Annotated in this window: 219 protein-coding genes and 1 riboswitch (1 of these 220 cut by a window edge); of the genes, 46 read left to right on the forward strand and 173 right to left on the reverse strand. The window is 44.2% G+C overall.

The window, feature by feature from the left end:
• Positions 1–1319 (forward strand): dihydrolipoyl dehydrogenase family protein (locus tag GGR02_RS00005; protein ID WP_183182704.1); only part of this gene is annotated, 1319 nt, incomplete at its 5' end.
• Between the two features lie 99 nt (positions 1320–1418).
• Here the strand turns inward: GGR02_RS00005 and GGR02_RS00010 are convergent.
• Positions 1419–2093, reverse strand: a complete 675-nt coding sequence (locus GGR02_RS00010) for a Crp/Fnr family transcriptional regulator (RefSeq protein WP_043966420.1) — start codon at positions 2091–2093, stop codon at positions 1419–1421.
• A 126-nt stretch (positions 2094–2219) separates the two neighbouring features.
• Between GGR02_RS00010 and GGR02_RS00015 the strand changes: the two genes are divergently transcribed.
• Together GGR02_RS00015 and GGR02_RS00020 are read left to right on the forward strand one after the other, a co-directional pair.
• A complete protein-coding gene (locus tag GGR02_RS00015; RefSeq protein ID WP_183182705.1) occupies positions 2220–2447 on the forward strand; it encodes a glutaredoxin family protein in 228 nt (75 codons plus the stop codon).
• Positions 2444–3205, forward strand: coding sequence for a methyl-accepting chemotaxis protein (locus GGR02_RS00020; RefSeq protein ID WP_183182706.1), 762 nt, complete (start codon positions 2444–2446; stop codon positions 3203–3205). The genes GGR02_RS00015 and GGR02_RS00020 overlap by 4 nt, the downstream gene beginning before the upstream one ends.
• Here GGR02_RS00020 and GGR02_RS00025 read toward each other — a convergent pair.
• Complete coding sequence (locus GGR02_RS00025) at positions 3147–4262, reverse strand: sodium/glutamate symporter (RefSeq protein ID WP_183182707.1); 1116 nt, start codon at positions 4260–4262, stop codon at positions 3147–3149. The genes GGR02_RS00020 and GGR02_RS00025 overlap by 59 nt on opposite strands.
• 108 nt (positions 4263–4370) lie before the next feature.
• Here GGR02_RS00025 and GGR02_RS00030 point away from each other — a divergent pair, with 108 nt between their 5' ends.
• Positions 4371–5033, forward strand: a complete 663-nt coding sequence (locus tag GGR02_RS00030) for a haloacid dehalogenase type II (protein WP_183182708.1) — start codon at positions 4371–4373, stop codon at positions 5031–5033.
• Positions 5034–5290: 257 nt separating this feature from the next.
• On the opposite strand, the gene GGR02_RS00035 is transcribed toward GGR02_RS00030, so the two are convergent.
• Positions 5291–5716, reverse strand: coding sequence for a DUF1440 domain-containing protein (locus GGR02_RS00035; protein ID WP_229706054.1), 426 nt, complete (start codon positions 5714–5716; stop codon positions 5291–5293).
• Between the two features lie 221 nt (positions 5717–5937).
• On the opposite strand from GGR02_RS00035, the gene GGR02_RS00040 reads away from it, so the two are divergent.
• A complete protein-coding gene (locus tag GGR02_RS00040; RefSeq protein ID WP_373286603.1) occupies positions 5938–6297 on the forward strand; it encodes a DUF1360 domain-containing protein in 360 nt (119 codons plus the stop codon).
• A 34-nt stretch (positions 6298–6331) separates the two neighbouring features.
• Here the strand turns inward: GGR02_RS00040 and GGR02_RS00045 are convergent, their stop codons facing one another.
• On the reverse strand, positions 6332–8413 hold the full coding sequence (locus GGR02_RS00045; protein ID WP_183182710.1) for a DNA topoisomerase III: 2082 nt from the start codon (positions 8411–8413) through the stop codon (positions 6332–6334).
• Positions 8414–8544: 131 nt separating this feature from the next.
• Here GGR02_RS00045 and csaA point away from each other — a divergent pair, with 131 nt between their 5' ends.
• From csaA to GGR02_RS00075, 6 genes are all read left to right on the forward strand, one after another.
• Positions 8545–8874, forward strand: coding sequence for a chaperone CsaA (gene csaA, locus GGR02_RS00050; RefSeq protein WP_183182711.1), 330 nt, complete (start codon positions 8545–8547; stop codon positions 8872–8874).
• Between the two features lie 357 nt (positions 8875–9231).
• A complete protein-coding gene (locus tag GGR02_RS00055; RefSeq protein WP_183182712.1) occupies positions 9232–10494 on the forward strand; it encodes an AAA family ATPase in 1263 nt (420 codons plus the stop codon).
• Complete coding sequence (locus GGR02_RS00060) at positions 10494–11006, forward strand: hypothetical protein (RefSeq protein WP_183182713.1); 513 nt, start codon at positions 10494–10496, stop codon at positions 11004–11006. Before GGR02_RS00055 ends, GGR02_RS00060 begins: the two co-directional genes overlap by 1 nt.
• A 73-nt stretch (positions 11007–11079) precedes the next feature.
• A complete protein-coding gene (gene chrA / locus GGR02_RS00065; RefSeq protein WP_229706053.1) occupies positions 11080–12222 on the forward strand; it encodes a chromate efflux transporter in 1143 nt (380 codons plus the stop codon).
• Positions 12223–12235: 13 nt separating this feature from the next.
• Positions 12236–13417 (forward strand): DNA polymerase IV, encoded by a 1182-nt coding sequence (locus tag GGR02_RS00070; protein WP_183182715.1) that lies wholly within the window; start codon positions 12236–12238, stop codon positions 13415–13417.
• Positions 13418–13492: 75 nt separating this feature from the next.
• Positions 13493–13915 (forward strand): ferritin-like domain-containing protein, encoded by a 423-nt coding sequence (locus GGR02_RS00075; RefSeq protein WP_183182716.1) that lies wholly within the window; start codon positions 13493–13495, stop codon positions 13913–13915.
• Between the two features lie 225 nt (positions 13916–14140).
• Here GGR02_RS00075 and GGR02_RS00080 read toward each other — a convergent pair whose 3' ends face one another.
• The 8 genes from GGR02_RS00080 to hmpA form a co-directional block, all read right to left on the reverse strand.
• On the reverse strand, positions 14141–14329 hold the full coding sequence (locus tag GGR02_RS00080; RefSeq protein ID WP_183182717.1) for a hypothetical protein: 189 nt from the start codon (positions 14327–14329) through the stop codon (positions 14141–14143).
• 164 nt (positions 14330–14493) lie between these two features.
• Positions 14494–15687 carry a LysM peptidoglycan-binding domain-containing protein gene (locus tag GGR02_RS00085; RefSeq protein ID WP_183182718.1) on the reverse strand — a complete coding sequence of 398 codons (1194 nt, stop codon included), beginning with the start codon at positions 15685–15687 and terminating at the stop codon, positions 14494–14496.
• Between the two features lie 114 nt (positions 15688–15801).
• Positions 15802–17034 carry a DHH family phosphoesterase gene (locus GGR02_RS00090; protein ID WP_183182719.1) on the reverse strand — a complete coding sequence of 411 codons (1233 nt, stop codon included), beginning with the start codon at positions 17032–17034 and terminating at the stop codon, positions 15802–15804.
• Positions 17035–17047: 13 nt separating this feature from the next.
• Positions 17048–18952, reverse strand: a complete 1905-nt coding sequence (locus tag GGR02_RS00095; protein WP_183182720.1) for a vWA domain-containing protein — start codon at positions 18950–18952, stop codon at positions 17048–17050.
• 10 nt (positions 18953–18962) lie between these two features.
• On the reverse strand, positions 18963–19835 hold the full coding sequence (locus tag GGR02_RS00100) for an ATP-binding protein (RefSeq protein WP_183182721.1): 873 nt from the start codon (positions 19833–19835) through the stop codon (positions 18963–18965).
• 142 nt (positions 19836–19977) lie between these two features.
• Positions 19978–20352, reverse strand: a complete 375-nt coding sequence (locus GGR02_RS00105) for a helix-turn-helix transcriptional regulator (protein ID WP_183182722.1) — start codon at positions 20350–20352, stop codon at positions 19978–19980.
• Between the two features lie 144 nt (positions 20353–20496).
• Positions 20497–21399, reverse strand: a complete 903-nt coding sequence (gene purU / locus GGR02_RS00110; RefSeq protein ID WP_183182723.1) for a formyltetrahydrofolate deformylase — start codon at positions 21397–21399, stop codon at positions 20497–20499.
• 100 nt (positions 21400–21499) lie between these two features.
• Positions 21500–22738, reverse strand: coding sequence for an NO-inducible flavohemoprotein (gene hmpA / locus GGR02_RS00115; protein WP_183182724.1), 1239 nt, complete (start codon positions 22736–22738; stop codon positions 21500–21502).
• A gap of 174 nt (positions 22739–22912) precedes the next feature.
• On the opposite strand from hmpA, the gene GGR02_RS00120 reads away from it, so the two are divergent.
• Together GGR02_RS00120 and speE are read left to right on the forward strand one after the other, a co-directional pair.
• Complete coding sequence (locus GGR02_RS00120; RefSeq protein WP_183182725.1) at positions 22913–23356, forward strand: Rrf2 family transcriptional regulator; 444 nt, start codon at positions 22913–22915, stop codon at positions 23354–23356.
• A gap of 81 nt (positions 23357–23437) precedes the next feature.
• Positions 23438–24307 (forward strand): polyamine aminopropyltransferase, encoded by an 870-nt coding sequence (gene speE / locus GGR02_RS00125; protein WP_183182726.1) that lies wholly within the window; start codon positions 23438–23440, stop codon positions 24305–24307.
• 51 nt (positions 24308–24358) lie between these two features.
• On the opposite strand, the gene GGR02_RS00130 is transcribed toward speE, so the two are convergent.
• From GGR02_RS00130 to GGR02_RS17345, 11 genes are all read right to left on the reverse strand, one after another.
• A complete protein-coding gene (locus tag GGR02_RS00130; RefSeq protein WP_221210591.1) occupies positions 24359–25519 on the reverse strand; it encodes an acyl-CoA dehydrogenase family protein in 1161 nt (386 codons plus the stop codon).
• A 144-nt stretch (positions 25520–25663) separates the two neighbouring features.
• Entirely contained in the window at positions 25664–27073 is a 1410-nt protein-coding gene (locus tag GGR02_RS00135) for a Na+/H+ antiporter NhaC family protein (RefSeq protein WP_183182727.1), read from the reverse strand.
• A 143-nt stretch (positions 27074–27216) separates the two neighbouring features.
• Entirely contained in the window at positions 27217–27933 is a 717-nt protein-coding gene (gene treR, locus GGR02_RS00140) for a trehalose operon repressor (protein ID WP_183182728.1), read from the reverse strand.
• A 23-nt stretch (positions 27934–27956) separates the two neighbouring features.
• Positions 27957–29633: an alpha,alpha-phosphotrehalase gene (gene treC / locus GGR02_RS00145; protein WP_183182933.1), complete on the reverse strand. Its 1677-nt coding sequence runs from the start codon at positions 29631–29633 to the stop codon at positions 27957–27959.
• Between the two features lie 72 nt (positions 29634–29705).
• Positions 29706–31115 carry a PTS system trehalose-specific EIIBC component gene (gene treP, locus GGR02_RS00150; RefSeq protein WP_183182729.1) on the reverse strand — a complete coding sequence of 470 codons (1410 nt, stop codon included), beginning with the start codon at positions 31113–31115 and terminating at the stop codon, positions 29706–29708.
• Positions 31116–31129: 14 nt separating this feature from the next.
• Entirely contained in the window at positions 31130–31630 is a 501-nt protein-coding gene (locus tag GGR02_RS00155; protein ID WP_183182730.1) for a PTS sugar transporter subunit IIA, read from the reverse strand.
• A gap of 147 nt (positions 31631–31777) precedes the next feature.
• Complete coding sequence (locus GGR02_RS00160) at positions 31778–32155, reverse strand: PilZ domain-containing protein (RefSeq protein ID WP_183182731.1); 378 nt, start codon at positions 32153–32155, stop codon at positions 31778–31780.
• A gap of 72 nt (positions 32156–32227) precedes the next feature.
• On the reverse strand, positions 32228–34648 hold the full coding sequence (gene parC / locus GGR02_RS00165; RefSeq protein ID WP_183182934.1) for a DNA topoisomerase IV subunit A: 2421 nt from the start codon (positions 34646–34648) through the stop codon (positions 32228–32230).
• Positions 34645–36615, reverse strand: a complete 1971-nt coding sequence (parE, locus tag GGR02_RS00170) for a DNA topoisomerase IV subunit B (protein ID WP_183182732.1) — start codon at positions 36613–36615, stop codon at positions 34645–34647. The genes parC and parE overlap by 4 nt, the downstream gene beginning before the upstream one ends.
• A 139-nt stretch (positions 36616–36754) precedes the next feature.
• Positions 36755–37174, reverse strand: coding sequence for a CoA-binding protein (locus GGR02_RS00175; RefSeq protein ID WP_183182733.1), 420 nt, complete (start codon positions 37172–37174; stop codon positions 36755–36757).
• Between the two features lie 363 nt (positions 37175–37537).
• A complete protein-coding gene (locus tag GGR02_RS17345; RefSeq protein ID WP_229706051.1) occupies positions 37538–37627 on the reverse strand; it encodes a putative holin-like toxin in 90 nt (29 codons plus the stop codon).
• Between the two features lie 313 nt (positions 37628–37940).
• Here GGR02_RS17345 and GGR02_RS00180 point away from each other — a divergent pair, with 313 nt between their 5' ends.
• The 5 genes from GGR02_RS00180 to GGR02_RS00200 all read left to right on the forward strand — a co-directional run bounded on the left by GGR02_RS00180 (position 37941) and on the right by GGR02_RS00200 (position 42665).
• A complete protein-coding gene (locus tag GGR02_RS00180; RefSeq protein WP_183182734.1) occupies positions 37941–38561 on the forward strand; it encodes a sulfite oxidase-like oxidoreductase in 621 nt (206 codons plus the stop codon).
• Between the two features lie 60 nt (positions 38562–38621).
• Entirely contained in the window at positions 38622–39863 is a 1242-nt protein-coding gene (gene pepT / locus GGR02_RS00185) for a peptidase T (RefSeq protein ID WP_183182735.1), read from the forward strand.
• Positions 39864–39963: 100 nt separating this feature from the next.
• Positions 39964–40578: a DUF2238 domain-containing protein gene (locus GGR02_RS00190; protein WP_183182736.1), complete on the forward strand. Its 615-nt coding sequence runs from the start codon at positions 39964–39966 to the stop codon at positions 40576–40578.
• 86 nt (positions 40579–40664) lie between these two features.
• Positions 40665–41249 carry a glycerol-3-phosphate 1-O-acyltransferase PlsY gene (gene plsY / locus GGR02_RS00195; RefSeq protein ID WP_183182935.1) on the forward strand — a complete coding sequence of 195 codons (585 nt, stop codon included), beginning with the start codon at positions 40665–40667 and terminating at the stop codon, positions 41247–41249.
• Positions 41250–41315: 66 nt separating this feature from the next.
• Positions 41316–42665 (forward strand): RsmF rRNA methyltransferase first C-terminal domain-containing protein, encoded by a 1350-nt coding sequence (locus GGR02_RS00200; RefSeq protein WP_183182737.1) that lies wholly within the window; start codon positions 41316–41318, stop codon positions 42663–42665.
• 42 nt (positions 42666–42707) lie between these two features.
• Here the strand turns inward: GGR02_RS00200 and GGR02_RS00205 are convergent, their stop codons facing one another.
• The 25 genes from GGR02_RS00205 to GGR02_RS00325 all read right to left on the reverse strand — a co-directional run bounded on the left by GGR02_RS00205 (position 42708) and on the right by GGR02_RS00325 (position 63012).
• Positions 42708–43274: a YpmS family protein gene (locus GGR02_RS00205; protein ID WP_183182738.1), complete on the reverse strand. Its 567-nt coding sequence runs from the start codon at positions 43272–43274 to the stop codon at positions 42708–42710.
• Positions 43271–44038: an SGNH/GDSL hydrolase family protein gene (locus GGR02_RS00210; RefSeq protein ID WP_183182739.1), complete on the reverse strand. Its 768-nt coding sequence runs from the start codon at positions 44036–44038 to the stop codon at positions 43271–43273. The genes GGR02_RS00205 and GGR02_RS00210 overlap by 4 nt, the downstream gene beginning before the upstream one ends.
• Before the next feature lie 57 nt (positions 44039–44095).
• The gene (locus GGR02_RS00215; protein WP_183182740.1) at positions 44096–44665 is read right to left on the reverse strand and encodes an SCO family protein; all 570 of its coding nucleotides are present in this window, start codon (positions 44663–44665) and stop codon (positions 44096–44098) included.
• A gap of 11 nt (positions 44666–44676) precedes the next feature.
• Positions 44677–45519 (reverse strand): DegV family protein, encoded by an 843-nt coding sequence (locus GGR02_RS00220; protein WP_183182741.1) that lies wholly within the window; start codon positions 45517–45519, stop codon positions 44677–44679.
• A gap of 110 nt (positions 45520–45629) precedes the next feature.
• The gene (locus GGR02_RS00225; RefSeq protein WP_183182742.1) at positions 45630–45881 is read right to left on the reverse strand and encodes a YpmP family protein; all 252 of its coding nucleotides are present in this window, start codon (positions 45879–45881) and stop codon (positions 45630–45632) included.
• 117 nt (positions 45882–45998) lie between these two features.
• Positions 45999–47270, reverse strand: a complete 1272-nt coding sequence (ilvA, locus tag GGR02_RS00230) for a threonine ammonia-lyase IlvA (RefSeq protein ID WP_183182743.1) — start codon at positions 47268–47270, stop codon at positions 45999–46001.
• Between the two features lie 135 nt (positions 47271–47405).
• Positions 47406–47903 (reverse strand): dihydrofolate reductase, encoded by a 498-nt coding sequence (locus GGR02_RS00235; protein WP_183182744.1) that lies wholly within the window; start codon positions 47901–47903, stop codon positions 47406–47408.
• 12 nt (positions 47904–47915) lie between these two features.
• Positions 47916–48710, reverse strand: coding sequence for a thymidylate synthase (gene thyA / locus GGR02_RS00240; RefSeq protein ID WP_183182745.1), 795 nt, complete (start codon positions 48708–48710; stop codon positions 47916–47918).
• A 69-nt stretch (positions 48711–48779) separates the two neighbouring features.
• A complete protein-coding gene (gene hypE / locus GGR02_RS00245; RefSeq protein WP_183182746.1) occupies positions 48780–49772 on the reverse strand; it encodes a hydrogenase expression/formation protein HypE in 993 nt (330 codons plus the stop codon).
• 2 nt (positions 49773–49774) lie between these two features.
• Entirely contained in the window at positions 49775–50884 is a 1110-nt protein-coding gene (hypD, locus tag GGR02_RS00250; protein WP_183182747.1) for a hydrogenase formation protein HypD, read from the reverse strand.
• On the reverse strand, positions 50844–51092 hold the full coding sequence (locus GGR02_RS00255) for a HypC/HybG/HupF family hydrogenase formation chaperone (RefSeq protein WP_183182748.1): 249 nt from the start codon (positions 51090–51092) through the stop codon (positions 50844–50846). Before GGR02_RS00255 ends, hypD begins: the two co-directional genes overlap by 41 nt.
• The gene (hypF, locus tag GGR02_RS00260; RefSeq protein WP_183182749.1) at positions 51065–53368 is read right to left on the reverse strand and encodes a carbamoyltransferase HypF; all 2304 of its coding nucleotides are present in this window, start codon (positions 53366–53368) and stop codon (positions 51065–51067) included. The genes GGR02_RS00255 and hypF overlap by 28 nt, the downstream gene beginning before the upstream one ends.
• Positions 53353–54012, reverse strand: a complete 660-nt coding sequence (gene hypB, locus GGR02_RS00265; protein ID WP_183182750.1) for a hydrogenase nickel incorporation protein HypB — start codon at positions 54010–54012, stop codon at positions 53353–53355. Before hypB ends, hypF begins: the two co-directional genes overlap by 16 nt.
• Positions 54013–54016: 4 nt before the next feature.
• On the reverse strand, positions 54017–54367 hold the full coding sequence (locus GGR02_RS00270) for a hydrogenase maturation nickel metallochaperone HypA/HybF (protein ID WP_183182751.1): 351 nt from the start codon (positions 54365–54367) through the stop codon (positions 54017–54019).
• Positions 54324–54782, reverse strand: coding sequence for a 2Fe-2S ferredoxin (locus GGR02_RS00275; RefSeq protein WP_183182752.1), 459 nt, complete (start codon positions 54780–54782; stop codon positions 54324–54326). Before GGR02_RS00275 ends, GGR02_RS00270 begins: the two co-directional genes overlap by 44 nt.
• Positions 54779–55255 (reverse strand): HyaD/HybD family hydrogenase maturation endopeptidase, encoded by a 477-nt coding sequence (locus tag GGR02_RS00280; RefSeq protein ID WP_183182753.1) that lies wholly within the window; start codon positions 55253–55255, stop codon positions 54779–54781. The genes GGR02_RS00275 and GGR02_RS00280 overlap by 4 nt, the downstream gene beginning before the upstream one ends.
• Complete coding sequence (cybH, locus tag GGR02_RS00285) at positions 55245–56009, reverse strand: Ni/Fe-hydrogenase, b-type cytochrome subunit (protein WP_183182754.1); 765 nt, start codon at positions 56007–56009, stop codon at positions 55245–55247. Before cybH ends, GGR02_RS00280 begins: the two co-directional genes overlap by 11 nt.
• Before the next feature lie 11 nt (positions 56010–56020).
• Complete coding sequence (locus tag GGR02_RS00290) at positions 56021–57742, reverse strand: nickel-dependent hydrogenase large subunit (protein WP_183182755.1); 1722 nt, start codon at positions 57740–57742, stop codon at positions 56021–56023.
• A 2-nt stretch (positions 57743–57744) separates the two neighbouring features.
• Positions 57745–58809: a hydrogenase small subunit gene (locus GGR02_RS00295; RefSeq protein ID WP_183182756.1), complete on the reverse strand. Its 1065-nt coding sequence runs from the start codon at positions 58807–58809 to the stop codon at positions 57745–57747.
• Positions 58810–58948: 139 nt separating this feature from the next.
• Entirely contained in the window at positions 58949–59650 is a 702-nt protein-coding gene (locus GGR02_RS00300; protein ID WP_183182757.1) for an anthrax toxin lethal factor-related metalloendopeptidase, read from the reverse strand.
• A gap of 88 nt (positions 59651–59738) precedes the next feature.
• Complete coding sequence (locus GGR02_RS00305; RefSeq protein ID WP_183182758.1) at positions 59739–60908, reverse strand: LL-diaminopimelate aminotransferase; 1170 nt, start codon at positions 60906–60908, stop codon at positions 59739–59741.
• A 227-nt stretch (positions 60909–61135) separates the two neighbouring features.
• Positions 61136–61261 (reverse strand): YuzL family protein, encoded by a 126-nt coding sequence (locus GGR02_RS00310; RefSeq protein ID WP_183182936.1) that lies wholly within the window; start codon positions 61259–61261, stop codon positions 61136–61138.
• Between the two features lie 42 nt (positions 61262–61303).
• The gene (locus GGR02_RS00315; protein WP_183182759.1) at positions 61304–62086 is read right to left on the reverse strand and encodes a class I SAM-dependent methyltransferase; all 783 of its coding nucleotides are present in this window, start codon (positions 62084–62086) and stop codon (positions 61304–61306) included.
• Positions 62087–62124: 38 nt separating this feature from the next.
• A complete protein-coding gene (locus tag GGR02_RS00320) occupies positions 62125–62559 on the reverse strand; it encodes a BrxA/BrxB family bacilliredoxin (protein WP_183182760.1) in 435 nt (144 codons plus the stop codon).
• Positions 62560–62628: 69 nt separating this feature from the next.
• Complete coding sequence (locus tag GGR02_RS00325) at positions 62629–63012, reverse strand: DUF4183 domain-containing protein (RefSeq protein ID WP_183182761.1); 384 nt, start codon at positions 63010–63012, stop codon at positions 62629–62631.
• Positions 63013–63209: 197 nt separating this feature from the next.
• Here GGR02_RS00325 and GGR02_RS00330 point away from each other — a divergent pair, with 197 nt between their 5' ends.
• Positions 63210–63593 carry a DUF4183 domain-containing protein gene (locus GGR02_RS00330; protein WP_183182762.1) on the forward strand — a complete coding sequence of 128 codons (384 nt, stop codon included), beginning with the start codon at positions 63210–63212 and terminating at the stop codon, positions 63591–63593.
• 34 nt (positions 63594–63627) lie between these two features.
• On the opposite strand, the gene GGR02_RS00335 is transcribed toward GGR02_RS00330, so the two are convergent.
• The 3 genes from GGR02_RS00335 to GGR02_RS00345 are packed head-to-tail and all read right to left on the reverse strand — an operon-like array spanning position 63628 to position 65325.
• Positions 63628–64278: an HD domain-containing protein gene (locus GGR02_RS00335; protein WP_183182763.1), complete on the reverse strand. Its 651-nt coding sequence runs from the start codon at positions 64276–64278 to the stop codon at positions 63628–63630.
• 13 nt (positions 64279–64291) lie between these two features.
• A complete protein-coding gene (locus GGR02_RS00340; protein WP_183182764.1) occupies positions 64292–64768 on the reverse strand; it encodes a glutathione peroxidase in 477 nt (158 codons plus the stop codon).
• A 59-nt stretch (positions 64769–64827) separates the two neighbouring features.
• Complete coding sequence (locus GGR02_RS00345) at positions 64828–65325, reverse strand: PIN domain-containing protein (RefSeq protein ID WP_260174915.1); 498 nt, start codon at positions 65323–65325, stop codon at positions 64828–64830.
• Between the two features lie 139 nt (positions 65326–65464).
• Between GGR02_RS00345 and metA the strand changes: the two genes are divergently transcribed.
• Positions 65465–66373 (forward strand): homoserine O-acetyltransferase MetA, encoded by a 909-nt coding sequence (metA, locus tag GGR02_RS00350; RefSeq protein WP_183182766.1) that lies wholly within the window; start codon positions 65465–65467, stop codon positions 66371–66373.
• A gap of 90 nt (positions 66374–66463) precedes the next feature.
• Positions 66464–66562, forward strand: coding sequence for a YjcZ family sporulation protein (locus GGR02_RS00355; RefSeq protein WP_183182767.1), 99 nt, complete (start codon positions 66464–66466; stop codon positions 66560–66562).
• Between the two features lie 36 nt (positions 66563–66598).
• Here the strand turns inward: GGR02_RS00355 and GGR02_RS00360 are convergent, their stop codons facing one another.
• Complete coding sequence (locus GGR02_RS00360; RefSeq protein WP_183182768.1) at positions 66599–67276, reverse strand: class I SAM-dependent methyltransferase; 678 nt, start codon at positions 67274–67276, stop codon at positions 66599–66601.
• Between the two features lie 68 nt (positions 67277–67344).
• On the opposite strand from GGR02_RS00360, the gene GGR02_RS00365 reads away from it, so the two are divergent.
• Positions 67345–67569, forward strand: a complete 225-nt coding sequence (locus tag GGR02_RS00365; RefSeq protein ID WP_183182769.1) for a DUF3892 domain-containing protein — start codon at positions 67345–67347, stop codon at positions 67567–67569.
• A 16-nt stretch (positions 67570–67585) separates the two neighbouring features.
• Positions 67586–67732, forward strand: a complete 147-nt coding sequence (locus tag GGR02_RS00370) for a hypothetical protein (RefSeq protein WP_183182770.1) — start codon at positions 67586–67588, stop codon at positions 67730–67732.
• A gap of 8 nt (positions 67733–67740) precedes the next feature.
• Here the strand turns inward: GGR02_RS00370 and cobO are convergent, their stop codons facing one another.
• From cobO to GGR02_RS00460, 18 genes are all read right to left on the reverse strand, one after another.
• Positions 67741–68283, reverse strand: coding sequence for a cob(I)yrinic acid a,c-diamide adenosyltransferase (cobO, locus tag GGR02_RS00375; RefSeq protein ID WP_183182771.1), 543 nt, complete (start codon positions 68281–68283; stop codon positions 67741–67743).
• Entirely contained in the window at positions 68267–69034 is a 768-nt protein-coding gene (gene cobA / locus GGR02_RS00380) for a uroporphyrinogen-III C-methyltransferase (RefSeq protein ID WP_183182772.1), read from the reverse strand. The genes cobO and cobA overlap by 17 nt, the downstream gene beginning before the upstream one ends.
• A gap of 2 nt (positions 69035–69036) precedes the next feature.
• The gene (gene cobT, locus GGR02_RS00385) at positions 69037–70068 is read right to left on the reverse strand and encodes a nicotinate-nucleotide--dimethylbenzimidazole phosphoribosyltransferase (RefSeq protein WP_221210604.1); all 1032 of its coding nucleotides are present in this window, start codon (positions 70066–70068) and stop codon (positions 69037–69039) included.
• A complete protein-coding gene (locus tag GGR02_RS00390) occupies positions 70061–71575 on the reverse strand; it encodes a cobyric acid synthase (RefSeq protein ID WP_183182773.1) in 1515 nt (504 codons plus the stop codon). Before GGR02_RS00390 ends, cobT begins: the two co-directional genes overlap by 8 nt.
• Positions 71568–72932 carry a cobyrinate a,c-diamide synthase gene (locus GGR02_RS00395; RefSeq protein ID WP_183182774.1) on the reverse strand — a complete coding sequence of 455 codons (1365 nt, stop codon included), beginning with the start codon at positions 72930–72932 and terminating at the stop codon, positions 71568–71570. The genes GGR02_RS00390 and GGR02_RS00395 overlap by 8 nt, the downstream gene beginning before the upstream one ends.
• Before the next feature lies 1 nt (position 72933).
• The gene (locus GGR02_RS00400; RefSeq protein WP_183182775.1) at positions 72934–74010 is read right to left on the reverse strand and encodes a cobalt-precorrin 5A hydrolase; all 1077 of its coding nucleotides are present in this window, start codon (positions 74008–74010) and stop codon (positions 72934–72936) included.
• Positions 74011–74014: 4 nt separating this feature from the next.
• Entirely contained in the window at positions 74015–74779 is a 765-nt protein-coding gene (gene cobM, locus GGR02_RS00405; RefSeq protein ID WP_183182776.1) for a precorrin-4 C(11)-methyltransferase, read from the reverse strand.
• Positions 74776–75477 (reverse strand): precorrin-2 C(20)-methyltransferase, encoded by a 702-nt coding sequence (cobI, locus tag GGR02_RS00410; RefSeq protein ID WP_183182777.1) that lies wholly within the window; start codon positions 75475–75477, stop codon positions 74776–74778. Before cobI ends, cobM begins: the two co-directional genes overlap by 4 nt.
• Positions 75474–76682 (reverse strand): precorrin-6y C5,15-methyltransferase (decarboxylating) subunit CbiE, encoded by a 1209-nt coding sequence (gene cbiE / locus GGR02_RS00415; RefSeq protein ID WP_183182778.1) that lies wholly within the window; start codon positions 76680–76682, stop codon positions 75474–75476. Before cbiE ends, cobI begins: the two co-directional genes overlap by 4 nt.
• A complete protein-coding gene (locus GGR02_RS00420) occupies positions 76669–77763 on the reverse strand; it encodes a cobalt-precorrin-5B (C(1))-methyltransferase (RefSeq protein WP_183182779.1) in 1095 nt (364 codons plus the stop codon). The genes cbiE and GGR02_RS00420 overlap by 14 nt, the downstream gene beginning before the upstream one ends.
• Before the next feature lie 3 nt (positions 77764–77766).
• On the reverse strand, positions 77767–78414 hold the full coding sequence (locus tag GGR02_RS00425) for a precorrin-8X methylmutase (RefSeq protein ID WP_183182780.1): 648 nt from the start codon (positions 78412–78414) through the stop codon (positions 77767–77769).
• 2 nt (positions 78415–78416) lie between these two features.
• Positions 78417–79193: a precorrin-6A reductase gene (gene cobK, locus GGR02_RS00430; RefSeq protein WP_183182781.1), complete on the reverse strand. Its 777-nt coding sequence runs from the start codon at positions 79191–79193 to the stop codon at positions 78417–78419.
• Between the two features lie 12 nt (positions 79194–79205).
• Positions 79206–80030 (reverse strand): sirohydrochlorin chelatase, encoded by an 825-nt coding sequence (locus GGR02_RS00435; protein WP_183182782.1) that lies wholly within the window; start codon positions 80028–80030, stop codon positions 79206–79208.
• Between the two features lie 11 nt (positions 80031–80041).
• The gene (gene cobJ, locus GGR02_RS00440) at positions 80042–81583 is read right to left on the reverse strand and encodes a precorrin-3B C(17)-methyltransferase (protein WP_183182783.1); all 1542 of its coding nucleotides are present in this window, start codon (positions 81581–81583) and stop codon (positions 80042–80044) included.
• 1 nt (position 81584) lies between these two features.
• The gene (locus tag GGR02_RS00445) at positions 81585–82289 is read right to left on the reverse strand and encodes a HoxN/HupN/NixA family nickel/cobalt transporter (RefSeq protein ID WP_183182784.1); all 705 of its coding nucleotides are present in this window, start codon (positions 82287–82289) and stop codon (positions 81585–81587) included.
• 2 nt (positions 82290–82291) lie between these two features.
• Positions 82292–82660 (reverse strand): (2Fe-2S) ferredoxin domain-containing protein, encoded by a 369-nt coding sequence (locus GGR02_RS00450; RefSeq protein WP_183182785.1) that lies wholly within the window; start codon positions 82658–82660, stop codon positions 82292–82294.
• A gap of 118 nt (positions 82661–82778) precedes the next feature.
• Positions 82779–82965, reverse strand: a riboswitch (cobalamin riboswitch).
• A gap of 62 nt (positions 82966–83027) precedes the next feature.
• Positions 83028–83507, reverse strand: coding sequence for a ribonuclease E activity regulator RraA (gene rraA / locus GGR02_RS00455; protein ID WP_183182786.1), 480 nt, complete (start codon positions 83505–83507; stop codon positions 83028–83030).
• Between the two features lie 140 nt (positions 83508–83647).
• Positions 83648–85798 (reverse strand): DNA topoisomerase III, encoded by a 2151-nt coding sequence (locus tag GGR02_RS00460; RefSeq protein WP_183182787.1) that lies wholly within the window; start codon positions 85796–85798, stop codon positions 83648–83650.
• Positions 85799–85868: 70 nt separating this feature from the next.
• Here GGR02_RS00460 and pepF point away from each other — a divergent pair, with 70 nt between their 5' ends.
• Positions 85869–87713 (forward strand): oligoendopeptidase F, encoded by a 1845-nt coding sequence (pepF, locus tag GGR02_RS00465; protein ID WP_183182788.1) that lies wholly within the window; start codon positions 85869–85871, stop codon positions 87711–87713.
• 27 nt (positions 87714–87740) lie between these two features.
• On the opposite strand, the gene yidC is transcribed toward pepF, so the two are convergent.
• From yidC to GGR02_RS17350, 4 genes are all read right to left on the reverse strand, one after another.
• A complete protein-coding gene (yidC, locus tag GGR02_RS00470) occupies positions 87741–88502 on the reverse strand; it encodes a membrane protein insertase YidC (protein ID WP_183182789.1) in 762 nt (253 codons plus the stop codon).
• A 24-nt stretch (positions 88503–88526) separates the two neighbouring features.
• On the reverse strand, positions 88527–88799 hold the full coding sequence (locus GGR02_RS00475; protein ID WP_183182790.1) for a hypothetical protein: 273 nt from the start codon (positions 88797–88799) through the stop codon (positions 88527–88529).
• 75 nt (positions 88800–88874) lie between these two features.
• Positions 88875–89381: a metal-dependent hydrolase gene (locus GGR02_RS00480; RefSeq protein ID WP_183182791.1), complete on the reverse strand. Its 507-nt coding sequence runs from the start codon at positions 89379–89381 to the stop codon at positions 88875–88877.
• A 96-nt stretch (positions 89382–89477) separates the two neighbouring features.
• Positions 89478–89612 (reverse strand): hypothetical protein, encoded by a 135-nt coding sequence (locus GGR02_RS17350; protein ID WP_260174917.1) that lies wholly within the window; start codon positions 89610–89612, stop codon positions 89478–89480.
• 226 nt (positions 89613–89838) lie between these two features.
• On the opposite strand from GGR02_RS17350, the gene GGR02_RS00485 reads away from it, so the two are divergent.
• The 4 genes from GGR02_RS00485 to narI are packed head-to-tail and all read left to right on the forward strand — an operon-like array spanning position 89839 to position 96249.
• Complete coding sequence (locus GGR02_RS00485) at positions 89839–93525, forward strand: nitrate reductase subunit alpha (protein WP_183182792.1); 3687 nt, start codon at positions 89839–89841, stop codon at positions 93523–93525.
• The gene (narH, locus tag GGR02_RS00490) at positions 93515–94987 is read left to right on the forward strand and encodes a nitrate reductase subunit beta (protein ID WP_183182793.1); all 1473 of its coding nucleotides are present in this window, start codon (positions 93515–93517) and stop codon (positions 94985–94987) included. The genes GGR02_RS00485 and narH overlap by 11 nt, the downstream gene beginning before the upstream one ends.
• A 12-nt stretch (positions 94988–94999) precedes the next feature.
• Positions 95000–95548 carry a nitrate reductase molybdenum cofactor assembly chaperone gene (narJ, locus tag GGR02_RS00495; RefSeq protein ID WP_183182794.1) on the forward strand — a complete coding sequence of 183 codons (549 nt, stop codon included), beginning with the start codon at positions 95000–95002 and terminating at the stop codon, positions 95546–95548.
• Positions 95549–95550: 2 nt separating this feature from the next.
• Positions 95551–96249: a respiratory nitrate reductase subunit gamma gene (gene narI, locus GGR02_RS00500; RefSeq protein WP_183182795.1), complete on the forward strand. Its 699-nt coding sequence runs from the start codon at positions 95551–95553 to the stop codon at positions 96247–96249.
• A gap of 104 nt (positions 96250–96353) precedes the next feature.
• Here narI and GGR02_RS00505 read toward each other — a convergent pair whose 3' ends face one another.
• The 5 genes from GGR02_RS00505 to GGR02_RS00525 form a co-directional block, all read right to left on the reverse strand.
• The gene (locus GGR02_RS00505) at positions 96354–96890 is read right to left on the reverse strand and encodes a hemerythrin domain-containing protein (protein WP_183182796.1); all 537 of its coding nucleotides are present in this window, start codon (positions 96888–96890) and stop codon (positions 96354–96356) included.
• A gap of 160 nt (positions 96891–97050) precedes the next feature.
• Positions 97051–99342, reverse strand: coding sequence for a thiamine pyrophosphate-dependent enzyme (locus GGR02_RS00510; RefSeq protein WP_183182797.1), 2292 nt, complete (start codon positions 99340–99342; stop codon positions 97051–97053).
• Positions 99342–100355: a 2-oxoacid:acceptor oxidoreductase family protein gene (locus GGR02_RS00515; RefSeq protein ID WP_183182798.1), complete on the reverse strand. Its 1014-nt coding sequence runs from the start codon at positions 100353–100355 to the stop codon at positions 99342–99344. The genes GGR02_RS00510 and GGR02_RS00515 overlap by 1 nt, the downstream gene beginning before the upstream one ends.
• 208 nt (positions 100356–100563) lie before the next feature.
• Positions 100564–101358 carry a uroporphyrinogen-III synthase gene (locus GGR02_RS00520; RefSeq protein WP_183182799.1) on the reverse strand — a complete coding sequence of 265 codons (795 nt, stop codon included), beginning with the start codon at positions 101356–101358 and terminating at the stop codon, positions 100564–100566.
• A gap of 334 nt (positions 101359–101692) precedes the next feature.
• Positions 101693–101935 (reverse strand): hypothetical protein, encoded by a 243-nt coding sequence (locus GGR02_RS00525; RefSeq protein ID WP_183182938.1) that lies wholly within the window; start codon positions 101933–101935, stop codon positions 101693–101695.
• A gap of 244 nt (positions 101936–102179) precedes the next feature.
• On the opposite strand from GGR02_RS00525, the gene GGR02_RS00530 reads away from it, so the two are divergent.
• Positions 102180–103472, forward strand: coding sequence for an ATP-binding protein (locus GGR02_RS00530; RefSeq protein ID WP_183182800.1), 1293 nt, complete (start codon positions 102180–102182; stop codon positions 103470–103472).
• 9 nt (positions 103473–103481) lie between these two features.
• Here GGR02_RS00530 and GGR02_RS00535 read toward each other — a convergent pair whose 3' ends face one another.
• Positions 103482–103883 carry a secondary thiamine-phosphate synthase enzyme YjbQ gene (locus GGR02_RS00535; RefSeq protein WP_183182801.1) on the reverse strand — a complete coding sequence of 134 codons (402 nt, stop codon included), beginning with the start codon at positions 103881–103883 and terminating at the stop codon, positions 103482–103484.
• Between the two features lie 88 nt (positions 103884–103971).
• On the opposite strand from GGR02_RS00535, the gene GGR02_RS00540 reads away from it, so the two are divergent.
• Positions 103972–104919: an MBL fold metallo-hydrolase gene (locus GGR02_RS00540; protein ID WP_183182802.1), complete on the forward strand. Its 948-nt coding sequence runs from the start codon at positions 103972–103974 to the stop codon at positions 104917–104919.
• 9 nt (positions 104920–104928) lie between these two features.
• Here GGR02_RS00540 and GGR02_RS00545 read toward each other — a convergent pair whose 3' ends face one another.
• The 26 genes from GGR02_RS00545 to GGR02_RS00670 form a co-directional block, all read right to left on the reverse strand.
• Positions 104929–105774 carry a TIGR03943 family putative permease subunit gene (locus GGR02_RS00545; RefSeq protein ID WP_183182803.1) on the reverse strand — a complete coding sequence of 282 codons (846 nt, stop codon included), beginning with the start codon at positions 105772–105774 and terminating at the stop codon, positions 104929–104931.
• Positions 105775–105784: 10 nt separating this feature from the next.
• Positions 105785–106648, reverse strand: a complete 864-nt coding sequence (locus GGR02_RS00550; protein WP_183182804.1) for a permease — start codon at positions 106646–106648, stop codon at positions 105785–105787.
• 113 nt (positions 106649–106761) lie between these two features.
• A complete protein-coding gene (locus GGR02_RS00555) occupies positions 106762–108621 on the reverse strand; it encodes a PTS fructose transporter subunit IIABC (protein ID WP_183182805.1) in 1860 nt (619 codons plus the stop codon).
• Between the two features lie 12 nt (positions 108622–108633).
• A complete protein-coding gene (gene pfkB, locus GGR02_RS00560) occupies positions 108634–109545 on the reverse strand; it encodes a 1-phosphofructokinase (protein WP_183182806.1) in 912 nt (303 codons plus the stop codon).
• Positions 109542–110294 carry a DeoR/GlpR family DNA-binding transcription regulator gene (locus tag GGR02_RS00565; RefSeq protein ID WP_183182807.1) on the reverse strand — a complete coding sequence of 251 codons (753 nt, stop codon included), beginning with the start codon at positions 110292–110294 and terminating at the stop codon, positions 109542–109544. Before GGR02_RS00565 ends, pfkB begins: the two co-directional genes overlap by 4 nt.
• Before the next feature lie 150 nt (positions 110295–110444).
• Positions 110445–111359, reverse strand: coding sequence for a FixH family protein (locus GGR02_RS00570; protein WP_183182808.1), 915 nt, complete (start codon positions 111357–111359; stop codon positions 110445–110447).
• Positions 111356–112027 (reverse strand): ABC transporter ATP-binding protein, encoded by a 672-nt coding sequence (locus GGR02_RS00575; RefSeq protein WP_183182809.1) that lies wholly within the window; start codon positions 112025–112027, stop codon positions 111356–111358. Before GGR02_RS00575 ends, GGR02_RS00570 begins: the two co-directional genes overlap by 4 nt.
• Complete coding sequence (locus GGR02_RS00580) at positions 112024–112821, reverse strand: ABC transporter permease subunit (RefSeq protein WP_183182810.1); 798 nt, start codon at positions 112819–112821, stop codon at positions 112024–112026. Before GGR02_RS00580 ends, GGR02_RS00575 begins: the two co-directional genes overlap by 4 nt.
• Positions 112818–114116 (reverse strand): nitrous oxide reductase family maturation protein NosD, encoded by a 1299-nt coding sequence (gene nosD, locus GGR02_RS00585; RefSeq protein ID WP_229706049.1) that lies wholly within the window; start codon positions 114114–114116, stop codon positions 112818–112820. The genes GGR02_RS00580 and nosD overlap by 4 nt, the downstream gene beginning before the upstream one ends.
• Positions 114113–114679 carry a hypothetical protein gene (locus tag GGR02_RS00590; protein WP_183182812.1) on the reverse strand — a complete coding sequence of 189 codons (567 nt, stop codon included), beginning with the start codon at positions 114677–114679 and terminating at the stop codon, positions 114113–114115. The genes nosD and GGR02_RS00590 overlap by 4 nt, the downstream gene beginning before the upstream one ends.
• Positions 114680–114723: 44 nt before the next feature.
• A complete protein-coding gene (gene nosZ, locus GGR02_RS00595; protein ID WP_183182813.1) occupies positions 114724–116589 on the reverse strand; it encodes a Sec-dependent nitrous-oxide reductase in 1866 nt (621 codons plus the stop codon).
• Positions 116590–116609: 20 nt separating this feature from the next.
• The gene (locus tag GGR02_RS00600) at positions 116610–117035 is read right to left on the reverse strand and encodes a c-type cytochrome (protein WP_183182814.1); all 426 of its coding nucleotides are present in this window, start codon (positions 117033–117035) and stop codon (positions 116610–116612) included.
• 166 nt (positions 117036–117201) lie between these two features.
• Positions 117202–119025, reverse strand: coding sequence for a diguanylate cyclase (locus GGR02_RS00605; RefSeq protein WP_183182815.1), 1824 nt, complete (start codon positions 119023–119025; stop codon positions 117202–117204).
• A gap of 183 nt (positions 119026–119208) precedes the next feature.
• A complete protein-coding gene (locus GGR02_RS00610; protein WP_183182816.1) occupies positions 119209–119787 on the reverse strand; it encodes a DUF5317 domain-containing protein in 579 nt (192 codons plus the stop codon).
• Positions 119788–119935: 148 nt separating this feature from the next.
• The gene (locus tag GGR02_RS00615) at positions 119936–120082 is read right to left on the reverse strand and encodes a FeoB-associated Cys-rich membrane protein (protein WP_183182817.1); all 147 of its coding nucleotides are present in this window, start codon (positions 120080–120082) and stop codon (positions 119936–119938) included.
• Between the two features lie 16 nt (positions 120083–120098).
• Positions 120099–122102 carry a ferrous iron transport protein B gene (feoB, locus tag GGR02_RS00620; RefSeq protein ID WP_183182818.1) on the reverse strand — a complete coding sequence of 668 codons (2004 nt, stop codon included), beginning with the start codon at positions 122100–122102 and terminating at the stop codon, positions 120099–120101.
• 3 nt (positions 122103–122105) lie between these two features.
• Positions 122106–122327 carry a FeoA family protein gene (locus GGR02_RS00625; protein ID WP_183182819.1) on the reverse strand — a complete coding sequence of 74 codons (222 nt, stop codon included), beginning with the start codon at positions 122325–122327 and terminating at the stop codon, positions 122106–122108.
• Positions 122328–122479: 152 nt separating this feature from the next.
• The gene (locus GGR02_RS00630) at positions 122480–123409 is read right to left on the reverse strand and encodes an endonuclease I family protein (protein ID WP_183182820.1); all 930 of its coding nucleotides are present in this window, start codon (positions 123407–123409) and stop codon (positions 122480–122482) included.
• Positions 123410–123462: 53 nt separating this feature from the next.
• Positions 123463–124794 carry a Na+/H+ antiporter NhaC family protein gene (locus GGR02_RS00635; RefSeq protein WP_183182821.1) on the reverse strand — a complete coding sequence of 444 codons (1332 nt, stop codon included), beginning with the start codon at positions 124792–124794 and terminating at the stop codon, positions 123463–123465.
• 98 nt (positions 124795–124892) lie between these two features.
• Positions 124893–125621 (reverse strand): LytR/AlgR family response regulator transcription factor, encoded by a 729-nt coding sequence (locus GGR02_RS00640; RefSeq protein ID WP_183182822.1) that lies wholly within the window; start codon positions 125619–125621, stop codon positions 124893–124895.
• Between the two features lie 20 nt (positions 125622–125641).
• Positions 125642–127633, reverse strand: coding sequence for a FapA family protein (locus GGR02_RS00645; RefSeq protein WP_183182823.1), 1992 nt, complete (start codon positions 127631–127633; stop codon positions 125642–125644).
• A 54-nt stretch (positions 127634–127687) separates the two neighbouring features.
• Positions 127688–128674, reverse strand: a complete 987-nt coding sequence (locus GGR02_RS00650; protein ID WP_183182824.1) for an AMP-binding protein — start codon at positions 128672–128674, stop codon at positions 127688–127690.
• A gap of 272 nt (positions 128675–128946) precedes the next feature.
• On the reverse strand, positions 128947–129651 hold the full coding sequence (locus GGR02_RS00655) for an EAL domain-containing protein (protein WP_229706048.1): 705 nt from the start codon (positions 129649–129651) through the stop codon (positions 128947–128949).
• A 177-nt stretch (positions 129652–129828) separates the two neighbouring features.
• Entirely contained in the window at positions 129829–130956 is a 1128-nt protein-coding gene (locus GGR02_RS00660) for an ATP-binding response regulator (protein ID WP_229706047.1), read from the reverse strand.
• Positions 130957–131228: 272 nt separating this feature from the next.
• Complete coding sequence (locus GGR02_RS00665) at positions 131229–132698, reverse strand: Na+/H+ antiporter NhaC family protein (RefSeq protein WP_183182940.1); 1470 nt, start codon at positions 132696–132698, stop codon at positions 131229–131231.
• A gap of 77 nt (positions 132699–132775) precedes the next feature.
• Positions 132776–133075 (reverse strand): MerR family transcriptional regulator, encoded by a 300-nt coding sequence (locus GGR02_RS00670; RefSeq protein ID WP_183182826.1) that lies wholly within the window; start codon positions 133073–133075, stop codon positions 132776–132778.
• Positions 133076–133250: 175 nt separating this feature from the next.
• Between GGR02_RS00670 and GGR02_RS00675 the strand changes: the two genes are divergently transcribed.
• The 3 genes from GGR02_RS00675 to GGR02_RS00685 all read left to right on the forward strand — a co-directional run bounded on the left by GGR02_RS00675 (position 133251) and on the right by GGR02_RS00685 (position 134812).
• Complete coding sequence (locus GGR02_RS00675; RefSeq protein WP_183182827.1) at positions 133251–133427, forward strand: Fur-regulated basic protein FbpA; 177 nt, start codon at positions 133251–133253, stop codon at positions 133425–133427.
• On the forward strand, positions 133424–133561 hold the full coding sequence (locus GGR02_RS00680; protein WP_183182828.1) for a hypothetical protein: 138 nt from the start codon (positions 133424–133426) through the stop codon (positions 133559–133561). The genes GGR02_RS00675 and GGR02_RS00680 overlap by 4 nt, the downstream gene beginning before the upstream one ends.
• Before the next feature lie 168 nt (positions 133562–133729).
• Entirely contained in the window at positions 133730–134812 is a 1083-nt protein-coding gene (locus tag GGR02_RS00685; protein WP_183182829.1) for an acyltransferase, read from the forward strand.
• Positions 134813–134833: 21 nt separating this feature from the next.
• Here GGR02_RS00685 and GGR02_RS00690 read toward each other — a convergent pair whose 3' ends face one another.
• The 9 genes from GGR02_RS00690 to xylA all read right to left on the reverse strand — a co-directional run bounded on the left by GGR02_RS00690 (position 134834) and on the right by xylA (position 147446).
• Entirely contained in the window at positions 134834–135553 is a 720-nt protein-coding gene (locus GGR02_RS00690; RefSeq protein WP_183182830.1) for a LytR/AlgR family response regulator transcription factor, read from the reverse strand.
• Positions 135531–137312: a sensor histidine kinase gene (locus GGR02_RS00695; protein WP_183182831.1), complete on the reverse strand. Its 1782-nt coding sequence runs from the start codon at positions 137310–137312 to the stop codon at positions 135531–135533. The genes GGR02_RS00690 and GGR02_RS00695 overlap by 23 nt, the downstream gene beginning before the upstream one ends.
• Positions 137313–137509: 197 nt before the next feature.
• Positions 137510–138727 carry a nitrate/nitrite transporter gene (locus tag GGR02_RS00700; protein ID WP_183182832.1) on the reverse strand — a complete coding sequence of 406 codons (1218 nt, stop codon included), beginning with the start codon at positions 138725–138727 and terminating at the stop codon, positions 137510–137512.
• 109 nt (positions 138728–138836) lie between these two features.
• The gene (nasC, locus tag GGR02_RS00705) at positions 138837–140978 is read right to left on the reverse strand and encodes an assimilatory nitrate reductase catalytic subunit NasC (RefSeq protein WP_183182833.1); all 2142 of its coding nucleotides are present in this window, start codon (positions 140976–140978) and stop codon (positions 138837–138839) included.
• Positions 140979–140989: 11 nt separating this feature from the next.
• On the reverse strand, positions 140990–141295 hold the full coding sequence (gene nirD / locus GGR02_RS00710) for a nitrite reductase small subunit NirD (RefSeq protein WP_183182834.1): 306 nt from the start codon (positions 141293–141295) through the stop codon (positions 140990–140992).
• 12 nt (positions 141296–141307) lie between these two features.
• Positions 141308–143731, reverse strand: coding sequence for a nitrite reductase large subunit NirB (gene nirB / locus GGR02_RS00715; protein WP_183182835.1), 2424 nt, complete (start codon positions 143729–143731; stop codon positions 141308–141310).
• A gap of 298 nt (positions 143732–144029) precedes the next feature.
• A complete protein-coding gene (locus GGR02_RS00720; protein WP_183182836.1) occupies positions 144030–144407 on the reverse strand; it encodes a DnaA N-terminal domain-containing protein in 378 nt (125 codons plus the stop codon).
• A gap of 200 nt (positions 144408–144607) precedes the next feature.
• Positions 144608–146104: a xylulokinase gene (gene xylB, locus GGR02_RS00725; protein ID WP_183182837.1), complete on the reverse strand. Its 1497-nt coding sequence runs from the start codon at positions 146102–146104 to the stop codon at positions 144608–144610.
• A 16-nt stretch (positions 146105–146120) separates the two neighbouring features.
• A complete protein-coding gene (xylA, locus tag GGR02_RS00730; RefSeq protein WP_183182838.1) occupies positions 146121–147446 on the reverse strand; it encodes a xylose isomerase in 1326 nt (441 codons plus the stop codon).
• A 156-nt stretch (positions 147447–147602) separates the two neighbouring features.
• Here xylA and GGR02_RS00735 point away from each other — a divergent pair, with 156 nt between their 5' ends.
• Complete coding sequence (locus GGR02_RS00735) at positions 147603–148787, forward strand: ROK family transcriptional regulator (RefSeq protein ID WP_183182839.1); 1185 nt, start codon at positions 147603–147605, stop codon at positions 148785–148787.
• A 28-nt stretch (positions 148788–148815) separates the two neighbouring features.
• On the opposite strand, the gene GGR02_RS00740 is transcribed toward GGR02_RS00735, so the two are convergent.
• The 14 genes from GGR02_RS00740 to GGR02_RS00805 all read right to left on the reverse strand — a co-directional run bounded on the left by GGR02_RS00740 (position 148816) and on the right by GGR02_RS00805 (position 167222).
• A complete protein-coding gene (locus tag GGR02_RS00740) occupies positions 148816–149799 on the reverse strand; it encodes an aldo/keto reductase (protein WP_183182840.1) in 984 nt (327 codons plus the stop codon).
• Complete coding sequence (locus GGR02_RS00745) at positions 149796–150857, reverse strand: aldose epimerase family protein (protein ID WP_183182841.1); 1062 nt, start codon at positions 150855–150857, stop codon at positions 149796–149798. Before GGR02_RS00745 ends, GGR02_RS00740 begins: the two co-directional genes overlap by 4 nt.
• Positions 150858–150886: 29 nt before the next feature.
• On the reverse strand, positions 150887–151882 hold the full coding sequence (locus tag GGR02_RS00750) for a Gfo/Idh/MocA family protein (RefSeq protein WP_183182842.1): 996 nt from the start codon (positions 151880–151882) through the stop codon (positions 150887–150889).
• Between the two features lie 317 nt (positions 151883–152199).
• On the reverse strand, positions 152200–153690 hold the full coding sequence (gene araA, locus GGR02_RS00755; RefSeq protein ID WP_183182843.1) for an L-arabinose isomerase: 1491 nt from the start codon (positions 153688–153690) through the stop codon (positions 152200–152202).
• Between the two features lie 21 nt (positions 153691–153711).
• The gene (locus GGR02_RS00760; protein WP_183182844.1) at positions 153712–155409 is read right to left on the reverse strand and encodes a ribulokinase; all 1698 of its coding nucleotides are present in this window, start codon (positions 155407–155409) and stop codon (positions 153712–153714) included.
• Positions 155410–155412: 3 nt separating this feature from the next.
• Positions 155413–156099, reverse strand: coding sequence for an L-ribulose-5-phosphate 4-epimerase (araD, locus tag GGR02_RS00765; protein ID WP_183182845.1), 687 nt, complete (start codon positions 156097–156099; stop codon positions 155413–155415).
• A 95-nt stretch (positions 156100–156194) separates the two neighbouring features.
• Positions 156195–157283, reverse strand: coding sequence for a GntR family transcriptional regulator (locus GGR02_RS00770; protein WP_183182846.1), 1089 nt, complete (start codon positions 157281–157283; stop codon positions 156195–156197).
• A gap of 101 nt (positions 157284–157384) precedes the next feature.
• Entirely contained in the window at positions 157385–158605 is a 1221-nt protein-coding gene (mmsB, locus tag GGR02_RS00775) for a multiple monosaccharide ABC transporter permease (protein WP_183182847.1), read from the reverse strand.
• Positions 158606–158610: 5 nt separating this feature from the next.
• Complete coding sequence (gene mmsA / locus GGR02_RS00780) at positions 158611–160146, reverse strand: multiple monosaccharide ABC transporter ATP-binding protein (protein ID WP_183182848.1); 1536 nt, start codon at positions 160144–160146, stop codon at positions 158611–158613.
• A gap of 76 nt (positions 160147–160222) precedes the next feature.
• Positions 160223–161299 carry a multiple monosaccharide ABC transporter substrate-binding protein gene (gene chvE, locus GGR02_RS00785; protein ID WP_183182849.1) on the reverse strand — a complete coding sequence of 359 codons (1077 nt, stop codon included), beginning with the start codon at positions 161297–161299 and terminating at the stop codon, positions 160223–160225.
• A gap of 174 nt (positions 161300–161473) precedes the next feature.
• Positions 161474–162703, reverse strand: a complete 1230-nt coding sequence (locus tag GGR02_RS00790) for a response regulator transcription factor (protein ID WP_183182850.1) — start codon at positions 162701–162703, stop codon at positions 161474–161476.
• 11 nt (positions 162704–162714) lie between these two features.
• Positions 162715–164502 (reverse strand): cache domain-containing sensor histidine kinase, encoded by a 1788-nt coding sequence (locus GGR02_RS00795; RefSeq protein ID WP_183182851.1) that lies wholly within the window; start codon positions 164500–164502, stop codon positions 162715–162717.
• A gap of 11 nt (positions 164503–164513) precedes the next feature.
• Positions 164514–165512, reverse strand: a complete 999-nt coding sequence (locus GGR02_RS00800; RefSeq protein ID WP_183182852.1) for a substrate-binding domain-containing protein — start codon at positions 165510–165512, stop codon at positions 164514–164516.
• A 15-nt stretch (positions 165513–165527) separates the two neighbouring features.
• On the reverse strand, positions 165528–167222 hold the full coding sequence (locus tag GGR02_RS00805; protein WP_183182853.1) for a methyl-accepting chemotaxis protein: 1695 nt from the start codon (positions 167220–167222) through the stop codon (positions 165528–165530).
• 292 nt (positions 167223–167514) lie between these two features.
• Between GGR02_RS00805 and GGR02_RS00810 the strand changes: the two genes are divergently transcribed.
• Complete coding sequence (locus GGR02_RS00810; RefSeq protein ID WP_183182854.1) at positions 167515–168081, forward strand: Uma2 family endonuclease; 567 nt, start codon at positions 167515–167517, stop codon at positions 168079–168081.
• A 36-nt stretch (positions 168082–168117) separates the two neighbouring features.
• Here the strand turns inward: GGR02_RS00810 and GGR02_RS00815 are convergent, their stop codons facing one another.
• From GGR02_RS00815 to GGR02_RS00830, 4 genes are all read right to left on the reverse strand, one after another.
• The gene (locus GGR02_RS00815; protein WP_183182855.1) at positions 168118–168882 is read right to left on the reverse strand and encodes an enoyl-CoA hydratase; all 765 of its coding nucleotides are present in this window, start codon (positions 168880–168882) and stop codon (positions 168118–168120) included.
• Between the two features lie 113 nt (positions 168883–168995).
• Positions 168996–170435 carry an aldehyde dehydrogenase family protein gene (locus GGR02_RS00820; RefSeq protein ID WP_183182856.1) on the reverse strand — a complete coding sequence of 480 codons (1440 nt, stop codon included), beginning with the start codon at positions 170433–170435 and terminating at the stop codon, positions 168996–168998.
• A 151-nt stretch (positions 170436–170586) separates the two neighbouring features.
• A complete protein-coding gene (gene maa, locus GGR02_RS00825) occupies positions 170587–171147 on the reverse strand; it encodes a maltose O-acetyltransferase (protein ID WP_183182857.1) in 561 nt (186 codons plus the stop codon).
• A 30-nt stretch (positions 171148–171177) separates the two neighbouring features.
• Positions 171178–172086 carry a DMT family transporter gene (locus GGR02_RS00830; RefSeq protein WP_183182858.1) on the reverse strand — a complete coding sequence of 303 codons (909 nt, stop codon included), beginning with the start codon at positions 172084–172086 and terminating at the stop codon, positions 171178–171180.
• Positions 172087–172176: 90 nt separating this feature from the next.
• Between GGR02_RS00830 and pdxR the strand changes: the two genes are divergently transcribed.
• A complete protein-coding gene (gene pdxR, locus GGR02_RS00835) occupies positions 172177–173637 on the forward strand; it encodes a MocR-like pyridoxine biosynthesis transcription factor PdxR (protein ID WP_183182859.1) in 1461 nt (486 codons plus the stop codon).
• A 20-nt stretch (positions 173638–173657) separates the two neighbouring features.
• Here the strand turns inward: pdxR and GGR02_RS00840 are convergent, their stop codons facing one another.
• On the reverse strand, positions 173658–175046 hold the full coding sequence (locus GGR02_RS00840; protein ID WP_183182860.1) for a methyl-accepting chemotaxis protein: 1389 nt from the start codon (positions 175044–175046) through the stop codon (positions 173658–173660).
• A 116-nt stretch (positions 175047–175162) separates the two neighbouring features.
• Positions 175163–175990, reverse strand: a complete 828-nt coding sequence (locus tag GGR02_RS00845; RefSeq protein ID WP_183182861.1) for a formate/nitrite transporter family protein — start codon at positions 175988–175990, stop codon at positions 175163–175165.
• Between the two features lie 255 nt (positions 175991–176245).
• Here GGR02_RS00845 and GGR02_RS00850 point away from each other — a divergent pair, with 255 nt between their 5' ends.
• Positions 176246–176557 (forward strand): hypothetical protein, encoded by a 312-nt coding sequence (locus GGR02_RS00850; protein ID WP_183182862.1) that lies wholly within the window; start codon positions 176246–176248, stop codon positions 176555–176557.
• A gap of 199 nt (positions 176558–176756) precedes the next feature.
• Here the strand turns inward: GGR02_RS00850 and GGR02_RS00855 are convergent, their stop codons facing one another.
• From GGR02_RS00855 to GGR02_RS00875, 5 genes are all read right to left on the reverse strand, one after another.
• Positions 176757–177155 carry a GtrA family protein gene (locus GGR02_RS00855; RefSeq protein ID WP_183182863.1) on the reverse strand — a complete coding sequence of 133 codons (399 nt, stop codon included), beginning with the start codon at positions 177153–177155 and terminating at the stop codon, positions 176757–176759.
• Positions 177145–178107 carry a glycosyltransferase family 2 protein gene (locus GGR02_RS00860; RefSeq protein ID WP_183182864.1) on the reverse strand — a complete coding sequence of 321 codons (963 nt, stop codon included), beginning with the start codon at positions 178105–178107 and terminating at the stop codon, positions 177145–177147. Before GGR02_RS00860 ends, GGR02_RS00855 begins: the two co-directional genes overlap by 11 nt.
• 11 nt (positions 178108–178118) lie before the next feature.
• Complete coding sequence (locus GGR02_RS00865; protein ID WP_183182865.1) at positions 178119–180092, reverse strand: glycosyltransferase family 39 protein; 1974 nt, start codon at positions 180090–180092, stop codon at positions 178119–178121.
• Between the two features lie 185 nt (positions 180093–180277).
• Positions 180278–180601: a YnfA family protein gene (locus tag GGR02_RS00870; RefSeq protein ID WP_221210613.1), complete on the reverse strand. Its 324-nt coding sequence runs from the start codon at positions 180599–180601 to the stop codon at positions 180278–180280.
• A gap of 14 nt (positions 180602–180615) precedes the next feature.
• A complete protein-coding gene (locus GGR02_RS00875) occupies positions 180616–180861 on the reverse strand; it encodes a DUF1450 domain-containing protein (RefSeq protein ID WP_183182866.1) in 246 nt (81 codons plus the stop codon).
• A gap of 180 nt (positions 180862–181041) precedes the next feature.
• Between GGR02_RS00875 and GGR02_RS00880 the strand changes: the two genes are divergently transcribed.
• The 6 genes from GGR02_RS00880 to GGR02_RS00905 all read left to right on the forward strand — a co-directional run bounded on the left by GGR02_RS00880 (position 181042) and on the right by GGR02_RS00905 (position 186244).
• Positions 181042–181770: an amino acid ABC transporter ATP-binding protein gene (locus GGR02_RS00880; RefSeq protein WP_183182867.1), complete on the forward strand. Its 729-nt coding sequence runs from the start codon at positions 181042–181044 to the stop codon at positions 181768–181770.
• A 21-nt stretch (positions 181771–181791) separates the two neighbouring features.
• Complete coding sequence (locus tag GGR02_RS00885; protein ID WP_183182868.1) at positions 181792–182643, forward strand: ABC transporter substrate-binding protein; 852 nt, start codon at positions 181792–181794, stop codon at positions 182641–182643.
• A 62-nt stretch (positions 182644–182705) separates the two neighbouring features.
• Positions 182706–183359 (forward strand): amino acid ABC transporter permease, encoded by a 654-nt coding sequence (locus GGR02_RS00890; RefSeq protein ID WP_183182869.1) that lies wholly within the window; start codon positions 182706–182708, stop codon positions 183357–183359.
• A 14-nt stretch (positions 183360–183373) separates the two neighbouring features.
• Entirely contained in the window at positions 183374–184024 is a 651-nt protein-coding gene (locus GGR02_RS00895; protein WP_183182870.1) for an amino acid ABC transporter permease, read from the forward strand.
• A gap of 69 nt (positions 184025–184093) precedes the next feature.
• Entirely contained in the window at positions 184094–185344 is a 1251-nt protein-coding gene (locus tag GGR02_RS00900) for a sensor histidine kinase (protein ID WP_183182871.1), read from the forward strand.
• A gap of 12 nt (positions 185345–185356) precedes the next feature.
• Complete coding sequence (locus GGR02_RS00905) at positions 185357–186244, forward strand: response regulator (protein ID WP_183182872.1); 888 nt, start codon at positions 185357–185359, stop codon at positions 186242–186244.
• A 56-nt stretch (positions 186245–186300) separates the two neighbouring features.
• Here GGR02_RS00905 and GGR02_RS00910 read toward each other — a convergent pair whose 3' ends face one another.
• From GGR02_RS00910 to kynU, 4 genes are read right to left on the reverse strand one after another with little or no spacing between them, the layout of a single operon-like run.
• Positions 186301–186924 (reverse strand): LysE family translocator, encoded by a 624-nt coding sequence (locus GGR02_RS00910; protein ID WP_183182873.1) that lies wholly within the window; start codon positions 186922–186924, stop codon positions 186301–186303.
• Positions 186925–186939: 15 nt separating this feature from the next.
• Entirely contained in the window at positions 186940–187785 is an 846-nt protein-coding gene (kynA, locus tag GGR02_RS00915; RefSeq protein WP_183182874.1) for a tryptophan 2,3-dioxygenase, read from the reverse strand.
• A gap of 4 nt (positions 187786–187789) precedes the next feature.
• Complete coding sequence (gene kynB, locus GGR02_RS00920; protein WP_183182875.1) at positions 187790–188422, reverse strand: arylformamidase; 633 nt, start codon at positions 188420–188422, stop codon at positions 187790–187792.
• A complete protein-coding gene (gene kynU, locus GGR02_RS00925; protein ID WP_183182876.1) occupies positions 188422–189696 on the reverse strand; it encodes a kynureninase in 1275 nt (424 codons plus the stop codon). Before kynU ends, kynB begins: the two co-directional genes overlap by 1 nt.
• 113 nt (positions 189697–189809) lie before the next feature.
• Here kynU and GGR02_RS00930 point away from each other — a divergent pair, with 113 nt between their 5' ends.
• Positions 189810–190403, forward strand: a complete 594-nt coding sequence (locus GGR02_RS00930; protein WP_229706046.1) for a TetR/AcrR family transcriptional regulator — start codon at positions 189810–189812, stop codon at positions 190401–190403.
• A 16-nt stretch (positions 190404–190419) separates the two neighbouring features.
• Here GGR02_RS00930 and GGR02_RS17355 read toward each other — a convergent pair whose 3' ends face one another.
• From GGR02_RS17355 to GGR02_RS00990, 13 genes are all read right to left on the reverse strand, one after another.
• Positions 190420–190554, reverse strand: coding sequence for a hypothetical protein (locus GGR02_RS17355; protein ID WP_260174919.1), 135 nt, complete (start codon positions 190552–190554; stop codon positions 190420–190422).
• Positions 190555–190839: 285 nt separating this feature from the next.
• Complete coding sequence (locus tag GGR02_RS00935; RefSeq protein ID WP_183182878.1) at positions 190840–191931, reverse strand: DnaD domain protein; 1092 nt, start codon at positions 191929–191931, stop codon at positions 190840–190842.
• Positions 191932–192023: 92 nt separating this feature from the next.
• On the reverse strand, positions 192024–193373 hold the full coding sequence (locus tag GGR02_RS00940; RefSeq protein WP_183182879.1) for an aspartate aminotransferase family protein: 1350 nt from the start codon (positions 193371–193373) through the stop codon (positions 192024–192026).
• Between the two features lie 23 nt (positions 193374–193396).
• The gene (locus GGR02_RS00945; RefSeq protein WP_183182880.1) at positions 193397–194863 is read right to left on the reverse strand and encodes a CoA-acylating methylmalonate-semialdehyde dehydrogenase; all 1467 of its coding nucleotides are present in this window, start codon (positions 194861–194863) and stop codon (positions 193397–193399) included.
• A 124-nt stretch (positions 194864–194987) separates the two neighbouring features.
• Complete coding sequence (locus GGR02_RS00950; RefSeq protein WP_183182881.1) at positions 194988–196562, reverse strand: PucR family transcriptional regulator; 1575 nt, start codon at positions 196560–196562, stop codon at positions 194988–194990.
• Positions 196563–196660: 98 nt separating this feature from the next.
• Complete coding sequence (locus tag GGR02_RS00955) at positions 196661–196894, reverse strand: hypothetical protein (RefSeq protein ID WP_183182882.1); 234 nt, start codon at positions 196892–196894, stop codon at positions 196661–196663.
• A gap of 40 nt (positions 196895–196934) precedes the next feature.
• Entirely contained in the window at positions 196935–197156 is a 222-nt protein-coding gene (locus tag GGR02_RS00960) for a hypothetical protein (RefSeq protein WP_183182883.1), read from the reverse strand.
• 12 nt (positions 197157–197168) lie between these two features.
• Complete coding sequence (locus GGR02_RS00965; RefSeq protein ID WP_183182884.1) at positions 197169–198605, reverse strand: NCS1 family transporter; 1437 nt, start codon at positions 198603–198605, stop codon at positions 197169–197171.
• Positions 198606–198686: 81 nt separating this feature from the next.
• Positions 198687–200102 carry a dihydropyrimidinase gene (gene hydA, locus GGR02_RS00970; RefSeq protein ID WP_183182885.1) on the reverse strand — a complete coding sequence of 472 codons (1416 nt, stop codon included), beginning with the start codon at positions 200100–200102 and terminating at the stop codon, positions 198687–198689.
• Between the two features lie 14 nt (positions 200103–200116).
• Entirely contained in the window at positions 200117–201394 is a 1278-nt protein-coding gene (gene preA / locus GGR02_RS00975) for an NAD-dependent dihydropyrimidine dehydrogenase subunit PreA (protein WP_183182886.1), read from the reverse strand.
• A 1-nt stretch (position 201395) separates the two neighbouring features.
• Complete coding sequence (locus GGR02_RS00980; protein ID WP_183182887.1) at positions 201396–202733, reverse strand: NAD(P)-dependent oxidoreductase; 1338 nt, start codon at positions 202731–202733, stop codon at positions 201396–201398.
• 187 nt (positions 202734–202920) lie between these two features.
• Positions 202921–203811 (reverse strand): nitrilase-related carbon-nitrogen hydrolase, encoded by an 891-nt coding sequence (locus tag GGR02_RS00985; RefSeq protein WP_183182888.1) that lies wholly within the window; start codon positions 203809–203811, stop codon positions 202921–202923.
• Between the two features lie 172 nt (positions 203812–203983).
• Positions 203984–204430 (reverse strand): DMT family transporter, encoded by a 447-nt coding sequence (locus GGR02_RS00990; protein WP_183182889.1) that lies wholly within the window; start codon positions 204428–204430, stop codon positions 203984–203986.
• 81 nt (positions 204431–204511) lie between these two features.
• Here GGR02_RS00990 and GGR02_RS00995 point away from each other — a divergent pair, with 81 nt between their 5' ends.
• A complete protein-coding gene (locus GGR02_RS00995; protein ID WP_183182890.1) occupies positions 204512–204976 on the forward strand; it encodes a YkyA family protein in 465 nt (154 codons plus the stop codon).
• 96 nt (positions 204977–205072) lie between these two features.
• Here GGR02_RS00995 and GGR02_RS01000 read toward each other — a convergent pair whose 3' ends face one another.
• From GGR02_RS01000 to gltB, 3 genes are all read right to left on the reverse strand, one after another.
• A complete protein-coding gene (locus tag GGR02_RS01000; protein WP_183182891.1) occupies positions 205073–205660 on the reverse strand; it encodes a phosphatase PAP2 family protein in 588 nt (195 codons plus the stop codon).
• Between the two features lie 79 nt (positions 205661–205739).
• Positions 205740–207185: a glutamate synthase subunit beta gene (locus tag GGR02_RS01005; RefSeq protein ID WP_183182892.1), complete on the reverse strand. Its 1446-nt coding sequence runs from the start codon at positions 207183–207185 to the stop codon at positions 205740–205742.
• A 40-nt stretch (positions 207186–207225) separates the two neighbouring features.
• A complete protein-coding gene (gene gltB, locus GGR02_RS01010; protein WP_183182893.1) occupies positions 207226–211767 on the reverse strand; it encodes a glutamate synthase large subunit in 4542 nt (1513 codons plus the stop codon).
• 114 nt (positions 211768–211881) lie between these two features.
• On the opposite strand from gltB, the gene GGR02_RS01015 reads away from it, so the two are divergent.
• A complete protein-coding gene (locus GGR02_RS01015) occupies positions 211882–212784 on the forward strand; it encodes a LysR family transcriptional regulator (protein WP_183182894.1) in 903 nt (300 codons plus the stop codon).
• A 64-nt stretch (positions 212785–212848) separates the two neighbouring features.
• On the opposite strand, the gene GGR02_RS01020 is transcribed toward GGR02_RS01015, so the two are convergent.
• The 13 genes from GGR02_RS01020 to GGR02_RS01080 form a co-directional block, all read right to left on the reverse strand.
• A complete protein-coding gene (locus tag GGR02_RS01020) occupies positions 212849–213838 on the reverse strand; it encodes an NADPH:quinone oxidoreductase family protein (protein ID WP_183182895.1) in 990 nt (329 codons plus the stop codon).
• A 66-nt stretch (positions 213839–213904) separates the two neighbouring features.
• A complete protein-coding gene (locus GGR02_RS01025) occupies positions 213905–214846 on the reverse strand; it encodes a diacylglycerol/lipid kinase family protein (protein ID WP_183182896.1) in 942 nt (313 codons plus the stop codon).
• Positions 214847–214937: 91 nt separating this feature from the next.
• The gene (locus tag GGR02_RS01030; RefSeq protein WP_183182897.1) at positions 214938–215708 is read right to left on the reverse strand and encodes an IclR family transcriptional regulator; all 771 of its coding nucleotides are present in this window, start codon (positions 215706–215708) and stop codon (positions 214938–214940) included.
• 358 nt (positions 215709–216066) lie between these two features.
• The gene (locus tag GGR02_RS01035) at positions 216067–217257 is read right to left on the reverse strand and encodes an NAD(P)-dependent malic enzyme (protein WP_183182898.1); all 1191 of its coding nucleotides are present in this window, start codon (positions 217255–217257) and stop codon (positions 216067–216069) included.
• A 164-nt stretch (positions 217258–217421) separates the two neighbouring features.
• Positions 217422–219602 (reverse strand): malate synthase G, encoded by a 2181-nt coding sequence (locus tag GGR02_RS01040; RefSeq protein WP_183182899.1) that lies wholly within the window; start codon positions 219600–219602, stop codon positions 217422–217424.
• Positions 219603–219707: 105 nt separating this feature from the next.
• Positions 219708–221141 (reverse strand): FAD-linked oxidase C-terminal domain-containing protein, encoded by a 1434-nt coding sequence (locus tag GGR02_RS01045; protein ID WP_183182900.1) that lies wholly within the window; start codon positions 221139–221141, stop codon positions 219708–219710.
• A complete protein-coding gene (locus GGR02_RS01050; protein ID WP_183182901.1) occupies positions 221138–222472 on the reverse strand; it encodes a (Fe-S)-binding protein in 1335 nt (444 codons plus the stop codon). The genes GGR02_RS01045 and GGR02_RS01050 overlap by 4 nt, the downstream gene beginning before the upstream one ends.
• 1 nt (position 222473) lies before the next feature.
• The gene (locus tag GGR02_RS01055; RefSeq protein ID WP_183182942.1) at positions 222474–223742 is read right to left on the reverse strand and encodes an FAD-binding oxidoreductase; all 1269 of its coding nucleotides are present in this window, start codon (positions 223740–223742) and stop codon (positions 222474–222476) included.
• Between the two features lie 387 nt (positions 223743–224129).
• Positions 224130–225845 carry a two-component system sensor histidine kinase NtrB gene (locus tag GGR02_RS01060; protein WP_183182902.1) on the reverse strand — a complete coding sequence of 572 codons (1716 nt, stop codon included), beginning with the start codon at positions 225843–225845 and terminating at the stop codon, positions 224130–224132.
• Positions 225846–225987: 142 nt separating this feature from the next.
• Positions 225988–227187 (reverse strand): MFS transporter, encoded by a 1200-nt coding sequence (locus GGR02_RS01065; RefSeq protein ID WP_183182903.1) that lies wholly within the window; start codon positions 227185–227187, stop codon positions 225988–225990.
• A 164-nt stretch (positions 227188–227351) separates the two neighbouring features.
• Positions 227352–229442, reverse strand: a complete 2091-nt coding sequence (locus GGR02_RS01070) for a GDYXXLXY domain-containing protein (RefSeq protein WP_183182904.1) — start codon at positions 229440–229442, stop codon at positions 227352–227354.
• 90 nt (positions 229443–229532) lie between these two features.
• Positions 229533–230210 carry a TetR/AcrR family transcriptional regulator gene (locus tag GGR02_RS01075; RefSeq protein ID WP_229706045.1) on the reverse strand — a complete coding sequence of 226 codons (678 nt, stop codon included), beginning with the start codon at positions 230208–230210 and terminating at the stop codon, positions 229533–229535.
• 2 nt (positions 230211–230212) lie between these two features.
• Positions 230213–230686 carry the 3' portion of an ABC transporter permease subunit gene (locus GGR02_RS01080; protein ID WP_183182906.1) on the reverse strand. Its footprint extends 324 nt past the window's final position, so 474 of the gene's 798 nt are visible here — the last part of the coding sequence; its start codon lies beyond the right edge, outside the window; the stop codon is at positions 230213–230215.

The following is a 230686-nucleotide window of genomic DNA, read 5'->3' on the forward strand; positions in this document are numbered from 1 at the left end:
TGGATTTTGGGATGACTGGCAAGGCTCTTTTTTTATGGCAGCGATTCTGCACTTTTACGCCGCCAAATTATGTACTTTTATTCTGCCATATACAAGAATGGGGAATGAAAATAGAAGGCAGTATTAACATGAAGCGAGTTATGCAACGAGTAAAATCGTCCATCGCGCATATCCAACATCATGATGATATTGAACGATTTAGGAAATTAGGGGTCGATGTATATATTGGAAAAGGAAAATTAAAATCTTCGCATCAAGTAACAATTAACAATGAGGGAGAGATTTCTGGAAAACGCATAGTGATTTCAACAGGATCAAGACCTTTCATCCCTCTAATCGATGGTTTAGAACAATCTGGTTACTTAACAAATGAAACAATTTTTCATATTGATTTTATCCCTAAAAAACTGCTCGTCATTGGCGGAGGACCAATTGGTATAGAACTCGCTCAAGCAATGGCTAGGCTAGGAAGCGAAGTGATTGTTATTGAACGTTCTAATGAAATATTACAACACGAAGATGAGGAAATCGCTCAATTAGTAAAAAAACAACTGATGCGTGAGCTAACGGTATATACTAATGCATTTATTCAAAAAATCATAACTACAGAAAATAAAAAAATTGCTGTGATTCGTACTGAAGACAAGGAAATCGAGATGGAAGTCACCGATATCCTGATCGCTTCTGGAAGAGCTCCTAATACAGATACAATGGATCTTGATCAAGTTGGTGTTCGGTACGATAACAAAGGGCATATTATCGTGAATGAATATTTGCAGACAAGTGTTCCAACTATTTATGCGATCGGGGATGTAAATGGAAAATTCCCGTTTACACATGTCGCCGGAATGGAGGGGAAATTAGTTGTACAAAACGCTGTACTAGGACTAAAGCGAAAAATAAATTATTCGAATGTGCCATGGGTCACATTTACTAATCCGGAAATTTTTCATATAGGATTAACAGAAAAACAAGCTCGCCAACAACACGATCGTATTCATGTCTTTAAAACACCGCTATCTACTGTGGATCGCTTCATCGCAGATGACCAAACAGAAGGGATAGTCAAAATAATTACTGACAAAAAAGGATACATCATTGGGGCACATGCTGTGGGACAACATGCTGGAGACTGGATGCAGGAAGTAGTAGCTGCTAAACAATTTGGAAAAAAAATCGGTCAACTCTCTCACGTCATTCACCCGTACCCAACTCATGTAGCAGCAGTTCAACATACAGCTGATGTATACTGGCGTGAAAAATTATTTCACGGATTGGTTCCAAAATTAGTAAAACAATATATCCGATGGTTTCGATGAAGAAGCCGCCCTAAAAGGACACTTTTTTCAACATACAGACTTTCCATTGCACGTATCTCTCAGAAACGAAGAGGGTGCCTCATTACTTTTAGGACACCCTCATTCCAATAACTCTAATGCTTTTTCGACATGAATGGCTAAATGGAGGCCTTTTTTAATAAAACCTTCTCTTTTCAATTGACTCATGACCGCACTTGTTGTTTCGCGCGACGCACCAATCATGCTAGCGATATCTTGATGAGTTAGTTTCATTCCGATTGTTTGCCATTCTTTTTTTCGTTTTCCTGTTTTTTCGCTCAATTTCAATAACAAATACAAAATTCGGTATTTCACATCGCTTAATGCGATTTTTTCACTTAAGCTGTATAATTCTTTTAGTCTTGTTGACAATATATGAATAAGCTTCAAGGCGATTTTTGGATTTTTTTCAATAAACGTTTCAAATTCTTTTTTGCCTAGTAAACACAAATACGTATCAGTCATTGCTTCCGCATATATTTGGTCGTCTGTTAATGATAAAGTCGCTGTTTCACCAAAAATATTTCCATCGACTAAAATATCAACCGTAAACTGCTTGCCGCTTGCGTTCATACGATACAAACGTACTTGCCCTTTTTTTAACAAGAACAACGCTTCGATTTTTTTATCCGGAGATAAAATAAGTGTTCCTTTTTTTACAGGCTTCATCTCGCTCATTTGATCGATGACGTGCAAATCTTCCATCGATAGCTCGTCAAGCAGGCTAATTTGTGACAACAAAAATAACTTATCCACGTTATACGCCCCCTTAGTAGTAAACTCCCTCTTTACATTATAACTGTTTTTTTATCTATTCCTGTAATCCACCTTACAGTATACAAAAAGATAATCGTGTAAAATAGTTACGCTAGGAGGTTTTTTATGAATTATATCCTTTATACAATCGACGGTTGCAGTAAATGTCATATGGCGCGAAAGCATTTGCTTCAAGAAAACATTCCTTTTTTAGAAATAAACATATTAAAAAATCCTTCTGCTGCTATAGAATTAAAGAAAAAAATTAACGAGGTCATTACTCCCGTGCTTATTTCAGATGGTAGAATTATTGTAGGAAATGATATTTTATTGATGAAAGGAGAAATACGATGAGAAACGAAAATATTCAGACAATTAAAGAAGCAAAACAAGTGATGGAAAAACAAAAAGAACAGATGGGGCAGTTCCTTCATCTCGCAGACGAAATTGTAGATTTGTCCACTTTTTTATCAGAAATGTCTGGCCAAATCAACAAGCAAGTAGACGAAGCGGCCACTCATGCAAAAGATGGAAAAGTATCTATGGATGAGATGGCGAGGGTGATGGAAAGGATTGATGGACTATCTTCCATGTTATTAGATAAGGCAAACATACTATCGGATTTGTCTGCTTTGCTAACAGAAATTATACAATCGCTGCAAAAAATATCTGCTCAAACAAATTTGTTAGCTTTAAATGCTTCCATTGAAGCAGCAAGAGCAGGAGTAGATGGAAGAGGATTTGGCGTTGTCGCTCAAGAAATCCGAAAACTTTCTGATGAAAGCACAAATGCAACTGCGCAAGCGAGACAATCTGTTTCTTCTATCATCAATGAAATAAAGAATGTTTACCAATTATCTAAGTCAGGAAAAGAAGAAATGGAAAAAGGAGTGAATATTGTCCAGAAAACAGTGGAACGATTCGATTGTATTCACGAATCGATCTCTCGTGTCAATCAGCAAAAAGCAGAGTTAACTTCCATTTCTTCTTTACTAAAAGAAAAAAGTGTTCAATTAGGAACGTTAAGCAACTCTATTTCACAAAATCGCCAAGTTATTGCAAAAGGATTAGACGCAGTGTTAAATGTATATAATTTACCATCCATAGAATGACCGGAGGAATGACTAATAATACGTAAGGAACAGCGCCATGTTTATTAACCACTGTTCTCATTCCATGCATACATACAACTGGTGCACTAAGTATGAATGACCATCCAGCAACAGCAGTGACTAATTTCTCTGAAAAAGATAATGTTGGAAACAACCGTTGAACAATCCAGACGACAAATACAGCAACAATCATTGTTTTTGCCATAACTATAAGAAAGACAGTGTAAGACAGCCTAAACCAATCGAAAAAAGCTATTTTTTGCACCGAAGTCATAATAAATAAATATAGACCGATTGTTCCTAATTGATGGAACATCCTTGTTTTTTCATCAAGTTTTGACTGCCTAGTTTTCGCTAATAAGCCGTAACTAAAACCACCAAGCATTGCATACACATAATCGTAAAGAAAAAATACGGTTATGTGCTGAGTAATCACGACAATTCCGAGCGCAAACAGGACGACATAAGCCGTTTCCCTCGTTAAAGGAATGGTTATTTTTTCTTGATACAAATGATTGGCGCAATTTTGGATATTAGAAATGTCCTGTTTGTCCAGTCTCTTGCTAACAATCGATAAAAAAACGGGCGTTAGAAAGAAAACAATGGCTAATTGTACATAACTCCAGAATACCATATCGTTTTGAATGTAGGATGGGACAGTCAGTTTAATGAAATCTTCATTATATGCAAATAATAAGTCGCCTACAATCCAATTGTAAGGAGGGAAAACGAAATATGATATATGCACAAAAAAAATTAATAACACAACGCATATGGCTAGCAGAATAACGAAACGTTTGAAAAAAAGCTTATTCAAAAAAAGGGCTATTTGAAAGCCGATAGAGAATAAAAAAATAGTTACGGCAACCCTTTGAAATAAAAAGGGCGGCTCTAGGCGATAATGGAAAATCACTTTCGTCAAAACAGTGATCGTTAACAAAATGACACTTCCAACAAAAGGAATAGAGAGGTAATAGCGATGTAACTCATATTTCCGTTCAAGCAGTTCACTAATTTTAAGTATTATTCCTAGCAAAACGACAAATAAAATAACCATGACTGTATATCTCCTCTGCCTTTGTAATTTGTAAAATAACTTACAGAAAAAAAGAAAATATCTTGTGATGATCATTTTTGTAATAAAACCAGAAAGGAGACTGTAATCGTGACATATCAAGCTTATGTATTTGATGTGTATGGCACATTATTTGATGTTTACTCTATTTCTGAAAAGTGCACGAATTATTTTTCTGATAAAGGGGCACGAATTAGCCAATCTTGGCGCCAAAAGCAGTTGGAGTATTGTTTTTTACGACAAATCATCGGTTCATATATCCCATTTCATGAAATTACAAAAGAAGCACTCCAATACGTATGTATTTCCGAACAAGTATATACAACAGAAGAAATCATTACCGACCTATTACAAGCTTATCTTAAGCTTTCTCCATTTGCCGAAGTGAAACAAGCGCTAGAAATGTTGCAGAGTGAAACACTTGTTGTTTTTTCCAACGGTTCTCTTGATATGTTACATCCTTTGCTAAATCATTCAGGATTAACAAGCTATTTTCAGCATATTATCAGCGTGGATGAAATCAAACAGTACAAGCCTTCTCCGTCAGCGTATCAGCATGTATGTAATCGGCTAAACATGCAGCCAAAAGAGATTTTATTCTTATCTTCTAATACATGGGACGTTGCAGGTGCTAGCCGTTTCGGTTTTCAAACTGCTTGGATTAACCGTTCGAACGCTACGATGGATTTGCTTGACGTCACACCTAATTACATAGTAAACGATTTGCAAGAGCTAATCGGGCAACTAACATAAGAAAAGCGCAAAACGCCCGCCTATCATCGGAGAGCGCACAAGCCCTACCGAGAAAACCTTGGATCAAGCACAGTTAGTTCTGCACGGGCTAATTCATTGAAGTCTATCTATGTGTCGCCGAAAGAAGGGGAGGATCTCAGATGGTGCTGGGAGCTAGACAGCTCCCAGCCTAACCATGAGAACTCCAAAATTTCTTTCTTATCCTTTAAAAAGGAACATAGGAGAGGGATCGAATTTTTCGATCCCTTTCTTTAAGATTAATTCGTTACGTTCACATCCGTCTCTACAGTTTTTCTGTTTGCTACCTTAAATGTTGCTGCGAGGACAAATGAGAAAAATAAGTGCGTCATTAAACTCATTAGTTGTTGTGGTTCAAAAGCGTGTGCTAGCATTGTACCCATACCAAGCATAAGCGGCATGACGACCAAAGGTCCTACAATCCAAATCATAATTCCGTAAATAACTGATAAGATAAACATACGTTTAGTAAATGTAGCGAGGTAACCAAATGCCGCACCAAAAACGATACTAATTATCATATGAATACCCCAACCAACAGCCATACTTTTGCTACCTACCATCATCGAAATCATTGGAATCATCCCCATCATTTGCATCATGATTCCAAACATGATTCCACCGACCACACCACCAAGCACTCCTATTTTTAATGAACGAATCATATCCAAACACCCCTTTCTTGTTTGTAAATTCATCATACAAAAAAACAATCAGAATTACTGTAAGCTGGATTACAACCTGAAAAATTAGAAAGGGATGAGTAAAGCTATTACCGTAATGATTTTCAAAGTGAATAGCATGAACAACATTTTTTCATAAACTTAAGGCAGCGAGGACAAAATAGTAAAAAAGGGAGGGAATATTGATTAATAAATTAGACTGGATGACTTACTTCATGATTATTCTCGCCAGCTATCGATTGACGCACTTGATTGTGTTTGACAAAATTACAGAATTTATTCGCAAGCCATTTATGAAAAAAGAAACCGTCACCACGAACGGGCATACAGAGGTGAAAAAAGTACCGACATCGAAATTCGGGTATTTATTAAATTGCTATTGGTGCGCCGGGGTTTGGAGCGCTATTTTTATTGCGCTTGCGTATTTATTTGTCCCAACGGTCGCTAAGCCGCTCATTTTTATTTTTTCGATCGCCGGCGCCCAAGCGATACTTGAAACATTTGTCGGGGTCGGTACCAAACTGATTGATTTTCTTTCCGAAGCGAAAAAACGAATGGAATAACCGGTGTCAGAACCGACACCGGCATTTCCTTTGCTTATTCTTTTTTCTCTAATACTTGTTTTAACAAATCGCCTAAACTTGTGCCAAATGAATCATTCTCGGCACTATATTTTTTCAATAACGCTCGTTCCTTATGTCCAAGTTTTGCTTTTTTCTGCTCTTCGGCTTTTTCAATGACATTGCAAGGGCGACATTGGAAGTAGACACCTACTTTTCCTTCATGAATTTCCATCCGTTTTTTGCATTGTGGGCAGCGTCGGTTCGAAAGCTTTGGATCTTTTCGTTTCCGGAATCGGCATGCCATATTCGAGCATACGAGTAGGCGTCCTTCTTTTGTCGAGCGTTCTTTCAAAAACGACCCGCATTCCGGACACATCGAGCCTGTTAAGTTATGCGCACGATACGTTCGTTCGCTTTGTTTGATTTCCGCTACTAACCGCTCCGTTTGCTTGCGGATATTTTGGAGAAACGTTTTCGGATCACCGTTTCCGCGAGCAATTGCTTCTAATTCTTTTTCCCAACGTGCCGTCAATTGCGGGGATTTTAACTCCTCATTGACAAGTTCAATCAATTGCTTCCCTTTTGGTGTCGGATAAAACCGTCCGTTTTTTCGCTCAACCGTTTCTGTTTCAACGAGACGTTCAATAATGTCGGCGCGCGTCGCTGGCGTACCTAGCCCGTATTTTTCCATTTGCGACAAAAGGTCTGCTTCCGAGTAGCGAAGAGGAGGTTCTGTTAGCGCTTCTTTTTTCTCTAACATAACAGAAACCGTTTGCCCTTTCGTAAACGTAGGGAAGGTCATTTTCTCTTCTTGCTTTTCTAGAACGCGCCGAAACCCTGCGTTCACTACTCGCGTTTCGCGCGCGATAAACGCTTCACCTTCGATATGAAAAACAATATGAACGGTTTCATACTCACACGCCGGATAGAAAAGTGCTAAAAAGCGACGAGCGATTAAATCATATAGTTTTCGTTCATCGGCAGAAAGCTTGCCGACATCCAGCCGCTCTTCTGTCGGGATAATCGCATGGTGATCGGTTACTTTTTCGTTATCAAATACCCGTCGAGCCACCACTTTCCCTTTATTTTTTAAAAGCGGCGCAATTTCGTCTACGTATCCAGATTTCATCGCCTCTAATCGTTCAAGCATCGTATTTTCCATATCGGTCGTTAAGTAGCGCGAATCGGTGCGCGGATACGTGACGAGTTTATGCTGTTCATATAGCCGTTGTAATATGCTTAACGTTTTTTTCGCAGAAAAGCCAAATCGCTTGTTTGCGTCCCGTTGTAATTCGGTTAAGTCGTAAGGGAGCGGCTGCGGCTCTTTTTTTGTTTTTCGTTCGACAGAAATAACCGTTGCTTGCTTGTTTTTTAGTTTTTCATATAGCTGTTCTGCCAGTTGTTTCGAAAAAATTCGTCTTTCTCCGTTACGCTCCCAAACAGCAGCGACAGACCCGACGTTCGCATGAATCGTCCAATATGGCACCGGTTGAAACGACTGAATTTCTTTTTCCCGTTCAATCATCATCGCAAGCGTCGGTGTTTGGACTCGGCCTGCGGAAAGAGGCTCGTTATATTTGGTTGTTAACGCTCTCGTCACATTTAACCCAATCAACCAATCCGCCTCTGCGCGGCACACAGCGGATTCATATAACCGTTCAAACTGTTTCCCTGGTTTTAAATGTTGAAACCCATCGCGAATCGCTTGGTCGGTTTGCGACGAAATCCAAAGGCGAAGGAGCGGTTTTTTCCAACCGATTTTTTGCAAAATCCACCGTGCGACGAGTTCGCCTTCCCGTCCGGCGTCGGTGGCGATGATGCAGTTTTTAATGTCTGGGCGTTTTGCTAATGTTTCGATTGCCCGAAACTGATGGCTCGTTTGTCGAATGACGTTCAGTCCCATTTTTTCCGGGATAATCGGCAAATCTTCTAGCCGCCATGTTTTATATGCTGGGTTATAATGCTCTGGCATCTTCAGCTCAATTAAATGTCCAAGCGCCCATGTGACAATATAGTTCGGTCCTTCCAAGTAATGTTTATGTTGTTCCCGACAGCCAAGCACGCGCGCAATTTCCCGCGCCACGCTCGGCTTTTCGGCAAGAACAAGTGATTTCATCCTATTTTCCTCCTAAGCATAAGACTACTTGTTCAGTATAGCGAAAAGGGGAGAGGTTTGCACCTTTCATATTTCAAGAGAGCAAAGATGTGTGATAAAATGGAAAAAAATACGATGAGGTGGGAACAAATATGGCAACGATCGAAGATTTTTTAAAACTAGAGATTCGTATCGGTACAATTATTAAAGCGGAACCGTTTCCGGAAGCGCGCAAACCAGCGATCAAATTAGAAATTGATTTTGGTGAGATCGGCATTAAGCGTTCTTCCGCGCAAATTACGCGGCGCTATGACCCAGAACAATTACTTGGGCGACAAGTTGTCGCCGTCGTCAATTTTCCGCCGCGGCGCATCGCCGGCTTTTCATCCGAAGTATTAGTTCTCGGTGGCATTCCCGAAGAAGGCGATGTCGTGCTTTTACAACCGGATGCACCTGTGAAAAATGGAACAGTGGTGGGGTGAGGTTCGTGAACAAATGTAAAGAAAATGTGATACTCATCGCCTCCGCGCCATATGGATATGGGAAAAAAGTTGTGACAAATCGACTTAATCAAATGAAGCGTGAGCATGCTGAATTGCAAAATAAACTTTCCAAAATAAAAAGCTCATCGCGCAACAAATGACCCTCACATTTAACATAAAAATTGTTGAATTGCAAAAAAAGTGTTCATCACCACAACGTGTCCTTGACAAGCGGGGGATTTTCTTGTGCCTCCGTGTACGAAAAATATGATTTACTGATTTTTTCCTGATAGAAGACGTGTTCTGAAATAGTCAAGTACAACTTTCGGTGAAGAGCCAAAAAAGGGATGTGAAGTGATGTTAAAGGAAGTTCGTTACAAAAATTGGAAGAGTTTTGCCGACTCAACGTTATATATTGACCCTTTGACCATTTTAATTGGTACGAACGCAAGTGGAAAATCAAACGCATTAGACGGTCTTGCTTTTTTAAACCGTGTTGTACAAGGAAAAGATTTACAAACAATTTTATCGGGAGATCCTGCTTTACTTTTAGAAGCAAACATTCAAGCAATCCGCGGCGGTGTGGAATGGGCATCTAGACGTCCTTTTACCTCTTTTACATTAGAAGCTGTCATTGAGTATAACGAGGAAATTGATTATCACTACAGTATTGAAGTGAGCACAAAATCAGAATCAGATGTGGAAATTGTGTCTGAGTCATTAATTAAGATAAACCGTAAAACAAATAAACCGAACAAAACAAAGATATTTACTGCTACAGCGGAAGAAGACAGTCCGACGATCGCTGCCTCAGTCTATAATGGAGGACGTCCAAAAAAGAAACTGTTCAAGCGCTCTGTATCGGTTATTAGCCAATTAAAAAATCAAGAAACGCGCGAGGAAGTTGATGAAGCAGTTCAATTTGTCACTCATACGTTAGAACATATTTTCATTCTTGATCCTGCTCCGGCATTAATGCGTGACTATAAGCCGTTTTCAAGCCGGCTGGCAAGCAACGCTTCTAATGTAGCCGGAGTGTTGGCCGCACTGCCAGAAGAAGAAAAAAGTCATATTGAGTCGTTACTTTCAAAATATGTTTCCCGCCTTCCTGAAGGAGATTTACAGCGAGTATGGGCGGAGCCCGTCGGCCGTTTTCAGAAAGATGCAATGCTGTATTGTGAAGAACAGTGGCCAGGAAGCAGCGAAAAACTAATTGTTGATGCGCGTGGTATGTCAGATGGTACTCTTCGCTTTATCGGGATTTTAACGGCTTTGTTAACCCGACCAAAAGGGAGTTTAATTGTAATTGAAGAAATTGACAACGGTCTTCATCCATCACGTGCAGGAATTTTGTTAGAGATGTTAAATGAGATTGGCACGGAGCGGCAAATTGATATTTTAATGACGACACATAATCCGGCATTGCTTGATGAACTGGGAGTAGAAATGATTCCGTTTATTATCGTCGCCCATCGCTCAACAGACCATGGAGCAAGCAAACTGACGTTATTAGAAAATATTCAAGCGCTGCCGAAACTGCTTGCTGGCGGTTCGATTGGAAAGCTAGTAGCAGGAGGGGAAATTGAAGAAACGCTTACACAGCAAGGAAGTGGGAAGTGATGAAGCGAAAAATTCTCGTCATTGATACATCGATTTTATGTTGCTGGCTGCAAGTCCCTGGCAAAGAAACGTGCGGCACGAAAGAAAACGTATGGGACTATAAACGTGTAAACGATTTGCTGGCGGAAGAAGAACGTCAAGGGGCAATATTTGTTCTTCCGCTCGCAACAATCATTGAAACAGGTAACCATATCGCCCAATCTGCAAAAGACCGCTATGAATGCGCACAAAAGCTCGTCCGTATTATTCAAAAAGCGCTAGATAAAGAGTCTCCTTGGGCGCAATTTTCCGAGCAGGCTGAACTGTGGACAGCCGATGAACTGCATAAGCTCCTCAAAGAATGGCCAGATCAAGCGAACCAGCGATTATCAATTGGTGACGCTACCATCAAATCAGTCGCCGAATACTACGCTAAAGTCAACGGCTGGGAAGTTGAAATTGTGACTGGTGATGAAGGGTTAAAAGCATACGAACCTTTAAAACCAACAAGGGTACCGAGAAGAAGAAAGTAACTTTTTTACCCTTTCTGTTCTCTAAGCTCAGCAAGAGGAGGAGAGTGGTTTGTGCTCAGAAAAAAGGATAAACGTGCAGAAACTTTGGGAAGTATGGAAAACAGCGGCTCGGTTAGGATTGGTTTCGTTTGGGGGACCTGTCGCTCACTTAGGGTATTTTCGTGAAGAGTATGTGAAAAGGAAACGGTGGATTGATGAGAAAACGTATGCTGATTTAGCTGCGTTATGTCAACTGCTTCCTGGACCAGCAAGTAGCCAAGTAGGGATTGGCATTGGGTTTATGCAAGCAGGGGGGCTCGGGGCGATTGCTGCATGGATAGGATTTACGCTTCCATCGGCACTTATTCTTTTATTGTTTGCTTATTTTTCAAAAGGGGTTTCTATCGATTGGCTGCATGGATTGCTCGTCGTAGCGGTAGCGGTGGTTGCTCATGCCGTATGGGGAATGGCAAAGGCGTTTGCTTTCGATCGTTCGCGTGCGACGATTGCCGTTGCTGCGGCTATTTTGTCTTTTTTGCTTCCCAATGCCAGTGGACAAGTTGCCATTATCGCTGTTGCTAGTATTTTAGGAAGTATTTTGTATCGAAAGCATTCGGATACGGCGGTTCCGTCGATTTCTATTTCTTCACGGAAAAATGTCGTCTTTTTGCTTATGTTTTTTGTGTTGCTAGGACTGTTTCCAATTGTCGCTCGGTTGACAAATTCTCCGCTTATCGCGCTTTTTGACAGCTTTTATCGCACAGGGGCGCTTGTTTTTGGTGGAGGGCATGTAGTGCTTCCTTTATTACAAGCGGAAGTAGTGACGAAAGGATGGGTAACAAACGAACAATTTTTAGCGGGATATGGAATGGCACAGGCAGTACCTGGACCGTTGTTTACGTTTGCTACATATTTAGGGATGGCAAGTTTCGGATGGAAGGGGGCAATTGTCGCAACGATTGCGATTTTTCTTCCGTCTTTTCTCTTAGTCATCGGGACGCTTCCGTTTTGGGAATGGATTCGTCAGCATGCGCGGTTTCAAGCAGCTTTCCATGGCATTCATGCAGCCGTGGTAGGCATTTTGCTTGCGGCGCTATATCACCCGGTATGGACAAAAGCCATTCAAACCCCAGCGGATTTTTGCCTTGCATTAGCGGCGTTTTGTTTATTGGCGATTTGGAAATGTCCGCCTTTGATTGTTGTCATCGTTTCCGCTATGATTGGAGCGTTTATCTAGAAGGGGAATAGAAATGGGACGCATTATTTTTCACATCGACTGTAATTCGTTTTTTGCTAGCTGCGAAATGGCACGCGATCCGTCGCTGAAAGAGAAACCTGTCGTCGTTGCAGGCGATCCGAAAGAGCGAAGGGGGATTGTGCTAGCAGCAAATTATCTCGCAAAGCAGCTTGGCATTTATACGACGATGCCGCTATGGGAAGCGAAGAAAAAGTGCCCGTCTCTTATTGTGCGGAAACCGAATTTTTCGCTTTACCGCACAATAAGCCAGCAAGTGTTCGCGCTATTACATCGCGTTTCCCCGCTGCTTGAGCGCGCTTCTATCGATGAAGGCTATTTAGATGTTACAGAAATGGCGCCATCTGTACATCCACTTATATTGGCTGAAAACATTCAACGTGATTTACTTGAAACGGTTCAAATTCCTGTCAGTATCGGTATTGCACCGAACAAATTTTTAGCGAAAATGGCAAGTGAAATGAAAAAGCCGCTCGGCATCACGGTTTTACGCAAACGTGATGTTCCGAACGTACTGTGGCCGTTAGCAGTGGAAAACATGCATGGAGTAGGAGAGAAAACCGCCAAAAAGCTGAATGCGATGGGGATTGTAACGATCGGTGATTTAGCAAAAGCGGAGGAAACAGCTCTGCAGCAAACGCTCGGAATTTATGGCGCTCGTCTAAAAGAATGGGCAAACGGTATAGATCATCGCCCTGTCGACCCAGAAGAAGGGGAGAAGCGGAAATCGATCGGCAATTCGACGACCCTTCCATACGATGTAACAGAGAAACAGGTTCTTTTAGATGTCCTCCGCGAGTTAGCCGAGTCTGTCAGCCGACGAATGAAACAGAAGCGGGTGGTGTCGACGACCGTTCAGTTGACGATTCGCTACCACAACTTCCAAACGATCACCCGCAGCAAAACGTGGGACAATCCGTTTCAAGAAACGGAGGATGTTTTTCGCTACGCAGCATACTTGTTAAAAAAACATTGGAACGGCGAGCCTATCCGCCTGCTTGGCATTACCGCACTAGACGTGTTTGATCGCAAAGAAGCCGTCAAACAGCTTGATTTGTTCCATTATGAAGAAGAAGCGAAGACGGAAGCACTATGGAAAACGATCGAGCAACTCCAAAAAAAATTCGGCACTTCTGTGATTCAACGAGGCGCCGAATGGGGAAAAAACGAGCGTTAAAAAATATTTAATGAACATGCACCCATCCGTTAATGGCTCATACGATAGAATGAGAAAAATAGGGGGGCTTTCATCATGAATGCTTATGTGTACAATGACGCAAGGTTTAGGAAAGACCTTGAAAAAGCTATTAACGGAGAGTATAGCGCGATCCATTGTTATGCAAAATTGGCTAATTTGGCGGAAAAAGAAACGATCCGAAAACAAATTCTTGAAATTCGACAGGATGAAATCAAACATTTTCAACAATTCGAGTCGATTTACGTTAGTCTGACTGGAAAACGTCCTCAACCGACGCTGACCGAAAAATGCCCAGATGACTATAAACGCGGGCTGGAATTTGCGTTGCAAGACGAACAACAAACCGTCGATTTTTATTTAGAAATTGCGGATTATACAACGAACCCGTATATAAAAGAAGTATTTCGTCGCGCGGCGGCTGACGAACAAAACCACGCCGTTTGGTTTTTATACTATTTTTCCAAAACGAAATCATGAGAGGGCAGAACAAAACCTGCCGTTCTTTTTTATGGTTATTTTTTAGTTTACATAACACTTATTATAGGAAGTTATACTGATTTTATCTCAAATAAAAAGTAAACTTATAATATTGAGATGAAAAAGAAAAAATAAAACGTGCAGCGGCTTTCGTTTCATAAAGTCGCTGCACGTTAGTGTGATTGGAACCATTGACAATGCATGTTTTCATCCTTCCATGTAAAATTACGCAATATCGATGTTTTGATAGCGTACGCCTTTGTATTGAACACGGACAGGAGCGCCTAATTCTTTTTCATATGCTTTCATTGCTTTTTTTGCTTTTAAAAACGCATCCATCATTCCATCGGCAAGAATCGCTTCTTCCCGCACCATTTTCTGATCTGTATAAAACGAAAAGACATACTGTTTCAACGTCCTCACCTCCTATTTTTTATATTATAAATAAAACCTGTACCTATTCAAACATAAAACCTGTTACATTTATATTATAGAGAAAGTCCGCATTCGTTTAAACATAAAACCTGTTACAATTGTGTTAACTTTTTATTAAAAAAACGTGCAGAGAAGCTGCACGTTTATTGTGGATTATTCATCTTCCATTCCCAATATTTTAAATAGCTATATGGGTTAATCGCGTTCCAGTTCGAGTCATACATCCCGAAATGCAAGTGAGCAACAAATTTTCCTGTCGTTCCGACTGGGCCGTATCCAGAATCACCAACATAGCCGATTAATTGGCCTTTTTTCACGACTCCACCTTCGGTAATACCAGTTGCGTAAGCTTGCATATGGGCGTAATAAATGTAAACCCCTTCATTTGTTTTCACGGTCAAACGCCAGCCGCCTAAATCGCTCCATCCTTTGCGGATGACCGTTCCATCGGTAGCAGAGTAAATTGGTGTACCTTTTGGCGCAATAATATCCGTTCCTTCATGCACGCGCTCTCCGCCATATTGCCGGCTATCTCCGTACGTATCGCCAAACGGAGTATACGTTCCTGCTTTTAGCGGGAAAACCGCATCTTGCAAACGGTCTGGAACTGCTGGTGCTGAAATCTCTCCATCTGTAATTTTTAATACTTGTCCAACATAAATCGTATCCGAAGTTAAGTTGTTTATCGTCTTTAACTGTTGCACGGTTATTCCGTATTTAGCCGCGATACTGTATAAGCTATCCCCTGCTTGTACCGTATACGTCACCGCTTTTGTTTCCGTTGGCGTAGTTGTTGGTGTTTCTGTTGGTTTGGCAACACGCAACACTTGACCAACGTAAATCGTATCTGTACTTAATTGATTCCATACTTTTAAATCAACAAGCGAAATGCCATAATCTCGAGCAATCATCGACAGCGTTTCGCCAGCACGAACGGTATGGGTCGTGTATGTTCCTTTTTCTGCTGGAATCATTAACGTTTGTCCAGGATAAATAAAATCATTTGCTAATTGATTACGAATTTTAATATCGGCGATTAATACGTTATATGTTTTGGCAATGAGGGATAAGCTATCCCCTGCTTTTACAATATATGTCGTATCATGCGTGTGTGGCGGCAATAGCGTTAACGTTTGTCCAACATAAATTTGATCACTTGTTAACCCGTTCCATGCTTTTACATCCGCCACAGATAAATGGTTCGCCGTCGCGATTTTCCATAGGCTATCCCCTGCTTGCACTTTGTATGTTAATTCGTGTGCATCAGCTTGTCCTACCCCTACACCACTAGCGAATAATGCGAACGTCAGCCCTGCTGCCCATGCTTTTTTATTCATGTTGCACCTCTCTTTGCTAGTTTGGTATATTCCTATTTTACTTGCAAAATAGCAAAGGAGGCAGACTGTAATTGTTGGAAATATTCGAACAACAAAAAAAGCTGACGCCACGCATCAACTTTTTTTGCTTTTATATTTCCGAATTGCTTCTTCGTAGCGTTGGGCAATCGTTTCTTTTGGCCATGACAATTGTTGTTGCAAATGCTCTAATACAAGTACATCGTCTGCCAATCCTGCCGCAAATTGTCGTTTTATCCATCGTTCCGCCTCATCGCTACTTTTAAATGAAACAGCCGGACCACTACTAAACACCTTCCATGTGCGTTCTTTTTCATTAGTGAGTAAAAACCATTGATCTCCGTTATTTTTGAATAAGATTCCTTGGTCGTTTGTTTTTGTATTATAACGATTTTGTTCCGCATCGCGATAAACAGGCGGAAGTTGGAAGGCAGCGACGACAAAGCGTGAAAACATCTGCTCATCCATTAAACAACCGGAAGCTTTCGGATGACCTCCGCCTCCAAATTTTTTTGCAAATGCCGACACGTCTACTTCGTCGTGAATCGTTCGAAACCCAATATGTTTCGTCCCAACATTTACAAGGGCGATTAAATCTAAGTGCGGGAACCGTTTCGCTAACGCATTTCCTAATTCAGATATGTGCTGCTCGGCAAATACAATTCCTACACAATGCCCATCCATCCACGTTTGCACAAGTTGTTTTTGTTTGAGGCGAATGTAGCGCTCTAATTTCTTTTCTTCTGCTTGAAAGATATATTGTTCCATATCGGTAAAAGAGAATGGGAGCTTTGCTTGCAACCGCCCTAACATTTGTTCGATAAACTCATCCATTCCTAAAATTCCTAATAAATCGTTTAATCGTTTTGCTTCAATCGTTTTGTTTTCATCCCAATCCCATGTGTCGTATTGACGAACGAGTTCCACAAACGCATCTAACGTTTCCGTTCGCTCTAAACATTGTTTTTGCACAAGGTACTCATAAAACAACGACGTGGCACACGTTTTTTTCCCGTGTTCATCTACTGGTTGTACATTGCCCCAAGGATGGCGGTTAAAATGAAGAGCGGTTACATGATGGTCAATCATCTGCACATGTTTTCCTGCTTGAAATCGTTCGGCTAGTTTCTTTTCGATTTCCTCGTTTACCGCCAAATCGGTAATATACAGCTGCTCGTCGTGTCGGCTATTATCGATAAATTGCCGTACACGCTCGTTTAATGTACGATAGGAGCAGTAAACAATATCTACATTGTCGCCAAAAGCAAGCTTCGCGAGCAAACCGCAACTAATACCATCTAAGTCGCTATCGGTAAATAACTTTATCATTTTGTTCCCCCTTTTATATGCTTTTATATAACAACTTTTTCAACAACGGAAACAATCGATCTGGAAGTGTGGAAACATTTGGAACAAACAAACAATGTTTCCCATAAATATTTTGAATCGTTTGTTGTTGCCCTTCGTCGATTTCTCCGTTTGCTAAAAAGAGATTAATGACTTCGATTCCGTGTTTTCTTGCTTCGAGCACCGCTTCGTGCGTATCGATAATTCCGTTTTGCTCATAGCCATACGCTGCTGGTTCACCATCAGAAAACACTAGTAAAAATTTTTGCCTTTCTGTACGTTTCCTTAATTGCTCCGTCATGAGGCGAATGGCAAAGCCATCGCGATTATCTTCTTGCGGCTGCAGCTGAAAAATTTCTGGACCACTCTGCTTCTTTTGGGAAGCGGCAAACGAAATAACGGTATGCAAATAATTTGGCTGGTTCGTTTCATTTGCTTCGTTGGCATCTTCCCAAAAACCAACGATTTGGTGCGGAACTGCCACCGATTTTAACGCCTCATGGAATAATACAATCCCTCGCTTCGTTTCCTCCATTTTATCATGCATCGAAGCAGAGCAGTCGACTAACAATGTAAAAACCGCATCAATGGCAATGGATGGAGTGCGTTTTTTGTAAAATAAGCGAGGCTGTTCGTCCGTCCATAAACGAAGCAATTTTTTATGCAAACGACCAAAGTGTAAATCTGTACGCGGCATAATTTTTTTATGTTCGAGCATTTGCTCCATCATTTTTTTCAATTTCTTTTGATAAGCTGCAATCTCTTCCTTTTTTTGCTCGTATTCACGAATTTGGGCAAAAGAAGGAGGAGATGGAGAGAGGAAAATCGCTTCTGCATATTTGTTTTCTTTCCCATACGGCTCCCCTTTTCCAGATGGCTGCATATGAATTTTTTCCGCTTCTACTTGCTTCGTATAGTCCGTTCGGTTGCTTTTTTGCGAGGAACCTTGAACAAGCGCAAGCGCTTGATCCCCTGCTTCTCCTTCGCGTACTCCTTCCCCCAATAAATCTGTTTGTGTTCCTTGCTCTAGTTCAAACTGTAAAAAACTTTTCGTCATTTCGCTCGTTTCGCGATGCCATGTCGGTAACGTTTGTTCGTGGACATCCTCATCTCCATCTTTTCCTTCATTAAGCGCATCACAGTTATTCAACGGGTCGCTTCGTTTGATGTCTTCCATCAACATTCCTTGCGGTCCGTAGCTATGTTCTGGCAAATAAAAATACGTATTTAACATGTCTTTTTCTAGTATTTCCTCTAACATTCGAGTCATCATTAACGAAACGCGTGCGACATCGTGTGTTGATGCAGCATCAAAAAACTGACCGAGCAACTGGCGAATTTGCGGCATAAGATGGTCAATTGGTTCAGAAATAGGAGGAATTTCTTCCAACGGCGATTCGGATGTCAACAACAAATACATAGCGGCAAATAACGTATCCGTATACACACTTTTTACTAAGTTGGCATGCATTTGGCTTTGGAAATAGTGACGATACGCTCCTCGCCTTGTACGGAACCATTTTTTTGTGCCAGGTCGCTCTCGTTTACAAAGCTCCTCGAGCCGCAAATCTTCCGCAAGCATAAACAGTTGCTTGGCAAACTGAGGAATGGACGTCGTATTCGCCTGCTCAAGGAAAGCGCGGACTTCCGCAATCGTTGTATACTGTAATGTTCCGATGGCACGTAAGCAAACATCGCTTTTCAGCCCATCGACTTTTTCTGGACGGTTATCCCAAAAATGGCTGACATATATTTTCCTATTGACAAAATCAACATACGACTGAACTCCAAATGCTACTTCCCAATCGGCTTGTTTTGTTAATGTTTTCGCTAAATCTGACAGCTGCATAAATAAAAACGAGTCCACTTTTTTATCATTAAATTGGATAAACCGTTTCATCGTTCTTCCCTCACTCAAAGAGCGTTTCCGCAATGGTACGTACCGCGGCTTTTTCGCGGTCGTCTTCTAATTTTTCGACAATCCCGCGCTCAATGGCTCGAAGCGGCGGCAAATAAACGGCTAAATCGCATGCGTCAATAAGCGCACGAATAGAAGCCGCTGCTTCTGAAATTTGCCCGTTTTGTACTTGAACAATTAAATCGGCCGATAACATCACAAATCGATCAATTAACGTATGATCTTTTAATATACTTTGTGCTAGCAACACATCTTTTAATGCGTCGCCTTGAATGTAAGGAACATCAATGACAATAAAACGGTTTTTAAGCGCTTCGTTTAATGGAACTGTGCCGATATATCCTTCGTTAATCGCAGCGATTACACCAAACGTGCTTTTCGCTTTTACTACTTCGCCAGTAAATGGGTTGGTGATTGTTTTTCGATAGTCGAGTACGCCATTTAAAATTGGCAACGTCTCTGGTTTCGCCATGTTAATTTCGTCAATATAAAGCAAATGGCCTTTTGTCATTGCTTGAATGACAGGTCCAGGAATAAACTCGATCACAGGTTTTCCTTCCCGTTCTTGAATCGTTTTGAAACCGAGCATCGCTTCTGCATCGAGGTCAACGGAACAGTTAATGCTATGCATCGGCTGTCCGAACAAATAAGACAATGTTTCCGCTAACTTTGTTTTTCCTGCACCCGTTGGTCCTTTTAAAAGCACATTTTTCCCAAGCGCCAATGCAACGATAGCATCGTAAAGAATATGGGGAGCTGCTGCGGTATATCCGCCTTTTCCGATTAAATAAGCGTCTTCGTCATAGGCGAACTGTTGCTTTCGCGCTTGCATCTGTTGTTCAATGGCAGCAGGTAGTATATTCATTATGTATCGTCCTTTCTGTCGTATGTAATCACTATCCCATTCTACTTGATGTTTTACATTTAAGGCAAAAAAGACGCTTTGTTTCTTATAATAATATTATGTAAACATAATAAAAGGAAAGGAGAGAGCTATCTGCTCTTCCTTAACTATAGTTATCTTCAATCGCTTTGCGAATAAGTGCTTCACAACGATCCAATTCCGCTTTCAATTGCCGTTTATATAGCTTTGCTTTCTCATATCCCCCATCAGCAAATCGATAGTAAACAACTTCTTGGTATTTCATTCCTTCTTTTTTTTGTTTCACTTGTTTTAAAATGCCGTCCTCGATTAAATCATGCAGTGCTTTATATACTTCGGAATGATTTGGCCGATAGCCATACGGCTTAAATTCTTGGCGAAGCACATCTAATAGTTTTAGCCCATATAACCGTTCTTGTTCTGTTAATGTAATTAAATACAGCTTTAAAAACGCACGTTGTTTTAATAAAAATCCGCTTGGTGTCCGTTTATCTCGCATCTACGTCAACCCCTTTCTTCACAATATGATATTCCTCTTTTCTTGGGGGAAGTCCTTCTTTTTTTTAATGCTTTTTTTAATTAGAACATAGTTTTATTTTACTGTGATACAACAAAAAAAGAAATACTCAGAAGCGAGTATTCCTTAATTAAAAACAATTGTTTTGTTTTGGTGAATGATGACGCGATCTTCGAGGTGCCATTTTAATGCCCGCGCAAGAACCGTTTTTTCGATAATGCGACCGATTCGTTTTAAATCTTCGGGATGATAGCGGTGATCTACTCGCGCTACATCTTGCTCAATAATTGGTCCTTCGTCCAAGTCGTCGGTCACGTAATGCGATGTTGCCCCAATTAATTTAACTCCACGCTCATACGCCCGTTCATACGGCCTTGCACCGACGAAAGCTGGCAGAAACGAATGGTGGATATTAATAATTCTGGCTGGAAATTGCGCCACAAATTCCGGCGATAAAATTTGCATATAGCGGGCAAGCACGATCGTGTCAATTTTATATTCGTTTAAAAGTGCGAGCTGTTTTTCTTCCGCTTCCCCTTTTCTTTCTTTTGTCACTGGAATGCAATAATAAGGAATGCCGATTGATTCGACGCTTTCTCGCATATATTCATGGTTGCTAATGACGACAGCGATATCTGCTAAGAGCTCCCCTGCTTGCCATTCCCATAGCAGTTCTAATAGGCAATGTTCTTCTTTAGAAACGAAAATGGCGAGCTTTTGCAAATCGTTATGTAACCGGAAGCGCCAATTCATTTGAAACGTTTCGGCAATCGGTGCAAATGCTTTTTCTATGTCCGCTTTTCGAGTGACAATCACCGGTGCATCAAATTCAATTCGTAAAAAAAACATTCCCCCTTCTGGGTCGGTTGAATATTGACTTGATTCAACGATATTTGCCCCTTGCTCGTATAAAAACGAAGTGACAGCGGCTACGATGCCAGGTCGGTCTGGACATGAAATGACAAGCCGTGCTCGATGTTGATAGTTTTGCAAAAAATTTTGTAGACGACGTTCGCGAAACGTGTGCATCCATTTTCCCCCTCGATAGTTTTTCCTCATCATACAAAAAAACGGCTGGAATGCCAACCGTTTTTTGTATTTTCGCTGAAAATCTTCGGTTCTGAAAAATTTATTTTGTTAAATCGCTAGCAGGACCGAAAAATTCATAGTGGATATTAGCTTCTGCTACTCCCCATTCTTTTAGTGCGTGATAAATAGCTTTCATAAACGGAACAGGACCACAGAAATAAAAATCTGCTTGCTTCTCTTGCACGATTGTTTGTAGCCATTCGCCCGTAATCCATCCTTCTTTAGCGAAGTGAGGGTTTTTTCGGTCTGTATCTGTTGGTGATTCATAGCAAATATAATAAGAAAGCGATTCATGTTCATTCGTAAGTTTCGCGAGCTCTTCATCGAAAGCGTGGACGTTTCCGTTAATCGCTGCATGAATAAACGTTGCTTTCCGCTCTGGTTGCTTCGTAACTAACGTGTTTACCATGCTAAATAACGGCGTAATGCCAACCCCACCACTAATGAACACGACCGGCGTTTCTTTTGCCATATCAAGTGTAAAATCACCCGCTGGTGCACTTAGTTCAAGCACGTCCCCTTCTTGAATATGGTCGTGTAAATAGTTCGATACAATTCCAGCTGGCTGTGTATCTGTTGCTGCTTCTTTTTTCACGCTAATCCGATAATACCCTTTTTGCGGAGCGTCAGATAAGCTATATTGGCGAATATGCGTATACGTTTCTCCAGGGACAGTTACTTTTACGCTTACGTATTGGCCTGGAAGGAAATCGCTAACTTCCCCGCCGTCTTCTGGAACAAGGTAAAACGACGTAATGACATCGCTTTCTTTTACTTTTCGTTGCACAACAAAGCGGCGAAAATCTTTCCATCCCCCTGTTTTTCCTTCTGCTTCCCGATACATTTCTTCTTCGACTTGAATAAATACGTCCGCAATGACACCGTACGCTTCTCTCCACGCCTCAATCACTTCATCGGTTGCTGCATCGCCTAACACATCTTTGATGGCTAACAATAAATGCTTCCCTACAATTGGATAGTGCTCTTTTTTTACTCCAAGGCTGCGATGTTTATGCCCGATCTGCTTGACTACTGGCAAAATCGCTTCTAAGTTATCAATATGTTTCGCTGCTGCGTAGACGGAAGCCGCTAACGCTTTTGGCTGTCGTCCTTGTTTTTGATGGGCATGGTTAAAAATGTTCAACAGCTCTGGGTGATTAGAAAACATTAATTGATAAAACCGTTTCGTAATTTGTTCCCCGTACTGTTCTAATACCGGCACTGTTGATTGAATGATTTCGATCGTTTTTTTGCTTAATAATGTTTTTGTCGCACTCATGAATAAATCCCCTCACCAAAACATGTATTTTATATACATGTTTATTGAATCATATCGTTTGCTAAAAAAGCAATATTTCAAATACACCTTTAACAAAATGTTCACAATTTCACACCAAACAAAAACACATGGTAAAATAATGAACAGACAAAGCGATTGAAGGTGTGACAAACGATGCAGTTAACAAACTATACGGAATACGCTCTGCGTGTGCTTCTTTTCTTAGGGGCATTAGAACCTGGGGAGAAAACAAATATTAAAGAAATTTCGCGCGCCTTTTCCATTTCGGAAAATCATTTAAGCAAAATTGTATACGAACTCGGGAAAGAAGGCTTTATCGAAACTATCCGCGGACGAAACGGGGGCATTCGCCTTGCGAAAAAGCCGGAAGACATTCGCATCGGCGCTGTCGTCCGCCATACGGAAGATAATTTATCGCTCGTTGAATGTTTTGCTGGACATGGAAACCATTGTATCATTACTCCTGTTTGCGGGCTCAAACATGTTCTTCATGAGGCGTTAGAAGCATTTTTACGCGTATTGGATTCATATACATTGGCGGATTTATTAGCGAATAAAGATCGCCTACAGTCCATCTTCCAGCAAAAATGGTCGTAACGAGCATATGATTGCCACGTTTTGCGAAATATATTACTATGAAAAAGGCGTCTAAAAAACAATCATTCGAAGGAGGTCAAAATGAAACAGACGTTGTCATCACTACCACCATATTTAAAAATGGAAAATGGGGAGCTTTGGTTAACAGAAGATGATCGAGATAATTTAAAAATTAGCTATCGAATCAAAGAAGTTATTTTCTCGGAGCAATCTCCGTTTCAACAAGTGATGATTTTAGATTCGTATGATTTTGGCAGAATGCTCGTGCTCGACGGGGTTGTGCAAACAACTTCGATTGATGGTCATATTTATAATGAGATGATTTCCCACGTTCCGCTTCAATTTCACCGAGCGCCAAAAAAAGTGTTAATTATCGGCGGAGGCGACTGTGGAGCAGCGCGGGAAGTAGCAAAATACAACGATATCGAAGAAATTTATATGGTCGAAATTGATGAAACAGTCGTACAAGCTTGTAAAGAACACTTGCCAGCTGTTTCTGGGAACTTATCCGATTCTCGCGTTCAGTTTATTTATACCGATGGGGTTGCATTTGTGAAAGAGCGTGCAAATACGTACGATGTCATCATTATTGATTCCTCTGACCCAATCGGACCAGCGAAGGAATTATTTTCTTACGAATTTTATCAAAATGTGCATCGTGCGTTAAAAGAAGATGGTATTATGGTATGCCAAAGCCAGTCCCCGATTTTCCATCTAGATGTTTTAAAACAAACATATACAAATATTCAGCAATTATTCCCACATGCGGCTGTCTATACCGCAACGGTACCAACGTATCCGGGCGGATTATGGAGTTTTACAATCGGCGCGAAAATCCCGCTTTCTCTTCCTAATACGTGGTCGTTGCCAGCTGACACGAAATATGTAAACGAGGCGATTCTAACCCGCTGTTTTGAGTTGCCGCAATTTATGAAAACTGTGTTATCGTAAAAACAAGGTGTCCCGCTGTGGGACACCTCGTTTACTATAAGTACTGTACCGCTATTCTTTTTGAAACGAACGGTTAGCAACCATCGAAATCGTTAAGTCGTCCGCTGGCGGATTATGAAGCCCAGCACGGACGTCGCGGTAATAACGCTGCAGCGGATGATGAGAAAATAAGCTATGGCCGCCAACGACACGCATCGCTAGGTCAACGACATGAACCGCTGTATTTGTCGCGACGTACTTCACCGCTGCTAATTCTTCCTTCATCGCTTGTCGTTTATTCGGGTAGCGATCCCATTGATCGGCAACGGAATACATAAAATGACGGGCGGCCATTAACTGAATGTCGATTTCGGCAATTTTACGCCGCACTTCTGGTACATCGGCAATTGGATGCGGCAACGTATTCGGCTGATACGATTTAGCAAAAGCGATTGCTTCATCGCGCGCAGCAAGCGCAATCCCTAAATAACACGCAGGAATATGTAAAAGCCACCCTTGCGCTCTTCCTTTTGCTTGTGGTGAGTGAAGAATTTCGACAAGCGCCGTTTCGTCGACTTCGACGTTTTCTAATACGAGATCGTCACTTCTCGTCCCTCTCATTCCAAGCGTATCCCACGTTGCTTCAATTTGGAGACCGAGAGCGGTTTTCGGGATTAAAAAGTTACCTACTTCCCCTGTTTCATTAATCGTCGCCGATACAATAAAGTAATCAAGCGCTGGCGCAAGCGACGTATAGGTTTTGCGACCAGAAATGACCCATCGGCCGTTTTGTTTTTCTGCCGTCGTTTCCGGTTTTCCTCCGCGCGCAGGACTTCCGGTTGCTCCTTCCGACTGCGCACTGTTTAATAATATTTGTTTATGAACAATTTCATCACAAATGCGGGCAAATACCGGCTCGGGCCATTTGTTTTGCTCCGCTACATTCATCACAATCCCTAAATGCCAGCCAAGCGATAAGGCAGTTGCACCATCTCCTTGGGCAAGCGTTTCTTGCACGAGCAAAAATTCATATAACGAAATTTCTTCTCCGCCATACCGTTTTGGGACAGTAAGTGATAAAAAGCCAACTTTTTTTAATTCCGCGAAATTTTCAAATGGAAAAAGTGCCTGCTCATCGTAGTAGCGTGCTCGTTTTTGAAATTGTTGTGCAAGTTTCGTGGCGCGTTCGTGCAATTGCTTTTCCCGATCGGTTCGTAAAAATAAATGATCCAACTCGTTCTCCCCTTTTCTTTTTATTTGCTTCCATTTTACTCCCTCTTAAGGAAGAAAAAAATGATTATGTTTCATTGATTATTTAGAACATAGTTTATTTTTCTTTACAAAAAAAAATAACCCGGTGGGCATCCACCGGATCGTTCAACTAACAAGCGGAAAGATAAGATAACCAACAAGCGCTAAAAGCCCGCACACCAACGAAATGCGCAACTTATATTTAGCATATTCCATTAAATCCAAATCCATAATGGAAGCGGTCGTAATCGTTGTATCCCCTAGTGGGGAGGCAAATGCGCCAAACGTACCGCTCGCAAATACTGCCCCTATCGTCATCGGTAACGATGCGCCCGTTGCCGCTGCAAGCGTCACACCAAGCGGCATAAACAATCCCCATGTCCCCCAGGATGTGCCGATAAAATAAGAAATGAAAGAACCGAGAATAAACATGGCTGCTGGAACAATCTCCTTCGGTAAAAACGTTCCAAACGTTGCACTAATGTAACTGGAAAAACCTAATTGTTCCGCTGTCAACGATAGCGCCCATACAAGAAGAAGCATGCTAATTGGTGCCATCAGTTCATTGCCGCCTTCAAAAAAATGATAAATAAGCTCATGCAGTTTCTGGCGGCGAAGGAAATAAAAAATGGCTGTGAGAGCAATGGTAAGAAAAAGCGCGACTAACATGACAAATGTCGCATCCGCATGTGAAAAAGCCGCGAGGAGCGTCGTCGCACCTTTTGTTTTTCCATCATACCAAAGAAAAAATATCGTACATACAAACAGTAAAAAAAGCGGAAAAAAGAGATGGAGCGGTTCGCCAACGACTAACGAAAGCTCCTTTTTTAATCCTAGCCGGTGAAAATAATTTGTTTCACTCTCTACGTGCGCTCGCTCTTCTTTACCAATTTGAACGTGCCGAAACGTCGTTACAATTCCGATAATCAACGCAATCACCGCAAAAAAATTATACGGCAAACTCGCTAAAAAAAGAGGATATGCCGATTGAGTAATGTTATTTTGCTTGAGCGCTCCTTCTACAACAGACGTCATAAATCCAATAAACGCCGTAGCAAGCGGCAAAAGAACAATAATCGGTTCCGTTGATACATCAATCATGTACGCCATTCTTCGTTTATCCATTCGAAACTTTTCACTAAGTGGTTTCATCACTGGCGCAAGCAACATAATTCGAAACATCGGCGTAAAAAATGTGACCGGAAGCGTCAGCCAAATAAAACCCATCATCCGGCGTTTCGAGTGAATTTTCGGACTAATCCATTGAACAAATCCTTTTACTCCTCCAGTAATTTGCATCATCCCAATAAGCGCTCCGAACAAATACAAAAACAAAATGACTTGCATGTGTCCACCATTTGTTGCGGCCTCCAGCATGGCATTTACCGCTCGTTCAATCGCCGAAAAAAATTGACCTTCTAAACAAAATGCACCGACCAATAACCCGACAACAAGACCAGGCAATATCTCTTTCAACCAAATCGCAAGCGGAATAACGAGTAAAAATGGTATTAACGATACCCATGTCCCTTCCAATTCATCCAACCCCTTTCGTTACAAGGATGACCATAAATGAAGGAAACTATTACGTTTAATTTTGATTATTTAGAACATAGTTTAATAAAAAATTTTTTGCTCAACCACGACAGAAAAACCCGCAGTTGGGAAACAACCGCGGGTTAATGGACGCGTCGCGCAAAATCCACAAAGCGAAATTTATCTAACCGATGGCGCGATTCGGTAAATTGAAATAAGCTTGCATCTTCTAAATACACATAATTTTGCACAACGACAATATGCTCATATCCGTCAACGTCTAAATACTTTCGGTCTTCGTCGGTGACTTTGTCGACGAACATTTCTTTTTTTGCAAAGCTAATTTTCAGCTTCAATTCATTTTCTAAATACTCGTAAATCGAGTTTTCGCAAATCTCACGCGTTAATGACGGAACAAATTTCCGGTGTAAAAAATCTTTATCTAAAATAATTTTTTCCCCTTCGATTTCACGGGCGCGAACGACTTTCCATACCTCATCTTTTGCGCTTATCTCTAAGTATTGGCGAATATCGTCACCTGGTTTAATCAGCTGCAATTCATGGACAATCGTGCGAACTCGCTTCTCCATCTTTTGTGTCAATTCTTTAAAACTGACTAATCCAGATACCGGAAAATCGTATTTACCGACATCGAGAACGACAGAGCCTTTTCCTTTTATTTTTTGAATATAGCCATGCTCTGATAATAAATTTAACGCTTTGCGAATTGTTTCGCGCGATGTTTTATACTGCTCCGACAGGTCGTGCTCTGATGGAAGCAAATCGTTTGGCTGAAATACTCCTTTGCGAATTTGCAACGAAAGGTCGTTGTAAATCGTTAAAAACTTATTTTTTCTCATCGCTATCACCGACATGTATTGTATCATTTTGTTAAGTAATACACAATCGATTCGTACGGACGCAAGTGAATTTGTCGAAACTGTTCCGGTGCATCTTCATAGTTGGCGATTAACACGCGGCTCTCGTAGCCGTCTACCTCTACTTCACGCGGCAACACAAACGTTGTTTCTTCCGCAAAGAAATTGTTCACGACCAATAGTTTTTCGTTGTCCCCGTTTCGGACGTAAGCGAAAATCGATGGATCGTCTTCTAGCAATAGTTGATAATCTCCGGTCGTGATAATATCGTACTGCTTGCGCAACTGGATTAACCGCTGGTAATGATAAAAAATAGATGACTTATCTTCTAACGCTTGTTTGACATTAATAGCATGATAGTTGCTAGCGACACGAATCCATGGGGTTCCGGTGGTAAACCCAGCATGTTCGCTATCGTCCCATTGCATTGGCGTTCGTGAGTTATCGCGCGATTTTCGCTGTAAAATATTTAACACTTCCTCTTCTGTTTTTCCTTGCGCTCGTAAAATATGGTACATATTTAACGTCTCGACGTCGCGATAGTCGTCTATTCGCGTAAATTTCGGGTCGGTCATGCCAATTTCTTCACCTTGGTAAATATACGGCGTCCCTTGCATGAGGTGAATGACTGTCGCAAGCATTTTGGCAGATTCTTTTCGGTACACGTTGTCGTTCCCATAACGCGACACGATGCGCGGTTGATCGTGATTGCACCAAAAGAGCGCATTCCAACCGCCGCCTTTATTCATTTCCATTTGCCACGTCGATAAAATCCGCTTTAGTGCAAGAAAATCAACATCAGCCAACGCCCATTTCTCCCCGTTTGGGTAATCGACTTTTAAATGATGAAAATTAAAGACCATATTTAATTCATGGCGTGCTGGATTCGTGTATTGAATACAATGGTCAATCGTTGTCGACGACATTTCTCCAACCGTCATGATATCATATTTAGAAAATACTTCGCGATTCATTTCTTGAAGAAACTCATGAATACGCGGGCCATCCGTATAAAATTTGCGGCCGTCCCCTGGTGGTACAGATCCGTCATCATCTGGGAAACGTTGATCTTTCGAAATTAAATTAATGACATCTAAACGAAAACCGTCAACACCCTTTTTTAGCCAAAAGTGCATCATATCATACAGTTTTCGCCGCAACTCCTCATTCTCCCAATTTAAATCCGCTTGTGTAACATCGAACAAGTGCAAATAATATTGGCGAGTATGTTCATCATATTCCCATGCCGAACCACCAAATTTAGACTGCCAATTGTTTGGCTGTTTACCATCACGCCCATCTTTCCAAATGTAGAAATGACGGTATGGATGATCTTTGGATGATCTTGCTTTTTTAAACCATTCATGTTCAGTTGATGTATGATTGACGACAATATCCATCATAACTTTGATGTTGCGTTTATGCGCTTCTGCTAACAGCTGTTCAAAGTCTTTCATCGTTCCGTATGGCTCATATATCGCAAAATAATCGCTAATATCATAGCCGTTATCGCGCTGTGGCGATTGATAGATCGGAGTCAGCCAAATTACGTCAATACCTAATGTTTTTAAGTAATCCAGTTTTTCAATAATCCCTTGCAAATCTCCGACGCCATCACCGTTTGTATCGTAAAAACTTTTCGGATAAATTTGATAGACGACTGCTTTTTTCCACCACGGCATATTCACTTTTCTCACCTCTTACTTGCTGCCAAAAATGATACCATTGGGGAACTACCAATGGTATCGTTTCCGTTAATTTGTTGCGCGTTTCCATCTTCCGAACGCATACGTTAAAGCAAATGGAACGATAATCGCAATCGCCATACCGATGAAAAACGGCGTCCATTTTTGTGGAACAATCGATAAAAATCCAGGAAGTCCGCCGACACCAATCGACGGTGCAAGCACATTGTTGATTGTAATAAACATTCCAGCAATCGCCGCCCCCGTCATCGCAGAAATAAACGGATAACGGAACCGCAAGTTCACCCCGAACATTGCTGGTTCTGTAATGCCAAGGTACGCTGATACGGAAGACGTAAAAGCAAGCCCTTTTAATTTTTCGTCTTTTGCTAAAAACATCATCGCCAGCGCAGCTGAGCCTTGCGCGATATTAGACATGACAAGAATCGGCCATAAAAACGTGCCGCCCGTGCTAGAAATAAGCTGTAAATCAACCGGTAAAAACGTATGATGCATTCCTGTCACAACTAATGGAGCGTATAACGCACCGTATAAAAATCCACCAATTGCCGGAACGTTATGGAAAATCGCGACAAACACACTCGTAATGGCGTTGCCGATCGCAAACGTAATCGGACCAATCGCGATAAATGCTAAAAATCCGGTAATCAATAATGAAAGCGGAGCAACGAGCAATAACTGAAACGCATCTGGAATACGTTTGCGCAAATATTGCTCGAGTTTTGCTAATACATACGACGCTACTAAAACAGGCAATACTTGTCCTTGATACCCTACCTTTTGCACATCAAACCAAAATAAATGCCATACCGGAATATCGCCTTTTTCTTTCGCTGCCCCCCATCCCCACGCATTCAATAAATCAGGGTGTACGAGCATTAAACCGAGCACAATGCCTAATAATGGACTTCCGCCAAATTTCGTGACCGCCGACCAGCCGATGAGTCCTGGCAAGAAAACGAATGCGGTATTCGCAATTAAGTTAATCATGCTCGCCACATCCGCCCATTCTTTATGCACATCGACAAACGACTTTCCTTCATAAAAAATGCCTTGTCCTGTCAATACGTTGTTCATCCCCATCAATAAACCGGCAGTAACGATGGCAGGTAAAATGGGAATGAAAATATCGGCTAACGTTTTAATCGCCCTCTGCAAAGGATTTAACTTCGCTTCCGCGGCATCTTTAATGTCTTGCTTTGTCGCTTTTGCAAGACCTGTCATCTCAATCATTTCATTGTATACTTTGTCGACCAACCCTTGACCAATGACGACTTGAAATTGACCGTTTACGGAAAAAGAACCTTTGACAATATCGATTTGTTCGAGCGCTTCTTTATTGACTTTTCCTTCGTCTTTTAACGCGAAGCGTAACCGCGTCACGCAATGGGTCGCAGCGATAATGTTTTCTTTCCCACCTACGGCTTGCACAATTTGTTCTACGGAGCGTTTATTCATAGTTTCCCCTCCAGTCATTTGATTCGAAACAAATACGATTTGCGCATTGTCACTTGTAATAGCGCGCTTTGCCCAGCAACACATTTTTCGCACGCCATCGGTGCCATGTTTTCCGTCATCTCACTATTTGTAATAATTACTGGGGTAATAATACTAGCAGCCTTCTTTTTGATTAAGCTAAGATCAAATGAAAGTAACAAATCTCCTTTTTTTACTTTTTCCCCTTTTTTGACATGCACCGTAAACCCTTCACCGTTTAAGAGCACCGTCTCTAATCCGATATGAATAAGAATTTCCAATCCTTTCGAAGATAAAAGCCCAATGGCATGTTTCGATTGAAAAATATTGATGACTCGACCGTCTACTGGCGACACCACTTTTCCTTCGCTCGGAACGATTGCCACCCCATCACCTAACAGCTTATAAGAAAACGTAGGACTCGGCACTTCTTCAATCGGAATCACATTTCCATTCAACGGTGCAAATATCGTTTCTTCCCCTTGCCAGACGATCATATAAGTCCCCCTCTTAAGCGCTTACAAAGACATGTATATACATGTTACAGTTTCATTTTAACTTGTATATACATGTTGGTCAATAAAAAAATACGCGGTCACAAACATGTAAAAACGCAAGCAGTGTGTTCACCGCTTGCGTTTTATCTAGGGACGCTGCCGGCTGTTATGGAGCACAGCGTACCGTTTAATTTCGCGAATTAATATTTCTTCTTGCTGGAAAGAAAGAAGCAGTTGCAATCCATAGTAATAATCGCCAGTTGTTTTTCGCTGCCATACTAACGTTCCGATAAAACTAAACTCGACATCATTTAGCATAAACGTCACTTCGATCTGAATGTCTCGCGGACGAGGGGGAATGTCGAGAGATGTTTTAATTCTCATTCCTCGCGGACTAATGTCGTGAATTTCCGCTGCTCCTTTGTCGCTTTCGATCTCTTTATTATCAATACGCACAATACGAAACGTACAAGGGAGCGGTTGTCCAAATTGGTAGCGGAATGCTTCTTGTCGTTTAAATCGCACGAAAATCCCCTCTTCTCCTGTCAACGTTTTTCATATACAACCAAAACTACCCTTATTATATATGGATTTCCTTCAGTTGTGAATACATAACCACATTTCTTTTATTTCACCTGCTTCTTCGCTGTCGATAATGAAAGTGCCGTTACTGTAACGGTCGGAACGTTTCCATGTCGCAATATCAACCGCTTCCGTTTCGCCTTTTTCCGTTCGTACAATGACATGGCCGCTGTCGTTTTCTAATATAAGCGCGGAAACGATACGGTGCGGATTCGTTTTCAATTCCCGAAGCATGACAAGCCCACGTTTCGCGCGCGACGATTTGTCAAACTCATGAAGCGCCATTTTTTTGACTGCTCCGCGTTGGGTCGCAACCACCACCACTGCCGAATCTGCATGGCGAATAGGAGACGCAGCAACAACAAAGTCCTCTTCTTTTAGTTGAATTCCTTTTACTCCAGCAGCACGCACGCCAACGGTGCTAATTTCTTCTTCGCCAAACCAAAGCCCATATCCTTGATGCGTCACAATAAATAGGTCGTTAGTGCCGTCGGTGACGTAGACGTTTACTACTTCGTCGTTTTCTTTTATGTTGATCGCAACGATTGGACGTCCATATCGCTGTACTTTGTATTGTTTTAATTCGGTTCGCTTCACCATTCCTTGCTTCGTAATAAAGAGAAGATCAAGCGATTGTTCAAAATCGCGGACGGAAATGGCGGATACGAGATCATCGTCCCTGTCTAACGGCACGAGATTGGAAATATGTTGTCCTACGTCTTTCCAACGAACGTCTGGCAATTCATGGACAGGGCAATAAATATAATTGCCTTTGCGCGTAAAGAGAAGGAGCACGTCGGTCGTGTTCATCTCTAGCTGCGCCAATAAACGGTCGGATTCTTTCATCCCAAAGTCTTGTCCATTCGATGCCGTATAGGAACGAATGCTCGTCCGTTTGACATATCCTTCTTTTGTGACGGTAACGATGACGTCTTCGACAGGAATCATCACTTCTAAGTTAATTTTAATTTCCTCTATTTCCTCTTGAATGACCGTTCGTCGCTCATCGGCATACGCTTTTTTTAGTTTTTTTAGCTCGGTTTTAATGACCGACAACAATTTTTTTTCACTCGCTAAAATGGCCGTTAGCTCGGCAATTTTTTTCGCTAACTCTTCCGCTTCTTGTTTTAATGCCGTAATGTCAGTGTTTGTTAAACGGTATAGCTGTAATGTAACGATCGCTTCTGCTTGCGCTTCTGTAAAATTGTAACGAACAATCAATTGGTCTTTGGCGTCTCGCTTATCTTTCGAAGCGCGAATCGTTGCGATGACATCATCGAGAATGGACAGTGCTTTCATAAGGCCTTCGACGATATGTTGACGGTTATGCGCTTTTTTTAGTTCATAGCGAGAGCGGTTCGTGACGACTTCTTTTTGATGCTCAATATATGCATCCAGTAGTTCTGGAAGGCTTAATAGTTTTGGCCGCCGTTTGTGAATAGCAACCATGTTGAAGTTGTATGGGACTTGTAAATCTGTATTTTTATATAAGTAGTTTAAAATGCCTTCCGCATCTGCTTCTTTCTTTAATTCAATGACGATGCGAAGGCCGGTTCGGTCGGTTTCGTCCCGCACATCCGCAATTCCATCGAGTTTTCGGTCAAAGCGAAGTTCATCGATTTTTTTGACGAGATTTGCTTTATTGACTTCATATGGAATTTCGGTAATGACAATTTGTTGTTTCCCGCCTTTGACAGATTCAATCGTCGCTTTGCCGCGAATAACGATTTTTCCTCTACCTGTTTCGTACGCTTTTTTAATTCCATCTTTTCCTTGAATAATCCCGCCGGTCGGAAAATCCGGTCCGTGCAGTACAGTCATTAGTTCATCGACCGTGCACGTTGGACGGTCGATTCGCATCATCACCGCATCAATGACTTCGCCTAAATGATGTGGCGGGATTTCGGTCGCATATCCTGCCGAAATACCGGTCGAGCCGTTTACTAATAAATTAGGAAACATCGCCGGTAAGACGACCGGCTCTTCGCTCGTGTCGTCAAAGTTTGGCACAAACTCGACCGTTTCTTTGTCAATGTCGCGCAACAGTTCTGCGGCAATCGCAGATAACCGCGCTTCGGTGTAACGCATCGCTGCCGGTGGGTCGCCATCGATGCTGCCGTTATTGCCGTGCATTTCAATTAACACATTGCGTAACTTCCAATCTTGGCTCATTCGCACCATCGCTTCGTAGACAGAAGAATCGCCGTGCGGATGGAAGTTGCCGATGACGTTTCCGACCGTTTTTGCGGCTTTGCGGAATCCTTTATCTGCGGTATTGCCATCGACATACATCGCGTATAAAATGCGGCGTTGCACCGGTTTTAGTCCATCGCGCACGTCAGGAAGCGCCCGTTCTTGAATAATGTATTTACTATAGCGTCCAAATCGGTCGCCTAATACGTCTTCTAATGGTAAATCAAGTAATCTCTCCATTATACTTCCTCCTCTGCGATGAAGACGTGCTCATTATCTAAAATGTTTGGGTCGTCTTCTAGCCCGAACTGTACATGCGTTTCAATCCATTTGCGCCGCGGTTCGACTTTATCGCCCATAAGCGTTGTCACTCGCCGTTCTGCTCGAGCGGCATCATCAATGCGGACGCGGATGAGCGTGCGCGTTTCTGGATTCATCGTCGTTTCCCATAGCTGGTCTGCGTTCATTTCGCCAAGTCCTTTATATCGTTGGATCGTATAGCCTTTGCCTATTGTTTTGAGCACTTCTTTTAGTTGTTCGTCGGTCCACGCGTATTGCACGATCTCCTTTTTTCCGGTGCCTTTGCTAATTTTATAAAGCGGCGGAAGGGCAATATACACTTTCCCTGCTTCGATAAGCGGACGCATGTAGCGGTAGAAAAACGTTAAAAGCAATACTTGAATATGCGCACCGTCCGTATCCGCGTCCGTCATAATAATCACTTTGTCATAGTTCACATCTTCCAGCGAAAAATCGGCACCAACACCGCCACCGATCGCATGAATGATCGTATTAATTTCTTCGTTTTTAAAAATGTCGGCAAGCTTCGCCTTTTCCGTATTGATGACTTTTCCACGCAGCGGAAGCACGGCTTGGAAACGGCGGTCACGCCCTTGTTTGGCTGAGCCGCCCGCGGAATCGCCTTCTACTAAATACAGTTCATTTTTTTTCGGATTGCGCGTTTGTGCTGGTGTTAATTTTCCGCTTAACACCGCTTCTTTTCCTTTTTTCTTTTTCCCGCTTCGTGCTTCTTCGCGCGCTTTTCGTGCCGCTTCGCGTGCTTGGTATGCTTTAATTGCTTTTTTGACGAGCATTGTCCCGATGTCTGGATTTTCTTGCAAAAAATACGTTAAATGCTCAGACACAATCGCATCGACAGCAGAGCGGGCTTCGCTCGTTCCGAGTTTTCCTTTTGTTTGTCCCTCAAACTGCAATAAATGTTCCGGAATTCTGACCGATACGATCGCCGATAGACCTTCGCGAATATCAGAACCTTCTAAGTTTTTATCTTTTTCTTTTAGTAAGCCTGTTTTGCGAGCATATTCGTTAAAAACACGCGTCATTGCTGTTTTTGCACCAGCTTCATGCGTGCCGCCGTCTTTTGTGCGAACGTTATTGACAAATGACAGCACGTTTTCCGAATAGCCATCATTAAATTGAAATGCAAATTCGACTTCGATGCCGCCTTGTTGCCCTTCGAAATAGACGACTGGATGAAGGGCATCTTTTTCTTCGTTTAAATAGGCAACGAATGCTTCAATGCCATTTTCGTAATGAAACAATTCGCGCATATCGGTACGTTCATCGACTAATTCAATTTTCAACCCTTTTAATAAAAAAGCGGATTCGCGCAACCGTTCGCTTAACGTTTCGTAATTGAACGTCGTCGTGCTAAAAATGGTCGGGTCTGGTTTGAATTGAATCATCGTTCCCGTCTTTTTCGTTGTTCCGATTTTTTCTAATGTCGTGACCGGTGTTCCGCCATGTTCAAATCGTTGTTGGTAAATAAATCCGTCACGATGAATCGTGACGACGAGCCATTCGGATAAGGCGTTGACGACGGAAGCACCAACCCCATGCAGCCCACCGCTCGTTTTATAGCCGCCTTGACCAAATTTCCCACCGGCATGCAAAACGGTTAAAATGACTTCCGGCGTTGGTTTTCCGAGTTTGTGCATGCCGACCGGCATCCCGCGACCTTCGTCGAGTACGGTGATGCTATTGTCTTTATGTATTTTGACGAGAATATAGTTTCCATACCCAGCGAGCGCTTCGTCGACGGAGTTGTCGACAATTTCATAAACAAGATGATGCAAGCCGCGGCTATCGGTGCTACCAATATACATCCCAGGGCGCTTTCTAACCGCTTCTAGTCCTTCAAGCACTTGGATGGCATCATCGTTATATTCGTATATTTTCTGTTTTGTCACGCACATACCCCTTTCAAAAACAAGAACATTTGTTTCTGTTTTATTTTAGCATAAATTTCGGAAACGTCTATGCCTATTTTGCCAACTAACTTCTGAAAATGGAAATGACCATCTTTCGAAAAAGATGGCCGAGTTTCGTTTACCTTTTTTTCGTTAGAGCGTGCTCTACTTTAATACAGCGATCCATCACAACCGTATATCCTTTTTCTTTTAAAAACTCATACACGTCTTCATGGACAACACCTAACTGTGCCCAAAATACATCGGCATCAATTTGGACGAACTCGCGAGCAACATCTGGCAAATGCTCCGAACGACGGAACACGTTCACAATATCGACATGTCCTTCAATATCTTTTAACGATTTCACCGCTTGAATTCCTTCCCATTCCTCAATCGTTGGATTGACCGGAACAATATCATATCCAGCATCCTTCATCGCTTTTGCGACCATATACGACGTGCGATCAGGATTGTTAGATAAACCGACAACGGCAATGCGTTTTGCTTTTTGTAAAATTTCCGCGATCTCCTCGCGGCTTGGGTTCATAATTGGCATGTTTTTTCTCCTTTCGAACGCTTTTTTGTAGTATTTCTTTATCGAACAAGAAAAATCCTGCCAATGTCAATATTTTTATGTCTATGATAGCGTGTGCTCACGTTATTAACATGTTGCTATTTTGGTAAGTGGGAGATGCATCGGTTCGTTTTTGTTTAAAAAAATGCGAAAAAGACAATAATACAAAAGATAATTTTCTTGTCATGCCATCCACTGTATGCGTATAATAAAGTTGAACAGCATAAAATAAAACAGGACATTGGCGGCAACCAATGTCCCATCCATACACAGCTCACTGCAAGGAGTGCAGTGGCCCAGAAAAGCGGATCGTAACCCACCCTCACTTAGGCCGAGCAGGGTGGGTTACTTTTTGTCTTTGGATACAGCAATGACGGTTACGATCAGCGATGCAAACGCAATCATTAATGTCAGCGCATCGGTAACGGTCATCATCAGCAGCACCTCCCTTTCTTTAAGGGAGTAGCCACTGCCCACCCCGCATACAACTGTGCACGTTTATTATATCATAAATCACTAGAATAAGAATATATGTTCTTAAAAATAGAAAAAAGGAAAAGACAATAAGAAAAGCGCAAATTAACTCCACTATTTTCATTTGATGCACCGCCTCACGATCATCATCCCTATTTTCATTATGAGCAAAGCGGGCAAAACATATGTCTACCTTTCTCCACGTCTTCTTTCGTTGCATCTCCCATTTTCTCACTGTATCATGTTAATAAAACTAGTAGAAAGGGTGTTTGGAGTGAAAAAACAGCTTCCTCCCGGACAATTTGAAACAGACAAATGGCCAATTCTTCATGAAGGCGACGTGTACGAATTTAACGAAAAAACGTGGACATTTCGGCTATTTGGCGAAGTGAAAGAAGAAGTGATCCTCTCCTACGAACAAGTGATGAAGCTGCCAAAAACGATCTCGACCATCGATATGCATTGCGTCACGACATGGTCGAAGTTTGATACAACGTTTGAAGGAATTGCTTTTCGGGAATTTTTGCGTCTCGTCGAACTTGAGCCGGATGTGAAATACGTGAAAATTTACGGTTATTTGAACAACAATCCACTCGGCTATTCGGCGAATTTGCCGCTTGAAGCGCTAATGGGGGATGATGCGCTCTTTGTTTACCGCTGGAAAGATGCGCAAAACGACTGGCAAGACATTTCGCCAAAACACGGCTACCCGTTGCGCTTTATTCCACCCGCTTCCTTTTATTTATGGAAAGGGGCAAAATGGGCAACAGGCATTTGTTTTATGAAAAAAGATGAACCTGGTTATTGGGAACAGCGCGGCTATTCGATGACCGCCAATCCGTTTAAAGAAGAGCGGTTTGCCCCACCAAGTGAATGGCTTCGCACCTTCTTTTAAAAGTGTGTATCTTTTATTTTTGTGCTATAATACGAGCGAATGAGGCAAAGGAGGATGCACATGAAGCAAGAACTAATCGAACGGTTAACGAGATACGCCAAAATCGACACTCAATCTGATCCAACGAGCGACACCTGTCCTTCCACTGAAGGCCAATGGACGCTTGCCAACATGTTAGTCGAAGAATTAAAAGCAATCGGCATGGAAGAAGTGACGGTCGATGAAAACGGCTATGTCATGGCAACGTTGCCAGCGAATACGGACAAAGAAGTGCCGACCATCGGCTTTTTAGCGCATATGGACACGGCAACAGATTTCACAGGTGCGAACGTCCATCCACAAATCGTCGAATCGTATGACGGTGGGGATATTTTGTTGAATAAAGACTTACATATCGTTCTTTCTCCGTCGGATTTTCCGGAACTTTCGCATTACAAAGGACATACATTAATCACAACCGACGGCACTACGCTTCTAGGAGCAGACAATAAAGCAGGAATCGCGGAAATTATGACCGCGATGGAATATCTTATCAAACATCCAGAAATCAAACACGGCAAAGTGCGTGTCGCCTTTACGCCAGATGAAGAAATCGGCAGAGGTCCGCATAAGTTTGATGTTGCCGCATTTGGCGCGAAATATGCTTATACCGTCGATGGCGGTCCGCTTGGTGAATTAGAATATGAAAGCTTTAATGCCGCGCAAGCAAAAATTACATTCAAAGGGAAAAACGTCCATCCAGGTTCTGCGAAAGGAAAAATGATTAACTCGCTAAAACTAGCGATGGAATTTCACGCCCATCTCCCTGCGAACGAAGCGCCAGAGCATACCGAAGGATACGAAGGATTTTACCACCTTCTCTCCTGCCAAGGCGATGTCGAACAAACGACGCTTCATTACATTATTCGCGACTTTGACCGCGGGGCATTTGAGGCAAGAAAAGCAACGATCGAAGAAATTGCAGCGAAATTGCAAGAAAAATACGGCAACGAGCGCATCCAGATCGAAATGAGCGATCAATATTACAACATGCGCGAAAAAATTGAGTCGGTCAAAGAAGTGGTTGACATTGCGTACGAAGCGATGAAAAACTTAGGAATTGAGCCAGTCATCAAACCGATTCGCGGCGGAACAGACGGCTCACAGCTATCGTATATGGGACTACCTACACCAAATATTTTTACAGGTGGCGAAAACTTTCACGGCCGCTACGAATATATTTCTGTCGACAACATGGTCAAAGCGGTGAATGTAATTATTGAGATCGTGAAATTGTTTGAACAAAAAACAACAACCGAGTAATTCTGTTAGCCCTCCCTTCTATATTAGAAGAGGAGGGTTTTTGTATAAAAACCCCCTTTATTCCAATACTAAACATAAACTGTTGCAGGGAGTGCGTCATGTGAGGAAGCAAGTATATTCCAAAACTCATCTCTTTTTATTGTTAACCGTGATCACTGGTTTGATTTGGTCGGCAATCAAGCCGGCGAATTATTTGACGTGGGTGCTCGAAGTCAGTCCTGCGGTTGTGGGGGTGATTATTGTTATCGCTACGTACCGCCGGTTTCAGCTGACGACTCTTTCTTATGCGATTATTGCCATTTTGGCCATTAGTATGTTCATCGGCGGGCATTACATTTATTCGAAAGTTCCGCTGTTTAACTGGATGAAAGAAACGTTCCATTGGCAACGCAACCATTACGACCGGTTTGGGCATTTGTTAAAAGGATTGTTTGCGATTGTGTTACGAGAAATGGTATTGCGAAAAACCCCTCTTCCAAAAGGCGGCTGGTTAACGACCATCGTCCTCAGCATGTCGCTTGCAATCGCCGCATTGTATGAAATTATCGAGTGGCTCGTCGGTACTCTCGCTAAACAAGGAAAAGCGGTCAAAGATTTTTTAGGAACGCAAGGCGACACGTGGGATACGCAATGGGATATGCTGCTTTGCTTTGTTGGATCCATTCTTGCTTTATTGTTGCTGACAAACGTGCACGATAAGTTGCTCAAAAAATAATCACCCTCTGTATCTAGCGTTTTTTTCGTTGCGTGGTAAAATAAAGACATGCACGAAATTGATAAGTAAAGGGTGTATGAAGCTTGGTGACAAAACTATTGATACTGGCAGCTGCCTACTTGCTTGGCTCTATTCCATTTGCCCTCGTTGTCGGAAAAGTCGGATATGGCATCGACATCCGGGAGCACGGAAGCGGCAACTTAGGGGGAACGAATACGTTTCGCGTTCTTGGGGTGAAAGCCGGAATGATGGTGACGATTGGCGACATTTTAAAAGGCACACTAGCAGCTAGCCTCCCTGTCTTATTTGCGGTCGATATGCATCCACTATTGGCTGGCGTTTTTGCGGTGATTGGCCATATGTATCCAGTGTTTGCTGGATTTCGCGGAGGAAAAGCAGTGGCAACGTCAGGGGGCGTGATCTTATTTTACTCTCCGTTTCTATTTTTTACGCTTATCGCCGTTTTCTTTCTGACGCTCTATTTGTCAAAATACGTTTCTCTTTCTTCAATGATGGCTGGGGTGTATGCCATTATATATACCGTGTTCTTTACGGACGATATCCCGCTTACGATTGTTGTAGCGGTATTAACGGCGTTTATTTTTTACCGTCACCGCGCCAACATTAAACGAATCATTAATAAAACGGAGCCAAAAGTCAAATGGTTATAATAGGCTGTCCTATGTTCGGGCAGCCTCTTTTGCGGAGCATGGAATAAACAGAAAGGAGATTGTTCGTTGAAACTACCACACACATTCGTCGAAAAAATGAACGCCCTTTTACAAGAAGAGGCTCCACGTTTTTTCGCGTCGTATGAAAGAGAAAAAGTGAACGGCTTGCGCTTTAATCCATTAAAAATCGATCGGGATACGTTTTTAGCGCTCGTTCCGTTTACGCTTGCCCCTGTTCCGTTTTGTCCGACTGGTTTTTACTACGAAACGGACGACCAACCCGGAAAACATCCGTATCACGCGGCAGGGCTATATTATATCCAAGAGCCAAGCGCGATGTTTGTGGCGGAAACGTTGCAACCGAGCCATGGAGAAAAAGTGCTCGACCTTTGTGCTGCTCCTGGTGGAAAAACGACACAGCTCGCTGCCATGATGAACAATACCGGTTTTTTGCTTGCGAATGAAATTCATCCGAAACGCGTCAAAGCGTTATCGGAAAATATCGAACGGCTCGGCATTACGAATGCGCTCGTCACGAACGAAACGCCCGAAAAATTAGCGGAACGTTTTACCGGCTATTTTGACAAAATTTTAGTCGATGCGCCATGTTCTGGAGAAGGGATGTTTCGAAAAGATGAAGAAGCGATTACCTACTGGAGCGAAGAACACGTTCACCAGTGTGCTGTAAAACAGCAACATATTTTAGACTGCGCATATCGTATGTTGAAGGAGGGAGGCATTCTCGTCTATTCTACATGCACCTTTTCTCCAGAAGAAAATGAACAGACGATGGAAGCATTGCTACAAAAATACGAAGATCTCGAATTAGTAGCGATTGAAAAAAGCGCGGGCATTCAACCCGGACGACCGGAATGGACGAAGACCGCGTTGACCGCTATCGAAAAAACAGCCCGGCTTTGGCCGCATAGGCTACTAGGCGAAGGGCATTTTGTGGCGAAATTACAAAAAATGGGCCAAACGCCAAAATGGAAAGGAAAAAACGCTACGTCTAATGTGACGAAACAAGCATTACGCGAGTATCGAGCGTTTGAAAAAGAAACGTTAACGATTACGATCGAAAAAACGATATATGCGTTCGATCAACACTTATTTGCCCTTCCTGACGACTGTCCGAGTTTTGCTGGGCTAAAAGTCGTGCGCGCTGGCTTACATTTAGGCGAACAGAAAAAACAGCGGTTTGAACCAAATCATGCCCTCGCATTGGCGTTAAAAAAAGAAGAAGTCGTGCACTCGCTCGAACTAGAGGACTATACGAAATATTTGCGCGGCGAAACGGTAGAAACAGGCGGCGACCGCGGTTGGTCTGTTGTGACAATCGACGGTTATCCGCTCGGCTGGGGGAAAGAAGTCAAAGGGACATTAAAAAACTTTTATCCGAAGGGGCTAAGAATATAGCCCCTTCAAGCGCTGTCCTCCATCCGGTTGAGGACAGCCTCTTTATTTTGTTGGAATTGTTAATGTGAACACAATGCTGTCGTGCGGTAAATCAAATGACTGGACAGAAAGACGGTAGCCGTTTTTTAAGCGCATATGTGTCACCGCCACGTAAATGCGGTTATGATTAGGGTCAATGACTACTTCACTCGGCAGGCTTGCGTGTTTTTGTAAATAGTTTAGGGCATATCGTGCCGGAATGTGTAACGCTCCTAATGATAAGTCTGGGTCACGCAACTCTACATCTCCGTTGACGACGTTTGGTAAAAACGACATCGTTAACGGAATATTTCTTCCGAACAATTCAATTTCACTGGCAATATATACGCGGTCATTCACCCAGACGCGATACGAAAGCGTTCCTTTTTTCTTTTTTTGTTGAATGTAATCGTTCATAAACGCATTCACATCTTCTTTTGAGGCATGAACAAGAAACGTTGCACCTTTTCCTGCTTCCGGTGTCGGAATCGTTAGTTCAGACGGCTGCAGCAAAAAGAAAAATAGGCTGCTAATTGTTGCGACATTGATTATGAATAACGTAAAAAAAGCAATTTTCCATGGTTTTTTCATTTCTTTATACCCCTTGCTAGTTGTTCGTATACGCGCGCAGCGATTAACGCATAGCCTTGTTCGTTCGGATGGAATTGATCGTCATAGAGCAAATCGTCGTGATCGTCAAATATATCTTTCACATCGACAAATATCGTTCGTTCATAGCGGCTTAGCACGTCGCGGCTCCCTTTGTTCCACATAGCGATAACATCATCAATTTCGGGAATCGTCTGCAAAGAGTTCGCAAACGGATTGTATAAGCCGATAAGGACGATCGTTGCGTCTTTGTTTAAAGAGCGAAGCGTCCGAATTAAGTCATCGAGCTTTTGCGCAAACGTTTTTTGTTTTTGCGCAAATAATGAATACGTTAAATCAAACAAATGAGAGCGAACGATTTCCATCACATCATTTCCGCCAATGGTGATGAAAATCATATCTGCTTCTTTCATCGGCTGTTCGTGCTTCTTAATGACCCCATCAAGTTGAGAAATGCGTAACCCCCGTTTTCCGAAATTCGTTACCGTCACCGAACGTACCGCTTTATGCTGTAGTAGTTTTTCCTTTACATCCGCAACGTACCCGCCGTTTGTAGCGCCAACCCCTTCGGTTAATGAATCCCCAAGCGCCACAATGCGCACATCTTTCGGGACGAAATCATCGGGAATGATTAACCGATTTGGAAGTCCGATTGGTCTTTGCGAAACGTCCGTTACGTTCGTTGTTGGGGTCGCCGAACACCCAACTAACAAGCAACATATAAGTACAATCCCCCACGTTTTCACTTCTGTCACCTGCCTACAATACGAAAAGGCAAAAATGCCAAAACATTTTTGCCCTTTTTATGACGTTTGAAGAATTTTAATGTGCTCCAAAATTTGTTTATACGGAACGTTTTTCCATCCGTTATAATACTGAACAATGTTTCCATGTTGGTCGACAAGATAAAAGTCCGTCCCATGAATGACTTGGCTTTGCCCTTCTGGTTTTTGTACGATCGCTTTAAAGTTTTTTTGTGCGAATGTTTCAATGTCTTTTTGTTTATATCCTGTTAACAAATGCCAATGGCGCGTATCGGCATGAAATTTTTCAATGTACGCTTTTAATTGCTCTGGGTGGTCGTTTTCTGGGTCGACGCTAAACGACACGAATTCGACCTCTAGCCCTTCCTCTTTCGCCATCCGCTGCAATTTTGCCATATTGGCTGTCATCGGTGGACATACATCGGCACAGCGCGTAAAGATGAAATTCGCGACCCACACTTTCCCTTTTAAATCGTTCAAACCAAATGGCTTATTATTTTGGTCAGTAAAAGTAAAAGAAGCAATTGGCCAATTTTTTGCGTCTGGAATTTCTTTTCCGCATGCAGAAACAAATAAGATCACCATGAGCACCATCATCATTTTTCGCATCGTCTACTCACCTATTCTGCGTAATACATAAATCCGATCGCTCCCGGTCCTGTATGGGTCGAAATGACCGGCGTTGTATAGACAATTTCAATTTGTTCATGCCCTGTCGCATCGATAAGCGCTTGCTTTAAACGATTTGCTAGCGCTAGTGCATCGGCATGCGCAATGCCTACTGCTCGAATTGTTTTTCCGGCGGTATCTTCGATAAATCGCTCCGTTAAATATTTGACGATTTGTGAGTAACTCCGCACTTTCGCCATCGGCGTATACACGCCGTCGATGAGAGCGGCAATCGGTTTAATATTTAAAAGCGAGCCGATTAACGCTTTGCCGCGGCCAATTCGCCCGCCCTTCACTAAATTTTCGAGCGTATCGACCGTCACATATAAATGCGTATTTCGTTTTATCTTTTCTAGATGCGACACAATGTCGGAAATGCTTTTTTTCGCTTGCGCCAATTTTGCTGCTTCGATTACCTGAAACCCTAACGCTAGGGAAATAAATTGCGAATCAACGACCGTCACATTCGCACTCGACATATGAGCCGCTTGTTCAGCGGAACGAACGGTACCACTTAATTCGCCTGTCATATGAATCGACAGAATATCATATCCCTCTTCCCCTAATCGGTTATATACTTCTAAAAATTGCCCTGCTGCCGGTTGTGAGCTTTTCGGCAATTCGTTCGTTTGCCGCATCTTTTCCATAAATTGTTCTGGAGTAATATCCACTCGGTCGATATACGTTTCGTTACCGATCGTAAATGTTAATGGGACAATTTCAATGCCGTATGCGGCTAATGTTTCATTCGGTAAATCTACTGTTGAGTCTGTCACAATTTTAACTTTGTTCATTCCTTCACTTCCTAATCTAAACTTAATAATTATTATACAATGAAATTCCCGTACTGCCTATAAAAAACACAAAAAAAGTTGCTTTGCCGAAGCAAAACAACTTATTGCAATTATGCATTGTTTTTTAAAATATCTGTCTTAAAGATTTGTTCGTAGACAGGCCATTTTAATACTTTTTTCAAATAATCACGAAACGAATAAACAGAACGAGCGTCACGAGACCGATATACTTTCGCAATAAACGTTTCTAAACGCAATTGAATCATAAATCGATACGTGTTATCTTCCTCCAATACTGGAATTTCGATAATCTTTACCTTCTGTCCGTAAGCGTTTTTAAACTCCAGACTTTTGAATAACAAAATATCAATCCTCTTTTTTGACCGATTTATTATTATTATACACGAAATCTAGGCGAAAGTATGTCGGATGGTGCGAAATATTTATAAATTTTTTGCCGAAAAAAGGCGATTTTTGCGTTAAATGAGCAAATGGAATAAGTTTGGATCTTTATTTACTTCTTGGAACGGAAAGCCTTTTTTCTTCATTCGCTCAATTAACGGGGCATAATCTTCGCGGCGTTTCAGTTCGATGCCAACTAACGCCGGTCCGTTTTCTTTATTGTTTTTCTTTGTATATTCAAAGCGAGTAATGTCATCCGTCGGGCCAAGCACTTCGTCTAAAAATTCGCGTAGCGCGCCGGCGCGTTGCGGGAAGCTAACGATAAAGTAATGTTGCAGCCCCTCATAAATCATTGAACGCTCTTTAATTTCTTGCATGCGGTCAATGTCGTTATTGCCGCCGCTAATAATGCAGACAACATTTTTTCCCCGAATTTGCTCTTGGTATAAATCTAGCGCTGCGACTGGAAGCGCCCCAGCCGGCTCGACAACAATCGCATTTTCGTTATAAAGCTCTAAAATCGTCGTACATGCTTTTCCCTCCGGAACGACGACAATGTCGTCAAGCATTTCTTTACAAAGGGAAAACGTCGTTTCTCCAACCGTTTTCACTGCTGCCCCGTCCACAAACTTATCAATTTCTTCTAACGTCACGACATGCCCGTGCTTAATCGCTGCTTTCATCGACGGAGCACCCTCTGGTTCCACGCCGATTAGCTTCGTCGTTGGCGAAATGCTTTTCATATATGTGCCTACGCCTGACATCAATCCACCGCCGCCGATGCTCGCAAACAAAAAGTCAATCGGCTCTTCACAGTCGTTTAATATTTCTACCCCAATCGTTCCTTGGCCCGCAATGACATATTCATCATCAAACGGATGAATGAACGTTCTCCCTTCTTGCTTCGCGCATTGCACCGCTTCATTGAACGAGTCATCAAACGTATCCCCGACTAAAATAATTTCGACCATGTCTTTTCCGAATAATTGTACTTGCGACACTTTTTGGCGCGGCGTCGTCGCTGGCATATAAATTTTCCCATGTACTCCTAATGCTCGGCAAGAATACGCGACCCCTTGCGCATGGTTGCCAGCACTTGCACATACAATGCCGTTTTTTCGTTCGTCGTCCGTTAAATGTTTCATCCGGTTGTAAGCACCGCGAATTTTAAACGAACGAACAACTTGCAAATCTTCGCGTTTTAAATAGACATTACAACCATACCGTTCCGATAAGAGCGGGTTTTTTTGCAATGGCGTATGATAAACGACATCTTTTAGTGTATGATACGCAATTAAAATATCCTCGACATAGACAGCTCCTTGCTTTCGTTTCAACTGTTGTTCCATAGGTTTCTATTCCTTTCCTTCACGTCTTTTTAATTTGAACATTATATCACAATTTTCAAAAAAATAAAGGTGAAGGAGCAAAAATTTATAAAAATTTTACCAGACACACATGGATAGCGAAAAAACGTACTCGCTTTACGCGAAGTACGTTTTGCGCTCATAGACAAGAAACGTATAGTCGTATGGATTTTTTTCGTCTTTCGGCCCTTTGGTGCTTGAAACGAGTCGCCAGTCGGTTTCGGAAAATGGTGGGAAAAATGTGTCCCCAGGAAAATGCGCGTCGATTTTCGTAATATAGAGCCGGTCGGCAAACGGTAGCGTTGCTTGAAAAATTTCCGCCCCGCCGATGACAAACACTTCTTCTTTACGTTCGGAAGCGATCGTTTTTATGTCAGCGACCGAATGAATGATCGTGCATCCTTCCGCTTGAAACGAGCGATTGCGCGTGACGATAATGTTTTCTCTTCCTGGTAGTGGACGACCAATGGATAGAAATGTTTTTCGCCCCATCACAATCGGATGTCCCATCGTCGTTTTTTTAAAATACGCTAAATCTGCCGGCAAATGCCACGGCAACTGATTGTCTTTTCCGATCACACGGTTGTTATCCATCGCCACAATAAGTGAAATCATCCCTATTCCCCTTTACACCGCTACCGGCGCTTTAATGTGCGGATGCGGATTGTAATCGACAATTTCAAAATCATCGAATTCATACTCGAAAATCGACTCCGGTTTTCGCTTGATAATTAGTTTTGGCAGCGGGCGCGGTTCTCTCGTTAATTGCAGTTTCGCTTGTTCTAAATGGTTCATATACAAATGGATATCGCCGCCTGTAAAAATAAGTTCTCCGACGTCTAAATCACATTGCTGGGCAATCATATGTGTCAATAATGCATAGCTTGCAATATTAAACGGCAAGCCTAAAAACGTATCGACCGAGCGCTGTTGCCACATGCAAGATAGCTTGCCGTCGGCGACATAAAACTGAAACGCATAATGGCATGGCGGCAATTTCATCTTATCTAATTCAGCGACGTTCCACGCGCTTACTAGTAAACGGCGAGAGTTCGGATTCGTTTTAATTTGATCGATCACCTCGCTAATTTGGTCAACGGTTTTTCCGTCTGCCCCTTTCCACGACCGCCATTGCGCTCCATACACAGGCCCTAATTCTCCATTTTCATCGGCCCATTCGTCCCAAATCGTGACGCCGTTTTCTTGCAAATAACGGACGTTCGTATTGCCGCTTAAAAACCATAATAATTCGTAAATAATCGAGCGGATATGCAATTTTTTCGTCGTAATAAGCGGAAAGCCTTCTTGCAAATTAAAGCGCAATTGGCGTCCGAAGACAGACAGCGTCCCAACTCCAGTACGGTCTTCTTTATGTACCCCGTTTTCTAAAATATCTTGAAGTAACTGCAAATATTGCTTCACTTCTGCTTCATCCTTTCTATATTACTTCCCCTTATTATATATAAAAAAAGCACGGGCAACAAACCCGTACTAACAAATGCGTGGTAATAAAAGTCCGGTTAAGCGATACAATCTCCGCGTCGTTCCTAGCGGCGTCCGCAATAAAAGCTGCCCCTTTTCAGTAGCGCGTACCGTTCCAATCACCGCTGCTTCTTTTCCTTCTTCCCTTGACCGAATCGCTTGCAGTACTTTTTGTTCGTCTTCTTTCGCCACAATAAAAATCACTTTTCCTTCATTTGCTAAATATAGCGGATCAAATCCGAGCAAGTCACACGCCCCTTCTACTTCCCGCTTAATCGGAATCGCGTCTTCTGATAGTTCAATCGTTAGTTGAAAATCTTCGCAAATTTCCACAAGCGCAGTGGCCAATCCACCGCGGGTCGGATCGCGCATGATGCGAATTTGTTTCGACGCCTTCGTCGCTTGCGAAATCATTGGGGATAACGCCGCACAGTCGCTTGTTAAATTGGTCATCAATCCTAATTCTCCACGTGCAGCAAAAATTGTAATGCCATGGTCTCCAACCGAGCCGCTTATAATGACAGAATCTCCTTCTTGAAAAGATGGAACGAGCGGTTCTTCGACGATTCCGATTCCTGTCGTGTTGATGTAAATGCCATCTGCTGCTCCCCGTTCGACTACTTTCGTATCCCCAGCAACAATAGCAACGCCAATTTTTTGCGCTTCTTCTGCCATCGATTGGACAATTCGCTTTAAATCGGAAATCGGAAACCCTTCCTCCAAAATAAAACCGCACGTAATCGCTTTCGGGATTGCACCTGACACCGCTAAATCGTTCACTGTTCCGACAACGGCAAGTTTGCCAATATTTCCTCCAGGGAAAAAAAGCGGTTTCACTACGAAGCTATCGGTTGTTATCGCTAGTTTCCCTTTTTCTATGGAAAGTAAGGCAGCATCAAATTTCACAAAAGCATCGTGATGGAAGTGGGCAACAAATAGTTGTTGGATTAGTTGATGCGCTAATTCTCCTCCATCCCCGTGCGCAAGCGTAATTCGTTCCATCCTCATTCCTCCCTCATGTACTGGAAATAAGCGGCACAGCTTCCTTCCGAGGAAACCATGCAAGGACCGACAGGGTGAAGCGGCGTGCATGCTTTGGCAAATAGCGCGCATTCCGGCGGCTCTATCAAGCCACGAATAATTTCCCCGCATCGGCATTTCGTTTTGCGCGGACGTTTTGCTAATACCGAAAACTTCTTTTTCGCATCCCATTGCTCGTACTCCTTGCGAATATCCATTCCGCTATTAGGAATGCTTCCGATTCCTCTCCATGCTTCATCGCATAAAGAAAAATAGTGGTTCATCCAATGTTTCGCGTGCGTATTGCCGTCTTCAGTTACTACGTTTTGGTAGTTGTTCATCACTAAAGGACGTTCCGCCAATGCAAGAAGTAGCAACTGCCGTAAACTGCTAAGCAAATCCACTGCTTCAAAGCCGCTAATCACTGCCGGTAACCGGTATTCTTCTGCTAAAAATTCAAAATGTTTTCGTCCCATTACCATCGACACATGGCCTGGAAGTAAAAAACCATCTAGCGCTAGATCATCATAATCAAGCAAATATCGTAAAATCGGCTCCACGAGTTTTGTCGACATCCACATCGAAAAATTAAGTATTCGTTTTTCTTCCGCCTCTTTTATAGCAGCTGCCAAAATGGGGATCGTTGTTTCAAAGCCGATGCCTAAAAAAATCACTTCTTTTTCAGGATGCTGTTCAGCCACACGAACCGCATCGACCGGTGAATATACGACGCGAATATCGTTTCCTTCTGTTTTTGCCTGCATAAGCGTTCCATCAGAGCCGGGCACTCGCATCATGTCGCCAAACGTACAAATAATCCGATTTTCTCCATCCGTCAAAGAAATCATCGCATCAATAATCGATTGGTCTGTCACACAAACAGGGCAACCAGGACCAGAAATAAGGCGAATATCGTTTTGCAGCGCTTTTTTGACGCCGGTTCTCGCAAGCGCCATCGTATGTGAACCGCATACTTCCATAAACGCTGGAAGACGGTTGAATTTATGTTGGAATTGCTTAGACAACCGAACGACTTCTTTTAGCAATAGTTGGCTAACCGTTTTGTTCATTTGAGGAGTCAGCAATTCTGGCATCGACTAATTTCCTCCATTCTTCTAAACTTGCTTTCGCGTATTGTTCATCGACGATCGACATTGCTTGCCCTGCATGAACGACGACATAGTCTCCCATTTGGACTTCAGGTACAAATAAAATCCCGACATTCATCTGTGAGCCCATGACGTCCACTAATGCCGAAAGCCCATTTATGTCAATCACTTTTGCTGGAACTCCGACGCACATACCTCTCTCTCCCTTCGTTTAGCTGCAATCATTAATTGACCAAGCGCTAGTCCCCCGTCGCTACACGGAACTTTCTGATGTGTGTAGACAGTGAATGCTGCCGCTTGCAACTGCTCTACTAACCGTTTCGTTACATAGCGATTATGCATGCTTCCTCCTGACAGCACAATGCGACGTTCGGACGAACGATGTCGTTTCGCCGCTCGTCGAATCATTTCCACCGACGCGGCGACCACTGTCTCGTGAAACCGTCCTGCCATTTGAACGGGATTTTCGTTTCGGGAAACATCTTCAATAATAGCGAGCCACATATCTGCTAAATCAATTTCTAATAGACGGTTTTCTCGAATAGCGAACGGGTAAGGCTCGTACACATTTTCTTCGTCGATTATCTCGGACAGTCGAATGGCCGCTTCTCCGTCATACATCGGGTGTAAACAAACATGCAAAAAAGCGCTCACTGCATCAAATAACCGTCCACACGTACCAGCTAAAGGAGCGTTTATTCCTTTTTCAATCATGTTTTTTAAAATAGCTATCTCGTATTGTTTATCTGGAAACCGTTGCAACGCGTATTCGTAGCCTTTTTCCCCAAAATAATAACCAAGCATTCCAACAGCTGTACGCCACGGCTCTTTAATGCACTTTTCTCCCCCCGGCAATGGGGTATAAAGTAAATGACCAAGCCGCTCATAATAGCTAGCATCGCCATATAAAAGTTCAAATCCCCATACATTCCCATCTTCTCCATACCCTGTTCCATCTAAAATAAGCCCGAAGCAGCTTTCCTTTAATCCGTTGTCTTCCATGCAAGCTACCATATGGGCGTGATGGTGCTGAACAGGAATGACAGAAACATCCCATTCTTTTACGATATTCCATGTTTCATAATTCGGATGCATATCGACTGCAACAGCGTCTGGTTGGATCCCTAGCCATGTTCGTAAATGTTCATACTCTCGCAGGAAATGATGGATGACATCGATATTTTGTAAATCTCCGATATGCGGTCCAAGAAATAGCTGCTGATTTCTCCCAAAGGCAAAGACGTTTTTTTGTTGCCCGCCTAAAGCAGCCAGCGCATGGACACTTTCTGTTGTAAACAACGGATCGGGGACAAATCCACGTGCCCGTCGCAAAAAGTCAAGGCGTCCGTTTTGCCACTGCACGACCGAATCATCCAACGGATGAACAATCGAACGATTGTGTACAAGAAAGTAATCAGCAATTTCGTTTAATTCGCTAAACGCCTGCGCGTCTTCATATAAAATAGGCATACCAGAACGATTAGCGCTTGTCATTACCAATAGAGGCAACGTTTGTTCGTCTAATAACAAGTGATGCAGTGGGGTATATGGAAGCATAACGCCAACCGTTGTCAATCCTGGTGAAATCGACGGTGCAAGCAGAGTGAACGGCTTCCTCTTTACAATCACAATCGGTGCTTCCGGTGACGTTAACAGCTGCGCTTCTTTCTCGTTTATTTCCCCGATTTGGTTTGCAACCGCTAAATTAGCTGCCATGATTGCTAATGGTCGTGTCGGTCGCTGTTTTCTTTTTCGTAATTGTCGTACAGCTGTTTCGTTTGTTGCATCGCACGCAAGATGATACCCACCTAGTCCTTTTATCGCCACAATCGCTCCTGCCATGAGAAACTCTTGCGCTTTTTCGATTGCTTCCTCTTTCCATGTTTGTCCATGCCGGTCGATAAGCATAACGCTTGGACCGCAAGTAGGGCAAGCGATTGGTTGGGCGTGATGCCGGCGGTTTAATGGGTTTTCGTATTCTTTTTGGCATCGGTTGCACATCGGAAAAGTTTTCATCGATGTATATGGACGATCGTACGGCAATTGTTCGATAATAGTATACCGTGGTCCACATTGCGTACAATTAATGAATGGATAGCGATAACGAAAATCAGCTGGGTCGTTCATTTCCTGTAAACAATCGTCGCACACCGCTGTATCGATAGGGATAACGAGCGAAGATGTTCCTTTTCGCTCGCTTTTTATAATCGAAAACTGTTGCCACCCTTGTGCCGGAATGGCAACAACGTTCCATTCGTCTATGCGAGATAATCGCGGTGCTTCTTGTATTAATGCATGTAAAAATAGCTGTAGCTGTTTTTCCTCCCCTTCCGCTATAATCGTTACGCCATCCATGTTGTTTTGCACCGTTCCTGCAAGGCGATAGCGATGCGCCAATTGAAACACAAACGGGCGAAAGCCAACGCCTTGAACACGACCACGAACCGTGACTTTTATTGCTTTTGCCATTGGGCAATACCCTCTCTAATCCAGCGAAGCCATTGATCCATCCCTTCGCCTGTTTTTGCGGATACCGGCAGCAATAGCGACTGCGGATTGATGCCTATTAAATCTTCTTTTGCTTGTACTATGTCAAAATCAAGGTATGGCAATAAGTCGATTTTGTTTACTAACACAAGCTCTGTCCGCATAAACATCGTCGGATATTTAACGATTTTATCGTTTCCTTCAGGAACGCTTAATACCGCTACTTTATGTTGTTGTCCTAAATCATAGCTCGAAGGACAAACGAGGTTGCCAACGTTTTCAATAAACAACAAGTCGATTTCATCTAACTCAAACTTCGGCAATACGGCAGCAATCATTCTTGCATCTAGATGACAGCCGCCATGCGTATTAATTTGGATTGCTTGTGCCCCGAGAGCGCGGATTCGTTCGGCATCTTTTTCCGTTGCTAAATCCCCCTCGATCACCCCAATCCGAAATTCGCTCGACAGTGCTTCAATCGTTTTTTCTAACAACGTCGTCTTCCCTGCACCAGGTGAACTCATAACGTTAATCACTAACGTTTTTGTTTCTTCAAATAGACGGCGGTTAAACTGTGCCGCTCGATTGTTGTTCGTTAGCACATCGACTTCCAATTCAATTCGCATATAACTAGCTCCCTTCATATGCCAACAGTTGAAACGTTTCACCAGCAATCATTCGCCCGCCCAAAAATTGGCATGACGGACATTGCGCGATGCGCGACGCTGGCTCGTATTCTTGCCCGCAAATGACACAAACAGCTTTCGCTTGCTCGATATGAATAATAAGTTGTGCCGTTTCTGTTAAACGGTTCGTTGGTTGTAGCTTGTAAGCATCAAACGCCATCTCTAACGCTTCCGGCAATACGTTGCTAAGCGTCCCTACTTTCACTTCCACCCGCGTAATCGCATCAATTTTTCGGTTTATAGCATCTTGCTCAAGGAGTTGGACGATTTCCCCCATTAACGCCATCTCGTGCATAAGCATCCCTTTCTAGCCGAACATACCATTCACCGTTTATTTTTTTTGTTGCTAATGGTGACATCGAACATGTTTTTTCTTCAGACGCCCAAGTAAAAGCTCGGTCACAATATAAACAAAGGAAACGATTCTCTGCTTGGATATAGTGCAACATGACGTGACAATGTGGACAAATTGCTTTTCTAGCGTGCATGTAATCTCCTTGTTTATAAATGGCGATTGGTATTTGACGGATGTATTTGATGTCTACCTCATTTTGCCCCTCATACTCTCCGATTGGGTACCAAGCATAATAAACAGATGAAACTGCTTCTTTCATAGCATTTACCTCATCTTCCAATAATGGAGCATAAATCCCTTTAATCGTTTCAAAAAAACTATATGGAATCAGTTTCAAAAACTGCGACCGATTCATTGTGCCTCCCGCCATGTTTGAATTTGTTGAACAACTCGTTTCACTAATTCAGGCAGTTGAACTTGCACAGTTGGCGATAATTGTATTCCAAGCTCTAAGGAAGCGGGCTGGATACCGAACAAAACGATTTGTTTCGGATACGTTTCCCGCATTTTTGCCGCTAATAGCACTTCTTGAAACCCTAGCTGATGAATGGACATTTTAATGCCACAATATGCGGGAATTTCATCGCCGACAAGCTGAATGATTGTTCCTGCCTCTTTTCCTGCGTTAACCGCATCAATAATAATCAAATAATCAGAGTCCTCTACTAATCCTAACAATTTGATTCCATCGGTTGCTCCTTCTACAATGTCAACGTTTTCGAACGAAGAAAGTTGTTCTTCGATGAGTGGCAGTGCATGAATTCCAACTCCTTCATCCGAATAAAGCAAGTTCCCGATGCCAAGGATGGTAATTTTGTTATTGGTCATGCTCGTCACTATTCCTTTCAATCTTATACCCAGTAAAAATCGACGACATCGTTCCGTTTCGTTGCAAATAATCTTCGCGAAATGCCATATAAACATGAACAACGGTAAAAATCATAAACCCCCACGCCACAAGATGATGCCACGAGCGAACAGAAAAGCTATTCCCCCCAAACAAATAAGCAACCCACATAAACATTTTTCCATAAATCGATTCCGGCTGCGGCTCAAACAATAAATAGTAGCCTGTTAACATCATAATAATGGAGCCCATTCCAATAAAAATCCAATAGCTTAATTGGGCGAGCGGATTATGACCGATATAGTGCTTCTTTTTATTTTTCATGAATAAATAATATTTGATTGTTTCCAACGTCTCCTTCCAAAAGGAAAGGCGAAAAGGGTTGGATGTGGCGTGCTCGTTTCCTTTATATACCCAATACCAGCGTACGCCTAAGTTAATCGTAAAAATAAAGGCGACGAAAAAATGAATGTAACGAGCCCAGCCCATTAAATACGAATAGTACGCTTCTTCTTGAATTGCAGCCGACACAAATGGTCGACCGATAAATATACCGGTAATCATTAATAGAAAAATAGAGAGCGCGTTTATCCAATGGAAAATGCGAACAGGCAATTCCCAGACGTATACTTTTACCACTCGATCGTTAATTGGAACGATTTTCGCCCGTTTCGTTTTTTTCCATACAATTTTCATTTTCTCATTTTCTATTTTCGGATTTGTTGGGATCGACATCGTGCATCCCCCTATCCAATGTAAATGTTCGTTGTTTGCTTAGAAACAACATCTGTGACATGCACGGCACATGCTAGGCACGGATCAAACGAATGAATGATTCGTAAAATTTCCAACGGTTTTTCTTTATCAAGCAACGGTGTTCCTTTTAAGGAAGCCTCATACGCCCCAAGTTGATTTTTATGATCGCGCGGAGACGCGTTCCACGTCGTTGGAACGACCGCTTGGTAATTTTTTGTTTTGCCGTTTTCAATTTCAATCCAATGCCCTAGCGATCCGCGAGGTGCTTCAAGCCAACCTACCCCTTTTGCATGCTTCGGCCATGTTTCCGGTTCCCACTTTGTCCGGTCGAACGTAATTTGATCACCGTTTTTAATATTTTTTAGTAGTGCGTCCATATCATCGCGCATCCATTGAGCGACAAGCACGGATTCCAATCCGCGTGCTACTGTTCTTCCTAATGCGGATTTCATCGCTTCCAACGGCCATTGCAATCGTTTTAATGCATCATTGATTAAATGAACAAATTCGTCCCGCTTTAGCGCATAGCCAACAAGCATGCGTGCAAGCGGCCCTGTTTCCATCGGCTGTTCTTTCCAGCGCGGAGATTTGAGCCAGCTATATTTTTCAGCGGTATTTAACGTTTTAAATGGCGGTTTTGGTCCTGTGTAATGAAGTGACGTTTCTCCTTCCCACGGGTGTTTTCCGTTTCCTTTTTCTTTCCCATCATACGTATACCATGAATGGTCAATAAACTCTTTTATTTGTTCTTCGTCTTTTAAATCAACATCGAGTACGTCGTGCAAGTTTCCGTTCAAAATCACTCCACGCGGAAACCGGTAAAGAGAAATGTCACGAATATCACCTGTCGAAAAGTCGCCATAACATAAATAGTTGTTTAATCCACCGCCATATGTCCAATCTTTATAGTACGAGCCGATGGCAAATAAGTCTGGGATATATACTTGGTTTACAAATTCAAGCGCCCCATCAATAATTTGCGATACATGCATCAATCGTTCTGCATGAATGGCATTGTCGCTATTAATATCAATCGGGGTAGCCATTCCTCCGACAACGTAGTGAGGGTGCGGGTTTTTACCGCCGAAAATCGTATGAATTTTGACGATTTCTTTTTGCCAATCGAGCGCTTCTAAATAATGCGCAACCGCTAGTAAATTCACTTCCGGCGGCAATTTGTATGCTTTATGCCCCCAATAGCCGTTCGCGAAAATACCGAGCTGACCGCTTTCCGCTACTTTTTGAATTTTCGTTTGGATGTCTTTAAAATACCCTGGCGACGATTTTGGCCAGCGAGAAATCGACTGCGCAATTCGGCTCGTTTCGTTTGGGTCGGCTTTTAATGCACTTAATACATCGACCCAATCGAAGGCGTGTAAATGGTAAAAATGAACGATATGGTCATGTAGAAAAACAGCAGCGTTCATAATATCGCGAATGAGATGGGCATTTTTTGGAATTTTAATATCAAGCGCATCTTCGACCGCACGAATCGCTGCTAATGCATGGGTAGTAGTACAAACACCGCAAATGCGTTGGACATATGCCCATACATCACGAGGGTCACGATCGCGAACAATTAGTTCAATTCCCCGGACAGCTGTTCCTGAACTAAAGGCATCTTGAATGATGCCACTTTCATTTACATCTACTTCAATGCGCAAATGCCCCTCAATTCTTGTGACCGGGTCAACTACAATCCGCTCTGCCATGTTCACTCCTCCTCCTCGTGCGCTTTCTTTTTAAGCGCAGTAATGGCAGCATGGGCAGCTACTCCTGCCGCGGTGACACCAACCGCAACTGCGCCGATCGTTTCTGGATTAATCGTCGTTTGTGATGCAGGAATTTTCGCGCGACGGACATAAAACGGACCGTTATCCCAAAATCCTTTTTCCGAACAACCGATGCACGGATTTCCTGACTGAATCGGATAACTCACTCCACCGTTCCATCGCATTTCTGCACAAGCGTTGTATGTCGTCGGCCCTTTACAGCCTACTTTGTATAAGCAATATCCTTGCCTTGCTCCTTCGTCATCAAACGATTCGGCGAACAGTCCTGCGTCGAAATAGGCACGACGGTTGCATTTATCGTGAATGCGATGACGATAAAACGCTTTTGGTCTGCCAAGATGGTCTAGTTCTGGAATCGTACCAAATGTGATGATGTGGGCAATGACTCCTGTCATCACTTCTGCAATCGGCGGACAGCCTGGCACTAGTATCACGGGCTTGTCGTTAACAAAATGCGTAATCGGTTTGGCGTTTGTTGGGTTCGGGTATGCTGCAGGAATTCCTCCCCACGACGAACAGCTGCCGTATGCGATAATTGCTTTAGCCCCTTTTGCTGCTTCAATAAACGTCTCTCGTGCGGAAGTACCGCCAACCGTTAAAAAGGCATCATCTGTCGGCAAACTTCCTTCTACTGCCAATATGTACTCTCCTCTATAGTTCTCCATCACGTGCTTTCTTGCTTCTTCGATTTGGTATCCTGACGCAGCCGATAGCGCTTCTGTATATTCGAGTGAAATCATTTGAAAAAGCACGCTTTCTACTTTTGGATGCGTTGAGCGAATGAACGACTCTGAGCAACCAGTACAGTCTTGAAATTGTAACCAAATGACTGGAACGCGTGGGCTTTTTTCCATCGCCGCTACTACTTTATTTGTTTCGGCGAAATCTAACCCGATCGTTGCCGCTAATGCGGTACACATTTTTAAAAAGTCGCGTCTTGTTAATCCGTAGTCTAGGACCGTTTCGAAAATCGTCTTTCGCTCCATGCTACTCCTCCCCTTCCACATGATAACGTTTACAATAAAATAACACATATTTTCCCTTTTTGTTCTTTTTTATGGAAAATGTCATAATTTTTTCTTAACTATATTAACACTGTGTAAATAGTGATAAAGTAAAAAGAACTCATTCCTGAGTTCTTTTCGTCAACTGTTGTATAAATTCATACGTTTTCGGGGCTTTTTCTTTTAAATAGGTGCGTGTTTCGTCGGTATCGTAGTAATACGCAAACGCTTCCGCAAAATATTCTTCTGGATAGTCGAGAAAATAGTAATTATGAGGGAACAGTTTGTTTGCTTCCTCGCGCCAAATAGTTAAAAAGGACGTGGTTGTATGAATATGATGAAAAATAAGATAGTCGATCGAATGGGCAAGTTCGTGCAGCTCTAAGTTGACCGAGCCGTGCCCTTTTCCTTTTTCACTATGGCCGATTTTTACTAAAACGAGATGCGAACCGCCAATTCCTGGAACGTCATCCCATGTTTTAACCATATATCCCCGTGGGGTTTTGCCGCGCAAATACCGAACAGACGGTTCGTCGGTTAACTTTCCAGTAAATAGTTTTATATAAATTTGTTGCTCGGCTACTTTTTTTAATAATGGAGGATCAATATGCGCTAACGTTTGAACGATTTTTTTTACTTCCGCATGGTCAAAAGCGGTATCTGGTACAATGATGATTTGTTGCAATGTTTGCTTTGATGGAAGATTTTCCAATGAAAGCGAACTCGCCCCTAGCAAACTACCATGCGTATTTGGATACGGCGAAAACGAAAGAAGCGGAACAATCACTACAACAAATCCGATACAAATGAGCCATCGTTTCACGGCGTTTCCCACCTTTATGCATGCGCTAGCAACCTATGAATCTCGTTTTTACTATAGCACACGCAAAAAAGGAGGGAAATGCGTAAATTTAGGAAAAGAGCCCGCTTCTTTTTATGTTTTGAATCGCTTGTTTGAGTATTTTTTCGTCTTGAACGAGCGCCATGCGGACAAATCCTTCTCCGTTTCGTCCGAACGCTTCCCCTGGCGTGACGACAACGTTCGCTTTGTCCATTAACGCATATGTAAATGAAAGCGATGTCCATCCTTTTGGAATTTCTGCCCATACAAACATGCTTGCTTTTGGACGCTCAACGTTCCAGCCGATTTCCGCCAAGCCGTCAATAAGCAAATTGCGGCGCGCTTCGTAAATTCGGCGGCTTTCTTCGCAAAAAGCTGCGCCTTTTGTTAATGCTTGAATCGCCGCTTTCTGAACAGGCAAAAACACCCCGTAATCTAAGTTCGATTTAAATTTAGCGAGGATGCGAATAATGTCCGCGTTTCCGCAAGCATACCCGATGCGGCAGCCTGCCATGTTATAGCTTTTCGACAATGAATTGATTTCAACCCCTACCGTTTTCGCTTCCGGTATCGCTAAAAAGCTGATTGGTTTATGACAGTCGTAATACAGTTCGCTATACGCAAAGTCGGACACGACGAGGATGTCGTATCGTTTCGCAAACGCGACGACTTCGCGAAAAAATGATTCGGTTGCTAGTGCTGGCACCGGGTTTCCCGGAAAGTTAATGATCATCATGACTGCTCGTTTCGCAACGTCTTCTGGAATGGCATGAAGGTCAGGAAGAAAGCCATTTTCTTTTCGTAACGGCATCAAATAAGCTTCCGCTTGCGCCATCGCAATTCCCGCTGCATATGCTGGATAACCTGGGTCTGGCACTAAAATAACGTCACCTGGATTCGCAAACGCCATCGGCAAATGAACGAGCCCGTCTTGCGACCCCATTAAACAAACGACTTCTTCGTCGGGATGAAGCGATACCCCATGCGACGTACGATAATAATAGGCAACTGCTTCATGAAACTCGCTCGTTCCAGCGATTGGATAACCGTACGTGTCCGGTTGGCTGGCGTAAAAAGCAAGTGTTTCACGAACAAACGATGGCGGCGGCAAATCTGGGCTGCCGATGCTTAAATCAATCATTTCGTACCCTTCTGAAAGTTTCGACTTTTTATGCGCTGCTAATTCACTAAAGACGGAAGCGCCAAACGCTTCCATGCGCGCTGCTAGTTTCATTTCCAACCCTCTTTCTTTTTCTCGTTTTTTTAGTATATATTATGGATATAGGGGATACTCCCGTTCACATTTATATGATTAGTGTATCATATTTTCGCCGCTCAACAACATGATAGAAAGGCAGGGAGAAAAGATGAATGCGATTTTTTTCGCTGCAAGTCTATTAACGGTTGTTTACTTTATTTATAGTTGTTTCGCCGAATCATAAAAACTCGCAGGCTGGCTGCGAGTTTTTACTGTTTTGTTTTTTTACGGGCGGAATCAAGCGCATATCCCGTTTCCGTTTCGGTCGTCCCTTGCCCTTTAACGTTTGGCGCACTTAAGCCCGTTTTGGATGGGTCTTTTTTTCGATTGGACATCGCCGTCACCTCCGTGCTTAACGTTCCCATTCCTTCCTCTTTCTATTCGTTTGCTACTTCAATCGTCGCAAAATGAAATTTCGCTGTTTTGCGAACGTAGACGGAAAAGCCAAATGCATGAAAGCGCGTGCTTTGCCAATGATCTTTTAATACGATGCGCTTTCGTGCAACCCGCTTTGCTTCGCGAATCACTTCCTCCGTCAACTCGGTGTAAAGCGCAAACGATTTGACGCCTTGAATGCCGTCCGATTCGACAATCGCTTGTTCAAACATCGGGTCAAAATAGACGACATCAAACGAGTGATCTGGAAGAGAAGATAAAAAAGTACGGTGATCGGCAAAAACGACTTGGATGCGCCGCATCGCCTCGTTCATGGCAAGAATCCCCGAATCCCACTGCCGCAGTCCTTGTTCGACTAAATACGCGATATAGCGATTTCCTTCTAGCCCGACGATGTTGCCGCTTTTGCCGACAACCGTGCTTGCGACAATGCTATCGGCGGCAAGTCCGAGCGTACAGTCTAACAACGACATTCCTTCTTGTAATTTGGTCGCTTCTAAAAACGGATCCGACTCGCCGCGCAATATTCGTTTGACGCGAAACGTGGCGGAGTTTGGGTGAAAGAAAAACGATGGCGACCGATCGAGCGGATACATTTCGAGCCTGTTTTTACCGACAACAATAACATCGTCTGCGTATTGCGTTTGAATCGCTTCGACCGACATTTTCTGCCGCGGCACGTACGGAACGGTCAACTCGGCGGCAATTTGTTTTGCTTTTTGAATCATTACGTTGTCCGTTCTTCCTGCTGTCGTGACAATCATGTTTTCCTCCGTGAAAAAAGGATGCCTTTACGACATCCTTATGAACAATGCGCTTCGAATGCGTTCATAATGTTTGCCATTACCGCTTCCATCGAATTTCCTTCGATTTCATGGCGCGGAATAAAATGAACGACTTCTTTTCCTTTTAATAAAGCCATTGACGGCGAAGACGGTTCGATGCCAACAAAATACTCGCGCATTTTTGCCGTCGCCTCCCGGTCTTGTCCGGCAAAGACGGTCACTAAATGATCTGGTTTTTTCTCGCTCTGAAAAATCGCTTGTGTGGCCGCAGGTCGCGCCAATCCGGCCGCGCAGCCGCAGACCGAATTAATGAAAACAAACGTTGTTCCTTGGACGCTTTCCATAAACGATTCGACTTCTTCGCTCGTTTTTAATTCTTGAAATCCAGCACGAACAAGCTCGTCGCGCATCGGCTGCACGAGCTGGCGCATATATTCTTCATAAGCAGACATCCAAATCCCTCCTACAACACTCAGTGAAACAAGCATACTATGCCAACGGGAAAAAATCAATACAAGGAATCAACATAGCTTAATCGTAACAAACTGAAGCGTAATCGGGGCTCCTTTTGGAGGAACGTCTGTTGATTTTAAAAGGAGCATGCCTTCTTGAACTTCATACAATACTTTTGGCTGCAATACCCCGTTAATAAACAAATTAATAAATGACACATCGTTCGGGTTTAATATCCCGCGGTCACCGTATTCTTTTAACTCATCGTCGTTTGTATATACCGTTTTATATCCATCTGATATCGCATTATATTCGTACGTATCCGCCTGTAAAATACAAGAAGGGAATTGCATCGTTACACGAAGTTGGAGAGTAGAAGTCGTCTGAATCCAGTCGTATACTTTTGGCACGGCGATGATATGTTTTTCATACCGATACTTTTTTCTTCCCATCTCAATCACCTAACTTCTCCGGATGAAGGCAAAAACTTTAACGACATCATATGCAAAACCGTACCGTAGTGTGCCATCATTTGAGCAAATAGTCCTTTTTTCTTTATTTAGATAGTTGTCCATGTCGTTTTCCAAAAGAAATCGTATAATGCATTGACGTTATTCATATAAAACATCAAAGAAAGGTGAGAAATAAAATGGCTCTTGAAATTATTAAACTGCTAGTGGATGTGACAACAACAACAGATGTTGTGCCTACTGTCACTCGTTTTTTCTATAAGACAACAGCCGTCGCTCTGCCAGGGTCTACATTAACGATTGACGCTGCGAGTTTTAAAGACGATAACGGAAATGCCGTTGCATCCCTTCCAGCTTTAACTTCTAACAATAGCTACTATAACGTATATATTAACGGTGTTTTGCAAATGAAAGGGATTTCAACATATACCCCGGGCGGTGCAGGCGTCGGTAAACTGCAAATTCAAGTCCCCCCAGGAACGATCTCTATTCTAGTTAACACACCTATTATTTTAGAAGTTGTCCAATTCGCTCCGTCGTCCACAACCACTGTTACCACCTAAACAAATAGCGCAGGATTTTTCCTGCGCCATTTGCCTATTCCATTGCTTCGTCCCACTCTCGGTAAAATTGTTGTAAAAATTGCTCAAGAAATTGATGGCGGTGTTCGGCTAGCTTTTTCGCGCTTTCGGTATTCAGCAAGTCTTTCAACTTCAGCAGTTTTTCATAAAAATGATGGATCGCTGTACTGCGTTCGTGCCGATATTGTTCTTTCGTCATCGTTTCTCGTACAGGGAGCGTTGGGTCGTATAAGAGATGCCCGCGGTTGCCAGCATACATAAACGCACGAGCAATACCGATGGCACCAATTGCATCTAATCGGTCAGCATCTTGCACAACCATCGCCTCTACCGTTTGCGGCGGATGTCCGTGTCCCCCTTTATACGAAACGGTGGAAATAGCGGATACGATATGCTCGCTTTCCGCTCGAGAAAGCGGGAGTTGCCAAAGCCATTGCTGCACCGCCTGCATTCCGCTTTCCTCGCTGCCTGCTATTTTTTCATCGGCGATATCATGAAGAAGCGCCGCCATTTCGACGATAAACAGATCCGCCCCTTCTTGTTTCGCTAAGTAGCACCCTAACCGGCGGACACGTTCGATATGCCACCAATCGTGGCCGCTTGCATCGTCGGCTAGTTTTTCTTTGACAAAATGCTCGGTTTTTCGAATAATCGCTTCTTTTTCCATACAGATTCCGTCACTACAACAATTTTTCGATTTCTGCTTTCAATTCGCTTGGCTTTGTTTGTGGGGCAAATCGTTCGACGACACGTCCGTTCCGGTCAACAAGAAACTTCGTAAAATTCCATTTGATTGCCTTCGTTCCAAATACTCCCGGTGCTTTTTCCGTTAGATAAACAAACAACGGATGCGCGTGCTCGCCGTTGACGTCCACTTTCGCAAACATCGGAAACGTCACCCCATAGTTTAGCTCACAAAATTGGGCGATTTCTTCCTCACTTCCTGGTTCTTGATGTCCAAATTGGTTGCACGGAAACCCGAGCACAATAAACCCTTTGTCCCGATAGTGTTCATATAGCTCCTGCAGCTCTTTATATTGCGGCGTAAATCCGCATTTGCTGGCGGTGTTGACGATCAGTAGTACATTGCCTTCATACTCCGCTAACGTTTTTTCCTCTCCTTGAATCGTTTTTACCGTAAAATCGTAAATGCTCATGATTCATTCCTCCTTTTCTTCATCTTAAAGGAGAAGTACGACGGTTTCCACTTTTTTGCTCACACCATATGACACAGTTGCCGCAATGATTCGAGCATATAGGGAATCATCTCGAGCAAGTCATCGACATTTTCCTCCCGAATCAACCGACCGAATTCAATCGTTACTTCATTGGCAATCCGCCCGCTTCCGTAATCGCGCTGCAACGTTTGGCGAATAAAGCGTGTTTCCCCCCAAATGTTGCGCATCGTTTTTTCGATGAATGGACAAATGGCGTCCGATTCCATCGGTAGACGAAATGTGATCGTTAATACACAACCTGCATCGGCTTGTTGCAGCAACTCTCGTGCAATCTGTTCTAAATGCATCTCTAGCGCTACTGTACATAGTACATCTGTTTCTTCTGGCAAGCGAAATGTCAGGCGGTACGCTCGTGAAAAGTGAGCGATATCCAACCAATCGCGGCGGTCGGTCACCACTACCGTCCCGTCTAAATCAAAATCATAAATCGCTCCTTCGAGCACCGTCTTCAAATTATCAAACGCCGTCGGATCCAATTTCCTCAGCTCCTTTTGTAAAAATCGCTTATCCACCATTTTACCACCGAAAAAGAAAGGAAAAAAATTCATTGAATAATAGTCGCAATATTTTTATAATGGAATTATTTAAAAAATAAAGAAATGGAGGATGAGAACGTTGCCTATTAACATTCCAAAACATCTACCGGCAAAAGAAGTGTTAGAACAAGAAAATATTTTCGTCATGGATGAAGAGCGGGCGTATTCGCAAGATATTCGTCCGTTAAATATAGTGATTTTAAACTTAATGCCACAAAAAGAAAAAGCAGAAACACAACTATTGCGCTTGCTTGGCAACTCCCCGCTGCAAGTCAATATTACGTTTTTGCGTCCAGAAACACACGAAGCGAAAACGACGAGCCAACACCATCTCGACCAATTTTATACGACATTTCCGCTCATTCGCCATCGCAAATTTGACGGGATGATTATTACTGGTGCGCCTGTCGAACATTTACCGTTTGAAGATGTCACGTATTGGGAAGAACTTGTCGATATTATGGAGTGGACGAAAACGAACGTTACGTCGACGCTACATATTTGCTGGGGGGCACAAGCGGGGTTATATTATCATTACGGAGTGCCGAAATATATGTTGCCGCAAAAATGCTTCGGCATTTTTGACCATACATTAGAAGTAAAAAACGTGAAATTGTTGCGTGGATTTGACGATGTGTTTCGCGTGCCACATTCCCGCCATACCGATGTGCACCGAGAAGACATTGAAAAAGTACCGGCGTTAACGATTTTATCCGTTTCCGAAAAAGCGGGCGTATGTTTAGTTGCGTCCAACGACGGAAAACAAATCTTTTTAACCGGCCACCCAGAATACGATGCGACAACGTTAAAAGAAGAATACGAGCGCGACGTCGCCAAAGGGTTGCCGATTCATCTTCCAGAGTCCTATTTTCCAAACGACGACCCGACAAAAGAGCCGTTAAATACGTGGCGTTCGCACGCTAACTTATTATTTGTCAACTGGCTAAACTACTACGTCTATCAGGAAACACCTTATATTTGGGAATAACTCCTATTTTTTGCTTGTCCGCCATTGTCCGTGACCAGCTCCCCCGAAAACGAATACTATGTACTACGTTGCATATAGGGGGGTGAGAAAATGAGTGGAGGATATCATGGCGGCAACAACTTTGCGTTAATCGTTGTGTTGTTTATTTTGTTAATCATCGTTGGCACGGCGTTTATGAGAGGATATTAATGAAAGAAGGAGCTTGCTCGTTTTCGAAGCAAGCTCCTATTTTTTGCGCAATATAAACAGCCACATAAACGTTAACGCCTGTTTTAGTTCGCGCGGAAGATTGGCAAGCAGCCGGTCATCGACTTCTTTTTTATAAACGCCTTGACCATCGACAAGTTCCCAGCCGTTTTCTTGCGCGAGCCGTTCAAACTCCCACGGCATCATCGTATTGCAAATGACTGGCTTCCCGTATAACCGCTCATAGCTATTCACGCGCGGAGCGGCTGTCGGCCCAAGCAACCCAGTACATAAATAATGCCCCATCTTTAACACCCGTCTTATTTCGTCGAGCGCTTTTAACGGTTCTTCCGTCCATTCCAACGAGTTAATCGCCATCGCTCCAGAAAACGTTTCTTCTGCAAATGGCAAATTGGTTAAATCGCCTTGGAGAAACTGAAGCGACTCTCCTTCCCCGCGCTCTTTTGCTTTTTCCACCATTTCTTGCGACAAATCAACCCCAACGACGCGATAGCCAAGTTGCGATAGTTTCCATGCCCCATATCCGTCGCCGCACCCTAAATCAACGATCGCACTCCCCTTCGGAACATACGACGCAAAAAATGGCAAAATTGTTTTACGGCTGCCGCGCTCCCACATGTCTTCGCTATTTTGATGCCAAAACGACGCTCGTTCATCCCATTGCTTTTTTGCTTCTTCGTGCCAAATAAATTCCATTTTCTCCACCTCTGTTTGCATAAAAATCTTCGAACCCGACCAAGCTGTATATGAAGGAGTGAATGACGATGAACGAACAAGAAACGTTTGTTGCGGTGCAAAAAAATCACGAAGGGGCAATTATCAACTTTAAAACGTCGACAGGGCGCGTATTGTCGTACCGAAAAGCAATGATGGAAATCGAAAACGGGCTGATCGCAGATGCGTCCGTTTTTCGCGACGAAACCGGCGAATGTTCCATTCGCATTACTTCGAGCGACCGCTCGATGGCGGAATTGCCATTATTTTTTTAACGAAAGGATGTTGACAATGACAAAAAAATATAATCGTAAAGGAAGCAACAATCAAAACGCACCGACGGAGACTTTCCTCAGCGAAGAAGTGCGTAGCGGCGACAATAGCAAAGGAAACAAACGAAAAAAATCACAAAACGATAAAACGGACGTTGCAGAATAAACTGCCCCTTAATATTCGATTCCTTTTTTTGCCGATACCCCTTCGTGATAATCATGTTTCACCGCTTGCATGTCGGTAACAATATCGGCAATGTCGATCAGTTCTTGTTTCGCTGTCCGCCCTGTAATGACCACATGAAGCGACGGCGGGCGCATTTTTAACAACTGAATGACGTCATTTATTGACACGATATCGTCGACTAGAAAACGGTCAATGGCGAGCGCATTGTTCAGTTCATCTAATACAATCATATCATACATGCCGGACATTATTTTTTCTTTTGTAAATTGCCATGCTTTTTTTAGCGCTTGGCGGTGTATTTCTGGCGTTTTTGTCCACGTAAACCCAGCACCAAGTTGATATAGTTCGATTCCTAGTTTCTTTAGCATGATTTGCTCGCCGTACGTCCGTTCGGGGGACTTAATAAACTGAATGACGAGCACCCGTTGTCCTCTGCCAGCCGCTCGCAACACTAGGCCAAGAGCGGCTGTCGTTTTTCCTTTCCCTTCTCCTGTATAGACAATTAATCGCCCATTACTCAATAACGTCACCTTCTCGTTCGACAAACCATTGGATACATTCGCGCAGTCGCACGACTTCCCCAACAACGATTAACGCCGGATGCGAAACGTTCGCACGTTTTGCTATTTCTGCAATTGTTTGTAGCGTCCCTGTTACCGTTCGTTGTTTTTCTGTTGTTCCCCATTCAATGACCGCAACAGGTGTATCGGTGTGTTTTCCGTGCGCAATTAGTTGCTCGCAAATGTACGGCAAATTGCCAACTCCCATATAAAAAGCAAGTGTATCACTTTTCGCAAGCGCCTCCCAATCGAGATGATCGTCCCCTTTTTCTTTTCGCCCATGACCAGTGACGATCGTAAACGAAGTAGCGACGTTCCGGTACGTGACGGGAATGCCGGCAAATGCCGCTGCCGCAATCCCCGCGGTCACCCCTGGAACAATTTCAAACGGGATATGATGGTTTGCTAATACTTCCGCTTCTTCTCCGCCGCGACCGAAGACGAACGGGTCGCCTCCTTTTAAGCGCACGACCGTTTTTCCTTCGTTCGCTTTTTTTACTAGCCAATGATTAATTTGTTCTTGAATCGTGCCGTGCTTTCCTGGTTCTTTTCCAGCATAAATGAACTCCGCCTCTTTTTTCGCATAGCGAAGCAATTCACTGCTAACGAGCCGATCGTAAATAATAACGTCCGCTTTTTCAATACATTCGACCCCATAAACAGTAATCAATTTTGGGTTGCCCGGCCCTGCCCCGACTAAATATACCATTCCCTTTTTCATGTTCATTCACCGCCTTGTGACACTTGTGCAGATGCGAAAGTCGCCATTTTCAGCATCGTCACTGCAGACTGCAAAATCGGGAATGCAACCGCTGCGCCGCTTCCCTCACCAAGTCGCATCTTTAAATCGATGAGCGGCTCTTTTCCGAGCAGCTCAAGCGCTACACGATGCCCCGGCTCTTGGGAACGATGACCAGCAATCATATAGTCGACTACGCGCGGATGTAGCCGTTCAGCAACGAGCGCTGCAACTGTACAAATAAAGCCATCAAGCAAAATCGGCACACGCACTTCGGCAGCTGCAATCATTGCACCAGCCATCGCGGCAATTTCTAACCCACCGATTTTTGAAAGAAGCCCGATTGGGTCAGAAGCGTCTGGCTGATGGAGCGCCAATGCCCGTTCGATGACGGTTCGTTTATGAAGCACCGTTTCTTCCGCAATGCCTGTTCCTTTGCCAACGAGCAACTCCACCGATTTATTGCTAATCGCAGCTAATAATGCACTTGCAGTCGTTGTATTGCCAATTCCCATTTCTCCAACAATGAGACAACGAATTCCTTGTTGAATCATCGCTTTTGCTTGTTCGTAACCGGCCGTCACGGCTTGGTTTGCTTCGTCTCTTGTCATCGCTTCTTGTTCGCAAAAATTGTTCGTCCCATACTTTACTTTTTTCTGCACAAACCCTTCCCCTGGAATATCAGTGGCCACCCCGACATCAATAACGGCAAACGATGCGCCAATTTGCTCGCTAAAAACGTTAATCGCTGCACCGCCATTTACAAAATTTAATACCATTTGCGCTGTCACTTCTTGCGGAAACGCGGAAACGCCTTCTTTTGTGACCCCGTGATCCGCCGCAAACACAAGTACACCTGGAGGAGTGACGACTGGAAAGTGTGCTTCTGTCATTTCTGCTAGCGCAATCGCCAGCTGCTCCAATCGTCCAAGGCTTCCGGCAGGTTTCGTTAATTGGTCGATATAGCTGCTTACTTCGTTGCCAATTTGTTTGTTTAATGCTGGAATATTATACATGATAGTTCCCCCTTTGAAATTCGATCATTTTTTGTTCGATTCGTTCGATTTGGACAGTTCGTTTGACGCAATCCGCAAGTTGATGAAACGCTTGTTCACGCAGTTCTCTATATGATGGGCGTTCGCTAAGCGGCGGCAGCCCTTTTTTGCGGCGAATCGTATTTAAGAAATGGTGACGAAAGCTATCATTATGAAATAAATCGTGAAAATAGGTGCCGATGATGCGCTCATCATTCGTCTTGCAGCCATCTGTCCGCCCTGCAGGTAATTGAATAAACGGAATGCCACCTGTTCGCACGGAACGTCCCATATGCAGTTCATACCCTGTTACGAAAAAAGATTCGCCAGCAAACAAAGCCGTTCCTTCTGACCAAACAGTTGTTTTTTCTTTTTCTAGCATCGTATCCATCGGAAGCAACTGCAGTCCTGTCACTTCACCGATTGGAGTTTCGACGTGAAACGGGTCGCTAATGCGTCGACCAAGCATTTGATAGCCGCCGCAAATACCAGCAATCACCGCATCTGTCTGCTTGTATAACCGACCGATTTCTGAGGCAATGCCGCTTTCTTTCACGTACAGTAAATCTTCAATCGTATTTTTGCTTCCTGGTAAAACAAATATATCCGGCTCGCCGACTTCTTCTGCTTTGGTGACAAAACGAACGCTACAATCTGGCTCGGCGAGAAACGGGTCGATGTCGGTAAAATTGGAAATACGCGGATATTGAACAACGGCAATATCGATTGCTTTTTCTGCTTTTTTCGCCGAAAATTGTGCGAGCGACACGGAGTCTTCGGCATCAATATATAAATGATGCATATATGGAACAACCCCGAGTACTGGCACGCCAGTATATTCCTCAAACCAATCAAGCCCCGGCTTTAAAAGCGTATAGTCACCGCGAAATTTATTAATAATCACCCCAATAACCCGCTTTCGATCCGCTTCTTCTAACAGTTGCAACGTTCCTACTAAACTTGCAAACACACCGCCACGTTCAATATCACCGACTAACACGACAGGGGCATTCGCCATGCGGGCTACTCGCATATTGACAAGTTCCCGATCGTTTAAATTCACTTCCGCTGGACTTCCCGCTCCTTCGATGACAAGCCGGTCGTATTCGCTCATGAGCGTCTTTAGCGAGCGCTCAATCACTTGCAAGCCAATCGAAAAAAACTCTTCTCGATATTGTCCCGCCTTCATATTCGCATACGGTCGCCCATGTACGACAATTTGCGCTTCATTTTCTCGGCTTGGCTTAATCAAAATCGGGTTCATATCTGTTGTCGCCCTTACTCGAGCCGCTTCTGCCTGTATTCCTTGGGCGCGGCCAATTTCTTTTCCATCGGGCGTTACGTACGAATTGAGCGACATGTTTTGCGATTTAAACGGAGCTGTTTTCCATCCATTATCGGCAAAAAGGCGACAAAAGGCGGTCGTTATAATGCTTTTTCCCGCGTCGGAATGCGTTCCTTGAAACATAAGCGGCAACGCTTTACGCATCATGCTTCACCTGCACACATCGCATAAGCCAGCGTTCGACCATTTCCGGACAAGATGGAAAATAAAAATGAACGTATCCAGCTATGACATTTTTCGTCATATATCCGTCTTTTTTTGTTCCGCGTAGCCCTTTTGTTTCATAAGCAAAACGAGGCGTTGCGTTCGGCGTAAACGTTGAGTAGTGAAATTCATGACCTTTCGCTACCGTCCCGCTCGGCAATAAAAAGTTTTCTCCTTCGCCAATGACTTCGCGGTATCCTAGCGCTGCTAATTTCGTATGCATGCGAACCGTTCCTGGGATGACGCCAACCATTTCATAAAAGCGGCCGTCCGTCGTTTCGATTCCTTCTGTTAAATACATAAACCCACCGCATTCAGCAAGCGTTGGCAATCCGCATTCTATTGCTTGCTTGATCGATTGGTTGATTCCTGTCTGTTCCGAAAGTTGCGCGGCAAACTCCTCTGGAAACCCACCGCCAATATACAACCCGTCTGCCTCACTTGGAAGCGGCTCACCCGCAAGCGGGGAAAAGAAAACGAGCTTTGCCCCATACGCCTCAAGCATTTCTAAATTTTCCGGATAATAAAAATGAAACGCAGCATCTTTCGCCACCGCGATGCAAACGTTATATTGCTTGTTAGCGGTTGTATACAACCGCTCGATTTCTAAAGGCGATGCTTCTGCCAAACGCCAAACAGCATCAAGGTCGACGGTTTGCGCCACTTGCTTGCCGATCGCTGTAAAAAAGTCTGCTAATTCGCCGCGCTCAATCGACGGAACGAGCCCTAAATGACGCTCTGGAATAGAAAATTCACTGGTTTTTGGCAAAAAACCAACAACTGGAATGCCGCACATCTGCTCAATCGCGGCTTGAACTAAGCGAAAATGGCCTTCGCTACCAACGCGGTTAACAATGACGCCAACGATGTTTACGTGCGGATCGAACTGTTGAAATCCGCGAACTACCGCAGCAGCGCTCCGTGCCATTCCTCCACAATCGACGACTAATAGTACTGGGCTTTTCGTGATGGCGCTAATTTCCGCGGTCGACCCTTCGTTTGTTGTCGGTCGTTTTCCATCAAACAGCCCCATCACTCCTTCAATGATAGCAATGTCCGCACTTTCGCACCCTTTTTGGCATACCGCTTTTACCACATCCGCCCCGCCCATCCAGCTATCTAAATTGCGCGACGGGCGTCCGGTTACCGCTGCATGGTACGTTGGGTCAATATAGTCCGGACCGCATTTAAATCCTTGTACCGTATAGCCGCGTGCAGTAAACGCCGCCATTAGTCCGATGGTCACCGTTGTCTTCCCGACGCCGCTTCCGGTTCCTGCGATGACGATTCGGCGCATGTTATCCCTCCTTCTCGATGACGGCAACGGAAATCGTCACATTGCCTAATTTTTTCTTCACAAGCGCTAACTGCGAACCACTATACAATTTCGCTGCCGGTTCGCTGACGCCGTATGCTCCCGTATAGCGAAAGACCGTTTCCGAAGGCTGCTCGATTGGCACGCGGTTTAGTTGTTCGGCTGTGTAATATACAAATTCCCAACCGTATTTTTGCGCGACTTCTAGTAACCCTGCTTCGTCTTTTTTTAAATCAATCGTGCAGAGCGCTTTGACGCTTTTTATCGAAAACTGCAGTTCGGTTAACGTTTCACGAATCACTGTTTCGATCTCTTCTGCCGACGTGCCGCGATTGCATCCAATCCCAAGGACAATCACTTTCGGACGATATAGGACGCCATTTTGCAAAATCGCTTCTTCTTCTTTCGTTAACAGGCGATGCGTCACTACTAAAGCAGCAGCTGGTTTTGCCGCAAGCGCCGCACCGATCGTTGGATAAACACGAATATTCGCTGGAAGCGGCGTATCGTACTGCCACCAATTTTGTTCTCCTGATTCTTGAACAATCGCTACATGTTGTTCATTCACAACTGCAGCGCTTACAGGTGTTAACTTTTCGTCTGATTCCCACACCCAGCCAAATGAACGTCCGAATAAATCGACCGCAATTGTTTTTTGCACATCCGACGCTGTCGTAATGACCGGATGTGCTTGTAATAAATGAGCGATTCGCCGCGTCAATTCGTTCGCTCCGCCAAGATGTCCAGATAAGACGCTAATGACGTGTTCGCCTTTGTCATCGATGACGACTACCGCTGGGTCTGTTTTTTTATCTTTTACGTGCGGGGCAATCATGCGCACGACTGCTCCGAGTGACACGATGAAAATAAGCCCACGATATGACGTAAAAAGCGATGGCACTAACAATCGAACATTTCCGGAAAATAAGTGAATCCCTTTTTCTTCTTCATCGCCTTTCGCAAATTTATTCGTATAGTAAACATGCACGTCTGACATTTGCTCGCCAAGCCGGCGAGCAATCTCGACCCCGTGTTTCGTAATTGCCACGACTGCGTTCATCGGCTCACTCCCCCCGTCGATAGCCATGCGTAAACGTTTTATCGTACAATTTCGAACGATATGACCGTTCGATAATCGCTGGATCTAATGCCCAACCTGCAAGGATTAACGCGTGTTGGCGAATGCCGTTTGTACGCATCGCTTCATCCAACGTCCCGACAGTCGCACGAATGATTTTTTCATCCGGCCATGTCGCTTTGTAGACGACTACAACAGGCGTATCTTCGCTCCAGCCTGCTTCAAGCAACGCGTTGGTCACTTTTTTCGTTAGCGTCGCACTTAAAAATAAAGCGATAGTACAATGATGTTTCGCCAATTCCGCCAATTTTTCCTTCTCCGGAACAGGGGTACGTCCTTCCGCCCGTGTTAAAATGACCGTTTGGGTTAAGTCGGGGACGGTCAATTCCACTTGCGCTGCCGCTGCGGCCGCAAATACGGAGCTAACGCCAGGGACGATTTCCACCTTGATGCCTTCTTTTTTTAATAAGGCAATTTGTTCGAGCGTCGCTCCATAAATCGATGGATCGCCGGTATGAAGGCGTACTACCGTTTTTCCTTCTTTTACTCGTTCAACCATTTGCGTGACGATTTGTTCTAAATGCATCCCTGCTGTTTGAACGATTTCTGCCTCTTTTTTGGCGTATTGTAAGAGCGCATCGTTGACGAGCGAATCGGTATAAAAAATCGCATCCGCTCGTTGTAAAAGCAACATCCCTTTGACCGTAATCAACTCTGGGTCGCCTGGTCCGGCACCGACAATGTAAATCATTTTTTCACCACCATAAGCGTTAAATATTCGAGCGATTCCCCGTCTAGTTTCTCAATATCCCAGATGATTTCTTCCTTGGACGTTGCTTTCGTCACAACCGCTGCACGTTGCAACAAGTTTAATTCCCGCAATAACTGCACCATCATATTTATCACTTTGGCGACTTTTAAAAAGATGACGCAATCGTGCTCTTCCATCGCTTTTTTCATCGCCTCGTAGTCGTCGCGCGCTGGAATGATGGCGACGTGTTCATCGCCGTCAGCAAGCGGCAACTGTAAGCGAGCAGCGGCGCCGTTGATCGAAGAAATGCCTGGTACAATCTCGAACGGAACGTCGGGATAGCGTTGTTGCATCGTTCGCATAAAATGAATAAACGTACTATATAACAATGGATCGCCTTCTGTAACAAATGCAACATGTTTTCCGCGCGAAAGATGTGCCCAGACAGCGTCTACTGTTTCGTCCCATCTTTCTTGTAACACCGCTTTCTCTTTTGTCATCGGAAAAATAAGCCCGAGCATTTCTTTTTCGTCTGGCGAAAAATATGCTTCAACAATTTGCTGGGCGTAGCTTTTGCTGCCGCGCCCTTTTTTCGGATAAGCGATGACATCTGCTTCTTTTAAATAGCGAAACGCCTTAATCGTTAACAATTCTGGGTCTCCAGGACCGACACCGATGCCATATAACGTTCCAATCATTCGCTTTCTTCCTTTCTATATGCCGAAATAATAAAAATAGGATTTAACGCATCAAAGCGCGTCAGTTGCAAAATCGGTTTGCTTCTTGCGATTTGGGCAAGCGTTACGTCTGTCTGAAACCCACGGGCCGTTAGTCCTTCGATCGCTTCATGTAGCGTATCAAGCGTCACCGCATTAATTACGATTCGTCCGTTTCGCTTCAATCGCTGGCAACAAACGTCAAGAAGCCGTGCCATTTCGCCAGACGTTCCGCCAATAAAAATAGCGTCTGGATCGGGAAATTCATGCAAATGATCTGGTGCACGCCCGTGGACGAGCGTAAAATCGGTACGGAACTTTTGCATATTTTTTCGGCAAATATCGATGTCGTGCGCGTTTTTTTCCATCGCAAACACCGCCCCGTCGCGCGCGATTTTCGCTGCTTCAATCGCGACCGAACCAGTGCATGTGCCAATATCCCAGACGATGCTCGTCCGCTCTAGTTTCATTGCACTAATGCTCAATACCCGGACTTCTTTTTTCGTAATCAATCCTTTTTCTGGTTTGCGCTGAAAAAATTCATCGTCTTCAATCCCAAAAGACCAAGTAGGACCTTCTTTTGTTTTTTGCAAAATAACAATATTTAAAGGAAGAAACTCGGTTTTCGCCATCTCCTCTAGCGAAAAGAAGCGACAGCGCTCATCGGGTGCGCCTAAATGTTCACCGACAAATGCGCGATATTCCGTCATTCCGTACGAAAGCAAATAGTCGGCAATGGCGGCTGGCGAGTTTGTCGCATCCGTTAAAATCGCTACTTTCTCCAATCCGTCAATCCGTTGTGCCAATCCTTTGAGCGGACGACCGTGGACGCTAATAAAAGCAGCATCATGCCATTTTTCTCCCATTTTAGCAAATGCCCATTGCACTGAGCTAACGGCTGGATACACTTCGATTGGAAGTTTGTTTGATAAATAGCTGCCAATGCCATAAAACAACGGGTCACCAGAAGCTAAAATGACCGTTCGTTTCGTTTCGTGGCGCAGTCGCTCGACAACGGAAGCAAGTCCGCTTTGAATGACAATTGTTTCTCCTTTATAATCGGGAAAAAAGGAAAGATGACGCTCTCCCCCAATTAACAATTCGCTTTCGTAAATCCACTGCTCGTATAACGGAGGCAAGCTTTGTTTTCCATCTGCTCCGATTCCGATGAGTTTAATCGGCTGCATCGTGCCGCACCGCCTTTCCTAACCATTGACCATCTAACGTATATAGCGTTGTTTCAACCGTCAGCCCGCCACCGACTTCTTTTAATGCCGATTGGCAACAATAATCGCATAGCTTGTCAAAAAAGCGCATATGGCCAGCTGCTTGCATCCAATCACCAACTTGCGAAGCGGTATTTGCTTCACGAATCGCTTGGATAAGTTCTGATGAAGCGCCTGATTCTTCAGCGACTGCTGCTAAAAAGTGAAAGTCGACAGGTGCACTTTTGGCGTGCACCATCATCACCCCTTGCGCCACTTTTGAAAATTTCCCCATCATCCCAACCATCGACACCGTTTTCATCTTATGCTTTTTGCATTGTTTGAGCGTAAAGCCGACGAAATCACCCATTTCAATAAACGCCTCTTCTGGCAAGTGAGCGTATTGCTTCATCGCATACTTTTCGCTGCGCCCTCCTGTCGTGATGACGACATGGTCGCAGCCTGTTGCTTTCGCTACTTCGATGGCGCGAACAATACTTGCTCGATAGGCAGATGTCGAAAACGGAACGACGATGCCGCGCGTCCCTAAAATCGAGATGCCGCCAATAATTCCGAGCCGAGCGTTTAATGTTTTTTTCGCAATTTCCGCCCCGTTTGGAACGGAAATGACGATGCGTACCCCGCTTGTTATTTCGTATTGACCCAACACTTCGCGAGCAGTTTCTATAATCATTTTGCGCGGCACGGGATTGATGGCTGCTTCGCCGACGGGAACAGGGAGGCCTGGTTTCGTCACACGCCCAACCCCTTCCCCACCATCTAGCTCAATGCCCGTTTTGTTTGTCCATGATACAGTCGCAACGATTGATGCGCCATGGGTTGCGTCCGGATCATCTCCGCCGTCTTTTATGACAATAGCCGTTGCAGAAGAAGCTTGAAGATCGCAATGTTCGATGGAGAAAGTCACCCATCGCCCAACCGGTAAATAAATTTTTGCTTCCGTTTGCGGAATTCCGGTAATAAGGGCTGTTAGCGCCGCTTTTGTTGCCGCCGTGGCGCAAGCGCCTGTCGTATAGCCTTCCCGCAACTGTTTTTCTCCCATCGCTTACCCTCGCTCTGCTAAAATCGAAAGCGCATTAAGCGCCGCAACCGTCACGGTGCTTCCGCCTTTGCGGCCGACGTTTGTAATGAATGGGACGTCTAGCTTCGCCAGTTCTTCTTTTGACTCTGCCGCCGATACAAAACCTACCGGTAACCCGATGACTAAGCCAGGGCGCGCCTCTCCTTCTTTGATTAAACGAATGAGTTCAAGTAACGCCGTCGGAGCGTTGCCGATCGCAAAAATTCCCCCTTCTGCTTCTTTCACCGCTTTTCGCATCGCGACAATTGCGCGTGTGGTGTTTAATCGTTTCGCTTCTTCGATGACATCCGGGTCGGAAATATAGACGTGAACGCTTCCACCGAATTTTTCCAAACGCGCTTTGTTCACCCCGACTTGCACCATTTGCACGTCGGCAACGACTTTTTTTCCTGAACGAATGGCTTGAATCCCTGCTTCGACGGCGTTTGGATGAAATAGTAAACTTTTTCCTAATGCAAAATCAGCGGAAGCATGAATGACCCGTTGAACGATTGGGTATTGCTCATCCGTAAAAGCATGCTCGCCGATTTCTTCATCGATGATTTGAAAGCTTTTTGCTTCGATTTGTTGCGGTTGGACGGTGAAAGGACGAAACTCGGTACGAAAATCCATGATTAAAACCCCTCTCTTTGTACAAGTTGACGTACGGCAGAAATGACATCGGAAAATTCGGAGTATACCGTGCCATAGCAAATCGCAGGACGACGAATCACGACCGTCTCAATGCCTAATTCTTTTGCCGCGGCAATTTTTTCATCGACAAAGCCAATTTTCCCGCTTTCTTTTGTAATAACTAACGTCACACCGAAATGTTTAAAAAGGGCGAGATCGAGCTCTTTTGTAAACGGTCCTTGCATCGCAACAATGTTTTCTTGCGGAAAATGTAGCTGTTCACATTTTTCCATGTTGTCTTTACGTGGAAGCATGCGAGCAATGACGCGCACATCCGGCAACCCAAGCAATCGGTTGGCGAAAATGTGCAACGTCTTGCTTCCGGTTGTGAGCATCACTACCCCTTTTTTTTGCGCGGCATATTCCGCCGCTTCTTCATAACTATCGACAAATGTCACTTGTTCCGAAATAATCGATGCCGCTTTTCGCTCGTAGCGAATGTATGGCACGTTGGCAGCAGAAGCCGCCTGCATTGCGTTTTTCGACGCTTCTTCGGCAAACGGGTGGCTCGCATCGACGACCGCTTTTGCTTTTTTTGTTTGCAAAAGTTCAGCTAGTTGTGAAGCGGTTAACCTCCCAACATGGACAGATACACCCGCTTGTTGCAGCTGTTCTGCTGCATGTTCGGTTACGACCGTCGCCATGACAGGATATCCTTCGGTTTGAATGGCTAGCGCCAATTGCCGAGCATCGCTCGTTCCTGCTAAAACAATAATCATCCAATCCCCCCTTTAATGATGGTGATGATGGTGGTGCTCCGCCATATGAAGCCGGTATTGGCAAAGATCGCAGTTCATTGAAACCGTTTGACCGAGCGCTTCTTCTAACCGATCCAATACAATCGTCTTTAACTTTGGATGAAAACCGAAATATTCCGCTAACAAAAACTGCACATCCGGGTAGCGAAGGCGAAACTCTGACACGTTTCGCTCTAGCCGCTTGATGAGCACACCCGTAAATAAAAAGTATGGTAAAATTACAATTCTTTTAGCGCCAAGCTTTATACAACGTTCAACCCCTTCCGCGAGCAATGGATTGGTAACCCCCATAAACGCCGGCTCCACAAGCGAATAGTTCGTTCGTTCCCAAAATAAGCGAGCGATTTTGTATAAATCGCTATTCGCATCTGGGTCGCTTCCTCCGCGTCCGAGCAAAAGAATGGCCGTATGTGGATCTGGTGCTTCCACCTGCTCACCAATTTCTTGCAATCTTTCTTGTAAAATCGTAAACGTTTGTTCATGAATGCCAATGGGACGTCCGTATATGATGTTCACGTGCGGATACCGCTCTTTCGCTTCATCGATCGCTTGAGGAATATGCAGCTTCGAATGACCTGCCGAAAGCAAAATAAGCGGAATCACAACAATTTTGTTAGCACCTGCCTTCACGCAGTTTGCCATCCCTTGAGCGATCGTCGGTAAACCAAACTCTAAAAAACATGTTTCCACATGAAAACGAACATCGATATTCGGGCGGAGTTGTTCGACAAATTGAACGACTTGGTCGTTCCCTTCTTGGTCACGGCTTCCGTGTCCGACAAATAAAATGGCTTTCACGCTCTCTCCCCCTATTCCCCACAAACAGGCACTTCTAGAGGTACCTGTTGTTTTTGGTACATAAATCCGCCTACTTGCTTGTTTCGTTCAAAAAATTTATAAAATCGCTCGTTCGGATGGCCGTGCTCTTTATATTCTTGAAGAATGCGAGCCACGGTTGCTACGATATCATGCGGCGGAATACCTTCTGCCACCAGTTGTCCTGGATGGGCGTTCCGTCCAACCGTTTTTCCGCCTAAAAATAAGTCAAACGCCCCCTTTCGGTAGACGATGCCAATATCTTCGCGCACCGCCCCGTAACATGCCATACCACACCCGTTAAATCCGATTTTTAATTCTTTCGGAAGCGCCATGCCGCTAAATTGTGCGTGTAGCTTTTCTGCGTATGGAATCGCCTCTTTCTTCTCTCCGTCACAAAAGTCGCACGCTTTCATGGTTAGAACATCGCCAACCGGCGCAAGCGAAAATTGCGCTTCTTTTAATCTATCGATGATGGAAGTAGGATCGTTCGTTTGTATTGCTAGTTTGATATAATGGTCTGGTGTATACGTTATCGTTCCTTTGTCGCCGACAAGTTCGGCTAGTACGAGCATTTGTTGCGGCGTAAACGTTTTGTTCGCTACCCCTGGGCTAACGGCTACTTCAAAAACGGAAACAGGCTGTTGTTGGCGACGATCAAGTGTTTGCATTGCTTCTTCTGCTACTGTACGAACATTCGTTTTCGTTTGGTCAAGCGCCCACGGCTCTACTTCTTTACGCAGCCGTTCATGCGGTTTGAGCGGTTGTTCAAGGGCGGTTAACGTATATTTTCGTTGATAGCCACGCGGGGTAATCATTAAGCCTTCGTGAACAAATGTCGACGAGTTGCCAATAATCACGGTCGTTAACATGCCGATGTCATGCTCAAGCATATGTTCTAAATCGGTTACAATAATTTGTTGCCGCTCGCGATAGGCGCTTTTCACTAGCCCGACCGGGGTGTTCGGTCGGCGGTAGCGCAACAAAATCCGTTGCGCTTCGACGATTTGCTGCGTTCGTCTACCGCTTTTTGGATTGTAAAGGGCGATGACAAAATCTGCCTCCGCTGCTGCTTCGATGCGTTTTTCAATGAGCGCCCATGGTGTTAAATGATCGCTTAAGCTAATCGTGCATGCATCGTGCATAATCGGTGCACCTAATAGTGCGCCACATGAGTGAATGGCGGAAATGCCTGGAATAACTTCCACTTCGATGTCGCTCTGTCTCGTCCACCCTTTTTCGATTAACACTTCGTAAATGAGTCCTGCCATTCCATAAACACCAGCATCTCCGCTCGAAATAACCGCCACTTTTTTCCCTTGTTCTGCCCATTTCACTGCTTCTTGCGCCCGGCTTACTTCTTCCGTCATGCCTGTACTAATCACCGGCTTGTCGCCAATTAAATCGGCGACAAGTTCGACGTACGTTTTATATCCGATGATTACATCGCTTTCTTCAATTGCTTCTTGTGCCCGCTTTGTCATATGGTCGACGCTGCCTGGGCCAAATCCGATGACGAGCAGTTTCCCGCGCATGTTATACGCCACCTTTCCACGTTTCGATAATAATCGATACCCCTAACCATACACTGTAAACACTTGTGAATGTTCCAAGCAGAAAAAACAACGTCTCTCGCATTCTCGCTTTCATAAATCCCCACGATAAGCAAAACGTTATCGCAATCGTTGCCGCTAGCAATCCGAGGACAAATAAACTCAACTGTAAAGCAGCGATTCTCTCTGTCTTACCTGCGGCATGCGTCAAAATAGCAAGCTGCGTCGGGCTTTCGACGCCGATACCGTGAATAATGCCGATAATAAAGGCACTAATCCAGCCGAAACGAAGCAAAGACATTGAACGAATAGCACCGTTCTTTTTCGAAAATCGCCGAACGAGTGAGTGGATTAGCTCATAGATTACTTGGAGGCGGCTTTTGGCCTCGTTTTTATAAAAAAGAGAGAACAGCATCACACCGCCAAGAACAATTAACGTCAACCCTACGACTCTTTCAATCATTTGCGTAGCAGCAGCCGGTAAATGGAACCCGATAAAAATGGCAATCATCCCCATCAAAAAAACGATAAAGCCGTGCCCGATGGCGTACATGACGCCTAATGACACTTGTTTTTTGCGCTGTGTTTCGCTTCCGACCATATCGGCAATCGCTGCAACATGGTCGCTGTCCATTCCGTGCCTCATTCCGAGAAAAACAGCTAGTACGGCATATGTCATCCATTCCATCTCTATCTCCTCCCAATGCCTTGGGCAACATCCGTCCTTGTCAACACGAGCCCTTTTTCTTGTTCATATTGATACGTGATTGCTTCCGCCAGCGGTTCGTGATGCAACAAATGAGTGTGTACGAGTTGCTTGCCAAGTTCTGGCGTGACTGCTCGGTACCAAATGCCTTCAGGATATACAATCACCACACACGCATCTTCGCAACGGCCGTTGCAGCGCGTTCTTGTCGTATGGACGGTGCAGTCGAGGGAAAGCTTAGCGATTTCCTCACGAATCGCAACGGTGACCTCTTCTCCGCCTTTACGCATGCAACTTCCGCCATTGCAAATCAATACGTGATGTTTTATACCTGTTAAATTCCACGTTGTCATCATGCTCCTCCTTTTTTTAGCAAAATAAAAAGCACCTCTATAGGTAGAGGTGCAGAAAAAATGTATACAAAAAGACCGTATACGATTCCCTACACGTCTACCTATAGTCCCGTAGGCAGCCGGCCGAGCAAATAAGGCAGGTCTCCTGACTTAGGATCATCGCTTCATTGCGTCTTCCCGAAGTGTCCTTCAGTGACATTGTTGCAATGAAACTCCCCATCACAGTGGCGGGTACCGTGACGGCTTTGCACCGTACTTCCCTTTTAAGCCTCCTTCAAAGAGGCACCTTACTTGCTATATTTTCAGTTGTAGAGTAGCTACTCACTCATCATAGTAAGCCAAGCAGCGAAAAATAGTCAACCATTTTTTATTTTTCAGAAATCTCCGTTTTAGAAATAACGATGCCGTCGCTGTCGGCGTACACATAAGTGCCTGGCTCCCAGCGCACGCCGCCAAATTCAAGCACAACATCGCGCGACCCTTTTCCTTCTTTTTTGCTCTTCACCGGGCATGTCCCAATCGCTAGGACGCCAAGCGGCATTGTCGCTATTTCCGCTGAGTCACGAATGCAGCCATTGATAATAACCCCCGCAAGACCGCGTTCACACGCAATTTGCGCGAGGCGGTCACCAAGGAGCGCGCAGTTTCGCGACCCTTTTCCGTCAACGACTAACACCGTTCCGCTTGGAACTGTTTCAAGCGCCTCGCGAACGAGCACGTTATCTTCCACTACATCTACGGTCGCAATCGGGCCGGAAAATTGTTTTTTTCCTCCGTACGAATGCAAGGGCAATTGACAAACTTGCAACTTTTCTACATATTGATCGCATAAATCCGCTGTTTTCATCAACAGTCCCCTTCCCCCATTTTCTTTTCATTGTTCCTATTTGACACGAATCAGCAAATTCCTGCTAAAATAGGCGATTTTTAAGTTTACATAACATAATTATGGTGAAAAAAATAACGTTGCCCCAAGAAGAAACAACGTTAGTTTTTCGAAAATGAGAAAGTAATCTTTTTTTGGCTGTCATCCCAGACGAGAGCCGCATCAAACGTTTTTTCGCCTTTTTTAAACCCTTTAATGATATCTGTTTTCCCGTGCTGCAGCAGCTTTTTGACGTTCGTTTGTGATATTTTTTTGCCGAGAATCGTTTTCGAAATCGTAAATGAACATTTCGTTTTCGCGTAGTTGGCACATCCGTAAAACTCTCCTTTATCCAGTACCGTTCCCCCGCAATATTTGCACGTGCCAACTGGTTTTCCGAGCGTCGCTTTTGACGTCGTCCGTTGGATGGAAGCGGTATCGAGCCCCGTAAAATCCCACGTTTTGGACGTTTCGAGCGCATCCGTAACAATTTTTGCCGCTAATTTTTTCACTTGCTCCATAAACGAAGAGGCGGACGCTTTTCCTTCGCCAATTTCGTTTAACCGCTGTTCCCACTTTGCCGTCATTTCTGGCGACGCTAAAATTTTGTCGCCAATCGCCTCGATCAACACTTTCGCCTTATCGGTCGCGTACACCTGGTTTTTCTTCACTTCGATATATTTTCGTTCTTTCAGCATCGTAATAATGCCTGCCCGCGTCGCTTCCGTGCCAAGTCCTTCCGTTTTCGCGAGCACTTTTTCTAGCTCTTCGTTTTCTAAAAACTTTCCAGCTGTTTTCATCAGCGTAATAAGCTGCCCTTCCGTATACCGCTTCGGCGGCTGTGTTTTGCTCTCTTTTACGCGAACGTCTACTACCTGCCCCTGCTCCTTTTCCGTAAGCGGTGGAAGCAAGACGTCATCTTCCTCGCGCAGCGCAATCACTTTACGCCATCCTTCTTGAATTTGCTGTTTTCCTTTGGATAAAAACGTTGCGCGTCCATCGACGAGCGTCGTCACCGTTGTGTAGTCAAAAATAGCGTCGTCGTAATGTGCTGCTAGCAACCGCTTGACCACTAAATCATAAATGTGTCGCTCATCTACAGATAGTTTGTCTGGGTCGACTACTTGTTCCGTCGGAATAATCGCATAATGGTCGGTTACTTTCTTTTCATTTACATAACGTTTATTATGTAAAATAGTTGTCGTTGACAGCGGAAAAAATGATTTGTATGCTGGCAACTGGCTTAATTTTTGCAAAATGTCTGGAAACGTTTCTGCCTCCCCTTTTGTGACATAGGTCGAATCGGAGCGCGGATAGGAAACGATTCCTTTTTGATATAGTTTCTGTAAAATATCTAACGTCTTTTGCGGCGAAAATTGGTACCATTTATTTGCCGTTGCTTGTAACGACGATAAATTAAACAATAGCGGCGGCGGAAATACTTTTCGTTCCGTTTTTACGTCAAGCACTTCTGCCTGTTTTTGTTCGCAAAACAAGGCAATTTTTTCCGTCAATTGTTGCTCGTTCACCCGCGACTCCCCATCTTTCACCCATTTTCCTTCATATTGTTTGCCGTTGATAGCAAATGTCGCGAATACTTCCCAAAACGGTTCTGGACGAAATTGTTCTATTTCCTTTTCCCGCTTCACAATGAGCGCCAATGTCGGCGTTTGCACGCGACCAGCAGAAAACACGTCGTTCATGCCTTTTTGTTTTAGTAAAATGCTATAGACGCGTGAAGCGTTCATGCCGACAATCCAGTCCGCACACGCGCGCGCATACGCTTCCTCATACAACGGTCGCGTCGCCTTTTCTTCTAAAAGGGCGCGGAAGCCCGCTTCGATTGCTTTTGGCGTCAACGATGAAATCCAAAGCCGCTTCATCGGTTTTTTCACACCGCTCCTTTGAATAATGTTGCGAACAATTAATTCCCCTTCCCGTCCAGCATCACCTGCATGAATAATTTCTGTCACTTCTGGCTTGCGAAGCAGTTCTTGGACAATGTGAAACTGCTTTGCTTTCGCTTTTTCGACTTCGTATTGAAACCGGTCTGGGATAATCGGGAGCGTCTCCAACTTCCATTGTTTCCACTCCGGACGGTATCGCTCAGGAGGCGCAAGCTGCAATAGATGTCCAACCGCCCACGTCATATACGCCCCTTTTGGGAATAATTCATTTGGCAAAATTTCAAGATACCCTTGCTTTTTTTTCGTGGAAAAAATCGACGCTAACGTCACACCTTGGTCTGGTTTTTCTGCAATAATTACTTTCATCGCTTTCTTCCTTTCATAAATTACATCATTTCGCGCATACTACCGATAAAATAAGGAAAGGAGCTTCTAAATGAAACGACGATGGCTCATTTTCGCACTAGTTTTCCTCTTTGCATCTGAAACAAAAGCAATAGAACGAACACCGTATACATGGAATCTTGCCGACATTTATCGTTCCGAACGCGAGTTTACAAAAGATTATACTTTTGTTTCCGACATGCTTCCAACATTATCATCGTACCAAGGAAAACTGAAGAATGAAAGCACGGTCGCTAAACTATTTTCCACCCACGAACAAGTCGCACGAAAGTTAGAGAAACTGTCCCTGTACGCCCAACTGCAACAAGATTTAAACATTGAAGACAAAAAAGCAGCGCACTTCAAAGCAAAAGTCGAAACGCTTGCCGCAAATTATGCCACCACGGCTGCCTTTATCGAGCCAGAGCTTTTATCGCTACCAAAAGAAACGTTAGAGAAATGGAAAAACAGTAAGTCGCTAAAAACATACGCCCGTTATTTTTCGGAACTGCTCGAACGAAAAGCGCATACGTTATCCAAAAAAGAGGAGCAGCTGCTCGCCAAACTTTCTCCGCTTGCCGATGAAGCAGAAAACATTTATCACTATGCGACGCGTGGTGATTACACGCCGCCAGTGATGAGAATCGATGGAAAAACGGTATCGTTGACCGGAGGAAACTTTTTAAAAGCGTTAGAGCATCCGGATCGTACCTACCGCAAACAAGCGTTCCAAACATTTTTTACAAGCTTTGAACAAATCCAACATACCGCAGCAGCGACTTTATATGCTTCTGTGAAAGCAGATGAACTATATGCAAAAGCGCGGCGATACGATTCTGGTCTTGAAGCGGCGCTCGCTAATGATGACATACCAAAACAAGTATTTGACAATTTGCTTTCAACTGTGAATGAGCGATTACCGTCACTCCACCGTTATATAGACCTAAGAAAAAAGGCGCTACAACTTCAAGCGGTGCATAGTTACGACTTATACGTTCCGCTTGCATCCAAAACCGTAACGAAAACATTCCCGATGGAAAAAGCAGAAGCGCTTATTCTCGAAGGACTAAAACCGCTCGGAAACGATTATGTGAAACAAGTAGAATACGCTTTCCATCATCGCTGGCTCGATGTATATCCTCGTCCGAAAAAATATACTGGCGGATATAACATAAGCGCATATGATACACATCCGTTCATTTTATTAAACTACGATCAATCGCTCGATGAAGTGCTCACCATCGCCCATGAAATCGGCCATGCGATGAACTCTGTCTTGACGAACAAAAAACAACCATACCATTATTCCGGCCAATCGATTTTTACTGCCGAAGTTGCCTCGACCGCCAACGAATGGCTCATGATGGATTATTTATTAAAGCAAGCAAAAACCGATGAAGAGAAGCTGTACCTCCTGAACCAACAAATTGACCAAATTCGTGGGGCACTCTATACACAAGTGATGTATTCCGAATTTGAGCAAGCCATTCATGAAAAAGTGGGAAAGGGAGAAAGTTTAACTGCAGAAGAATTGAACGACATGTGGCTTCGTTTACTAAAAAAATATTACGGATCGGCATATGCCGTTGATTCAGAAGCTGCGCTTGGCTGGCTGCGCATCCCGCACTTTTACGATGCGTTTTACGTCTATAAATACGCCACCTCGCTAGCTGCTTCTTTTGAGCTTACGAAACAAATAAAAGAAGACAAAACTGGCAAAGCAACCGAGCGCTACTTGCAGTTTTTAAGTGCTGGCACATCGGACGATCCTATCCCGTTATTACAAAAAGCCGGGGTCAACATCATGTCGCCGAAACCGCTGAACAACTTACTTACTTATTTCGACTCGCTCGTTACGGAAATGGAGCAAATTTTGCACAAGCAAGGAAAAATATAGCCGCTCCCTTTGGAAGCGGCTTATTTCTTAAGATGCCTGTCCGTTTTCTGCGGCTTTTGCTGCTTTAAAATGCATGCGAAAAATTAATGATTGGATGATCGAAAAACATCCGCCAACAACCCAATAAAGCGATAATGCAGACGGAACAGAGCTTGCCCCCATAAAAATCATGAGCGGCATAATATAAATCATCATTGCCATTTGCGGCATTTGTTGCTCCGTCATCGATGGAGACAGCTTCATCGAAATAAACGTCGTCACTGCCGCTAAAATCGGTAAAATAAAATACGGGTCACGATGGCCAAGTTCTACCCATAAAAACGAATGCGTCGTAATTTCTTCGGTACGCCGGATGGCATAATAAAGCGCCATAAAAATTGGCAGCTGAATAAGCGCTGGCAAGCAGCCGCTCATCGGATTTACGCCATGTTTTTGGTATAGCTGCATCATTTCTTGTTGCAGCTTTTGTTGCGTTTCCATATCTTTTCCTTTATATTTTTCTTGCAGTTTTTGCATTTCCGGGCGTAGTTTTTGCATCGCTAGCGATGCTTTAAATTGCTTGAGCATTAACGGCAATAGCGCAAAACGAACGACGAGCGTTAACGCAATAATCGCTAGTCCATAATTTCCGCCAAGCCCATTCCCAAGCATTAAAAGCAACTTAGACATCGGATAAACAAAATAATGATCCCATACTCCTTGGCTATGCTCATTAATTGGTGCATTGTTCCCGCAGCCACTTAATAGTGCTATCAATATAAATAAAATGAACATCCATTTTTTCTTCATCTTGCTCCTCCTTGTTTGTGTTATTTATTGTGCAACAAGGAGCCGCCTTCCTTCCTCATCAGAAACGTGCGGACGTTCCCGTGCTGGGATTTTCCGCTGATTCGTGACAAATAACCGGAGGGACAAAAACGGCACTACCCGATTCCCTCGATGTTCGCCATATTGCTCCATTTCATATAACATCACATGGTGCAAAAACGATTTATATGTTCGATGGCGATTCATATAGCATTTCATCGCCATAAAAAACGCGCCGATAACTAACAAATATGGCAATAAATCCACGGGCGTTTCCACTCAGCCCACCTCTTTTCGTCCAACAATCTTACATACATAAACATAACAAATTCGCGCGCGAAAGAAAAGCAAATATTATCGATGGAACGAAAGCGACTTCACCCATTCGTAAAACAGCTGATGCTCGGTTCCAATATAAATGAATAGCGCAAATGAGCTATAAAATAACAATTTTTCGATGATGCTTCCTGTTCGATAGAGCGGAAGTTTATATTTTTTCGTTTGAAACGGCCATAATAGCGGCACGCCCTGAACCGATAAAAAATCTTCGAGGATATGAAACAAATACCCTAACACAAAACCGAGCGAAAATGGAGAAGAGGATTCACCTATCACAATCGCAGCGATCGCCCCCCACACCACGAGCGAATGCGTCATCCCTCGATGTCCAAACGCCTCTTTCACTTTATTTGCCATGCCGAACGAACGGCGACCAACGTACGATTTTGGCTCATCAATATCTGGAAGTAAACTCCCGATCACGACTCCTGCCGTGTAACTAGCGGTAAACGGTAAATGTGTATACGCAGCAGCTGCCGCTCCGATACAGAGAGAAACCATAACATGGGAATGGTAACGCATTTTTTATCACCTACAACGTTATTTCGTTTATTATATCACAAAAAGAATATTTGTTCGCCTTTTTTTATTTTCAGCATTTTTCATCAGGCGTGTTGATTAACCAATAAAAACCAGTTGACATCGCTCTATTTCTAGCTTTTCTGCCGTAGTCGGCAAGCGAATCGCTTGCCGACTGGGCATGCGCACAGCATGCCCTCCTCGAACAATGAACGCTTTGCGGGCAAATGTCATTTGCCCGCCGGCATTCTTGTTCGAGGGAAGAGGCAGAAAAGCTTGTGTTCAGTCATATGATTCTGTGTTTTTTTAGTAAAACAATGGATAATCAACACCCGTGATTTTTCATCATCTTTTGACAGTTTTGTGACAACTACTCGGAATGTGATGAAGTTAACATCGATTCGTTTTCATTATGTTTATAGTAAAATTATACAAATTGATTTTCAAGGAGTGAACCGACGTGAAGAAGAAAAAATCTCCGTTCCTCAACCGTTTCAAATATATTCGGCCAATCGAGCGGCATGCGGACAATCATAGTGAAGTGACGTATGGTGACCGCGATTGGGAAAACGCTTACCGTCGCCGGTGGCAACACGATAAAGTCGTTCGTTCGACACATGGGGTAAACTGTACAGGGTCTTGCAGCTGGAATGTGTACGTAAAAGACGGCATTGTCACATGGGAAGGGCAACATCTCAACTATCCATCGACAGGACCTGATATGCCAGACTTTGAACCGCGTGGTTGTCCTCGCGGCGCAAGCTTCTCGTGGTACATTTACAGCCCGCTCCGCGTCAAATATCCTTACGTGCGCGGCGTGTTGATGGACATGTGGAGAGAAGCGTTGAAAGAGCATAAAAATCCGCTTGATGCTTGGAAAAGCATCGTTGAACATCCAGAAAAAGCGAAGCGTTATAAACAAGCGCGCGGAAAAGGTGGATTCGTCCGCGCCGAGTGGGATGAAGCGCTTAAACTTGTCGCTAGTTCCCTTCTCTATACCGTCACCAAATACGGTCCTGACCGCAACGTTGGATTCTCGCCGATTCCAGCGATGTCGATGGTCAGCCACGCAGCGGGCGCACGCTTTATGTCGTTAATGGGGGGGCCGATTTTAAGTTTTTACGATTGGTACGCAGACTTGCCACCTGCTTCCCCGCAAATTTGGGGAGACCAAACGGACGTTCCAGAATCAAGTGACTGGTATAACTCCGGCTACATTATTACATGGGGTTCCAACGTGCCAATGACGCGGACACCAGATGCTCATTTCTTAGCGGAAGTGCGCTACAAAGGCACAAAAGTTGTTTCGATTAGCCCTGACTTTGCGGAATCAACGAAACTTGCCGATGATTGGATGAGCGTAAAGCAAGGAACAGACGGCGCGCTGGCGATGGCAATGGGACACGTCATTTTAAAAGAATTTTACGTTGACCGTCAAGTCGACTACTTTATCCGTTACGCAAAACAATATACAGACTTCCCGTTCCTTGTTACATTGAAAAAACAAGCGAACGGCCAATTCGTTGCTGACCGTTTCTTCAACGCAAGCGATCTCGGCCGCCAAACGACAAACGGCGAATGGAAGCCTGCGCTTTGGAACGATAACACCAATACGTTTGCCATTCCGAACGGAACGATGGGTTCTCGCTGGGAAGACAAAGGAAAATGGAATTTACATTTAGTCGATGAAGACACAGAAGAGCCAATCGATCCACGTCTTTCGCTACTAGGAATCGAAGACGACATCGCAACCGTACAAATTCCGTACTTCTCGCACGACGGAAATCAAGTGCTCGAACGCAATGTTCCGATGAAAAAAGTGCAAACAGAAACCGGAGAATGGTACGTCACGACCGTTTATGACTTAATTTTAGCGAACTACGGCGTAGACCGCGGCATCGGTGGAACCGTCGCGAAAACGTTCGACGACCAAATCCCGTTCACTCCAGCGTGGCAAGAAGCGATTACTGGCGTAAAACGCGAACTCGTCATTAAAATTGCTCGCGAATTTGCGCAAAACGCCATCGACACAAACGGTCGATCGATGATTATCGTCGGCGCCGGTATTAACCACTGGTTTAACTCGGACACGATTTATCGCGCCGTCTTAAACCTTGTCTTGCTCGTCGGTGCTCAAGGCGTAAACGGCGGCGGTTGGGCGCACTACGTCGGTCAAGAAAAATTGCGTCCAGCGGAAGGATGGCAAAATATCGCTACTGCTCGCGATTGGCAAATGCCGCCAAAACTCCAAAACGGAACATCGTTCTTCTACTTCGCCACTGACCAATGGCGCTACGAAGAAACACCAGTGGGCGAACTTGTATCGCCAGTTGTGAAAGAAGCGCGTTACCAACATTATGCCGACTACAACGTACTCGCTGCTCGTCTTGGTTGGTTGCCTTCTTATCCGACATTTGAAAAAAACGGCATTGACCTTTATAACGAAGCAGTGCAAGCGGGAGCGAAAACGCCGGAAGAAATCGGTAAGTATGTTGCTACTCAATTAAAAGAGAAAAAATTGCGCTTTGCCATTGAAGACCCTGATAACGAGAAAAACTTCCCGCGCAACTTAATCGTTTGGCGCGCAAACTTAATCTCAAGCTCCGGCAAAGGGCACGAATATTTCTTAAAACATTTGCTTGGAACAACAAACGGACTGATGAACGACGATGAAGACAGCTTGCGTCCGGAAGAAATTACGTGGCGCGACAAAGCACCGGAAGGAAAACTTGACTTACTGATTAACTTAGACTTCCGGATGGCGGGAACGGCGCTTTATTCCGATGTCGTTTTCCCTGCTGCCACATGGTACGAAAAACACGACTTAAGCAGCACAGATATGCATCCGTTCATTCATCCGTTTAACCCAGCTATTTCGACACCGTGGGAAGCACGTTCGGACTGGGAAATTTTCAAATCGCTCGCAAAAGCTGTTTCGGACTTAGCGAAAGAAATTAACATGAAACCGGTAAAAGAAGTCGTGGCAACGCCAATTCTCCACGATACCCCACAAGAATTGGCACAGCCACTCGGAAAAGTAAAAGACTGGAGCAAAGGCGAATGCGAACCGATTCCAGGCAAAACAATGCCGCAAATTCATGTCGTCGAACGCGACTACACGCAATTGTTCGATAAAATGACTGCCCTCGGTCCGAACATCGCCAAGCTGCCATACGGCATTAAAGGAATCAACTGGTCGGCAAAAGAAGAGTACGAACAGTTGAAAAAGTTACTAGGAACTGTTCAAAAAGCTAGCATCGCCGATGGTTGCCCAGATATGAGCGAAGCGAAAAAAGTGGCAGAAGCGATTTTAACATTATCATCTACGACAAACGGAAAAGTTGCTGTCAAAGCATGGGAAGCGCTCGAGAAGAAAACAAGTCTTGAACTAAAAGACTTAGCAAGCGAACGCGAAGAAGAATGCTTCACGTTCGAACAAATTACTGCACAGCCAAAACCGGTCATCACCTCCCCTGCTTTCAGCGGCTCAGAAAAAGGCGGCAGACGCTACTCGCCGTTTACAACAAACGTCGAGCGGCTCATTCCGTGGCGGACGTTAACAGGGCGGCAGTCGTTCTATGTCGACCATGAACTGATGCAAGAGTTTGGGGAAACGATGGCAACGTTTAAGCCAGTGTTGCTCCATAAACCGTTTAAAAAAGGGCGCCCGCAAGTAGAAGGAAAAGAAATTACGTTGAACTATTTAACGCCGCATAATAAATGGTCGGTGCACAGCATGTATTTCGATTCGCAACCGATTCTTACGCTATTCCGCGGCGGCCCAACGATTTGGCTAAACAAAGACGATGCCGAAGAAGCAGGCATTAAAGATAACGACTGGATTGAATGTTTCAACCGAAACGGCGTCGTTGTCGCTCGTGCCGTTGTTTCGCACCGGCTGCCAAGAGGAATCGCGTTTATGCACCACGCCCAAGACCGGCATATTAACGTGCCTGGCACAAAACTAACAAACAACCGTGGCGGTACGCACAACAGCCCGACACGTATTCATGTAAAACCGACCCACATGATCGGCGGATACGCGCAGCTCAGCTACGGTTTTAACTATTACGGCCCGACTGGAAACCAACGCGACTTGAACGTCATTATCCGCAAATTGAAGGAGGTTGATTGGCTTGAAGATTAAAGCGCAAGTCGGCATGGTCATGAATTTAGATAAATGCATCGGCTGCCATACGTGCAGCGTCACGTGCAAAAACACCTGGACAAATCGTCCAGGTGCCGAATATATGTATTTCAACAACGTAGAAACAAAACCAGGCATCGGCTATCCAAAACAATGGGAAGACCAAGAAAAATATCGCGGCGGCTGGGAATTACGAAACGGCGAGCTACAATTAAAATCCGGCTCCAAAGTGAACCGCCTGCTCCACTTGTTTTACAACCCGTACCAGCCAACAATTGATGATTACTATGAGCCATGGAATTACGACTACGAAACATTAACGAACAGCCCACAAAAGAAATACCAGCCAGTCGCTCGGCCAAAATCAGCGATTACCGGCGAATTTATGGAGCTGTCGTGGGGACCAAACTGGGAAGACGATTTAGCTGGCGCGCACGTTACTGGTCTAAAAGATCCGAACGTGTTAAAAATGGAAGAATCGATTAAAACCGAATTTGAAAACGTCTTTATGATGTATTTGCCACGCATTTGCGAGCATTGCATCAACCCGCCGTGCGTATCGAGCTGTCCATCTGGCGCGATGTATAAACGGGAAGAAGACGGCATCGTCCTTGTCGACCAAAACGCATGCCGCGCATGGCGCTATTGCGTCACAAGCTGTCCGTACAAAAAAGTATATTTCAACTGGCAAACAAACAAAGCGGAAAAATGTACGCTCTGCTTCCCGCGCATCGAAGCAGGCATGCCGACGATTTGTTCGGAAACGTGCGTTGGCCGCATCCGCTATATTGGCGTCATGCTATACGATGCCGACAAAGTAAAGGAAGCGGCAAGCGTCGAAAACGAAAAAGACTTATATCATGCACAGCTTGATATTTTCCTCGATCCGCACGATCCGGAAGTAATCACCAAAGCAAAAGAAGCAGGCATTCCGCAAGAGTGGATTGAAGCAGCGCAAAAATCGCCAATTTATAAAATGATTATCGATTGGAAAATCGCTCTTCCGCTGCACCCAGAGTATCGCACAATGCCGATGGTATGGTATATTCCACCGCTTAGCCCAATCATGAATATGGTTGAAGGAAAAGGAAGCAACTTAGCAGAAGACGACATCTTCCCTGCCATCGACCAAATGCGAATCCCAATCGAATATTTGGCGAATTTATTAACAGCAGGCGATCAAACGCATATTCGCACAACATTGAAAAAAATGGCGGTCATGCGCCAATATATGCGCGCGGTGCAAACGAATAAGCAACCGAACGTGAAAGTCGTAGAAGAACTCGGGTTAACGGAGAACGACATGCAAGAGATGTATCGTTTACTAGCGATTGCAAAATACAATGACCGCTTCGTCATTCCGGCGTCGCACCGCGAAGAAGTGGCGAACTTATACGCAGAACAAGGCAGCTGCGGCTTATCATTTGCTGGTGGCCCTGGTTCTTGCGGAACACTCTCATAATGGGGGATTTGTATGAACTACGAACAAGCACAAACCGTTTTTCAATGTGCCTCCTATTTGCTATCGTATCCAGATGACGAATGGGCACGCGATTTAGACGGTTGTTTACAAGCGCTCGACGATTTGCCGCATCGGCAAATCGTCGGCTATATCGAACAGTTTATTAACCATATAAAAGCAGTGCCGGTACGGGAACGAATTGAAACGTATGTATATACGTTCGATTTCGGCAAAAAAACAAACCTTTACGTCACGTATATGAATACAGGTGAACAGCGAGAACGCGGATTAGAACTGCTCGAATTAAAGCAACAATATAAAGCAGCAGGCTTCGATATAACGGAAAAAGAGTTGCCAGACTACTTGCCGCTTATGCTTGAACTTGCTTCACAAGCAGAACCGCAACATGTCGTGCCGATTTTTCAAAAATATTGGCGCAACATCGAAGAAATCCGAAACCAGCTGCATGCCAATGACAATGTGTATACAGTCGTTTTTGACGCTATTTTAACCGCGTTAAATGAAATCGGTGTGAAATCATTGCCGAAAGGAAGTGTGTAAGCATGTTAAATCAATTTCTCTGGGGTACTCTCCCCTACATCATTTTGACGATTTTTATCGGCGGTCATATTTATCGCTACAACCATGACCAGTTCGGCTGGACGTCGAAATCAAGCGAATTGCTTGAGAAAAAAGAGCTGCGGCTTGGTAGCTTGCTCTTTCACTGGGGGATTATTTTCGTCTTCGTCGGTCACGTTATGGGTATTTTAATTCCGGAAGGTGTATATGAAGCGATGGGCATTTCCGAAGAAACGTACCATGTCGTAGCACTTGCCGGCGGAATTCCTGCCGGGATTGCAACGGTCATTGGTCTATTCATTTTACTTCACCGCCGCTTAACAGTGAAACGCATCTTTTTAACAAGCAGCCGCGGTGACTTTATTGCTCTTTTCTTCTTAGCGGTTGTCGTGTTGTCCGGTCTTTCTTCTACTTTTCTAAACATCGATTCGAACGGATTCGACTACCGGACGACCATTGGCCCATGGTTTCGCAGTTTGTTTATCTTCCAGCCAAATCCAGAGTACATGGAAAATGTACCAGTATGGTTTAAAATTCACATTTTAGCAGCGTTCGGTATTTTCGCGGTATGGCCGTTTACACGATTAGTGCACGTTTTCAGCCTTCCGCTTCGCTACCTCAATCGTAGCTATGTCGTCTACCGAAAACGGTTGCCGAAACAGGCCAATCCTTCAAATCGTTAAAAAGAAAATACCACAGTCCGAATGACCGCGGTAGTCCAAAATTTTTCTTACCTTTTTAAAAAAAGACTTTCCTCGCGTGAGGAAAGTCTTTTTTTAGCTTTTTGTTACATCTCGCGAATTCGTCGTGCGAGCTCTTCTTTTTCTTCCGCGGACAATAGCTTTTCTGCCATCGGGAATAAGACGTGCTCTTCTTTCATAAAATGTTCGGTTAAAATATGGTAGGCGTTAATGACGTAAAACGCCAATTGCTTCGCCGTTTCACCATCGACCGTGTCTGAAAGGTGAGCGGTGTTTTCTAAAAATGCAGCGATATTTCGCTTTGCTTGGTCGTGTTCATATTCCATTACGGCAATCGGTCCGGACGTTCGGCCGATATATTGTGCCATCATCGGGAATAACACACCTTCTTCCCGCTCAGAATGCGGGTCTAAGTTGGCTAAAAACGATTGGACGTGTTCTCGCAACGTAAGCAACGCTTCTTTCCAATTCGCTGTGTCCGTGTTTCCGCCAATTTGCTGTGCTAGATCTACTAATTGTTGCTTTTGTTCATTTAACGGTCCGTGCTCGTCTTTCAATTGTTGTAGCGCTTGGCATAGCTGCACGTCCCCGTCATGCGCCATCATGCAAGGTGAAAATTCCATCGCTTTCTCCTCCTCCTTGTGCTCGAAGTTGGCTACGTCTCTACTTCGAGAGCACGCATATTCTCCAATGTTTATTTTACTGTTGCTTGTCAGAAAATGACGTGATACGAATCACAGTTTTTCTATTTTTTAAGAAAAGCAGGTTCAGTGAACCTGCTTCTTATAGTTCTGGATGTTCGTGCTTCGCTTTTAACCGGCGCCATCTCCGCTCGACTTCTTGTTCGAACTCAAGCAATAGATCGCGGTTTTCTTCTTTTAATAAGTGCTTTGTTTTCCCCATATATTTTAACCATTCGCTTAATGGAATGCGTTTGTTTTTCTCTTCTGGGTCATACGTAATCGTTGTAATGCCACGTTCGACTTCATAAAGCGGGAAGAAGCAAGAGTTGACAGCCGCTTCCATAATTTTTGCCCCGTACCGCTCTTCTGTTTTCCAGTTTAGTGGACATGTAATGAGCAACTTGCCGTATACCGTGCCGACGTTTTGGGCATACCATTGTGCTTTCGCCGCTTTTTTAATTAAATCTTGCGGGAACGCTTCCGTTGCGGTAAAGACGTACGGAATATTTGTCGCCGCCATAATTTGCGCCGTATCTTTATGATGGAACGCTTTCCCTTTTTGCGTTTTTCCAACGCCCGTTGTACTTGTCATATGCCCCATCGGCGTCGAATACGACATTTGCGAACCGGTATTCATATATCCTTCGTTGTCGTATTCAAGCATAATCAATTTATGGTTGCGAAGCGCCGTACCGATGGCAGACCCCATGCCGATATCCATTCCGCCGTCACCAGTGACCATGACAAACGTCACATCGTCTGATACTTGAATGTCGCCGCGTTTTTTCATTTCCAAAAATGCTTCGACCGCCCCTGACAACGTCGCCGGTCCGTTTTGGAACAAGTTATGAATCATCGTCTGTTTATGGGAGCTGTACGGATAGGCGGTCGTGACGACGTACGCACAACCTGTTTGGAATAAAACAACGACATCGCCTTCAATTCCTTTAAAGAATAGCTCTAATCCAGGGAAAATGCCGCATCCTGGACAAGCACCATGCCCTGGCGCAATTCGTTTCGGTTTTGCCGTTAATGCGCGAAGCGGTGGAACTTTTACTTTTAACCGTTTCGTTTCTTCGTCTTCTGTTACTTGAATGAGCCCTGTTTTAAACGCATCCCCATGCATCGGCTCCATGACACGCTGCAATTTCTTTTCTTGTTTTCCTGGCACATGCCCGAAATAGTCAAACGGTTTTTCTGCATAGCCTTTTTCCATCGCCTCTATCGCCAGTTGGAAAAACGCTTCTGCTTCATCGGCATAAAAGTCTTTTCCACCAACACCGAACACGCGGCTTAAGACGATTGTTTTGTTTTCCGAATCGCTTTGTAATGCTGATTTTACTTCGTGCGTCATGTTCGGACCGTGCGCCCCATAAGAATCGGCACGTTCCCCAATGAGAAGTGCTTTTACATTTTTTAACGCTTGGCGAATTTCTTCCGCTGGGAACGGACGGATTATATTCGGGCTAATGACGCCTGCTTTAATGCCTTTCGCCCGCAATTTATCGACTACGTCTTTTGCTGTTTCTGCAGCAGAATTTAATAAAAAGAGCGCTACTTCAGCATCGTCCATTTGGTATAAATCAAGGACTGGATATTCACGTCCAGATAATTCCGCGTATTCGCGCGCAACTTGTTTAAACACTTCTCCTGCGCGGTATAACGCTTCGGATTGCTGGTAGTTGTTGTTAATTAAGTCGTCGCCGTTCATATGCGCCCCGATCGTCATCGGGTTTTTTGGGTCAGCCGCATTTGGAAACTCCGTTGGCCGCTCACCGACAAACGCTTGAACAACTGCACGGTCTTTAAAGTATTGCACTTTCCGCTTTTGATGCGATGTAAAAAATCCGTCGTACGCGACGATGACCGGGAGTCGGACGTCTGCATGCTCGGCGATTTTCAATGCCATAATGTTCATGTCATACACTGCTTGCGGCGTGCGAGCGAGCAAAATGACCCACCCAGTGTTCAAAGCAAAATAAAGGTCCGAATGGTCACCGCGAATATCTAGTGGTCCGCTAATCGAGCGAGTGACTAAGTTCATGACCATTGGAAAGCGCGTGCCTGATTGCACCGGTAGCTGTTCTAGCATATACATTAACCCGTTGGCACTCGTCGCGTTAAATACACGCGCCCCCATCACAGAAGCACCGTAGCAAATGCCAGCCGACCCGTGCTCTCCGTCCGCAGCAATGAGTTGAATGTTATGCTCTCCGCGCGTTTTCATTTGGTCAAGTAGCTGCGCAATTTCTGTCGACGGTGTAATTGGAAAATAACCCATCACGTGATAATCAATTTGTGCAGCTGCTAATGCTGCCATTTCGTTTCCTGATTCAAACGTCGTCACTTGTTCGACTGCTTGTTTCGTTCCTTTTTCTTCTACCATCGCCATTAATAAGCCCCCCCTGTCGCCAATGGGAATTTTTGTTTTACTTGATGCTGCTCCGCAAAGCCAATTTGTTCGCGCTCGACAGAAAGCGCAGCTGTTGGACAGGCTTCCACACATTTTAAGCAACCTTTGCAATATTGGTAATCAATGCCGCGCAAAAACATTTGCTTGCGCCCCTTTTTGTCTTCCCCTTCTTCCCAAACAAAACAAAAGTCTGGGCAAACGGTGTCACAGGCAACGCAATGAATGCATTTTTCTTCTTCCCATTTTGGTAAAAAACCTTGGCGCGAGCCGCTTAAATCTTTGAAAATGCTGTTGGCGTTCGCAGAAATGATGCCGCCGATTTCTTGCGTTTCATAGCCCAAAAGCGGCTCTGGGCGAGAAAACGCTTTGCCGCGCGCGGATTCGGGCGCTTCATATGTTTTAAAACGCACTTCATGATACCCGCGCTCAAATGTACGAATATTTGATTCTACTAAGTGAGGGTATTTTTTCTCAAACGTTTTGCGAATGACTTGTTTCATCGCTTCCGGGTCTAAAAAATCACAAACGCGGAATAGCGCACCGAGCATCGCGGTATTCACTTTCGTTTTTTCTTCTACGGCGATACCGAGCGCATCGACGACGGCAAGCGTTCCGTATTCTAAGCGCAAATCACGCTTAATGTCATCAAACTCTCTCGTCGAATTGACTAGCACAATGCCGTCTGGTGCTAAACCGCTTACAACGTCGACCATTTTATAGAGCGCTTCATGGAAAACGCCAATGACGTGCGGTTCTTCAATTGGGCTATGGGCGCGAATTTCTGTGTCTGGGTCACAGAAACGGATAAAACTTTTTACTGGCGACCCCTTTTTCTCAGAACCATAAGAAGAAAAGTTAGAACCGTTTAGCCCAAGCCCTAATACACCCGCTTCGGCAAGCATTTTTCCAGCTAAATTTGCCCCAAGTCCACCAATGGATTCTAAACGAATTTCAAAAAACCCAAGTTCATTTTTTTTCGGTAAAATCGACATGTTATCCCCCCTACTGGAATAGATGGGTATCCCCCTTCTTCACATTTTAATCAAAAAATCGTCAAAAAGATGTGACAAAAATCAAACATTTAAAAAATTATTAGTAGTACACAAAAAAATCCCTTTATTTAGCAAGGTTTTTGGTTGTATAACAGGAATTATATTGTATTATAACAGAATAATCAAAAAACCTAGCAAGCGTTGCTTGCTAGGTTCCAAAATATTTCGCGAGCGTCACAATCATTGCACCCATTCGTTCGAGTTCTGGGGCAACGATGCGGGTCACCCCTTCTTCTGAAAGCGCCTCTGCCGTCACTTTTCCGACCGCACACGCGACGACATGTTCGTTAAAAGCGCGGCATAACGGCTCGACCGCTTGTTTTTCTTTCGCAAAGGAAAAGAGAAACCGAACTTGCATGGCAGTCGTAAAGCAAACGGCATCGACTTGCTGCTCGACAATGTCGTTGTATAGTAGGTTTAAGACGTCCTCATCCGGCGCGATATGCTGATACGGAAGCAACTCCGTGTACGACGCGCCGCACTCGAGCAAAAATTGCTTTAACGTCGGTGCCGTGTCGCCATGCAGTTGAACGACCACGCGTTTTCCGGCAAACGAAAACGAGGCAAGCGAACGAAGCAGCCCTTTCGTCGTCCCATCGTCGCTCTCCGCAACAATCGGGATGCCGATTTTTTTTAGCGCCGCTACCGTTTTGTAGCCGCGGACAGCAACGTTTGCCGCTTGGATCGTTTCTAGCCACTTTTCTTTCATGCCGCCCCGCTCGGCCGCATCGGTTAATGTTTCCACCCCGACGCCAGTGGTGAAAATGAACCAATCGGGTTTTTCGGAAATGGCGTCGCGAATTTCTTCAATAAGCGCTTCATCTTTAGCAAATACCGTCCCCTGTGCAGGACGAATAACGGCAATCCCCCCTTGCTTTTCAATGAGCGCTGTCATTTCTTCTAGTTTCCGCGATGCACATAAAACAATTCGTTTTCCTTGCAATCGAAATCCCCCTTCACTTTTTCCCCATTTTAGAACAGAAAATGACGCTAGGCAACAAAAAAGAACGGCAAAAGCCGTCCTAACGTATCAGGCGTGTTGATTAACCATTAAAAACCAGTTGACATCACTCTATTCCTAGCTTTTCTGCCGTAGTCGACAAGCGGTTCGCTTGCCGACTGGGAGTATTAGCATGCCCTCCTCGAACAACGAACGCTTTGCGGGCAAATGACATTTGCCCGCCGGCGCTCTTGTTCGAGGGAAGAGGCAGAAAAGCTTGTGTTCAGTCATATGATTCTGTGTTTTTTAGTAAAATAATGGATAATCAACACTCGTGCTAACGTATATGTATGAGCTGCTCTCTTTTATCAAACGAACCGTAAATGCGGGTAGGTTGAATCGATATGACGTCGTCTAACGCAATGTTGATTAGCTGCATATCTCGGTTGTAGACAAATAGTTTTTTTACGTCCTTATAAAGCTTTACCGGCAAAAACGTTGCCTCTCCTTTTATCGTTTTAATTTTGACAGGCTGTTTTTGTTGAATCCATTTTCGCAATTCTTTATATTGATCCCCCATCATTTCGACTCCCCCTTCCATTCCGTTACACTACTATTATAAAAAAGTAAACCAAAACAATAAATGAAAAAAAATCAACAAATTCCTAACGAAAACTTGCGAACGGTGTCGTTTTTTCAAAAATTGTTGAAAAAACGAGATTTATGTCAAAAAAACGCTAACGCTTTTTCTTTTCATCCGACAACATTTTCATTTACAATGGAAGCGATGTTCACCAATGGTAGTGCAAGGAAGGTGTGGAGCGATGCTCAGTCTATTCAAAGACTGTTTATTAAATATATTTTTTCTTCTTCTTCCTGTTTTCGTTTTAGCTCTATGGCTAGAAGAACGAAACGTGTTCGAACAACTCAAAAAACTGCTGACGATTGTGTCGCTTCTTTTGGCGATGTTTTTCTGCATTACTTTTCCGATTAATGTAGACAATGACCATGTATACGACCTCCACCAAGTGCTCCTTTGGATAGGAAGCTTATATTACGGACCAGTGGCAAGCTTGTTTCTTAGTTTGTTTACGATTGGCTATTATGCGGTGTTCGGCAAAGGCGAATGGGTAGTCGTTATGCTTTCTTCCTTTGTCATTATGTTTATTAGTATTCTATTAATGAAACCGTTTTTATCGTTATCACCGAAGCAGCGCGTGTTGCTTCTTTTTTCGCTAGCTGCGTTTTCCGGATTGTTGACGTTTAGTTTAAGCGACATTTCGCTCACTTGCTTTTCATGTGGAATCGTTTATTTTGTCATTCAGCCGCTTAGTGCAGCGATGGCTTGTTATTTAAAAGAAATGGTCGAGCAAACAATTGGGCTAAGGAAACGACTAATGCGTGCGGAAAAAATGGAAGTGGTTAGCCACCTTGCCGCCTCGATTTCTCACGAAGTGCGCAACCCATTAACTGCAGCGCGTGGGTTTATGCAGTTACTTGCGCAAAGCCAATTGCCAATGGACAAGCGGAAACAATATATGCAAATTGCGATCGAGGAAATTGATCGGGCAGAAGCGATTATTACGGATTATTTGACGTTTGCTAAACCGTCGCCAGAACAAGTTGAAAAATTAAACGTAAAAGCAGAAATCGAGCGGGTCATTGATGTATTGCGGCCGTTTGCGAACATGAACAGCGTCGAAATTCGTTCGTCGCTTATTCCGTTTCATGTGTTTGGCGAGCGAGATAAGTTCCAACAATGTTTACTGAACATTATGAAAAATTCTATCGAAGCAATGCCAAATGGCGGTACACTCGATGTGTACGTATCGATCGGACAAGATGAGGTGCTTATTCGCATCACCGACACAGGTATCGGCATGACAAAAGAGCAAATCGAACGGCTTGGAGAGCCGTATTTTACGACAAAAGGAATGAAAGGGACAGGGCTTGGTATGATGGTCGTCTATCGCATTATTGAATCGATGGGCGGCTCGATTGAGATTATAAGCGAAGTGAATAAAGGGACGGAAATTTCGCTTTCGCTTCCGCTCGCAAAAACAGTGGCTGCATCGGCAAAACCCGTTCGTTCTCTAGCGCTAAAAGGAAAGGGATAACCTTTCCTTTTAGCCGTTCCACACTTTAACATAAAACGTCCGTTGACGTGGGCCATCGTACTCGCAAAAATAAATACCTTGCCACGTACCTAAAAGCAGCTTGCCATTTGTAATAATGACGTGCTGAGAAGCACCGACTGTACTTGCTTTCATATGCGCTGCTGTATTTCCTTCCACGTGGCGGTCAAGCGGATGCGTCCACGGATACGTTTCATCCAACCGGCGAATCATGTCGCGTTTGACGTCTGGGTCGGCGTTTTCGTTAATGGTAATTCCCGCCGTTGTATGCGGGCAATACACGAGGGCAACCCCTTCCTCAATCCCCGCTTTTTGCACGACTTCTTCCACAAAATGCGTAATATCGATCATTTCATCTCTTGTTGTTGTTCGAATCGAAAACGACTGCAACATCTTTTTTCCCTCCCGTATCAATTGTTTGCCAGAAAAAGGCGGTTTTTGTTACTCTAATTATATCGTATAGAAAAAGGAAGGACGAGCAATGAAACGATATGAAAATTTAGATGGGGTTTCGACGAAAAAAACGTTTGCCGATTTCCGCCGTTGGCAACAAGAACGAAAACAAAAGAAAAAAGATCTTTCGTACAACGTTCCGCACGTTGAGCGACCGGAATATACGCAGCTTCATACAAATCAGTCACGTCCGCTATTGGCATGGGTCGGTCATTCGACGTTTGTTATGCAAATAAACGGAATTACGATTGTTACCGACCCTGTTTGGGCGTTAAGGATGGGAATAGCGAAGCGGCTGACCGCCCCTGGAATTCCTATCGAGGAGATGCCGCCTGTTGATGTTGTTCTCATTTCCCACGGGCATTATGACCATTTGCATTTTGCTAGCATAAAAAAACTGAAAGGCAACCCTTGCTTCTTTGTGCCAGTTGGACTTGGCTGCCTATTTCGGCGAAGAGGATATCCACACGTGACAGAATTTTCCTGGTGGGAAGAAAAAGAATATAAAGGGAGTACATTCACGTTTGTGCCCGCCCAGCATTGGACACGGCGAACGTTGTTTGATATGAACACGTCCCATTGGGGAGGATGGGTCGTGCAAGCAACGGGGCAACCGACGGTTTATTTTGCGGGTGATAGCGGCTATTTTCGCGGCTTTCGCGAAATTGGCGACCGGTTTGCGATTGATTATGCCCTTTTGCCGATTGGCGCGTATGAACCAGAGTGGTTTATGGGGCCGCAACATACGACCCCTGAAGAAGCAGTACAGGCGTTTTTAGATTGTCGAGCGAAAACGTTTATCCCAATGCATTACGGCACCTTTCTTCTTGCGGACGACACCCCAAAAGAAGCACTAGACCGCTTAGTGGCAGAATGGCAGCGCCGTCAACTTGAACCTGAGCGATTAACATGCTTAAAATTGGGAGAAGTGCTCCATTGTGTCACCTTTTCAAACGAAAAAGCACCGATTGTTTAGGTGCTTTTTCTAATTATCATATCCGCGAAAAACGTACGGTTCTTCCGGCTGTTTTATCGAGTGCCACGACTCGACTTGCACGTACGGAATCGTCGCATTGTACGGTTGATAATAAATCGTCGATAACTTTCCTTTTACATGAATCCAATCGTCATTTTTTAACTTCGCTGCGTCTGGAAATTGGACGAGCAACCCATACACACCTGAGTCCGCAATACAATGGATGATGCCAAACCTTAACAAAAACAACTCGTTTTTGTTCGTCGTTTCATCGTGGTACACGAAGCCGTCCATCTCCATTTCTTTATCGCTAAACTCCCCTGGAAATTGATAAATCGTTTCGATTACTTTCAAATAATTTTGGTCGTTTAGCACAAGGGAGGACGATTGAGAAAACCGTTTTAATTCTTTTCTCATTAAATCGTCGTAATCATCTTTTCCGTAATAAATGCTCGTATCTGGTCGAAGAAATTGCCGCTGAACAAAGGGATCTTCGCTTTTCGTATCAAATCCTGGAATATGGAACCCTTTCGCCTTCACGATGTTCGAGTCAAGCGTTGCAATCGGAAACAAAAGCGCGGAGACAATCGGAAAAATAAATACAACATAATGAAGCGCTTTTTTCCATGCGGTTTGTTGTTCTTCGTGAGGATGGCAACATTCGTCATGGCAATGATGTTCCGATTTTTTTCGATTCGCAATAATCAATTGCACAATCGTTAAAAACGCGAACAAAAAAATGGCGCTGAATGATAAATACGAATACCGCATATTAATGTATTTGCTAATGTCGCCAGTAATATGCAAATGGAAAAATAAAAACGTAAACCCAAGTAAAATATAGAATCGTAACATGTAACCCCTCCTAAATCAGCAACGAGCCGAAAAAGACGAATATCGTAATATAGGCAATAAGTACAACGACAAACCGCGTCTTAAACGACTGGAACAACATAAGCGTATTTTTAATATCGAGCATTGGCCCGTATACTAAGAAAGCTGTAAGCGCTCCGAACGAGAACGTATTTTGAAACGATGCCGCGATAAACGCATCTGCTTCTGAGCATAATGATAACAGAAACGCCAATGCCATCATGACGAGCGTCGCGCTTACTTTTCCTTGCCCGATCGCGAGCAGCGTCGATGTTTTGACATATGTTTGCATCGCCGAAGCAATAAATGCACCGATAATTAAGTATTTTCCGGACGAAAAAAATTCATCGAGCGTATGTTCAAGCGTCCCGATCCATTTTTCTTTTAATGACCGAACCGGTGCCGTATGGACGATTTCTTTTTTCCGCAATTGGTCGTCTTTGTATTGTACCGATAAAATGAACCCGATGACGACCGCAACGATTACCGCAAAAATGGAGCGATAAAGCAACATGTTAAGGTTGCTGCCAAAGGCGATATATGTCGCAAACAAAACAACCGGGTTAATAATTGGACCGGTAAGCATAAACGGAACCGCGGCATGTAACGGTACCCCTTTTGCCACAAGCCGGCGCGTAATCGGGACAATGCCGCACTCACACGCTGGAAATAATGCGCCAATTAACGCCGAATATAGCACTGCCAGCACATTATTTTTCGGCACCCATTTTCGCACCATTTCTTCTGTCACAAACATTTGAATAATGCCAGAAATAAACACGCCGATTAACACAAACGGCATCGATTCTATTAAAATACTGACAAAAATCGTATTCAGCTGTAAAAACGACTTCATACTTTTTCTCCTTTTACCTAAAATAACGGCTACAACCGTTTATTTTATCATGAATGAACGTTTCTTTGAAAATGAAAAAACGAGGCATTTTCTGCCTCGTTTCTATCACACTATTATTCTTTTACTTCTTTTTTCCAAAAACCGACCATTAAGGCGGTAACGATCGAACCGATTAAAATGGCTAGCACATACAACCATGGATTTCCTTTGACAATCGGGATGACGAAAATACCGCCGTGTGGGGCAGGAAGACCGATGCCAAATAACATCGTTAACGCACCAGCGATGGCTGAACCGACGATGATGGACGGAATGACGCGCACTGGGTCAGCGGCCGCAAACGGAATCGCCCCTTCGGTAATAAACGATGCGCCCATAATGTAGCACGTTTTTCCTGCTTCGCGCTCTGCTTTTGTAAATTTGTTTTTAAAGAAGGTTGTTGCTAACGCCAAGCCTAATGGCGGCACCATTCCGCCTGCCATAATTGCCGCATGCGGCGCATAGTTTCCGGCGTCAATCATCGCCAAGCCGAACGTAAAGGCTGCTTTATTAATCGGTCCACCCATATCGACCGCCATCATACCACCAAGAATTAACCCTAACACCACAAGGTTTCCTGTGCCCATATTGGAAAGCCAATGTTTCATGCCATCGTTTAACGCTTTCACTGGATCAATGACGACGTACATCATGACAAGCCCCGTGAGCAATACCCCGAATAATGGATAAAGAAGAACCGGTTTAATCCCTTCAAGCGATTGTGGCAATCCGCTAAACGCTTTCTTTAATCCGACGACTAAATACCCGGCAAGAAACCCGGCAATTAGTCCACCTAAAAAGCCAGCACCGCCATTTGCGGCCATAAATCCGCCGACCATCCCTGGCGCAAATCCCGGCCGGTCTGCAATGCTCATCGCAATAAACCCAGCAAGCACCGGAACCATTAAGGCAAACGCGCTACCGCCGCCGATGTCCATCAGTGCTTTAGCAATCGGATGAAACGACGGATCTTTCGGGTCGAACGCTTTAATGCCGAAAATGAACGAAATCGCAATTAAAATCCCACCGCCAACAACGAACGGCAACATGTTTGAAACGCCGTTCATTAAATGTTTGTAAAATCCTGTGCGCCCTTTCGCTTGTGGTGTTTCGACTTTCGTTCCGCTTCCTTGGTAAATTGGTGCCGCTTGGTTTAATGCTTGTTCAATCAGCTGGTCTGGTTTACGAATCGCTTGCGCTACTGGGACTTGAATGACATGTTTTCCGCGGAACCGTTCCATTTCTACTTGTTTGTCGGCCGCTACAATGACGGCGACTGCTTCTTCAATGTCTTTCGCTGTTAGTTCGTTTTTTACTCCGCTTGAACCGTTCGTTTCGACTTTCATGTCGACATTCATTTCCGCTGCTTTTGCTTTTAGTGCATCTGCAGCCATGTACGTATGCGCAATTCCTGTTGGGCAAGCCGTCACCGCAACAATTTTCTTTTTCCCTGAAGTGGTCGCATTTTCTGTTTGCCCTTCCGCTTCTTTTTTGCGAATCATCGCCAACAACTCCTCTCCGCTTGAAGCGCTTTCAATTTGCTTACGGAACGATGCGTCCATTAACATCGACGACAAACGGGCAAGCGCTTCTAAATGAGTATTATCCGCCCCGACAGGCGCTGCAATCATAAAAAACAAATGGCTCGGTTTTCCGTCTAGCGCATCGTAATCAATTCCACTCGTCGAGCGGCCAAACGCTACTGCCGGGCGCTTTACGGCCGCTGTTTTTGCGTGCGGAATGGCAATCCCGTCACCGACGCCAGTGGTACTTTGCGCTTCACGAGCAAAAATCGCCTCTTTAAACGCTTTCAAATCGCTCAACACGCCTGCTTCATTCAGCTTGCGTGCCAATTCATCAACCACGTCTTCTTTCGTCCGCGCTTGAAGGTCGAGAATAATCGTGTCTTTCGTCAATAAATCGGTTATTTTCATCCGGTTTCCCTCCTATAAACGAGTAACTTTCACGTGCTGGAGCAACTCGTCTGCTTTCGCTTTCGTGCATAAATCATCGGAAAACGCCGTTGCGCTTCCAGTAGCGACACTATAAGCAAACGCTTCTTCGATTTGTTTGCCGCTTGTATAGGCGGCTAAAAAACCAGCGACCATCGAATCGCCTGCGCCGACAGAATTGCGAACGACTCCTTTTGGCGCTTCAGCAAACAGCGCCACTTCTTTCGTAAACAAAAACGCTCCGTCCCCTGCTAAAGAAACAATGACGTTTTCTACTCCTAACTCAACGAGTCGGCGTCCGTATAAAACGGCGTCCGCTTTCGCATGCAAAACGGTATCAAACAGCTCACCAAGCTCTTTATGGTTCGGTTTGATAAGAAACGGGGTTGCTTCGATTAATTGTTTCAGCGCCGGGCCACTTGTGTCGACAACGACATTCACGTTTGCCGCTTTCGCCGTGTGCACAATCGTCCGGTAAAAATCGCTCGGAAGCGATTCAGGGATGCTTCCTGCTAAAACAAGCGTATCGCCTGGATGCAACGCTTGAATTTTTTTCATTAGTTCATTGGCAGACGATGAAGCAATCGTTGGACCTTGCCCGTTAATTTCCGTTTCTTTTCCCGATTTTAGTTTAATATTAATTCGCGTCGTTTCAGGCACTTTCACAAAGTCAAACTTTATATTTTCTTGCGCTAGCGCCTGCTCAATAAACGCTCCCGTAAATCCGCCGACAAATCCTAAGGCGACGCTATCCATCCCAAGTCGCTTTAATACGCGGGATACGTTAATGCCTTTTCCCCCGGGAAAGACGGCTGTTTCGGTCGCTCGGTTCAGTTCTCCGAGCCGAAAGTCGTCGACTTTTACGATATAATCAACAGAAGGATTAAGTGTGCATGTATAAATCATTTTTTCACAACCTCGATTGCTGTTTTGGCTTCGTATAGCGCTAGTAGTTCGTCATCTAGTTCATCTGTGATAATTGTTGCCGCTTCTAAATCGGCAATTTTCGCAAACGTGCTCTCGTTCATTTTGGAATGGTCGGCTAATACGTACGCTTGCCGCGAAAGCTTCAGCGCCAAGCTTTTGACCATCGCCTCTTCCGGGTCTGGTGTCGTATAGCCAAAGTCGTGGTGAATGCCGTTGACGCCGATAAAACATTTATCAAAACTATAATGCTCTAATGAGTGCAACGCCCCACGGCCGATTAGCGCTTTCGTTTTCTTTTTAATCAAACCACCTAATAAATACGTCGGAATGTCTTTTTCTAGCAACGCTTCGAGATGGGTAATTCCGTTTGTGACAACGACGATGTCTTTCGCGTGAATATGCGGAATCATTTCGAGCGTCGTTGTTCCAGCATCGATGTAAATGCAATCACCATCTTGCACGAACTGGGCGGCATATTGGGCAATCAGCCGCTTTTCTTCCATGTTTTTCGTCGATTTTTCCAATACGCTTAGCTCTTCACGTTTTTGATGCAATAGCGCCGCACCACCATGCACACGGCGCAGCTTCTTTTCTTTTTCGAGCTGGCTTAAATCACGGCGAATCGTCGACTCTGAAGAAGAAGTCGCTTCGACAAGTTCTTGCAATTTCACGACTTTTTTTTCTGCTAACAGATCTAAAATGAGGCGATGGCGTTCTTCCGTCAGCATCTTTTCACCTCCCTTTACACGTCCTTGCTTACATTTTCATCATATCGCAAGACTTTTCAAAAATCAATCAAAATCGTTCATTTACAATCAAAAAAAATCATTTTCTTTCAAAAAACGTTCAATATCTTTCAAAAACAATAAAAAACCGCCTTACGATAAGCGGTTGGGGAGATATAGTTCAATATGCAATGAGTCGATTTGAGAAAGAAGTAATTCTTCGTATTGCTTTTGCGCTAAATAGCGAATTTCGTTGTCGCTGACGGTAGGGTTCGCTTTTTTCACTGCTCCTGCCAAGTCGTTGTAAACATCGTTCGCGAGCAGGCGGAGTTTACTATAGCGGGAATAGTCTTCCCAAAACTTTTTTTCTCCATACGCATGAATCATTTGTTGGGCGGTTTCGTAACGCGCATATTGACTACGAAGCGCAGAAATCGTTTTCGCGATTTCCTGCTTCGTGACAACATGTCCTTTTTCTTCGGCTAATAACGCCATCGCCTGCAACTCCACTAAATGCGATACGGCTTGATTCAACCGATTGGCGTACTGCTCTCTTCGGTTCCAGTAGGTAAGCTGTTCGTTTAGCGTTGTGCCAGTATACGTTGCTCGAACGCGTTCTTTTTGAATCGCAATTTCGATTTTACTTAATACTTGGTAAAAGCGGACGTCATCCATCGTAATTTTTTCTTTGCCGACTTTGGCAACCGCCTCTTCTTTTTTTACATGCATTTTTAGCAGCTTTTCGACTTTGTCATTCCCTTTCTTAATGACAAGAAGCGCTTCCCAATCTCCTTCCATCGGCAGCTGTACGTTTTCTTCATAAATACCGTTCCCTTTTTCGTGTAAATCAACCTCAATTTTTCCGTGATCCATATTGCTCATTTCAAACGTTGCATGAACTTTTGCCTGTTTTGCTAGTTTTCCGTTTTCTTTTATTTGCACCGCAAACGGAGCCGCTACTCCTTCTTTATAAAACGGAGTCGTTTTTATCGTCACTTCCCAGTCACCGTTCGAACATCCTGTGAACAAAAATAACAAGCTGAAAAGAAAAACGGTTAGTTTTCTCATCTTCGTTCCCCTCCATACATCACGTTAGCTTCAAATTCCGCCAATGTATATTTCGTCATTTTCCCGTTTTCTAAATAAGCGATATGGGTGCAAATTTGTTTCACTTCGTCTAAATGGTGGGAAGATAGAAAAATCGTTTTGCCGTGCAACGAATGCAAGATCGATAAAATATCGGCTCGCCCCATTGGGTCTAGTCCGCTCGTCGGCTCATCCAATATAAAAAGGTCAGCGTCATAATAAAGCATAATTCCAAGCCCCAACCGTTGGAGCATCCCTTTCGAATACGCTTTGCTTCGGACGTTTCGCTCTTCCCACAATCCGACTAATTTCAACGCTTCTTCGATTTTTTGTTCATTGACAGCCGAACCGTTCAACGATGCAAAAAAACGTATATTTTCTTCTCCCGTTAAATGAGGATATAGATGGAATTTTTCCGGCAAATAAGCGACGTGCGGTTTCCACTGGTGCTGCTTGTTTGGGATGCCGCAAATCGAGATTTTCCCTTGCTTTATCGGGATCATATTTAACACACTCGAAATAAGCGTCGATTTTCCCGCCCCGTTTCTTCCGATCAGCGCGCATCGCTCCCCTTTCTCAACGACAAGCGAAACGTCGTCTAACACTTTTTTCTGCTTGTACGCAACCGTGACATGTTCCATGACAATCATCCTTGTTCCCCCTTCCGATAAAGCAATACAGAAACGAAAAAGACGATACCAACCCAAACGACGATATTGAGTGCTACTAACGTTAGCGGTGGGAACGAGAAAAATTTTTCCATCGTTCGCGATAAATAATCGAGCGAAAAAACGCCAAGCGACGTTTCTAAAAAGAAACGAAGCGTATGCATCGGCTGCAAGAAGTAAAGAAGCGCAAAACTTTGTACGTTATCATAAGTGACGTTCGGCAACATATAAAGCAGCACAAAATCGTACAAATATAAGAAAAAGAACAATGCAAACAAGTTCGCGCCAATCAGTTGAATTTTCGTTCGGCAAACGCTTCCTAACAATAGCCCAATTTGATTAAAGATGACAATGAGCACCGTGATAGCGGCTAAAAAAGAAAGAAAATGCGCCGCATGAAACGAAAAAACAAATTTTACTGGTATCATCAACACAAAATACGAAAGAACGAACATCCCGATCATGATCGTTTGCACTGCTACGCTTTTTCGCCATAAAAACGAGCCATACGAACCGCTGCGCGCCATCATCATGAAAAGCGTTTTAAACTCTTTTTCTTGCATCACAGCAAACGAAGCAAAAAAGAGACAAAGAATAGGGATAACATAAATATTCATTTCAAACAACGTTAATAAAAACACTTCAAATCCTTCATCTACCGGCAAACTTTTTGTGTTTAAAAAAACGGAAAAAGATGTAGCAACTATCAAAATAAGAAAAAACCAAAATGCTTTTCCACGAGAGATTTCTAACCATTCTTTCCAAATAAAGTTCATTGTGATTGACCCCTTTTGTATTGCAAAATCCAGATCACCATTACAAGCGCAAATAATATCGTTGTCCACGGCATGCTGTGGCGGTCGACAAACGGATAATTGTCGGTTGCCATGACTTCTTCTTCATGCATTAATTCATTTACTTTTTCGTATAGCTTAATGCTTGGTGTATTCAAAAATAAATATGCTAGTTCATTTTGTTCGACGATCTTGTGTAACGATGATTTATATTGAAACGGAGAATCGCCTTTCCCGTCTTGATTTAAGTCGAAAAAGTGCGCGTCGTCTCCCCAATGATTTCCTACGCCATGAAAACTGAAGCGATTGTCCCCTTCGCCTCCTAAACTTAATACGGAAATCGTATTATTCAAAAAGCGGTTGTTCGTAAACGTTTGGCGCTGCGAACTTCCCCATAATTCAACGCCAATTTGGTTTTTTACAATCGTATTGCCCTCCATAAAATTGTTCGTCGATTGATCAATGTAAAACGCTCGTTCGTTTTGATAAAATTCGTTATCAATAATTCGGTTGTCATTCGCCATTTGCAACAACACTCCGAACGAACGCATTCCTTTATTTAACAAAAATTCATTACCTTTTAACACGATGCGATTCGAATTCATAATTGCCGCACCGCCAGTATTTAACGTAAATCGGTTTCGATAAAACTCGTTATCGTCAGAATACATATAATGAAGCCCGTATCTTGTATGCGAAACGTCATTATCTTTCACAACGTTATGATTGGCGTAGTCAAAAAACATGCCGTCTCTTGTGCCGATAATTGTATTATGGGCAAGTTTATTAAAATTGGAGTAATACACGTGCAAGCCGTTCCCTTGTCCTGCAATCTCTCCACCTTTCCCAGTCACACGCACATATTCGACGACGTTATGGTGTGCTTGGCTTAAATAAATGCCGTGAAATGAATTAGTAATCGTAATATGTTTTAACGTGTTGTAGTCCGAATACACCTTAATCGCGGCGTACTCTTCTTGCGTGCTACGACTTTTCCCGCTATTTGTCACCGTCACGTGCTCAATCGTCACGTGCGGTGCGCGAACAGCGATTACATTTCCATTGCCGCTTCCTTTAATAACCGTATGCGCTGCCCCTTTAATCGTCATCGGTTTTTCGATGACGATATCGCCGGTATATGTTTTATTTTTTAATAAAAGCGTCCCGTTCGCCGGTGTTTCATCAATTAGTTGCTGTAGCGTCTCCTCTGCATAAATCGCTGGTGGTGAGAGGAACGGAAAGAAAAAAAGGACAAGCACAAACAACCACTTTTTCATCGTTTTCGCTCCTTCCATAGCGGAAGTATAAGCAAGAAAAATGCCGCTCCAATCATATACGCCCCTGTCGAAAAATAGCTGTTCGTCACAAAATTGGCGATGCGGTTTTCCCCAAGCACTGGCGGAACGAACGGTTTAATTTTAATCGGGGCATCGTCGCTTAAATTTGTTCCGAAATCAACGAGCCAACGATGGAGGTCATAAAGCCCTAGCAGCCCGCCAATTGCAAAAACAACCACCAATGCAACAAGCAAGCGTTTATCGCGTAGCCACGCCACCACTAATAGGAAAACCGCTAGCGCACCGATGATGTACGGCAAATAGGACAATTCCGGAAAACTTTCTTCACTAAACGGTTTCATGCCAATATAATGGTTTAAGCCGTTAATAATGTCGATATTTCCTTTTAGCTTATTCGGATATACGATAATGTCGAGACCTTCTGGATACTGCGGCGCAACAAAGCGCATTCCCCACCACGGGAAAAAGAGTGATGCACCAGTAAGAAACGCAGAACAACTAACGATGATTGCAGTAGAAACGGATAGTTTCGCTTTTTTCATCTTCGCCACTTCCTTTTTTAAAAGGGGGGAAATCCCCCCTTCTCTTATTGCTTCGGCTTAACTAATAAATAGCCGGTCATTTCTTGATGCAGTGCCGAGCAGAAGTTTGTGCAGTAAATCGGATATGTTCCTGCTTTATCCGCCACAAATTCGACCGTATTCGTTTGCCCTGGCTGCACTTCAATATTGAGGTTATAGCGGTTAATCGCAAAGCCGTGTGTAATATCTTCGTCACGGTCGATGTTTGTAAGGTGAACGAATACTTTATCTCCTTCGTTTACTTCGATCACATCTGGACGTTTTGCTTTCGCGTCAAAAATGAATTTCGAACGCATCGCAATACCGTATACGTGTACTTCATTTCCTTTGCGAACAATGCGTGCATCTTTTTGGTTATAAACAGCATCTGGATTAGATTCATCCTTCGGATATACATTAATCGTCTTAATTTTGTCAGCCTTAATCATTTGTCCGTAGTGTGGCTCAGGGTCGACAGGCGCTGATTGAATGACTTCCATTTTGCCGCTAATATCAATTAATTGCATTGACTCTGGATGTGACGGTCCGACCGATAAATAGCTGTCTTTTGCTAATTTGTTCAATGACACTAAATATTTTCCGTCCGGAGAAACGGTATCTCCTTCTGCGGCAACCGAGTGACCTGGCGAATATTGTACTGGCACGCGATCAAGCACTTCGCCTGTGTTCGGATCCCATTTTACGACTTCAGACGAAATGAACATTGTCGTATACGCCATCCCTTTGTCATCAAATTGCGTATGAAGCGGTCCAAGTGCGTTTTCTGGGTTTACTTCACGTTCTACCACCGATTCGTATTTTAAAATCGGGATGCCGTTTCGTTCACCAGCGAAATCTTTATTTTCAATCGCTTTAAACGCTTTTTCAAAAGAGAAGACCGTAAGCAATGGCGCTAGTTTTCCTGAAGCGATAAACCGCTTGCCGTCAGGCGTGACGTCCACTCCGTGCGGCGATTTCGCCACTGGCACTAAATAAATACCACCTTTTTGTTTTTCAGGGAAAATCACTTTTTGCCCATCAACTATGTCGTATTTCCCCTCTTTCACCATCTTCTCAAGCTCTTTCCAGTTAAACAAAACGATAAAGTCGCGATCTTCTTTCGAAGCGTTGATTTCTAAGTTCGTGGTTGCTTCTTCTGTGTTATATGTCGTAATGACTGCCCAGTCTTTCGAAATTTTCTTTCCGGCATCCGACAAATCGTACGACCACGGTGGTAACGCGACTTGATAAGCAATGTGTAGTTTTTGCGCTTTTTCATCAAACGTAACAGCGCTCATCACACCGCGATATTTTGTACTGTAGTCATCAAGCGATTCGTATTTGTTTCCAAGTGGAACGGCAAAACGCGTCGGTAAAAACAAATACTCTGTATTTTCCGTCACGAACGCTGCACAGTGTGGGCCGCTTGTATTTGGCACGCTAATAATATCTTTCACTGTAAACGTTTTCAAATCCAACACCGCAGCCCGGCTGTTTGCGACGTCGGTCGCGAATAAATATTTTCCGTCATACTCTCCGTTTGTTTCCGAAAAAGCAGGATGGTGCAAATCTCCCCATGTATAGCCGCCAAGCATTTTTTTCGAATGTTCATCCCAACCGTATCCCGTTGCCGAGTCTAACGAAAATACAGGAACCGTTCGAATGCGCCGAAGCGATGGGACGCCATATACAAACAACTGCCCAGAATGACCACCAGAAGCGAATAAGTAATATTCGTCCTTTTTGCCGAATGGGACGTACACTTTTTCTGCATTTGTTTTTGCAGACGCTGTCGACGTCGGTTGTTTTGGTGAAAAGTCACCGAAAAAGACGGCAGACGCTAACACTCCGACTGCTAAGCCAGAAATGGCAGAAATCCATTTTTTCTTCAATTGCGAACACCTCTTTTCGTTTATTTTTCGGAGGCAACTTTTAACGCTTGAATGATCGCTGCCCGCTCTTCATCCGTTAGTGGGTTTGACTTAATGACGCCAGACATCACGGCAGACGTTGGTGCTTTTAAAAACTCCTCAATCGGTTTTCCGTGTTTTCCTTCGACTTCTTTATAAGCGTTGGATAAGTCCGGTCCTGTCGTGCCGCCTTGCACGTTCAATTTCGAAATAGAGTGGCATGCAATGCAGCCTTTTTGTTTAAAAATTTCCCCCTCCTTCGAACTTACAGCTGTTGCTTTTTGGCCAGTCGATGTTTCGTTGTTTTGCTCAGTTGCTACTGGTTGTTTTTCTTTAGCTGGTTCTTTATTGGCGAAATGGAAATATGTATATCCCCCCGCCAAGCCAATAACAGCACTAAGCAAAAAAATAAGCAATGACTGTTTCATTTCCTCACCTCTTTCTTTTTCGTTTCATTCACATCATAGACAAATACAGGAAAGAGAGGTATGATGGAAATCACGCTTTTTCCACAATTATTGAAAAAAATATGAAAAACTGTTGAACAAATGATGACAAAAAAACACTCGCCGTTTGTTGGCAAGTGTTTTTTGTTTAGCCGGACATTTGTTCTTTAATGCGCGGCAAATATTTTGTTTCAATTAATTCAATAAATTTTTCTGCATAGAAAGGGTCAAATTGTGTGCCAGAGCAGCGCCGCAATTCAATGATTGCTTCTTCGAACGTTTTTGTACGCTGGTATGGCCGTTCGGTCGTCATCGCGTCAAATGAGTCGATAACGCACAGCATGCGCGCCAATTTCGGAATGTCTTCGCCTTTTAAGCCGTACGGATAACCTTTTCCGTCGTATCGTTCATGGTGCAATTCAACGAGTGGAAGAACGTCTTCAAATCGCTTTTCGGTTGCTAAAATTTCTTTTCCCCAAATGACGTGCTTTTTAATAATTTCCCATTCATGCGGTTCTAGCTTTCCTTTTTTATTTAAAATATCGCGTGGAACTTCTAGTTTTCCGATATCGTGAATAAGCGCTCCTAAAATAAGTGTTTGCTTTTCATGGTCGGTTAAATCTAACCGGTCGCTCATTTCTAGTGCGTATGTGAATACACGTTTGCTGTGGCGGTACGTGTATACATCTTTCGAGAGGAAAATTTTCACTTGTTGTTCTAACGCATCTAAGTCTTCTTTAAATTCTAGTGCGCTTAACGAAATGTTATGCTCATCGAAAATTTGTACATTGTTTTTGCCTTGTGCTTTCGCGTAATACATCGCTTGGTCTGCTTTATGAATTAACTCACCGCAGTCTTGCATACCTTTCTCCATTTCCGCAATCCCACAAGAGAAAGAAATGCAGCGGTAAGGGATATATTCGACGCCAGCAAAATACGTATCGTTAATTTCTTTCCGCAATCGGTTCATAAATAAAAAAGCTTCTTCTTGTTTCGTATTTGGCATTAAGACAGCAAACTCTTCGCCGCCGTAACGCGCTACGACATATCCTTTTCCTTCCGCTCCCTTTTGGAGCAAATCACCAAAAAACTTTAACAGCTTGTCCCCTTGAAGATGACCGTTGCAGTCGTTATATTTTTTAAAATCGTCTAAATCTAGCAACGCCAAACTAAGCGGCTGCTGGAGCAATTTCGCATCCGAAAACTTTTCCTTGAGCGTCTCTTTAAAAAAGCCGTGGTTATACAAACCGGTTAAATAATCACAATTCGCGCGTTCGGATACTAGTCGATATAATTGGATGAATTTACCAAAAACAAATGATAACAACGTTATTAAGATAGTAAACAAGAATAATCCAAAATACTTTTCACTGTCTAGTAAAATGGCTAAAACAAGGGAAAGAAGCAAAGTAATGCAATATGTTATCGCAACTTCTTTAAGCAAACCAACATTCAAAACACCTTTGAATGTTGAACGAGAAGAAATGATAAAATGTAGCGACAGAAACGATATGTTCAAGCAGAAATACACGAATAACGCCAGTAAATATGGGAATATGTTTTGAATATTTACCAAGCCGATTTTCCCACCAGATGCTACAAAGGAATAGTAAGCACCTAACAACATTAAACAATACATTGAAAAATTAAAAAGATGCTTCCACAGCTGAGTTTTTCTGTTATAAACCGCATAAATAATAGTAAATAGTGACAATACAATCATTGTTATATAGGGACCATACAAAAAAAGGCACGCTAGGTAAATGGATGAATCCATTGATATAGAGTTACCCTCTGGCGGCAAGTAAACAAGAAAATAGTTTGACAACAAAACAGAACCCGCAAGAAGGTAGATCAACACCCATTCTTCTAACGAAGCAATAGGTATTTTAAAATAGAAACAAAACGCGACCGTCCCTATTAAGATTATAGACCATATATATATTCTACCAAACACATAATCTCTGTTCATTGCTTTTTATCACTCTCATTCCATAACATTAAGGGAAGAAGTAGAGTTTACTTCTTCCCTGATTTTATACTAGCTTCATACCAGACGTCAACGCGATGATGACTGAACCGATGATGAATAGGTTGATTAGTACTTGTTTCATTTTTACTTTCATTTCTTGTTTCCTCCTTAAATAATAAATGTTTATTGATTCGCAGGAACAGCCTTTGTTTCTTCTTCTTTCGTTGCGTCTACCATTAGATGCTGAACAAAGATAAACGCTCCTACGTTCATCACGACATCGCCGATGCTGATGACTTGCTGGCGTGGGTATGGCGGCGATAGTGGAATGATGTCGCCTAAAAATGGAAGCCATGTTGCGGATGTAATTGCTTCATGTTTTCCGTATACCCCTGCCTTGAGCGCTTCTATATACTCACGGCCAAGAAATTGCGCTGCTTCGACCGAAACAGGCATTCTCCCACCGTTAAGTAACATAACGATAAAGTTTAGCAAAACCCCGGCAAAGATGACCGTAAACCCTGGTTGATGGCGGTTTAGCCATAGAAAAACGAGTCCAGTCGCATAGATGACTAAAAACATGCCGTTGCTTAATTTTGCAACGATCTCTATTTTATTTTGCAATATAAAAATGAAAATTTCAATCACTAATAAAATGGGAAACAACCAACCGCCGCGCAGTTTCATTTCCGCGATTCCTTTTAAATTCCCACCGCGGAAAAAGCCGATGAGCAACGATAAAAGAATGCCATCATAAACCATCTGCCAGTTCTCCTTTAGCATCATTGCCAAAAATTATTTCTCTTGCCTTTATTTAAACTATTTTTCTACTATTCTGTAAATAGGACTTTTCGCCTAATTTTGAGGAAGTGACAAAAATGGAAAAACCAAGCGCGTTTAGTGCTTGGCTTTATCGTTGCTCCGTGCGGCATGCAGAGCAAGCGTCTGCTGTTGAGCAAGCAGCGCATTTTCCTTTGGCGCTTTTTTTGACGTGGCGGACAAGCGTCCAACCTGCATATGCAAAAATAGCACCACCGATAATAATATTAGCAACCATAACTCTCCCCTTCTCTCTATGAAAGTCCTAGCCATTTCCCGCCTTCGTAAATGAGGAATGAAATGATATAAGCAATCGCGAGCGCATAGCCAATCGCAAACAACGTCCATTTCGTCGAACCTGTTTCTTTCCGAATCGTCGCGACCGTTGCTAAGCACGGCACATAAAGCAATACAAACGCCATGAAGCTAAACGCCGATAGCGGCGTAAAATAGTGCGCCATCAACCCTTGCAACGTGTCTGTATCTTTCACGTGATAAATAATATTCATCGTCGACACAACGACTTCTTTTGCTAAAAAACCTGTAAGTAGTGCAGCACCCGCCTGCCATGTCCCAAATCCAAGCGGTGCTAAAATCGGCGCTAATACGCCACCAATTGCCGCTAAAAAGCTGTCATCCATCGAAACATGAAGCCCTTTTGGCCCTGCGTAAGATAACAACCAAATCGCCACCGACCCGCCAAAAATAAACGTTCCCGCCTTACGAACGAAGCCTTTTCCTTTATCCCACGTACTGCGCCATAACGTAAGCGCCTGCGGCATGCGGTATGGGGGTAGCTCAATAACAAACATCGAATGTTCATTTTTTAATATCGTCGATGAAAATAGTTTCGCAAGCAACAACGCGACAACAATTCCTAATACATACAACGAAAAGACGACAGCCGCTTGATGCGCTTTAAAAAACGCCCCAACAAACAATGCATACACCGGCAGCCGCGCCGAACAAGACATAAGCGGCAGCAACAAAATCGTCAACAAGCGCTCGCGCGGCTGTTCAATCGTTCTTGCCGCCATCACGCCCGGAACGTTGCAGCCAAAACCAATGATCATCGGAATAAACGATTTCCCGTTCAAACCGATTGCTTCCATTAAACGATCCATGACCATTGCCACCCGTGCCATATAGCCCGAGTCTTCTAACAAAGAAATGAAAAAGAACAAAATGAAAATTTGCGGTACGAAAACGAGCACACCGCCAACTCCGGAAACGATACCGTTCAATACGAGTTCTTGCAAAAATCCAGACGCTCCCATTGCCGTTAACAGCCGCGACAATGTATCCGTCAATGGTCCTGAGAAAAATTGGTCAAGCAAATCGGCTAGTGGCGAGCCAAGCCAATCGAACGTCAACATGAACATCACGTACATAAAAAACAAGAAAATCGGCATTCCTAAATATTTGTTTGTTACAATCGCATCGATTTTCTCCGTCCATGTGAGCGACCGCTTTTCTGTCCAGACAACGACGTCTTCCAATACTGCTTCAATAAACGTTTCCCGAAAATGGTGTAGCCGTTCTCGAAGCGAACGGCCGTGCGGCAGCTGACGGATGCTTTCTTCCGTTTGCTTACGAATGGCTAAAATCGGTTCAAGCGCGATTTTCGCCCGCAAATATTCGTACACTCGCTCGTTTCCTTCTAAACATTGCAGCGCAAGCCATCGTTTCGATCGTTCGATATCGTCTGGAAGATAGCTGCTTATTGTCGCAATCGCTGTTTCTATCACGTCGTCGTATGTTAACGTAAACGGCTTCGTTTGTTCCACCGACCGAAGTTTCTCCGTCAATTCGTCCATCCCTTTGCCGATACGAGCAACGACCGGAACAACTGGCACGCCAAATCGATCGGCTAATTTTTTGACATCGATTTTCATTCCGCGCCGCTCAGCGACATCGATCATATTTAACGCAATGACAAGCGGTTTGCCAAATTCGAGCAGCTGAATCGTCAAATGTAAATTCCGTTTTAGCTGCGACGCATCGACAATGTTTAAAATAGTTGAGAACGACTCTGTCAATAAAAAGTCGGTCGCCACTCCTTCATCGCGTGAAAGCGGATGGAGCGAATATACCCCTGGCAAGTCGACGACATACGCATCGCGGCTTCGTAAAATCCCGACTTTTTTTTCGACCGTCACTCCACTCCAGTTTCCTACATATTCGTAAGAACCCGTTAAGTTATTAAATAATGATGTTTTTCCAGTGTTCGGATTCCCAAATAACGCAATTTGCGACATAAATTACTCCACTCCAATGCATGCGGCTTCTTTCCGGCGTAAACAAATGCACTGCCCAGCTACTTCGACCATCACAGGTCCGCCGAACGGCATTGTACATTTGACACAAACTTCTTCTCCTTCATGAACGCCCATATCAATAAGGCGTTGTTTTAATATATCACTCATCATGGAGATGTTCGTAATTGTTGCACGTTTCCCAGGTTGCAAGTCGGTAAGAACCATTGGTTCAGCCCTCCTAGACAATAATGATAATTTTTCTCAACATTTGCTGCTTCTATCATACTATAAAACTAAAGGGAATAGGAATGATTTTTATCACAACTTTGTTACACTTTTTCTACAAAACAGCGAAAAAACGCCCTTCGTTAGGGCGCTCACTCTTTTTTCAGCGGAAAATTCATTTGTTCGGCTAAGTTCGGGAAATCAATAAACGGATTACGGTTTCCTTGAATCGAGAAAATCGCTTGATTGCGGTGCTTTTCGTAAATCGTTGCTGGGAATTGTTTGTGCCAGCGCACTAACAGCGGAATGTCGATTTTTCGGCGAAACGCCTTCGCGATTTCGGTCGGGTAACGTAATAAGAAATAGAGCATCGCCCGCGCAACCGTCCCTTTCCCGTGCTCTGGCTCAAACAAGCCATTATCAGCGACCCCGCAATGGTTTTGAATTTTCTCCGTTGGCGATTCCGGCTCGTAAAACGGAAAATCGGCGTACGGAAAATTGGAACGTGCGGCATTGCATTCCGGCTGGCAAACAAACAAATGGTGCAAATCCCCTTTCATCGGCTCTCTCGCTCCAAACCACGATTGCGGAACAACGTGTTCGGTATTAAGCTTCAGCTGTCGCTCAATGCCCCTTAGCTTCTGTTCGATCGTCCAATCTTTTTTGTCAGCATATTTCAACAACCGACGAAATTCCTCGTACCGTTTTCTAATAATCTCGTAATCTTGTACAATAATTGCTTCTGGGTCTTTCTTTTCTCCCGAATAAATGCTTCGAACCGAACCGTCCGGATGAAGGTCGACCCACGTATACAAATACTCGTCTTTGCTAAAAAAGTAAGGAAGCCGCCGTTTATGCGTTCGTTTCACTAGTTCATGGTATTTGACAAACATGCTAAGCCCGTCTTGTTCGCGAATGACGTGTCGATAATACCGCTCCATTGCTTTTCGGTCTTTCTTTTCATCATAATACACGTTCCGCTTCGCTTGAATTTGTTGCTGGTTTTCTTTTAAAAACAACAATTGTTCGTCGCAGTCTTCGCATTGCCATTGTTCGAGCTCTTGTAATATTTCGTCCGCCATCTATCTCACCGCCTTAAGAAGCTCTCCCCACATTTCAACCGTGAGTACATTTATTATAACAAGCGCAAGAAAAATAGACGAGCGGATGGCCGTTTTAGAAAAAATTGTTTACTAGCGGAAAAAAGCAACGTCATTAGCGGCAAACTCCATAAAAAAACAGCATACGGAATATAGGAAATAGTAGAAACCCCTGTAATCGCACTGCACATTACCGCCAATATGCTCCAAGGAATGAGTCCTGGAAAAATCATCGTCGAATCTGCCATCACTCTTGCCAATTCTTCCCGCGAGTACTGCTTTTGCCAGTGAGAAAAAAACGAGCGGCCAGTTAAAATAATCGGCAACGTCTGATTGCACGCCACCGCCGCGATGGCAAGCGAGGCAACCATCGTTCGCCACGTATATGACATAAGCGATTTCTTACTCGCTAGCCAGCGGTCTAAAAACGGCTGTACAACCTGCAATTCTTCCAATATCCCGTTATAAACCCCGGCTAAAGCAATAAATAATAACAAAAACAACACGGAACGAACCCCGCCGCCTAGCTGCTCACTGCCGTTCCATAAATGGGAACTAAGCAAAACCATCGATGTTCCGCGCCAATACGCAAGCACAATTGCACAAATGATGCTTGCGAAAAAGGCGTGCTTCATTTTTATACGAAAGCAAACGAGCAAAAGAAGCACAACTGGCGGAAGTAGCGCAATTGTGTCCACATGCAATGGTGCTAAATGAAGCGTCGCTCGTGTCGATACGTGCAAATCAAGAAAAAAATAAAAACAGGCACTAAAGCAAACCGCAAGCACTGTCGTTGGTAATAATTTACGTAGCTGATGGTATACAGGTGTTTCGACCGTATGCACAAGCAGCTGATAAGCGCTGGAAAAAACGGACGTCCGATCGCCGACAAACGCTCCAGAAACTAACGCCCCAGCTACGACAGGAAGCGGCAAATGTAAAGACATCGCAACGCTCATCAACGGGATGCCGAGCGCGCTTAACGACCCGACCGCGGTGCCTAGCAATAACGACATCACCATCATAAAGAGAAACGATAGGAGGAAAAAATGCTTAGGCGATAAAAAATGCAAAAATAACGCGACCATTTGGTCCATCGTGCCACTTATCTCCCACATCGGCAGTAGCATGCTCACCAATAACAAAATAATGACAACCTCTTTCGTCTGAAGCGCTCCCCGTCCCCCCATTCTTAAAAGCGCACGAAAAGATATCCCTTTATGAACGCAGAGCGCAGCTAACGCAAAAAGCCCCGGAAAAAACCCGATAAAGAGCGGAATGTGAAAAAACACCGCGCTGAAAATGCCGAATAGCGTCACCGCCAATAGAACGAACATTTCTTTGTACGAAAAAAAAACTGCCACCATGTGCTTCATCTCCAGCAATAAGTTATGTCATTATTATATAAAAAATCGGTAGTTTTCCTAGTGAAAAAGCTCCCGCTTATTGAAAAATCGCGGGAGCTTTAGTCATGCAGCTGAAGAATTTTTTGCTGAACATCATGGATTTTTAATTTGGAAATATAAGCAACTTTATCACAACAAGCAAAACGTGCCCAATACGTTTCACCGACTGCTTCAATTTTAATGATTTTTTTCAAATTAATAATATACGAGCGATGCGTTTTAAGGAAAAACGGTTCAAGCCGATCCGCTAGTTCACTTAACGGTTCGTTCGTTTCGTACTTTTCATCCGAAGTATGGATAACGGTTTTCCGGCTTTCTTTTTCGATGAATAATATCTCTTCCATCGGAAGAAATAAAATCGAGTTGACTAGTTTTATATCAAGCCGTTTTGCTTTCTTTTGTTCCTTCTGCTCATGCAGCTGAATTAATTTCCTCGCTTTCTCTAAAGCACTAAAAAGGCGAGGCGGCTCAATCGGTTTGACGATATAATCAGCCGCAGCGACGTTAAACGCTTCGACAGCGAAATCTTCGCATCCTGTCGTAAAAATAACTTGCAACGTCGGAAAAAGCTCTTTGCATGATTTTACCGCTTTCATCCCATCTAAGTTCGGCATATGAATATCTACTAGCGCAATGTCTGGTTTTTCGTTTGCAATCAGCTGTACCAATTCTTCGCCGTTTGCTGCTTCCCCGACGACTTGATAGTGCGGCAACAAACTAACGAAATGGCGCAACAATTTTCTAGAAGAATCATGGTCATCTGCGATCACAATTTTTAATTGCTTCATCTATTTATGTTCCCTTCTTTTCAAACAAATGTAATTTTCCCCGCTTCGTTTAACACCGCTTTTATCCATCGCTGTTCTTGCGAAAATCGGTATCTCGCTTTCCCGATTTGAATAACCGTCCCTTCCCAAGCGTGTTTTATCTCAATCGATTGGTCGTGCGGCACTGCAATAAATGTTGCAACTCCTGCAGATGAACCAGCTTCTTTAATAATTGCGCCACGCCGCGCGAACACTTCGCCACCGCGTATAATACCGTCGATTTTCAATAGCCCTCCAGCATGAATTTTCGAGTTGTAGCATCCTTGCCCTGAAATGGTGATATCGCCACTACAGTAAATTGTGCTATTTAACGCGTACGATAGTTCCACATAACAGCTTTCGCTATTTTCCGCTTGATATTTCTCGATGATTCCTTTTATATCGGCAAGCAATTGCTGGAGCGCTTCAAGAGAATGAGAATCATTAGGTGCAAGCGTAAAAAAGGTTTGTCTCAACCCTTGTGCTAACGCATTCCATTCTTGTTCTAAAACTAGACGGTTCGTATGTTGGATATCTAAATACCGCTTTCCTATTGCCATAATTTCCGGAAATTTTCGTTCTAGCAACAATTTGATAACCGGATATAGGTTAGAATCTTCCAATTGAAACGTTGGTGAAGTGATAATTTGCTGCAACCCGAACACAAATAGCTGCAGTTGCTCTCCGAGTGAGCGCAGCGTCTGAACGAGTTCTTCGATGACAGGGCGATTTTCTCCGACGGTAATCGTACTGCCGATGACGTTATGATGTACGATGACTCCCTGCTTCGAAGAAACGGTTGCTCGGTTGACATTAGCAGCAACCACCACTGCTCCGTCCGCTTCAACATACATCCCATCTTCCACGCTGCCTAGCACTTCGACATCGCCTTTAAAATGAATATTGCCTGTCGCTAAATCGACGTTTCCGTGTTGAACGAACTTTTGAACAACAGAAACTTTAATAGCTAACCCTTTTTGTTGGATGATTGGTCGGCCTGTTTCGGTAGCGATAATCGTGTTTCCGACCATTTCTACCCCTTTTCCAAGTTGAACAATAACCGGCTTCGTTTCTTTCACAGGAATTGGATCGTTCGTTACCGTCATTCCGGATAATCCCGGCTCAGGCGGATGGATTACAACAATGACTTGTCCTTTTTGTACCGTTGGAATTGTTTTCAGTTCGCGAAAATCGACTGTGCCGTCTTCGCGTACTTTTGGTCCTTTCGCTTGATTAGTTGCTTGGAATTTTAGTTCTACCCAGCCATTGCGCCCTTCGCGTGGCGGAATACCTTGTGCAATAATAAACTCGCCTGGTTTCGTGGCATTTAGCGCCCGCACAATTTCAGAATGTTTAAATCCGAGTACGACTTGTAAGTTTTGCAGCTCTTCTAACAACCGTTTATACGAAAGCGTTTGTTGGACCTCGATTTTTTCTTCTGCCTGCAAGTTGAGATGGGCAGCTGGGGCGATATCGTTCAGCACATACGTTTTGCGCATACCTGGTTCAATATATAGCGTCACACACATTTTGCTTTCGTCGATTACAATCTTCCAGTTTGTTTCAGTCGTTTCATCTTCTTTTACTTTAATGTCAAATTCATCTTTTTCAGTCATGACGACAGTGCCTGTTACTCGTTCACCGTTTTTCCATAATTGCACCCCTTCTCCGACCGTCACTGTTGGATAGTGGGAAGGAGACGTTTTGCAATACAACTTTCCTTGTTTTACCCATACTTTCCCTTCGTTATTGTTTACTTCTCTATCTTTTTCCGCTTCGACTGACATCGCTTTTTTCTGCTCCTTATACGTTGGCTGTCGTTCTACTTTTGTCAACTTAACAACCGCTGGTTTAACGCGGGAAAAAAGAACTCCTTTTTGTTCTTGTTGAATGATTTCGACCGTTACTTCTTCATAAGAAGCGCGCAAAAGCGTTAATCCGGCATTCACCGCTTCTTGTACATTCCGCCCTGTTGAAATAATCGTTTGATTCATTTGCATCAACTCCTTTGAGTGAGCGAATCAACAAACATATCTCTTTCTAAAAGTTTACCTATTTTCTCTTAGTAACATTAACCATTTACTTCCCCGTCTAGCAAAAGAAACTTTGGTTTTACGTGCGTTTACCATTTCCTCTCGGAATATGCGATAAAGATCGACGATAGCAATCGACATGTTCGACATCTCAGCTGGCAACGCACGATCTGTCAATCCAATGAATTCAAACTTCTTCAAATCTAAATTTTTGTCGTAGCGGACGAATTGCCTCAATTTTTTCCATATATGAGCAGTTGTCAACAACTTATTAGAAACACTTTGTTTCATAAACGTAACTGCTTCTTGCCAATGGCGCGGTTCTGCTACGGTGAGATGAAGTTGCATTTTTATCATCGAAAGCAATACACACGCCCCCATTCCGCTCATAATCGGCATCATACTAAACACGCGGTCTTTGCTCGATAGCTTTAGCGCATTCACGATTTTTTCGCATAGCCGTTGCATCATGCCCATATCCATAGTCACCAATTGCAAAATCCCGTCAGCATACGAACAATTTAGCACACATGCCTCTTGTTCTGTTAATCGTTTGTCGTCCCCTCTAATGACTAACGTACTCCAATATTGATAATCTTCTGTTTCAAAAATCACCGTTTCTTCGCGAATTGAGTGTGCCCAATCGTAAACCGCTTGAAAATACTTGCGACGATCGTATTTTTTGATCGTAAATACAAGGTGCGGATTCACACGTGACAGCACGTGTTGTAGCTCTGCTCTTTCAAAAAACGGATTAAGCGGCACCACCGTGCCACCAAGTCGATTAATAGCCAGCATTACACTAAAAAAATGAAACACATCCGGAACAAGTAATGCTACTTTTTTCCCAGAAATATCTCCGACTTGCCTTAACAACGTTGTATATCGTTCAATATTTTGGTGAATATCGTACAATGAATAGCTTCCATTCGATGTTGTTAGTAATTCTTTATGCCAGTTTAATTTTTCGCTCGCAAACATCCAGCGGTATAACCCTCTCATCGTTTTACCCCTCTGCTCGATATTCCTACTCGCCTCCGCACTATTTTGGTGGAAATTAGTTATTTAGAACTATCCCTATTCAAAACTTTTTTCCTATTTTATTTATCTGTAATTTGTTAAATCCCTCATAAAAAACATACTTGTTTACTATTGAACCTTATGTTAGTTAGTGGTAACTTGAAATTGTGCATTTTTAGAAAATGTTCTATTTTCTTCGCCATTTAGGAAACGATGAGGAGATACTCGCGAAGCGAATGGCGAAGTTCTTTTTCTTATAGTTTTTCTGGTATTCCTAAAAGATAACCTTGCGCGATTGAGACGCGAAGAAATTTCGCTTGCGCTAAATCGATTTCTTTTTCAATTCCTTCAAGTACGATCGCCTTCGGACGACAATAATTAACAAACAAAGAAATGAGTTTTTGTTTCTCCTGATTTGTCGCTAATTCATTCGCAAAGCGGCGATCAAGCTTTACGTAATCTGGCTGAAGATTCATCATATTTTCGAAAGTAAATGCACTTTCTCCGACGCTATCAATCGCAATAAAGAATCCGTGTGATTTCATAGTTTGTAGTGTTTCTTTCAATGCGTCATTCGCCCAAAGTTCCCGTTCAGCGTTCGTTTCGCTTAACTCGAATACGATTCTCCCTTTTATTTCAGGGTATTTTCTTAATAGCTCACGGACAAAAGGAAGAAATCGGTCGTCTAAAATAGTCGAAGGATAAACGTTAATAAATAATAACTGCTTTTGAAAGTTCATGAACGGAAAACAGCGTATTGAACTTTCTATCGCCATCGTATCTACTTCATATAAACATCCTTCGTTTCTCGCCTGTTGTAACAGTTGTTCCACTTGAACGCCACCTTTAATGCGCAGTAGTGCTTCATATCCGAACGAAGTCCATTGGACTAAATCCCAAATCGGCTGGTAAACGTGCTCCATTTTTTCTTCGCTTAACAACGACTGTTGCACGCACACTTTTATCGACTCCCCCCTCATCGTTAAAGCCGTTGTGTAAAAATATACCTATTTCCGCGACTTTTGTCTAACGACTTTCATGCATTTCAGACGTTTTTCGACACCTTTTAAGTAAAAAAACCGACATTTTAGACACACTTCGCGACCTTATACGCAAAAATGTCGAAAATATGTTTTTTATGATAATACTTGTAAAATCGTTTCGAAACATTGCGCAATATTTAGCGGTTTTGTTAAATAGCCCGCACATCCTTTTTGCAAGGTGCGTTCTATCTCTTCTGGCACGGCATTGGCACTTACAGCAACGACCGGTATCGAACGTGTTTTTTCGTTTTGTTTTAATTGTTCTAATACATCGTACCCATGCATGTCCGGCAAATGAAGATCGAGAAAGATAGCATCCACTTTTTCATGAAAAGCAATTTTCAATCCTTCTTCTCCAGACGTTGCATACAACAATACAACGTTAGCAAACGGCGCAAATATTTCTTCCAATAGCTTTATGTTAGATAGCCGATCTTCGATATATAGTAACGTTTTCGCCCCTACTCGCTTCATTTCTTCGAACGAGTGTGCGAGTGTATCAGGATGGACGTGAGTTGTTTTCTTTATCGCTGGAAGAGTAAAAGAAAAATTACTTCCTTTCCCTAGCTTGCTATCGACACGAATCGTTCCGTTCATCGCCTGTACTAGTTGCTTCGCAAGTGCAAGCCCAATTCCCGAACCTTCTGCATTTGTTCCTTTGATACGATAAAACGGTTGAAAAATATCATCCAATTCTTCCGCTGGAATTCCGATCCCCGTGTCTTGAACATGAATCGTTACCGTCTCCGCTTCACACGTACTCGTAATGGTCACACTCCCGTTTTCTTTATTATATTTCACAGCATTTTCTAATAAATTAAACAAAATTTGCCGAATTCGTGTTGAATCTGCTTTTACATAGCAGTCATCGGCTATTTCGTTCATGATTTTCACGTTTTTTTGCTCAGCTACTGGTTGAAGGAACTTCACACTTTCTTCTACAACCGAAGCCACGTTTACTTCATCGTACGTGATACTTAATCTCCCCGTTTCTATTCTCGACAAATCTAACATTTCATTTACAAGTTGCAGTAAATGCCTCGCACCATTTAAAATTTCATGCACAAACTCACGTTGCTGGCTAGTTAATGACGAATCCATATCAAGCAATTGCGCAAACCCTATTATTCCGTTTAGCGGCGTCCGAAACTCATGGCTCATTTTCGAAACAAGTTCAGAACAGGGATGCTCACTTTTTGTTTTTGCCGCCACTCCCAACATTATCATCTCCTCTCTGAAAAATAAGGGAGCTTTTTAGGCTCTTCACCGAAAGTTGTGCTTGATTTTTTAACAAAAATTTGGTCATGCTCTACTTACGTATTAAAGGAAATATAAGTAAAATACTTATTCATGCACAATCCTTATTCGGAGAAGTTTATTATTTGTCAAGCACACTTTATGGTGATGAACCGCTTTTTATATATTATACCATATAGTAGCAGCGGTTGTACCTTCTATCACAAAGCCCCCTTCCCTCCAAGGAGAAAAGGGGATTATCTTAACACAAACGACATCACCGTAAACAACACGGCAGCTAAGCCGGCAGCGATAAAGGAAGGCACGAGTTTCGTGCGGGCGTATTCAATGACTGGCAAATCTAAAATAGTGCATAACGTCACCGTATTATCGCTCAATGGGGAAGCGAATGCGCCAAATGTCCCACTGGCAAATACCGCTCCGATGACTAGCAAAATGTTCGTTCCAGACTCCGCTGCAAGCGTCACCCCAAGCGGCATCAACAGTCCCCACGTCCCCCATGACGAACCGATAAAATACGAAATGAGCGCCCCTAACAAAAACAATACTGGCGCGACGAAATAATGCGGAATCCACCCTTTTACATGTTCAGTAATATAGGCGGAGAACCCTAAATCTTCGGAAATCGCTGACACTGCCCAAATAAGCGCTAACATTAAAATGACAGACATTAATTCATTTCCGCCTTTGACAAAATGCGTCAATAAATCCGCCAGTTTAAATCGTTGCCATAAAAAATACATGACCGTTAAAATAACGGTGATCATTAGCGCTTCTAACATAACGCCAAGCGCATCGCTGCGGAGAAACGCATCGAAAAAGCTCGTCGCCCCTTGATGCCCGTCCCACCAACTGAGAAACAACGTTAACACAAGAACAAGGGAAAGTGGGACAATTAAATTCCACGGCTTCGTCGGCGTATCTTTTTCAAACGCTTCCGGACAAGATTCTAGCCCTTCTTCTCCTTGTTGTTCGTTTGGGTTTTCCGTTTCGCTTGCCGCTTCGACCATTACTGCTCGATTTTGCTTTCGAATTTCCAACATGGATAATGTGCGTTTTTTATTATATTGAAAAAAACTATAGTATAAGCCAACAAGGAGAATGGTAAACGAAAAAAAGTTAAACGGAATACTTTTTACATACACCGTGTACGCCTTTTCATGAATACCGGCCGTTTTTAACGCTTTGTCAATGACCGATACCATATAACCGACGAACGCGGTCGCTAACGGAATGAGCGCAACTACCGGATTGGACGTTACTTCAATCGTAAAACCGATTTGTTGCGACGATAAATGGAGTCTCTTTTTCAGCGCTTTCATAATTGGCGCAATCGTAACAATCCGAAAATCCGGGTCACTAAACGTCACCATTGTAGAAATCCATGTCAACAACAACGCACTTCTTGCCGTCTTTACTTTTTTTCCAACAAGATGGACAAACCCTTTAATTCCCCCTGTATATTTAATGATGCTAATCAACCCAGCAAATACGTAAAGAAAGATAATAATCCGAATATTGTTTGTTTGCATCAAGTTATGTACAAGATACGTGAGCATCGTTTTTAGTCCACCAAGTATCGTCGAATCGACTAAATAACTGCCAAGCAAAAGCGCCACAAACAAACCTGGAATCACTTGCCTTGTCCAAATCGATAACGGGATAACAACTAAAAACGGGAGAAGGGCTCTCCAAGAAGGTTCAATCATTTTACCACTCCTTTCGTACATCTGTAGTATGAACGAAGTACGAAAAAATATGCCTTCTCCCGTTATGAGAAAACTTATCCCCGAAACCGAAAATGAGCGTTCATTTGTCCTTTTAACATTTTTTCACGTAGCTCTTTTGTTAGCTCGCGGCGAATTTCTTGCGTTGGTACCCCTTCCTCGCGCTTATCGGCAATATCCATCAGCCGCTCCACGTCGTCAAATGAATATTTGCGCGTCCCCTTCGACCGGTCTGGAAAAATCAACTTCCGCTCTTCGTAATAACGAATTTGCCGCTGCGACAACCCGGTCAGTTCACTGACGACCCCAATCGAAATGACTTTCTTAAACTTATACGCATCATCTTTTCGCTCCATCGCACTCCACTCCTATGATAATTTTTCTAACACAATTATATAAAAAACAAAGCGATACGACGTATTTTTGTTATAATTTCTAACATTATTTTTATTTTATATGTAATAAAATATAACATAAGAATAGCAATCACGCAAAAAATGTTTATAATGGGAAGAAAAAGGGAGTGGGAACATGGGGAAATTATTGCAAAACGCGCTTCAGAAGCAAAAACAGTTTTATATTTACGAGCTGACGAAAACAGGGATGTTTGAGTTTGATTCACTTAATCGGTGGACCGTCACCGAATTGCGCCGCGAATACGAACAAAATCGAACAAGACAAAAGAAAAAACGGGAGGGATGGCAGTGAACTACCAAGCGCTTGAACTAGCGAAACGAATTGTCGAATTAGACTTGCAGCGCGATGCGATTTTTGAGCAGCTTATAAGCCTTGCTGGCGAACGAGCGTACGAATTGCTTCGGGAAGTGCAAAACAGGGGATAATTTAGCATTTTTTCTGACGATTGTAACCGTTTTATATTAAAATATATATCGTTATTCATGAAATTGCGATGGGCTTTTCAATAGATTGTCACAGATTATATCACTTTGTGAAGAATTTATCATTATACTAAAATATGTAGGAAACGAAAATAAAGCTGGTGAATGAACATGAATCATCGACAACCTTCCGAATTAGTCGTGATGAAAAGTTTAGCATTTTTAGCTGTCGTCTTTCAAAGCGCATTATTGTATGTGATGAACCATCGAACACTTCGTCCGGAAGAAGCGGTAATGGTCGGCATGTTATTTAATTTTGTAAAGTTTTCAGCGCCAGTATTCGTATTTTTGGCAGGGTTTCATATGGCGCAGCAAAGCATTGCCCACTACCGGTCGTACGTGATGCATAAAGGAAAAGAATTACTTCTTCCGTACGTGTTTTGGGCGGTTGTTTATTTATTGTTGCTTACTAAAGACGCAGGCTGGAGCGAATGGGTAAAACAATTTTTAACAGGGGACGCTGCCCCTCATTTATGGTATGTGGTGATGATTTTCCAATTCCATCTACTCGCTCCGTTGTTTGTGCGATTTTTTACATGGCTAAAAACAAAGGGAGCATGGACAAAAGCGCTCATCGGCGGCGCGATGGTTTATCTCTTATTTTTACGATCGTTTGCGCAGGTGAGTGCGTCTCCACTTCATTATTTGGATCGAAGCTTTTTTGCTTATTTCTTTTACTTTTTACTCGGAGGCGTAGCGGCACAAACGTTGCCAAAGTGGCGGAAATTCGTCTTGCAATCAATTCCGTTTAATACGTTTCTCTTTTTAGCGTTGTTTATTTTCGTAGGGTACGAATTGCTTACCTTTAAAAACATTTTTTCGATTGATTTAAAAGCAGCAACATACTTAAAACCGTCGATGTTTTTCTACGTATGCTCGGAAATTTTATTGCTTTACGCATTATCGATGACCATCGTGCAAACAAAATCGCCGTTATATACGGTGCTTCGGTTTATTAACCGCTATACGTACGGCGCGTATTTAGGGCATTTATTCTTTTTATACGTGTTTGCACATACGTTAAACATCGCCGCTCCGCTTTTACAAGGCGTCGTGTTGTTTGCTATTACTGCTTTTTTCTCGGTTGGATGCTGCGCGCTCCTTCATCTCTCTCCAGTGAGCGCATTAGTCATCGGACACGAACAGAAGCAGTGGGAATGGCGGCTTTCTCCGCTTATGATATTGAAAAAATAACGGGCGAACTCGTTCGCCCGTTTATAATTCTAATCGCTGCCGAAGCGCTTTCACATAATTGCGGCTGACGGGAATTTTCACATCTGTTCCTGTTAACGTTAACTGATACGCCCCGTTAAACCACGGGGTAAGCTGTTCTACTTTTTCCACATTGACTAAATAGCTTTTATGCGGTCGGAAAAATAAGTTCCCTTTTAACTTTTGCTCGAGTTCTTTTAACGGTGCTTTCGTATGATACATTTTTTGTTTCGTCACGACTACTGTATCTTTTATTTCTCGGCAACAATATAAAATATCGTGGGGCGATACGTACACAATGCCTTCCTCTTCTTCAATCGCTAATTTTCGCAGCGACCCGTCTGAAGCAGAAGGCTTCTCTTTTTCAAATTTACGCAACAGACGAGCGACCGCTTCCCCTACTTGCACGTCATCAAACGGCTTTAATAAATAATCGACCGCCTCATAGCGAAACGCTTCGACCGCGTAATTCGGATATGCCGTCGCAAACACAATCGTCGGCGGCTGTTTGAGCTGTTTCAACATTTTTGCAAGGCTGAGCCCTGACATTTCTGCCATTTCGATATCTAAAAAGACGACGTCCGGCTGTAAGGAAACGATTTTTTCTAACGCATGTTCCCCGCAATCTGCCTCGCCAATAATGTCGATTTGTTCATAAGCAAGCAATAAATGTTTCAATTCGTCACGGCTTAACGGCTCGTCATCGACGATGATGACTCGCATACGCAATAGCCCCCCTCTCCTTCTCTTCTTTTAACGGAACGGTTAATTGGACGGTCGTTCCTTTTCCTTTTGCCGATACAATCGCAAAGCGTACGTCATCTCCAAGCAACGACTTCGTTCGTTCATAGACGTTATACAGCCCTATCCCTATCCCTCGTTGTGAAGCAACTGGCGTTCGCAATAGCTGTGCCACTTCTTCCTCCGTCATTCCTTTGCCGTTATCGGTCACAGAAATTTTTACCATCTCTCCATCTGCTTTCACCGCGATGACAATTTCACTGCCTTTTTTCATATATTTTAAACCGTGTTTCACCGCATTTTCTACTAATGGCTGCAACGTCATCGTCGGCAGCACTACCCGTTCAAACCCTTCGTCAATGTCGTAGTGGACGCGCAATTTATCTTGAAACCGTGCTTCTTCGATTGTTAAATATGCTTTCACGTGGCGAATTTCTTCTTCTAACGTCGATAACATGTCCGTCGTACTCGCTAAGTTTTTGCGAAAATAATAGGCTAACGAAACGAGCAACTGTCTTGCTCGATTTGGGTCAATTCGGACGCAAGAAACGATTGTGTTCAAAGCATTAAACAGAAAATGCGGATGTACTTGGGCATGGAGCGCTTTAATTTGTGCTTCTTTCATTAATTGGTAATATTTTTCCGCTTCGGCAATTTCCAGCTGCAAGCTTAACAACGACGACAACCCTTTCACAAATTCAAACGTAATGGACGATAAATCGGCGTCTGATTGAAAATAAAATTTGAGCGTGCCGACCGTTTCGTCTTTTCGCTTTAACGGGGCGATAATCGCTTTATGCAGCGGACAATTCGGGTCATGGCAAGCAACCCGGTCGTGCACGATGAGCATTTCCCCTGTTTCCACCACCTGCCGCGTCGTTTCCGTTTGAATTGGCTCGTTCGCAAAATGATGGTCGCTTCCCGCTCCGACGTGCGCTAAAATATGTGTACGGTCCGTCACCGCGACCGCTACAGACGGAACTTCTTGAATAAAAAGCTCACAAATCGCTTTCGCCGACTGCGGCGTTAATCCATTCCGCAAATGATGGACGGTTGCTTCCGCTAAACGCATCGCTTTTTCCGCCTGCAATGCCCCTGCTTTTTCTTCTTCTTGAAATACGTTGCGAATAACTAGGATAAAAATAGCGCTCCCTAAGCCATTCGCAATAATCATCGGCACGCCAATTTCCTCGACAAGCAATAACGCTCGGTCAAACGGCTTTGCGACGAGCAAAATGACGAGCATTTGCAACGTTTCCGCTGCCATCCCAACGACAAGCGCCACCTCTGGCGACAGGGCAAACGCCCTTTTTTTGCGGTGATGAACCATCCCGGCAATTGCTCCAGCGATAATCGTCGATACACCGCAAGCGACCGCTGTAAATCCTCCAAGAAACAGCCGATGCACCCCAGCAATTAAGCCGGCACCAAGCCCGACTTGCCAACCGCCAAGCAATCCCGCGATAACGACCCCGATGACGCGCGAGTTGGCAAGCGCCTCATTTTCTTTCAACGACCACGTCCATTTCGCGACTTCAAACGTTTCCACATGCACGGTTAAACCGGTATACGTTCCGACAATCCCGAAAATTCCGAAAATAACCATAATAATGAACCGCTGCGCCCAATCTATTTCTTGATGATAAATTAATCGACGAAAATATGACAACCGCGTCAATAAAAACGCGACCATAACAATAATCCCAAGCCGTTCGACCATCGAAAGACAAAGCTGCCACATCCTCCATCACCTCTACTCCTATCTTACCACGGCCGAACTAATAGCTCACTTCTTTTTTTACAGCGAGTTTAAGTATCGTCATGAATCTATTTCATCGAAAAAAGAAGGTGTCCCAAAAATAACGGGGCACCCTTTCTTATAACCATATATACACGCGAAACACGTGTTGTTGTATTTCCCTCGAAAGAAATCAGCTCCTATACATGTTCCACTCTCGCTTTTCCGCCAGCGCCAATCCATGTTTTTTTCCATTGTCGCTGTACAACTGCTATAAGTAATAGGCACAATAACGCAATTCCGCTTAACACGAGGAAACCGAACGTGAACGAGCCGGTCGCTAGTTTTATATTTCCTAAAATTTTTGGCAAAAAGTAGCCGCCAAGTCCGCCTGCGGAACCGACAATTCCGGTCATGACACCAATTTCTTTTTGGAAGCGCTGCGGCACTAACTGGAATACCGAACCATTCCCCATCCCTAAGCTCATCATCGCAATAAAGAGAAAAGCGGTCGCAACCGGCAAGCTCGGCAAAGATGAAAGAAACGCCATCATCACCGCAACCATACTGTATAGCATTATTAACATGCGAATGCCACCAAATTTATCAGCTAACCAGCCGCCAATCGGGCGAAAAAAGCTTCCTGCAATGACGCAAATCGTTGTAAAATCGGCCGCTTTTACCGGATCAAGTCCGTACTGGGTGTTGAAAAAGATCGTCAAATAGCTCGACATCCCGACAAACCCGCCAAACGTGACACTATAAAACATACAAAATAGCCATGCATCTCGTTGTTTTAACACGCGCATATAGTCTGTGAACTGTTGCGGGGCTGGTTGATTTGGGCTGTCTTTGGCGAACACCGAAAAAAGAAAAAACGTCACAACGAGCGGAATGAGCGCGAAAGCAAAAACGATGTGCCAATCGCCATAATATTGGGCGATTCGGTTGGCAAACAGCGTCGTTAATACTGTTCCACTATTTCCTGCACCCGCAATTCCCATCGCAAGCCCTTGGTATTGCGGCGGATACCAACGGCTCGCAAGCGGCAGTGCAGCGGCGAAACTCGCCCCCGCCACTCCAAGCAATAACGCGACGACATAAAGCTCGGATAAATGGTCGGCAAACTTCCAGCCCCAAATAAGCGGGATGAGCGTAATCATCATGCCGATTTGCGCCGTCTTTTTCGGACCGATATGGTCGGTTAACAAGCCGAGAACAAGCCGAAGAATCGAACCACCTAAAATTGGCAATGCCACAAGATTCGCTTTTTGCGCCGCATCCATTTGAAAGTCGTTCATAATAATGACCGAAAGCGGACCGAGTAGCACCCAGATCATAAAACTAACGTCGAAATATAAAAATGCACTAAATAGTGTCGGTGTATGACCGCTTTTCAAAAAACTTTTTCGTTCCATAGCCATTCCCCTTTCATAAAATATCGCAACTGAACGGATGCATCTGTGCTATAATAATAACTAGAAACGTTTTTGATCAGGCACTCTTCATCATAGAGAGTGTCTTTTTTTAATTTTTCTCTAAATCAACGATCGGGCTGATTCGTGCAGCACAAATTTTAAATCCTGGCATTTTGCAATAAGGATCTAGTGCATCGTCCGTAATTTGGTTAATATTTTGTTTTCCGCTCCAATGAAACGGAACAAATACAGTATCTTCCCGAATTTTATAGGAGTACTTGCTCCTTACAACCGCAGCTCCTCGCTTTGTTTCAATCTTCACTAATGCATTATTTTCGATTTTATATTTTTTCGCTGTGTTCGGATGAATTTCCATAACTGCTTCGATTTGCCGTGAAGCAAGCGTCGGACTTCTACGTGTTTGTGTCCCGCTTAAATAATGCGTCAACACACGCCCAGTCGTCACGTACAGCGGATAGTGGTCTGTCGGTTCTTCTTTCTCGTACTTATTTTCGACAACCGCAAGCCGCGCTTTACCGTCATGGTGAGCGAACGAGTGTTCAAACAACCTTGCCGTGCCAGGGTGTTCCAAAAACGGGCAAGGCCAGTATACTCGTTCACGTCGCAACCGTTCGTACGTTATGCCATAGTAGTCTGCCAAACCGCCGCGGCTAGCAACGCGCAATTCGTCGAAAATCTCTTCTGCAGATGAAAATGAGAAATACTCCCCTTTCCCTAGCACTTTCGCAAGTTCGCAAAGAATTTCCCAATCATGTTTCACTTCTCCTAGGCGTTTGCGCGAAGCTGGACGCCATGTGACCCGTCCCTCTAAGTTCGTCATCGTCCCCTCATCTTCTAAATAGGAAGACGTCGGCAACACGACGTCGGCAAGTTCTGCCGTTTCCGATAAAAAGAGGTCGACAACAACGAAACATTGCAATGTCTTCAACGCCTGTTCGACAAAGCGGGCGTTCGGGCTAGAGACGACCGGGTTAGAGCCCATCATTATCATCGCTTTAATCTCGCCTGCCGCCACTTTTTGCATCATTTCATAGGCGGAAACTCCCTTTCTCGGCAGTTCTTCTTCTGGAACTCCCCAAACGCTCGCGATATATTGCCGATGCGCTTCATTTTCAATCGAGCGATATCCCGGGAGCTGATCTGCTTTTTGCCCATGTTCCCGTCCGCCTTGTCCGTTACCTTGTCCGGTAACCGCTCCGTAGCCGCAGCCGATTTTGCCAATTTTCCCAGTAACAAGCGCTAAGTTAAGAAAATTGCGGACGGTCATATAGCCGTTTGTCTGTTGCTCGACCCCACGAGCGGTGAAAATCATGCCGGTTGGTGCTAAAGCGTATTGCCTTGCAGCAAACGCGATTATTTCTTTAGCAACTCCGGTCATTGCGGCGATGTCGTCTAGTTGGATATGTTCGATATGTTTTTTTAGTTCCTCATATCCTTCCGTTCGTTCCTTGACAAACGCTTCATCGACGTACCCTTCCGCTAAAATAACCGCTAACATGCCGTTGACTAAGGCGGCGTCCGTCCCCGGTTTCACTTTTATATGCAAATCGGCTAGTTCACTCGTCGCTGTTTCTCGTGGATCAATGACAATGATAAATGCTCCGTTTTTCTTCGCCTGCCGAAAATAAGGCATAATCGTCGGCTGGCATTCCGCAATGTTCGTTCCTGCCAATAGGATGCAGCGGGCGTGCGGAATTTCCGATAGTTTGTTTGTCAGCCCACGATCGATACCGAACGTTGCATTCATCGCAGCGGCAGCGGCGGACATGCAGTAGCGGCCGTTGTAATCGATATATTTGGTTTTCAAGGCAACACGGGCAAATTTCCCTAACAAATACGCCTCCTCGTTTGTCAACGAGCCGCCGCCATACACCCCGACGGCATCATTGCCAAATTCTGTTTGGATAGCGGTAAAACGGTCACGAATAAACGAAAGCGCCTCCTCCCAGCTCACTCGCACAAACTCGCCGTTTTTTTTCAGCAGTGGAAACTGCAACCGCTCTGGGTGAAGGGCGTGTTGATGGGCACAAAGCCCTTTCATGCACAACCGACCGTTGGAAGTAGGGTTATCTTTTGCTAACACTTTATATCGGCTTCGCCCCACTACTCGCTCTTCGACGAGCTGCATCGTACATTGGACGCTGCAAAACGGGCATTGCGTATCAAACACCGTTTCTGTCGTGTAATCTTTTTGTTTTTGCCGAAAATAGTCTAATAAGTCTTTTGTCATAGGCATTCCCCTTACAGCTGGATATACATTTTTCCCGCTTCGATTTCCACCTTGTACGTTTTCACACATCCGTGATCAGGCGCTTGCACCTTCCCATCTTTGATGGAAATTTTCCAATCGTGAAGGGGGCAAAAGACGAACTCGCCACTAACGATTCCTTGCGACAAATCGCCTCCTTTATGCGGACAACGATTTTCTAATGCGTAAATCCGACCGTCCGATAGGCGAAATATCGCCAATTCTCTCCCGCCTACTTTGACGCATTTTCCTAATCGTTCGACAAGACGCGCTGCTGAACCGATTTCTACTCGTGCCATACACCATTCCTCCTACCGATTCACTGGTACTTTTGCTTGTAAGTTCGTAAACAATGTTTCTTGCAACTCTTTCGTTTCGACAATTTCTTTCCACGGATCTGTCGTCGCTCGTAGTGCTTGTTCTAGTCGCTCAAGCAATTGCTTTCGCATCTCCGGCGCAAAAATGACTTCGCGAATATGCTCTAGTCCAACGCGCTCGACCCATTTCGATGTTCGTTCTAAGTAATTGGCGGATTCGCGATAATATTGCAAAAATGCCCCTGTCATTTCGATGACTTCCTCGGCTGTTTTGACGGTGCATAATAAATCTCCCGCTCGTAAATGCGTTCCGCCATTTCCGCCGACGTAAATTTCCCAACCACCGTCGACACCGACGATGCCGACATCTTTAATTCCTGATTCGGCGCAGTTGCGCGGACAAGCAGAAACCGCCATTTTTACTTTATGCGGGGTGTTCAGCCGCTCAAACTTCTTTTCCATTTCGATGCCAAGCGCCGTGGAATCTTGTGTACCAAAGCGGCAAAACTGATTGCCAACGCACGTTTTCACGGTGCGGAGCGCTTTTGCATATGCATACCCAGACGGCATGTCAAGCTCTGCCCAGATGCGCGGCAAATCCTCTTTTTTGACCCCTAACAAATCAATGCGCTGTCCGCCTGTTAGCTTAATCATCGGTACGTTATATTTTTCCGCGACGTCGGCAATTTTCCGCAATTGTTCGGCTGTCGTTACCCCTCCATACATTCGCGGCACAACCGAATACGTGCCGTCTGCTTGAATGTTGGCATGAAGCCGTTCGTTGACGAAGCGGGATTCGAGTTCATCGACGTATTCGCCTGGATATAGCATGCTTAAGTAGTAGTTCAACGCCGGACGGCATTTGGAGCATCCTTCTTCTGTTTTCCATCCAAGCACACTCATTACTTCTTTGACATATTTCAGCTTTTTCGCTTTTATTTCGGCAATCACTTCGTCACGGCTTAATGTCGTACATCCACAAACCGTTTCTTTCATCGCTTGTTTATCAAACGTTTCCCCTAACGTATATTCCAATAGTTCCGCTACTAACCCTTTGCAGCCGCCACACGAACGAGAAGCGTTTGTGCAGTCGCGTACCTCTTCGACCGTCCGCAAGCCATGCTCGACAATCGCTTGGCAAATGGCGCCTTTTGTGACTCCGTTACACCCGCATACGACATCCGTATCTGCCATCGTTGCGACCGTGCTTTGCGTTGTTGAATTCGCTTGGAAAAAGGACAGCTGGAACGCGTCCGAAACCGGCTCGTTTCGGTGAATCATTTCCAATAGCTTTCGCCCTTCGCTTGTGTCCCCAAATAAAACCGCACCGACGATTTTTCCGGCGCGAACAACGACTTTTTTGTATACGCCGCGCAACTCGTCATACACTTTAATCGAAGACGTTCCTTCCCCTTCCATAAATTCACCGGCGGAAAAGACGTCAACCCCAGATACTTTTAGCTGCGTCGAAACGACGGAACCTTCGTACGGGTGAGTTTTTATCCCACAAATCGCTTCGGCCAACACTTTTCCTTGTTCATAAAGCGGTGCAACAAGACCGTATACAACGCCGCGATGCTCTGCACATTCCCCAACGGCATAAATGTGCGGAACGTTCGTTTCTAAATAATCGTTGACGATAATTCCTCGATTTACCGCGATTCCGCTTTCCTGCGCTAAATCGATATTCGGACGAATCCCGACCGCCATGACCACTAAGTCGGCAGCGATTTCTGTGCCATCTTTAAACCGCACTCCTTCGACACGGTTCTCTCCAAAAATTTCGGCTGTTTCTTTTTTAAGCAAGAAATTCATTCCTTGTTTTTCTAATTCACGCTGCAACAGCTTCGATGCCGTTGGGTCTAATTGGCGTTCCATTAAATAGTCAAAAATATGGATGACATCCACTTCCATCCCTAAATTTAAAAGACCTCTCGCAGCCTCTAAACCAAGCAAGCCGCCGCCGATGACTGCTGCTTTTTTATACGTTTTGGCATATTCCATCATCATTTCGCAGTCTTTAATATCCCGAAACGCAGTAACCCCTTTTTTGTCTGCCCCAGGGACTGGCAACATGAACGGTTTTGACCCTGTAGCGATAATTAGCTCATCGTACGAAACGGTTCGTCCTTTGTCCGTCCGGAGTTGTTGTTTTTCTTTGTCGATTTGCACCACCGTTTCACCGACAAACAAACGAATATTGTTGTTTCGATACCAATCCCAGTCGTTCATCGTAATATCTGCAATCGACGTATCGCCCTGCAAGACGGTTGATAATAAAATGCGATTATAGTTCGGGTGCGGCTCGCTTCCGAAAATCGTAATATCAAATAAATCGCGATCGATTTTTAAAATCTCTTCGATGCAGCGTACACCCGCCATCCCGTTTCCGATTAATACAAGTTTCTTTTTTTCCATCGCTCCATCCCTCCGTGACATGTTAGTTACCGCTGAAACCATAGTTTGCATACTAAAAACAGCAACGTAAACACCCCGATTTCTTTGCTTTTTTGCACCATCCTCTCTCCCCCCTATACTTATGTTAGTTTTATCTTATCATCTCGTTATTTTTTATCACTCACAATGTAAAAATATATTACATAGTTTTTAAATATACGTACATAGAAATCGTGAAAAACAATTTATTTGTTACTTTTTATAACATGAATTCATGGAACGAAAAGGCTCGTCCATTGGTCATGAACGAGCCTTTTCGTTAATGAACGATATTCGGTTGTTGTAGCTGGTCGATGAGTTGTTCGCAGCGTTGGACGCGTTCTTCTAATTGCTGCATTCGCTGCTCAAGCGCTAAGACATATTCGCGTAAGCTCATCGGCGCATATCGCTTCGCCAATCGTTCGTATTCTTCTTCGATGGCTAACACAACCGTCATCGATGAGCCAAAAATCGCCTGAACAGCATCGATTATGAGCGAGCCGTATTTCGTCTGTAACATGTTCCGTTGCTGTTCATCGGTACATTTCACGATTACCCAGTCGTGGTCGATAACTGCTGTTGTGCTGCCAATCCACCGTTCAAACGAATGCGCCGATAATTCTTGGGCAAGTATTTTTTTCACTTCCTCCCAATACATCCTTTTCTCTCCTCCCTCTTATTTTCTATCATAGCGCATTTTCCCGACGTGTGCTGTCGAATGATAGAGAAATTTTGTTTATCTTTCATAAACACCTTAAATTCCCACGTAGGTATGTAGTGTTCGACAAAAAGAGACTCATTTCCTTCCAATCATGTCGATTTTTATATAAAAAACGGCCGGCATGTTGCCGGCGCGTGTTATGGACGGAACGTTTTTAGTTTTTTCGTTATTTCTTTTGTTTGCGGGTAGATGTCACGATACAACGCAAACAGCTCGCGGTAGCGCTCTACTGCTGCTGGATTTGGCTCAACTACCCGTTCTACTTCTTTAAACGCACGGGCGCATTGTTCTAAGGAGGAAAACCAGCCGCAACCGTATGCAGCAATCATTGCCGCTCCCATGCTTGGGCCTTGTTCTTGTTTCAATTTTTCAATTGGTGTGGCAAATATATCTGCTTGCATTTGCAGCCACTCGATACTTTTTGCCCCACCGCCAATTGATACGACCGTATCGACTCGTTTTCCGCTCGCTTTGATGATTTCGACTGATTCATTTAAGGAAAACGTAATTCCTTCTAACACCGCACGAGCAAAATCCGATGTAGTATGTGCCGCATCGATCCCGATAAATGAAGCGCGTATATCCGCATCCGCATAAGGCGTCCGCTCGCCGACGATATACGGTGTAAATAATAATCCGTTTGCACCAATGGGCGATTTAGCCGCGTGTTGCACGATTTCCGAAAAAGGAACTTCGGGAAAAAATGTGCGCTTGAACCAGTCAAAGCTATACCCTGCAGCTAATGTAACACCCATAATATAGTACGAATTCGGCTTTGCGTGGTTAAAATAATGCACTTTTCCAGCAAAATCTTTTTCGCCTGTTTGCTCAAACGCAAGAACAACCCCAGACGTGCCGATGCTGCACATCGTTTGTCCTTCCGCCAAAATTCCGGCGCCAATCGCCCCGCAGGCGTTGTCTGCTCCGCCGGCAAATACTTTGACGCTCGTCGAAAGCCCGGTCTTCTCAGCGATTTCTGGAAGCAATGTTCCGACACATTCGGTCGATTCAACTAATGGCGGGCATTCAATCTCAATAGCAAGCTCTTGGCAAAGTTTTTCGCTCCATGCTTTCTTTTGGATATCAAGAAGCAGCGTTCCTGCTGCATCGGAATATTCCATTGCGACATGGCCGGTGAATCGCAGCCGCACATAGTCTTTTGGCAACAAAAACGTATGAGCCTGTTTGTAAAGATGCGGCTCATGTTTTTTTACCCATAATAATTTCGGGAGTGTAAACCCTTCTAACGCTTCGTTTTTCGTAATCGCTAATAGTTTTTCTTTTCCTATCCGCGCTTCGATTTCTCGACATTGTTCCGTCGTTCTTGTGTCGTTCCAGAGAATCGCTGGGCGTACAACTTCATTCGTTTCCGTTAATAATACTAAGCCGTGCATTTGCCCAGAAAAACTTAGCCCGACAACCGACCGCGGATCAATGTTTGCTATTTTGAGCACTTTTCGTAATGCAATAATCGTTTTTTCTACCCAATCTCCTGGGTTTTGCTCGCTATATCCAGAGTGCGGCTGATACAATGGATACGGTTCTGTGCTTTCTGCTTTTACTTTTCCTGTCCAATCGACAAGCAGCACTTTAACAGCGCTTGTTCCGATATCGATGCCGATGACGTGTTCCAAGTGTATCCCTCATTTCTTACCGACTGGCACAAACGTCAAGTAAATATTCGTTAAGCAACGTTTTCAACCGCTCTTGCCGCCCGGATTGGTTGCGAATATCGCCAAGTTGCAGCGCATACGCCTCTAACGTACGGAAATTCGCCGTTCCTTCCACAATATCGCGACCGATTCCTTCGGTATAGCTTTTGTATCGTTCTTCAATGACTGACTCGAATACGCGGTCTTCGATTAACCGATGCGCCACTTTCAAGCCGATCGCAAAGCTATCCATGCCCGCAATATGAGCGTAGAACAAGTCTTCTGGTTCAAACGAACCGCGTCTTACTTTCGCATCAAAGTTCAACCCACCTTTTCCAAGCCCGCCGTTTTGTAAAATTTCATACATTGCGAGCGTAGTAGAGTACAAGTCTGTTGGGAATTCGTCTGTATCCCAGCCAAGCAGCAGGTCGCCTTGGTTCGCATCGACCGAACCGAGCATTCCGTGAATGCGCGCGACGCGAAGTTCGTGTTCAAACGTATGGCCAGCCAATGTCGCATGGTTTGCTTCAATGTTGAATTTGAAATAGTCTTTTAGTCCATACGTCTGCAAAAACGCTAACGCGGTTGCGACATCGAAGTCGTATTGATGTTTTGTCGGTTCTTTCGGCTTTGGCTCGATTAAAAATTGTCCGTCAAAGCCGATTTCTTTGGCATAGTCAACCGCCATGTGCAAAAAGCGGGCTAAATTATCTAACTCGAGCTTCATGTCTGTATTTAATAGCGTTTCGTACCCTTCACGGCCACCCCAAAATACGTAGTTTTCCGCCCCAAGCCGTTTGGCGATTTCTAATCCTTTTTTTACTTTTGCTGCTGCGTACGCAAACACATCCGCGTTGCAAGAAGTTGCTGCACCGTGAACAAAGCGTGGATGGGTAAATAAGTTTGCCGTGTTCCAAAGCAACTTCGTTTTGCTTGTTTTCATATATTCTTCGATCATATCGACAATCGTATCTAAGTTTTGGTATGTTTCTTTTAATGTCGCTCCTTCTGGGGCGATATCGACATCATGGAAGCAGAAAAACGGGATATTTAATTTTTCAAATAGTTCAAACGCCGCCTCGACACGCGCTTTTGCTAAGTCCATTCCGCTGTATCGATTCCATGGGCGAATCGCCGTACCAACCCCAAACGGGTCTGCTCCATCCCCAACAAACGTATGCCAATACGCCACCGAAAAGCGCAAATGCTCTTCCATCGTTTTGTCCCCGACTTTTTCTTCTGGGTTATAAAACTTAAACGCAAGCGGGTTTTTCGACGTCGGACCTTCATACACCACTTTGTCAACGTTTTCAAAATACGCCATCCTAACATCCTCCTCGTCATTTTTCGTGAGATCGAACTTCTGCTATTAGTATACCGTCTTTTTATTTGTTTGTCTATTAGATAAACAAAGTTTGTTTTTTTGCCACAAAACCGATAGATTTCTTTGATTGGTTATGATACATTGATAAACAGGGTGATGTATGTGACAAAAATAACTGGGAATCCTCATTTGATTAAAAAAATTAATAAGGCGCTTGTGCTTGAGATGGTGAAAAGCCAAGGACCTTTGTCGCGGGCGGATGTGGCACAGCGATCCGGATTAAATAAAGGAACCGTTTCTTCGTTAGTGAAAGAGTTGCTTGACGAAGAGCTTGTGTACGAAATCGGGCAAGGGGAATCAAGCGGCGGCAGGCGGCCTGTTTTATTGTTATTTAACGAAAAAGCTGGATATTCCATCGGGATTGATTTAGGGGTTCATTATATTCTTGGCGTGTTAACCGATTTGCAAGGAAATATCGTCGTTGAAAAGCAAATGGCGTTTCATGACAAAACCTACTCTTCGGTGCGGACGCATATAAAAGAAACCATTTCCTATTTAATGGAACAAATGCCAGACAGCCGTTACGGCTTAGTCGGGATTGGCATTGGCGTTCCTGGTATTGTTGATAAAGAAGGAGCGCTATTGTTTGCGCCGAATTTAGGGTGGAAAAACATCTCGCTAAAACAAGACATCGAGGCAGCGTTTCACGTTCCTGTTATTATCGATAACGAAGCAAACGCTGGGGCATATGGGGAAAAACGTGGCGGCGCAGGACAAGACTTTCGTAACATCATTTACGTAAGTGCCGGTATTGGCATTGGCGTCGGTTTAATTTTGAACGGAGAACTGTATAGAGGAACGAGCGGATTTTCCGGAGAAAGCGGTCATATGACGATCGAAACCGACGGCCCGATGTGCGGCTGTGGAAATCGCGGCTGCTGGGAATTATACGCTTCTGAAAAAGCACTATTGGACGGAGCAAAGCCGCTCTTTAGCCATGATATGTCGTTAGAAGAACTATTACGATTGGCGGAAAAAGGACACGAAGACGTGCTCGCATTATTTGGGCGCATCGGCCGCTACTTAGGCATTGGAATTAATAATTTAATCAATACGTTTAATCCAGAGCAAGTCATCATCGGCAACCGTTTATCGATGGCAAAACAATGGCTTTTCCCTGCCATCCAACAAGTCATCGACGAGCGTACGTTGCCGTTTCATCGCGCACACGTCGCTATCCAATTTTCTAAACGCTCGATTTACTCCACCGCACTAGGCATCTCCTTTTTTGTCATCGAAGATTTCTTGAAAAAAGGAGAAAAGGTAGAAGTGTTTCTGTAAAAAGGCATCCAGACAAGCTGGATGCCTTTTAATACGCCCCACGAATAAACGGATGGACTTCATTTTGATAAAACGCTGTTAACCGTTCCTTTTCTTCTTCGCTAAACGACGGAACATGAAGCGCCTGCAAGTTGTCCTCGACTTGTTTTACAGTTTTGAATCCCGGAATCGCGCACGTCACTTCGTCATGGTCTAAAATCCATCGCAATGCGGCTCTTGTCATATTTCCTCTGCCGTCTGCGATCCACGTTAGCTGTTCGCTAAGCTCTACCCCTTTATGAAACTCAAGCCCAGCGAACGTTTCGCCAACGTTGAAATGTTGCCCGTCTCGATTAAAGTGGCGGTGATCAGTTTCCGCGAATGTTGTGTCCTTTTTAAATTTCCCTGTCAATAATCCACTTGCCAGCGGTAGACGCGCCAATATCCCGACACCTTGTGCTTTTGCTTGCGGAAGCAGCTGTTCTAACGGCTTTTGCCGGAAAATGTTAAAGATGACTTGCAGCGCTTTTACGTTCGGATTCGTTAAACAAAACAGCCCTTCTTCTACCGTTTCGACACTCACGCCATAATAGCGAATCTTTCCTTCTTGCTGCAGCTTATCCAACACTTCAAACACTTGGCCATCTTTTAACACTTCAAACGGTGGACAGTGAATTTGGTATAAATCAATGCGCTCGCGCTGCAAGCGCTTTAAACTTCCTTCGCAATATTCCCGCACTTTTTCCTCTGAATAGGTGCGAAAATCATGAATATCCCCTGCTCGGCAAAATTTCGTAGCAATATAAATCTCGTCTTCTTTTCCTTTTGTCGCTTTTGCTAAAAGCTCTTCGCTATGACCGTTACCATACACATCTGCGGTGTCGAAAAAATTGACCCCCGCATCGATTGCCCGCTGCAATCCTTTCAACGCTTCACTGTCGTCCGTATGTCCCCAAGAACCGCCAATCGCCCACGTCCCAAAACTTATTTCACTCACTTCTAATTCTGTATTTCCTAAACGGCGATAGTTCATCTTTCTCCCTCCTCATGCACACGAAACGTATATTTCGTAACCGATGAATACATTTCTCCTGCCCGCAAAATGCAGGAAGGAAAATGCGAATGATGCACCGCATCCGGCAATGCTTGCGTTTCTAAACAAATGCCTAAATATTTTCGCGCGGGTGCTCCGTTTACTTTTATTTCACTCGGAAGCTGATTGCCCGTATACACGACCACCCCTGGTTCATCTGTTTCTACTATTAATGTTCGTCCGCTTTCCGGGTCAAGCAACACAATTTCCTCGTCATGATGGGTATTTAACAAAAACGGATGATCGTATCCTTGCCCGACGGAAACAATTTGCGGATGGGTTGCTTCCACGCCTTCTTTAATCGTTTTTCCTTCGCGCAAATCAAACGGAGTGCCCGTTACATCAAGCAGTGCGCCAGTCGGAAGAAATTCGTGATCCAATTCCAAAAATCGGTCGCTTTTTATTTTTAACTGATGCTGCAAAATATCGCTTTTTACGTTGCCACTTAAATTAAAATACGTATGGTTCGTTAACGTTATTGGCGTATCTTTGTCAGAAGTGGCACGGTAGGAAATCGTTAGTTCGTTTTGATTATTTAATGTGTACGTGACGTGAACGTCGACGTTCCCAGGATATCCTTCTTCCCCATCGGGGCTTGTATACGAAAATTGGACGCCAACTTCGTCTTTTCTAGAAAATCCCGCTCCTTGCCAAATAGCATGATGAAACCCTTTTTTACCGCCATGTAGATGGTTGCCGTTTTCGTTTTTATAGAGCGTATATGTTTTTCCGTTTAATTCAAAAGAAGCGTTTTTTATCCTTCCCGCCACTCTTCCGATGACTGCACCGAGATACGGGTGGTTGGTCAAATAGGAAGAGAAATCATCGAATGCTAGCACAATATTTTCATAGTTTCCATGTCGATCGGGAGTTACTATTTTCGTAATAATACATCCATAATTGATACACGTCACTTCGATACCGTTATCGTTCGTAAACGTATAGGCGATAATCGGACGACCGTCCACTTCCGTCCATTGTTCTTGGACAATTTTCATCCCGCTTCCTCCCTTTCTTTGTATGCTGCTTATAGTTCAACGGCTTTTCCGATACTCGCTGACGTGCGGCATGCGTCTAATACTTTTGCTTGCCGAATGATTGCGTCAGGTGAATAGCTTGGCGTTGTCCCATCGATGATGCATTGCGAGAAGTGCTCCACCTGTAGACGGTATTGGTCGCCGTTCACTACTTCTTCCCGCGTTTTCCCGTCGTCCGTTTGGATAATGAGTAAGCCACTGCCTTGTTGCACGTCCGGACGGTACGCCCGCGGAACGGTAATTTTCCCATTCGTTCCGATGATTTCATATTCATTGCGGGCAAACATATCAAAGCTGCAGTCAAATAAAGCATGGACACCATTTTCCAATAACATCCACCCGCTTGTTATTACATCCACCCCGTAACGGTCATCGTACGTAGAATGAACGGATAAAGCAACTGGCTCCGTTTCTAGTAAATAGCGAATGGAATGCACACAATAGCAACCCACATCTAGCAAACTCCCACCGCCACACGCCGGCTCCATTCGAATGTTATTCTCCCGCTCAACAAGGTAAAAAGAAAAACTTGACCGCATGCTTTTTACTGTTCCGATTTCTCCAGAAGCAATGATTTCTTTTACTCGGTTGTGCTGCGGGTGAAACTGGTACATAAACGCTTCCATCCAAACGACCCCGTTTTCTTGGCAAGCCTCGACCATTTTTCGAACATCTTCTTCGCATAAAGCTGCTGGCTTTTCGCAAAGAATATGCTTTTTCTGTTTCGCTGCTTTCACCGTCCATCCCATATGCATATGGTTCGGAAGCGGAATATATACAGCGTCAATGTTAGGATCGGCAAGCAAGTCTTCATAATTGTTATAAGCTGTCGGTATCCCTAGCTGCTGCGCTACTTCATGCGCCTTCCCGCTACCGCTTGCGATTGCTACGATTTCCGCATTTTCTGCCCGCTGAATCGCCGGTATTACCTCACTTCTAGCAATAGCAGCCGTGCTTAAAATTCCCCAGCGAACTTTTGTCCCCATCTCATTCACTCTCCTTTTTCATGAATGAACAGAGGCTGATCCATTATAGTTAGACCAGCCTTTTCATTATCCATTTCGTTTGGAATTTTCTAAAAACCATCCATCACTTTGATTATAGCAATTTTCACTTAGTTTGTACAGAAAACAAACTATTCTACTTAAATTCTATCAATCATTCTATATAAATTTGGATTGAAAAACCGGTATAATCAAGAGCGTTAAGTTGACTGGAAGAACGGTCAAAACGGTTTGCATATGTCGGAAAACTAATCTGTATTCATATAAAGCACAATGCCTTAGATAAAAAAAACGCTACCTTACCGTCCCCGCCAAAACATTTCATTCCATCTTAACTCATTCCGGATTGATTGCGGCGATGTGTGTTCGTTGATGACTACACATTCAACTCCTGCTATTTCCGCAAAGTCTTGCAGCTGTTCTGTCGTGACGGCGAATGAGAAGCACGTATGATGAGCACCTCCCGCTAAAATCCACGCTTCTGCCGAATCACGAAGCGATGGACGCGGCTTCCATAGGATTCTTGCAACAGGAAGTTTTGGCATTTCTTTCTCTACCTTTACCGCATCAACTTCGTTCACAATGAGGCGGAAACGATGTCCAATATCAATCAACGATGCATTTACCGCCGCTCCTGCACCACCGTCAAAAACAAGACGAGCTGGATCAGCCTTTCCGCCAATCGAAAGAGGATGGACCTCAAGTTTCGGACGAGTAGCAGCAATGGTCGGACACACTTCTAACATATGAGCGCCAAGGATTAACTCGTTTCCTGATTCCAAATGATACGTGTAATCTTCCATAAACGACGTTCCTTTTCCATCCGCCATAATTTTCATGATTCGAACAAGTGCTGCCGTTTTCCAATCTCCCTCACCACCAAAACCATACCCTTCCGCCATGAGCCGCTGAACAGCAAGTCCTGGGAGCTGTTTCATTCCATGCAAATCTTCAAACGTCGTCGTAAATGCGGTAAAATTTCCTTCTTCCAAAAATGCTTTTAACCCGAGTTCAATCCTAGCTTGTTCTTTGATCGAATCGCGTACTGCTCCTTCGTGAAGCCCCTCTGGAACAATATCGTATAGTTCTGTATATTCGTCAAAAAGCTCATTCACTTTCTGTGCTGGCACTTCTTTTATATACTTAACAAGATCGCCGATACCATAGCCATTAATAGACCAACCAAATTGAATTTGTGCTTCGACTTTATCTCCTTCTGTCACTGCTACTTCCCTCATGTTGTCGCCAAAACGGGCGACTTTTAAATGACCGCTTTCTGTCGCCGCAACTGCCGTACGCATCCAGCCGGCAATTCGTTCGCGAACATCCGAATCTTCCCAATGACCGACGACCACTTTCCGCGCAATGCCCATTCTGGCGCCGATAAAACCATATTCCCTGTCTCCGTGAGCCGATTGGTTCAAATTCATAAAATCCATATCAATGCTGTTCCAAGGGATGTCGCGGTTAAATTGTGTGTGAAGATGCAACAACGGCTTTCTTAACTGCGAAAGACCTCCGATCCACATTTTCGCAGGAGAAAACGTATGCATCCACGTAATGATTCCCGCACACTCGTCATCAGCATTCGCTTCAATACAAAGCTTCCGAATTCCATCAGGTGTTGTCACAACCGGCTTAAAAACAACTTTAAACGGTATCATCTCGTCCCGCTCGAAACCTTCGGCGATCATTCTCGAATGCTCTTCTACTTGTTTCAGCGTTTCTTCCCCGTACAAATGCTGGCTTCCTGTAACAAACCAAAATTCATATGGCCGCAACTGTAGCATAAAAACCTCTCCTCACATCTATTAGATATTGATATTCACTGATTCTTTTAATCCTACATTTTCTTTAATCGATTTTAATCGTTTCATCACATTGTTTCCGCCGCGTCCGAAATAATCATGCAGTTTCACATACTCTTGATATAGTTGTTCGTAAATCGCTACATTTTCTCGTATCGGCTTAAACACTTCATCGCGGACTTTCCCCATTTTTTTGGCAGCCTCAACAATCGATTCATATCCTCCGTTTTCTTTTCCGGCTGCCACCGCTGCAAACATCGCTGCCCCAACAGCAGGAGTTTGCTTCGAAGCCGCTATTTTAATTGGGTGATTTGTTACATCCGCATAAATTTGCATCAATAATCTATTTTTTTGCGGAAGTCCACCGCAAGCATAGATCTCCTCCACCTTGACACCGCTTTCAACAAAAGCATCAATAATTTTTCGAGTGCCGAATGCCGTCGCTTCGAGCAAAGCGCGATAAATTTCCTCCGGCTTCGTTAACAACGTATAACCAACCATTAGTCCTGTCAAATCTGTATCGACTAATACAGAGCGATTACCGTTCCACCAATCTAGCGCCAATAAGCCAGTTTCCCCTGGTTTGTACGCAGCCGCCCTTTTTTCTAGCCATTCGTGGATACCGATTCCTTCTTTTTCGGCTGCTTCTTTCACATAAGCCGGAACCCCTTGCTCCACATACCAAGCGAAAATATCCCCTACTGCTGACTGGCCGGCTTCATAGCCAAAATACCCTGGGATAATACCATCTTCTACAACGCCACACATCCCTTCGACATACTTTTCTTCTGTTCCAAGCAACATATGACAAATCGATGTCCCCATCGCCATCACTAACTTACCCGGTTCTACTACCCCAACTCCCGGAACGGCAGCATGAGCATCCACATTCCCAACAGCAACAGCCGTACCTGGAAGAAGTCCCATCATCGCTGCCATTTCGTTCGTTAGTTCTCCCGCTTTTGTTCCAAGCGGAACAATATCGCCGCGCAATTTTGTTTCCGTCAAATTTTCAAGACGAGGATCTAACGCTCGAAAAAATTCTCTGTTCGGATAACCTTCTTGTTTATGCCATATCGATTTATAACCGGCTGTGCAACTGTTTCGAACAATATTTCCTGTCATTTTAAATACTACCCAATCAGTAGCCTCTAGAAATAAATCCGTTTGCTCATAAATATCTGGGGCTTCATTTAAAATTTGCCAAATTTTAGCAATCATCCACTCTGACGAAATTTTTCCGCCGTACCGCAGCAAAAACGATTCGCCTCTTTTCTTGGCGATCTCATTTAACAAATTAGCTTCATCTTGAGCGGCATGATGCTTCCATAATTTCACCCAACTATGCGGTCGATGTTTTACCTCATGTTTGAAACAAAGCGGTTCACCAAAAACATCAACCGGAAGCATGGTGCATGCTGTAAAATCTATTCCAATCCCAATCACATCCGCAGGGTTTACCCCTGATTTCTTCAGCACTGCCGGAACGGCAGTAGCCAATACCTCGAGATAATCTCTAGGGTGCTGCAGCGCCCAGTCTTGTTCTAATTTTACATTTGATTCCGGAAGCACCTCATCGATCACTCCGTGAGGATAAGGAGTCACATGATCCGCGATTTCCCTTCCTTCCAAATCGACAAGAACAGCGCGACCAGATTCTGTTCCGTAGTCAATGCCAATGACGTATTTCATTCTTCCCACCTCTTATTGTCCGTAATATGCATGAGCGCCATGTTTTCTAAGATAATGTCTGTCTAATAAAGACTGATCAATCGGCTGAACATTTGGATTGAGATGGCATGTTCTTGCCGCCATTTTAGCGACTTCCTCAAGAACAACCGCATTATGAACAGCACTATACGGATCATCCCCCCAAGCAAATGGTCCGTGGCTGTGAACAAGCACCCCTGGCACTTGCGTCGGATCTAAAAAGCGAAAGGTTTCAACAATCACATTTCCCGTTTCCATTTCATAAGCCCCTTTAATTTCCGCTTCTGTCATTTTTCTCGTACAAGGAATTTCTCCGTAAAAATAGTCTGCATGTGTCGTTCCTAAAGCCGGAATCCCCTTTCCTGCTTGTGCCCAAATCGTCGCCCAAGGAGAGTGGGTATGAACAATTCCGCCAATGGAAGGAAAAGATTTATATAGTACTAAATGAGTTGGCGTATCAGACGATGGTTTTCGTTTCCCTTCTACAATATTGCCTTCTAAATCAACAACAACTAAATCATCCTTTGTTATTTGGTCATACGCTACTCCACTCGGTTTGATGACAACAAGCCCTTGCTCTCGATCAATACCGCTAACATTTCCCCACGTAAATGTCACTAATCGATAGCTAGGAAGTTGTAAATTCGCCTCTAGCACCTTTTGTTTTAGTTGCTCAAGCATCTCCCCCACTCCTTAATCAAAAAATTCTTTCACCTCCATTATAATTTTGTACGTACATTTTTTCTATAGTTTTTTAAAAAAATTGTTTGTACATTTTATATTTTCTTTGTTGATTCTCGAATAATTAACTCTGGTTGATAAATAATATCTTGTATTTCTTCATTTCGCTCAATCATCTGGATAAGTGTTTCTGCCGCTCTTATCCCCATTTCTGCTTTCGGATGGGGAACTGTTGTCAACTTCACTTCTGTTGCTGTCGCAAACGTTGAGTCATCGAAGCCAACGATGGAAATATCATCAGGCACATTTAGTCCTAATTGACGAATAACATCCAATAGCTTAATTGCCAACTCATCGTTATAGCATACGATCGCTGTCGCTCTTTCCACATCAGCTTGTTGTAAGAAAGAGCGCACCAGTTCTAAAGGTTTTGTGTCTTTTTCTTCAGTTGTATACGTAACGAGATGTCGCGAAGACAAAGGTAGGTTATATTCCTGATGAGCACGAATAAAACCTTTTAGTCTACTGACTCCTTGCAAATCATCCGTTTTAAAAAACCCCGCGATTCGGCGATGACCAAGCTGTATTAAATGCTCAGTAAGCAAATATCCTCCTTTTTCATCATCCATTTTGATGACCGGACAACTCATTTCTAAATAACATTCGTTAATCATAACGTATGGAATATGTAAATTATTGAGTGTTAAGTAATACGAAAGATTAGGATTGCCTTGAGCACTTTTTGTCGGTTCGATGATAAGCCCACTTAACGGCTGTTGAATCATCGCCTCTAAATGGTCACGCTCTTTCGTTTTGTCGTTATCGGTACTAGCCAACAATAGTCGGTATCCTTTTTCGCGCAACGTTTCTTCCGCTCCACGGACAATATGTGGAAAGATATAATCGGAAATATATGTTGTTAAAATCGCTACTGTTTTTACTTCTTGTTTGCTGGCTAGCTTTGGCTTAGAAACAAATGTTCCGCTTCCTTGGATTTTATATAGCCAACCTTCATTTTCTAATTCACCTAACGCTTGTCTAACTGTATGGCGACTTAACTGAAATTGGTTTGCAATTTCATGTTCTGTTGGTATTTTTTCATTAGGGCTTAACTTCCCTGATTGAATCCAAGATAAAATTTCTCGTTTCAATTGCAAGTATTTTGGCACACTTTTTTCTTTCATAACGTTCACCTCGTGTTGAATAATCTACATATCCATTATACCAATTTTTATTTGTCCGTATATATTCAGAAAAGAATAGCCAAGATGAAACCATCTTGGCCTTAAGACGCTTTGTTTTTGTTATAAATATCAAACGCAACAGCCGCAAGTAACACCAAACCTTTAATCGCCTGTTGCCAATCAATGCCTAATCCAAGCAACGACATCCCGTTGTTCATGACCCCCATGACAAGACCACCGATAATCGCGCCACTTACTGTCCCAATACCACCATACGCAGAAGCGCCTCCAATAAAGCAAGCGGCAATGGCGTCGAGTTCAAATAGGTTTCCTGCTTTTGGTGTCGCTGCATTTAAACGCGCGGCAAAAATCAATCCCGAAAGTGCGGCTAAAACTCCCATGTTCACAAATACCCAAAATGTGACCCTTTTCGTTTTCACCCCTGATAATTGTGCCGCTTTTTCGTTTCCTCCAATTGCATATATATGCCGACCAACAATCGTCTTATTAGCGACAAACGAATAAGCAACAATAAGTGTTGCGAGAATGATTAAAATATTCGGGATTCCTTCATATGTCGCGAGAACATAAGAGAAGACAGTGATCACAACGACAATACTAATTAACTTACCTATGAACATTGCTGCAGGGATTACGTCAAATCCGTACGTTTTAGCATTGTTTCTTTTTTTAATTTCTAACCAGATAAACAAAATAGATAAAAGCCCTCCGATGATAAGTGTTAGCAAATGGATATTCTTTCCGTGAAACACATCTGGAAGAAACCCTGAACTAATGTTTTGAAACGATTTTGGAAATGGGGCAATCGATTGTCCTTTTAAGACAACCATCGTAAGCCCTCTAAACAATAACATACTTGCTAATGTAACAATGAAAGCTGGTATTTTTACATAAGCGATCCAAAATCCTTGCCATGCGCCAATCAATGCACCTAACAAAAGAGAAAGCACCACTGTAACAATCATCGGGACATGATGTTGCACCATTAAGATACCTGCTAGCGCACCTACAAACGCCGCTACTGACCCCACCGATAAATCGATGTGCCCGGTAATAATAACAAGCATCATCCCGATTGCTAGTACTAAAATGTAGCTGTTTTGCAAAATTAAGTTCGTTACGTTTAAGGGTCTTAATAAAATCCCGTCTGTCAAAAGTTGAAATAACAACATAATTAACACAAGTGCAACAACCATACTGTAGCTTCGAATATTGTTTTTAATCATTTGAGCAAATGGCTGGATCTTTGGTTCGATTGGTTCCGAATGGCGTGTCATTGTTTTTTGTGTCGGCATTTGCATTTGTGTTACCCCCTAACTTCCGTTTTTGTCATTAGTTTCATCAAGTTTTCTTGCGTTGCCTCATCTCGGCTCAACTCGCCTGTTATCCGTCCTTCGCACATCACGTAAATCCGATCACACATCCCTAAAATTTCTGGAAGCTCAGAAGAGACCAGTAAAATCCCTTTCCCATCTTGTGCTAACTGGTTAATAATTGTGTAAATTTCATATTTTGCTCCAACATCTATTCCGCGTGTTGGTTCATCTAAAATAAGAATATCTGGTTGCGCAAAAATCCACTTGCTTAATACTACTTTTTGCTGGTTTCCACCGCTTAGTTTTTCTGTTTTTTGAAATATGCTCGGTGTTTTTATTTTCAATCGTTCACGATATTTCTCTGACTCTACAATTTCTTTGTTTTCATCCACCACAAATTTTTTTGCCACTTTATTTAACCGTGATAACGTAATATTTTTGCGAATATCGTCCATTAAAATTAATCCATTTCCTTTGCGATCTTCTGTTACATAGGCAATTCCGTTTTCAATCGCTTTGCTCACGTCGCTGACATCAATTTCGTATCCATTTTTGAAAATTTGTCCGCTAATTTTTTTTCCATACGATTTCCCAAAAATGCTCATAGCAAGTTCGGTTCGTCCTGCTCCCATCAAGCCGGCAATTCCGACAATTTCTCCTTTCCGAATATAAAAATTGACGTCATCAATAACTTTTCGTTCATTATGAAGAGGATGATAAACGTTCCAATTTTTCACTTCAAATATTACTTCGCCAATGTTCGGTTCTCGTTTCGGATAACGATTCGTTAAATCTCGTCCTACCATTCCTTTAATGATTCGGTCTTCTGTCACGTGGTCTTTTCTCATATCTAGCGTTTCAATCGTTTTCCCATCTCGTAAAATCGTGATTGAATCAGCGACTTTCGATATCTCGTTCAGTTTATGCGAAATAATAATCGCGGTCATGCCCTGCTTCTTAAATTCTAATAATAACCGCAGCAAATTTTCACTATCGTCCTCATTCAAAGCAGCAGTCGGTTCATCCAAAATCAATAATTTTACTTCTTTTGATAATGCCTTTGCAATTTCGACTAGCTGTTGTTTCCCGACCCCTAGATTTCCAACCAATGTATGCGGCGACTCATTTAATCCAACTTTTTTCAATAACTCTTTCGTTTTAACAATCGTTTCATTCCAATTAATAACTCCTCGTTTGGCTTGTTCGTTGCCAAGAAAAATGTTTTCCGCAATCGATAAATAAGGAATAAGGGCCAATTCTTGATGAATAATGACAATCCCTAACTCTTCACTTTGTTTAATATCTTTAAATTTACATACTCCCCCTTTAAATAAAATGTCACCACTATATGTGCCGTAAGGATAGACACCGCTCAACACTTTCATTAGCGTCGATTTTCCTGCACCGTTTTCCCCGCAAAGCGCATGAATTTCCCCTTCTTTCACTTGCAAATTTACATTTTCAAGCGCTTTTACCCCTGGAAATTCTTTTGTAATTCCACGCATCTCTAATATGAACTGTGACATTGCTCACCACTTCCCTATTGTGAAATAAATGATATAGTGATAGCTTTTGGACTATCACTATATCATTTCACCTTGATTACTTAGTTAATTGATCTTTTGTGTAATATCCGCTATCTACTAACACTTTTTCGTAGTTAGAAATGTCTACAGAAACCGGCTCCAATAAATAAGATGGCACGACTTTTACCCCGTTATTATATGTTTTCGTGTCATTTACTTCCGGTTTTTCTCCTTTTAAAACAGCGTCAGCCATTTCCACTGCTTTTTTCGCTAATTCTCGCGTATCTTTAAATACTGTTTGTGTTTGTTCCCCCGCAATAATGGATTTTACGGACGCTAATTCGGCATCTTGACCTGTAATTACTGGCATCGGCTTTCCTGACCCGTAGCCAACTCCTTTTAATGATGAAATAATACCGATACTAATTCCATCATAAGGAGATAACACAGCATCAACTTTCGCATTTGTATAATGAGCGCTCAGTAAATTATCCATGCGTGCTTGAGCTGTCGCTCCATCCCACCGCAACGTAGCTACTTGATCAAATTTAGTTTGTCCGCTTCGAACGACTAATTTTCCAGAATCAATATATGGTTTTAATACAGACATCGCCCCGTCGAAGAAGAAATATGCGTTGTTATCATCTGGCGAACCTGCGAACAATTCGATGTTGAACGGACCTTTCCCATCTTTTAGACCAAGCTTTTGTTCGATATATGAGCCTTGAAGCACTCCTACTTTGAAGTTATCAAACGTAGCGTAGTAATCGACGTATTTGCTGTTTTTAATAAGACGATCGTAAGAAATGACTTTAATGCCTTGTTTATGCGCTTTTTCTAATACATCGGTAAGCGCTTCCCCGTCAATTGGCGCAATAACTAATACGTTAACTCCTTTTGTAATCATGTTTTCAATTTGTGATACTTGGTTTTCAACAACGTCTTCAGCATACTGCAAATCCGTTTTATAGCCAAGCTTTTTAAACTCTTTTACCATGTTTTCCCCATCGCTAATCCAACGTTCAGAAGACTTTGTTGGCATTGATATTCCAACAAATCCAGCATCCCCTTTTCCTCCTGTTTCCTTTCCGCTACACGCGGCTAATGCAAATACAAATACAAGCAAAATCAATGTTGTGAAAAACTTCTTCATCTTCTTTTCTCCCCCTTTAATGATTCTTGTGATTCAACTAGAATATAACACCTATAAAATTTTCAGTCTTTTCAATCAACTGACTTTTTTTATAAAAATTTAACTTTAGTAAAGCGTTTTCAAAAAAAGAGGGTGTCCACACACCCTCTTTTTGTACGTACCAATTTATAATATTTATAATAAAACTTCCCGAACTTCCTTAAATAAAAACGCTCCTTTGCGATATTGATTTGGAGACACACCTACTACTTTTTTAAATGCCGTACTGAAATAGTGTTGTGTATCATACCCTACTCGTTCGGAAATTTCATGAATGGTTAGCTGTGTCGAGACCAACAATTGAATCGCCTTTTTAATTCTTACTTCCGTTAAAAAATTGACAAACGATACCCCTAGTTCTTGTTTCATAATGCGGCTCAAATATACAGGCGAAACGTTTAGTGATTGAGCAACGGATTCTAATGTAAGTGTTTGATCGGAAAAATATTCTTGTACATATTGTTTTGCTCGTCGCACGATTGGCGAAATATTCGTTGCGCTATAAGCCCTCTTTTTGCAGATTTCATATGCGTCTGCTACTTTCGTGAGTTCTCCTTCTACCTCTGCAGCGTATATATTGGCTTGTATGTTTAAATACTGCTTTATCGTTTTCTCAATTGTGCGAAATAGTTCTTCATCGACCCAATCCCATAAACATATCACAATAAAGCCTACCGTATCGCGAAAAACCACTTTTCTTTTTCCCTCTAACAACTCCGAAGCGATATTTTCAATAGCAAAAAAGAACAATTGTTTATCCTTTTCGCTCATTAGTAGTTTGGTGCTGAAAAACTCTTGCCAGTAAATCACCGCCAGTTGTACAGGACAGGTGGATGGGAGCTTGAAAAACTGCAATTGGGCAAAGATTTCGATTTCTTTCAATCGACCATGAATCCACTCTAAACAAAATTGCTGACGGATGAGTGGAAAATTTTTTTGCACTTGTTTTGACAATAACGTAACATATTCCGATTGTTGCAATTCCTTTGTTAGTTGCTGTTGAATTTTTTTCGCCACTTCACGCAAATGAGAAGGATTCGTTGGCTTTAAAATATAATCGTCGACTTGTAAACGAATCGCTTCTTGGGCGTAAGCAAATTCGTCATGTCCGGTGACGACAACAATCCTACATTTTGAAAGATTTTTTCTTATTTGTTTCATTAGAGAAATTCCGTCCATAATAGGCATAGTCAAATCAACAAATAGAATATCAATTTGATGGCGTAGCGCTAATTCCAACGCTTCTTCTCCATCTTCCGCTTCCGCTACTACTTTCATTTGGAACTCGTTCCAATCAATCGCTTCTCTAATCCCCTCACGAATAATCGCCTCGTCATCGGCAATCAATACCTTCCATGTTCGCACATTTCTCCCCCCTAGCAGCTTATGATAGGATGAACGATTGTTACCGTTGTTCCCTCTCCTTCTTTGCTTTCTACTTCTAGACCATAAACGTCGCCAAATGTTAATCGAATTCTTGCATGTACATTCATCATTCCATAGCCTTTTATTTTTTTTCCTCCAGCAGTAAAATCAGCGGCTAAACTTTCCCTTAACGAAGACAATGCTTCTTGGGACATTCCAATGCCATCGTCTTGCACTTTAATAATTAACTTTCCATCTTTTTCTTCTGCTCTAATGAAAATATGCCCAGGTCCTCTTCTCTGCTTAATCCCATGATAAATAGCATTTTCCACAATCGGCTGTAGTACGAGCTTTACTATATATAAATCGTGAACACTTTTGGAAATAGCAAACGTGTAATTTAGCTTTTCTTGATACCTTACTTTTTGAATGCTTAAATAGCTTTGGATATGTTCCATTTCTTCAGAGAAAGGAATCATGTCTTTCCCTTTGCTTAACCCGATACGAAATAGTTTAGACAACGATTCGACGACTTGTGCGACATCATCCGCTCCTCTTTTTCGTGCCATCCAGTGTATCGTATCAAGCGTGTTATAAAGAAAATGTGGCTTAATGTGCTCCTGTAGGCTACGAAGTTCCGCTTCCCATCTTTGGCGTTCCTTCCATTCCACTAGGGAAATAAAACGCTGAATTTGGTCAAGCATTTTATTAAAGCTCTTCCCTAACATGCCTATCTCATCCGAACGGTTCTCTCGATAACGGCTCGTTAAATCTCCTGCCTCCGCTTTTTCCATAAAGGATATGAGCTGCCCAATCGGTCTTGATAATGAGCGGGCTAAGTAGTAGGAAGCACCGAGACCAACAAAACATACAAAAAAGACGAAGCAAGTAACGTAAAAACGGATTTCTTTAATTTCTAAAGCCGATTCTTGATTAGAAAAAACCCCTATTGTCGTCCAGTTTGTAAATGGCGAACGTTGGTAAATGAACTGAAGATACTGACCGTGGATGTTATGTGAGAACGTTCCGGAATCTTTTTTAAACCACACTGTTCGAATTTGTCCAATTAGCGAACGGGCAGGAGAATAAATATTTTCTCCCCGATGATCGATTACCATCAAATACCCCCATTTTCCTAAACGAACGTTTTTTGTTGCCTCCGCAATGACCCTTAGTTTTAAATCCACTAATACTACACCTTCGACTTCTTGTGTTTCTGGATTTAAAATGGCGCGTACCGCTGATACTACTTCGCTATTTTTATAATTCGTGTGCGTCGTTACGTTTCGTTGATGAGGGTGACCAATGATTTTAAAAATGCCTTTATTTTGAACTGCTTCTTTGTACCACGTTTCGTCTGTAAGCGATTTCGTCGAGCGAGCATACATTTCGTTGCTAATGTACTCTCCTTTATAGTTGACAAGAAGAATTCCGGCAACTTCAGGATATAACGTAGTAATGCCTCGTAAAAATTGACGAATACGGTACTCGTCGCTCGTTTCCCCAATTCCTTGCATCTTTTCATTGCCTGCTAAAAATTTTTTCACTTCTGGGTTAAAAGCCGCCAAATACGTGATGTTTTGCATATTGCTCAAGTAAAACTCTAATGTTCGGTTTACTTGGTTAATGACCTGAAGTGTATTTTGATTAATTTGCCTATCCATCGTTCGATCTACCGCCCAACTCGTCAGCACCCCCAATCCTAGCGAAGGTAAAATCATAATTAGCAATAAAAGTGAAACTAATTTATAACGAATCGGCAAATTGTTAAGCTGAAAATATTGGGTCATTTTCAACATGAATCCCTCTTTCATTTCGCATAAAAACTATCGACATTCTCTTTCGTAACAACTGTAATGCCTGTATCGACGTATGAAGGCATCAACGGATAATCGGATGATAACGACGGTGTTAGTTTATGATGAAGATGAAATAAAAATTGTAGCGCCCAATAGCCCATATTCCATGTGCCTTGAGCAAGCGTTGCATCGATAAGGCCTTGTTTAACCATATCTAACGTTCTTTTGTCTGTGTCGAAACTGATAATTTTTGTTTTTTTGGCTAATAGGGAAACTGCTTCTCCTACTCCTACTCCTCCGTTTGCTTCGGTAACAAAAATTCCGGAAAGGTCGGGGTATTGTTTCAATATTTCCAGTGCTACTTGCTTAGAAACAAGTGCATCTCCTTTTCCGTCTTTTACCACCGCCACTTCTATTCCGGGGTATTCTTTGTACATCGTTTCAATAAATCCTTTTGTTCGTTGCTGGTGGTTTAGTTGGTTTGGCAATGTAATGACAGCGACTTTCCCTTTTCTCCCAAGCAGTTCAGCCATCTTATGTGCAGCTGTTGCTCCGGCATTGTAGTTATTTGTTCCTAAAAAAGAAAACGCTTTACTTCCAAGGGCATCGGAGTCGAATAATACAACAGGGATTCCTTGTTCGACTGCTTTATTAATTGTTTTCGTCAGTTTGTTAGGATCCATTGCTGAAATAGCGATACCTGCTGGTTTTCTAGCAATCACTTGTTCTAACACTGTCACTTGTTCGTTCACATCGTATTGCGTTGCTCCGCGATATTCGACCGAGACGTTTAACGCCTGTGCCGCATCTTCGAACCCTTTTAAACAGTTTTTCCAATAATCAATTCCCGATAAAAAGGTGACCATCACGTATTTTTCATCTATCTTTCCACTTAATCCCCCACTTTCTTGACTAAGAGAGTTAATACGTGAATTTTCTAAATGGTAGTTATATACATATATAACAAGAGCACCGACCAAGAAAATATACATAATTAGTAATTTTTTCACCAATACCCCCCCTGCCTACGACACTTTAAACTGTTGAATAAGCTGCTGCAAAGCCCCCGCCATACTCGATAAGATCGCTGCAGAAGCAGCAATTTCTTGCATCGAGGCCAGTTGTTCTTCAGTTGTAGCAGAAACTTCTTGGGTTCCTGTTGAGGTTGATTTTGCTATTTCGTGAATGGTTTGCAACGCCTGAGCAAATTTTTTTGTTCCATCCGACACTTTTTTTACAGCCGCAGAAACTTCACCAATTTGCTCGGCAATGTCATGAATCACACGCTTAATTTCGATAAATGTATCCCCAACGGTATGGATAGCGGTAATTCCCCCTTCAGCTTCTTTTATTGCTATCTCCATCGATTGCACCGCGTCGTTCGTTTCTTGTTGGGTGGAAGTAATTAACGCACCAATTTGTTGAGCGGACTGTGCTGACTGCTCAGCTAATTTTCTTACTTCATCTGCCACTACAGCAAAGCCACGCCCGTGTTCTCCTGCTCTTGCCGCTTCAATAGCGGCATTTAAAGCCAACAAGTTCGTTTGCTCTGCGATTCCGGTGATGATTTCAAGAATATTTCCTATTTGCTTGGAGCGCTCTCCTAACGTCCTTACAATTTCTCCTAGATTGATTATTGTTTCATTTACTTTGTTCATTTTCGTCACTGCTGTTTGAACAGTCTCGTTTCCTTTCATAACTTGCTTTAATGCATGATCTGTAATATATGCAACACTTTGGGTTCGTTCGGTAGCAAGTTGTACGTCGCTAGACATTTCCTCCACCGTTTTTTCTTGCTCTTCCACATTTCGAACCTGCTGTTCCATTCCGAAAGCAATTTGTTGCATTGTCATCGCAATATGTTCGGCCGCTTCGTTCGTCTGTTCAGCACTTGCTGTCAGTTGTTCAGAAGAAGCTGCTACTTGTCCTGCACCGAGCGATACTTGCTCAATGATTGTCCGCAAATGTGTTAACATTTGCTGAAATGCTTTTGCCAATACGCCGATTTCATCGCGATTCTTTATCGTAATTTCATTTTCTGTCAAGTCACCGCTTGTTACACGTTTAGCCATTTCCGAAAGCGCTACCACTGGTTTTGAAATAGTTAAGCTATTATACAATGCCACAACAAACGCTACAATAATGGCGACTCCACTAACAACAACTAGTAACATCTGAATGACTCTCGCTTGCGAAGAAACGTTATTCTGCACAGTATCTAACTCCACCTGCTGAACAGCAACTAACTGCTGGGAAGTTTTATCAAACTTTGAAATAATCTCTCTTCCAGTCGTAGAAAGTAGTTTCGTATAGGCTTTGAAATCCCCGCCTTTCTTCAACTGAAACGCTTGCTGACCGAGTTGGTAAAATTGTTGCTCCAATTCATCTAATTGTGCCAGCAATTCCTTTTCGTGCTTTTGTTTCAATGCTTTTCTAATACCCATAGACCGTTTTTTATACTCTTCATGTGCTTTGTTGAAATTTGCTAAAGAGGTAGGATCGTCTGTTATTAAATAGCTCCCCATGCTTCCTTTTGCAGTTTGAATGATTACCTCTAACTGCTTCATCTTCATCATTTTTTCCATCTTCTCATTTACTAGCTGCTGATAGCTATGATTGATCTTCTGAATCTCGATGTGCGCTACACCTGCCATTAAAATTAATAAAGCAATCACAAGCGAAAATCCTACAAACAATTTTGTCTTTACGTTAATGTTCATCAAAAATCCCTCGCCCCCAACAAATTGTACGTATCATTTTTTCGTTTTTCCGAGAAATACAACGTTTAAAAATGCATTGTTCGTACAATTAAATTTATTATTAATTTATCATGTTTGAAGTGAAAATTGCAAACTTGTCATGCAAACGGATTATTCATCATTCTACTAAAAAAACAAATTGAACATTATTGAAAAGACATAGAACAAAATCAAAGTATTGCTCACCCTTCTGTTGATTTCTTTTGTTCTTCTGTTAATCTATAGGTAAGCCATATTCAAGGGAGGTGGGACAGTGGCTACTCCTGATCAAGGCAAAAACTATTCGTATGCTGATTGGGAAACGTGGGAAGGGCGTTGGGAGCTCATTAACGGAAAAGCGTACGATATGACGCAGGCTCCGTCTTCTGAGCATCAGTTTTCCGTAGGAGAATTGTATTTTTCCTTGCGTCGTTTTTTCCAAAACAAACAATGTTTTGTGTTTGTCGCTCCGTTTGATGTATTCCTTGGTCAAAAAGACGATAAGGAAACTCCTGATGATATTGTCCAGCCCGATATTGCCATCATTTGCGACAAAAAACAGATTAGAAAAAAGGGGTGCTACGGAGCACCGGCACTTGTTGTCGAAGTATTGTCACCATCCACTGCCTTAAAAGACGATAACGAAAAATTTTATACTTATCAGCGCCACGGAATTCGTGAGTACTGGATTGCTGATACTGCCAATCAAATGGTTCACGTATACTATTTGCAAGAAGGAACGTACCAACGAATCGCAACGTACGGACAACAAGATACGTTGCACTCGGCACAATTTAAAGAATTATCCATTCCGTTAGCACCATTGTTTGCATGGAGCTAAAACGGCTCTTGTCGTCTGAACAAGAGCCGTTCGTTCTTATTTTCCGATAAAGTTCGGTTTTCGTTTTTCTAAAAATGCTTGGACGCCTTCACGGTGGTCTTTTGTTTTCCGCATTTTTTGCTGGGCGTCGGTTTCGAGCTGAAGGACGTGCAGCAATTCGTCTTTTGTCGTTTTGGCGTACAGCGTTTTTGTTGCAATCATCGCTTGTAGCGGTTTTGCTTGCCATTCTGCTAGTTTTTGTTTGATTTGTTCTTCGTTTTCCACGATGAAATCGACGATGCCTAAATCATATGCCTCCATCGCACTCATCGTCTTTCCTTCCCAAATAAGATGTTTCGCTTTTACTTCACCGACGCGCTTCGCTAAAAAGAAATGACCCCCACCATCTGGGACAAGCCCGATGCCGATAAAATTCATCGCTAAGCGCGCATCTTTTGTCGCGATGACATAATCGCTTGCCAAGGCGAAACTTAACCCTAATCCTGCCGCTGGTCCATGAATCGCTGCGACAACAATTTTCGGCAGCTCGTACAATGTCGTGATAAGTTGCTGAATCGTGTTCATTACGTCATGAAACGCTTCTTCATCTTCGACGCGAAGCATCGTTTTAATATCGCCGCCAGCGGAAAATCCTCTTCCTCTTCCACGAATGAGAAGAAGCTGTGCATCGCTTCGTTCGACTTGGCGAAGCGCTTCGACCAATTCGTTCAACATTTGCACGTCCATCGCATTTAACGAATCCGGACGATTCAACTCTAATACTGCGACATTTCCTGAAAATGAAAGCACTACTGTTTCCATCGTTCTCCCCCTGTTTCACCGATTTCCTTTTACTTTATTCCGCACGATTGGCAAAAATCCTTTTTTCAATATAAAAAAAATCCGCACCACTTCAAGTGGCACGGGCGAACTTGTTAGCGATTCCGGTTGAAAATGATCAGCTTTAACTCCGTCATTTCTTCGATCGCGTAGCGAATTCCTTCGCGGCCAAATCCGCTTTCTTTCACACCGCCATACGGCATATGATCGACGCGGAACGTTGGGATATCGTTAATAAGCACCCCGCCGACATGCAGTTTCTCCGCCGCTTCCCACGCCGTATGAACATTGTCGGTATATATGCCGGCTTGCAGCCCGTAGCGCGAATCATTGACAAGTTCAATCGCTTCGTCGACGGAAGACACTTGATTAATTAAGACGATTGGCGCAAATACTTCTTGGCATGATACTTTCGTCGTTGGCGCTGCGTCTAAAATCACTGTCGGCAATAAAATATTTCCTTGTCTCTCCCCACCAATTGCAACGGTAGCGCCGCCTTGTTTCGCTTCTTCGATCCAATCTAGCGAACGCTCGACGTCTTTGGCAGAAATAAGTGCGGAAACGTCTGTGCTCGGATCAAGCGGGTCGCCGACTTTCAACTGCTTCACCGCCGCAATAAACTTTTCAACAAATTCTTTATACCGTTTTTCATGCACGTAAATACGTTGCAACGAAATACATACTTGCCCTTGGAACGAGAAAGCACCGACGACGCACCGCGGAATGATTCGTTCGATATCGACTTGTTCATCGATAATGACCGCTGAGTTTGATCCTAATTCTAGAGTAACACGTTTTAAGCCCGCTTTGTTGCGAATGCCAATCCCTACTTCAGGGCTCCCGGTAAAGGTTACCATGCTAATGCGTGGATCGGTAACAATTTGGTCGCCGACCGTTTTTCCACTTCCGGTCACGACATTGAGCGCTCCTTTTGGCAGTCCTGCCTGTTCAAACAGCTCCGCAATAAAATACGCAGAAAGCGGTGTTTGGCTTGCTGGTTTCAATACGACCGTATTTCCAGAGGCAATCGCAGGGCCTAGCTTGTGCGCTACTAAGTTCATCGGGAAATTAAACGGCGTAATCGCTCCGATGACTCCAATTGGCTCTCGCGTCGTAAATGCGACACGATTTTCCCCGCCTGGCGCGGCATCAAGCGGAAGCGTTTCCCCATAAATCCGTTTCGCTTCTTCCGCGGCGAATTTATACGTTTGAATCGTGCGCGCTACTTCCGCTTTGGCGGTCGTAATTGGTTTTGCTGCTTCTTTCGCGATGATCGTAGCCGCTTCTTCCGCCCGCTGTTGCAATAGCGAAACGACTCGCTCTAAAATCGCTGCACGCTCATGCGCTGGCATCTTTGCCATCGTCCGCCGCGCTTCATACGCAGCCGCAATCGCTCGCTTGGCATCACGCTCTGTCGCGAACGGAATCTCCGCCAACACTTCGCCAGAATACGGCGACAAAAGCTCAGTGTAAGCCTCCGCTTCTACCCATTCCCCGTTAATGTAAAGCTTCTTTTTTTCGGTTGTTGTGTGCATCCCGTTTCCCTTCCTTTCGTACGCGTTATTCCTAAACTACTCTTTCATTTTTATTCTGTTTTTTCTGAAAAAATCCTTCATTATATCACGTACTAACCTTGTTGAACGGAAACGAACATTACCCCCCATCCTACGATGAGGGGCGGTGGGTTTAGGGTTCTATTCGCTTAATGATTTTAGCAGGATTTCCGCCAACGACGACATTGCTTGGCACATTTTTTGTAACAACAGCACTAGAGGCGATGACAACATTATCGCCGATGTTCACCCCAGGATTGATTACCGCTCTTCCGCCAATCCATACGTTATGCCCGATGCGAACCGGTTTCCCATATTCTAGTCCTGTGTTTCTTTCCTGCGGATCGATTGGATGCGTCGCTGTATAGATGTGCACCCCGGGGCCGACCAAACAGTTATCGCCGATTCGCACTTCGCACACGTCTAAAATCACGCAATCAAAATTCATATAAAAGTTTTCACCGACGTGAATGTTGTACCCGTAGTCACAACGAAAACTTGGTTCGATATATACGTTTTTGCCAGTAGATCCAAGTAATTCTTTTAACAGTTCTGCCCGTTTTTCCTGCTCTGTTTCCAACGTTTGGTTATACAAACGAGTAAGCTTTCTTGCTCGTTCTCGCTCTTTGGCTAATTGTGGATCCGCTGCACAATACAGTTCCCCATTTATCATTTTTTCTTTTTCGGTCTTCATGCCCCCGCTCTCCTTTTGCAACGTTTTCCATCAGTATACCACACCCTTCCCTTTTTTCGAAAAAGCGCTACGGACGATGTGCTGGTTCATCACATACACGCCTGTTAAAATGACGATGCCGCCAAGTATGGAGAGAAGGTGAATTTTCTCCCCTTGGACAACGATGTCAAGGACGAGTGAGAGGAACGGGGAAACGTACAACCATGTTGCTGGAAACGAAGGGTTTGTTTTTTGGAGTAGCCAATAGTACAACCCATGCCCAACAACGGAACCGATAATGACTAAGTACAATAGCGAAAACCAGCCGCTGCCGTTTACTGCGGAAAGAGCGGGCTTCTCGGCAAAAAAAGAAACGACAAGCAGCGCCAATCCACCAACCAACATTTGGTAGCCGTTTAGCATTAGCGACGAAACGCCTTGTTTTAATACTCTTTTAGAATAAACGGTGGCAAACGCATAAAAGCTTTCCCCGATGACAACGATCGCGCAAGCAAGTAGCCACACGAGGTGAAACTGCACCGAAAGCGATGGGGAGGTGAGCAAAACAATCCCTAAAAAGCCTAAGCCAAGCCCAACAAGCTGAACGTTAGTAATTTTACTTTTTTCTATTTTTGCATGAAGCAACGTCACAAAAAGCGGGCCTGTCGCTGATAACAATGCGGCAAAGCTAGATGGAATATATTGCTCTGCCCAATACAGTGTTCCAAATGTCATACCTGTCATACATAACCCTGTCAATAAAAACGGCACAAGCTGCTTTTTCGTTGGAAAAGAAAATTGTTTCGTCACTAATCCGTAGACAATGACGAGGAAGCCGGCGAGAAAAAAGCGGAAACCGGCAGAAAAATACGGAGTCCACCCTGCTTGCAAGCCGATTTTAATCGCTAAAAACGTCGTTCCGAAAATAAGGCACATCGCAAAATACCCCAATAAAACCATTTCCATCACCTTTTTCTGTTATTTTATGTATAGCATGCTATAATAGCTGTATAACAGTAAAACTCTTTCTATAACAGTAGGTGAAAGTGTATGAATATTCCTTTAAAACGCTATTCCCACGTTCCGGTGCACGAACAAATATGCCAATATTTTATCGACCGGATTTCATCCAATATGTTAAAAGAAGGCGAACAGCTCCCTTCCGTCCGCCAGCTAGCAAAAGAACTAGGAGTAGCATTAGTGACGGTGCAAAAAGCGTATCAACTGCTGCAACAAAAAGGATATGTCGAAAGTTTTCAAGGGAAGGGAATTTTTGTGAAACAACGAACTGCCATTGCCCATCCCCCACTTGATACGAAATGGCAAATGTTAGTTCATGACTACGTGCCGCGGGCGCAATCACTCGCAATTTCTCAACCGTTACGAAACATTCGCTATAACTTAGCTACTGCTTGTCTTCATGGAGAACTTTTCCATATGGATTGGATTCGCGAAACAACGGTGCACGTTATACAACAGCAACCACAATTATTAAGCCAATACAGCAGTGCCAACGGGGATATGGAATTTCGGAAAGCAGTGAGCCAATATATTCGCACGATGTCTGTGCCGCCTGAACATATCCTCGCAACAAGCGGTGCCCAACAAGGCATAGAACTTGTGGCGAAAACGTTCGTCGGGCCAAATGATGTCGTTTTAATGGAAGCACCTACGTATCCAGGAAGCATCGATGTGTTCAAGGCAAGAGGGGCACAAATTATTCCGATCCCAGTGGAGCAAGATGGGATAGATATAAAAACGTTGTTGAGGGTGTGCGACCAATATCGTCCAACATTGCTTTATACAAACCCAACGTTTCAAAACCCAACCGGAACGACGCTTAGCATGAAAAAACGAAAACAACTTGTCGATATTGCGGAAAGCTATCATTTTTTAATTTTAGAAGACGACCCGTGGAGCGAGCTTTATTTTGACGCGCCTCCACCACCACCGATTAAAAGTTTTGACAAGTCTGGGCATGTCATTTATTTAAAAGGATTTAGCAAATTTTTATCCCCTGCTTGCCGAATGGGAGCGCTTATCGCCGAGGGGAGATTGTTGGAAAAATTAATCGCTGCCAAAAGTATTTCTGATTTAGGTTCACCGTTGCTCCCTCAAAAAATCATCGCAGCGCTACTCCAGTCCATCCAGTTTGAGCCGTCTTTGCAGCGGTTGCGGCATCAGTTAAAACAGCGGGCAAAGCAATGTCATGACCTATTACACAAGCAGCTGCCAACGCTTACGTTCCGTCAAGCGGCTGGTGGAAGTACGTTATGGCTCACACTGCCGCGCCAAGTGGACACAACGCTGCTACTTGAGCAGGCACATCTTCACCAGCTTTCGTTTCTTCCAGGAAACGCCTGTTTTCCGACACACGTGCCAACCGAGCATATTCGCATCAGCTTCGCTGGGGTGCCGCTCGATGAACTGCCGAACGCCATCGAACAACTATGCCGGGCGCTGCATACGTTCCAAATCGAAAATACGATCGAGCAGTTCCCGAGTTTTTAACTAAAAACTCCCCTTTGCCATTAACGAGGCAAAAGGGGAGTCGTTACCGCTAAATCGACCCCTATCACACCGACGATTTGGTCGCCGCGAAAAATCGGGGCTGAAATCGTCAAGCACGGGCGTTTCGTCAAGGCGGACGTGTAAATGTCAGAAACGTACGTCCGCCCTTTGCTCGCTTCGATAAACCACGGGCGCGCTTTGGCGTTCACAAGTCCTGCCGGCGGATTCGAATAGATGAACGTCCCATCTAAATTGTTCGACCAAATCGCTTCCACATTCGCATGCGACCGTAAAAATTCGTTCAAGTACATTTCGTGCTGCTGCTTATTCATTTCATATAATGGATGAGACTCGAGCAACAGCGTAAGGCTTGCTTTTGTTTGAACAACGACCGTTTCATCGACGGATACTGCTGTGGCTATCCCGTCTTTCATAATGGTTTGCAATTCATCGGATGTTTTTTCCAACGCTTTATTAATATGCATCATTTGCTCAACGTTTTGGTGTTGAAGCTCCATGTCTTGTTCCACCCGTTGTGCATGTTCTTTGTTTTTAATAGCCATGACAGAAATTTGCTCTAATAATGCAGCGATTTCTTGTACGCTCGCTGTTTGCGCCTCAGCTGCTTGCGTCGAATCAAATACCATCGCTGTAATATCGCTTAGTTTTCCCTTCAATAAATCCAATATGTGCAATACGCTCATCATTTCGTGCGAGCCGCTTTCGATTTGCACGGTCTCCATTTTCACCATATTGGTCGTCGCTGCAATTTCGTTTTGAATCGATGACAAAATGTCACGCGTCTGTTCGACCGCTTTTGATGTTTGGCTTGCCAAGTTTCCGACTTCATTCGCGACAACCGAAAACCCTTTTCCATGCTCTCCTGCTCGTGCCGATTCAATGTTTGCATTTAAAGCAAGGATGCTCGTCCGTTGAGAAATAGAACCAATTGCGGAAAGAATGTGATTAATTTCTTGCGACTGATGGACTAAACTTTCCATTTGCTTTAATAAAATATGGTGGCTGTTGCGTAATTCATCCATTTCTGATTGTAGTTTTCTCAGCGAATTCCATGAATGAACCAACTCTTCATAAAATAGCTGGCTGCTCGAATGAATTTGTTGGGAAGCGGCGGATACTTTTAATGCAGATGAAGCGATCGTTTTCATTTTTTCCGATACACGTAATGTATAATCCATCGTCTTTTCAAGATGGGTTGTTAGCGCTGTTGTGCTCGATTTACTTGATGCAGAGATTTCATTCAGCGAATTAGCCGAAAGTTTCATTTGTTCAATCACTGCTTTTAGTTGGTCAGCCGCTACTTCAATTTGCCCGAGCAATTGCTCATTTTCTAATGAAAGTGTATCTTGTTCTTCCTTAAATTTCGCACGCCATTTTAACAAAAACATAAAATCTCCCCTTTCGTGTAATATTTTTTTACGTGATTATACCATTAAACGCCAAAAGAAAGAATCACTTTCTGAATATTTTTAACAAAGAAAATACCTGCCGTTTTTTCGGCAGGTTATTTGTTGAGTAATTTTCGTTGTTGAAAAGCATACTGAATCGTTGATTTCGCTGGTTCATCATGTTTGCGCGCTGTTAAATACGTGTATAACGCCCCCATAAACAACGCTCCACCGACAATGTTGCCAAATGTCACGGGAAGAATGTTATGAATCACTCCAGCCAAATCAATCGTTGCTGGATGCGGAACAGCTAGCGCAATGGAAAATAACACAAAATTCGCAATCGAGTGCTCATAGCCAGAAGCGAAAAAGATAAAAACGATAAGAATCATCGAGAGCACTTTGGCAATATCTTCTTTCATTTGCATCGGAATAAAAATTGCTAAGCAAACAAGCCAGTTACAAAGAATGCCTTTAATAAATAGCTGCATTGTCGTGGCGTGGATTTTTTTTGCTGCTACTGCAAACAATACGTGGTTTGGCGAAATGTGGTCGAATACGCCAGACTGCGCAATAAGAAACGCGAAAAAGACAGCTCCTAACAAATTCCCACTATAACAAGCGAACCAGTTGCGAATCGTGTCTTTTACTGTCGTTTCTTTCTGAATTGTACTAATGGTAAAATACATCGTATTGCCTGTAAACAATTCCGCTTCACCGTACATAATAAGTACAAGAGCAATACCGAAAAATAATCCCATGACTAAATACGTCGCTGGCGAGTTTGCTTCATGGAAAAAATCCCCGATTCGCAAACAAAGAACGAGCGCGAATCCGATATACACACCAGCTAAAGCGGCCCGCATCATGTATTGCGTAAGGGAGCGTTCTAAAATGGTACGTTTTTTCAGCGCTAATTCTTTGCATTTTTTTACACTTTCCATTTTTCCGCCACTTCTCTTTCTGTTTAGTTTGTGATTTTTTTCACATATAAATTACTCCTTCTTTTGCTTCTTTTCAAGGACAAAAGAGAAATGTTAAAATAACTGTCATCATTTTTCTTTTGTAATCGTTTTCCAAAAAAATAATTGTTGCAAATTCTCCCGTTATTGTTCCCACTATTCTTTTCCATGTATGTTTCATAAACGGTCACGCACATTATAAATGTTCAACTTTCTTTTGAAGGAGGAGACAGACGAATGAACTTTTTGCGTCTTTTTACCGGACGTAATCGTATGCTTAACCAGTGGCTGCGCCTAACCGGTCGCAGAAACAACCGCGGAATGCTTTGGTCGCTCATTAGTTTCGGCTTGGGGATTGCTGCCACCGCTGCCTTTAACTGGCGAAGACAACAAATGGCGCAATCCACTTTCAAGCGCCCAATTCGCCGTGCGATGCGCACCATTAACGGGTTTATGAATCGGCGAATGCGACGTCCGAGCCTAGCGGCAGTGGAGTTGTCAAAAGAAATTGCCGAGAAACCAAAAGCTCCAACACCGAACCGTCCGTAGTTAAAAACTCCCACCTGTTAACGAAAGGTGGGAGTCATGTTTTGTTTCACTCGCTTTTTTTCCTCCAAACAGATAGATGGTTTCCGAATGTCAACGCGTTGCCAGCCTGCTTCCCCATTTTCTTTCCAAAACATAGACGTACTACTAATACAAAACCGATTCGTTTCACGGGCATATGTTCTTTTCCAAATCGTATTCACTATCTTCTCCCTCTTTCCCTTTCAGATGAAAATACCCAAAAGCGGCTTCCTATGAAATTAATGGCCATTCCGGCAATCGTCACGATTACTTTACTCATAAATAACGACAGTCCAGTTAATTGTAATAGCTGCAACAACACAACCGTCGTGCCTAGCGATAGAAGGTTAAGGATAAGAAATTGAAAAAATTGTTGCGCCGACGCTTTTTCTTGCACACGAAACGTCCACGTTCGGTTCCATATGTAGCTATTAACGACGCCTGCGCTATACGAACATATTTGTGCCAAAACATACGACATCCCCATTGACGTAAGGAGGAAAAACACACCGAAATCAACAAGCGTATTTCCTATTCCGACCACGGCAAAACGAACAAACGTCGCACCTTCATTCCACATAATACGACACCTTTTCTTTTTCATGACCGACGCCCCAACCTTCTTTTAAAATATAGAGCGGGCGCTGTTTCACTTCGTCGTAAATGCGGCCAATATATTCCCCGATCACGCCAAGCATTATAAGGACAACACCGTTGAAAAAAAGAACCGCCATCACAAGCGATGACCAACCAGTGACGGTAGAGTGGGTGAACAATTTTAAATATAGGACAACGATCATCCAAATGGCACTAACAACCGAAAGCAAAAAGCCTAACAAACTGGCTAGCTTTAACGGTTTATATGAAAAGGATGTAATGCCGTCAAGCGAAAAGCGAATCATTTTTTTGAGTGGATATTTCGTTTCCCCTGCAAACCGCTCGTCCCGCTCGTATTCAATCGCTGTTTGCTTAAACCCAACCCAGCTGACAAGCCCGCGTACAAACCGGCTCCGCTCTCGCATTCCTACCAACTGGTCGCGCACTTTTCGGTCGATTAAGCGAAAATCACCTGTATCAAGTGGAATGTCCATTTCCGTCGCTGCCCGCAATAACCGGTAAAAGGCATAGGCGGTTGCTTTTTTAAAAAACGTTTCTCCTTTTCGCTTGATTCGCTTTGCATAGACGACGTCATACCCTTCTTTCCACTTTTCAATCATCTCTAAAATTAACTCTGGCGGGTCTTGCAAGTCCGCGTCAATAATGACAATCGCTTCTCCAGAGGCATAATCCATCCCTGCTGTAATGGCGATTTGATGGCCGAAGTTACGGGAAAAGTCTAAATATTTCACTGTATCATCTCTAACCGCGAGCTCTTTCAACATATCAAGTGTTTCATCTTCACTTCCATCGTTAACAAACAATAGCTCGTACGATCCATCGGTTTGCCCCATCACCCTTTTTAGTCGCTTATACGTTTCGCGAATCACAAGCGCTTCGTTATAGACAGGAATCACGACCGAATATTTCACCATGTTTCTCGCCCCTATCCTTCATATTTATATAGGTTTTCTGCACCGTCTCTACCGAACGACGGTTGTGTATCCGATTGTTTCCATTCGGTTTGCGGCACTTCTTTACAGTGTGTTTGAATCCACTCGACGATTTCGTTATTGCTTTGGCCGCCGCCGAATCCAGAAATAAGGAAATATTTCACTTCTCCGTTCTTCACTAGAGTCTCTAGCTTTTCGACCGTTAGCGCTGGGTCGTTTCCGGAGAATCCGCCCATTGCCATGACCGCTTTATCGGTTTTTAGCATGATTTGTGCCGCTTCCGTTGCGCGGAACGTCGCTACTAAATAAGTTTCTCCATTGTAGTTCTTTTCTAAATATTGAATGAGTTTGTCATTCGCCTCATTTCTTCCGATAGCCCCCATCATCCTCCCACCTTGTGGGTCAGTAAGTTGCGGGCCTGCTGCTGGAATCATACTATTGCCGCCATACAATATCGGGGTGAGCGCCCAATAAAACGGCATAAGAAGAAGTCCAAACAAACTTGCGACTTTTACATAATAGGCAATTCGTGCGTTCTGCCGAAACGCAAGAAGCAACAAGAACGAAGCGAGCCCTAATAAGCCGACGAACAAGATCCAGACGGTCGAAATCGACGCTTTATTTTGGTAAAGAATGTACGCTTCTAATGAAAATGTCGCCAAAAATGCGGTTGGAAGTAGCCATTGCTGTTTTCCTTCTTTATAAAATTCCCATAATAGTGCACTACCAATCGCCACAAGCGCGGCAATCGCTGGTGCCATCATACTTAAATAATAGCGGTGGAAAAAGCCAGCAATGCTGAAAAACCCCATCATCGGAACGAGCCATGCCAACCAAAATACCGCCGCTTTATGCGAAAGGGTGAATGCACGCTGTTTGCGAACCGATAAACCAACGGCAATCGTGCTAAAAAGAACAAACGGTAATAGCCAACTAATTTGTCCAGAAAGCTGTTGGTTGAACAGGCGAAATACCCCGCGATTGCCTGTTTCTCCAATACCGATGCCACCTGATTGTCCGCCTTTCCATTCCGGCAGTTGCGGTGGGGTGTTGTTTGTATTTGGCAGTTGCCCTGTACTTTGTGTACCATTTGGTGGTTGCCCTATGTTTTGTGCCCCATTCGGTGGTTGCGGCATTTCCCCTCTTTCTCCAGCTGGGGCGTCCATCATCCGATTTCCGCCTGGACCTGCGCTGCCGGTAAGCCGACCGATGCCGTTATAGCCGAGCGCCAATTCTAAGACAGAGTTTGTTTGGCTGCTTCCGATATACGGACGCTTGTCTTTCGGCATAAAGTCCGCAATCGCGGCGTATGACAGCGACGTCATCAGCAACACAACCGTTGCGAGTGCTAGCTGTTTCAGTTTTCGTTTCCAAGCTTCATTTTTTGCCAACCAATAAAATAGGTAAAACGCCGGCAATACCATGTACGCTTGCATCATTTTCATGTTAAAGCCGACCCCAACGAGCGCAAAGCTAACAAGGAGCCATGTGGCTTTTTTCGTATGAATAGATTGAATAAGCGCCCACGTCGCCACTAACAGCGTAAAAATTAACATCGTATCTAAATTGTTCGTGCGCGTAACTGCGACAAAAATAGGGGTGCACGCCAAAATGAAGCTCGCCCATCGCGCCGCAACGCGACCGAAAAACGGTTGAACGATCAAGTAAAGAAGCCATGTAGACAATACGCCAGCGAGCGCTTCTGGAAGCAAGACGCTCCAATCGCTCACCCCAAATAGCGCAACGCTCAGCGCTTGAAACCACAGCGCCACCGGCGGTTTGTCGACCGTAATAAACCCAGCCGGGTCGAGCGATGCGAAGAAAAACGCTTTCCAATTCGCTGTCATACTTTTCGCTGCGGCCGTATAATATTCGTTCGAACCAGCGTTGCCAATGTTGTAAAAATATAAAAACGAAGCCAGTCCAATGATGGCTATTAGCCACCAATCCATCCTTTTCTTTTTCATTTTTCTTCCTCCATTTATAAAATTTTCTCTCCTCGTTCACTGGTCCCATCATACAATCTTTCGATGAAAATTAAGTGAAAATAAAAAGGATGTCCCAAAATCACGGAACACCCTTTTTTATCACCGTATATGCGAACGAAACACTTTTCTCTCCCTTGAGAAAAATCGAACGTGTAGAATAGTCTTTAATTCCTCGGCCCCCATAAAATAATCAACACGCCAATTAAACATACGGCTGCGCCGAGCCAGTCGTATAAGTCAGGGGGTTTTCGGTCGATTCCCCAGCCCCATAGCAACGATAAAACGACGAAGATGCCGCCGTATGCCGCATACACCCGCCCGAACGACGGAAACTGCTGCAACGTCGGAATGATTCCGTAAACGATTAAAATTACTCCCCCAACCACTCCGTACCAAAGCGGCTTTGACTCGCGCAACGAAAGCCAGATTAAATAGCCGCCGCCAATTTCCGCAAGCCCTGCTAAAAGGAATAGCAGAAATGCCATCATCAGAATACACTCCCTTATTTCCCACGAAATTCCCACCACTCTTTCGTCAGGCGATGGGTTACTTCACAAAACAGTTCATCCACTGTATTGCCTTTCACCATTTCCCCATCGATAAGCGCAAACGGCCCTTTTTTACACGCTTTGCATTTCCCTAAACAGTCTTTCCGTTTCACTTTCACTTCTTTATACGTCCGCTGCAAAAATTTATATAATTTTTTTGTTTCATCCTTATTTTTCTTACAAAAGCAAATTTTTGTCATGGGGCAAACCTCTCTTTGCGATGATAAAAATTATCATTTTCATTTTATCACAAACAATCTACCATCGCGGAAAAATTTTTTCGCTGTTTTCTTGTTGTTTTTTGTAGATTTCCGTAGGTTGCGTTTACAGTTAAATTCAGAAAAGAAAAAATAGTAGAAAAACAGAAAGGAGGGGGCTTGTTGATTTACTTCCACCAAGTAAATAAGCATTACGGAGACTTTCACGTCTTAAAAGATATTAATCTTACTATCGAACAAGGCGAAGTGGTCGTCATTATCGGTCCATCTGGTTCTGGGAAAAGTACATTAGTCCGCTGCATTAACCGCCTGGAAACAATTACAAGCGGCGAATTGATTGTCGATGGCGTGAAAGTGAACGATAAAAACACCGATATTAATAAACTGCGCCGCAACATCGGCATGGTTTTTCAACACTTCAACTTATATCCGCATAAAACCGTCTTGCAAAATATTACACTTGCACCGATGAAAGTGCTCGGTGTGCCGGAAAAAGAAGCGAAAGAAACGGCGATGTACTATTTAGAGAAAGTCGGCATTCCTGATAAAGCGAACGCCTACCCAACAGCATTGTCTGGCGGTCAACAACAGCGCGTTGCCATCGCCAGAGGACTAGCGATGAAACCGAAAATTATGCTATTTGATGAACCGACTTCCGCGCTTGACCCAGAAACAATCGGGGAAGTGCTCGATGTCATGAAAACGCTTGCAAGAGAAGGGATGACGATGGTTGTCGTCACGCACGAAATGGGGTTTGCGCGGGAAGTCGCTGACCGCATTGTCTTTATGGACCAAGGGAGAATTTTAGAAGAAGCACCACCGGAACAGTTTTTTGCTAATCCGCGCGAAGAACGGGCGCGCCTGTTTCTTAGCCGGATTTTAAATCATTAATTTTAAAGGGGGAAATTTTTCATGTTCAAAACCGTTTGGAAAAAAATGATTGGGCTTGGGCTTGTCGCCATGCTCAGCGCCACTGCCTTAGTCGGCTGCAGCAGCGAAACAACGACAGAAAACAAAACGGACAACAAAAAAGAACAAGCAGCAGAAACGACGTTAGACAAAATTAAAGAACGCGGCAAACTAGTCGTCGGCGTCAAATACGACCTCAACCTTTTCGGCTTAAAAAATCCGCAAACTGGTGAAGTGGAAGGATTTGATATCGACATCGCGAAAGGATTAGCGAAAAAAATTCTTGGCGATGAAAACAAAATTGAGCTAAAAGAAGTCACGTCAAAAACACGTATTCCGATGCTAAACAACGGCGAAATTGACGCGATTATCGCAACAATGACAATTACCGAAGAGCGGAAAAAAGAAGTCGACTTCTCTGACGTTTATTTCATGGCTGGCCAATCGCTGCTCGTCAAAAAAGATAGCAACATCAATAGCGTAAAAGACGTCAACAAAAAAGGCGTCACGGTATTAACGGCAAAAGGTTCGACTTCCGCGCAAAACATTCGGGCAAAAGCGCCAGAAGCAACGGTGTTAGAGTTTGAAAACTACGCGGAAGCATTTACCGCACTGAAAGCAGGACAAGGCGATGCGCTCACGACAGACAATGCGTTATTGTTCGGAATGGCAAAACAAGATCCAAACTTCCGCGTCGTCGATGAAACGTTCTCGGAAGAACCATACGGAATTGCAGTTCGCAAAGGCGATAAAGAATTATTAGACGTCATTAACGAATATTTAAAAGAAATTAAAGCAAACGGCGAATACGATAAAATTTACGAAAAATGGATTGGCGAAAAGCCAAAGCAATAACGAAATGACGATGAGCGGAAACTATCCGCTCATCTCTTGTTAAGTGGAAAGGAGGCAACAAGATGCTCGACTATTCGATTCTGATCGAACATTGGGATATGTATATGCAAGGGTTTGCCAATACATTAAAGGCAAGTGTCCTCGCGTTAATCGGCAGTTTCGCCATCGGGACAGTGATGGCGGTTTTTCGTATCGCCCCTATTCGCCCATTAAACTGGATCGGTGCTGCCTATGTCGAATTTATTCGCAACATCCCGCTTATTTTAATTGTCTTTGTCTTTTTTGTCGGGTTGCCAGCCATCGGCATTCGTTTTGATTCGTTCACCGCAGGTACGTTAGGGTTAACCGTTTATACGGCGGCGTTTATTGCCGAAGTCATTCGCGCCGGCATTCTTGCCGTTCCGAAAGGACAAATGGAAGCCGCGCGCTCATCGGGACTAACGTATTTGCAAGCGATGTGGTATGTTATTTTGCCGCAAGCAGTAAAAATCGTTATTCCGCCAATGGGTAACCAATTTATTAATCTTGTGAAAAACTCGTCTGTTCTTGGAGTCATCGCTGGGCTTGATTTAATGTATTTCGGCGACTTAATTTCTTCGGAAACATTTGTCACGTTCGATGTGTACATTTTCGTGGCGTTGTTTTATTTGCTTTTAACGATTCCATTAAGCTTAGGGGTTGGCGCGTTAGAACGCCGCTTAGCAAAAAGTCGGTAAAGGTGGAGTGAGAGATGGATTTTGTCGGTGCATATGCTCCCGCACATTTGAAATTTTTATTGGAAGGATTTGTTGTTACACTAGAAGTTGCCTTTCTCTCGATTTTCTTTAGTTTTCTCATTGGCATTATCATCGGCGTGCTACGCTACAGCCGTATTCCTTTTCTTTCTCCAGTGCTTGCGGTCGGAGTGGAGACAATTCGGAATTTGCCGCTGTTATTAATTATTTTCTTTACGTATTTTGCCCTCCCTGAAGTTGGGGTAAAACTTGATAAGTTTTATGCGGCTATTTTAGCACTTGTCATCTTTGAATCGGCAATGCTTTCCGAAATTGTGCGCAGCGGGCTGAATTCAATTGAAAAAGGACAAATCGAAGCGGCGCGCTCATCAGGGCTCACCTATACGCAAACGTTATGGCATATCGTTTTGCCGCAGGCGTTGCGCCGCATGGTTCCGCCGATTGTCGGGCAGTTTATTTCCCTTTTGAAAGATACGTCGCTCGCTGTCGTCATTGCTCTTCCGGAATTAATGAACCACGCACAAATTATTAACGGGCAAAACGTCAATTACGTCATTCCGATTTTCCTATTAGTTGCCGTCATGTACTTTGTCGTCAACTACTCCCTTTCGCTCGTTTCGCGAAGACTTGAGCATAAACATTCGTAACAATCTATCTCCGTTTCCTGTTATAATAGGAAATGGAGATTAATTATTTCCAATATAAAGGAGATATGTATGCGCGAACGGATGCTACCAATCTTCCTTCTCATTATAGCTACCGCTTTTTTCGGAGAAATGAAAGTAAATCCGTTTGGAAGTTCGTTTCGGTTTTCGCTCGGAAGCGCCGTTTTCTTTTTCGGGCTTATTTGGTTTCGAACGGTGCCAGTTGTATGGACAGGATTACTGACAGGGCTTTTTATTTCCCTATTTCGGACTAGCATTGACCTACTGATGAGCGGTGTTTCTTGGGGCGACAGCCTGCTTTCCCATCTACCTGCCGCGTGCTATTATCTCGCTTTTGCCCTATTTGTTCACGCACTTCGTCTCCGTAATTATATGGAGCTTCCCATTCATGTTGCGTTGCTTGGGGCAAGCATCGATTTCGCTTCAAACATCGTCGAACTGTTTGTCCGTCATCTGATGGGCGAAACGATTGCTATGACGCATGAAACGGTTTTTATGCTCATTTTGTTCGGAATTTTACGAAGTTTTTGCGTTGTCGGACTATACAACATTTTAATGATTCAACAAATGCAAACGTTGGGAGAAGCGCGGCGGCAAGAGCTTGAACGGCTTGTCATGATAAACGCCACCCTCTATGAAGAAGCATTTTATTTACGTAAATCAATGAGCCATATGGAGGACATTACACGCAAAAGCTACGAGCTATACACAAAGTTAATGGACGGGGAAGTTGTTGAGCCAAGTATGGCGCTCTATATCGCCGAACATGTCCACGAAGTAAAAAAAGACTCGCAGCGCATTTTCGCCGGTCTGTCGGAGTTAATGAACCAAGAACAGCGCGATTTGCGCTTGTCCATTGCCGAGCTTTGCGGCATGGTCGTTCGTGCGAATCAAAAATACGCGGAATTATTAAAAAAAGAAATTGCTTTTCAATGGACGTCCGATCTCCATTTATCGACGCGGCACGTCTACGCCCTTCTTTCTGTCTTAAATAATTTAGTTGCCAATGCGGTAGAGGCAATCCCTTTATCCGGATGGATTCAGCTTCGCGCTGAACTTGATGGTGAGGATCTCGTCTTTACCGTCACCGATTCCGGCCCTGGAATCCCGGAAGACGAACGCGATTGGGTGTTTCAGCTCGGCTTTACAACGAAATACGATGAACACGGCAACCCGTCCACTGGCATTGGGCTGACGCACGCAAAAGAAATTGTTCATAGTTTCAACGGAAAAATACAACTAACCACCGACGAAAATGGCCGAACGCAATTTCAAATCAACATTCCTAGCAAACAACTATGAGGAGAGGATGCCATGCGCTTTTTTCTGATTGAAGATGACGCGGTTGTAAGAAAAATGTTAGAAAAAATCATTCATGAAAATGGGCTTGGGGAAGTCGTTGGACAAGCTGAGGACGGGCTGCACGTATCGATCGACCAGTTGTATTGTGTCGATGTCGTCCTTATCGATTTACTTATGCCAGGGCTTGACGGCATTCAAACGATGAAAAAGTTGCGCGCGCAAGGGTTTACGGGTCCGTTTGTCATGATTTCTCAAGTAGAAAATAAAGAAATGATTGGGCAAGCGTATCTGCACGGCATTGATACATATATTCATAAACCAATTAACCGTTACGAAGTCATCTCGGTTTTAAAACGAGTCGCCGACTATCTTTCGGTCGCCTCCTCGCTTGATTCCATCCGCCGCCTATTGCAAACGCTAGAAAAAAAGAAACAAACAACAGCCAGCCATGAAACGACGATCGAACAAAAGGCACAGCAGCTTCTTCTCGTCTTAGGAATCGCTGGCGAATCAGGAGCGTCCGATTTATTAGCCATTATGCGCTGGCTTTCGGAACAAGAGCAACAAGGACGGGCAATTCACGACTTGCCGCCATTGAAAGAGCTATATGCCCAAATCGTGCAACGGATGTATAAAGAGGAACCTCTCGTTCAAAAAGAAATACGCGCGATGGAACAGCGCATTCGCCGCATGGTATTACAAGCGTTTACACACTTATCGTCGCTCGGGCTAGCCGACTACACGAATCCGACATTTGAACATTTCGCCCCGCGTTTGTTTGACTTTGAAGAAATTCGCCTGCGTATGCAAGAATTAGAAGCTGGCGAGAAAGCGACGAAATGCCGAATTAACGTAAAAAAATTTTTAGCGGCTTTTTATATGGAAATAAAAGGAGCATAGCAAATATCTATGCTCCCACTCCTAACTTTACATAATATTTCTTCTGTTAACATTAACTATTTATGACTAACCGCCATTTGAATGCCAATCCATCCTAGCAACAACGCTTTCGCCACATGAATCCGCTTGGCAATCCGTTCGTTTTTCAGCAGAACTTGGCGAAATGTTGCCGAAAATGTACTGACGATCGTAAAAATAACGAGCGCTTGGACGAGGAAAATTACCCCGAGCACAAACATTTGCCCGCTTGTATGCCCTAATGACGGATTGACAAACTGCGGCAGTAACGCTAGAAAAAATAGCGACACTTTCGGGTTTAAAAGGTTCATCAAAATCCCTTTTTTATAGAGAGCGGTATAGGCTAACGGTTTCTCGTCCCCAACAACAAATCCCTCTTCTTTTTCCTTCCACGACTGCCATGCCAAATAAAGCAAATACGCCGCACCCGCATATTTCACAAGCGAAAATGCTAACGCGGATTGATAAATAAGCGCGGATACGCCAAGCACTGCAGCGGTAATATGAACAATCAATCCCGTACAAAGCCCAAGCGCCGTCGCAATGCCTGCTTGTTTATTTTGTGAAATGCTTTGCGCAATTACAAATAAAATATCCGGCCCTGGCATGAGCGTCAATAACACCGCTACCCCTAAAAAAGACAACACAAGCCCCCAATCCATGTCCGTCCTTCCTTTCTATAGTTTCGTACGAATATTCCACAATTCTGGGAAAAAGCGATGGTCCAGTACTTTTTTCAAATACGTGACACCAGATGAACCGCCGGTGCCCGTTTTATGCCCGATGATGCGTTCGACCGTTTTCATATGGCGGAAGCGCCATTGTTGCAGCCAATCTTCAATGTCAATTAGCTTTTCTGCCAGTTGGTATAGCTCCCAATATTGGTCAACGTTTTGATAGACCGCAAGCCACGCCGCTTCTACCGTCGGGTCTTCTTCGTACGGTTCGGAATAGTCGCGAGCAAGCAGTGCAGGATGAATCGGAAAACCGGCCCGCGCTAACGCCTTTAACGCCACGTCGTAAATGCTTGGTGCATAAAGTGCACGTTTCAATTCTTCGTGTAAAACAGAATCTTTCTCATAAATTTTGACAATATAATCCGTTTTATAGCCGAGCGCAAATTCAATCATGCGATATTGGTATGACTGAAATCCGGACGCTTGCCCTAACTTGTCGCGAAACTCCATATATTCTGATGGAGTTAACGTCGATAATACGTCCCACGCATGAATAATTTGCGACTGAATTTTCGACACGCGCGCAAGCATTTTAAACGCTGGGTCCATGTCGTTTCGTTCAATCGCTTCAATTGCCGCGCGCAGCTCATGCAAAATCAGTTTCATCCATAATTCGCTCACTTGGTGGATAATAATAAACAACATTTCGTCATGATGGTCGGAAAGACGCTTTTGGCTTGATAACAGCGCATCGAGCTGCAAATAGTCGCCATATGTCATTTTATTTAAAAAGTCGGTATGAATTCCTTTTTCCGATGCTAATTTTTTATTTCGTTCTGTACTCATTTTCCTACTCCCCCATTCGTTTAATGACCGCACGCACCGGGCTTCCGTCCGCATCTTTTAACGGAAGCGGAAGCGCAATAAGCTCATAGTCTCCGCACTCAACATGATCGAGCATGACGTTTTCTAAAATATGCACCCCGTTTTTCGCAAGCGAATGATGGGTTGCGAGGTCTTTGCTGTCGAGCGGGTCAACCGATGGCATGTCGACCCCAAGCAACACAATCCCCTTTTCTTTAAGAAATGGACCGAGGTCAGGCGAAAGTGTTGGGATCTTCTCTGGAAATCTCTCAGGATGATTTGGCAGGCTCGTCTTTAGCAAGAGACGGCAAACACCGGAAAGATCGAATGTTCGCAATACTTCGCTGTCAATCGTTTCAACCGATGACACATCGATTACGCGCGCTGGGCCGATAAACACGTCAAGCGGCAAATCGAGAATTTTCGCCCCTTCATCGTCGAAATGAAACGGCGCATCGACGTGCGTTCCGATATGGACGCTTGTGGTCATTTTCCCGACATTCACCGAACCCGTTTCTGCTTTCGTCCACGACACTTCATACGTAAACGGCGTATCGCCCGGCCAATGAGCAATCGCGTTCGAAAGCGGTTGCGAAATGTCGATCCAAGCTGCTTTCATCACGCTACCACTCCCCGTTCATTATCAAATTGTTTATGCCGCCCCTCTTTCATCATTTGCTTTAAAATTTGCACCGTTTGCCATACGTCTTCGAACGTATTGTACAACGCCACCGGCGCTAAACGGATGCCGTTTGGCTTGCGGAAATCCGGTATCACTCCTTCTGCTTTTAACGCTTTGCAAATTCTTGCCGCTTCCGGATGTTCTAAATACACATGCCCACCTCTTTGCGCATCGTCGGTTGGATTGCCGATCGTAAATCCGTATCCCGCTAGTTCGTGTTCTACTAATTCCATCATATAGCGGGTCAACGCTAACGATTTTTGGCGGATTTTCTCAATGCCGACTTCACAAAAAAGCGAAAGCGAACCAATGAGCGGTGCAGTGCTTAAAATGTGCGGCGTGCCGATTTGAAACGCTCCTGCGTGTGCTGCTTGCGCCAGTTCTAGTTCCATATCAAACTGTTTTTCTTTTTTCGAGCCAAACCACCCACTCAATCCTACTTCCCGTCCGAAATGCGTTTCATGAACGTATAAAGCAGCGACACTTCCCGGTCCGGCGTTTAAGTATTTGTAGTTGCACCAAAACGCAAAATCGACGTCCCAGTCGTGAAGCTGATGCGGAATCGCTCCGACCGAGTGGCATAAATCAAAACCGATCATAATGCCTCGCTTGTGCGCTTCTTCTGTCAGCGTTTTCATATCAAGCAGCTGGCCGCTGCGATAAAGAACACTTGGCAACACAATAAGGGCAATCTCATCGGTCATTGCTGCGATAATGTCCGCTTCGTCAATTGTCCGTCCGTCTTTGCTTTTAACAAGTACTAAATGCTTTTCTGGGTCATACCCTTTTAATTTCAATTGGCTTTTGAGCGCATAAATATCCGATGGAAACGTGAGCTCATCGGCTAAAATTTTCGTCCGCTTTCCTTTTGGCTCATAAAACGTAGCGACGAGCTGGTGAAGGTTGACCGTTGTTGATCCAGTCACAATCACTTCTTCTGGCTTGCCGCCGACAATCGAGGCCATCTTCTCCCCAAGCGACTCCGATAAGTAAAACCACGGATCGTTTCCGCTCGTCCAGCCGTCAATGCCATATGTTTTCCATGCCTGCAATATGTCAAAAAGCGCCTGCTCCGCTCGTTTCGAAAGCAAACCAAGCGAGTTTCCATCTAAATAAATCGTTCCTTCCTGCAAATAAAACTCCTCTCGATACGGCGCTAGCTCGTCTTGGGCATCAAGCAAGCGCGCGTATTGCCGTTCATATCGGGACATTTCCTCTTCGCCACCTTTTGTTTTGAATTTTCTTTATTTTTAGTTAAAATAATATAAAGAAATTGACACGATGTCAATGACATAATGTCATGACGGAAAAGGAAGGGACCGACATGAAACGTCAACAAAAAGCGCAACAAACGCGGCAAAAAATTGTCGCTGCTGCCTACGACGTGTTTTTGCAAAACGGATTTCAAAAAACAACGATTACCCAAATTATAAAGCAGGCAAACATCGGCTACGGCACAGCGTACGTCTATTTTCAAAACAAAGACGAAATTTTTATTGACATCATGGAAGATGTGATGCAAAAGTTTTACGCGATTGCCGAACTGCCGTTTGCGCCAAAAACAAAAGGAGAAGCCGTGCGCCTTATTCACCATCAAGTTCGGCTGTTTCTCGAACTAGCCGTGCAAGAGAAAGCGCTATTGCAAGTAATGAAAGAGGCAATCGGCGCCTCCTCTATTGCTGCAAAAACGTGGAAACAGATTCGTGAACGTTTCATTGCCCGAATTGCCGAAGATGTAGCGTATTCGCAAAAAAATGGATTAGCTAAACGCCATTTGCAGCCAAAGTTAGTGGCGCGCGGCTGGTTTTATGCAAACGAAATGTATATGTGGGAGTTAACCGAGCCGTCTGTGCCATTTTCGTTAGAGGAGGCAGCACGGCACTTAACCGAAATGTATACTAACGGAGTATATAGCTAATTATCAGGCGTGTTGATTAACCAATAAAAACCAGTTGACATCGCTCTATTTCTAGCTTTTCTGCCGTAGTCGGCAAGCGAACCGCTTGCCGACTGGGCATGCGCACAGCATGCCCTCCTCGAACAATGAACGCTTTGCGGGCAAATGTCATTTGCCCGCCGGCATTCTTGTTCGAGGGAAGAGGCAGAAAAGCTTGTGTTCAGTCATATGATTCTGTGTTTTTTTAGTAAAATAATGGATAATCAACACCCGTGGCTAATTATCGCTTTCTGCTCGTCGCGTATTCTATGTCATATATTAGTTTGTGAATAACATCATGAACAATCATCGTTCTCCCCTCCATTCGTAGCTTTATTGTAAAGAAGTCATAACGATATGACATCGGAATGGAGGTGGAAGATGATTCATACTTTCGACGGAGCTATTGTCGCAACGCTTATCGGTATTTTTGCAGCCGCTCACGCAACGCCTCTTTATCGATTGGCGGCTCAGGCGTTGTTGGTGTTTCCCATTGTTTTTTGTAGTCTTCAAACCAATCGGGCAAAAGTTCACGGCGAATCGGCGGGCGCTTTTGCGGCACGGAGCGGCGCCGTTTTCGTCGTTTTGCTTTCTCCACATCTTCGACCGTTTCGTACTGTTTTGCCTGCCAGTCATACAGCACCGATTCTGCATACTTCCATGACGTACTTCCGTATTCAAGCGCGGTTTTTAGCGCTTCCAAAACGAGTGGAGCATTCGTTTTTTCGATCCAGTCAACTATTCGTTTTTGGACATAGTGATTATTCGGATAAAAATGATACTGTTGATAAAACGACCATATCTTCTTCTTTTCTTCTTGTTTCTCATAATTGTCTTGGAGAGATAAATGATATATTTCAGACTGTTTATTTAGAACATTGTTTTTTAGTAACATCGTCTGCTCAATCTGATCTAACGAATGAGCGAGTGAGGTGTTTGTTACAACCGCTTGCGTCGGCAAATTTCGTTGCACAACTAGCGGTTGAGCCGCTTTTTGCACATGGTCGCCAAGCATAGACGATCCTTGTCCATTGTGACTCATTGCTTCGCGATGATGAACAGCCGGCTGGTCAATATAGCCAAACGTGTGGCCAGCAACGGTCTGCCCATCGTCCGTCGTTCGTTGTTCATCCCGCTCACTCTGCTTGCCATTTTGAACAGCTAGAAAAGCTAGTGGTTCTTTCGGTTGTTTCCGTAATTCGAGTTTTTCATATTGATTATTTAGAACAATGTTTTGTTTTTGTAGTTCTTCGTAACAAATACGGTACGATTTCGTTTGATCGATTTTGTTGCGATTCCGATTCGCTGCTTCGATGTAACCAAGCTGCTCTAGCCGCCGAATGATCCGGCGAACGGTGCTTAGTGACCAAAACGGCATCAATTGCTGCCATTGGTCATACGTGAGCATCACCCACTCCGTCTCTTCGTCTTGCAACACTTGATGAAGCACACTAAGCACAATGCTTTCATTCAACCCAATTTGACAAGCAAGCTGTAGTGAAATATTCATTCCTCTTCTCCCCCTTCTCCTTTTCTATCGCTTTTTGAATAGGAAAAGGATAGATTCAAAGAAAAAAAGGAGAGCCGTCCACTCTCCTTTTTCTACTTAACTTGTGCCAACACCGCCGTTAATGTTTGCACTAAAAACGCGATGTCTTCGTCTTCGATTGTCAGTGGCGGCGACAATGTCAAGACGTTGTTGTATCCAGCGACCGTCGCGCCGTTTTTGCCGATAATGAGCCCGTTTTCTTTGCAACGGTTAATTACTTGATTGACGAGCGCTACATCGAGCGGGGCTTTCGTTTGTTTGTCGGCCACTAATTCAATTCCGATGAGCAAGCCTTTGCCGCGGACGTCACCGACGTACGGATGGCCGCAGAGACGGTTTTTCAATTCATTTAGTAGCTGTGCACCGACATCATGCGAACGTGTTGCTAGATTTTCTTTTTCCATGATTTCTAAGTTTTTTACTGCAAGCGCACACGCTGCTGGGTTGCCACCAAATGTGTTGACGTGGCGGAAATAATCGTACTCTTCCGTCCCTTTGAACGCTTCGTAAATGTCTTTGCGAACGGCGGTTGCTGATAGCGGCAAATACGCGCTTGTAATCCCTTTCGCCATCGTAATAATATCCGGTTTCACTCCGTAATGCATAAAGCCAAACGGTTTGCCCGTGCGGCCGAACCCGCAAATCACTTCATCGACAATCAAGAGCGCCCCGTGCTTTTCGCACACTTCTTTCACCGCTTTCATATAGCCGTCCGGCGGAATGAGTACTCCGCCGCCGGTAATAATCGGCTCCATAATGACCGCGGCAATCGTCTCACTTAACTCCCATGTCATCACTTGGTCAATCGCCTTCACCGATTTCCACTCGCGCGGATCGGTGGCCGTTTCTTCCTCGCGATAACTGTCCGGAGGTGCCACATGGATAAATCCCGTCGCAAGTGGTTCATATTTATATTTCCGTTGCGCTTGCCCTGTCGCAGCGAGCGCCCCCATTGAATTTCCGTGATACGCCCGATACCGGGAAATAATTTTATAGCGGTGATAATCGCCTTTTTGCTGGTGATATTGTCTTGCGATTTTAAATGCCGTTTCGTTCGCTTCCGAGCCGCTATTGGAAAAGAAAATGACGTATTCGTCGCCAAGCCACTCGTTCAATTTCTCGCCTAATTGAATGGCAGGCACATGGCTTTGCGTGAGTGGAAAATACGCGAGCGTTTTTAACTGTTCATACGCTGCTTTTGCCAATTCTTCGCGCCCATAGCCGACGTTTACGCACCATAGACCGGCCATCGCATCTAAATATTTTTTCCCTGTATGATCCGTCACCCAGCAGCCTTTCGCTTCTATCACAACAAGCGTCGATTGCGGGTTATACGGCTTCATCGAATGCCATATATAACGTTCATCTTTCGCAAGCAGCTGGCTTTGGTCCGTTTGCACCATGATTATCCCTTCTTTCATCCAAATTAAAAATCAAACCGAGACGTAATCATTTTCTTGCGCGTATAAAAGTTCACCCCGTCTTTTCCGTTGACATGAAGATCGCCGTAAAACGAATCTTTCCAGCCAGAGAATGGGAAAAAGGCCATCGTTGCCGGCACACCGACGTTAATGCCTAGCATCCCCGCATCCGCTTCTTCGCGGAACTTCCGCACGGCTTTTGCGTCTTTTGTATAAATCGTCGCCCCGTTTCCGTACCGTGATTGACGAATGTAAGAAAGCGCTTCGTCTAAATCGGCGGCACGCAATAAGCTAAGCACAGGCGCAAAAATTTCGTCTTTCGCAATCGTCATTTCTGGGGTCACGTGGTCAAAAATCGTTGGCCCAAGGAAGTTTCCTTCCGTCATTTCTTCCATTTCTTTACGACCGTCTCTAAGTAGCGTTGCCCCTTCTTCGATACCTTTTTCAATATAGCTAAGCACCTTTTCGCGATGCGACTGGCGAATGACCGGCGTCAATAACACCTCTTCCTCTAAACCGTTGCCGATCGTTAATTCGTCTGCTTTTTGCTTTAACGTTTGCACAAATTTTTCGTTCTCGCCAACGACAACAACGGCACTGCACGCCATGCAGCGTTGGCCAGCGCTTCCGAACGCAGAGCTAATGACGTGCTGCGCTGCTAGTTCAATATCAGCATCTGGCATGACGATATGATGGTTTTTCGCTCCAGAAAGCGCTTGCACCCGTTTCCCTTTCGCTGCCGCTCGCTCGTATACGTATTTGGCGACTGGCTGTGAACCGACGAACGAAATGGCGCGAATGTCTTCATGGTCGATTAACGCATTTACAACATCATGCGCCCCATGCACGATATTAAGCACCCCTGCTGGCGCCCCTGCTTCGGTAAATAATTCTGCTAGTTTGTTCGCTAATATCGGCGTCCGCTCCGAAGGCTTTAACACAAACGTATTACCGCACGCAATCGCTAGCGGAAACATCCAAAGCGGCACCATCATCGGGAAATTAAACGGGGTAATCCCGCCGACAACCCCGAGCGGATAGCGAAACATCTCTGAATCAATGTCTTCGGCAATCCCGGCTAGCGATTCGCCCATCATTAACGTCGGAGCACCTGCGGCAAACTCGACGCACTCGATGCCGCGCTGAATCTCGCCGTATGCTTCTTTATACGCTTTTCCGTTTTCTAACACAACGAGCTTCGCCAACTCTTCGTGGTGCTTATTTAACAAATGATGAAACGAAAACATGATGCGCGCCCGCTTCGGAACCGGGGTGTTCCGCCACGTTGCAAACGCTTGCTTAGCAGCTTGTACCGCCTGCTCGACATCTTCTTTTGTCGAAATTGGCACCCTCGCTAACACTTCCCCCGTCGCCGGATTTGGCACTTCTAACGTTTCGGTTCCGCTGGATGCTACCCATTTTCCGCCAATAAAGTTTTTTAACACCGTTGTTTCCTTTTTTGTTACAGCCATTTTATTCCCTCCTAATGACGATAAACTGTACTTTCATTATCCCGCAGTTTAAAAAGGCATTCATTAGACAAAATGTCAAAATACCACATCCCCCCATTCCACAATATGACAAGCGGGAATCGTTTTATTCCAAAAGGTTTGGCAAATATTCATACGCATAAATCATGCATTCCATCGCTAAGCGTTTTTCCGGATGCATAAAATCATCACCTATTAGTTGTTCCAGCTTTTGCAGGCGATGATAAAGTGTCTGGCGCACAATAAAAAGCCGTTCGGCCGTTTCTTTTTTCGAGCCGTTGCACGCTAAATATACTTTTAGCGTTTCCAATAGCTTTCCGTTATGTTTTTCGTCGTGTTGAATAATTGGGGCTAAATATTCGTTCACCATGTCGCGTAAATGACCGGATGATTCCATTAATGAAACGATTTTTGCCATATGCAAATCTTCGTAAAAATAGCTAGCAATCTTTTTTCCAAGTCGTTGTTGGATACGGCTTGTTTCTTGCGCCGTTTGATAACTTTTCGGAAGCAAGGCGAGGTTGTCCACAAATTTGCCAACGCTTAATGTAACGGACGACTTTTTCGCCTGCATAAACTCCGATTGCAACAGACGCTCAATCCCTGCGTGCATCCGTACTTTCCATGTGTTTACGTCGCGCTTATTCACGAAAATAAAAAGAAGCGAATGGCGCAACTGGATAGAAAATAAATGAAAGCCTTGCTGTTCAAAAATTGTCCGAAACAATAGGAGAAAATACGTCACATCTTTCGATAGTTTGGCAGACGGAAATTTGCAAAGAACAACACACCCGCCTTTTGCTTTTACTTGCGGAGCATGCTCTGTTAAATAAGCAGAAATCGCTTGCGGACTATGCTCACCTTCTAGCCAACCTTTCAGCCATTCTTGTTCCGCCAACCGCTTTTTTTCCTCGACGTACAAATCGCGTAATAAATGTTGGGCGATGGCGGTTGCTGTCCGATCTAAAATAAGCAAATCAAATTCGCTTATTTCTTGCGCTGTCGAAAGAATGGAGAGCCGAGCATAGTCGTTATGAAACAGCTGGATCGCTTGGGAGGCGGTTTGTTTCGACGGTTGCTCCACGTATGCTAACCATTCCCGCTTCTTTTTTTCTGAGCATTCCGGAACGAACTCTGCCTCTTTTCCATTCATTTGAAACAATACTTGATGGCCTAAATAATGGTGTAAAAACTTTAAAATCTCGTAATAGTGGCCAATCGACAATAACTTTTTGTTGAGCTGTTGCGAATATGCTTCTAAATTAGCAATCATTTGATAGTGGCGGTTAATTAAGTGCGTATGAATATCTTGCGTAATTTCCACAAACGGTACTTCTTGTAAAAACAGAATGATTGGAAATTGGTGGTCATCCGCCAATTGAATCACTTCTTGCGGAATCGACGACGTGTACGTGCCGATTTCGATGCACAGCCCAGACGCGTCACATTCGATCAGTTGCTGCAAAAAGGAACAAAGCAGTGACTCATTTTCTTTCCAACCAACACCAGTAGATAAAATCAACTCTTTTCCCTTTAATAAATGATGAATGTTTGTCACTTCGACGACGTGCACCCATTTCACGATGCGGTGCACCCCTTGATGTCCCGCAATGACTTTTGCTTTTTCAAAATGTTTTCGCTTCAACACATCCGCTACCGTCATTTGAAAATGTTCGTGCATTCTCCCACCCCATCGCTTTATTACCATACGTATTCCGTAAAAACTTCGTCATTCCTGCCTCATCGAAAAAGGAACGAGTTGCCCCGTTCCTCTTTTCACTATTGGTTAATCGGAATGTATAGACGAATTTCGTTCATCATGCGCTCGAACTGCTCTCGGTCAAGAAAGTCCTCGCTTTTCCAATTGGCGACAATCCACCGTACTAACTCTTCTGGCGTGTTAAACACCTCACCGCTCGTATCTGCTTTCCGAATCATGTATCGCCCGTTATCTTCGTCAATTGTTACTTCGCACGGAAACGCGCCATCTTTCGCTTGTAAATAAAACTCCACCGCAACCTCTCCTTTTTTGAGAATGAAGAATTTTTAATAGTTATGCATTGTTCAGTTGCTGTATGACACGTACCGAAAAATATTTACGCGCGTCTGCGCTTTGAATATGCAGCGTTTGCGTTTTCATTTTTCCATCGCGCGCTTTTCGGACAAACTGTAAAAATGCCCCGTCTAAATTTTCGACGACACGCTCAATCGAATATCCTTGTTGAAGCAGTTCATCAATCTTCGTTTTTTCTTCTAAAAATTGCTCGTATGACACGATTTCGCCTCCTTACTTACTCTCCTCTACATCAATCATCCAATCGCGCCCGACGGTAATTCCTAAATATTTTTCATCGTCCGGGTCTTCAAGCTCGGCTTGTTTATATTTTTGGAACCACCAATATTTCGCTAAAACGTAATAACAAACCATCCCGACAAGAAACCCAACGACAAAGGAATAGTTTGCTAGAAAATATGCCGCTGTGCCACCAATAATCCACGCGAGAAACCCTGCCAAATTGTAACCGTTCGCATAGCGAAATTGCCCGTCGACATTATATAAATCTGGTACGTTTACACGCCGCTTCCGAATTAAATAATAGTCTGCGAACAAAATGCCGACGATAGCAGATAATACACCACCGCAAATTAATAATGCTGGAATAATAATGTTGAACAAACTCCACGGCTGGACGATCGTTCCGAGCACTCCTGCCGCAAATACCCCTGCCCAAAACGGAAACTTCGGTCCACCAACATTGGAGAAAATCGTCGCTGCTGGAATGACGTTGGCGGACGTATTTGTCGACCATTGCGCCAACACAATCATTAATAACAATACGCCAAGAATGATGCCGCTTGCTGCTTTTTGTAGTGCGGCAACAGGGTCATAGTTTTGAATCGCGATATAGGAAACCGCACCGATGACAACCATAAACGTTTGCGTTAACGTTAACGCAAGCAAGTTGCCCATGAGCGATGCTTTATTGCGCTTCCACCAGCTCCGCTCATATTTCGGCGCTTGAATGAAGCGAGAAATCGATGGCATATCGGCAGCTAACGTCGACCAAAATCCCATGTTGCTCATAATAACGACAATAAACGCGGTCACTGCTGCTCCACCTGTTACTGGGCTCTCGACCCATGACCAAATGTGACGCCCTTCTGCTAATGCTTTATCCGAAAGGGTGGAATACATCCATGCCGAAATAATGATAATGACCGGTGCCGCTAAATCCGCAAACCGTTCAATCGCTTTAATACCAAGCGCGGTATTAATTAATTGAACCGCAGCAAAAATGAAATAGCATAAAAACCAGTTATCAAACCCGAACAAAAGATGGAGAATGCCGTTAATCGCAGTTGAACCGAAATACGTATTAATCCCGAACCAACACGAAGCAGCGAACCCACGAATGATAGAAGGGATATGCGTGCCGATTGTTCCGAACGGTGCCCGCATGTAAACAGGAAAGGACAGCCCGTGTTCAATGCCGATATCGCCAATAATCGTCATAAACATGCCGATGGCAGCCGTCCCGATGACCGTCCCGACGATTACCCAGCCGAGCGGCAAATGTTGGACACCGGCACCGCCAATCGCAAACGCCGCAAGTACCACTGCCATTCCGACCCAAATTAATGCAAATCCTAACGAACCGATCGTTTTGCCTTTGTGCGGAATCGGCAAAAGATCTGGCGATTTTAAATAATTTTTGTCGCTCATACAATCACTCCTCTTTTTGTCATTCACTTTCGTACTTCGCCCAAACAGCCCGCAGCTACATGGAGTGATGCATATAATCGATTAGATAGATAGACTGCCTTGTTTCGGCACTGTTTGTTTTCCGTATTTGTTTCGCTTTATAAACTGACCATGCCCCGGTTTTCCGACAAACGTTTTGTCACGAACGACAAATTCGCCCCTTACTAACACAGACACTGGCTCGCCTGTCACCTTCATCCCTTCAAACGCGTTGTAATCGACCGCCATATGATGCGTTTTCGCCGAAATAACCCGCTCGATATTCGGATCAAAAATGACGAGATCGGCGTCTGAGCCAACGGCAATCGTTCCTTTTTTCGGGAACAATCCGAACAGTTTTGCACTTCTTGTCGACACAATGTCGACGAATTGGTTTAGCGTAATCCGCCCTTTTTTCACCCCTTCGCTGAATAAAATGCTGACGCGGTCTTCAATCATTGGGCCACCGTTTGGAATTTTCGTGAAATCCCCCCTTCCTAGTTCTTTTTGCCCTTTAAAATCAAACGAGCATTGGTCGGAACCTAGCGTTTGCAGCTGACCGTTTTTCAACGCGTTCCAAAGCACTTCTTGATGCCACTTTTCACGAAGCGGCGGTGACCATACGTATTTTGCCCCTTCGAAATCCGGCTTTTCTAAATACGATTGATCGAGCACTAAATATTGCGGGCACGTTTCTCCCCATACATTCCAGCCTTTATCGCGCGCTTTGGCGATTTGTTCGACCGCTTGTGCACAAGAAACGTGAACGACATACAATTGTGAATGAGCCAATGCCGTCAATTGGCACGCTCTCCCTGTCGCCTCCCCTTCTACTTCTGGCGGACGGGTTAAAGCATGATAAATCGGGTCGGTATTTCCATCTTCTAGCGCTTTTTTCGTTAAATAGTCGATGACATCACCGTTTTCGGCATGTACCATAACGAGCGCACCAAGCTCTTTTGCGGCGACTAACGTGCGGTATAGTGTACCGTCGTCTGCTTGAAAAACGTTTTTGTATGCCATAAATACTTTAAACGAAGTAATGCCTTCTTCCTCGATGACGTTCGGCAATTGTTCGAGTACGTCGTCGTTAATTTCGCTAATCATTAAATGAAATCCGTAATCGATGACCGCTTTGTCTTTCGCTTTTTGATGCCACGTGTCAATCGCTTTTTTTAACGGCTCACCTTTATTCGTTAAACAAAAGTCGATAATCGTCGTCGTGCCACCGAATGCCGCTGCGATCGTCCCTGTTTGAAAGTCATCTTTCGTCACCGTTCCACCAAACGGCATATCTAAATGCGTATGTGGATCAATTCCTCCTGGAAATATATAGCATCCTGCAGCGTCGACAATTTCCGCGCCTGCTTCCTCGAAATGTCGGCCAATCGCCGCAATTTTTTCCCCTTCAATCAGCACATCTGCCTCATACATGTCGGTCGCTGTCACAATGACACCATTTTTAATAATTTTTCTCATCCGTTTCCTCTCCTTTATTTAAGATGGTAGTTTGTAAATGCTTGAAGCGCTGCTTGTCGTTCGTTCCAGGTCATCGGTGGAAGGTCGTTCGAAATTTCGACCATGTCAATCGCCCCATCGACCGGACAGACGATTGAGCATAAGTTACAGCCAACGCAATCTTCTTCGCGAACTTTTAAATACGTCTTTCCATCATCGTCTGTTAGTCTGTCAATGCATTGGTGCGATGCATCTTCGCAAGCGATGTAGCATTTATTGCACTGAATGCAAACATCTTGATTAATGCGAGCAGCGACTTTGTAGTTCAAGTCAAGATTGCCCCAATCCGAATAGTTCGGAACGCATTTGCCGACTAAATCCATGACGGAAGCAATTCCTTTTTCATCAAGGTAATGGTTTAACCCTTCCATCATATCTTCGACGATGCGGAATCCGTGATGCATGACTGCCGTGCATACTTGCACGCCGGTCGCTCCCATCAAAATAAATTCAACCGCATCTTTCCACGTCGAAATGCCGCCTATGCCTGAAATCGGCACACGAATGCGTGGATGGCGAGCACATTCGGCAACCATGTTTAGCGCAATCGGCTTGACTGCCGGACCGCAATATCCCCCGTGCGCCCCTTTTCCGGCTACGTGCGGAATCGTGTTCCACGTGTCAAGGTCAACTCCCATTAAACTATTAATCGTGTTAATCATGCTAATCGCATCCGCTCCGCCCTTTACTGCCGCTTCGGCGGTTGCTGTAATGTCTGTAATGTTTGGCGTGAGTTTCACAATGACTGGTGTTGTTGCAACTTCTTTTACCCAATACGTTTGTTTCTCAACAAGTTCCGGCACTTGCCCAGACGCTGATCCCATGCCGCGTTCCGCCATTCCGTGCGGACAGCCAAAATTTAGTTCGAGTCCGTCCACGCCTACCGCTTCGACCCGTTTCACAATTTCATGCCACTTTTCCCGCTTCGGTTCGACCATCAGCGATGCGATAAGCGCCCGGTCGGGAAACCGTTTTTTCGTTTCATACATTTCTTGCAAATTGACTTCTAGCGGTCGGTCGGTAATTAACTCAATGTTGTTAAAGCCAACAACGCGCTGCCCATTAAAATGAAGCGCGGCAAATCGGGACGATACGTTTAAAATCGGTTCGCCGAGCGTTTTCCAAACCGCCCCGCCCCAGCCTGCTTCAAACGCCCGCTGCACTTGGTAGCCAGAATTAGTCGGCGGGGCAGAAGCGAGCCAAAATGGATTTGGTGACTTAATTCCTGCTAAGTTAATGCGTAAATCCGCCATCTTATTTCCCCCCAGTCAAAAATTGATGGATCGCATAAGCGGTTTGTTTTCCTTGCTGTGCGGCGGCGACGACCATCGCTTCTCCCTTCCCTTTGCCAAACACGATGTCGCCGCAAGCAAATACTTTCGGATTGGACGTTTGATACGTTTCGTGCGCTACTTTTACTACCCCGCCATCGTGCGCTAACTGAAATTGTTCGATTAAATCTACATGCCGCGTTTGCCCAATCGCTTTAATAACCGCATCGACGCGCATCGTAAATTCGGAGCCTTCGACTGGAATTGGACGGCGGCGTCCGTCGGCAGCTGGCTCTCCTAACGTCATCCGAACACATTCAATATGGGTGACTTTTCCGTTCTCGTCGCCAATGATTCGTTTCGGTGCTGTCAGCCAACGAAACTCCACCCCGTCTTGTTTAGCAAACTCGTATTCAAAATCGTAAGCGGTCATTTCTTCTTTCGTCCGGCGATACAAAATTTTGACGTTTTCTGCCCCTAGCCGCACGGAACACGTTGCCGCATCGATCGCCGTATTTCCTGCGCCGATGACGACTACTTTTTTCCCAAGTAGTTTATTAGTGAACGGCTTTGTTTTCGTTTCTTTAATCCATTCAATCGCATCGTATACGCCATCGAGTTCTTCTCCTTCGATGCCAAGCATCGGCACGCGCCCCATTCCCGCTGCCAATACGACCGCATCATAAGTGTTTAATAGCTCGTCAGCGGAAACGTCTTTTCCTACTTTTGTGTTTGTCTTGATTTCCACCCCTAAGCTTTTTACTTGGTTCACTTCCCAAAACGAAATATGTTGTGGCAAACGGAAAGACACAATCCCATACGTGTTCAGCCCACCAGCCTCTTGTTCCGCTTCAAAAATCGTGACCGCATACCCCATTCTTGCTAATTCTCGGGCAGCGGACAATCCAGCCGGACCGCCACCGACAACTGCTACCGTTTTGCCGTTTCGTTTGCCTGCTTGAAATAAAACGGCTTCATTGCGAATCGCCCAATCGGTCGCATACCGTTGTAAATTTCCGATCATAATCGGCTTCGTTGCATTGTTCAGCACACAGGCGCCTTCACATAGCTCTTCCGTCGGACATACTCGCGCACAGCTTGCACCGACAGGATTGGCAAGCATAATTGTTTTCGCAGAGCCTTTTATATTTCCCGTCGCAATTTTTTTAATAAACGTCGGGATGTCGATGCCGGTTGGACATGCTTTTATACACGGAGCATCGTAACAATACAAACATCGGTTCGCTTCTTCAAGTGCTTCGCGGTCGTTCAATCCTTTCGTCACTTCTTGAAAATTTTTCGTGACATCAAATAGCGACATATTCGTCCCTCCTTTTCTTGTTAAGAAAAGCGCCCGCCTATCGCGAAAATCGCACAAGCCCCATCGAGGATTGGAGCCGATGGCGCTTGGAGCTAGACAGCGCTCCACCTAATCGTAAGATTTATACTTTCTTGCCTTTTAAAAAAAGGGAATAGAGGTAACCCCTACTCCCTTTTGCTGCGACGAGTTATGGCAATAGTGCGGTCATTTCGTTGTACGTTTCAGGGCGGCGGTCGCGATAAAACTGCCAGACGTTACGAACTTCGCGAATCATTTGTTTATCCATTTCGCCAATCACGACTTCCTCTTTGTCACGGCTAGCAATCGCCACAAAATTTCCGCGTGGATCCACTAAATACGATTGCCCGTAAAACTCGCCCATGTTCCACGGCGCCTCATAGCCAACTCGGTTAATAGCTGCGACGTAATAGCCGTTTGCTACGGCATGGGCAGGTTGCTCCAGCTTCCATAAATATTCGGATAAACCAGCGACAGTCGCCGACGGGTTAAAGACAACCTCTGCCCCTTTTAGCCCTAAAATTCGTGCGCCTTCTGGAAAATGGCGGTCATAGCATATATAAACACCGATTTTCGCAAAAGCGGTGTCGAACACCGGATAGCCGAGATTGCCTGGCTTGAAATAAAACTTCTCCCAAAATCCACATCCTTCATTGCCGACACCGACGTGTGGAATATGTTGTTTTCGGTATTTGCCTAAATACGTTCCATCAGCGTCAATGACTACCGCTGTATTGTAATACGTAGCAATTCCTTCCCGCTCATAAATCGGGAGCACAATCACAACGCCAAGCTCTTTCGCCAGTTGTTGAAACTGTTTCGTCGTTGGTCCGTTCGGAATTTCTTCTGCTGCATCGTACCATTTCGGATTTTGTTCCGCGCAAAAGTATGGGCCGTAAAAAATTTCTTGCAAACAAATGATTTGTGCCCCTCTTTCCTTTGCTTCTTTGACGAGGCGAATATGCTTTTCAATCGCCTTTTCTTTATGCACCTCGACCGGTTCGTCCCCATGCACGTCATGGGATGCTTGAATGAGCCCAATTTTGACTCGATCTGCCATTTTTCTAGCCTCCTCTATTTTTTTCTATCAATCTATGAACCGCTTCTGCTTTTCATGCCTGTTATTGTCCAACATGTTTTTGGACAGATTCCGATAGTAGTAATAATGTATTTAGGCAAGCAGAAATTTAGATTAGACGTTTTGTCAAATGAATCTATTTCCCCGCTGTTCATTATGTCCATTTACTGCCGCGATGAATGAAAAATAATGCAAGTACCATCAATAGTAATCCAAACAAGCGATTGGTATTGATTGGGATTTTTTGCACACCAAACCATCCGAAATGGTCAATGATAAGGCTAGCGATCATTTGCCCAGCAATGGCAGCGAAAATGGCAGTTGCTGCGCCTGTTTTCGGTACGGTTACAATCATAATCGTTACAAATACCGCCCCTAGCAAACCTCCTAGTAAATTCCATTTCGGAACGTGAAATACGTTCCCCAGCTGCCCTTTCCCGAAAAAAAGGGTAAGAAATGTTAAAAATAGCAACCCGACAAAAAACGAAATAAACGCCCCTTCTAAACTGCCAATCTTTTTTCCAAGACTGCCGTTAATCGGCGCTTGCGTTCCTGCCATCATCCCACCAACTAACGCAAGTAACATATATACCCATTTCATCATCATTCCTCCTACCGTTATTTTTATTTCTTCCACCTTCGCCAAATGGTATAATAGAAAATTGTAAAGGGGGTGAAAAAGATGGAGCAGCTGCTGCAGCAAATTCTCGATACGTTAAACGAGGTGAAAACAAAAGTAGAATCGCTGGAGGAAGGGCAAAAGCGCTTAGAAGAGCGGCAAACGCGGCTAGAAGAACGACAGACTCAATTAGAAAATGCCTTCTCTCGTATGGAAGAGCGGCAAACCCAGCTTGAAAACGCTTTCTCTCGTATGGAAGAACGGCAAATTCAACTTGAAACGACGCAAAAATCGTTGTTAGCTGGACAAGAAGAATTATATGCGCTCGTCCAAGCGCTTATGCATCGGCAAGATGAAACAGATGCAAAACTTGAGGCATTAAGCATGGATATGCACAAGCTTCACGGAAAAGTGGAGAAAAACACAGAACTGCTGCAAGAACTTCTCGAACGCCACCAATCAATCTACGAAATGCTAGGAGAACACGAGATAGCCATCCGCACATTGCGCAAACGAAAATCCATCTAACAGGTGCTAATCACGAGCGTTGATGATCTATGCCGCAATCGGCAAGCAAAACTTGCCGACTACGGCAGAAAAGCTAGAACTTAAGAATAGTTTAGTCTATTTTTTTTGAAAAACTTCATACACGATTATGCAAAGCGAAAGATACGAAGCGGCCAAAGCAAATCCGGCCAGCACGTCGGTCGGATAGTGAACGTGGCGAGTTAAGCGGCTAATCCCTGTTAACAGCGCCAATAGAATGGAAATACCGTACAGGAGAAATCGGGCAAATCGTTGCTTCACCTCTTGCCCGAGAAAGTAGGCTGCTAGCAATAAATAAATGCTAGACATCATCGCATGACCGCTTGGAAAACTAAAACCTTCCTCATGGGAAAATGGCGGTCTTTCTCTTCCTACTACATGTTTCATCCACGTATTCAGCCCATATCCCCCGGCGACGGCTATTAATACAAGCACCATTCCGTATACTCTTTTTCGCAGCAATAAAAACAAAACAAGCACAATGCTGCAAACGCCAATCGTGACAGATGACCCAAGCAATGACAAAGCATTCAACCATCCCCATGCCCGAAAACTAGTAAGCAACGTTTTATCAACAGAAAGAACGGTTGGATAATGAATCGCCCACCATAGCGCTACAAATAGAAAAAAAGAGCTAACACATAGTACGACAAGCTTTTTGCTCATCATCTCCCTCCCTTCTTTGCCATTTTATCATATCTTTCTCTCATAAGAAGAAAAAGAGGAGAGCGCTCTCTCCTCTTTACTATTTCACTGCATTCATTAAAAAATGATGTACTTCTTGCGCTGCTTCTCGTCCTTCGCGAATCGCCCATACGACTAGGCTTTGTCCTCGTCTTGCGTCCCCTGCAACAAACACTCCTTCCACGTTCGTTGCATATTTAGTCGTTGTCATTGGTTGGTTAACTACCCCAAACTGCGCAAAAAGGGATTGTTCCGGTCCTTCAAAGCCAATGGCAATAAAAACAAGGTCGCACGGCCATACTTTTTCTGTTCCTGGAATTTCGCGAAACGTTCCATTTTCTGTTTTTTCCATTTGAATCGTATGAAGTGCCTTTACTTTTCCATCTCCGACCATTTTTTTCGTTTGAATGCAATATTGACGCGGGTCTTCGCCAAATTTCGCTTTCGCTTCTTCATACGCATAATCGAGCGTAAAAATAAGCGGAAATTGCGGCCAAGGGTTGTTTTCTGTTCGGTTTTTTGGCAATGCCGGATGTTTGCCGAACTGAACGACGCTTTTACACTGTTGCCTTAACGCTGTCGCCACACAGTCTGCGCCTGTATCGCCGCCACCGATGACGATGACGTGTTTATCTTTTGCATCAATAAAATTTTCGTCCATAAAATGAGAATCAAGCAAGCTTTTCGTGACAGACGTTAAATAGTCCATCGCCAAATGTACTCCGTCTAATTCTCTTCCTTCTATAGCAAGGTCGCGCTGCTTTTGAGCGCCTGTGCATAAAACGACGGCATCGTATTGCGCGCGAAGCGCCTCTGCGGTGATATGGTTGCCAACTTCCGTATTTGTTACAAACGTAACGCCTTCTTCTGCCAGCAACCGTACTCTTCGCTCCACGATTTCTTTTTCTAGTTTCATATTCGGAATGCCGTACATTAACAGCCCGCCGATGCGGTCTGCCCGTTCATACACCGTTACCGAATGTCCTGCTTGATTCAACTGATCGGCACAGGCAAGACCTGCTGGCCCTGAACCGACAATCGCGACCTTTTTCCCTGTTCGCTTTTTCGGAATGCGCGGTTGAATCCATCCTTCCGCAAACCCTTTATCAATAATGGCTCGCTCAATTCCTTTAATCGCAACCGCTTGATCGGAAAGTGCAACCGTACAGGAACCTTCACACGGTGCCGGACATACTCTTCCCGTAAACTCGGGGAAATTGTTCGTTTTTAATAGCCGATCTAATGCTTCTTTCCAACGACCACGATAGACTAAATCGTTCCATTCCGGAATGACATTATGAATCGGACAGCCGGACGTTAATCCGTTCCATTCCATACCCATATGGCAAAAAGGCGTCCCGCAATCCATGCAACGCGCTCCTTGCCGAGCAAGCGTGTCATCGGAAAACGGTGACGTATACTCTTTCCAATCGTCCAAGCGGGAAAGCGGCTTCCGCTTCCTTTCTTCTTCCCGCACATATTCAATAAATCCTGTCGCTTTTCCCATCGTCGGTCTCCCTCCTCTTCCACATTGTGAGGGCGGCCGCTTATTTCGCGACCGCTTCCAATGGACTGAGCTCTTTCTGTTTTGTCACTGCTTCAAACGCCGAAAGCAGCGCTTGTTCGTTTGGCAATCCGGAACGTTCCATCATTAAAATGGTTTCCATCATCCGTTTATAGTTTTTCGGAATTACTTTTACAACTTTCGGGATAAACGAATCCCAAGCAGCTAATAGCTGAGCTGCTTTTGGGCTGTTTGTATATTGGTAGTGTCGCGAAATCATCTGATATACTTCGCGAATTTCCTCTGCATCTTCTAGCGATTCGAACAATACCATTTCCCGGTTCGCCGTCCGCATAAATTGTTCGGCGTTATCTGCCAATACGTAAGCGATTCCTCCAGACATTCCTGCCGCAAAGTTTTTGCCGACCGTTCCGAAAATGACGACGCGCCCGCCTGTCATATATTCACAGCCATGGTCGCCAACGCCTTCGACAACCGCGTTTACCCCGCTGTTTCTAACGCAAAATCGTTCCCCTGCACGACCGCGAATGTACGCTTCGCCAGACGTTGCTCCATAAAAGGCAACATTTCCAATAATGACATTATCGCCTGAGGAAAACGGCGCTTCTTCCGGTGGTAGGACGACTACTTTGCCGCCAGAAAGCCCTTTTCCAATATAGTCGTTCGCATCGCCAACAAGCGTCATCGTCATTCCTTTCGGCACAAAGGCAGCGAAACTTTGACCGGCAGAGCCGCGGAAATGAAGACGAATCGTATCTTCCGGCAGCCCTTCTTCCCCGTAACGCTTCGAAATTTCGCTTCCGACAATCGTACCGACCGTACGATTCACATTGCAAATATTTAGATATAGCTCCACTTTTTCCATGTGCTCTAGCGCTGGAGCGACAGCTGGTAAAAGCTCATTGTAATCGAGCGATTGTTCGATTTTATGTTGTTGCGGTCGGGAAAACGTACGCGGTCCATCGATTTTATATAGCAAGCGCGATACATCTAAATGTTTCGCTTTCCAATGTTGCTTCGCACGCTCGCTTACCTTTAATACGTCGACCCTTCCTACCATTTCTTCTACCGTCCGAAAGCCGAGTTGGGCCATTAGTTCGCGAACTTCTTGCGCAATAAAATACATAAAATTCACGACATGCTCTGGTTTTCCGGTAAATTTTTCACGCAGCTCTGGATTTTGCGTCGCCACTCCGACCGGACACGTATCTAAATGGCAAACACGCATCATCACACAGCCTAAGACGACAAGCGGCGCGGTCGCAAAGCCAAATTCTTCTGCCCCAAACAGCGCAGCCATCACAACATCGCGCCCTGTCATGAGCTTTCCGTCTGTTTCTAACACGACGCGGTCGCGCAAGCCGTTTAGCATTAACGTTTGGTGCGTTTCCGCAAGCCCAAGCTCCCAAGGGAGTCCTGCATGCTTAATACTTGTTTTTGGCGATGCGCCAGTTCCGCCATCATAACCGCTAATGACGATCACATCCGCTGCCCCTTTAGCGACGCCTGCCGCGATGGTACCGACGCCTGCTTTGGACACAAGCTTGACGCTAATACGGGCGTGGCGATTGGCATTTTTTAAGTCGTAAATAAGTTGCGCCAAATCTTCAATCGAGTAAATATCGTGATGCGGCGGCGGCGAAATGAGTTCCACGCCAGGAGTAGAGCCGCGCACTTTTCCGACCCAAGGATATACTTTATTGCCTGGTAGCTGACCGCCCTCTCCAGGTTTTGCGCCTTGCGCCATTTTAATTTGCAATTCGTCCGCGTTCACTAAATAATGGCTTTTTACACCAAAACGTCCAGACGCCACTTGCTTAATGGCACTTCGGCGAAAATCGCCGTTTGCATCGACCACATACCGGCGCGAATCTTCCCCGCCTTCGCCGCTATTGCTTTTGCCACCGATACGGTTCATCGCAATCGCGAGCGCTTCATGTGCTTCTTGGCTGATGGAACCGTACGACATCGCCCCTGTTTTAAAGCGGCGAACGATTGATTCCACTGGCTCTACTTCTTCCAACGGAATCGGTTTTCTCGTTTCATCAAATACAAATAAATTGCGTAAAAACGTCACCTGTTCTTCATTCGCTAGCTTCGAATATTGCTTAAATAGCGCATAATCATTTTTCCGGCACGCCCATTGCAAAAGGTGAATCGTTTTCGGGTTAAACGCATGGTGCTCCCCATCGCTTCTCCATTGGAATTCGCTACCGGAATCGAGCGTTTCATCGAGCGCAGCGAACGCTCGTTCATGGCGCATTTTCGCTTCTTTTGCAATTTCTTTTAACCCAATGCCACTAAGTTGGGAAGCAGTTCCCGTGAAATATTGCTCGATGACATCCTCTCCGATTCCAATTGCTTCAAAAATTTGTGCACCACGATAGCTTTGGACAGTCGAAATGCCCATTTTCGCCATCACCTTGACGACGCCGTCTGTCGCTGCTTTTTGATAGTTTTCTACCGCTTTTTTATATGTCAACGTCACCGCTTTCGCCTCGACCGCCTGCCGAATCGTTTCAAGCGCTAAATACGGATTCACTGCATCCGCTCCATATCCAATTAATGCCGCAAAATGATGCACTTCCCGCGCTTCCCCGCATTCAACGATAATGCTTACGTTTGTCCGCGTCCCTTTTCGAATCAAATGTTGGTGAAGAGCACTCACCGCAAGTAGCGGTGGAATGGCGATATGTTGTTCGTCAACGCCGCGGTCCGACAAAATAAGCAAAACGGCTCCTGCTTCCATCGCCGTCTCGGCGGTTTGACAAAGTTCATCAAGCGCTTCTTTTAAGTCATTTGTAAACAATGACGGAATCGTCACCGCTTGAAACTCTGGATACGGATTCGCTTTTAACGCCGCCAATTCTTCGTTAGAAAGAATCGGCGAATCTAGACGAATGCGCCGGGCGGCAGATGCTTCTGGATGAAGGATGTTTCCTTCTTTTCCGAGCAACGTCATCGTCGATGTCACGATATACTCACGCATCGAGTCAATCGGTGGATTCGTCACTTGTGCAAATAGCTGTTTAAAATAATGGAACAAACTTTGTGGACGTTCCGATAATACCGCTAGCGGCACATCATTCCCCATCGCTCCGACAGGATCTTTTCCGTCACGTGCCATCGCCAACAACGTTTTTTCCACATCTTCGTACGTATACCCGAACGCTTTTTGCAGCGTTGTAATGTTTTCTAGCGGTTCGATTTCGTCTGGAATGGGTAAGTCCGCAAGCGAAATCATTTGCTCGTTCAACCATTGGCGATACGGTTTTTCGCTTGCCATTTTCGTTTTCATTTCCTCATCGGAAATGATTCGGCCTTCTTCTAAGTCAATGAGCAACATTTTCCCTGGGCTCAGCCGCTCTTTATAAAGCACCTGTTCTGGCGCGACATCGATGACGCCCACTTCCGAGGAAAAAATAATATAGTCGTCTTTCGTTACGTAGTAGCGAGCTGGACGCAAACCGTTCCGGTCTAAAATGGCGCCGATTTGCTTTCCATCGGTGAATACAATCGCCGTCGGACCGTCCCACGGCTCCATGAAACAACTATGATATTCGTAAAACGCCTTTTTCGCGTCGTCCATTTCATTGTCCCAAAACCACGGCTCCGGAATAAGCATCATCGCCGCGTGTGCTAATTCTTTCCCTGATAGCACGAAAAATTCGAACGCATTATCTAAAATCGACGAGTCGCTTCCGTTCTTATCTAAAATCGGCGTAATTTTTTGCAAGTCATCCCCGAAAAGATCAGAGACAAATTGCTTTTCCCGTGCCATCATCCAATTCATATTGCCACGGAGCGTATTAATTTCGCCATTATGAATTAAGTAGCGGTTCGGATGCGCTCGTTCCCAGCTCGGAAAGGTGTTCGTACTAAAACGAGAGTGGACAAGGGCAAACGCCGACTGAAATCGTTCATCTTGTAAATCGACGTAAAATTCATCGAGCTGTTCAGGGGTTAGTAGCCCTTTGTAGACGATCGTGCGGCTTGAGAGGCTAGCAAAATAAAATTCATTGTTCGGCGCCAGCTTTTCTGCTTGCTTTCGAATGACGTATAGCTTCCGTTCAAACGAGAGCGAATCATGTAAATCGTCGCTTGCGCCAATAAATAGTTGCCGAATGAACGGTTTGCTTTGTTTCGCTAATTTCCCGATTTTTTCATGATGAACAGGCACTGTCCGCCAGCCTAATACGGTTTGTCCTTCGGCTTGAATGATGTCGTTTATTTTTTGTTCGTAATCCGTCCGTTCCGTTTCGCGTTCTGGAAGAAAGACCATTCCGACACCATATCTCCCCTTTTCGGGAAGCTTCATTTTTCCGCAAACCGTTTGAAAATATTCATGCGGGATTTGTACCATTATCCCTGCGCCGTCTCCTGTTTCTGGGTCGCTTCCTTGCCCGCCGCGATGCTCGAGCTGCCGCAACATATGAAGCCCTTTTTTCACAATATCGTGCGATTTTTTTCCTTTTAGATGGGCATACAAGCCGATGCCACAGGCGTCATGTTCAAAGCTTGGGTGGTAAAGGCCTTGCGCCTTCGGTAGTCCAACATGTCTCATCTGCCTTCCCCTTCCGTTAAAGTCTTACTTGTAATTGTAGTTTCCATGATTCATATAAACAATATATAATTAAGATTAAATTTATCTCATTTTGCGATAAATAGGAGGGATATGGTGGAATTTAGGCAGTTGAAATATTTTGTCGAAGTAGCGAAGCGTGAGCACGTTTCCGAAGCGGCAGAACTGCTTCATGTTGCTCAATCGGCGATTAGCCGGCAAATTGCCAATTTAGAAGATGAGTTAGGAGTGGAGTTGTTTGAGCGGGAAGGACGAAATGTACGGTTGACGCCTGCTGGTCGCTATTTTTTGCCGCATGCGGAAGCAATCTTACGCACGGTCGATTATGCGAAGCAACAAATGGAAGAATATTTAGATCCGGAACGAGGGACGGTGAAAATTGGCTTTCCGACAAGCTTAGCGAGCCATACGATGCCAATGGTTATTTCCGCCTTTAAAGCAGAGCATCCGAACGTCAAATTTCATTTGCGGCAAGGATCGTATAAGTTTTTAATCGAGGCGGTGAAAAAGCGGGAAGTGGATTTAGCGTTTCTCGGACCAATTCCGACCGAAGAGAAAGAAATTCGCGGCGATATTTTATTTATCGAATCGTTTTCCGTGCTGTTGCCGCTCCATCATCGGTTTGCGAACCGAGCAAGTATAGCGTTAAATGAATTGCGCGAAGAGCCGTTTGTTATGTTTCCAGAAGGATATGTGCTGCATAAAATCGTCCGCGATGCGTGCAAGCAGGCGGGATTTTCGCCGCTTATTTCATCGGAAGGGGAAGATTTGGACGCGATTAAAGGGCTCGTTTCTGCCGGCATTGGCATTACGTTGCTTCCGGAAAATACGTTTTATGATACGATGCCGCGCTTTACGGCCAAAATCCCGATTGAAATGCCGGAAGTCAAACGAAACGTCGGAATTATTCTTTCCAACCAGCACGAACTCGCCCCATCGGTCAAAGTGTTTTATGAGTTTGTCAAACAATTTTTCTCGATGTTAGAAAAATATCGATAAAATGGCTTGCCAACCACGAAAATCACTGTTTGTTCACAGAAAAAGAGAGCCACGGCTCTCTTTTTTACACTATTTTTACAACGGTGCGACCGCGTAGCTGCCCTTTTAAAATGCGGGAAAGCGCTTCTGGTAGTTCATCAAGTGTAATTTCTTGCGTGATGAACGCAAGCTGCGCTGGCTTCAAATCGTTCGCCATACGCTCCCAAATCGTGCGGCGCAACTCCATCGGGCAATAGACCGAGTCGATGCCGAGCAAATTGACGCCGCGCAAAATAAACGGAAATACCGTCGTCGGCACATCGGTTCCTCCCGTCAATCCGCTTACCGCGACCGAACCACCGTATTGAATGCGGCTTAATACGGTCGCAAGCGTTCGCCCGCCGACCGGGTCAACAGCCCCCGCCCAAAGTTGCTTGTCAAGCGGACGAATTTGGTCGAGGCAAACGTCGTTTCGCGAAAGAATTTCTTGCGCGCCAATCGTTCGCAAATAATCGTGTTCCGTTTCTTTCCCTGTGCTTGCTACAACGTGATACCCGCGCTTCGCTAACATCGCGACCGCTAAACTACCAACGCCGCCAGTTGCCCCAGTCACGAGCACACTTCCTTTTTCCGGAGACAAGCCGTTTTCTTCTAAACGATGAATCGATAAAGCGGCGGTGAGTCCTGCTGTCCCTAACGCCATCGCTTCTTTTAACGTCAGCCCTTTCGGCAACGGGACGATCCATTCTCCTGGAATGCGCGCATATTCGCTATATCCCCCAAAATGAGATACACCGATTTCATAGCTTGTCGCAATGACTTCGTCGCCTTCGCGAAAGCGCGGGTCTTTCGAAGAAACAACGACGCCCGCAAGATCAATTCCAGGCACAAACGGGTACGTTTTAACAATTTTCCCGTTCGGAATGCTCGCAAGGCCGTCTTTATAGTTGACGCTTGAGTAGGCAACTTGAATAACGACATCGCCCTCTGGAAGGTCGTCGAGCGAGAGTGTCTGCACATTTACCGTAAAATCGGTTTCTGTTTTATTGACAACCAATGCGCGGAATTCGTTCATCACTCATTCTCCTTTCTAGTTTTTTCTATTATTCTTTAACAATAGGCAAAAATCCTGCGATCGTTTTCATTCGTCGGTTGTATTTATAGACCCATTCGCAATTATATGTATCGTTTTTCCTGCCGAAACGGTAATGTTCCCTGCCCCGATGCTTTCTCCGTCCGCATGTAGCGGCAGTACGTCGTCGGCATCAATATGAATCTTTTTTCCAACAACCATTGTCACTTCTTTCATTTTCCGGTGTCCACCCCAAAATACGGTCACAAATAATAGCAATATTTTCAAGCGCGAAACGTTATGTACGACAACAACGTCTAGCGCCCCATCGTCCGCTTTAGCAAACGGGGCTATTTTCATCCCTCCACCGTAGTAAGGGTGGTTCGCAATCGTGGCAAACCACGCGCGTTCAAACGTGTGACTTTTCCCGTCTACTTGTAAACGAATGCGCGTCGGTTGGTAGAAAAACAACTCTTTTACCAAATAAAACACGTAGACAAACTTCCCGAGAAAAAGTCGGTTGAAAAACGGTTTCCATTTGGAAGCGTTTACTTTTTGCGCGATGTGCGCATCAAACCCGCAGCCGATGTTGTTGACAAACTGTCCTTCGCTTATTTGCGAGCCGCCATATGTGCCGATGTCATAACGGGAAACTTTTGGATGAGATAAAAGGTGGTGCAGCGCTTTTTCCGCATGGCGAGAAATATTTGTCCCGCGTGCGAAATCGTTTCCTGTCCCGGCAGGAATGTAGCCGATGACGACATTATCGCTCGATTCAATGCCATTGATGATTTCATGAATCGTGCCATCCCCTCCTACCGCCACAATCATGACACGACCACTCTCCCGAGCCACCACTTGCCGCGCAAGCTTCACGCCATCCCCCGCTTTTGCCGTAAACAATACGTCATGCGGAATATTGCTGCTTTGAAGCAACTTCTCTAGTTTACGCCATACTTTTCGCGCCCGCCCATTTTTCGCAGCCGGATTGACGATAAAAATGAGTTTCATAGTTTCCCCTGCTTTCACGTTTTCTAACTCTATTAAAATGGAAAAAAAGAAACAAAGCAAGCGCAGAAAAAGGACACCGTGTTAGGATGTCCTATTTTTCTTTATACCCAAGCCTCGCAGAAAGTTGTTGGCCGATATAGCGCACGTGGGCGTGAAGCTGTTCGAGCCGCTCGTCTGTCATGCGGATGGTTGGGCCAGAGACGCTTACTGCCGCGATGACGTGTCCGGAATGGTCGAAAATCGGGACGGCGATGCAGCGAATCCCGTATTCATTTTCTTCTAAATCAAGCGCATAGCCATTTTGTCGCACAACAGCCAGTTGTTGTAAAAATGTTTCTTTGTCCGTGATCGTGTGTTCAGTATGTTTGGGCAGTCCTTTTCGCTCTAAAATATCCAGGACAACGTGCATCGGCAAATGGGCAAGAATCGCTTTGCCAACCGCTGTACAGTGCATCGGTGCCCGCTTGCCAACTTTTGAATGCATGCGCAACGTTTCCGTTCCTTCAAGTTTTTCAATATAAATCACTTCCCCTTGGTCATAGACGACAAGGTGAACGACTTCGTTCGTCGCTTTTTCTAACTCTCGCAAATACGGCTTTGCTTCGGAGCGTAAATCAATTGAGTCAAGCAATTTCGAGCTCATTTCAAGAAATTTATAGCCTAGTTTATACCGCTCTGTTTCCTCGTCTTGTTCTATATAGCCGTGCTGCACAAGCGTCGATAAAATGCGATATACCGAACTTTTATTAATATCCATTTGCTTAGCAATCTCGGTAACTCCTAGCCCATCTTTTTTGGAGCTGACAATGTCTATGATTCGCAACGCTCGGCTTACCGATTTTACCATATTCTCTTTTTCCAAGTACGTTCACGAAACTTGCGCAAGGGACTTTTAAACAAGGAGAGAAATTGCGCTTTACGCAAGTTTCGCTTCCTCCTTTCTGTATGCGTATCAATCGGTGAAGAGATAACACAAGTTTTCAAGCCTTGGTCTGGTCAACACGAGGCATTCAGGCCCACGCTGCACCGCATCATGCCCTTTATTATAGCACATTACTTACCGGGCATTCGACTGTTTCCCTAGTTCATCCCCTTCAAAGAACGTCAGCGGGCAAAGACAACTTGCCCGCCAAACATTTGTTGTTCAAAAAAAAACATTGAGACATGCCAAGAACGGTAAAAAGTGAAAAGTTGTGCTAACTTAGTTTCCTTCCATTTCCCTACAACGCTTTCGCTACTCGCGCAACGCCCGTTTCCATCGCCGCGCGTGCTACCGCGTCTGCGACAGCTTCGACCACACGCCGGTCGAGCGGATGTGGGATGACATATTCGCTCGTCAATTCGTCTGGGGCAATTAAATTTGCAATGGCATATACCGCTGCCAATTTCATTTGTTCGTTAATTTCTGTCGCTCGTACCTTTAACGCCCCTTTAAAAATGCCTGGAAACGCAAGCACGTTATTGACTTGGTTTGGGAAATCAGATCGTCCGGTTCCAACCACCGCAGCGCCAGCCGCCTTCGCTGCCTCTGGCATAATTTCCGGAGTCGGATTAGCCATCGCAAATACAATCGCCCCTTCTTTCATCGACCGCACCATTTCTGGCGTCACTGCATGCGCAACTGACACGCCGATAAAGACATCCGCGTCTTTCATCACCTCATGCAGCGTCCCTTGCATCCCGCTTTTGTTCGTTATTTCTGCCACCGCTTCTTTCATGGCGTTCATTCCGTGCGGTCGCCCTTTAAAAATCGCACCTTTCGAGTCGCACATAACAATGTCGCCAGCCCCCATATAATGAAGCAGTTTCGTTACCGCAATGCCCGCTGCTCCTGCGCCGTTCACAACGATGCGGCAATCTTCTAGCCGTTTGTCCACCACTTTTAGCGCATTCAAAAGCCCTGCAGCGGTGACAATTGCCGTGCCGTGCTGGTCGTCATGAAATACGGGAATGTTCATTTCCTTTTTTAATTTTTCTTCAATAATAAAACAATTCGGTGCTGCAATATCTTCTAAATTAATCCCGCCGAACGTCGGCTCGAGCGCTTTGACGATTTGAACGATTTGTTCAGGGTCGCTCGTATTGACGCAAAGCGGCACAGCATCAATCCCTGCAAATGCTTTAAATAGCGCAGCTTTTCCTTCCATCACTGGCAGCGATGCTTCCGCGCCGATATTTCCTAATCCTAATACCGCCGACCCGTCCGACACAACGGCGACAAAATTCCCTTTCATCGTATAGTGGTAAATGCTCTCCGGATGTTCGCAAATCGCTTTGCACGGCTCTGCTACCCCCGGGGAATAAGCTAAACTTAAATCTCTTGCGTTTTCGAGCGGTACTTTGACATGAATGCTCAATTTTCCTTTCGCTTGGTGATGAAGCGCTAACGATTGTTCCCGAAGGTTTTGCATAGCCTGACCTAGTTACTGCTAACGATATGTAACTAGGGTTTACACCTCCTCTTTTTTCTTTTATTATATCTGAATATTCTGACATATCAAGTGTTAGGAAAGAAACCGTTTTGTTTGTTCGCAAAATGGGCATTCCGTTTATAGAATGCCCATTTTACGTGTCATTATTTCACCGCAGCGAATTTTGCTTTTGCTTCGAGGCGGCGACGATGCAAAATTGGTTCGGTGTAGCCGTTTGGTTGTTCATATCCTTTAAAGACTAGATCGCATGCCGCTTGGAACGCGACCGAGTTGTCATAATCTGGCGCCATCGGACGATACGCTGGGTCGCCAGCGTTTTGTTCGTCTACGACTTTTGCCATTCGCTTCAATGTTTCTAGCACTTGCTCTTTTGTGCAAATGCCGTGATGTAGCCAATTGGCGATATGCTGGCTAGAGATACGTAACGTTGCTCGGTCTTCCATTAAGCCGATATTGTTAATATCCGGAACTTTCGAGCAGCCAATGCCTTGGTCAATCCAACGAACGACATAGCCGAGAATGCCTTGCGCGTTATTATCAAGCTCTTGTTGGATTTCTTCCGGTGTCCATTGTGGGTTAGTAGCAACCGGAATTTGCAAAATATCGTCGCGGTAGTCTTTTTTCTCTTTTCGCAACTCTGCTTGCACGCTTGCAACGTCGATTTGGTGATAGTGAAGCGCATGCAACGTTGCGGCAGTTGGCGAAGGAACCCATGCGGTATTGGCGCCTGCTTTTAATTGCCCCCCCTTTTGTTTGAGCATCTCTGCCATCAAGTCTGGCATTGCCCACATTCCTTTTCCGATTTGCGCGCGACCTTGGAAACCAGTAGAAAGCCCTGTCGTGACATTCGATTTTTCATAGCCTTGTAGCCATGTCGAAAACTTCATCTCATTTTTCCGAATCATCGGGCCTGCTTCCATCGATGTATGAATTTCGTCGCCCGTCCGATCGAGGAAGCCGGTGTTAATGAATACGATTCGATCTTTTACTTGGTAGATACAGTTTTTCAAGTTAAGCGTCGTGCGCCGCTCTTCGTCCATTACCCCGATTTTAATCGTATTCCGTTGCAAGCCAATCATATCTTCGACGCGGTCAAATAGCTCGTTGGCAAACGCAACCTCTTCTGAACCGTGCATTTTCGGTTTGACGATATAAATCGAGCCTTTGCGCGAATTTGGATAACGACCGTTGCCAAGCAACGAATGTTTCATAATTAAGCTTGTTACGACCGCATCGAGTATTCCTTCATATACTTCTTCGCCGTTTTCATCCAAAATCGTATTGTTTGTCATTAAATGACCGACGTTGCGGACGAACATAAGCGAACGGCCTGGGAGCGTTACGTCTTCTCCCGTTGGCGATTTGTACGTACGGTCTGGATTTAATCCGCGCGTTAATGTTTTGTTTCCTTTTACAAACGTTGCGGTTAAGTCTCCTTTGACTAAGCCGAGCAAGTTACGATATACAAGCACTTTATCTTCCGCATCCACCGCAGCGACCGAATCTTCGCAATCCATAATCGTCGTAAGCGCCGCTTCTAAATAAATGTCTTTAATACCTGCCTCGTCTGTTTTCCCGATTGGGTGCGTACGGTCGATTTGGATTTCGATGTGAAGCCCGTTATTTTTTAATAAAATTGCCGATGGCTCTTCTGCGCTTCCTTGATAACCGACAAATTTTGTTTCGTCTTGCAACGTGGTCGGCTTGCCATCTCGAACAGTCACGACCAATTTTCCATCAATGACCGCATATTTCACTGCATCTTTATGAGAATAGCCGTTTAGCGGCACCGCTTCATCTAAAAACTCGCGCGCGTACGCGATGACTTTTGCTCCGCGGATTGGATTATACGCATTGCCGCGTTCCGCTCCGTCTTCTTCGCTAATAGCGTCCGTTCCATAAAGCGCATCATATAGGCTTCCCCAGCGGGCGTTCGCTGCATTAAGGGCATAGCGGGCGTTCGTTACTGGCACGACAAGCTGCGGACCAGCCTGGACGGCAATTTCGTCATCGACATTTTCCGTCGTGATGGTGAAATCGTCCACTTCTGGCTCTAAATAGCCGATGTCGGTTAAAAACGCTTTATATTCTTCAAGGTTCACGTTACCGCGATGCGTCCGATGCCAATCATTTAGCTTTTCTTGTAGTTCGTCGCGCCGCGCAAGCAACGCTTTATTTTTTGGCGTTAATTCTTTCACTAATGCTTCTAAATCTGCCCAAAATTTCTCGCGGTCGACCCCGCTATTTGGGATTACTTCTTTGTTCATAAACTCATAAAATAGCTCAGCGACTTGAAGATTTCCTACTTTTACGTACGTAGACATCCCTTTTCCCCTTCCTTTTGTTTGCTATTACGAAACAATGTTTCTTAATTATTTACCAAAATCATATCATGTGACGGGAGCCATTTCAATTATTTTCTGACGATTCTATGCCCTTTTTACTTCCACACAGCGCCCTGGTGTCGGGAATAGCTTTCCAGCGTTCAACAAGTTTTTTCGGTTAAACACGTCGCGAATATTCGTCTGGGCGGTTATTTCTTCGTCTGTGAAAATAAAGCGCATTTCTTCTTTTTTCTCGATGCCGACCCCGTGTTCTCCAGTAATCGAACCGCCAACTGCCGCACACGCCTGCAAGCATTCGCTTCCCGCTGCGAGCGCTTTTTCTGTTTCCCCCGGTTTTTCTGAATCAAACAATACGAGCGGATGTAAATTTCCGTCTCCAGCGTGGAAAATATTTGCGATTCGTAAACCGTATTTTTCGCTAATTTGTTGGATTTGCTGCAATACTTCCGGCAGTTTGCTGCGCGGAATGACCCCGTCTTGCACTAAATAGTCTGGAGAAATCGCTCCCATCGCTCCAAATCCAGTCTTTCGGTTCGCCCACCATTTCGCTCGCTCTTGCTCGTCTTGTGCCACTTTCACTTCCCGGACGTTTCGCGTACGGCAAATGTGCAAAATCTCCTCAATCTGTTCGTCAATCCCTGCCGAAATACCGTCTACTTCTATCAATAGCAATGCTTCAATATCGTTCGGATGGCCGACAGGAAACGCTGCCGCTTCGACCGCTTCAATCGCGGTTTGGTCCATCATTTCTAAAGCAGCGGGAACGATTCCTGCAGAAATGATGTCGGAAACGGTTTGGCTTGCATCGTTAACACGGTCAAAATAGGCAAGCACCGTTTGTTTTGCCTCGGGGCTTTTCAAAATGCGCACCGTAATTTTTGTCACGATTCCTAACGTTCCTTCAGAGCCCGTCAATAACCCAAGCAAATCATACCCCGGTGGGTCAAGGATGCCATTTTCGCCAATTTCAATCATTTCTCCGTTCGGAAGGACAACTTCTAGTCCTAAAATATGGTTTGTCGTCACTCCGTACTTTAAGCAATGGGCTCCTCCTGCATTTTCCGCCACGTTTCCACCGATCGTGCAACAATATTGACTTGAAGGGTCAGGCGCGTAATAATAGCCGCGATTAGCAACCGAGTTCGTGAGTTTTAAATTGACAAACCCTGGCTCCACGACCGCACGGCGGTTTTCTAAATCGACGCTAATTAAGCGTTTCATCCGCACTAAACTAATGACGACTTCTCCGTTTAGCGGAATCGCTCCCCCACTCAGCCCTGTGCCAGCACCACGGGCAAGAAATGGAAGGTCGTGTTCGTGGCAATATTTTACGACCGCTGCTACTTCTGCCGTATGTTTCGGAAACACGACCGCTTTTGGCAAATGACGATGCACGGTAAATCCGTCGCAATCGTAAGCAATTAAATCTTCTTTTCTATATAAAATCGCCTCTTCGCCAACGATCTGAGCGAGCGCCTGAATGTGCGGGTCATTCGTGTAAAGCGCCTTTTTTCTCATGTTCGCCATTCCTTTCCATTTTCTTTTTGATACGCCCAGTCTAGTAGTTGAACGGTGTGCACGATTTTTTCGTTTCGGCCATGTTTTAATACCCCGATCGCCATTTGCAACATACAGCCTGGGTTTCCCATCGAAATGATTTCTACTTCGTTCGGGATGTTTTCCATTTTACTTTGTAACACGGCTTGTGCCATTTCTGGATGGGTGATGTTGTAAATACCAGCGCTGCCACAACAGCGGTCGGCATTTGGCATTTCTACTAATTCTACTCCTGGGATGCTTGCTAAAATAGCGCGCGGCTCTTGGCGAATGCCTTGACCGTGTGCTAAGTGACAGGCATCGTGGTACGTGATGCGCATCGCTAACTCCGCTTTCGGACGTTCGTATCCTGTGTCGTAAAGGTATTTAGAGATATCTTCTACTTTTTCGGAAAATTGTGTTGCTTTTTCGTGCCAGACTGGATCGTCGCGGAATAATTCCGGATATTCTTTTAGCATACAGCCACAACCGGCCGCGTTGACCACTACACGCTCCACGTCTTGAAACGCCTCAATGTTTTGTTTCGCAAGCATTTTTCCTGTTTCTTTATCTCCCGCATGCACATGTAACGCCCCGCAGCACGTTTGTGTCGGTGGGATGACAACGTCGTTGCCGTTATAAGTTAACACACGAATCGTTGCTTCGTTGATGTCACTAAACATTACATCCATAACGCAACCAGTAAGCAAAGCAACCGTACGTTTCGTTTCTCCTTTTGCTTTAACGAGCGAATGCTTATATTTTTTGCGAACAGGTTCACCGACCGCTGGCAACACCGCTTCCATTTCCGCCAAATGGTCTGGAAACAAGCGAAGCAGTCCTGTTTGGCGCACGAGTTTTTGCAGTCCGCTTTTTTGGTAGAGTTTGAGTAACCTTCCTAGCGCTTGCAAGCGTGACGGATGCGGGAAAATTCCTTGCAAGAACAATTTGCTGATGAACGCTTTCGTGCCGGTCAACGGAATGGCTTGGCGAATTTGCCAGCGCACTTCTTCGATTAGCCCGCCAACATCGACGTCCGCAGGGCAAGCGGTCGTGCATGCGCGGCAATCAAGACAGGCAAAAATCGGATCAATAAAATCTTCAGTAATCTCCAATTTTCCTTCCGCTACCGCTTTCATCAAGTGCACCCGCCCGCGCGGCGAATGTTGTTCTTGTCCCGTCTGTTCATACGTCGGACACGATTCTAAGCACATCCCGCAATGTACGCAATCCGCCCATTTATTTGGGTCCGGTAAATCGCCCCAACGATAGTTTCCTAGTGTTTTTGCTTGGTTTTGTCCAGTACTGTTCATCCTAAATCCCCCCTACAAACCGTTGGTCGTTGAACATGCGCTGTGGATCGATTTTCGCTTTAATTCCTTCAAGCAAAAAGAAGTAGGATGGTTTTCCGCCCCAAACGTCAATCGTTTGACGGAAAGAAAGCGGCAAATGGGTAACGACGGCATATCCTTTCCGCTGTTTCGCAATGGCTTGCAATTGTTCAATTGATGAAACGACAGACTCCGCCGCACCTTTTATATACACTCGACATAATCCGTGCCCTAACCCTCCGTGTGCGCGGATGTCGACATTGAATGCTTGCAATAATTCGCTTTCCCGAAGCACAGAAATGACGTCTAAATTGACGACCCCGATTTTCACTGCTGCTTCGACTGCTCTGTCCGTTGGTGGCATCGCCCCGTTTGGCGAAATTTCATAAAACGTTTGCCAAAATTTTTGCGCCTCTTGTGGCGGGAGAATGGTCATCGTTGTATGCGGCGGCTGCATGCGTTGAACAAACGCTTCTTGGTAATGGACAGCGCTTTTGACATCTTCGAAGCCGATCACTAACGTATACACGCGCTTTCCAGTAAGTTGTTCTGCCAGTGATGGATTGAGCAATTCCAGGCAAACAGGCTCCATCATCGAGTCGAGAAATTGAACAGCAAACGAGCGGATCGTGTCGGTATCTCCTGTTGGAAAAGCAAGTAAGACAAGGCTTTCATATTTTGGGAGGGGGCGAAGTTTAACGGTTACTTCGGATAAAATGCCGAGCGTCCCCATGGAGCCGATAAACAGTTTGTTCATATCGTAGCCTGCCACATTTTTGACAACTTTGCCACCGGTGCGAATGACCGTTCCATCTGGATAAATGAGGCGCAAGCCAATGACGCTATCCCTTGCCGCACCGTACCCAAGCCGCTTTGGACCACTATCGTTTGCCGCAATGACCCCACCAATGGTAGCAGATAGCGGTAAAAAAGGATCTAACGCTATTTTTTGCCGGTATTCTGCTAAGTAGTCTTGCAGCTGTTGAAAATTCGTTCCCGCTTTGACGGTGATTACCATATCAGCGACAGCATGTTCGACAATGCCGCGATAATTGGCAAGCGACAACAAAAGATCGGTGCGTTCTACTAAGCCTCCAAAGCCTCGCTTCGTTCCACCGCCAATAATGGCGAGCTTTTTTTTCTTTTCACGTGCATAGGTTACAACGTTTCTAATTTCGTCTTCGGTTTGCGGAAACAATGCTACAGCGCCGCCATTTCCAAGCGGATGCGCCTCTTGTTCCTCCTTATGCATATGCGGAAATAGCGCATTTAACTCTTCGACTACTTGTGCCGTATGCAACGTACACCCCTCCTTTTGTTTCGTAATAGGAAACGTTGTTTCTTATTTTGGAGAAAAAAATATACTCTCAATACCAACTACTATCTTCTTTATGTATTATTAAAGCACCAATCGGTTTGTTTTTCAATGAATTTTTAGAATTTATAAAATAGTCTAACGAACATAAATTTTGCCAAACGGCCTATTGGGAAGTCAACGAAAAAATGGTAAAAATAAATGAAAAAACCGTTTCATCTGATCTACCATTGCCTCAAAACAGGCATCTCTTCCGAACAAAAAGAACAATTGCCTGTGCAACTAATCGAACGAATGTCTGGGTAAATAAAAAAACGGCAAGCTTCAATGGTTGCCGTTTTTTATCGGAAGGGTCAGTAAAAACGTCGTTCCTTGTTCAGAGCTTTTATATAGTTCAATCGTTCCGCCGTGGTTTTCGATAATGCGTTTGACAATCGTCAATCCTAGTCCTGTTCCCGATTCTTTTGTCGTCATAAACGGGTCAAAAAGCGTCGGCTGTATTTCTTTCGGAATGCCGCTTCCGGAATCTTCGATGTAAATTTCGTACCGGTCCTGTTGGACGCGCGAATAGATGGAAATGGTGCCGCTTCCTTTCATCGCTTCTATACTGTTGCGCAGCAAATTATACAACACTTGTGTCATTTGCTTCGGATCCACTAATAGCGGGACGCGATCTAACCGGATGTGCCATTGCAATTGCTGCGACGTTTGTTGAAATAATGGCAACAATTCCCGCACCATTTCTTCCATATACGCTTCTGTTACCATCGGGACGCCAGGTTTAGCCGTTAACAGCATTTCTTCAATAATTCCGTTAATGCGATCGAGCTCTTTTAAAAGGAGCGGAATTTGATATTTTTCCTTTTCCTGTTCGGGTATCGTTTCTTTCATAAATGTTAAAAAGCCGCGAATAACGGTAAGCGGATTGCGAATTTCATGCGCCGCACGTGCGGACAGTTCGCCAAGCAACGCTAATTTTTCCGCTTGGTGCATTCGTTTCGTGAGTTCTTCGCTTTCAGTAATGTCGATAAAATAAAAAATTCGTCCAATGACTTGACGATATTGGTTCGTTAATTCTGTTTGCGAAACTAACAACGTATGCCGCTCATCGTCGGCTTGATAAGGCACTTTTACGTTATGCAACATTTCTTTTGCAAAAAGCAACTCCCAAAACGGTACATTCGTTTGCGGTTTCTCTGCACTCATTGCTAGCGCCTTAATTTTCGTTTCATCTAGCTGCAACAGCTGCATGGCAGAAGCGTTGACCGAAACATCTCGCTTCGTTTCATCGACTGTAATAATCCCAACCGGCAATGAATTGACGATTTGCTCAATATACGCTTTATCTTTTGACACTTCTTCGTACAGCGACAAATATTTTTGAAAAACAAACGATAACAAAACCGTGATAAACGTAAACAACACTAAGCCAAACAGCGGATACGAAACGAGCATCATCGCTAAAATAAACGAAGAAGCTAGTGTGATGACATAATTGGACAGCGCTTCTTTAATAACCCCTTTAATAACGGAAAATAGACTTTCGGATGAAACAACTAAAAAATACCCTCCGATAATTGCTATATTCACACAAAAATAAGTCACGAGCGCCAATAAATAAGCAAACATGCTATGTAAGCGAAGCGGACCGACCTCTCCACCGAAAAAAAGAAACACTTCATATGCCCCGCAAATCATTAGCACATACATTGCAAAATTAAACGTGTGCTTTAGCCAAGACATTTTATAACGATAGAAAGCTGACAAAACACTACCTACCAACAAAATTAGCAATGTAGTACGTACACCAAACACAAAGATTAATGCTAAGTAAACAGAAGAGTCCATGGAAAGACTATTTCCTTTAGGCGGAAGACGAATGATATAATAATTTAAAAGGAAAACAGTAACTGTGCATACTACAAATCTACCCCATCCCTCCCCGCGCGGCATGTGTGAAAACGGGTCGAACATAAAAAACACGCCAACACCAACGAGAGAAACGAGCGCTAAATATAGCGTTGCTTGTTTTTGTTTCATCAAAGCTGGTCACTCATTTCTATACGTGCATTCACTAATTATAAGTCATATTTTATCATATACCGCCAGCACGTTTCATCCATTTTTCTATATAAACAAGTTCGTGGGCAAGCGAAAAAAGCCGGAAACCCGGCTTTTCTCATTACACTCGTTCGTCTTTCGGCAACCAAAATGTTAAAACGCCAAGAAGCGGGAGAAAACTGCACATTGTCATAAGCGTTTTTAATGTATAGACGTCGGCGATTTTTCCAAGTACTACCGCCCCAAGCGCTCCCATGCCAAACGCAAGCCCGACAATTAAGCCAGACGCCATGCCGACATTGCCAGGAAGCAGTTCTTGGGCATACACAACAAATGTCGCAAAACTAGAAGATAAAACAAACCCAGCGATAAAAACAATCGGCAAAACGAGCCAAAGCGGAAGATATGGAAGCATAAGTGCAAACGGTGCCGTACCAAGCGTCGATGCAATCATTAAATTTCGTCTGCCAAATCGGTCCGCCAACGGACCGCCAAAAAATGTGCCAATCGCTCCAGCAATCATAAACACAAATAAATATAATTGCGCTTCTCGAATCGAAATGCCGTAATATTTGATTAAATAAAACTGATAATAATTAGAAATTCCAGCATAATACCATGAGCGGGCAAAGACTAAAAAAACTAAGAGCACTAACGCAAAAATAACCCGTCTCCGCCCTGCTTTGTCCATTGTCGCGATGCTTTTTTGTTTTTGAGCGCGAGTAGCTTCTAATTTTCCTGCATACCATTTCGACACCCAAAATAGCACCATCATTCCAACGAGCGCAACAAGTGCAAAGCCGCTCGCTCCTTTTTGCCCAAATGGCACGAAAATAAGCGCCGTAAACAGCGGTGCTAGCGCGTTTCCTGTATTACCGCCAACTTGATAAATCGACTGAGCAAGCCCTCGCTTTTCCCCTGCCGCAAAATAAACGACGCGCGACCCTTCCGGATGAAACACCGCAGAACCTAAGCCGATAAAAAGAACGGCTAATAAAACAAAGAAAAAGTGCGGCGCAAACGCTAACCCAATCATCCCTAGTAAACTAGCAGCCATGCCGAGCGGCAAAAAGTATGGCGAAGGGTGACGGTCGGAAAATAAGCCGACAGCCGGCTGCAACACCGACGATGTCATATTAAGCACAAAAGCAATCCAACCGATTTGCGTATACGATAGCTTCATCGTTGATTCTAAAATCGGAAAAAGCGCAGGGACGACGGCTTGCATTGCATCGTTTAACAAATGGCCGACGCTAATCGCAATTAAAATCGGATACACCGTCGTGCGAATAGGCGCGGCCTGTTCGACATTTACTTGCATTGTTTTCCTCTCCCTACAAAGTGAATGGAATATTTACATTATAATCCTTTTTGCAAATGTTGCAATTTTTTTGCTCGTAAAATCCTTCTTTGACGCAATAAAAAACCGCCCGTTACGAGGACGGTTTTTTCTAAAGTTCGAGCGTTCAACATCGCTTATGCTAGTTACCGATCGCTTACCTTTTCTAAAATGGCATCACCGGTTCGGCTGACGCGAACGTAGGCAAAGCGGGCACGGCGCTGCACGTCTCCTCCTGTTTTTTCTGGGACAAAATACGACTCAATTCCGTAAATGACCGTATCCCCATTGAGTTTGCCGTTCATTAATACATCGCCGGTTTGATAGGCATCCGCGTGATACAACTTCCTGTTAAGCGAATAAATATCGACGAAACGATAAACCCCTGCTTCGTCTTTTCGCAAAATGACTTGAATCGTCCCGCGGGCGTTCACGTTTTTCACTGTTGAAATTTCATAACCAAGCCGCACATAGTCCCCTTGCAATAACGAACGCGGATCGATCGGCACTAACTCGAGCTTCACAAGCTTTCCGTGCGTTAAGAGCTGTTCTTTCGAAAACGCCATATATCCGATTACTGCTACTTGCAACGCAATGATTACGATAAGCAGCCCTTTTTTCCGAAAAATACTTTTTTCCGTAAAAACAAGCTGTTTTCGTTTTTCGAAAAGCGCGGTAACGATAAGCAATGCAATGCCTGCAAGCGAGAACGTCAGCGATTTATGCAACAAATCCCACGCGTATTCGTAATATTTCCAAACGAAAAAGAGCCACCAATAGCCCCAAGCGACGGCGCGTTCATATGGAGCTTTTTGAAAAAAGAGAAAGCCGAACAGAGTTGCGACAAACAATAGGTGAAACAATACGTCCCATCGATCGACGATATCCGTAGTCATCAACACGAACGCACCGAAACTAAGTGAAAGGAAAACGATTCGTTCGTACTTACTTTTACTAAATGTGTACAATACGCCATTCAAAAGCAAAACAGCAAGCAGCATGAAGCGAAAATCGTCCGTCCAGTGAGATACAATGGTTGCGCCATAAACGGACAGGGCGACCGCGGTCATGATGCGCACTCCTATTGTCGAACGGAAAAACAATCCGGCTAAAGCGACACTATAGCCCACTAAAAACCAAACGGAAACGCCAGAAGCGCTAAACGCCCCAAGCATATAGCCAACGGCTAATAACGTATACCGCACGACTTTGTTTCCGTTGCGCCAAACGAGCGCTGGTACGACAAACCCGCCAATCGCTAACGAAAACAATACATACGGGGAAAAATCGTTCGTCCATAAGGCGATAAGCCCCATCACACTTGAAACGACAAGCGACGAGGTGACAGCGGTTACGAGCGCTTGAAACAAGGCGATGAACACTTTTCCTTTCTCGTCCGAAGCAGAAGTCGTGTTAGACGAAGAAGAACGCTTCATTGTCCGCCTTACTAAAAGTGCTCCCATATAAATAATGGCAGCCGCTAACAACAGTCCTGAAAAAAACACCCATTCTTGAAAATACTGTTCAACGAACCGGAAATATTGCGTGATGAAAAACGCGCCGGCAAAAACGCCTGTAAGTAGCACATACGACCGCCGTTTGAGAAAATAAAAGAGAGCGAGAAATAAAAGCGCATATACATACGGCCAAAATCGGAACTTCTCCTCCGTAATTCCGATCACAAACAAGACAAATAGCCAGCTATGCATTGCGACATAGGCAGCATACGCCATGGTCGAGCGGCTGATAACCAAAATGGCCGCATTACTCACGGCAAACAAAAGAAGAAGCACAAACGATTCCCATTCACTTCGTTCGATTTGGTAAGAAGACGGAAAATAATAAAACCAAAACGTAAGCTGCAACAATAACATGCTCAACAATCGAAGAGGGGGATAGCGCGTGATGAAGGCAAGGAAGAAACTTGGAATAAGCCAAATGAGAAAAAGCCAGAAACTGTCGGCATGAGAATTGTAAATTTGCCCAATAAGTGCAACCGAAATGCCAAACGCAATCGCCCCGCACACAAACAGCCAGTGGCTTAAAAACCGATGGCGCTTCACTGTATAGGCGACGATTGCGCCTCCACCGTAAAACAATCCCATCATCCCGATGCTTAACGCCACCTTCGTCAACCGGTCAAACCCTTGCCAGTTGGCCGCAAAAAAATAAATAATCGCTGCCACAAGTAGAGAGACCCCCAGCAAATACCCTGTCTTCACCACACGCTCGGCCATCTTTCCGCCTCCTTTTGGTATACCGTTTCCATTAGTATACTACAACTTTTTAGAAAAAGGTAGGAAAACAAAAGGAACGAACCGACTCGTTCATTCCTTTTCATCTACCGTTTTATAAATCCCATATTGAATAATGCGGAAATAGTCGTCAAGTTCTTTTAAAATACTGTCGGAATGGTGGAGGAAGTCAAATGGTTTCATTTGGTATTGTTTTTGGTATTTTTGCGACACGTGGTCGACAATTGCCATCGTCATTTGAATGACCGTATCGACCGATACGTCATCGCGCAATTTCTCTGTCGGAATTAATTGTTTTAAAAAGATATGTTCAAGCATAAACGCTTCTTCGTACGTTTCGTAATGTTGCTTTAACAGTTCTTCCATTTCTTTTTTGACAGCCGCTGGAGGCGTCAACATTGCCGCGACAGCAAGCTTCGCTTCGTACGGATATTGAGCAAGCACTCGCTGTTTTGCGAGCGCGATTTCTTTCACTCGAGCAAAAAAATCGGTCGACGAAATACGTTGCAACGCTTCCATCACTTTTTCCGACAATAAGTTTTTCGCGTACGTGACGACATAAAGATATAAGTTTTTTTTGCTTTTAAAGTAATGAAATAAAATCCCTTTCGAAATGCCGGCACGGCTTGTAATGACGTCCGTTGACGCTCTGTCGTATCCGTGCTGCACAAATTCTTCGATGGCGACGCGAATAATCAGCTTCTTTTTTTCTTCCGGCTGCTTTTCAAACGATGAATACAATGGCGACACCTCTAAACAACAATATCTTTCTTTTTATATACCACATATGACATCACAACGCTAAACAAAATCACTGCGGCCATAATAAAAACGTATAGCGGCTCTAGTTGCTTGTTGTTAATAATCGGCGCTGCGTCCACGTACTTAAATGGAGTGAAATATTTCAGAAACTCTAAGTCTTCGGAAATACCTGCCATGACATGGAGAAAATAAGCAACTAATACAAGTCCAAGCGAAATGGATAAGGTATTTCGTGTTTTTCGCATCATCGTCGATAATAAAAATGCCACCGCCCCAAACGTTACATGCAATAAAATCGTCGCAGTAGTCAACAGTACAAATGTTTTGATCGAAACTTCATATCCTTTCGCAATGTGAAACCCAAAGAAGCTAGCAAGAACCGCCGCTGCATTTAACGCAAAAATATTGACCACGACAACCAACCATTTTTCCGTAATAATCCGACTTCTTGTCAAAGGTTTCGA

Origin of the sequence: Anoxybacteroides voinovskiense, from assembly GCF_014196205.1 — a bacterium.
GTDB classification, from domain to species: domain Bacteria; phylum Bacillota; class Bacilli; order Bacillales; family Anoxybacillaceae; genus Anoxybacteroides; species Anoxybacteroides voinovskiense.

Coding starts and splice junctions, on each gene's coding strand:
- GGR02_RS00015 (WP_183182705.1), top strand. CDS start 2,220: ATGAATTATATCCTTTATACAATCGACGGTTGCAGTAAATGTCATATG.
- GGR02_RS00020 (WP_183182706.1), top strand. CDS start 2,444: ATGAGAAACGAAAATATTCAGACAATTAAAGAAGCAAAACAAGTGATG.
- GGR02_RS00025 (WP_183182707.1), bottom strand. CDS start 4,262: ATGGTTATTTTATTTGTCGTTTTGCTAGGAATAATACTTAAAATTAGT.
- GGR02_RS00035 (WP_229706054.1), bottom strand. CDS start 5,716: ATGATTCGTTCATTAAAAATAGGAGTGCTTGGTGGTGTGGTCGGTGGA.
- GGR02_RS00040 (WP_373286603.1), top strand. CDS start 5,938: ATGACTTACTTCATGATTATTCTCGCCAGCTATCGATTGACGCACTTG.
- GGR02_RS00045 (WP_183182710.1), bottom strand. CDS start 8,413: ATGAAATCACTTGTTCTTGCCGAAAAGCCGAGCGTGGCGCGGGAAATT.
- csaA (WP_183182711.1), top strand. CDS start 8,545: ATGGCAACGATCGAAGATTTTTTAAAACTAGAGATTCGTATCGGTACA.
- GGR02_RS00055 (WP_183182712.1), top strand. CDS start 9,232: ATGTTAAAGGAAGTTCGTTACAAAAATTGGAAGAGTTTTGCCGACTCA.
- GGR02_RS00060 (WP_183182713.1), top strand. CDS start 10,494: ATGAAGCGAAAAATTCTCGTCATTGATACATCGATTTTATGTTGCTGG.
- GGR02_RS00070 (WP_183182715.1), top strand. CDS start 12,236: ATGGGACGCATTATTTTTCACATCGACTGTAATTCGTTTTTTGCTAGC.
- GGR02_RS00075 (WP_183182716.1), top strand. CDS start 13,493: ATGAATGCTTATGTGTACAATGACGCAAGGTTTAGGAAAGACCTTGAA.
- GGR02_RS00085 (WP_183182718.1), bottom strand. CDS start 15,687: ATGAATAAAAAAGCATGGGCAGCAGGGCTGACGTTCGCATTATTCGCT.
- GGR02_RS00090 (WP_183182719.1), bottom strand. CDS start 17,034: ATGATAAAGTTATTTACCGATAGCGACTTAGATGGTATTAGTTGCGGT.
- GGR02_RS00095 (WP_183182720.1), bottom strand. CDS start 18,952: ATGAAACGGTTTATCCAATTTAATGATAAAAAAGTGGACTCGTTTTTA.
- GGR02_RS00100 (WP_183182721.1), bottom strand. CDS start 19,835: ATGAATATACTACCTGCTGCCATTGAACAACAGATGCAAGCGCGAAAG.
- GGR02_RS00105 (WP_183182722.1), bottom strand. CDS start 20,352: ATGCGAGATAAACGGACACCAAGCGGATTTTTATTAAAACAACGTGCG.
- purU (WP_183182723.1), bottom strand. CDS start 21,399: ATGCACACGTTTCGCGAACGTCGTCTACAAAATTTTTTGCAAAACTAT.
- hmpA (WP_183182724.1), bottom strand. CDS start 22,738: ATGAGTGCGACAAAAACATTATTAAGCAAAAAAACGATCGAAATCATT.
- GGR02_RS00120 (WP_183182725.1), top strand. CDS start 22,913: ATGCAGTTAACAAACTATACGGAATACGCTCTGCGTGTGCTTCTTTTC.
- speE (WP_183182726.1), top strand. CDS start 23,438: ATGAAACAGACGTTGTCATCACTACCACCATATTTAAAAATGGAAAAT.
- treR (WP_183182728.1), bottom strand. CDS start 27,933: ATGAGAAAAAATAAGTTTTTAACGATTTACAACGACCTTTCGTTGCAA.
- treC (WP_183182933.1), bottom strand. CDS start 29,633: ATGCCGTGGTGGAAAAAAGCAGTCGTCTATCAAATTTATCCGAAAAGT.
- treP (WP_183182729.1), bottom strand. CDS start 31,115: ATGAATAAACGCTCCGTAGAACAAATTGTGCAAGCCGTAGGTGGGAAA.
- GGR02_RS00155 (WP_183182730.1), bottom strand. CDS start 31,630: ATGATCGTCTGGCAAGGGGAAGAAACGATATTTGCACCGTTGAATGGA.
- GGR02_RS00175 (WP_183182733.1), bottom strand. CDS start 37,174: ATGCCAATTATGAACCCAAGCCGCGAGGAGATCGCGGAAATTTTACAA.
- GGR02_RS17345 (WP_229706051.1), bottom strand. CDS start 37,627: ATGATGACCGTTACCGATGCGCTGACATTAATGATTGCGTTTGCATCG.
- pepT (WP_183182735.1), top strand. CDS start 38,622: ATGAAGCAAGAACTAATCGAACGGTTAACGAGATACGCCAAAATCGAC.
- GGR02_RS00205 (WP_183182738.1), bottom strand. CDS start 43,274: ATGAAAAAACCATGGAAAATTGCTTTTTTTACGTTATTCATAATCAAT.
- GGR02_RS00215 (WP_183182740.1), bottom strand. CDS start 44,665: ATGCGAAAAATGATGATGGTGCTCATGGTGATCTTATTTGTTTCTGCA.
- GGR02_RS00220 (WP_183182741.1), bottom strand. CDS start 45,519: ATGAACAAAGTTAAAATTGTGACAGACTCAACAGTAGATTTACCGAAT.
- ilvA (WP_183182743.1), bottom strand. CDS start 47,270: ATGGAACAACAGTTGAAACGAAAGCAAGGAGCTGTCTATGTCGAGGAT.
- GGR02_RS00235 (WP_183182744.1), bottom strand. CDS start 47,903: ATGATTTCACTTATTGTGGCGATGGATAACAACCGTGTGATCGGAAAA.
- hypE (WP_183182746.1), bottom strand. CDS start 49,772: ATGGAACGAATTACGCTTGCGCACGGGGATGGAGGAGAATTAGCGCAT.
- hypD (WP_183182747.1), bottom strand. CDS start 50,884: ATGCCAGAATTGCTGACTCCTCAAATGAACAAAACGGTTAGCCAACTA.
- GGR02_RS00255 (WP_183182748.1), bottom strand. CDS start 51,092: ATGTGCGTCGGAGTTCCAGCAAAAGTGATTGACATAAATGGGCTTTCG.
- hypF (WP_183182749.1), bottom strand. CDS start 53,368: ATGGCAAAAGCAATAAAAGTCACGGTTCGTGGTCGTGTTCAAGGCGTT.
- hypB (WP_183182750.1), bottom strand. CDS start 54,012: ATGCGAATTGAATTGGAAGTCGATGTGCTAACGAACAACAATCGAGCG.
- GGR02_RS00270 (WP_183182751.1), bottom strand. CDS start 54,367: ATGCACGAGATGGCGTTAATGGGGGAAATCGTCCAACTCCTTGAGCAA.
- GGR02_RS00275 (WP_183182752.1), bottom strand. CDS start 54,782: ATGAATCGGTCGCAGTTTTTGAAACTGATTCCATATAGTTTTTTTGAA.
- GGR02_RS00280 (WP_183182753.1), bottom strand. CDS start 55,255: ATGACCAATAACAAAATTACCATCCTTGGCATCGGGAACTTGCTTTAT.
- cybH (WP_183182754.1), bottom strand. CDS start 56,009: ATGTCGATCCCAACAAATCCGAAAATAGAAAATGAGAAAATGAAAATT.
- GGR02_RS00290 (WP_183182755.1), bottom strand. CDS start 57,742: ATGGCAGAGCGGATTGTAGTTGACCCGGTCACAAGAATTGAGGGGCAT.
- GGR02_RS00295 (WP_183182756.1), bottom strand. CDS start 58,809: ATGGAGCGAAAGACGATTTTCGAAACGGTCCTAGACTACGGATTAACA.
- GGR02_RS00310 (WP_183182936.1), bottom strand. CDS start 61,261: ATGTCCAATCGAAAAAAAGACCCATCCAAAACGGGCTTAAGTGCGCCA.
- GGR02_RS00315 (WP_183182759.1), bottom strand. CDS start 62,086: ATGATTGTCACGACAGCAGGAAGAACGGACAACGTAATGATTCAAAAA.
- GGR02_RS00320 (WP_183182760.1), bottom strand. CDS start 62,559: ATGTCTGCTTATGAAGAATATATGCGCCAGCTCGTGCAGCCGATGCGC.
- GGR02_RS00325 (WP_183182761.1), bottom strand. CDS start 63,012: ATGGGAAGAAAAAAGTATCGGTATGAAAAACATATCATCGCCGTGCCA.
- GGR02_RS00330 (WP_183182762.1), top strand. CDS start 63,210: ATGGCTCTTGAAATTATTAAACTGCTAGTGGATGTGACAACAACAACA.
- GGR02_RS00335 (WP_183182763.1), bottom strand. CDS start 64,278: ATGGAAAAAGAAGCGATTATTCGAAAAACCGAGCATTTTGTCAAAGAA.
- GGR02_RS00340 (WP_183182764.1), bottom strand. CDS start 64,768: ATGAGCATTTACGATTTTACGGTAAAAACGATTCAAGGAGAGGAAAAA.
- GGR02_RS00355 (WP_183182767.1), top strand. CDS start 66,464: ATGAGTGGAGGATATCATGGCGGCAACAACTTTGCGTTAATCGTTGTG.
- GGR02_RS00360 (WP_183182768.1), bottom strand. CDS start 67,276: ATGGAATTTATTTGGCACGAAGAAGCAAAAAAGCAATGGGATGAACGA.
- GGR02_RS00365 (WP_183182769.1), top strand. CDS start 67,345: ATGAACGAACAAGAAACGTTTGTTGCGGTGCAAAAAAATCACGAAGGG.
- GGR02_RS00370 (WP_183182770.1), top strand. CDS start 67,586: ATGACAAAAAAATATAATCGTAAAGGAAGCAACAATCAAAACGCACCG.
- cobA (WP_183182772.1), bottom strand. CDS start 69,034: ATGAAAAAGGGAATGGTATATTTAGTCGGGGCAGGGCCGGGCAACCCA.
- cobT (WP_221210604.1), bottom strand. CDS start 70,068: ATGTATAATATTCCAGCATTAAACAAACAAATTGGCAACGAAGTAAGC.
- GGR02_RS00390 (WP_183182773.1), bottom strand. CDS start 71,575: ATGCGTAAAGCGTTGCCGCTTATGTTTCAAGGAACGCATTCCGACGCG.
- GGR02_RS00395 (WP_183182774.1), bottom strand. CDS start 72,932: ATGCGCCGAATCGTCATCGCAGGAACCGGAAGCGGCGTCGGGAAGACA.
- GGR02_RS00400 (WP_183182775.1), bottom strand. CDS start 74,010: ATGAACGCAGTCGTGGCAATTACGAAACACGGGGTCGAGATTGCTCGC.
- cobM (WP_183182776.1), bottom strand. CDS start 74,779: ATGATTTACATTGTCGGTGCCGGACCAGGCGACCCAGAGTTGATTACG.
- cobI (WP_183182777.1), bottom strand. CDS start 75,477: ATGATTGGAACGTTATATGGCATCGGTGTCGGTCCTGGAGACCCAGAA.
- cbiE (WP_183182778.1), bottom strand. CDS start 76,682: ATGCAGCCGATTAAACTCATCGGAATCGGAGCAGATGGAAAACAAAGC.
- GGR02_RS00420 (WP_183182779.1), bottom strand. CDS start 77,763: ATGGGAGAAAAACAGTTGCGGGAAGGCTATACGACAGGCGCTTGCGCC.
- GGR02_RS00425 (WP_183182780.1), bottom strand. CDS start 78,414: ATGGATTTTCGTACCGAGTTTCGTCCTTTCACCGTCCAACCGCAACAA.
- cobK (WP_183182781.1), bottom strand. CDS start 79,193: ATGATTATTGTTTTAGCAGGAACGAGCGATGCTCGGCAATTGGCGCTA.
- cobJ (WP_183182783.1), bottom strand. CDS start 81,583: ATGCGCGGGAAACTGCTCGTCATCGGATTTGGCCCAGGCAGCGTCGAC.
- GGR02_RS00445 (WP_183182784.1), bottom strand. CDS start 82,289: ATGGAATGGATGACATATGCCGTACTAGCTGTTTTTCTCGGAATGAGG.
- GGR02_RS00450 (WP_183182785.1), bottom strand. CDS start 82,660: ATGACAACGTGGAATTTAACAGGTATAAAACATCACGTATTGATTTGC.
- rraA (WP_183182786.1), bottom strand. CDS start 83,507: ATGAAAACAGCGGATTTATGCGATCAATATGTAGAAAAGTTGCAAGTT.
- GGR02_RS00460 (WP_183182787.1), bottom strand. CDS start 85,798: ATGAAAGTAATTATTGCAGAAAAACCAGACCAAGGTGTGACGTTAGCG.
- pepF (WP_183182788.1), top strand. CDS start 85,869: ATGAAACGACGATGGCTCATTTTCGCACTAGTTTTCCTCTTTGCATCT.
- yidC (WP_183182789.1), bottom strand. CDS start 88,502: ATGAAGAAAAAATGGATGTTCATTTTATTTATATTGATAGCACTATTA.
- GGR02_RS00480 (WP_183182791.1), bottom strand. CDS start 89,381: ATGCGTTACCATTCCCATGTTATGGTTTCTCTCTGTATCGGAGCGGCA.
- GGR02_RS17350 (WP_260174917.1), bottom strand. CDS start 89,612: ATGACATTTGCCCGCAAAGCGTTCATTGTTCGAGGAGGGCATGCTGTG.
- narJ (WP_183182794.1), top strand. CDS start 95,000: ATGAACTACGAACAAGCACAAACCGTTTTTCAATGTGCCTCCTATTTG.
- narI (WP_183182795.1), top strand. CDS start 95,551: ATGTTAAATCAATTTCTCTGGGGTACTCTCCCCTACATCATTTTGACG.
- GGR02_RS00505 (WP_183182796.1), bottom strand. CDS start 96,890: ATGGAATTTTCACCTTGCATGATGGCGCATGACGGGGACGTGCAGCTA.
- GGR02_RS00510 (WP_183182797.1), bottom strand. CDS start 99,342: ATGGCGATGGTAGAAGAAAAAGGAACGAAACAAGCAGTCGAACAAGTG.
- GGR02_RS00515 (WP_183182798.1), bottom strand. CDS start 100,355: ATGTCGATTTTACCGAAAAAAAATGAACTTGGGTTTTTTGAAATTCGT.
- GGR02_RS00525 (WP_183182938.1), bottom strand. CDS start 101,935: ATGGGGGATCAATATAAAGAATTGCGAAAATGGATTCAACAAAAACAG.
- GGR02_RS00530 (WP_183182800.1), top strand. CDS start 102,180: ATGCTCAGTCTATTCAAAGACTGTTTATTAAATATATTTTTTCTTCTT.
- GGR02_RS00535 (WP_183182801.1), bottom strand. CDS start 103,883: ATGTTGCAGTCGTTTTCGATTCGAACAACAACAAGAGATGAAATGATC.
- GGR02_RS00540 (WP_183182802.1), top strand. CDS start 103,972: ATGAAACGATATGAAAATTTAGATGGGGTTTCGACGAAAAAAACGTTT.
- GGR02_RS00545 (WP_183182803.1), bottom strand. CDS start 105,774: ATGTTACGATTCTATATTTTACTTGGGTTTACGTTTTTATTTTTCCAT.
- GGR02_RS00550 (WP_183182804.1), bottom strand. CDS start 106,648: ATGAAGTCGTTTTTACAGCTGAATACGATTTTTGTCAGTATTTTAATA.
- GGR02_RS00555 (WP_183182805.1), bottom strand. CDS start 108,621: ATGAAAATAACCGATTTATTGACGAAAGACACGATTATTCTCGACCTT.
- pfkB (WP_183182806.1), bottom strand. CDS start 109,545: ATGATTTATACATGCACACTTAATCCTTCTGTTGATTATATCGTAAAA.
- GGR02_RS00565 (WP_183182807.1), bottom strand. CDS start 110,294: ATGCTGACGGAAGAACGCCATCGCCTCATTTTAGATCTGTTAGCAGAA.
- GGR02_RS00570 (WP_183182808.1), bottom strand. CDS start 111,359: ATGAGAAAACTAACCGTTTTTCTTTTCAGCTTGTTATTTTTGTTCACA.
- GGR02_RS00575 (WP_183182809.1), bottom strand. CDS start 112,027: ATGATTGTCATGGAACATGTCACGGTTGCGTACAAGCAGAAAAAAGTG.
- GGR02_RS00580 (WP_183182810.1), bottom strand. CDS start 112,821: ATGAACTTTATTTGGAAAGAATGGTTAGAAATCTCTCGTGGAAAAGCA.
- nosD (WP_229706049.1), bottom strand. CDS start 114,116: ATGAAAAAGTGGTTGTTTGTGCTTGTCCTTTTTTTCTTTCCGTTCCTC.
- GGR02_RS00590 (WP_183182812.1), bottom strand. CDS start 114,679: ATGAAAAAAGCGAAACTATCCGTTTCTACTGCAATCATCGTTAGTTGT.
- GGR02_RS00600 (WP_183182814.1), bottom strand. CDS start 117,035: ATGAAACAGTCATTGCTTATTTTTTTGCTTAGTGCTGTTATTGGCTTG.
- GGR02_RS00605 (WP_183182815.1), bottom strand. CDS start 119,025: ATGAACAGAGATTATGTGTTTGGTAGAATATATATATGGTCTATAATC.
- GGR02_RS00610 (WP_183182816.1), bottom strand. CDS start 119,787: ATGGTTTATGATGGCATTCTTTTATCGTTGCTCATCGGCTTTTTCCGC.
- GGR02_RS00615 (WP_183182817.1), bottom strand. CDS start 120,082: ATGGTTGCTAATATTATTATCGGTGGTGCTATTTTTGCATATGCAGGT.
- feoB (WP_183182818.1), bottom strand. CDS start 122,102: ATGTCGCAAATTGCGTTATTTGGGAATCCGAACACTGGAAAAACATCA.
- GGR02_RS00625 (WP_183182819.1), bottom strand. CDS start 122,327: ATGGTTCTTACCGACTTGCAACCTGGGAAACGTGCAACAATTACGAAC.
- GGR02_RS00630 (WP_183182820.1), bottom strand. CDS start 123,409: ATGGCGGACGAAATATTACAAGAGCTCGAACAATGGCAATGCGAAGAC.
- GGR02_RS00635 (WP_183182821.1), bottom strand. CDS start 124,794: ATGGTGGCAGTTTTTTTTTCGTACAAAGAAATGTTCGTTCTATTGGCG.
- GGR02_RS00640 (WP_183182822.1), bottom strand. CDS start 125,621: ATGAAGCAATTAAAAATTGTGATCGCAGATGACCATGATTCTTCTAGA.
- GGR02_RS00645 (WP_183182823.1), bottom strand. CDS start 127,633: ATGAATCAAACGATTATTTCAACAGGGCGGAATGTACAAGAAGCGGTG.
- GGR02_RS00650 (WP_183182824.1), bottom strand. CDS start 128,674: ATGAGAGGGTTATACCGCTGGATGTTTGCGAGCGAAAAATTAAACTGG.
- GGR02_RS00660 (WP_229706047.1), bottom strand. CDS start 130,956: ATGTTGGGAGTGGCGGCAAAAACAAAAAGTGAGCATCCCTGTTCTGAA.
- GGR02_RS00670 (WP_183182826.1), bottom strand. CDS start 133,075: ATGGAGCGAAAAGATGATGCGTATAAGTTTAAGAAAGTCATTTCGATT.
- GGR02_RS00675 (WP_183182827.1), top strand. CDS start 133,251: ATGGGGAAATTATTGCAAAACGCGCTTCAGAAGCAAAAACAGTTTTAT.
- GGR02_RS00685 (WP_183182829.1), top strand. CDS start 133,730: ATGAATCATCGACAACCTTCCGAATTAGTCGTGATGAAAAGTTTAGCA.
- GGR02_RS00690 (WP_183182830.1), bottom strand. CDS start 135,553: ATGCGAGTCATCATCGTCGATGACGAGCCGTTAAGCCGTGACGAATTG.
- GGR02_RS00695 (WP_183182831.1), bottom strand. CDS start 137,312: ATGTGGCAGCTTTGTCTTTCGATGGTCGAACGGCTTGGGATTATTGTT.
- GGR02_RS00700 (WP_183182832.1), bottom strand. CDS start 138,727: ATGGAACGAAAAAGTTTTTTGAAAAGCGGTCATACACCGACACTATTT.
- nasC (WP_183182833.1), bottom strand. CDS start 140,978: ATGACAAAAGACTTATTAGACTATTTTCGGCAAAAACAAAAAGATTAC.
- nirD (WP_183182834.1), bottom strand. CDS start 141,295: ATGGCACGAGTAGAAATCGGTTCAGCAGCGCGTCTTGTCGAACGATTA.
- nirB (WP_183182835.1), bottom strand. CDS start 143,731: ATGGAAAAAAAGAAACTTGTATTAATCGGAAACGGGATGGCGGGTGTA.
- GGR02_RS00720 (WP_183182836.1), bottom strand. CDS start 144,407: ATGTATTGGGAGGAAGTGAAAAAAATACTTGCCCAAGAATTATCGGCG.
- xylA (WP_183182838.1), bottom strand. CDS start 147,446: ATGGCGTATTTTGAAAACGTTGACAAAGTGGTGTATGAAGGTCCGACG.
- GGR02_RS00735 (WP_183182839.1), top strand. CDS start 147,603: ATGTATGTGACAAAAATAACTGGGAATCCTCATTTGATTAAAAAAATT.
- GGR02_RS00740 (WP_183182840.1), bottom strand. CDS start 149,799: ATGAACTATCGCCGTTTAGGAAATACAGAATTAGAAGTGAGTGAAATA.
- GGR02_RS00745 (WP_183182841.1), bottom strand. CDS start 150,857: ATGAAAATTGTCCAAGAACAATGGACGGAAGTGGACGGTCGTCCGATT.
- GGR02_RS00750 (WP_183182842.1), bottom strand. CDS start 151,882: ATGGGGACAAAAGTTCGCTGGGGAATTTTAAGCACGGCTGCTATTGCT.
- araA (WP_183182843.1), bottom strand. CDS start 153,690: ATGCTACAGTTGCGGCCATATGAATTTTGGTTTGTTACAGGAAGCCAG.
- araD (WP_183182845.1), bottom strand. CDS start 156,099: ATGCTTGAGCAACTAAAACAAAAGGTGCTAGAGGCGAATTTACAACTT.
- GGR02_RS00770 (WP_183182846.1), bottom strand. CDS start 157,283: ATGAAAGAAAAAAGTGTGCCAAAATACTTGCAATTGAAACGAGAAATT.
- mmsB (WP_183182847.1), bottom strand. CDS start 158,605: ATGCAAATGCCGACACAAAAAACAATGACACGCCATTCGGAACCAATC.
- mmsA (WP_183182848.1), bottom strand. CDS start 160,146: ATGTCACAGTTCATATTAGAGATGCGTGGAATTACAAAAGAATTTCCA.
- chvE (WP_183182849.1), bottom strand. CDS start 161,299: ATGAAGAAGTTTTTCACAACATTGATTTTGCTTGTATTTGTATTTGCA.
- GGR02_RS00795 (WP_183182851.1), bottom strand. CDS start 164,502: ATGTTGAAAATGACCCAATATTTTCAGCTTAACAATTTGCCGATTCGT.
- GGR02_RS00805 (WP_183182853.1), bottom strand. CDS start 167,222: ATGAACATTAACGTAAAGACAAAATTGTTTGTAGGATTTTCGCTTGTG.
- GGR02_RS00815 (WP_183182855.1), bottom strand. CDS start 168,882: ATGGAAACAGTAGTGCTTTCATTTTCAGGAAATGTCGCAGTATTAGAG.
- GGR02_RS00820 (WP_183182856.1), bottom strand. CDS start 170,435: ATGCACACAACAACCGAAAAAAAGAAGCTTTACATTAACGGGGAATGG.
- maa (WP_183182857.1), bottom strand. CDS start 171,147: ATGAAGACCGAAAAAGAAAAAATGATAAATGGGGAACTGTATTGTGCA.
- GGR02_RS00830 (WP_183182858.1), bottom strand. CDS start 172,086: ATGGTTTTATTGGGGTATTTTGCGATGTGCCTTATTTTCGGAACGACG.
- pdxR (WP_183182859.1), top strand. CDS start 172,177: ATGAATATTCCTTTAAAACGCTATTCCCACGTTCCGGTGCACGAACAA.
- GGR02_RS00840 (WP_183182860.1), bottom strand. CDS start 175,046: ATGTTTTTGTTAAAATGGCGTGCGAAATTTAAGGAAGAACAAGATACA.
- GGR02_RS00845 (WP_183182861.1), bottom strand. CDS start 175,990: ATGGAAAGTGTAAAAAAATGCAAAGAATTAGCGCTGAAAAAACGTACC.
- GGR02_RS00850 (WP_183182862.1), top strand. CDS start 176,246: ATGAACTTTTTGCGTCTTTTTACCGGACGTAATCGTATGCTTAACCAG.
- GGR02_RS00855 (WP_183182863.1), bottom strand. CDS start 177,155: ATGTGGAATGAAGGTGCGACGTTTGTTCGTTTTGCCGTGGTCGGAATA.
- GGR02_RS00860 (WP_183182864.1), bottom strand. CDS start 178,107: ATGGTGAAATATTCGGTCGTGATTCCTGTCTATAACGAAGCGCTTGTG.
- GGR02_RS00865 (WP_183182865.1), bottom strand. CDS start 180,092: ATGAAAAAGAAAAGGATGGATTGGTGGCTAATAGCCATCATTGGACTG.
- GGR02_RS00870 (WP_221210613.1), bottom strand. CDS start 180,601: ATGATGGCATTTCTGCTATTCCTTTTAGCAGGGCTTGCGGAAATTGGC.
- GGR02_RS00875 (WP_183182866.1), bottom strand. CDS start 180,861: ATGACAAAAATTTGCTTTTGTAAGAAAAATAAGGATGAAACAAAAAAA.
- GGR02_RS00885 (WP_183182868.1), top strand. CDS start 181,792: ATGTTCAAAACCGTTTGGAAAAAAATGATTGGGCTTGGGCTTGTCGCC.
- GGR02_RS00890 (WP_183182869.1), top strand. CDS start 182,706: ATGCTCGACTATTCGATTCTGATCGAACATTGGGATATGTATATGCAA.
- GGR02_RS00895 (WP_183182870.1), top strand. CDS start 183,374: ATGGATTTTGTCGGTGCATATGCTCCCGCACATTTGAAATTTTTATTG.
- GGR02_RS00900 (WP_183182871.1), top strand. CDS start 184,094: ATGCGCGAACGGATGCTACCAATCTTCCTTCTCATTATAGCTACCGCT.
- GGR02_RS00905 (WP_183182872.1), top strand. CDS start 185,357: ATGCGCTTTTTTCTGATTGAAGATGACGCGGTTGTAAGAAAAATGTTA.
- GGR02_RS00910 (WP_183182873.1), bottom strand. CDS start 186,924: ATGGATTGGGGGCTTGTGTTGTCTTTTTTAGGGGTAGCGGTGTTATTG.
- kynA (WP_183182874.1), bottom strand. CDS start 187,785: ATGAGTACAGAACGAAATAAAAAATTAGCATCGGAAAAAGGAATTCAT.
- kynB (WP_183182875.1), bottom strand. CDS start 188,422: ATGAAAGCAGCTTGGATCGACATTTCGCAACCGCTTTCGAACGCGATT.
- kynU (WP_183182876.1), bottom strand. CDS start 189,696: ATGTCCCGATATGAACGGCAATACGCGCGCTTGCTTGATGCCCAAGAC.
- GGR02_RS00930 (WP_229706046.1), top strand. CDS start 189,810: ATGAAACGTCAACAAAAAGCGCAACAAACGCGGCAAAAAATTGTCGCT.
- GGR02_RS17355 (WP_260174919.1), bottom strand. CDS start 190,554: ATGACATTTGCCCGCAAAGCGTTCATTGTTCGAGGAGGGCATGCTGTG.
- GGR02_RS00935 (WP_183182878.1), bottom strand. CDS start 191,931: ATGAATATTTCACTACAGCTTGCTTGTCAAATTGGGTTGAATGAAAGC.
- GGR02_RS00940 (WP_183182879.1), bottom strand. CDS start 193,373: ATGGTGCAAACGGACCAAAGCCAGCTGCTTGCGAAAGATGAACGTTAT.
- GGR02_RS00945 (WP_183182880.1), bottom strand. CDS start 194,863: ATGGCTGTAACAAAAAAGGAAACAACGGTGTTAAAAAACTTTATTGGC.
- GGR02_RS00950 (WP_183182881.1), bottom strand. CDS start 196,562: ATGCACGAACATTTTCAAATGACGGTAGCGGATGTGTTGAAGCGAAAA.
- GGR02_RS00965 (WP_183182884.1), bottom strand. CDS start 198,605: ATGAGCGACAAAAATTATTTAAAATCGCCAGATCTTTTGCCGATTCCG.
- hydA (WP_183182885.1), bottom strand. CDS start 200,102: ATGAGAAAAATTATTAAAAATGGTGTCATTGTGACAGCGACCGACATG.
- preA (WP_183182886.1), bottom strand. CDS start 201,394: ATGGCGGATTTACGCATTAACTTAGCAGGAATTAAGTCACCAAATCCA.
- GGR02_RS00980 (WP_183182887.1), bottom strand. CDS start 202,733: ATGTCGCTATTTGATGTCACGAAAAATTTTCAAGAAGTGACGAAAGGA.
- GGR02_RS00985 (WP_183182888.1), bottom strand. CDS start 203,811: ATGGCAGATCGAGTCAAAATTGGGCTCATTCAAGCATCCCATGACGTG.
- GGR02_RS00990 (WP_183182889.1), bottom strand. CDS start 204,430: ATGAAATGGGTATATATGTTACTTGCGTTAGTTGGTGGGATGATGGCA.
- GGR02_RS00995 (WP_183182890.1), top strand. CDS start 204,512: ATGGAGCAGCTGCTGCAGCAAATTCTCGATACGTTAAACGAGGTGAAA.
- GGR02_RS01000 (WP_183182891.1), bottom strand. CDS start 205,660: ATGAGCAAAAAGCTTGTCGTACTATGTGTTAGCTCTTTTTTTCTATTT.
- GGR02_RS01005 (WP_183182892.1), bottom strand. CDS start 207,185: ATGGGAAAAGCGACAGGATTTATTGAATATGTGCGGGAAGAAGAAAGG.
- gltB (WP_183182893.1), bottom strand. CDS start 211,767: ATGAGACATGTTGGACTACCGAAGGCGCAAGGCCTTTACCACCCAAGC.
- GGR02_RS01020 (WP_183182895.1), bottom strand. CDS start 213,838: ATGAACGAATTCCGCGCATTGGTTGTCAATAAAACAGAAACCGATTTT.
- GGR02_RS01025 (WP_183182896.1), bottom strand. CDS start 214,846: ATGAAACTCATTTTTATCGTCAATCCGGCTGCGAAAAATGGGCGGGCG.
- GGR02_RS01035 (WP_183182898.1), bottom strand. CDS start 217,257: ATGCAAAACCTTCGGGAACAATCGTTAGCGCTTCATCACCAAGCGAAA.
- GGR02_RS01040 (WP_183182899.1), bottom strand. CDS start 219,602: ATGTCTACGTACGTAAAAGTAGGAAATCTTCAAGTCGCTGAGCTATTT.
- GGR02_RS01045 (WP_183182900.1), bottom strand. CDS start 221,141: ATGAGAAAAAAGGCGCTTTACACGAATGACCCGCACATTCAGGCGCTC.
- GGR02_RS01050 (WP_183182901.1), bottom strand. CDS start 222,472: ATGAACAGTACTGGACAAAACCAAGCAAAAACACTAGGAAACTATCGT.
- GGR02_RS01055 (WP_183182942.1), bottom strand. CDS start 223,742: ATGCATAAGGAGGAACAAGAGGCGCATCCGCTTGGAAATGGCGGCGCT.
- GGR02_RS01060 (WP_183182902.1), bottom strand. CDS start 225,845: ATGAAACAAAAACAAGCAACGCTATATTTAGCGCTCGTTTCTCTCGTT.
- GGR02_RS01065 (WP_183182903.1), bottom strand. CDS start 227,187: ATGCAAGTAAATGTCGAACAGGCCGCGCCTATTCGCACGACGGTGTAT.
- GGR02_RS01070 (WP_183182904.1), bottom strand. CDS start 229,442: ATGGCCGAGCGTGTGGTGAAGACAGGGTATTTGCTGGGGGTCTCTCTA.